The sequence below is a fragment of the Geothrix mesophila genome (assembly GCF_022808835.1).
In the GTDB taxonomy this organism is placed as follows: Bacteria; Acidobacteriota; Holophagae; order Holophagales; family Holophagaceae; genus Geothrix; species Geothrix paludis.
In genome coordinates this window covers 973,977-1,202,960 of record NZ_JAKZLD010000001.1, presented here as the reverse complement: position 1 = coordinate 1,202,960, position 228,984 = coordinate 973,977, and the positions used below count along the sequence as shown (strand labels likewise).

Here is a 228,984-nt window from a genome sequence, read left to right as displayed (position 1 = left end):
CCACCTATCCGGATGTCTACACGCCGGAGGCGATCCGCGCCCTGGAAGCGCTGGCACCCCTGGATGATCAGCGCCGGGAGCGCATGGCCGCCCGGCTGGCCCGGCGCAAGCAGCGGGCCGAGACTGGCGAGCGCATCGGCTTCCTCGACCCCGCCGCGCGGATCCCGGGCAAGCCGTTCACGGTCGCGGATGCCCGGGCCGGCAACTTCGACGGCGCCGTGATCCCGCCAGACCTCCAGCGCCAGTGGATCCAGGGCACGGGTCCGGCCACCAAGCCGCGCTCGGATGTCCGCTCCGGCATCCGCAACGTGGCCTACGCCCTGCTCTCCGGCGCTGACGGCTGGATGTTCGACGGTGAGGACGCCCTGGGCCAGGTGGACACCATGTCCCTGGACAACCACCGCAACCTCAAGCTGGCCATCGCCCGGGACCCGCTCTTCCTGGAGGTGGCCGAAGAGGTCAGCCGCGAGATGAACCAGTGGGCGAAGGGGTTCTTCGGCCACCCCATCATCGAGGACTGGCGCAAGCAGCTGGACTTCACCACGGTGATCTACCGCGTGCGGGGCCTGCACCTGGAGGACCGCCACATCCGGCGGAACGGCCACGGATTCTCAGCCTCCATCGCCGACATGGTGCTCTACGTGGTGAACAATCACGAACGCCTCCGCGCCGCGGGCCGCAGCATTGTCCTCTACCTCCCCAAGACCCAGACCGCCGAAGATGCCGCCCTCTTCAACGCCATGCTGGTGGCCCTGGAGGCGCACCTGGGCCTGGAGGTGGGCACCATCAAGGCCTACGTGCTGGTGGAGCAGCTGGAGCAGTGCTACCAGCTCATGGAGATCCGCGCCGCGCTGGCGCCCCACTTCGTGGGCTTCAACACGGGCCGCTGGGACTACATCAACAGCGTCTCGGACGCCCTGGCCTGGGACAAGGCCTTCGTGAACCCGGACATCAGCTCGATCACCATGACCTACGGCTACATGCGGACCTACGAGGACCGCGTGCGCCGGGCCATGAACACCCCGGACCGCAACGGCCGCTTCGCCCTCTGGCAGGGCGGCATGGAGCCCAACATCCCCGTGGGCAGCGAGGCCGGCGTCACCGCCAGCATGAAGCGGGCCGTGGCCGGCGCCGAGCGCGAGCAGCGCGAGGGCGCCTCGGGCAAGTGGGTGGCCCACTGGAAGATGGTCCACATCGTGCGGCCAGTGTGGGAGCGGGCGGGCCAGGCGAACCAGATGGGCCGCGCCTTCCCGGCCCTGACCTACGGGCCTGAGGATGCCGCCGGCCTGATGATGCTGGAGAAGGCGCCCCGCACCATCGCCGGGGCCCGGGACCTGCTCTCCGTGGCCCTCCAGTACGGCAACGCCTTCCTGCGGGGCTTCCAGGCCGCGGCGCTGAAGCCCGCGGACTTCTTCGGCAACGACGACGTGCTCTACCTCATGGAGGACATGGCCACGGGCGAGATCCGCCTCTCCATCCTCTGGGAGTGGCTGCACAAGGGGGCCGCCTTCACGGAGGCCGATCCTGCCACGGGCACGGCCGTGGGAGACACGCTGACGCCGGCCCTCTTCGCCCGCCTGGTGGACGAGGAGTACGCCAAGCTCCGCAAGGCCAGCAATCGCGACGTCCACGACGACTCCAAGGACACCACGCTTCCCGTGGCCCGGGCCATCGTGCAGGCCTACGTCAACAGCCCCGTGAAGGCCCCCTGGTACGTGGACCTGCTCAACCTGAACCTCGGCGTCGAAAGCCTGTCCGAGGCCGAGCAGCGCATTGCCACCTTCCTTCAGACCTTCAGCAAGAACGGAACCCGCATCACCGAGAACCTGGACTTCTGAGGGAAGGGCGGGGACAGGATCAACAGGATCTGGTTACCGGCCTGACTCAGTCAGAAAAGCAAGGAACCGCGAATGACGCCAAAAGGCGCGAAACGCGGCGGGGATGGGCTGCCTGGGCCTTCGGCCCCCAGTCGCGCAATGCGCGGCTGGCCACACGCGGGGCGGGAATGCCGGCTCCTGAAGGCCGCCAGGCCCGCCCCGCGCGTGGAGGCGGAAGCAGGATCGTTCGCCGTTCGCGCGCCCGCAGGGCGATTCGCGTCTTTCGCGGTTCGATCATTCCAGGCAGGGGCAAGCCGAAGCTCGGATTGCCTTTAACCCTGTTAATCCAGCTGTTAATCCTGTTAATCCTGTCCCCGCTCTTCAGCTTGTACGCCGGGTCGAAGCTACGCGACGGCTGAGCGCTGCCGCACGATGGCCTTGGCACAGTCGGGGCAGACGCCGTGGGTGAGGACGGGGCCGGCGCGCTCCAGGAGCGCGGGCTCCGCGGTGACCCACTCGCCCTTGTCGGTCCGGACCTTCCGGCACCAGCCGCAGATGTGGACGAGGCCGTCCCGGGCGCGGAGGGCCGCCAGGCGGGCGGCATCCGGGCGCTGGTGCAAGGTGTTCAGGCGGGCGGAGGCTGTCCGGCCCAAGGTGCGGCGCATCGAGGCAATCTCCCGGGCTTCCGGCGGACCAGGACGATCCCGTTCCGAAGGCCATCCCCGATGGTGGGAGCATGAAGCTGTTTTGACAGTGATCTTCGGCACGACCACCGAACCTACTTGTGGTCAGGCCGTGGTCAGCTTGCGGTCAGCCCTTCAGCCTGGCCGCGAAGGCATCCAGGGCGCGGTAGTAGGGATCGATGCTGGGAATGAAGTGGCGCTCGCCGGCGGCGTGGGGGCCGATGCCGGTCTGGCCCCAGACCACGCCCTGGCCCTTGGGGGCGAAGCGGGCGGAGGTGCCGGCGCCCTTGCGGCCGATGCGGACATCCCCGCCGGCGGCCTCGATGCCGGCCAGCAGGGCCTTGAGGTAGGGGTTTTCCGGATCGCAGGCGATGCCGGGCTCCCAGGCGGAGGGCACCAGCTCCAGCTCCCGCGCCGCGGCCAGGGCCTCGATGTCGGTGCGCAGGCCGGAGATGTCGTCCTGGGGGATGGGGCGGATCTCCACGCCCAGAGCGCCGCGATCCGGCGTGATGTTGTAGACGCCGGGCGTGCCCACCTGGATGTAGGCGAAGCGGGCCAGGGACTGCCAGCCGTCCGCGGCCTTCAGGGTGAGGCGCTTGGCGAACATCTCGCGCAGGGCCTCGCGGGCGCCCAGGAGGCGCTCCGTGAGGTCGCTGCCCCCCGCCAGCCCGCTGTGGCCGCGGGTGCCTCGGGCCACCAGCTCGAAGCGCAGGACGCCTCGGTTCTGCGTGCAGACCTCGCCCCAGAGCTCCGTGCCCTTCTCCCCGGTGCGCTCGCCGGCCACGAAGAAGGAGGGCTCGTAGCCCCACTCCTCCTTGAGCTGCCGCAGCACGTGAGGCGTGCCCATGGGCTCCAGCTCGCCGTTCTCCTCGTTGCCGAGCATGAGCAGGCTCACGGGTGGGTAGGGCGCGCCCTTCTTGAAGGTGTCCTTCATCCACACCATGTAGGTGGAGAGGACGGTCTTCATGTCCGCGGCGCCGCGGCCCCAGAGGTAGTCGCCCTCGATCTTCGGCTCGAACTGGCTGTCGTCGGGTTCGGGCTCCACCACGTCGAAGTGGCCGCACAGCATGGCCGGGGCCTGCTCGCCGCCGGGGAAGTGGGCGAGCACGGCCGGGAAGGTGGCCTGGTTGAAGTAGCGCACGGGCACGCCGTGGTTGCGCAGGTAGTCGTAGATGAACGTGGCCGCCCGGTGGATCTCGGGCATGCGCTCCTCGGGGCAGGCGGTGACGCTGGGGATGCGGATGAGGCGCTGCGACACGGCCAGCACCTCTGCGGTCTTGCTCGCGAAGGTCCCCTCCACCACGGACTCGGGGCGGGGGCGGAAGCGCACGGGGGCCCGGGGATCCAGGTGCACCTCGTCCCGGGCGTGCTCCACGAAGTCCTTGAGCTTGTCCTGTTCCGGCCCGAGGTCCGCCAGGCGGGCGGTGATGGCCTCCACCTCGTCCCGGACCTGGACCTTCCGCGCCTCGGCCAGCTCCACGAGCAGGGCCGCCGGCACAATGTCCGAGGTGCCGAGCTTGGCCTTCAGCTTCTGGCGCATCTTCTCGGCGGTGCTGGGCGCGCCTTCCGCCATCTCGCGGAGCGGCTGGAGGTCCTCCCAGAACCCCAGGGCCTCGGCCAGGGGCCGAAGCTGGTTGAGCGTCCAGGCCAGGAAGACGCGCATGGCCACGGGCTTGGCGGTGAGGGGATCCTCAATGACGGCGTTGAGGCCTTCCTTGGCGGCCAGCTCCTCGTTGCGCCGGGCCCGGGTGATGTCCTCGGTGTCGTAGCGGAATCCGCGGGCGAAGTCGGGATCGGCGTAGAAGCGGAGGAGGAGCAGGTGCTTGAGGGTGAGGTTCGCCACGTCCAGGGCCAGCTCGTGGCCGGGATCGTCGGTGCGCACCTCCACGCGGGCCATGGGCAGGTCGATGCGGGCGAAGAGGTTCTGGCGCTCGATCTGCGCGGCCATGTCCTCCACGTTGCGCGTCTCGCCGGCGGCGAAGAGGCCCCGGGCGTAGATGTCGTGGAGCTGATCGCTGGTGACCTGGATGAGGCGCTCCACGGGCTCGGCCTGGGAGCGGGCGCGCACGGGGATCCAGTTGTTGTTGCCGAAGCGCACGCCGCGGCGCACCAGGTCGTAGGACAGGCGCAGGTAGTCGGCGTGGCTGCGGTTCAGGTCCGGCACATCCAGGGCGGGCGGGTTCGGGAAGGTGAGGTTCCGCACGGACTCGTAGGGCGTGAGGCGGACCACGGGCTTGCCGCCTTCTTCGGAGGCCTGGAGGGGCGTGCTGGCGCTGGTGGCGATGAAGAGCCCGGCGAACGCCCGCATGAGCCGCGTGCCCGTGATGTAGACCTGGTTCTTGTAGTCGTCGAGGTGGTGATCGCCGCGTTGGGAGGCGGGCAGGTGCATGAAGTCCCAGGCCAGCATGGGCTCGGGCAGGCTGAGATTGCAGTGCGTGCCAGCGGTGGCCAGCTCGGTGCCGTACATCTCCACGCAGCGCTGCAGGTACCGCCGCTTGGCCAGGTGCCAGGACTCGGGCACGCAATCGGGCCCGATCTCCGGCAGCACGAGCAGGTTCCCGTGCCAGTAGTGCAGGGGCTCCCCGAAGGCGCGGCCCGCCTTGTATAGGGCGTTGATGAGGGCGGCCTCCAGCAGGCGGCCTTCGTACACCGCGCCCCGGGGCGTGTGGTAGGGCCGGGTGACCCACTCGATCATCCAGTGGAAGACCTCGAGCTGGTGGTACTCCCCGGTCCAGGGCGCCAGCACCTTCGTCCGCAGGTGGTCCACGAAGGACATGCGGTCCGGTCCCGTGCCCACGGTGAGCAGGGGGCGGAACTGCGGATCCACCAGGTTCCACTCCAGCTCCAGCCCGCAGAGACCGCCGCCGGGCCGCGTCTCCTGGGCGGTCTGGCGCGCCAGCTTGAACTTCTCGACGAAGGCGTTCAGGTCGAACACGGGTGCTCCGGATCAATCAATCAACGTGCAGGTGAAGCTGTTCAACCTTGCAGAGACTTCAGCGCTTCGAGCAGGCGCTCGGCGGCGCCCTGGGTGCGCTCGGGCGGGGTGGCGTAGGAGAAGCGGATCCACTCGGCGCCGTAGGGACTGAAGAAGGCGCCGGGCACCACGGCCACGCCGTGCTCCTCGGCCAGGTACTGGCCCATGGGCTCGGAGTCGGTCCAGCCCTTGGCCTGGAAGGTGTCCGACACCTTGATGAATGCGTAGTAGCCCTGGCCGATGATGTGGGTGAGGCCCTGCTTCTTGAGGAACTCGCGCAGCCAGGCACGGCTGGCGCGGGTGGGCTCGATGATGGGCGCGGCGGCCTTCTGGAAGCCCTTCTCGTAGGCGGCCATGGCCACGGCCAGGCTGAAGAAGGAGGGCATGACCGTGTGCGAGGCCTGGGCCACGATGGTCTTGACCACGTCCGCATCGGCCAGCAGGTGGCAGTTGCGGATGTTGGAACCGCCGAGGCTCTTGGTGAGCCCGTCCAGCACCATCAGGCGCTTGCGCAGCTCCGGCTCGAAGGCGCGCAACAGCACGTTCACGTCGTAGGGGTCGCCGTCGCTCACGGCGTGGTACATCCAATCGAAGAGCACGAAGGCCACGCCTGCTTCCAGGGCCGTGCGGGCCAGGACGATCTGGCGCTCGAGGGGGATGGTCTGGCCCGTGGGGTTGTCGGGGCAGGTGATGACGAGGCCCGCGATCTTGCGGCCATGGCGCCCGGCCTCGGCCACACAGGCGCGGATGCCCTCTTCGGAGTAGGCCCAGCCCTCCTCGGCTCGGCCGGGCGCCCACATCACGTTGGCGCCGATGCCGTAGGGGCCCCAGTTGTAGCTGATCCAGGGCACGCGGCTCACCACTACTACATCGCCCTGGCGGCCGTGGCCGAGGGCCAGCATGGCCTGGTAGGCCTTCTGGAGGCCGTCGCGGCCGCCCTGGGTGCCGATGATGTTGGCCGGGCCCCAGCCCGTGTCGGGGGCCAGCTTCCAGTACTGCTCGGCCACGATCTTCCGGTAGGCGTCCGTGCCGTAGGGCATGTCGTAGGCGGTGCCGTGCTCCTTCTGCATCTGGAAGGCGCGGTCCAGCAGCTCCGCGGGCACACCTGGCAGCGAGGCGCCGCCGTCGCCCTGGCTGGCGTCGAAGACGGGCACGCCCGGCTGCTTCTCCTTGAAGACCTTCAGCGACTTGTTGATGAGGAACATGCGGGAGGCCGGGATGGGCGCCAGCTGTTTCAGGTGATCGCTCACCGGGACAAGGTTGGCCTCAGGCACGGCGAAGGCGGGCGTTTCAGGGGAGAGCAGGGCAGCCATGGATCCTCCCGATACGAAAAAGTCGCCCCTGCGGCGATCCAGGAGCGACGAACGTGGGTCAAGGCTAACACTTCGGGCCCCGGGTTCAAAGTTATAGAGTCTTATGTATCAATAATTGATGTTTATACCCCACTGTCTGGATCGCCGCGCGGATCATTGCCCAGATCGCCGCCCAGATCGCCGCCCAGATCCCGGTGCCGGAAGGGCCGGGCGGCGGGCCCCGCGTAGTCTTCCACTCTGTGGCCGTGGCCCAGCAGGAGGTAGCGGTAGCTGAGGAGGCCCTCCAGGCCCACGGGACCCCGGGCGTGGATTCGCCCGGTACTGATGCCCACCTCGGCGCCGAAGCCGTATCGGAAGCCGTCGGCGAAGCGCGTGGAGGCGTTGTGGAACACCCCCGCCGCGTCCACCTCCGCCAGGAATCGCGACGCGGCGGCGTGATCCTCGGTGATGATGGCCTCCGTGTGGCCGCTGCCGTGGGCGCGGATGTGGGCCAGGGCCCCGTCGAGATCGTCCACGATCTTCAGGGCCAGGATGGGAGCGCCGTACTCGGTGTCCCAGTCGGCGTCCGTGGCCTCCGCCAGAGCGGGCTCGAGGGCCCGGCAGGCGACGCAGCCGCGCAGCTCCACGCCGCGCGGGGCCAGGTCTGCCACCAGCGCCGGCAGCAGACGGGCCGCGGCCCGGCGGTGGATGAGGACCGTCTCCACCGCGTTGCAGGCCGCGGGGTACTGCAGCTTGGCATCGCGCACCAGGGCCACGGCCATGGCGGGATCTGCGGCCGCGTCGAGGTACATGTGGCAGATGCCGTCCGCATGGCCCAGCACGGGGATGCGCGTGGCGGCCTGGAGGCTCAGCACCAGCTCCCGGGAGCCCCGGGGGATCACCAGGTCCACCAGGTCCGGCCGCTGCAGCAGGGCCGCCACGGCCTCGCGATCCGGCAGACCCTGGACGGCGTCATCCGGCAACCCCTCCTCCGCCAGCGCCTGCCGCACCGCGGCCAGCAGCGCGGCGTTGGAGCGCGCGGCTTCGCGGCCGCCCTTGAGCAGCACGGCGTTGCCGCTCTTGAGAGCCAGTGCGCTGATCTGAATGAGAGCATCCGGGCGCGCCTCGAACACCACGCAGAGCACGCCCAGGGGGCAGGCCACGCGGGTGAGCTCCAGGCCCTCGTCCAGCTCTCGGCGCAGCTGCACCCGGTGAAGGGGATCCGGCAGGTCCGCCACGGCCCGGACGCCCTGGGCCATGGCCGCCAGCTTGGCGTCGTCCAGCTTGAGCCGCTGGAGCGTGGCGGGCGGCAGAGCGTTCCCAGCGGCCACATCTTCCGCATTGGCCGCGAAGAGGGCGGGCGCCTGGGCTTGCAGGAGGTCCGCCAGCCGCCGCAGCACCGCCGAGCGGCGCTTTCCGGGCGTGGTGGCCAGGCGGCGCGAGGCCTCCCGGGCCGCCTGGGCCATGGCCTGGATCTGGAGGGGGCTGAGGCTCGCGTCGGTCATGGCCGGGCTCCTCTGGGGGCGGCGAGGAAGAGGGTGCCCACGGGGTCGCCCGCGAGGATCTGGTCGAGGATGCCGATGGCGAGGCCCGAGGCCAGCACCACGGGCACCCCGGCCCGTGCCGCGGCCCGCGCGGCCTCCACTTTGCTGACCATGCCTCCCCGCCCGCGGCCCGAGGTGCCCTCGAACCTGGCCTGAGGATCGGCTCCGAAGGGAACCTCCGCCAGAGGCTCCGCGTCGGCGTGCAGGCCCGGGTTGCGGGTGTGGAGGGCGCTCACGTCCGAGAGGAGCACCAGGAGATCGGCCTCCAGGTGCGTGGCCACCAGGGCGGAGAGGTGGTCGTTGTCGCTGAAGATGGGCCGGCGGCCAGGGGACGGCCGCTCCAGCTCCAGGGTGGACACGGTGTCGTTCTCGTTGAGCACGGGGATGGCCCCCAGCTCCAGCAGGGTGTCCAGGGTGCGCCGGAGGTTGGCGTGGCGCAGGGGGTCCGCGAAGTCATCCTCCGTCAGCAGCACCTGGGCGGCGCAGAGCCCCATGCGGGCGAAGCCCTCCTGGTAGATGGACATGAGCTGGCCCTGCCCGGCGGCCGCGCAGGCCTGCTTCTGGGGCAATTCCTTCGGCTTGTGGATGCCGAGCTGGCGGGCTCCCAGTCCGATGGCGCCGGAGGAGACCAGCACGGGCTGGCCGCCCCGGCGGCGGAGACTGGCCACGGTTTCCATCAATCCGTACAGCCGGCTGAGCGCAGGCCTTCCCTCCTCATCCAGCACGACCTGCGTGCCGAGCTTGATGACGATCCTTCTGGCCGTGCCAAGGCTGGCCCGCTGGGCGGTGCTGGCGATGGCGTGGGTGCTGCGGGTCATGGTCATCTGCCCATAAAGAAAAACCCCCGGGTCGGTGTGCGGCCCGGGGGTGGATGTGAGCGGATCGTCCTGGCGACTAGCTCAAAGCCCTCCAACCGGTCGGCCGGTCATGGGGTGGCTAGGGCGCGGGTTGAAGGTCACGACAAGAATCATGGTGTGCCAAGTGTGCCCAGGCGAGGTCGCCGGACGCAACGGAAAACAGGAAAAGAAGAACGCGGAGGGTGCGAAGAAAGAGCGAAGACCGCGAAAACATATTGTGGGTGCCTTGGTACAGGACATCCGGGCCTTCGGCCCCAGGTCGCGCACGGCGCGACCGGCTTTGAGGGCGGCGGCCAGAGCGGCCGCAAGGAGCCGCCATGGCCGCCGCCCTCAAAGGGATGTGCGGGATGGGTCGAAACCCCTTCGCGCTCTTCGCTCGCCCGAAGGGCGTTTTCGCGTCCTTCGCGTTCTGTCTTTCAGGCCTCGGCCGCGGCCTTCAAGGCCTCCCACAGGGCCTCGACATGGCGCCGCTCGGTGGTCTCGGCGCCGATGCTCACGCGGAGGATCTGCTTGCCCTTGAGCATGGAGGGGGTGAGGTAGGCGGCGCCGCCTTCGTTGATTCGGCGGGCCAGGTCCAGGTTGTGCTGGGCGAGGGCAGCCTCGTCCAGGCCGGGCTTGAGGTGCCTGAGGCAGATGGTCTGCAGTGGTACGGGGGCCAAGCGCTCCCAGTCCGGGGTGGCGTCCACCTGCTCCCTGAACCACTGGGCGTTCGCCAGGTCGCGGCGGATGCGGGCCTGGAGGCCCTCCACGCCCACGTCCATGAGGTAGAACCACAGCTTCAGCGCCCGGAAGCGGCGGCCCAGCTGGATGTGCCAGTCGCGGAAGTTGCTCACCTGGCCGTCCTGGGCCGTGCGCAGGTAGCTGGGGTTGGTGCTCATCACGCGGATGAGGTGCTGGGGATCTCGGACGTAGTAGGCGCTGAGGTCGAAGCCCACGCCCATCCACTTGTGGGGGTTGAACACCAGGCTGTCCGCCCGCTCGATGCCCTCCCACATCCAGCGGCACTCAGGCAGCACCATGGCCGTGCCCGCCATGGCCGCGTCCACGTGGAGCCACATGCCGTGCTTTTCGGCGAGGTCCGCCAGGGCGGGCAGGGGATCCAGGGCCGTGGTGGCCGTGGTGCCCACGGCGCCGACGAGGGCGCAGGGGCGGAGGCCGATCTCGACGTCCTTCTCGATGGCCGCCTGCAGGAGGTCCAGGCGGATGGCGTGGTTCTCGTCCGTGGGGATGAGCCGCAGGAAGCTGCGGCCGAAGCCCGCGAGGAGGGCCGCCTTCTCGATGGAGCTGTGGGCCTGGTCCGAGGCGTAGACCACCAGCGGCGCCTCCCCGCTCTGGAGGCCTTCCGTGTTCTGGGCGTACTCAGAGACCTTCTCCCGGGCGCAGAGCAGGGCCGTGAAGGTGGCTGTGCTGGCGGTGTCGTGGATGACGCCGGTGAAGGCCGTGCTCAGGCCCACCATCTGGCGCAGCCAGTCCATGACCACCTCTTCGACTTCGGTGGCCGCGGGGCTGGTCTGCCAGCTCATGCCCTGGGCGCCCAGGCCCGAGGCGGCAAGGTCGCCGAGGATCGAGCTGTAGCTGGTGTTGCTGGGGAAGTAGGCGAAAAAGGATGGATGGTTCCAGTGGGTGATGCCCGGCAGCACGTCCCGCTCCAGGGCCGCCAGGGCCTGGGCCACGCGGCCCCCGTGCTGGGGCGGGTGGTCCGGGAAGGCGGCGCGGATGTCCCCGGGCTGCACCCGGCTCATGACCGGCAGTCGCTCGAGGTTCTCGCGGTAGTCCGCGATCCAATCCACGAGCTGGTAACCGAGGCGGCGGAATTCGTTGGCGTCCATGCCGATAGTGTGCCGGAACCGGATCGCTGCGCGATCCGGTTATGTGGAGAGCAGCCGGAATCAGTCCGTTGTCGTCGCGTCTGGTTCAAAACGGAGCAGGTCGCCAGGCTGGCAGCCCAGTTCACGGCAGAGGGCTTCGAGGGTGGAAAACCGGATGGCCTTCGCTTTGCCTGTTTTGAGAATGGACAGATTCGGAAGCGTCAAATCGATGCGTTCCGCCAGATCTCCGAGCCTCATCTTGCGTTGGGCGAGGACCACATCGAGGGTCACGGTGATGGGCATGGGATCCCCTTCAGATGACCAGTTCCTGCTCTGACTTCAGACGGCACCCTTCTTCCATAACGTGGGCGACCAGCAGCAAGATCCCTCCGAAGAACAAGCCCTGTAGCGACGCACTGGCCGCATGTCCCCAAGGGTGGATGATCTGGGTGGTGAGAACCTTGGCCGCTGCGGCCAGGCCCCAGAACATCAGGAGCCCGAGAGGGGCCGTGGCCACCTGGATCCAGCCCAGGAAGCGCACCAGCCGGATGCTTTCCAGGGAGAAGGCGGCGCCCTCCTCGAATTGGTGAAGCAGCCGGATCAGGGAGCCCAGGGACAGGACGGCCGTGGTGAGGCTGGTGGCGAGCATGGCCCAGACCAAGGTCCTCAGCATCCAGCCCACATGCCCGGCATCGAATCGGAACCCATCTACGTCCAGCACCCGCAGCAGGTGATTGGCGATGTCCAGAGCGAATCCGTTCAGGAAGACCATGCCTGGTGAGAAGATCAGCACGAGGAGGCACAGCCAGAAGACAACCGAGGCATAACGGCGCAAGGCACGGCTGAGACGCTGGGTTCGGTTCATGGGGATCCTCCCTGGTGGAGAATGTAAGTGGGTCGAATCGAATTTCAATATAAAATTATTGATAAACAATAAATTTTAATTGATCAACGATGTCGCGCGGCTGCGGAAAACAGCAAGCGATGGGCTTGTCCTCGCTGACCATGAAACATAAAATGATATCAAAGGATGATGGCATGTTCAGCACCACGCTCCGCCTCGACGACGACCTCGGGCGCTTCCTGCGGGAGGCGGCGGAGGTCCATGGCATGAGCGTGAACGGCTGGCTGGCGGAGCTGCTGCGTCGCGAGCAGGCGGCGGCCGCCCGGCGCAGACTGGCGGCAGACTGGGCGGCCTACGGGAAGGATGCGGAGGCCCAGGATGTGGCCTATGCCTTCGGAGCCCAGACCGAGGTGGCGGCCGAACCGCGGCGGCGCAGCTACCGGTCCCGGAAAGCATCGAGATGAGCGGCGACCTGCCGCGGTGCAGCCGGGGCGAGATCTGGCTGCTGGACTGGAACCCCCGGAGGGGATCCGGTCAGGGCGGCTTCCGGCCGGGCCTCATCATCCAATCCGACCTCGGCAACCATGCGATGGGGGCCCGCACCACGATCGTCGTGCCCCTCACCACCCAGGGCCGCGACTACGCCTTCTACGTTCCCATCCCCCGCGGGAAGGAGAATGGGCTGCCCGCCGATTCCTGGGTCAACGCCACCCAGGTGTTCACTGTGGACAAGTCTCGCCTCGCGAAGCGCCTGGGGAAGGCCACGCCGGCCCAGATGAGGGCCCTAGCCGCGGCCCTCGCGGGCGTTCTCGATCTCCAGCCGTAGGCGTCCGTGCCTTTCAGCCCCGCGCCTCCCGCTTCCGCCAGTAGCGCGCCAGGCCGTAGACGCTCATGAAGGCGGGATCGGCGATCTCGTAGTCCTGGATGGCCTGGTCGTCCAGCCCGTACCCAGCCAGCAGGCCGTTCAGGAAGGCCTGGAAGCGGGGGACCATGGCCGCTTCCGTGGTCCCCGCCGCGAGCTGCAGGCGCACCCACTCGGCGATGCGGTGGAGGTTCTCCTCCAGCGAGTCGAAGTGGGCCACGCCATCGCGCTTGATGCCGAAGTGGGTCGGATAGATGAAGGCGGGACGGGTGGCGCGCATGCGCTCGATGGAGTCCCGCCAGGCCTCCAGGTCGATGTCCGGCGGCGGGAAGGGCGGGATGGTGGGCCCGTGCCCGATGCGGATGCCGCCCACGTCGCCGGTGAAGAGGCCGTCATCCAGCCGGTAGGTGATGTGGTGGATGGCGTGGCCCGGTGTGTGGATGGCCTGAATGGCCACGTCGCCGAGGCGCGCCGTCGCGCCATCCTCCATGGGAACGATCCGGTCCGCGTCGATGGGCTCGAGCCGTCCCCACAGGCGGTCCATGGCGTCGCCGTAGATGCGCCGGGCCGAATCCAGCAGCTTGGCCGGATCCTGGAGGTGGCGCGCCCCCTTGGGATGGACGTGGATCTTCGTGCCGTGCCGCGCCAGCCGCCAGGCGGCACCCCCATGGTCCAGGTGGATGTGGGTGATGAAGGCGTGCCGGATGTCCTCCAGCGCGAAGCCCTCCGCCGCCACGGCCTCGCGAAGGTGGTCGTAGAGGGACTCCGGCCCTGTCTCCACGAGGACGGGGCCTTCGGAGGTTCGGACGAGGAAGGCCCCCACGGTGCCTTCCGCCTGAAACTTCAGGTCCAGCAACGTCACCGGTCCTTGTGTCTCGGCCTGGGTCATGTCGTGCTCCGGGGATCTTCCGCCCATGGTCGTGCATCGAGGAGCCCCTGTCATCCTGCGGTGCGATGGGCTCCTTCCAGGGAGCTGCTAAATAATCCTATTTGATTATTATGGAATATTGTGGGACTATGAGGGTTGTGCGACAAGGAGCCGGGCATGGACATGACCATCGATTTTCCGGGCGGCGCGCGGGTGGACGCGCACTTCGGGCCCTACACCGTGAGGACGGACCAGCCCGTCCAGGGCGGCGGGGAGGGCTCCGCGCCCAGTCCCTTCGCCCTCTTCCAGGCCTCCCTCGCCACCTGCGCCGGCATCTACGTGCTGAACTTCTGCCGTCAGCGGGACCTCCCGACTGAGGGCATCCGGCTGGTCCAGCGGACCGTCCCCGATCCCGCCACCGGCATGGTGGGGCGCGTGGAGCTGGAGATCCTGGTGCCGCCCACCTTCCCCGAGAAATACCACGACGCCCTCGTGCGCACCGCCAGCCAGTGCACGGTGAAGAAGCACATCGAGCATCCCCCGGCGTTCAGCGTGAAGACCCTGGTCGAGGGCTGAGCCTAGTCGCGGCTGGGAAACCTCGACCATGACCCATGGCTGGAAAGCCTCCACGAAGGGCACGAAGAATAAACCGAAGGACATGAGGACCTACTCGAGCATTCGGTCCAAGGACATCCGGGCCTGCGGCTCCAGGCTACGCGAAGCACAGCCTGCTTCACGGGCGGCGGCCCTGGACGGCTTCCAGGGGCTGCCATGGCCGCCGCCCGTGAAGGGATGTCCGTGGTGGATCGGGGCTCATTCGCGCTCTTCGTGTGCCCGAAGGGCGTATTCGCGCCATTCGCGTTCTTCTGTTTCGGTGGGCTACTCGTAGCGCAGGGCCTCGATGGGATCCTGCCTCACGGCTTTCAGCGCGGGCCGCGGGACCCGCTCCGCGAGCCAGAGGCGAGCGGGAGGACGCGCCAGTGGCGCGTCCGTTCGCGGGGGAGCAGGCGCCGTGCGCGAGGCGAAGCCGAGCGCCCAGGCGCTGGCCCACGGGCGATGGAATAGGCTACTCGTACCGCAGGGCCTCGATGGGATCCTGCCTCGCGGCTTTCAGCGCGGGCCACAGCCCGAAGATGAGCCCCACGGCCGTGCTGACGCCGAAGCCGAGGACGATGCTCCAGAGGGGCGCGGCGGCGGGGAACTCGAAGGCCAGGCGCACCAGCATGGCGATGCCCAGGCCCACGGCGATGCCTACGGCGCCGCCCACGCCCGTGAGGCTGATGGCCTCCACCAGGAACTGCATGGCAATGTCGCGACGGGTGGCGCCGAGGGCCTTGCGCACGCCGATCTCGCGGGTGCGTTCGGTGACGCTCACCAGCATGATGTTCATCACGCCCACGCCGCCCACCAGCAGCGCGATGGCGGCGATGAGGATCATGGCGCCCGCGATGCCGCCGGTGATCTGCTGGAAGGTCTTGAGCTGGGCTTCGCTGGTGAAGATAGCGAAGTCGTTGGGTTGGTTGGCGCGGAGGCCGCGCCGGGCTCGGAGGATGGCCACTTCCTGGTCCATCATCTCGTACATCTGCTTCGGGTCCTTGGGCACGGTGGCGATGTGGATGGTGTCTCCGCCGCCGTTCTTCACCTGGGGGAACATCTCGTCGAAGGTGCTGATGGGGATGAGCAGGATGTTGTCGGCGTCGCCGCCCAGGAAGCTGCCCTTCTTCTCCAGCAGCCCGATGACGCTGAAGGCCACGCCGTTCACGAGCACCGTGCGGCCGATGGGATCCCGCTTGCCGAAGAGAGCCTCGGCGGTCATGGGGCCCACCACGCAGGTGCGGGCGGTGTGGGTCACGTCCGCGTCCACGAAGAACCGCCCGTCCTGGATGAAGGAGTTGTTGGACGGCGCGTAGTCGGGGTTCGTGCCCACGAAGGTGGGGTTGTTCCCCTCCTGGCCTTCGGGGGTCTTGATGCTGAGGTTCGCGGCGTCGTTGCCGAAGAGGTAGCGCTCCTGGGACACGGCCGAGGCGAGCGTGGCCGTCTGCTTGAGGGCCTCGGCGTCCTCGATGGTGAGGTCGCGCCGGCGCTTCTGGTCCTCGGGAATGCGCCCGCCGCCGAAGCGGGGCTCGTACTTCTGGAACTGTACGAGGGTGGTGCCGAAGCTGGAGAAGCTGTCGGTCACGGCGTCGTTGAAACCCGACACGAAGCTCACCATGGCGATGACCGTGGCCACGCCCGCCACGATGCCCAGCAGCGTGAGGAAGCTCCGCAGCTTCTGCGCCACCATGGCCCGCAGGGCGAACTTGACGTTCTCGCTGCCGATGCCCCTGAATCCGGCTTTGCGGCTGGCCATGGTCACTCCGCCCGGATCGCGTCGATGACGACGAGGTTGGAGGCGCGGTAGGCGGGCAGGAAGCCCGCGGCCAGGCCCACGAGGGTGCTGAGAAGGATGCCCACGAGAACGATGCCTGGCGTGATCTGGGCGGGGAAGTCTGCCACCGCCCGCACGGTGAAGGCCCCGAGGGAGCCCACCAGCACGCCGATGACGCCGCCGGCGGCGGAGAGCAGGGCGGCCTCCAGGAGGAACTGGTACCGGATGTCGCGCTTGCGCGCCCCCAGGGCCATGCGGACGCCGATCTCCTGGGTTCGCTCCACCACGCTCACCAGCATGATGTTCATGATCACGATGCCGCCCACGCCGAGGCTCACGCTGGAGATGAGCATCAGCAGGATGAAGGCGGCGCTGCTGATGGTCTTCCAGAGCTCCTGCAGGCTCTCCTGGGTGAGGAGGCCGAAGGGATCGGGGCTGCGGAAGCTGGTGTGCCGCATGGCGCGGAACAGGGCCCGCACCTCGTCCATGGAGGCGTCCAGGCCTTCCACCCCGTTCCGGGCCTTGATCTGCAGCTCCAGACTCTCGTTCGAGGCCATGAAGTTCTTCCGGTAGACCTGGAGGGGGATGTAGATACGCCCGTCCTGGTTGAAGCCGATGCTCCGCCCCTGCTTGGGCATGAGCCCGATGACGCGGAAGGGGAGACCGCGGATGAGGATCGTCCGGCCCACGGGATCCAGATGGGGGAACAGCTCCTCCCGGGTGTTGGCCCCGATGACGGCGACGTTCAGGGCGCCCTGGTCCTCGTTGTCCGTGAAGAACCGGCCGGCCTCGAACTCCAGGTTGAACAGGTCCGCGAAGTTGGAGGTGATGCCGATGACGGCGATGCTGTCCAGGTGGCGGTCCCCGCTCTGCACGGGCATGGAGTTGCCGGCGGCGGCGGAGACCTGGGAGGACTCCTTGAGGATGCCGCTGGAGAGGCGCTGGTACTCCTGCCAGGTGATGGGCGGGCGCTTGAGGGCGTCGATGAACTCCCGCCGGCTCCGGATGATCCCGAACTTCTGGACGACGTAGACGTCCGGGGCCAGGACGATGATCTTCTCCTTCACATAGGTGTTCAGGCCGGAGATCACGCCCACCACGGCCACGATGGTGGCCACGCCGATGATGACGCCCAGCAGCGTGAGGAAGCTGCGCAGGGTGTGGGCCCGGATCGCCCGGAAGGAGGCGCGGAGGAGTTCAGTGGGGTTCATGGGCGCCTCAGGACTTGGTCTCGTCCTTGTCCTTGTCCTTGTCCTTCTTCTTCGCCTTCTCCACCCGGACCGCCTCGCCGCCCTTGAGGTCGCGGAGCGCCCGGTTGGGACCGGTGATGAGCGATTCGCCGCCCTTGAGGCCGGAGAGCACCTCCACGGAGAGGTCGCCCATGAGGCCGGTCTTCACGGCCACGAACTTGGCCTTGCCCGATTCCATGACGAAGACGCCTTCCTCCTCGCGCGGCGCGCCGGGCTTGTGGGTCTCGCCGGGCTTCAGCTTGATCTCGCGCATGACGAGGGCCTGGAAGGGGATGGCCAGGGCCTGGTCGCGGCTGCCGGTGAAGATGTCCGCCTGGGCGGAGAGGCCGGGCTTGATGGTGATGGGCGGATCCTTGATCCACACCTTCACCTTGAACTTGGTGGCGTCGTTCACGCTGGTCTTCAGGATGGGACTGCCGCCCACTTCCGTGACCTGGCCCTGGAAGACCTGGTTGGGATAGGCGTCGATGCGGATCTGCGCCTCCTGGCCCAGCTTCACGGTGGGGATGGACGCCTCGTCCACTTCCATCTCGGCCTCCACCTTGCTCATGTCGGAGACGGTGAGGAGCACGGTGCCGGCCTGGTTCTGGAGGCCGGGCACGGCGGTCTCGCCCAGCTCGATGCGGCGGGCGGTGACGACGCCGTCCATGGGCGCGGCGATGGTGGAGAAGCCGAGGCCCACATGGGACTGGCTCAGGTTGGCCTTGGCCTGGTCCGTTCGGCGGCGGGCCGTCTCCTGCGCGGCCTGGGCGGTCTCGAGGGCGGTCTTCGCCCGCTCGAAATCCGCCGCGGAGATGATGCCCGCGTCCCGGTTGGCCTTCGCGCGGTCGAAGTCGGACCTGGCCTGGGCGAGGTTGGCAGTGGCGGAGGTCAGGTCCGACTGGGCCGCGTGCAGGCTGGCCTGCATGGCCTCGGAGTTGGCCCGGGCGCTGCGCGGGTCGATCTCCATGAGGAACTGGCCCTTCTGGACCCGGTCGCCCTCCTTGACGGCCAGGCGGGTGACCTGGCCCATGATGCTCGCGGAGATGTCCGCTTTCGTCACTGCCTGGATCTTGCCGTTGGCGCTCACCTTGGCCTGCAGGTTCTCCCGGGCCACGGTGGCCACCTGGATGGCGATGCCCTTGTCCCGCATGCCGGCGATGCTCAGGCCGGCGATCACGAAGATCGCCAATCCTCCGCCGAGGATCCACATCTGCTTCCGCTTCATGTCAAAGGCCTCCCCAACGGGCTGATCGCATCTCAATCTTCGCTCAGGCGGTCCAAGGGTTTAGTGGCCTTGGATGTCATAAATGGAATTGTTTTCCATTGATGAAACCCTCCAATTGGAAAATAATTTCATCTGGAGGACCCGCCTTGTCCCATGCTCCCTTCGGCCCCATCATCCTAGCCCTTCTTGCGGCTGGGCCTGCATTCGCCGCGGCTGCGGGCAGCGGAGCCCTCGCTGGACGGGTGCTGGACGACCAGGGAAGGCCGGTGGCCCAGGCCCAGGTCCGCCTGGAGAACCGGGTCTCCGGATTCCGCCAGACGGTCGTCACGGACGCCTCGGGCACCTACGCCGCCTACAACATCCCCTTCAGCGACTACCACCTGGAGGTGGTGGCGCCGGGGATGCAGGACCTCCACCAGAACATCTCGATCCGCTCCAACCTGCCCGCCCAGCTCGACCTGCGGCTGAAGGCCGCCCAGGCTTCCGCCACGGTGGCGGTGGAGGACACGGTGTCCCTGGTGGAGGCCCACCCCTCGGCCCACATCGACATCGACCGCTCCACCATCGAGAAGATCCCCACCGCTGTCCAGAGCCGGGCCATGGAGAGCATCCTGCTCGCCACGCCGGGCTTCATCCAGGACGAGAACGGCCGCTTCCACTTCCGGGGCAGCCACGGGCAGGTCACCTACGTGGTGGATGGGGTGCCCGTCACGGACCAGGTACAGTCCACCTTCTCGAACTCCCTGGACCCCTCCCAGGTGGAGAGCATGGAAGTCATCACCGGCGGCGTGAGCGCCGAGTACGGCGGGAAGCCGGCGGCCGTGGTGAACCTCACCAGCAAGTCCGGCCTGGGTTCGCCAAGACCCTTCCAGGGTGAGCTGTCGCTGGGTGCCTCGCGGTTCAGCACCCGCGAGCTGGGCTTCGGGGCCCGCGGCGGGTCGGCCTCCTTCGGCTACTTCGTGACCGGCGCCGCCTCCGAGAGCGACCGCTTCCTGGACCCCGTGAACTTCGAGAACCTGCACAACCACGGGACCACGGACCGCCTCTTCACGCGCTTCGACTGGCTGCTGGGCGCCAGCGACATCCTCCGGTTCTCCGCCAGCGGCGGCAGCACGGACCGGGACGTGGTGAACCTGGCCTCCCAGCAGGCGGCCGGGCAGGACCAGCGGGTCCACACCACGGACGTGAACCTGAACCTGGGCTGGACCCACCTGCTGGGCGCGGACCGCAGCCTGGATATGGCGATCTACTACCGCGGCGCCACCGCGCGCCTGGACCCAACCCGCGACCTCCAGCCGGGCTTCGGCGGCGGCGGGCCGGACACGCCCGTGTGGATCCGCTCGGACCGGCGCCTGGACAACCAGGGCGCCCAGGCGGGCTACACCCAGCGGAACGGCGACAACACCTTCAAGGTGGGCCTCCAGGTCGTGCGCTATCCCCTGCACGAGCGCTTCGACCTGGCCATCACCGACCAGGCCCAGGCCTCCGGGCCCTCGGATCCCCTGTATCCCTACACCCCCGCCGGAGGCGGGAACATCCTCCGCTTCTCGGACGGCTTCGCGCCCTCCCTGGCCTCGGCCTACGTCCAGGACGACCTGAAGGCCGGGCGCTGGACCTTCGCCCTGGGCCTCCGCTTCGACCGCTACCAGGGGCGGGACTTCACCCAGAATGAGCTCCAGCCGCGGCTGGGCGTCACCTACGCGCTGCCGGGGATCGGCACCCTGGTGCGGGTGGTCTACGACCGGCTGCTCATCACGCCGGAAAACGAGAACCTGGCCTTCTCCACCTCCCAGACCGCCTGGAGCCTGGTCACCCAGTCCACCACGCCGGTGCCCCAGCTCCGGCCCGAGACCCAGGACAGCTACCTGGTGGGCCTGGAGCAGCAGCTGGGGCAGGTGGCCCGCGTCAGCCTCGACTACTGGTGGAAGGACAGCCGGAACTCCGCCGACAACAGCCAGTTCCTGAACACGGGCATCCTCTTCCCCATCTCCGCCTGGAAGGGCCGCTTCCACGGCCTGGACCTGCGCGTGGACACGGTGCCCATCCGGGGCTGGTCCGCCTACCTGAGCGCGGGCACCGTCCGGACGCTCTACTACAGCCCGACCCTCGGCGGCCTGGACTCCGCCGATCCCACGGTGAACGGGCCCGCCGGAACGCCCTACCTCATCGACCACGACCAGAAGCTCACCGCCCAGCTGGGCGTGCGGTACGAGCAGGGCGGCTTCTTCGCCCAGGCCTCGGGCCGGTACGACTCGGGCCTGGAGGCGGGCGACCCCGCCACCGTCGCCGGAAATCCCGACTACGCCTTCGGCATCCCCTACGTCCGGACGGAGACCGACAGCCTGGTGGGCCCCAACCATCGCATCAAGTCCCGCACCGTCCTGAACCTCAACGCGGGGCAGGCGTGGAAGCTCAAGAACGGGCAGAAGCTGTCAGTGGGCCTGGACCTGCTGAACGCCACGGACGAGAAGGGCCTCTACAACTTCCTCAGCGCCTTCGGCGGCACCCACGTCATCCCGCCGCGCACCTTGGCGGCCCGGGTGAAGTGGACGTTCTGAGCCGGCCTCAGCGCCGCCTCAGAACGGGTGCTCGAAGCTGAGATAGAGGAAGATGGCCTTCTCGCCGCGGCTGGCGCCTACGCCGATGGGCACGGCGATGCCGGGCACGATCTGGAGGCCGCTGGGGAAGTTGTAGGCCCAGCGGATGCCTGGATTGACGTAGGAGGCGCCCTGGCGCTGGGTCTGGCCGGGGCCGGTGATGACCTCGGCGTTGGTGTAGATGTATTCCAGCATCACGTTGAAGCGGGGGGTGGCCAGCCAGATGAAGCTCTGGCCCAGCAGGTAGTCCCGGGTGGTGGCGCGGTCGCCGACCGTGTTGCGGGCTCGGGGGGTGAGGGTGCCGCCGGCGTTGAAGTGGCCCACGAAGTCGCTGCCCAGGGTGAAGCTCACGGGGAGGTTCACCTGGTAGCCGGTGGCGCCCTTGCCGTAGCCGGCCTTCTCGTCGCCCGTGGGCAGCAGCACGCTGAGGCGCGGGGCGAAGGCCACGGGGGCGTTCCCGTCGCCCACCAGCTGGTAGCGCCAGTTCAGGGCCACGTCGCCGAAGGCCTGCTTGCGGTCGGGGGAGGCGTCCAGCCGCTGCCAGGGCAGGGTGAAGCTGAACTGGTTCTTCTGGCTGAAGACGGGCCATTCCTGGGTGAAGGTGTAGATCCAGTCCTTGGTCTCCTGGTAGCGGGTGAAGGTGCTGATGTGCTGCACCACGCCCGTTTCCTGGTTGTAGGCCTCCTCCACGAGGAAGGAGTTGTCCTGGATGGGGCCTTCCTTCTTTTCCTGGGCCATCAGGGACGTGGCGAGCAGGAGGACCGGAAGGATCCGGGAGAGGGGGGAGGAGGTCGGTGTCATCATGATTATGATACTGAGTCTCAAAAAAATGAAATTCAAGACCTCGAGGTTGAGAAGTGATGCCTGTCACTGGGCTGAAGATCAGGCTGCTGGTCCCAGTCTAGCCAAGACACGCCGGACCCCGGTTCCCGTGCCGGGAAGGCAGACGGATCCGAGGATACGTAGTGATACGATGGTCATCCCCCCTGTGGAGTATCCATGTCGTTCCGTGCCCGACGCCTCACCCTCCCCCTGCTCGTCCTCGCCCTGGCCTCCGGGTCGGCGAAGGCCGAGGAGGGCATGTGGACCTTCGACAACCTGCCGACGAAGAAGATCCAGGCCGCCTACGGCTGGGCGCCGGACCAGGCCTGGCTGGACCATGTGCGCCTGTCGGCCCTGCGCTTCCCGGGCGGCTCCGGCTCCTTCGTGAGCGCGGACGGCCTGGTGCTCACCAACCACCACGTGGGCCGGGGCTGGATCCAGCGCGTCAGCGACAAGGACCACGACTACGTGAAGAACGGTTTCACCGCCCAGGACCGCGACCATGAGATCAAGGTCCCCGGGCTCGAGCTGCTGACGCTCATGGCCATGGACAACATCACCGACCGACTGGCCAAGGCCGTGAAGCCCGGCACGCCGGAGGCGGAGGCCCACAAGCTCCGCGGGGCGGAGATCGAGCGGATCAAGAAGGAGATGCAGGAGAAGACGGGGCTCACCTGCGAGCACGTGACCCTCTACCAGGGCGGCGAGCACTGGATCTACAGCTACAAGAAGCACACCGACGTCCGGCTGGTCTTCGCGCCCGAGATGCAGATCGCCTTCTTCGGCGGGGACCACGACAACTTCACCTATCCCCGGCACAACCTCGACTTCTCCATCTTCCGGGTCTACGAGAACGGGAAGCCCTACCACCCGAAGGAGTTCCTGCACTGGACACGGACGGGCCTGAAGGCGGGCGACCTGACCTTCGTGACCGGCCATCCCGGCCGCACCAGCCGCCAGGACACCCTGGCCCAGATGATCTACTCCCGGGACGTGGCCATCCCCATGCGCCTCAAGGGCCTGGAGCGGCGGAAGGAGGCCCTGGTCGAGTACGGGAAGTCCTCCCCGGAGGCCGCACGCCAGGTCAACACCCAGATCTTCGGCGTCGAGAACGGCCTGAAGGCCGTCAACGGCTACTGGTCCGGCCTCAAGAACCCCGAGGCCATGGCCCGCATCGCGGCGGCGGAGAAGGACCTTCGCGCCAAGGTGGCCGCGGATCCCCGGCTCGCGGCGGAGGTCGGGGACGCCTGGGGGCGCATCGAGGCGGCGCTCAAGGTCTCCGAGGGGCTGGCCCGGGAGAACCAGATCGTCGGCACCGCGGATTCCAGCCTCCTGGGCTACGCCCTCGCCCTGGTGCGCATCACCGATGAGGAACACCTCCCCAGCGACAAGCGCCTGCCGGAATACAGCGACGCGAACCTGAAGGCCGCCAAGGCCCGCCTCGGCGTCCACGCGCCGTTCTACGCCGAGCAGGAGATCTTCCTGTTCACCCGGGGGCTGGAGCAGGCCGCCAAAGAGCTCGGCGGCGCCCATCCCTACGTCCAGGCCATGCTGGGCGGCAAGCCGGCGGCCGAGGTCGCCCGGGCGGCCGTGTCCGGCTCCAAGCTCGCGGATCCCGAATTCCGCAAGGCGCTCCTGGCGGGCGGAAAGAAGGCCGTGGCCGAGTGCCAGGACCCCATGATCCTCCTGGCCCGGAAGCTGGATCCCCTGTCCCGCGAGATGCGCCGGAAGCAGGTGGAGCAGGTGCAGAGCGTGCTCACCGAGTGCGGCGCGCGCATCGCCAAGGCCCGCTTCGCGGCCTACGGCAAGGGCACCTACCCGGACGCCACCTTCACCCTCCGCCTGACCTACGGGCCCGTCGCGGAGTACCCGGCCAACGGCACGCTCATCCAGCCCTTCACCACCTTCGGCGGCCTCTTCGACCGCTACGACGGGTGGGGCGGCAACGCCGCCGCGGCCCACGACGGGGCCTGGACCCTGCCCCAGCGCTGGATCGACAAGCGCGGCGCCCTCGACCCCGCCATGCCCTTCAACTTCGTCCACAAGGTCGACATCATCGGCGGCAACTCCGGCTCGCCCGTGGTGGACCGCAAGGGCGAGCTGGTGGGCCTCATCTTCGACGGCGACATCGACATGCTGCCCGGCAACTACTTCTACGACGACAAGGCCAACCGGGGCGTCTCCGTGGATGCCCGCGGCCTCCTGCATGCCCTGGACAAGGTCTACGGCGCCTCCGCGCTCGTGGCCGAACTGACCGGCAAGTAGGCCCACTCAGGAGCCCCCATGCGACACCTTTCCGTTCTCGCCCTCGCCCTCGTCTCCACGCTCGCCCTGCCGGCCCTCCGGGCCGAGGAGGGCATGTGGACCTTCGACAACCTGCCCCTGAAGCAGCTCAAGGAGAAGTACGCCTTCGAGCCCGGCCAGGCCTGGATCGACCATGTGCGCCTCTCCACGCTCACCTTGGGCGGCTGCACGGGCTCCTTCGTGAGCGCGGACGGCCTGGTGGTCACCAACCACCACTGCACCCGGGGCTCGCTGTCCCGCCTGTCCACCAAGGACCGCGACCTGGTGAAGGACGGCTTCGTGGCCATGAGCCGCGACCAGGAGCTCAAGCTCCCCGGCCTGACCTACCGCACCCTCATGGCCATGGAGAACGTGACCGAGCGCGTGGCCAAGGCCGTGAAGCCCGGCCTCACCGAGAAGCAGGCCGCCGAGGCCCGCGCCAAGGAGCTGGACGCCATCAAGGCCGGGCTGGAGAAGCAGACCGGCCTCACCTACGACGTGGTGAACCTCTACCAGGGCGGCGAGACCTGGATGTACGGCTTCAAGGTGTTCAAGGACATCCGCCTTGTGGCTGCTCCGGAGATCGCCGTGGCGGCCTTCGGCGGCGACTACGACAACTTCACCTACCCGCGCCACGACCTGGACTTCTCCATGGTCCGCGTCTACGAGAACGGCCAGCCCTACCATCCGCCCCACCACCTCACATGGAGCACCGAGGGCCTGAAGAACGGCGACCTCACCTTCGTGGTGGGCCACCCGGGCCGCACCAGCCGCCTCCAGACCTTCGCGCAGATGAAGTACGACCGCGACTTCGGCATCCCCACCTACCTGAAGAACGCCGACCGCACCCGCGCCCTCCTCGAGGAGTACGGCAAGCAGGACGCCGAGCACGCCCGCCAGGTCCAGACGATGATCCTGGGCGTGAACAACGGCGCCAAGGCCAACGAGGGCTCCCTGGCCGGCCTCAAGGACGCCGAGGCCATGAAGCGCATCGAGGCCACCGAGAAGGCCCTGAAGGCCGCCGTGGCCAAGGATCCCAAGCTGGCCGCCACCACCGGCAAGAGCTGGGCCCGCGTCGAGCAGGCCATGCAGCTCCAGAAGGCCAACCTCAAGGAGTCGCTCTATGTGGGTGCGGCCCGCTCCGCCACCCTGGGCCAGGCCCTCGGCCTGGTGCGCCTCGCGGCCCAGCAGGAGCTGCCCGTGGAGAAGCGCCTGACGGAGTACCGCTCCGAGGCCGGCCTGAAGGTCCTGAAGACCCGCCTCTCCGGTCCCGCCATGGGCATGATGGGGCAGGGCGCCAACCCCGAGCTGGAGACCCTCCTCTTCACCCGGAGCCTGGAGGACGCCCGGCGCGAGCTGGGCCCGCAGCACCCCTATATCGTCGCCATCCTGGGCGGCAAGACGCCCGCCGAGGTGGCCAAGGCCGCCGTGGAGGGCACCAAGCTGAACGACCAGGCCGTGCGCAAGGCCCTGATCGACGGTGGCCAGAAGGCCGTGGCCGAGAGCACCGATCCCATGGTCGTGCTGGCCCGCAAGCTGGAGCCCATCCTCCTGGCCCAGCGGAAGAAGCAGGACGACGTGAAGGCCATCCTCGAAGAGCACGGTGCCCGCATCGCCAAGGCCCGCTTCGCGGTCTACGGCAAGACGCTGCCGCCGGACGCCACGGGCACGCTCCGAATCACCTACGGCGCCGTGGCCACCTATCCCGCCAATGGCACCCTCCAGCAGCCCTTCACCACCTGGGCCGGCCTCTATGACCGCCACTTCGGCTGGGGCGGCAACGACGCGAAGGACTACACCGACTGGCACCTGCCCCAGCGCTGGCTGGACCGCATGGGCAAGCTGGACCTGAAGACGCATCTCAACTTCTCCCACGCCGTGGACACCACCGGCGGCAACTCCGGCAGCCCCGTGGTGAACCGCAAGGGCGAGCTGGTGGGCCTCCTCTTCGACGGCAACATCGAGGGCAACGCGGGCCGCTACTTCTACGACGAGAAGGTGAACCGCAGCGTCTCCGTGGACGCCCAGGCCATCCTCGAAGCCCTCGTGAAGGTCTACGACGCGCCCCACCTCGCCGCCGAGCTGACCGGCAAGTGAACCAGAACGATTGAACGCAGGGGGCCCTCCGGGGCCCCTTTTTCGGAGCTTCCATGCGCCTTTCCACCCTCGCCCTCCTGCTCGCCGCCCTGCCCGCCCTGCGCGCGGACGAGGGCATGTGGACCTTCGACAACATCCCCGTGAAGCAGATCAAGGCCAAGTACGGCGTGGACCTGGATGCCGCCTGGCTGAAGAACCTGCAGCTCGCCACGGTGCGCTTCCCCGGCGGCACGGGGGCCTTCGTGAGCCGGGACGGCCTGGTGGTGACCAACCACCACGTGGGCCGGGGCGCCATCGCCCAGGTGTCCACGGCCCAGGCCGACCTGGTGAAGAACGGCTTCACGGCGGCCCGGCGGAGCCAGGAGATCAAGGTGCCGGGCCTGGAGCTGATGATGCTCGTCTCCATGAAGGACGTGACGGCGCGGGTGAACGACGCCGTGAAGCCCGGCATGGCGGACCGGGAGGCCCTGGCGGCGCGGCTCAACGCCCTGGCGGATCTCCGCCGGACGGAGGAGGCCAAAACCGGCCTCACCTGCGAGCCCGTCACCCTCTACCAGGGCGGCGAGTACTGGCTCTACCGCTACAAGAAGTTCAGCGACGTGCGGCTCGTCGCGGCGCCGGAGCTCCAGGTGGCGGCCTTCGGCGGCGACCCGGACAACTACACCTACCCCCGCCACAACCTGGACTTCTCCCTGTTCCGCGTCTACGAGGACGGGAAGCCCTACCGGCCCGAGGCCCTGCTCCCCTTCAGTGCCAAGGGCGTGGCCATGGGCGAGCTGACCTTCATCTCGGGGCATCCGGGCATCACCTACCGCCAGCAGACCCACGCCCAGATGGCCTACGCCCGCGACATCGGCATCCCCTTCCAGCTCCACACCCTGGAGCGCCAGAAGCAGGCCCTCCTGGTGTATTCGGCCACCTCGCCCGAGGCGCACCGCCTCGCCGCCGAGCCCATCTATGGCATCGAGAATGGCCACAAGCGGCTCAGCGGCCAGCTGCTGGGCCTCGCCAAGCCGGAGAACCTGAAGAAGGTGGCCGATGCCGAAGCCGCCCTGAAGGCCGCCGTGGCCAAGGATCCCGCCCTGCAGGCCCGCGTGGGCGGAAGCTGGGACCGGGTGGCCCAGGCCGTGGAGCGGCAGAAGACCCTGCTGAGGGAAGCCACCTACCTCGATGCCGGCCGGGGGACCCTGGTGGGCCGGGTGGCCAGCCTGCGCCACGCGCTCACGCTGGTGCGGCTCGCGGATGAGCTGGCCAAGCCCTCGGCCGAGCGGCTCAGCGAGTTCAGCGACGGCAACCTCAAGGCCACGCGGGCGCAGCTCCTCTCGCCCCGGCCCGTGCAGAAGCCCATCGACGCCACGCTGCTGGCGGCGGGGCTGCAGGAGGCGAAGGACGAGCTGGGCGCAGAGCATCCCTTCGTGAAGGCCCTGCTGGGCGGCCAATCGCCGGAAGCCGTGGCCCAGGCCGCGGTGGCGGGCACGAAGCTGGACGATCCCGCCGTGCGGAAGGCGCTGGCCGAGGGCGGCAAGGCCGCCATCGAGGCCAGCACGGACCCCATGATCCTCCTGGCGCGGAAGGTCGATCCCTTCGGCCGTGCCATCCACGCGCGGATGGAGGCCGAGGTCACCGGCGTCTTCAACGAGCATGGCGGACGTATCGCCGAGGCCCGCTTCAAGGCCTTCGGCCGGGCCGTCTATCCCGACGCCACCTTCACCCTGCGCCTGGGCTACGGCCCCGTCGCCACCTACGCCAACGGCACCGGCACCCTGGCCCAGCCCTTCACGACGTTCATGGGGATGTACGATCGGCACCTGGGCTGGGGCGGCAATGCCGCGGCCGCGGAGCACGGGGCCTGGACCCTGCCGGAGCGCTGGCTCAAGCGGCAGGCGAAGCTGGACCTGGCCACGCCCTTCAACTTCATCTACGCCTGCGACACCGTGGGCGGCAACAGCGGCAGCCCCGTGGTGAACGTGAAGGGCGAGTTCGTGGGCATCAACTTCGACAGCGTGTTCGAAGGGCAGGGCGGCTACTACGTCTACGACCCCGACACCAAGCGCGCCGTGGCCACCGATGCCCGCGCCATCCTCGAGGCCCTGCGGAAGGTGATGGACGGCGGCTACCTCGCCGACGAACTCCTGGGCCGCTGAGGCCCGGGGAATCCAAACAGCAAAAGACGGAACGCGAAGGGCACGAAGAAAGGACGGAAGCACGCGAAAGGATTTCCGGGGGTTCGGGTAACCTCCGCCTGGAAGGCTTGAACCGCGAATGACGCGAATCGCCCTTCGGGCGCGCGAATGGCGAACGATCTTGCTTCCGCCTCCACGCGGGGGGCGAGCCCGGCGGCCTTCAGGAGCCGACATGCCCGCCCCCCGCGTGGCCAGCCGCGCATCACGCGGCTGGGGGCCGGAGGCCCAGGCGGCCCATCTCCGCCGCCATTCGCGCCCCTTCGCGTCATTCGCGGTTGTTCACTTTTCAAGCCTCCTTCGCGCCCTTCGCTCCTTGCTTCGCGCCCTTCGCGTTCCTCCTTTTCTTTCAGTCGTTCCCCCGCCCCCGAGGCTGTGTGACCCTGGGGATCACTTTTCTTCCATGAGGCATCAGGTGGATCTGTATCTTTCGTGTTCCCTCACCGGCGGTCGCGGGGACCAGCCCGTGGTGGCGGCGCTGGTGGCCCGCATGGAGGCCCTGGGGCATCGGGTGCTGACGGCGCACCTGGCCGATGCCTCCGCCATGGTCTCGGACGGCGGCTTGGCGCCCGAGGCGGTGTATGAGCGCGACACGGCCTGGCTCCGCGCCAGCGAGGCGGTCATTGCCGAGGTCAGCACGCCGTCGCATGGCGTGGGCTTCGAGATCGCCTACGCGCTGGAGCGCGGCAAGCCCGTGCTCTGCCTGGCCCGCGAGGGCGTCCGCGTCAGCAAGATGCTCACGGGCATCCGGCAGGACGGCGTGGCCTTCCGGACCTATGGGGCCGTTGACGAAGCCCTGGCGCACCTGGAGACCTTTCTGGCGCGATAATGACGGCCAGATCCTGAATCCCACGGAGGACGCCATGTCCGAGGCCGGCACCACCCGACGCGACCTGTTCAAGCTGGGGGCCGCCGCCGCGGCGGGCCTCGTCGCCACGCGCCTCGCGGCCATGGAGCCGGCCCTGGAGCCGACCCTGGAACCGGCGGGCGCCGAGCCCGTGATCCACCATCCCGTGCCCCATCCGCCCTTCAATCCCGCCACCGCCGAGGCCATGCCCACCCGCAACCTGGGGCGCACGGGGCACAAGGTGGGGATCTTCAGCCTGGGCGGCCAGGCGTCCATCGAGAAGCCCCACAACGAGAAGGTGGCCATCCCCCTCATCGAGCGGGCCCTGGACCTGGGCGTGAACTATTGCGACACCTCCGCCCGCTACGGCGGCGAGGCCCGCTGGAGCGAGCAGTACTTCGGGCAGGTGATGAAGCGGCGGCGGGCCGAGGCCTTCCTCGCCACCAAGACCCACGACCGCACGGCGGACGGCTCGCTGCGCTTGCTGGAGACCTCCCTCAAGCTGCTCCAGACCGATCACGTGGACCTCTGGCAGCTCCACGCCATGAGCACCATGGACGATGTGGAGCGCGTCTGCGCCAAGGGCGGCGCCCTGGAGGCCTTCCAGAAGGCGCGCGAGCAGAAGCTGGTGCGCTTCCTGGGCCTCAGCGGCCACACGGATCCGGACGTGCTGGCCGAGGCCATCCGGCGCTTCCCCTTCGACACGGTGCTCATGGCCTTCAACGCCGCCGACACCTGGCACCTGCCCTTCAAGAAGACCCTGCTGCCCCTGGCCGTGGAGAAGGAGATGGGCATCATCGGCATGAAGATCCCCGCCCGCGGCCGCCTCCTGACGGGCGTCCAGCCGCCACCGCCCGAGAAGCAGCGCGGCCCCGCCAAGCACGACCGCCCCGGCACCCTTACCATCCAGGAGGCCATGCGCTACACCCTGAGCCACCCCGTGAGCACCGTCATCATCGGCGTGGACAACATCGCCCAGCTCGAAGAGAACGTCCGCATCGCGGGCGAGTTCCTGCCGCTGAATGCTCGCCAGCTAGAGGCACTGGAACAGAAGGTGAAGCCCGTCTATGGGCAGGCCCAGTGGTACAAACGGGATGCGCCAGCGAATCCTGAAAAATGAAAAAGAAGAATTAGCCACCGATGAACACAGATGAACACAGATAAAAGTGAACAGATAAAGAGATGGATATAGGATTGACAACACTATGATCCCGATCGAATATACATGCTTAGAAATCTCGGATAAGTTTAAAATCAATATTATAATAAGACGCAAGATTTAAAATTATGCCACGTACAATAATCAACTATGTCGGGGGCCGTCAGTTCCTTTTCGCGAGCCGGTATATATGATCACTGAGACTTGGCATTCTGAGTTTAATCCGTCGAAGTTTCTAAGTCGTGTGGATTTGGCGCAACTTATAGAGCGAAATGAAGCCTACAATGAAAATTTAATTAACGATGCAAGGATATCTTGTATATTATGCGAAAAAGTCTGTGCCAGCGGTATTTTATTGAATAATAGATCATTCCTTTGTCAGAACTGTTATTCTGAAGTAGCAATAATCTCTTATCCAGAAAAATATGAAACTCTCCATCGCCAATTTCTCGTTGCTATGGAGGCGCGAAGACTGGCATGGGAAGAATTTCGAAAAAAGTTCGAGTACAAATCAGAAGAAAGCATTTTGATTGTTATTGGTTGGGCATCAATTTTTTTTGCTTATATTAGCTCTAAATTTTTAATTTTGACTTTAATATTATTAATTATTGGCTATTTTGAAAAATTTTTTAATAGACAAAAACTAACCGAATGGCTAAATCTGAAATCTCAATGGGAGCAAAACAATCCTTTGCCAAATGAGCCAATATTAAAACACTTTCATGACCCTACGGCTGAATTGACATCCCGGGATTATAAAATTCTTACAGTTTTTAATCATTGGCCTGGCTACCCGCCATTCTGGAAATATCTGCGCTCTGTTGTTATCAGTAGGGACCTCTATCGTTGCCAAGTAACTGGATGCCCATCTAGGTTAGAATTGCATGTTCATCATATGTTACCTGTAGCTGAGGGTGGGACACATACACCTGGTAATCTTGTCTCCCTATGTAGCTTTCATCACGCACTTGAGCCAGAGAAAGGTCATGAGAGAATATGGGGTGATATAAAAACAAGATATTTTACACTCGTATCTCATCACGAAAGAAATAATCGCATTAATGAGGGAACACATAAGGTAAAAGCACATCTTCGCCGCTTGGAACTTATAACGATAGATGAACTGCGTGAACTGATAAAGACATATGGTTTTTGCTGCCCTGGTTGTGGTGAGGTAGGGATTGAGTTTTTATTAAATAGTGACAAAAATATTATTAGAGTGGAGTGTCCCACCTGTCAGAACGCAACAGAAGGACCTCAGGAACTTGCAGAGGAAACTGGTCCACTTCTTGCCGAGGTTCTTGGTGTTACTCGAAACAAAGGTAGGTGGAGGGCCAGATGGGATATGCTTTCTGCAAGAAAAACTGCTGGTTGGGCTAGATGGGGAAGTTCTTCGGCATCTTTGAAACGGAAACCGCGTAAAGAAAAAGTAGAAATTACCAAATCTGATCCTGTTTGTCCCAAATGTGGTTCACTAATGAGAGTTATAAAACCGCATTCTAATGATAGATGGAAAGCATTTTGGGGGTGCACACAATATTCAATTACGGGATGTAAGGGTAGTTTAAAATTTATTTCCAAGAAAAAATAGTTCATTATTTTTTAAATGAATAAAACATATAATTCATATTTTCATCCGGTTTCGTTATTTGCATATTGCTTGATTATTGGCAACCGTCCAGGCTCTATCTCCGGGTTCTGAACCATTGCGCTGATTTTTATTTTCTAGCGCTGAATTGTCTTGGCCTCCTATTTCTGAACGCCGTTCACTCCTCGCTAGACTTCCCTCGGTGGCTGTTCTTTCGGGGGCCTGATGGGCGGGGAATCGATGGCTTCACCAGACAGCACAGCGATTCGGGTGGCGTTGTGGCGGGCGCTGCATCTGGAGGTGGATGCGCCGCCGGCGGTGTTCCGGGACGAGGTGGGGCTGCGGCTGGCGGGGCCGGAGGCGGGTTGGCGGGAGCGGCCGGACATGGCGCCGTTCACGCGACCCTTCCGGGCGTCCATCCTGGCGCGGGCGCGGTTCATCGAGGACTGGGTGGAGGAACAGGCGGGTCGGGGCGTGGCGCAGTACGTGCTCCTGGGCGCGGGACTGGACACCTTCGCCCAGCGCCGCGCCGATCTCGCCGCCCGCATGACGGTCTTCGAGGTGGACCAGCCCGGGCCTCAGGCCTGGAAGCGCCAGCGGCTGCTGGACCTGGGCTACGGCCTCCCTGCCTGGCTGCGGCTCGTGCCCGTGGACTTCGAGGCCGGCGACGGCGAGTGGGATCGGCTGGCGGCGGCGGGCTTCGACCCGGCGCGGCCGGCGGTGGTGGCCTCTACGGGCGTGAGCATGTACCTCACCCGGGAGGCGGTGGCGGCCACGCTGGGCCGGGTCGCGGCCCTGGCGCCGGGCTCCACGCTGGTGATGTCCTTCCTGGTGCCGGTCGAGATGTCCGACCCCGAGGTGCGCCCCGGCATGGCGCGGGCCATGGAGGGCGCCCGGGCCAGCGGCACGCCCTTCCTCAGCTTCTTCGATCCGCCGGAGCTGGTGGCCCTCGCCCGCGAGGCCGGCTTCCGCGACGCGCGGCACGTCTCCTCCGGCACCCTGGCCCAGCGCTACTTCGCGAACCGCACCGACGGCCTCCGCCCCCCCGATTCCGCGGAAGAGCTCCTGGTGGCCACCACCTGAGACGAGCGGGATGAAACGACGTCTCTGGTGATCGGCCTGACTAGGCGAGAAAAGCAAGGAACCGCGAATGACGCGAAAGGGCGCGAAACGCGGCGGAGATGGGCCGCCTGGGCCTTCGACCCCCAGCCGCGCCATGCGCGTGGAGGCGGGAGGAGGATCGTTCGCCTTTCGCGCGCCCGAAGGGCGATTCACGTCATTTGCGGTTCGATCCTTCCAGGTGGATTCGTGCCGGGATGCGCGGGAAGAGCCAAGCCCCTTTCGCGCCCTTCGCCCGTCCGAAGGGCGTTCGCGTCCTTCGCGTTCTTCTTTCTCTGTCCCCAGGACTATTCCGCCCGCAGCGCCTCGATGGGATCCAGCCCGGCGGCCTTCCTTGCGGGCAGCACGCCCGCGGCGGCGCCCACGGCGAGGGTCATGAGGAGGGCGGCGGCCACGGCTTCGGGGGGCGTCGCCAGAGGCAGGCCGGGCACCACCAGGCGGAGCACCAGCTGCACCAGCACCCCGAAGGCCAGGCCGCCCAGGCCGCCGCCCAGGGCCAGCAGGATGGCCTCCAGGAGGAAGAGGGCCTGCACGGTGGCGCCGTCCGCGCCCAGGGCCCGGAGGAGGCCGATCTCCGCCGTGCGCTCGTGCACGGAGATCCACAGCACCGTCAGGATCCCCATGGCGCCCACCACGAGGGAGATGGCGGCGATGGCGGTGACGGCCAGGGTCACGATGCCGATCACGCGGCCGAAGACCTCGAGCATCTCGGTCTGCGTGGTGAGGGTGAAGTCCTCCTCGCCGCGGTGCCGGGCCATGAGGGTGGCCTTGATCTGGTCCGACAGGGCGGGGATGCCCTCGCTGGTGGTCGCCAGCAGGTCGATCTCATGCAGCTCTGCCAGGTTGAACAGGCCCATGGCCGTGCCCACGGGGATGTAGGCGGTGTCGTCCAGGTCGAAGCCCAGGAGCTGGCCCTTGGGCTCCATGACGCCGATGACGACGAGGCTCTCGGAGCCGATGCGGATGCGCTGGCCCAGGGGCGAGTCGCTGCCGAAGAGCTCCCGCGCCAGCTTGGGTCCCAGCACCGCCAGCGAGGCCCGGCGCCCGGCGTCCAGGGGCGGGAGGAAGCTGCCCTGGGCCGTGCCGACGCCCCAGGCGCGGGGCAGCTCGTGGTTGACGCCGTAGATGTAGACGCTGCGGCCCCGCCCGCCGAACTCCACCCGGCCTTGGCCCATGGCCACGGGGATCACCGCCTCCACGCCGGGCAGGCGGCGGAGGGCCTCGGCATCCTGAGGCGTGAGCAGGTGCGTGGTGCCGCCGAACACGCCGGGCACGCCCATGGTCTTCACCTTGCCGGGATTGATGGCCAGCAGGTTGGTGCCGAACTGGCTGAACTGGGCCACGATGTACTGGCGCGTGCCCTCCCCCAGCGAGGTGAGCAGCACCACGGCGGCCACGCCGATGCCCACGCCCAGCACCGAGAGGGCGGAGCGCAGCCGGTGGCCGGTCACGGCCCCCAGGGCGAAGCGCAGCAGCTCGGCGGGCGGCAGCAGGAGCATGCTCACCTCCGCGCCAGGGCCGCGATGGGGTCGAGCTGCGTGGCCCGCCGCGCCGGCCACACGCCGAAGCCCACACCCACCAGGAAGGAGAGGGTCACGGCCGCGCCCACGGCCCAGAGCGGGATGGCCACGGGGAAGTCGGGGTAGACGAGGGCCAGGAGGCCCACGCCGGCGGCGCCGGCCGCCAGCCCCGCCGCGCCGCCCAGGGCCGCCAGGATCACCGCCTCGGCCAGGAAGGCCAGGAGGATGCGCGGAGCCGGGGCGCCCAGGGCCCTGAGCAGGCCGATCTCCGCGCGCCGCTCGGTGACGGAGACGAGCATGACGTTCATGATCCCCACGCCGGCCACCACCAGGGACACCGAGGCGATGCCCGCCAGCGAGAGCGTCAGGACCCGGAGGATGGCGGAGAAGGAGGCGAGCATGGCGTCCTGGGTGTAGACGGTCACGTCCTCGGCGCGGTGACGGTCCTTCAGCAGGGCCAGGACATCCGTCTTGGCCTGGTCCATCTCGGCGAAGATCCGCACCTCGGCCACGATGCGGAAGAGGCTGGTGCGGTTGAACAGCCGCATGGCCGTGCGCACGGGGATGAAGGCCGCCTCGTCCAGGTCGAAGCCGAGCATGGAGAGACCCCGGGGCGCGAGGACGCCCACCACGCGGAAGCGGTCCGGGCCCACGCGCACCACCTGGCCCAGGGGGCTCTCCCCGCGGAACAGCTCCCAGGCGAGCTTGGTGCCGAGGACGATCTCCGTGCCCGAGCGGTCGGGATCGCCGGAGGGCAGGAAGGTTCCGGCGGCCAAACGCAGGCGGCGGATCTCCTGGTACTCGGCGGTGGTGCCCAGGATGGGGGCCGAGCGGCCCAGGTCCCCGTGGCGCAGCGTCTCGGTGGCCACGGCGATGGGCGCGGCGCGGCTCAGGCGCCCCAGGCGCGCGAGGGCGGCGTGGTCCTCCAGGGTGAGGTCGTGGGTGACGCCGCCGAAGGGCATGCCGCCAGTGGTCTCCACCTTGCCCGGCAGGACGATGACGAGGTTGGAGCCGAGGGTGGCGAACTCGTCCACGATGTAGCGCCGCGCGCCCTCCCCCAGGGCCGTGAGGGCGAGGACCGCGGTGATGCCGATGGCCACGCCCGTCACCGAGAGCGCCGTGCGGAGCCGGTGGCCCCGGAGGGCGCCCAGAGCGAAGCCGAGCAGGTCCAGGAAGGCCACCTAGGCCTCCCCGGCGGGCGCGTCCGCCAGCACGCCGTCCGCGAGGTGCACCACCCGCTTCGCCCGGGCCGCGAGGATCGGGTCGTGGGTCACCACCACCAGGGTCAGGCCCTGGCGGTTCATGGCCTCCAGCACGCCCATCACCTCCTGGGCCGAGGCGCGGTCCAGGTTGCCCGTGGGCTCGTCCGCCAGCACCATGGCGGGGTTCATCACCACGGCCCGGGCGATGGCCACCCGCTGGCGCTCCCCGCCGGAGAGCTGGTCGGGCCGGTGCCCGGCCCGCGGGAGCAGGCCCACCGAGGCCAGGGCCTCCGCCGCCCGCGCCCGCCGCGCCTCCCGGGGGACGCCGGCGAAGAGCATGGGCAGCTCCACGTTGCCCTGGGCCGTGAGCCGGGGCAGCAGGTGGAAGAACTGGAAGACGAAGCCGATGCGTGTGCGCCGGAGCAGCGACCGCTCGGCTTCCGAGAGCGTGCCCACGTCCCGGCCCTCCAGGCAGTAGCGGCCCTGGCTGGGGCGGTCCAGGCAGCCCAGGATGTGCAGGAGGGTGGACTTGCCCGAGCCCGAAGGGCCGATGAGGGCCACGTGCTCACCCGGCGCGATGGCGAGGCTGACGTCCCGCAGGGCATGGACCACGCCCTCCCCCACGGGGTAGGTGCGCCACACGCCCTGAAGCTCGATCATGGGCCCTCCCGGCCCTGTTCGCGGGCGCGGGCGCGAACCCCGGCGCGGATGGCCGGGGAGTCCCGCACGGTGACCACCCGGTCCCCCGCCGCGAGGCCCGAGCGGACCTCGGTGAACTGCCAGTTGCGCAGGCCGGTCTGGACGGTGCGCTCCGCCAGCCGCCCGTCCGCCAGCACCAGCACCTTACCGCCCTCGGCCAGGGCGGCGGTGGGGACGCGGAGCACGCCGTCCCGCCGCGCCACGATCACCTCCACGTCGCTGGAGGTGCCGGGCAGGAAGCCCTGGGCCGACCAGGGATCCAGGGGCGACACCTCGATCTCCACCGTGCGGTTCTGCTCCTGCACGTCCAGCACGTAAGGCGCCACGCGGTCCAGGCGCCCCGCCAGCTTCTGGCCGGGGTGGGAGTCCACGGCGATCCGCACCGGCATTCCGGCCTTCACCCGCTGGGAGTCCACCTCGTCGATGGGCGCGCTGACGTAGAGCGTGGCGGGGTCGAAGAGGTCCAGCACCGCCGGGATGGGGATGCCCGTGGGCGCGGGCGTGATCCACTCGCCCACCTCGCCGGAGCACTCGGCCACGATGCCCGCGAAGGGCGCCCGGAGCTGGGTGAGGGCGAGCTGGGCCCGGGCGAGGCGCACCTGGCTGCGGACCTCCTCCAGGGCGGCGCGCAGGGCCTGGCAGGTGGCGGCGGCGCGGTCCCGGGCGCTCTGGAGGGCGTCCAGGGCCTGGGGGCTGAGGACGCCGTCCCGGCTCAGGGCCAGGCCCCGGGCCAGCTCCTTCTCCGCCAGGTCGGCGGCCAGGCAGGCCTCCCGCGTCCGGGCCTCCGCGGTGCGCACCTGGTCCTCCGCCAGGGCCAGCGCGGCCCGCTGGACCGAATTCTCGATCTGGAGGAGCAGGTCCCCGGCGCCCACCCGGCCACCTTTGCGGTGGGGCAGGGCGGTCACCACGCCGGGAATCTGCGGCGAGAGCTTGGCCCGGCGGTGGGCCTTCACGGTGCCCGCCCGGGTGTTGGCGACGATCTCCTCCACCGGCCCCACCTCGACACGGGCGACCTTCACCTCCAGGCCCGGCTTCCGGAGGAGCCACGCCACGAGAAGAACCGCCCCGGCCCCGATCGCGAGGAGGACGGCGGCCCAGCGCGGCACCTTTCGCATACGCACCCATTCTAGGTTCCGCGCGCCGCCCAGGTAGAGGTGATCAAAGGCCCTCGGGGGCGGTGGACCCCGGGTTCACATCCCCAGGCGCCGGTAGACCTCCGGCCGGCGGTCCCCCAGGGCCGGGAAGCGCTTCCGCCAGGCCCGCAGGGCGTCGAGGTCGAGGTCGCCCACCACCAGGCTCTCGGCGGTGTTCCCCTTCGCCACCACTGCGCCAAAGGCGTCGTGGATCGCGGAGGCGCCCGGGTAGTCGAGGCCCGCCCCGTCGCGACCCACGCGGTTCGCGCCGCAGACGGCCATCTGGTTCTCGATGGCGCGGGCCGCGAGGAGCGTGGACCAGGCGGCGATGCGGCGCACGGGCCAGTTGGCGGGCACGAAGACCACCTCCGCGCCTCGCACCGCCAGGGAGCGGAAGGGCTCGGGGAAGCGCAGGTCGTAGCAGATCTGCAGGCCGCAGGGGATGCCGTCCACCTCGAACAGGGGGCAGTCCTCGCCGCCGGAATAGTGCTGGTGCTCCTCGCCGTAGGAGAAGGGGTGGATCTTCCGGTAGGCGGCCACCAGCGAGCCGTCCGGCGCCGTGACGAAGGCCGCGTTGCGGGGGTGCGGCGCGTGGGCCTCCACCGCGGAACCCACGAGGTAGAGGCCGAACTCCCGCGACAGCGCCGCCACGGCCTCGGTGGTGGGGCCCGGGATGCTTTCCGCGAAGGGCTCCGGCGCCATGGTGAAGCCCAGGGTGAAGAGCTCCGGGAACACCGCCACCCGCGCCCCCGCCCGCGCCGCCGCCTCCGCGAACCCCCGCGCCCGGGCTAGGTTCGCGGCCGGGTCCTGCCAGACCGTGTCCTGCTGGACGAGGGCGACGCGGAGCGTGGTCATGGGGACATCCTGAAAGACAGGAAACCGCGAAGGGCTAAGGACGGTAACCGCGAAAAACGCGAATGGGCGCGAAAGGAAAAGAGAGGAAGGAATCAGGTCGAGAGGCCAAGAACGGCACCAGACATCAGGATCAGGTTTTTTTGTCTTGGTGAGGATCCGTTTTCTTTTTCGCGCCCTTTCGCGTGTTTCGCGGTTCCCTCTCTTTACTTGAACCGGTCAGGGCTCAGCGATCCCGCGGTGGTCTTGCGGAGGTAGCAGTCGGCGGCGAGCTGGCCGACGGCGAGGCCGCTGGTCATGCCGTGGCCGCCCAGGCCGGCGGACCAGAAGAGGCGCGGGTTCCAGGGGTCCCAGCCGACGACGAAGCGGCGGTCCGGGGCGAAGGTGCGCAGGCCGGTCCAGTAGCGGGTGATGGGGCGTTCCGCCAGGTCCGGCGCCAGCTCGCGCAGGCTGGCGAAGAGGCCTTCGAGCACCGCGGGGTCCGTGTCTGGCTGGCGCCCGCGCGGGGGCAGGGGCACGGCCACCTCCTCGCAGGGGCACATGAGGACGCCGCCGCTCTCAGGCCGCAGGTAGAAGGGGCGATCCACCCACCAGGCCCAGGGATCCCGCTGGGGATGGGCCGCGCCGCTCCACACCAGGGAGCGCCGAAGGGGCGTGTAGGCGATCTGCGAGCCCGCTTGGCGGCCCAGCTCGCCGGCCCAGGCGCCGGCCGCGATGGCCAGGGCCTTCACGTGGAGCGGCCCGCGATCCGTGTCCAGGTCGAAGCCGTCCTGCGTCGGGCGGATTTCGCTCACGCCGCAGCCGAAGCGCAGGTCCGCGCCGCCGGCCCGGGCGCCTTCCGCGCAGGCCTGGAGCAGGCCCGCGGCGTCGATGACGCCATCGCCGGGGATGGCCAGGTGCTCGGCGGCCCGGAGGCCGGGCAGGGGGATGCCCGCGCCGCGGTGGACCTCCACACCGTGGCGTCCGGCCTCGGCCTCGAAGACGTCCAGGGGGCCGCGCTCCACGCTCACCAGGAGGCCGCCGCCGGCGGTCATCAGGCCGGCTTCCGCCAGCCGTCGTCGCCCTTCCACGGTGAGGGCCGTGTGCTCGTCGCGGCCGGTCAGGGACCGGGCCACGGCGGCGTTGTGGCCGCTGGCGTAGGTGCCGGGCTGGTCCTCGCGCTCCAGGAGGATGACGCTCTCTGGGCCCCCCTGGCCGGCCCGGGCCAGGTGGAAGGCGAGGCTCAGTCCGGCGATGCCGCCACCGATGATCGCCAGGTCCGCGGTTTCAATCGTGCCCATTCGTCCATCGTAGCGCCGAAGCGCGCGGAGCCTCCGTCTGGAGGCCGGGCGATCCGGGAATGCCTGTGACGACCGTCAAAGGTTTTGAACCTTTCATGCGGATGGAAGGCATATGATGGGTGAATCCGGAGGTTTCTCCGTGCGGACGATCCTGCGCACCATCCTGGCCGTCGCGCTGCTCCTGGGCGGTGTGGGCGGGGACTGGGCGCTGGCGGGTGACCGGACGGCAGCCCAGCCCCACGAGTGCTGCTGCGGCACCGTGCCGCCCGGCATGGACGATCCCTGCCCCTGCCCGAAGCCGGAAGGGAACCGCGCTCCCCAGCGCGGCGCCTGCGCCGAGCGCCAGCAGGTGGTGGCCACGCAGGCCGCCCGCCGGGCTGAACAGGGCCAGCGCCGGACCGAGCCCCGGCCCGAGCCGACCGGCTGGGACCGCGCGGCCTCGGTCGAAGCGGAATCCCTGCCCCTCCGCGCCGAGGGTGGGCGCGACCCGGATCTGGGTCGGCACCTGGCGCACCTGAGCACCTTCCGGATCTGATCCGGGACTGAGCGAAGCCTTGCCCGCTCTTGGGAGTGGGCCGACCCTCTTTCCCGTTTCCGGAGATCCCCATGCGCACGCTGCTGCGCCTGGCCCCGGCCCTGGTGCTCGCCGCGCCGGCCCTGGCCCAGGCCCCCCACCACCCAACCACATCCATGCCGATCACAGCGGCCGATCCGGTGCTGGCGGACCTCCTGGTCGAAGCCCTCGGCAAGCATCCTGACATCCAGAAGGCCGAGGCCACCGTGCGCATGGACCAGGAGCGCATTCCCCAGGCGGGCGTGCTGCCCGATCCCACCCTGTCGCTGGGCCTCCAGAACGACGGCTTCAACGGGATCCAGGTTGGCAAGATGGAGACCAGCTTCTACAGCGTGGCCTTCACCCAGCCCTTCCCCTGGCCAGGCAAGCGTGGCCTGCGGAAGGAAGTGGCCGCCGCCGGCGTCGGCGTGTCCGAGGCCACCCGCAGCCGCGTGCAGATGAGCCTGGAGGCCGATGTGCGCCGGGGCTATGCGGCCCTCCTGCTGGTGCGGGGCCAGAAGGAGCTGCTGGCCCAGCAGTCCGTCTTCCTGGAGCAGGCCGAGCGCCTGGCCCGCACCCGCTACGAGGTGGGGCAGGGCAGCCAGGGCGACCTGCTGCGCGCCCAGCTGGAGCTGACCCGCCTCAAGCAGGCCACGTGGGCCCTGGAGGCCGAGGAGCGCGGCACCCTCGCGGCCCTGAACCGGCTGCGCCAGCACGATCCCGCGGATCCCATCCCCACCACGGCGGCGCTGGCGGACCTGCCGGAGCCCGCGGCCCTCACGCCGGAGCAGGTGGAGGCCCGCAGCCCCGAGCTGGCGGGTGCGCGGGCGAACGTCCGGCAGACCGAGAAGCTGGTGGAGCTGGCGAAGCTGGACCGCCGCCCGGATTTCGCCGTCACCGCCGGCATCATGCCCCGGGGCAGCCTGGATCCCATGTGGCAGGTGGGCGTGAGCATCTCCCTGCCCATCTACGGCCGCTCCAAGCAGCAGCGCGCCATCGCCGAGCATGAGCACCACCGCCTCGGCCAGGGCGCCGAGGTGGAATCCGTGCGAACGCTCCTGCGCCAGCGGACCGAGGAACGGACCATCCAGATCGAGACCCTGCGCCGCACCCGTGACCTCTACCGCGAGGGCCTGCTGGTGCAGAGCGAGGCCACCTTCAAGGCCGCCCTGGCCCAGTACGAGGCTGGCCGCGCGCCCTTCCTCGGCGCCCTCGAAGCCCTCAACGGCTGGGTGGGCGACCAGGGGGCCTACCTGCAGACCCTGGCCCAGCTCCAGGCCCAGCACATCGCCCTGAACGAAGCGGCCCTCGGCACCACGCCGTCCATCACCGGGGGGTCGCTGGCTTCCGCCAGTCTTGCCGCCGGCGCCGCCGCCTCCCCGACCGCCTCCGCCACCTCCGCCAAAGCCCCGGGCCAGGCCCAGGACAGCGGCCCCGCCATGTCGAAGATGTAGGAGATCCCCCATGACCACCGAACGACCTGATTTCGATTCCCCGGCGCCGACCCCGGCCCGCGCCCCGCGCCTCCGCACCCTCGGCCTGGTGGCCCTGGGGCTGGTGGCCGGCATCGGCGGCACGTTGATGCTGCGGCCCACCCCGAAGCACGACCATGAGCACGAGGCCGCCAGCGCGGCGGCGCCCAAGAAGCAGATGTACCAGTGCCCCATGCACCCGCAGATCATCCAGGACCACGCCGGCACCTGCCCCATCTGCGGCATGGACCTGGTGCCCATGGAGGGCGAGGCTCCCAAGGACAGGGGCAAGATCGTCTACTACCGCTCGCCCATGAACCCCAGCCAGACGTCGCCGGTGCCCATGAAGGACGAGATGGGGATGGACTATGTTCCCGTCTACGAAGGCGACCTGAAAGGCGAAGGCGCGGGGATCGAGTCCCACGCCACGGTGAAGATCGACCACGAGCGCCAGCAGCTCATCGGGCTGCGCACGGAGAAGGTGGTGGAGGGGACCGTCAGCGGCGAGCTGCGGGCCCTGGGCCGCGTGGCCATCGACGAGACCCGCGTCCGCAAGGTGAACGTGAAGGTGGAGGGCTTCGTGGAGAAGCTCTTTGTGGACTACGTCGGCAAGCCCGTGGCCAAGGGCCAGCCCCTGTTCAGCCTCTACGCCCCGGAGTTCGTCAGCGCCCAGCGGGAGTACCTGCTGGCCCTGAAGACCCAGAAGGCCCTGAGCAGCGGCTCGCTGCAGCAGTCGGGCGGCGAGCTCCTGGAGGCGGCCAAACGGCGGCTGCTGCTCTGGGACGTGCCCTCCGAGGCTATCGATCGGCTGGAGAAGACTGGCGAGGTCCAGCGGGCCCTCACGCTGCGCAGCCCCATCTCCGGCATCGTGACCGTGAAGAACGTGGTGGAGGGCGCGCGGCTCACACCGGCGGACATCCCCTTCGAGATCACGGACCTGAGCCGCGTCTGGGTGCAGGTGGACGTCTACGAGGCCGAGCTGGGCCGGGTGAAGGTGGGCCTGCCCGCCGAGCTGACCGTCCAGGCCGCGCCGGGCAAGACCCTCAAGGGGCGTATCGCCTTCGTGGATCCGGTGATGGATCCCAAGACCCGCACCGCCAAGGCCCGCCTGGAGTTCTCCAACCCCGGCGGCCTGCTCAAGCCCGAGATGTTCGGTGACGTGGTGATCCACGGCCCGGGCCGCAAGGGCCTCCTCGTCCCCCTGGACGCCGTGCTGGACGCGGGCACCACCAAGGTGGCGTTCGTCTCCCTGGGCGAAGGCAAGTTCGAGCCCCGGGAAGTCACCACCGGCGCCACCGTGGGCGAGCAGGTGGAGATCCGCTCGGGTCTGTCGGCAGGGGACGAAGTCGTCGTCCGCGCCAACTTCCTGGTGGATTCCGAATCGCGCCTCAAGGCCGCTCTGGCTCAGATGACGCATAAGCACTGAGGTGAGGGCCGTCATGAATCCATCGCCAAAGAAACAGAATTTGATAAGCGGAGGAGAACGGAGAAGCGGAGGAAAGCTGAGAAAAACAGCTTTCTCCCCTCTCCTCAGCCCCTCCGCTCTCCTCCGCTTCAACAATTCCTTTCTGCATTCCCTCACGGAGAGGCCCGCATGAGCGGACACGCCGCCTACGATCCCGAGCACCCGACCTTCCTCCAGCGGATCATCCGCTTCTCGGCGGAGAACCGCTGGCTGGTCATCGCCGCCTCGGCGGTGCTGCTGGCCATGTCCTTCTGGACCATGCGGAACATCCCCCTGGACGCGCTGCCGGACCTCAGCGACACCCAGGTCATCGTCTACAGCAAGTGGGACCGGAGCCCCGACATCGTCGAGGACCAGGTCACCTACCCCATCGTCACCAGCCTGCTGGGGGCGCCGAAAGTGAAGGCCGTCCGCGGTCTCTCGGACTTCGGCTTCTCCTACGTCTACGTGATCTTCGAAGACGGCACGGACATCTACTGGGCGCGCAGCCGGGTGATGGAGTACCTCTCGAAAATCACCGCCAACCTGCCGCCGGGGGTGCAGACCTCCCTCGGCCCCGATGCCACCTCCGTGGGCTGGGTCTACCAGTACGCCCTGGTGGACCGCAGCGGGAAGCACAGCTCGGATGAGCTGCGCTCCCTCCAGGACTGGTTCCTGCGCTACGGCCTCCAGAGCACCCCCGGCGTGGCCGAGGTGGCCACGGTGGGCGGCCAGGCCCGGCAGTTCCAGGTGCAGGTGGATCCCAACAAGCTGGCGGCCTACCGCATCCCCATCGAGTCCGTCATCGGGGCGGTGAAGGGCGCCAACGCGGAAGTGGGCGGTCGCCTCGTCGAATACAGCGGCCGCGAGTACATGGTCCGGGGCCGGGGCTACGTGAAGGCCACGAAGGACCTGGAGTCGGCCGTGCTCAAGGCCGAGAACGGCACCCCCGTGCGGCTGGGTGACGTGGCTACCGTGACCCTGGGGCCCGAGATGCGCCGGGGCCTCGCGGACCTGGACGGCCAGGGCGACGTGGTGGGCGGCATCGTGGTCATGCGCCAGGGCGAGAACGCCCTGAATGTCATCGAGCGCGTGAAGGCCCGGATCGGCGAGCTGAAGCAGGGCCTGCCCGAGGGCGTGGACGTGATCACCGTCTACGACCGCTCCGAGCTGATCCACAACGCCATCAGCACCGTGAAGCACAAGCTCATCGAGGAGATGATCGTCGTCTCCATCATCATCCTCATCTTCCTCTGGCACGTGCCCTCGGCCATCGTGCCCATCATCACCATCCCCGTGAGCGTGGCGCTGGCGTTCATCCCGATGTACGGCATCGGTCAGAACGCCAACCTCATGAGCCTGGCGGGCATCGCCATCTCCATCGGCGTGCTGGTGGACGGCGCCATCGTGGAGGTGGAGAACGCCTACAAGAAGATCGAGAAGTGGATCGAGGCCGGGAAGCCCGGCAGCTTCCACCACGTGCGGCTGGAGGCCCTGATGGAGGTGGGGCCGTCCGTTTTCTTCTCCCTGCTGGTGGTGGCGGTGAGCTTCATGCCCATCTTCACCCTGCTGGACCAGGAGGGCCGTCTCTTCAAGCCCCTGGCCTACTCCAAGAACTTGGCCATGGCCATCGCCGCCATCCTGGCGCTGACGCTGGACCCAGCCATGCGCATGCTCTTCGCGCGGGTGGAGCCCTTCATGTTCAAGCCCAAGTGGTTGGCCTGGACCTTCACCCAGATCGCCGTGGGCAAGTACTACGCCGAGGAGAAGCACCCCATCAGCGTCTTCCTCCACCGCATCTACGAGGGGCCCTGCCGCTTCGTGGTGAAGCACGCCAAGGCCACCATCGCCGTGGCCGTGCTGCTGGTGGTGGCCACCATCCCCGCGTTCATGAGCCTGGGCAGCGAGTTCATGCCGCCTCTCAACGAGGGCACCATCCTCTACATGCCCTCGACCCTGCCGGGTCTCAGCCAGACCGAGGCCCAGCGTATCCTCCAGGTTCAGGATCGCCTCATCCGTACCGTGCCCGAGGTGGAGCGCGTCTTCGGCAAGGCTGGCCGCGCCGACACGGCCACGGACCCGGCGCCCTTCTCCATGATGGAGACGGTGATCGTCCTCAAGCCCGAGGAGCAGTGGCGCGCGAAGCCCCGCTGGTTCAGTTCCTGGGCGCCGGACTTCCTCAAGGCCGCCCTGCGCCCCATCTGGCGGGACCGGATCACCGAGGAGGAGATCGTGGCGGACCTGGACCGCGTGGTGCGGCTCCCGGCCATCCCCAACGCCTGGACCATGCCCATCAAGGCCCGCCAGGACATGCTCTCCACGGGCATCCGCACGCCCGTGGGCCTGAAGATCAACGGCGCGGACCTGGCGACCATCGAGAAGGTGGCCGTGGACGCCGAGCGCATCCTCGCAGGCGTGCCGGGCACCCGCAGCGCTTTCGCCGAGCGCACGGCCCAGGGCTACTTCCTGGACTTCGTCCTCAAGCGCGACCAGCTCGCCCGCTACGGGCTCAGCGTCGAGCAGGCCAACATGCTGGTGATGACCGCCATCGGCGGCGACAACCAGAGCACGGTCTTCGATGGCCGCGCCCGCTATCCCGTGAACGTGCGCTACGCCAGGGACTTCCGGGAGAGCCCCGACGCTCTGAAGCGGGTGCTCGTCCCCACGCCCAGCGGGGCCATGATCCCCATGGAGGAGATCGCGGACCTCACCTGGGCCAACGGCCCCGCCATGATCCGCGACGAGAACGGCCAGATGAACGGCTACGTGCTGGTGGACTTCGATACGTCGAAGTTCGACGTGGGCACCTACGTCCACCACGCCAAGGCCGCCGTGGAGAAGGACCTCAAGCTGCCCCCGGGCTACAGCCTCACCTGGTCGGGCCAGTACGAGAACATGATCCGCGTGAAGGAGCGGCTGAAGGTCATCCTGCCCATCACGCTGGTGCTGATCTTCGGCCTGCTCTACGCCAACACCAAGAGCGCCTTCAAGGCCTCGGTGGTGATGCTGGCCGTGCCCTTCAGCGCCATCGGAGCCTTCTGGCTGCTGTGGGCCCTGGGCTACAACATGAGCATCGCCGTGTGGGTGGGCCTCATCGCCCTCATGGGCCTGGACGCCGAGACCGGCGTGTTCATGCTGCTCTTCCTGGACCTCAGCCACGACGAGGCGAAGCGGGAGGGCCGCCTGAACACCACCGGCGACCTGGTGGAGGCCATCATCCACGGAGCCGTGAAGCGCGTGCGACCCAAGGCCATGACCGTCTTCGCGGCCTTCATGGGTCTGCTGCCCATCATGTGGAGCACCGGCACCGGCGCCGACGTCATGAAGCGCATCGCCGCGCCCATGGTGGGCGGCCTGGCCACCAGCTTCATCCTCGAGCTCCTGGTCTACCCCTCCATCTACTACCTCTGGAAGCGCCGGGAGGTGGTGGAGGGGCCGGTCACCCCATTGCCAGCCTGATCTCTGATTCGACGTTCATTCGCACCCCGGCGGTCCCGTCCACGGCCCAGGGACCGCCGGCCACCCCAGGCCGTGATGACCATAGGAATCCCCATGCTCAACCTCCTGCTCACCCTGGCCGTCGCGGCCACGCCGCACGCCAAGCCCGCCACCAACACCAAGTGCCCCGTCCTCGGCGGCAAGGTCAGCGAAAAGTCCAAGACCGTGGTCGTCCGCGGCCAGGAATACCGCCTCTGCTGCGGCGGTTGCGACGCCCAGCTGCTCAAGGACCCCGACAAGTACCTCGAGAAGGACGGCACGCCGAAAAATGCTCGGAAGTAGGGGATAAACTGTAGCCCCGGAGGAGACCCCCATGCTGAACGCCGCACTGCTCACCCTTACCGTCCTGGCCGCCCCCGCACCCCAGAAGGCGAAGCCCGCCGTCAACACCAAGGATCCCGTCTGCAAGATGACGGTGGACGCGAAGTCCACCACGGTCGCCGTGCGGGGACGCGACTACCGCGTCTGCAGCAAGTACTGCGGCGAGGCCCTCCTGAAGGCCCCCGACAAGTACCTGGACAAGGACGGTTCGGTGAAGGCCGAGAAGAAGTAGTCCCAATCTCGATCCGGAAGGCCCGGGTGCCCAAGTGCGAGCCCGGGCCTTTTCGTGGCCGTACAAGTCCAGTGCCGGGAATAATTGGTCTAAAAATATGAAAACGGTCGAAAAATTAACACAACTTAACCTCCGGTAGTAGCATCGTGGCCCCAGGTCGGGTGGACACCCCGACCCTCCTTTCGCCTGGAGGTCCCATGCGCCATGTGGTTCCCTTCCTCCTCCCCGCCTGCCTCCTGGCCGCGCCGCCGGACCAGGCCCGCGCCGATGCCCTGGTCCGCGAGGCCCGGGGCCACCTGGCCGCCCGGACCTACCAGATGGGCCTGGGTCCGCACGCGGACTTCACCTTCCGGAACCTCGTCTCCGATGCCCTCGGCGAGGACCACGTTCGGCTGGAGCAGACCTACAAGGGCGTGCCCGTGTTCGAGGGCGAGGCCATCGTCCATTTCCGGAACGGCCGAGTGCGGGCGGTGACCGATGACCTGGCGCGCGGCCTGACCCTCCCCGTCGAGCCCACCCTGGGCCGGGCCGAGGTCCTGGCGATGGCCCATGCGGCCCTGGCCCCCCGCGGCGCCTACGCCTACGAACCGACCGCCACCCTGGTCGTGGCGGGCCTCGAGCCGGACGGTCCCGGCCGGGCCACGCGGTACGTCCTGGCCTACCACGTCCACACGGAGCTCGAGAATGGGGCCCAGGAGACGAAGCACACGGACTTCCTGGTGGACGCCCACACGGGCCGGATCCTGGAATCCTGGGACACCCTCCGTACCGCCGGCGCCACCGGCACCGGCCAGTCCCAGTGGTACGGGACCGTGAGCCTCAGCACCAACAGCACCGCCACCGGCTACGAGCTGCGGGATATGACGCGGGGCACCGGCGGCACCTTCGGCAACAACGTCACCACCAACCTGCTCAATGGCACCTCCGGCACGGGCTCGATCTTCACGGATGCCGACAACGCCTGGGGCGACGGGCTGCAGTACAACGGCACGGCGGGGATGAGCGCGAACGCCCAGACCGCGGGGGTGGACGGCCACCGGGGCATGCAGGCCACCTGGGACTTCTACCTGAACGCCTTCAGCCGGGATGGCATTGACGACGCCGGCAGCGCCACCTTCAGCCGCATGCACTACAGCAGCCAGTACGACAACGCGTTCTGGTCCGACAGCTGCTTCTGCATGACCTATGGGGACGGCCAGGTGGGCGGCTCCGTGGGCGAGGCTGACCTGGACACGGCGGGCCACGAGATGAGCCACGGCGTGTGTTCCGCCACCGCCAACCTGCAGTACCGGCGGGAGTCCGGAGGCCTCAACGAGGCCAACTCGGACATCTTCGGCACCCTGGTTGAGTTCTACACCCTGAACAACAGCACCGGCAGCTTCATCCCCAGTACGGCGGGCTCCGGCCCCATCACCGCCAACTACAAGCTGTTCGAGAACAGCTGGGGCCATGGCGGCACGCCCCTGCGCTGGATGTACAAGCCCAGCCTCGACGGCCGCAGCCCGGACTTCTACAGCAAGACGCTGGGCCGCCTGGATGTCCACTACAGCTCCGGCGTGGCCAACCACTTCTTCTTCCTCCTGGCCCATGGCAGCCAGGTGGATGATCTCTCCGGCAACATCGCCTCGCCCATGACCAACGGCGTCACCAGCATCACCGGCATCGGCAACGACAAGGCCGGCCGCATCTGGTACCGGGCCCTCACCACCTACATGACCAAGCGCACGGACTATGCCGGCGCGCGCGTGGCGACCCTGAACGCGGCCGCGGACCTCTACGGTGCCACCTCCACCGAATACGACACCGTGAACACCGCCTGGCTGGCTGTGAACGTGAAGTAGCTGCTTAGAGTGCCTAACAAAACCCTGACGAGGCCGCGAGAAAGCCAGGTGGGATGCACCGCAAGGAAGGGCCTGCGGGGCGATGCGGGACATCGTTCAAGGGCCCTGACGCCGCGGGGCGCCCACCTGGCTTTCTCCCTCCGGGCGAGGGCCGGCGGGGAGGCTCCACCTCCGCGAGCTTGCGAGTGGGAGGGCCCTGCGGGGCAGGGCCCGTCAGGTGGAGGGCGATGCCGCTACGCCCTCCGCCTGACGGCACGCTTTGCGTGCCTCCCACTCGCCTGCGGCTTGTGGAGCCGGAGCCTCCCTCGCGTTCCTCGCCTCGCTCGCCCGGCGGCCCTCGCGCGACCCCGTGGGGGTTTTGTTAGGCACTCTTAGGCCTGCGCCGGCTTCGTCGGGTCGGCGCAGGCCTTCAGCACATCCAGCCAGGCCTTCAACACGAAGGCCGTCGCCCCCCAGAGCGGCGCCTGGGGCAGCTCGAGCCTGGGCACGTCGAGGGCCAGGCCGTGCCGCTCGAGGCGCTCGATGGTCCAGGGGGCCTCCATGAGGGGCGCCAGGGGGAGCAGGAGGACCTGCTCGAGCTCGTGGTCCAGGCGGAAGCTGGGCTTCGGCTCCTCCCAGCGGAAGAAGACCGGGGTGAACCGCACCCGGGCCTTGGCCACGCCGTCGGGGAAGCACCCCAATTCCCACAGGCCCGTGGATACGCCGATCTCCTCGGCCACCTCCCGCCGGGCGGTGGCGGGCAGGTCCCGGTCCCGCGGCTCCACCATGCCCCCCGGGAAGGCGATCTCGCCGGGGTGGTGCGGCGCGCCGTAGCCCCGCTGGACCAGGATGATCTTGCGCGCGCCGGCGAGGTCGCCCCAGAGGATGACCCCGACCGCCGCGCGGCGCGGATCCTCGGGGATGCGGGCGCTGATCTTGTGCGGATCGGGCCCGAGCTGGGGTCGCCGCAGGCTCTCGGCGATGCGGGCCCAGGGGACCGGCGGGGCTTCGTCGGGGGGGCGCCAGGCGCTCATTTCACTTTCCCGAACACGGATCCCTTCACCCGCTCCACGGTATAGACGCCGCGGATACGGCGCAGGCCGGCCATGAGTTCCACCAGGTGCGTGCGGTCGCGAACACGCAAGGCGATGTGGAAGAGGCCGGCGCCCTCCTCCGTGGCCGAGCCGTGGAATCGCTGCACGTTGATGCCCACGCGCTGGATGCCCTCGGAGATGGCGGCCACCATGCCGGGGCGGTCCTCGGTGGTGAGGGCGATCTCCGTGTCGTAGAGTTCCGTCCCGTGCTTGCCCCAGGCCACGTTCACGCGACGCTCGGGGTGCATGGTCCCCTTCGTGAGCTGGGGGCAGTCGGCCCGGTGGATGGCGGTGCCGCGGGTGCGGGTGATGTAGCCCACCACCTCGTCGCCCCAGATGGGCTTGCAGCAGGCGGCCAAGGCATAGAGGATGCCGGCGGTGTCGCCCACCACCACCGAATCCATGAGGTTGGAGACGTTCTCCTTGGGCTTGGCGCGCTCGGGTTCGGGGATCAGGGGCTCGAGGAGCTTGTGGACTGTGATGCGGCCGAACCCCAGGGCGGCATGGGCCGCGTCCCAGTTCGCCAGCTTCAGCTCCACCAGCCGCGCGTCAAGCTTGGCCTGGGACTCGGGGTCGTCCAGGCGCACGCCCAGGACGCGGGCCTCCCGCTCGAGCCGTTCCCGGCCGAGGGTGACGGCATGGGCGCGCTCCTCCTCGCGGATGAAGGCCTGGATGCGGCTCTTGGCGCCGGCGGATTTGACGAAGCCCAGCCAGTCGCGGCTGGGCTTGTGGTCGGGCCGGGTGAGGATCTCCACCCGGTCGCCGTTCTGGAGCGTGTGCTTCAGCGGCACCATGCGCCCGTTCACCTTGGCGCCCACGCAGCGGTGACCCACCTGGGTGTGGATGGCGTAGGCGAAGTCCACGGGCGTACTGCCCTCCACCAGGCTGCGGAGATCGCCCTTGGGCGTGAAGACCTGGATGCGGTTGAAGGTCAGCTCGCCGCGCAGGTTGGCCACCAGGTCGCGGCTGTCCTGGGCGTCCTGGTGCAGCTCTACCATGCGGCGGAGGAAGGCCACCTGGTTGATCTCCAGGCGGTTGGCGATGCGGCCGTCCTTGTAGGTCCAATGGCTGGCGATGCCGGCCTCGGCGTGGAGGTGCATCTCCTCCGTGCGGATCTGCACTTCGAAGATGTCGCCGGAGCTCATCAGCACCGTGGTGTGGATGCTCTGGTAGCCGTTCTCCTTGGGCAGGCTGATGTAGTCCTTGAACTTGCCGGGCACGGGCCGGTAGAGGCCGTGCACGAGGCCCAGGGCCGTGTAGCAGCTGGCGCGGTCCGGGCAGATGATGCGGTAGGCCAGCCAGTCGTGGATGTCCTCGAAGCCCTTGGCCTGGGCGCCCATCTTCTTCCAGATGCCGTAGAGGTGCTTGACCCGGCCGGTGACGTGGGCGTTGATGCCCTGCTGGCGGAGGATAGCCTGGAGCGACCCGTGGATCTCCTGGATGGTGCCGGAGAGCTTGGCGCGCTTGGTCTCCACCGCGTTCTTGAGGTACTCGTACTGCTCGGGCTCCAGCTGGCGGAAGGCCAGGTCCTCCAGTTCCAGGCGCACCACGCCCATGCCCAGGCGGTTGGCCAGGGGCGCGTAGAGCTCCAGCGTCTCGCGGGAGATGCGGCGGCGCTTCTCCTCCTCCATGACGCCCAGGGTCTTCATGTTGTGCAGCCTGTCCGCCAGCTTCACCAGCAGCACGCGCACATCCTTGCCCATGGCCACCAGCAGCTTGCGGACGTTCTCGGCGTTGAGCAGGTGCTTGTCCGTGAAGGCCAGCTTGCTCATCTTCGTGAGGCCGTCCACGATCTCGCCGATCTCGTCCCCGAACTGCGCCTTCACCTGGGGCAGGGTCATGAGGGTGTCCTCCACCACGTCGTGGAGGAGGCCGCAGGCCACGCTCACGGCGTCCAGCCGCCAGTCCGCCAGGCTCTGGGCCACGGCCAGGGGGTGGAAGAAGTAGGGCTCGCCGCTCTTCCGGAGCTGGGTGGCGTGCATGTCCCGGCCCACGGTGAAGGCCCGGCGGAGCAGGGCCACGTCCCCCTTGGGATGGTGCTGGAGGAAGGCCGCCTTCACACGATCGAAGGCCCCGTCGAGGGTGAGGCAACTGTCCCCTTCGCAGGCCGAGCCTTCCCCCTCGCGGAGGACGGGCTCCAGGGTTTTCCCAGGCACGGCCATGGTTGAGTGTCGCGCAGGGGCGCTTCTGAATCCAGGCGGTTTATCGGACACTCATGGGATGCCGCGCCGCTCCACCCCCGACGATGCCTCCGCCTACAAGGGCTGGACCCGGCCCGGGCCTGTGCCTCCGGGCGGGGTGGAGGCGGAGCCTGGCGAGACCCTGGACGGCCTCTGCGGGCGCTGGCGCATCTTCCAGCTGGAGAAGGGCAACCGCTTCAGCGTGGACGACCTGGTGACGGCCTGGTACGGCACCACCTGGTGTCCCCGGGCGGGCCGCATCGCGGACCTGGGCTCGGGGATCGGCAGCGTGGCCCTCCTGGCCGCCTGGCGGTGCCCCGGCGCCGTGGTGCACACGGTCGAGGCCCAGGAGGCGAGCCTGCGCCTGGCCCGGAAGAGCATCCGCTACAACGGCCAGGAAGCCCGCATCTTCCCGAACCTGGGCGACCTACGCGATCCTGCCCTGTTCCAAGGCGAAGCCCCCTTCGATCTGGTGACGGGCACACCGCCCTACTGGCCCGAAGGCCACCGCCTGCCCGCGGCCCATCCCCAGTCCGTGCCCGCCCGCCTGGAGGTGCGCGGCAGCATCGCGGACTACGCCAGGACCGCGGCTCGGATCCTGGCCCCGGGCGGGATCTTCGCCTGCGTCTTCCCCAACGACCAGCGGGCGCGCGCCCTGGTGGCCCTGCGCGAGGCCAGCCTGCTCTGCCTCCACCGCCGGGAGATCGTCTTCAAGGCAGGCGAGCCCTACGGCCTGGATGTCTTCGCCGCCGGCCGCCGCCAGGACTATCCCGAGGATTTCGAAGCCCGCGCCCAGTGCCCCGAGGTCGAGCCCCCCATTCTCATCCGCCGCGCCGACGGCAGCGTGGACCCCGCCATCGCCGGCGTGAGGCTGGCCGTGGGGTTCCCGCCGGGCGTGTGACGCGGCCCGCCCCCGTATCCTGGATCAGGCCCATCCGGGCCCTCCTTGGAACGTCACCATGACCCTGCGCCCCATCCCTGTCCTGCTCTCAGCGCTCTGCCTCCACGCCGCGCCACCGGACCTGGCGGTCCCGCCGGCGGATGCCCTCCGCACGCCCAGCGGGGTGGCCTACCGGGTGATCCAGGCCGGGAAGGGGGATGCCCGCCCCGCGCCCGGTGGGTTCGTCCGGGTGCATTTCACGGGGTGGGGTGCGGACGGAGCGACCTTCGCCAACACCCGGGCGCTGGATGAGGCGCCGTACCTGGGTCTGGACCGGCTGATGCCGGGCATGCGGGAGATGCTGCTGGCCATGATGGTGGGCGAACAGCGGCGGGTGTGGCTTCCGGAGGCCCAGGCCTTCGGGGGCGCCAAGGGCCGCCCGGCCGGGACGGTGGTGATGGACCTGGAACTTCTGGATGCCGTGCCGCCTCCCGGGCAGGTCCCCGCGGATGTGGCTGCCCCGCCGGCGGACGCGATGGTGCTGCGCTCCGGCCTGGCCTTCAAGATCCTCAGGCCCGGAACGGGAAAGGCGCACCCCGTCCCGGCCAGCTGGGTCTCCGTCCACTACACGGGTTGGACCACGGACGGGAAGATGTTCGACAGCTCGCTGACAAAAGGCGTCTCCGTGCCGCTGCAGCTGAAGGGCACCATCCCGGGCTGGGTCGAGGGACTCCAGCTCATGGTGGAAGGCGAGCGCAGGCGATTCTGGATTCCCGAGAAGCTTGCCTACCAGGGTGCCCGGGGAATGCCCCAGGGCATGCTGGTCTTCGATGTGGAGCTGGTGCGGATCAGCCAGTAATCGGCAGGTGATCCTGGCCAGTTGGGCTGGCTGGCCTAGTTGAACCGCACGTCCGACTGGGCCAGGGCGTAGGCGAAGCTGGCGAGGGCGGCGGCGTTCCAGGCCAGGTCGTCCCGGTCCACCTTGTCCACGGTGTCGGCCTGGGTGTGGTGGATGTCGAAGTAGTGGGTGGCGGCGTGGCCGACGCCGAGGCCGGGGACGCCTTCGGCCACCATGGGGCCCACATCCGCGCCGGAGCCGCCCAGGCGGAGGTCGATGATGCCGAAGGGCTCCAGCGCGTCCTTCCCGATCTTTTTCAGTGAGGCCAGAGCGCCCGCTTTGGCCTCCGGCGTGGCCTTCCGGAGATCCAGGCTGAAGCCCTTGATGCGCTCGCTGCCGGAGTCGGTCTCGAAGGCGGCCACGATGTTCTGCAACTCGGGGCGATGGGCGTCGCGGTAGCCCAGGCCGCCGCGCAGGCCGTTCTCCTCGTTGGTCCAGAGCACCACGCGGAGGGTCCGGCGGGGCTTCAGGCCCAGGGACTGGATGAGCCGCGCGGCCTCCATGGCGGTGACGGTGCCCGCGCCGTCGTCCTGGGCGCCCTGGCCCACGTCCCAGCTATCCAGGTGGCCGCTGAGGATCACCACCTCGTCGGGCTTCTCGGTGCCGCGGATCTCGGCCACCACGTTGGCGGAAGGGGCTTCGGGGAGCATCTTCGCGCCCATCTCGAGCTTCAGGCGGATGCGCTCGCCCCGCTCCTGCATGCGCCGCATCTGGGTGGACGCCTCGATGGTGACGGCGGCGGTGGGAATCTGCGGGAAGGCCGGGTCGTAGCCCATGACGCCGGTGTGCGGGGTGTCCAGGCTCACGGGTCCCACGGACCGCACCAGGGCGGCCACCGCGCCGTACTTGGCGGCCCGGGAGGCGCCGTCGTGGCGGTAGATCACCGTGCGGCCGTAGCCCTGGAAGGGCACGTCGTAGAGGACGATCTTCCCCTTCACGGCCTGGCCGAGCTTGTCGAGCTCGTCGAAGGAGCCCACCACGACGACATCCGCCGTGAGGCCGCCCTCGGGCGTGCCCACGCTGCCGCCGAGGCCTAGCAGGTTCACTCGCTGGTGGGTGGGCAGCAGCAGCTCGGCGGACTCCTGGCCCCGCACCCAGTGGGGCACCATGACCTTTTCCGCATGGACATTGACGAGTCCTGCCGCCTTCAGCCGCCCCTGGGCCCAGTCGATGGCCTGGTCCAGCTGGGGCGAGCCGCTCAGGCGGTTCCCGATGCGGTCACAGAGCCAGGCGAGGTCCGCGTAGGCGCCGTGGGTGCGGAGGGCCTCAGCGCGGAGGCGTTCCGCGGTGGCCTGGGGTGCGGTCTGGGCGCCCAGACAGGCGGCAGCGGCAAGAAGGAGGAGGCGGCGGGCTTGGATCATGCCTCATCTTACTTGGCAGCTGTTTGGCGGCGGGATTTTTTTGCCAAGGGTCGGGCCAACTTCACCCGGACTCGCATGCGGCCGCTGGCGTCGGTCTCCAGGACCTCCCAGGACAGGGGCCCGCTGCGGCCTTTGGGGTTCTCGCCGGGACCCAGGTTGAAGGCCGCATCGTCCAGCTCCCAGCGGCCGCAGGGGAAGCGGGGCTTGGGCGGCTCGGGGCTGCCGGGATGGGCGTCCACCACGCGCACGGGGCCCTGTGGCTCGTCGGGGCTGAGCAGGGAAGGATCGACGGTGGCCACCACCAGGCCTTCGTGACCCGGCCCGAAGCGCCCGCCCACGCGCCCGCGCTCGAAGCCCCAGGGGCGGCGCACCTCCAGGCTGAAGAAGCGGCCCTTCTTTCGGGGATCGGGCAGGGTCACCCACTGGGGATCGGCGCCGGGGGCGCGGGAGACGGGCGCGATCCAGCCCTCCCAGGAGGGGCCTTTCACGGCGAGGCGGCTGACCAGGTTGCGGAACCAGCCGCGGTACCAGAGCTCGGAGCGCACCCAGGCGGTGGGATGGGAGGGGCTGTAGCCCGTGTCCTCCACCCAGGGGCCCTCTTCGGGGTGGGAGCGGTCCCAGCCGCGGTACTGGCCCGCGTCCATGAGATCCCAGATGCCGGCCGTGAGGGGGTCTCCGCAATCCAGGTAGAGGTCGTCCACGCGGTGCTCGCCCATGGAGTGGTAGGCCTCGTGGACGATGTTCCCCAGCGGCACTTCCTCGGTCATGAAGATCAGGGGCCAGCGCCGGGTCTTGTCCCAGGGCAGGGGCAGGAGAAGGCTCACGGCCTTGAGATCGGCCTCATCGGCGGTCAGCGACTGGGGCTTGCCGGGCGTGATGATCCAGAGGTGGTCGGGCTTGCCGTCCGGACGGACGGCGCCGGTGCGGTTGTCGAGGCGGTCGCAGTCGCCGAGGTCCTCGCCCTGCAGGCGTTCCAGCACCCAGCCGGCCATGGCCATCTTGCGGTCGTCGGTCCTCGGGGCAGGGAAATCGGCGCTCCGGAGCTTGAGGAAGCGGCCCTCGACGAGGGACACGGCGCCCTTGCTGACCTCGTACAGGTAGTTGGCCGCGCTGGCCACCCCGGGGCGGCGCGAGAAGATCAGTTCCCGCAGGGCGCCGTCCGGCAGCTTGGAGGCTTCGTCCGTGAAATCGAGGCGGACGATGAAGATGGCCTCCTTGCGGAACCTGGGCTCCGGGCTCAGGGCGATGTCGCCGCGCCATTCGGCGGCCGGCACCAGGTCGCGGCGCCAGCCATCCTTCTCCACCGCCAGTACCGCATCCTCGGGTTCCAGGTCCAGGTGGAAGCGGCCCTCCGCGTCCGTCAGCGCCAGAGGGGGATCCCCGGCGGGGGACACCCTCGGCTGCCGGTCCGGGTAGACGCGGACGCCGGCCAGGCCCCGGTGCCCGTCCGTGACCCGGCCTTCCACGGAGGCGGCGGGGGCGGAGGCGGCGAGGACCACCAGGAGCCCGAAGGCGGCTCCTCTCGTTCGGCGATGGCGTGCCTTCATGCCTGACCGGCGCGTTTCTGCAGGTGGGCCAGTCGTGCCAGGAGGGCCACTCGGCGGCGGGTTTCAGGGGCCGTCAGGGGTTTCTCCAGAGCGTCGCACACGGGCTCACGGAGGCGGGACCAGGCCTCCAGCTCGTCGGGGTCGTGCAGGAGGAGGATGGGCAGATCCTTCAGATCCTGCGATTGGCCCAGGGTCGTCACCAGGTTCAGGGCGCTGCCATCAGCCAGGTCCGTGTCGAGCACCAGCACATCGGGAGATTCGGCGAGGATCTGGGCCCGGGCCTGAGCTTCGCCCTGGGCCTCGAGGAAGATCGCCTGGTCCTTGCCGAAGTGGTTCTGGACCTGGGTGAGCACCATGGGACTGGCCGACGCCACCAGCACCCTGGGGCGGGCGGGTGGCAGCGGACCGGTGCGGAGCGACAGGGCCCGCACGCGAAGGTGGGTCTGGATGCGCATCTGGAGGAGCAGGTTGCTGGCGGGCTTGCGGATGAAGTCGTCGGCCCCGGCGGTGTAGCTGCGATCCTTGGCGTCCCGGCTCAGGGCCGTCAGCACCAGCACGGGGATGTCCGCCGTGGCGGGATCGGACTTGATGGCCTCGCAGGCCTTGAAGCCGTCCAGGGAGGGCATCACCACATCCATGATCACCATGTCGGGCTCGGGCCGGTCCGACCGGAGGCGCGCCAGGGCCTCCTCGCCGTTCGCCGCCACGATCAGGTGGTGCCCCAGTGGCTGGATCTGCGCCTCCAGCAGCCGCCGCTGCAGGGCGTTGTCCTCTACCATCAGGATGGTCATGGGAGACGCGAAGTGGGACAAGCGGACTCCTTGGCTCTCGGCCTTGAGGTTAAAGGTCCCATCGGCTTGGATCAACCACGGCTTGAGGCCCCAGTAGGTAAAACCCCGCAGACAGTGAGGGTTTCCAACAGTACAATGACCAGTTCGAGGTTCCTCAGTGGCTCATCCCAGTCTCATCCGCAATTTCTCCATTGTCGCGCACATCGACCACGGCAAGTCGACGCTGGCGGACCGTCTTCTTGAACTCACCAAGACGGTGGCGCAGCGCGACATGCAGGCTCAGATCCTCGATGACATGGACCTGGAGCGGGAGCGGGGCATCACCATCAAGGCCCACGCGGTGACGCTGAAGTACCTGGCGCTCGACGGCCAGACCTACACGCTGAACCTCATCGACACGCCTGGCCACGTGGACTTCACCTACGAGGTGAGCCGCAGCCTGGCCGCCTGCGAGGGGGCCATCCTCGTGGTGGACGCCACCCAGGGCGTGGAGGCCCAGACGCTGGCCAACACCTACCTGGCCCTGGAGAACGGGCTGGAGGTGTTCCCGGTGCTCAACAAGACCGACCTGCCCAGCGCCGACCCCGAGCGCGTGCTGGAGCAGATCGACACGGTCATCGGCCTGGTGGACACGGCCCACGCGGTGAACGTCAGCGCCAAGACCGGCGAGAACTGCGACCAGGTGCTCGAGCAGATCGTGAAGTGCATCCCTGCGCCCCAGGGCGATCCGGACGCGCCGCTGCAGGCCCTCGTGTTCGACTGCTACTACGACGCCTACCGGGGCATCGTGAACCTCATCCGCGTGGTGAACGGCACGCTGAAGGCGGGCGACCAGATCCGCTTCATGTCCACCGGCAGCGAGCACCGGGTGGACGAGATCGGCATCTTCGATCCCAAGATGGACAAGCAGGACACCCTGTCCGTGGGCGAGGTGGGCTACCTGGTGGCCAGCATCAAGTCGCTGGTGGACGTCAAGGTGGGCGACACCATCACCCACGCCGTGACCAACACCACCAAGCCGGCCAAGGAGATGCTGAAGGGCTTCAAGGAGATCCAGCCCGTGGTCTTCGCGGGGATCTTCCCCACCTCCAGCGACGACTTCGAGGACCTCCGCAACGCCATGGACAAGCTGCGCCTCAACGACAGCAGCTTCACCTATGAGCCCGAGACTTCCACCGCCCTGGGCTTCGGCTTCCGCTGCGGCTTCCTGGGCCTCCTGCACATGGAGATCGTGCAGGAGCGCCTGGAGCGCGAGTTCGACCTGGACCTCATCACTACCGCCCCCAGCGTGCGCTACCACGTGCACCTGACGGACGGGAGCGAGACCGCCGTGGACAACCCCTCGAAGCTGCCGCCGCTGCAGAAGATCGCCAAGATCGAGGAGCCCATCATCGAGGCCACGATCCTCACCCGCACCGACTTCGTCGGCGGCCTGCTGAAGCTCTGCGAGGAGCGCCGCGGCATCCAGCAGAAGCTGGAATACGTCAGCCAGGACCGCGTGATGCTCGTCTACGAGCTGCCCCTGAACGAGGTGGTGCTGGACTTCTATGACAAGCTCAAGTCCATCTCCAAGGGCTACGCCAGCTTCGACTACCACATGAAGCACTACACGGAATCCGACCTGGTGAAGATGGACATCCTGGTGAACAGCGAGGCCGTGGACGCGCTGTCCATCCTCGTCCACCGCAGCAAGAGCCAGACGCTGGGGCTCGCCCTATGCCAGCGCATGAAGGAAGTGATCCCCCAGCAGCTCTTCGATGTGGCCGTGCAGGCCGCCATCGGCAGCAAGATCATCGCCCGCACCAACGTGAAGGCCCGCCGCAAGGATGTGCTCGCCAAGTGCTACGGTGGCGACATCAGCCGCAAGAAGAAACTCCTCAACAAGCAGAAGGAAGGCAAGAAGCGGATGAAGGCCATCGGCAACGTGGAGATTCCGCAGGAGGCTTTCCTGGCGATTTTGAAGGTGGAGAGCTGAACGGTCGGTGATTCCCCTCCTCGCCGAGGGCCGGCTCCGCAGGAGCCTGCTCTGCGGCCGGCGGCCGGGGAGGTCGGGGTGACCTCAGTCCTTCTTCGTGTTCTTGATCTCGCCGGATTCCACGAGGTTGGCGAGCAGGCGCTGGAGCTCGTCCTCGCCCAGGATGCCGCGCCGCTGGAAGAGGCGGATCATTCCCAGGACGATGGCCCGGGTTTCGTAGGATTCGAGGGTGGGCACCGACTCGCGGAGGGTGCGGCCGGGGATGAGGTCGGGGGGAGCCGCAGGCGGAGGATCCGCCTTCTCGAAGAACCGGAAGGGATCGAGATCCGTGGTGTCGTAGGATGGAGCGCCGGTGGCGTCGAAGAAGGGGTCCCGCGGGAAGGCGTGTTCCGTCGCGGGGCCAGGCGCAGGTGCGGGCACGGGCAGCGGGCTGAGGCTGAAAGTGACCGGGAGGGCCTCGTCCTCGTCGTGGGAGGCGCCCACGTCCACCGTGACGGGGGCCCCGGGAGCGGGTGTTTCGAGATTCCGGTAGAGCTCCCCGATGGCCTTGCGCAGCGCGCTGTGCGAAGCCACCACGGGCTGGATGTGCAGCCCGGAGGCGAACCGGGCGCTGTCCATGGCGTTCAGGTCCGACGGATCGGACATGGCCAGCACCAGCGATTTCGGCTCCCGGGTGGCCACGGGGAGCACGGTGAACTGGTCCGCCAGCCGGTGGGGGACCAGCTTCAGCACCTCGGGCGGCACCGCGAGGTTCCGCACGTCCATCTGGGGCACGCCGGCCTGCTGGCTGAGGAAGTCCATGAGGACCTCCTCGCTGATGTAGCCGAGAGCCACGAGGTTGCTGCCCAGGCGCCCCCTGGCGATCTTCTGGTGGGTGATGGCGCTCTGGAGCTGGGCCGGGGTGATGAGCCCGGATTCCACGAGCAGTTCGCCAAGCCGCTTGATCGGTTGCTGCATGAGGGAGTCCTGGGGGCGTCGGTCTTCCGGTGATGCACAGAGGGTGGCCCCCAAGGTAACGTCATTCAAGGCTTTTGTGGCCGGGAGGGTGCATGGATCCTGAAGAACTCTGGCGGGCGACCCTGCATGATTTCAACAATCTGCTGACGGGCCTCCAGGGTGTGGCGGATCTGGGCGATCCGGCCCTCCCCTTCGATCCCCAGAACCACGCGCGGCTGGAGACGCTCCTGGAAGATGGGAAAGTCCTCATCGCCATGGCCCGGGCCGTGGCCCTGGGGCGGCTCCCCTACACGGAGCCCATTCCCTGGAAGGATTGGGAGGCGGGGCTGGGGAAGCGGCTCGAGGCCGCCGGCGCCCTTTTCCGCTGCCCGGTCCAGCTGGTGGACGCGGGCGCCGGGCAGGCATCCTGGCCCGCCCCCCTGCTCCAGGATTGGGTCGTGGCGTTCACCCGGCAGATCCTCCCCTGGGCCGCGCCCGGTCCCCTGCGTCTGGAGGCGGAAGCCGTTCCCGGGGCCTGGGTCCTGCGCTGGTTCACGGACTCCCCGCTCCCGCCATCCCTGGAGGCCGAGTGGCCCCCGGAGGCGCCACGCAGCCTGGCCGGCCTCTGGCTTCGAGGCATGGCGGATCACATGAACCTGACGGTCGAGGCTTCGGACGGAACCCTCCGGGTCCGCGTGCCGCAGTCCGATCCTTCAACCCCCATTCACAAGGAATCCTGATGTTGCAAGCCCTGTCTCCCGTTCCACCCGCGGCCGTGGTGGAGGTCACCGCCACGCGCTTTCCCGAGGATCCGGCCAAGGTGCCGGCTTCCATTACCGTGCTCACCGCCCGGGAGCTTGCCGACCGCGGCGCCACGGATCTGCACGGAGCCTTGGCGCTGCTGGCTGGGGTGTTCATCGCCCCCGGCGGCGACAGCGGTCCGGCCGGAAGCGTGCCGGAGTTCTGGGGCCTGAAGGAGTTCGACGCCTTCCTGCTCGTGGTGGACGGCGTGCCCTGGGGCGGTGCCTTCAATCCGGCCCTCGCCACCCTGAGCCTCGAGGGCGTCGAGCGCATCGAAGTCCAGCGGGGGGCCGCTCCGGTGATGTACGGCGCCACCTCCTTCGTGGGCGTCATCCACGTCATCCGCGGCCTGCCTCTGGATACGAAGGGTTCCGCCCGGCTGTCCGCGGGAAACCACGGAACCTTCGGGGGAGCCGTCAACCTGCGCCTTCCCGTCGGCCCTGCGGCGGACAGCACCCTCGCGGTGGACCACGACACACAGGGCTTCGAAGATCCGCACACCGGCTTCAAGCGCAACCACCTTCTGTGGCGGAACCGCGTGCAGGCCCTGGATGGCGTGGTCCGGTTCGACCTGGAGGGCACGGCCGTGGACCAGCAGCCCGCGAGCCCCTTCCCCCGGGTGGGTCGCGCGCTGACGGATCAAGTGCCGCTGGACGCCAACCACAACCCCGGCGGGGCCTTCCTGAACGACCGGCGCGTCACCCTCACCTTGGGCTACGATCGGGCCCTGGATGCCGCCGTGCTCTGGTCCACCACGCTCTCGGCCTCCCGGGCGCGGCAGGATGCCTTCCGTGGCTTCCTCACGGATGTGAGCACCACCGTCCCCAACGCGCATGGCTTCCGCGAGCGCATCGACCTCACGGACCTCTACCTCGACACCCACCTCGCGTGGACGGCCGCAGCTGACCTCAAGGTGGTGGCGGGCGTGGACCATCTGCATGGGCAGGGCCGGGGCCGCGGCGGGGACTTCGACTACTTTGTGGACCTCGACGGCTCCGGCGCGCCGGATGCCTCCGCCACGCCCAGCCAGGCGGACATCCGCATCGACGACCGGCGGGACTTCACGGGCCTCTACGCCTTCGCCCAGTGGCAGGTCGCGCCGCGCTTGACGCTGGAGGCGGGCCTGCGCCTCACCCGGGCCGAGGAGACGCGCCGGGCCGCCACGCTGGACTTCGCCAGCGGAACCCTCGACACCGGCGTGGATGCCCGCACCACCACCCGGCTGGGTGGCAGCGCGGGGGCCACCTGGACCGCCTGGCAGGCCGGGGAGGATCGCGTGAACCTGTTCGCGGGCCTGCGCAGCACGTTCAAGCCCGCGGCCATCGATTTCGGCCTGGACAGCGCCGCGCGGATCCTCAAACCCGAGACCGCCACCAGCTACGACCTGGGCGCCAAGGCCGACCTCCTGGGACGCCGCCTGGCCCTGGAAGTCAGCTTCTTCCTCATGGACTTCGAGAACCTGGTGGTGTCCCAGAGCGTGATCGATCCGGCCACCGGGACGGCGTCGCCGGTGCTCGCCAACGCCGGGACCGAGCGCTTCCAGGGCGTGGAGGCGTCGGCCTCCTGGCGCCTCACCAGCGACCTGGCGGCCCGCCTGGCCTACAGCTACCACGACGCCCGGTTCCGGGACTACGCCAAGGATTTCGGCGACGGCACCCTCACGCAGCTGGCGGGGAAGCGGCTGGAGATGTCCCCCTACCACCTCGGCGGCCTGGGCATCTCCTACGCCCCGGCCCGCGGTTTCACCGCCTCTGCGGAGATGGCCTACACCGGCGCCGCCTTCCTCAACCAGCGCAACACCGCGCCCACCGGCGGCTACGCCACCTACGGCGCCAGCCTCGGCTGGCGGGAGAATGCCTGGGAGCTCCGCCTGGACGGCCGCAACCTCACGGACCGGCGCAAGCCCGTCGCCGAGAGCGAGCTGGGCGATAGCCAGTACTACCTGCTCCCCGGCCGCCAGCTCGCCCTGAGCGCCCGGTACCGGTTCTGAGATCCGAAAAGCGGGACAGGATGAATAGGATTAGCCGGGATTAACAAGATTCAGGAGCTGTTGCTTGAGTCCTGTTAATCCTGTCCAGGCATCTTTCCCGTAAAATCGAAGGTTTGGACGGGCGCATGAAATTCCACATCGAAACCTGGGGCTGCCAGAACGGGGCCCCCTCCGCGATCCGGCGAAGCCGGGGAGCGGGAGCATCGCGCAGTGCGCGATGCGTTCGGGGGGTGGTCCCCTTCATCCAGCAGCGCCAGGACCGAGGCCATTCATGAAGTTCCACATCGAAACCTGGGGCTGCCAGATGAACGACCACGACGGCGAGAAGCTGTCGGGGCTGCTGTCGGCGGAGGGCTTCGAGGCGGTGGACGCGGCGGAGGACGCGGAGCTGGTGCTGCTGAACACCTGCTCCATCCGCGAGAAGGCCGTCCACAAGGTCTATTCGGAGCTGGGCCGCCTGCGGGAGGAGAAGCAGCGGCGCCCCTTGCTGGTGGGCGTCACCGGCTGCCTGGCCCAGCAGGAGCAGGCGGCCCTGTTCAAGCGCGCCCCCCACATCGACTTCGTGCTGGGCACCATGGCGCTGAAGCAGCTGCCCCGCCTGGTGGCTGAGGCCCGGGCCGGCAAGGTCCGCGTCATGGACACGGGCGAGTACCCGGACAACCACCTCTTCCCGCCTTCCGTGGCCCGGCGCCGCGACACGGCCAAGGCCCTGGTGACCATCACCGAGGGCTGCAACCACGCCTGCACCTACTGCATCGTGCCCACCACGCGCGGCGCCGAGCGCCACCGCCCCTTCGGGGATGTGGTGGCCGAGGTGCGGGGGCTGGTCGAGCGCGGCTACCGCGAGGTGGAGCTGCTGGGCCAGAACGTGAACAGCTACGCCGGGGGCTGCACCTTCGCGGAGCTGCTGGAGCGGGTCTCCGAGGTGGAGGGGCTGGAGTGGATCCGCTTCACCACCAGCCACCCCATGAATTTCACGAAGGAGCTGGCGCGGGTGCTTGCCACCAATCCGAAGGTCGCCCCCTTCCTGCACCTGCCCCTGCAGAGCGGCAGCGACCGGGTGCTGCGCCGCATGCTGCGGGAATACACCGTGGCCGAGTACCTGGAGCGCCTGGGCTACCTGGGCGAGGCCCGGTCACGGATCTGCCTCAGCACGGACTTCATCGTGGGCTTCCCCGGCGAGACGGACGAGGACTTCGAGGACACCATGCGGGTGCTGGACCAGGTGGCCTTCGATGCCTCCTTCAGCTTCATCTACTCGCCCCGGCCCGGCACACCATCGCTGCGCCTCAAGGACGACCTGTCCATGGCCGTGAAGTCCGAGCGTCTGGCCCGCCTCCAGAAACGCCAGACCGAGCTGACCCGGGCCAGCAACCAGCGCTTCGTGGGCCGCGAGATCCCCGTTCGCATCGAGACCCACGGCCCCACCGAGCAGGGCTGGTGGCTGGCCCGCAGCGGCGAGTGGAAGACCGTGCACCTGGCCGCCGGTCCCGGCCGCGAGCTGCCCTTCGGCGAGCTGGTGCAGGCGAGGATCACCCTGGCCAGCCCTCACTTCCTAGGCGCGGAGCTGGTGTAGAAGCTCTCAGCTATCGGCTGTCAGCTATCAGCACGATGGTGAGGTTCCAGCGGCGGGTGGTGCCGGGGGCCAACAGGAAGCTGCCGGGCTTGGCGCTGAAGTCGCCATTCCAGTCCGCGGGATCCGCGTGGCCCTCCCAGGGCTCGAGGCAGAGGAAGGCGGGGCCGGGGTCGGGCTTGGCCCAGATCCCGAGGTGGGGGAAGCCCTCCCAGCGCAGCTCCAGGCCGGGGCCGCCCTCCGCCTCGAAGCGGAGCCTGCGGCTTCGGGGTTCGAGGAAGATCAGCGCGTCCTTCTGGAACAGGCCCTCGCCCAGCGGCAGCACCCGGTCCTGGATCGGCGTGGGGCATGGCGCGGGATCCAGCAGGCCGTCGGCGTCTAGGCGGTGCAGGGCGCCGGGCTCATCGGCCTCGAAAACCAGCCGGTGCGCGGCCTTCGGAAGGTCCGGTGCCAGGGGCCAGCGGAAGGCCGGGTGCAGGCCCAGGCTGGCGGGTAGGGGTGCCTCTCCGGGATTGCGGAGGGCCAGGTCCATGCGCAGCGAGGTGGCGGTCAGCGTGTAGGCCACCCGCAGGAGGAAAGGGAACGGATAGGCGGCGCGGGTGGCTTCATCGTCCCGCAGCTCGGCGGTGCAGGTGGTGGCCGTGCCTTCGATGAGGGCGAAGTCCCGGTCCCGGGCGAAGCCGTGGCGGGCGATGGGAAACGCCTTCCCCCCATGCCGCAGGATGTCGCCCTTGACCCGTCCCACGATGGGGAAGAGCAGGGGGGCATGGCGGGGCCAGAGGGGGCCAGCTTCCCAGAGGAGGTCGTGCCCGCCCAGGCGCAGGGAGTGGAGCTCGGCGCCCGTCGCCGCGATGAGGGCTTCGGCTTCGCCGGTGTGCAATCGGTGGATGTCCATGCACGAGATTATCGCCGCTGTGGTAGATTGCCCGCCTAGCCGCTTTCCTCCGGGAGCCCACCATGCCTTTCACGGCGGACGTCATCGCGACGACCCTCCACGCGCCCCTGGCGAACGTGGAGAAGAACTGGCCCCTGGTGGTGGAGGCCCTGGCCGCCCTCAAGATCCAGGATGCCGCCACGGAGGTGGCCGCCATCGCCACCATCGGAGCGGAAAGCTATCTGTTCGCCCCGGAGCGGGAACAGGGCAGCGAGGCCTATTTCCGCCGCATGTACGAGTTCAAGCGCGCCCTGGGCAACACGGAGCCCGGCGACGGCGCCCGGTTCTGCGGCCGGGGCTTCATCCCCGTACTGGGCCGGGCCGAATACGCCAGGTTCGGGAAGCTGGTGGGCGTCGACCTGGTGGAAGACCCGGAACAGGCACTGGTCCCGGCCCTGGCCGCCCGGATCCTGGCGTACGACTTCATGCTCAAGGAAGTGCCCAAGGCCGCCGCCGAGGGCGACTGGGTGAAGGTCCACCGGCTGGTCCGCGGCGACCTCTCCGGCTGGAAGCGGTTCAACGGGATCCTCATCCCCCTGCTGAAGCTGATGGCCGAGCCGGGGTGAACATCCAACCGGGAATGAACATCCAGCTTTGGTGCGCCCGACCAGACTCGAACTGGTACTCCGTTGCCGGAAGCGGATTTTAAGTCCGCGGCGTCTGCCATTCCGCGACCTCGATCATCACCACTACCTAGTGCCACTTCTCTAGTAATTTCGGGCCTTCACTGATGAGATACTAAACGGGAACTCGACGATCCCCAGTAGCTAGAGCGGAATGAAATGTAGCTGGAAATGTAGCTGAAAAACTCGTTAGGGTAGGGCGTGGAGGCCCCGTTGGCCAAGTCCTACTCCCAGCTCGAAAAGCTCAAAACCCCTGAACAGCCGGAGGCCCACGCCCTGGTGGGCCGTCTGGGGATCTACCTTCGGCTTTACCCATCTGGTGACCACCAGTGGTATTGGCGAGGCACCCTCGATCGCCCCATCTGGGTCCATCTTGGGCCTAAGCTATCGGCCGGATGGACTCTCAAGGCCCTCCAGGACGAGGCCATCCGTCTTCGCCAGCTCGTGGACCAGGGGATCGACCCCAACGCCCCGCTGGCGGAGGTGAAGCCCAAGGACACCACTCCGACGCTCGACGAGGCGTGGGAGATGTTCAAAGCCCAGTATCTTGTGCCTCTTCGCTCCACAGCCTACTTGGACGGCATGGAGAAGTTGTGGTGCCTTCACATCCGTCCCCGGTTTGGGTCAATGCCGATCGACACCGTAACGACCGCAACTGCATTGGAGGTCGTCCGACCCCTCCTCCAGGACAAGAAGTTCACGACTGCCAATCACCTCCGGTCCCTACTCTCGAAGCTCTACAACTGGTCTGTGGGACGGTGGCCAAACATGGTCCAAGCGGTGAACTGGACGAAGGCTGTAACTAAGGCTGAAGTTCACCCCGACGAGCGGGTCCTCACCAAGAGGGAACTGGTTGCCCTCGGGAAGGGGTTCCTAAATAGCCGGGCCAAGCACAAGCTCGCCGCCCTCTGGCTCCTCCTCACTGGGTCGAGGTCTGGGGTTCTCAAGGTGTGGGATCCGACCTGGATCGAGGGTCAGATCGTAGTCATCCCGAAGGGGGTTCAAGGTGTGAAGAAGGCCAGGGCCATCGTGATGCCGAAGTCGGCGGCGTCCCTGGTGCGGAAAATGACTCTGCCTCTGACCACTTCCGGTCTCCGCCATGCCTTGGACGACGTTGTCTCACATGCGGGGATCACCGGGGGAAGCATCTCGCCCCACACCCTGCGGAAGACGTGGTCTTCCATAGGTGCGGACCTAGGTGAACCTGAGCCGGTGATCGACGCCCTCCAGAACCACAAGGGATCCGCCATCAAGCAGGCTTACATCCGACGATCCTGTGAGGCCATGCTCCCGACGGCTGAGAAGATTGCCGCCCACCTGCTTCAGGTAATGGGGATCGATGTTCGGGAGGTGGGGTATGACCCCTCGGAAGACCTTCTGGTGAACCACAAAAAGGAGGGGGCAACTAAATCTCGATCCCGGGCAACCGTCGCAAGGCAGGCGAGAAGGAGTGGTCCGGCCAAAGCCCCCACTTTGTCCAAGTCCGCTTCTTCCGAACCGCCGGTCGGCGTCAAGGCGGCCCGGATGCCCAGGAAGGACGCTTTGACCGACAAACCGAAGACAAAGGCCAAGGCCAAGTTATTTCGACGACGTTCCAAATAGTGTCTTGGCCTCAGGGACCTGTAGAGCGGCGCGACGTGACGGGTCGCCGTTCTTGCTTCTCGTCCTGGGAAGGACCGCGCCGTTGGCCTCTCGCGTGACGGTCCCGAAGATTTGCCCGCACAGATTCCCGTGATGACACTACCTAGGCAGGTTGTTCGCCTTCTACTTCCCGGAGGATTGTCCGGAAAGTGTCAATCGCTCCCCCCGCCTTGACCCCACCTTGGAATCCCCATCGGATCCACTCCTCAAGCACCTTCCGAGCCTTCGGGGCCATGGTCCAGCCGGTGGTGGCCCAGGCCGCGACATCATCCTCGCGCTTCCTGTAGATTGGGAACACTTGATCAAGTCTGAGGATGCTTGAGCAGTCAGTGCGCTTCATGTGTGGAAGCCCTGTCGGTAGGTGGTCCCAAAAGAACTGAGAGTATTGAGCCTGCCTAATCCTGGCCACAAACTCATGCGGGAAACCTGCCCTGGTGCCGTCTGGCTCAGCTCCGTAATAGGGAGCGACAAGGAAGGAGGGCTTGGTAACCGTCCTTGCGCTACCCCGGATCGCTCTGCTTGGACTTGGGTGGACGTGACTGACTACCAGAACAGGCCGAACCTTCCCACCGTAGATGAAGGCACCATCTGGGAAGGCCGCAGCTGGAAGGTCCGTCTCCGGGGCGGGCTTGTGTCGGTCTATGTGGAACGCCGTAACCTCAGCATGGAGGTCCACGTGGTTCTCCGGCTCAATCCTCGTCAGATGGGCTCGATGGGGCACATCGCCCAGATGTGGGACTAGGGACACCAGCAGATCCCACCGCTCAGGCGTCGCAACTGCACTAGCAGGCTTCTTCACCCACCATTGTTCCGTCTCGTTCGTGAAGTAGGCCTGGATGGCATCGAGTGGGTATTCGTGGGAGGCGGGGATCATGAGATGGACCTCCGGGTCCTTGAGTGCCAGACACTCGGGTGGATCTGGAGGTGCGCGGTGAACGGTTGTAGAGCTTCCTGCTGAGGTTCTAACCAGGAGACTCCTTGCTCGAACACTTCATCTTCAAGGGGTTCTATGTAGAGGAGATCCCCCGAATCATCAGCACGGGACAATGCTTCGCTCATCCGCTGTTGAAGCAGCGCAAATTCCCTTGCCCGCTTTTTGCGTTGGGTCGTGCTGGCGTCTGGGTCTATTGGACTGAGAACGACTGGGCGTGTATCGGGGCTCTCCTCTTCCGGACCGCTGGGCTCCGGTGTGGCGAGTAGTTCCGCAATGGCGGCATCGAAGTTGATGAGTTCTCCAGGGGCCGTGCATCGCATCGGAAGGCTGCTATAGACCTCATGGAGGATTGGGTATGTGGCACTGCCTTGGGTTCGAATTGTTTGCAGTATTGCCCTCGAAACAACCAAAGGAAGCCTTCGGTCCAGGTCGTAGTAAAGCTCGTCCGTTGAAGCGGTTCTCTCGAAGCTCCAACGCTTAACCTCCCTACCAGATTTGGACCCAAGGAATGACCGGTCTTCTACGCCGGATGCATGAACCGTATCTTCCACCTCCGCCACGGCTTCATAACAATAGGGACCGAAGTTGTGAAACCTCCAGGGAATACCCGTGTAGGTCTTCCCGCTGTTCCCTTGAGCAAAGGCCCAGTCCGCCAAGAAGAGCAGCTTCAGAAGGTGGATTGGACCGAGGTCAACCCGATGATCCTGTCGTGCGGCTGCCGCAAGGGCAAAGCGCACAAGGTCTCGTATCACCTGTTGGTTCACGTCCTACTACTCCTCGCCAAGCTCACCGACACGGATCAGTGATCCTAACAATTTCAATGCCAAGGGGGACTGGAATCCCTCCCGTGGGGATTATTCATATACGGGATCACAATCACCCTAGTCGTCACGACACTCCGATAAGAAAGCGGAACGGTCTCATCTACAGCCACTTAAGGATCACTACTCCATCCTGAAGATCCGCCACGCCCCGGGCTGGGACCACCTCGCCGACGGTGAACCCCTGGCCCCGGCGGCGAAAGGCATCGGGGAAAACCACGGCCTCCACAAGGCCGCTCTCGTCCTCCAGGGTCACGAACTGCATCGGGAGGTCGTCCTTGGTGAGCACGAGCTTCTCCGCCACCACCAGGGCCCAGAACCGGCTCTCGTGCCCGACACGGTGGGCCACCTGCCCGGCACGGTGGGGGTAGTCCTCCCCGGGACGGAGTCCCCGGGTGAGCGCCGCCGGGTGTAGCTCCAGGGTGATCCCCAGCAGTTCCATCTCCTGGTTGGCCCTCTGCACGAGACCGGTGGGCCTCGGGGCCACGCCCTTGGGGAGGCCACCCACGCTGTCCCAGAGAAGCCGGGTCCGATCTCCGTCAGGCGCCCAGCGGTCGAAAGCACCCGCTCTGGCCAACAGCTCCATGGCCTTCGCGGAGGTCTTCGCCCGGACCTGGAGGTCCTGGGGGTCCTGGTAGGCACCGCCCTCCCCCCGAGCGGCCAGCAGCCTCTCCAGGTCCGCCTTGGGCAGAGCTTTGATGAAGCTGAGCCCGACGCGGAGGACGTGGTCACCATCCGGGGCATACCCAGCATCGCTCTCGTTCACGTCCGGGCCCAGGACCTTCACGCCGTGGCGCCGGGCGTCTCCCAGGTAGGCAATGGCCGGGTAGAACCCGCCCTGGTTGTTGATGACGGCGGCGTAGAACGGCGCGGGGTGATGAGCTTTGATCCAGCCGCTCTCGTAGCTCACCCGGGCGTAGCTGGCGGAGTGGGGCTTGCAGAACGAGTAGCCCGTGAAGGTCTCAATCATCGACCAGACCTCCTCGGCCCCCTTCTCGGGGATCCCGTTGGCCCGGCAGCCGTCCATGAACGCGGCCTTGTAGTCGGGGACCCGGGCGGCGTGGTCCTTCTTCCCCAGGGCCTTCCGCAGCTTGTCGGCCTGCTTGTAGGTGAAGCCCGCCATCCCCTGGGCCACCCGCATCACGTCCTCCTGATAGACGAGGACGCCGTAGCTCTCGCTCAGGAGGTCGTCCAGGGATGCGTGGATGGGTTCGTATGGCTCGCCCTTGGTGCGGGAGACGTAGGCGTCCACCCAGCGGTTCGCGGCGGGCCTAATAAGGGAGCTGTGGATGGTCAGGTGCTCGTAGTCGCCTCTTCCTACTCGCTGTTGAAGGATGCGACTGGCCGGGCTCTCCACGTAGAAGACGCCGATGGTGTCCCCCCGGGCCATGAGGTCCTGGGTGACCTCGTCCTGTTCGGGGAACCACGTGCGGCGTTCTGGGGCCTCTCCTCGTGCCTCCAGGACGGCCAGGCCGTCACGGACGACCGCGAGGGACCGGTTGCCGAGCAGGTCGAGCTTCACGAGCCCGTAGGACTCCACACCGTCCTTCTCCCACTGGAGGATGGACACGCCATCCTTCGCCGGGGCGGGCTGGCTGGGGGCGTGCTCCCACAGGGGGCCGGGTGTGATGACCGTGCCGCCGGGGTGGACGGACAAGAGGTGAGGCTGGCCGACGAGCCGGGTGGCCATCTGGATGATGTCCGGCCAGGGCTCGGGCATCGGGGCGTCGGTGCGGGTCGTCCTCCCGAGCTTCACAGACAACCCGGCTTCGTCCTCCCAGCCCCACGTCCGCAGACGCTTCGACATCCTGGCGATCTCGCTCTCGGGTCGGCAGTGGAGCTTGGCGACCTCGCGGATGGCGGCCCGGGGCTGGAACATGTTGTGGTTCGCGACCATGGCCACGTGCTCGCGCCCGAACGTCTCGAACACCCACTTGAGCACGTCGTCTCGCTCGTCCCATGCAAAATCCACGTCGAGGTCGGGCGGGTCCTCCCTGTCCTCGTTCAAGAACCGCTCGAACATCAGGTTGGCGCCCACGGGATCGACGTTCGTGATCCCCAGCAGGTAGCTGAGGAGAGACGCCGCGCCGCTCCCCCGCCCGCACGTCCGAGAGGCGTTCCGCGTGATGGCCTGCATGACCAGGAAGTAGCCCCCGTAGCCCTTCCGAAGGATCAGGTCCATCTCCTTCTCCAGGCGGCGATGGACCTTCGGGTCGGATACGGCGCCGTAGCGACGACGAATCCCTTCCCGTGCCTCGACCCATAGCCGCTCTGCGAGGTCCTCCCCGGGGCGGAGGTGCGGCGGGTTCGGCAGCACCCACGTCCCCCACGGCAACGTCCACCCCCCGAGCTGAGCTTCGAGGCGCCGCGTGCCTTCGTTCACCTCCTCCGACAACCCCTGCTCCCACGCGGAGCAGGTCTTGGCGCCCAGGCGCGGTTCCCAGTAGTCCTTCGGCTTCAAGTCCTGGAGCATCGCGTTCATCGCGATCGCCCGCTTCACCTTGTGGATAGCCAACCCCTCCGACTTCAGGAACCGCAGCACCTGGGGGCCCGCCACGGCGATGCCCTCGGCGCGGGCCCGCTGGGCGACCTGCCAGCCACCGGCCCCGATGAGGATGGCGACCAGTCCGGTGTCCGGGGCTTCATCCCGGAGCTGCAACGCGACGCCCCACCTGTCAGCCAGGAGCACGCAGCTCCCAGGCCACACCCAGGACCGCCCGTGGGCCTTGTCCGTCAGGGCCTTGTTCATCCCGGTGTAGCCCTCGGCGTCCAGTGGGAGAACGTAGACCTCACCATCGCCCAGCGGCAGGCGGCAGCCGACGTGGAGCCGGAGGCCGAGCTTGTCGGCGGCCTCGCGCATCCGGGGAAGGCCGTGAAGCCCCCGGTCCACCAGGACGAGGTCGGTGTAGCCGAGGCGGAGCGCCAGCTTTCCCAAGTCCTCGGGCAGGTAGACCCCCTCCATGAGGCTGTAGGCGGAGATACCGAGGGCCAGGGCCATGGTCTACGCCCCCTGCCGGAGGGCCTGCTGGCCGAAGCGACGATGGAGTCGAAGGGCAGTAGCTTCTAGCGCCAGCCTCTTCTGGACGTGCTCTTCGGCGAGGAGGAGGGGGGCGCCGGGTGTGGGCCCCAACCACGCCTCCAGCTCCAGGCGCTGGATGAGCACCCGCCGGGTCGCCTCGGCCATGAACTGGAGTTCGAGGTCTCGGCAGCACGCCCAGAGGTCCTCGCCGTTGAGGCTGAAGGGCAGCACGTGGTGGAGATCATCGACATCCCACCAGGACAGGCGGAGGCGGTGGATGAAGCGGCCATCCAAGCGCCACGCCCACGCCGCCTCCCACACCCACGAGGCGAGCCCGAGGTCGTGCTTGTGCGCGGGGGGCATGATGATCTTCCGCAGGGACTCGGACGCCTGGAGGACCTCCAACGGCGGGAGCCGGTCTTGGTCCTCCCCACGTGCCTGACGAAGCACCTGGAACGCCTCGGGCACCGGGATGATCCGCCCGAGGGCGTGGACCTCCATGGGTTGGACCTGCGCGACGCGGTGCAGGCCAAAGTGCTGGAGTCGATCTCGCGACCGTGCCTCCAGGGCCGACAGCGCCCCGAGCGGAAAGGGGGCGAGGAACGGGGCCTCTTGGCCCGCCTCGATCATCCGCACCCGGTCCTCCGCCTTTGCCGCTAACCGGGAAGCAGAGAAGCTCTGACTTAGGCCGCCGTGGGCACTCCAGCCCACTGCCGTAAGGAGATCCGTGCGGAGCCGTTCTGCCGCGTCGAGCACGGGACCGTGCAGGCGTTCGGTCCCACGAAGATCCACGAAGCCCTCACCGAAGCGTCCCAGACGGCCCAGGGGGCTGTAGGCCAGGAGGTGACGACCCAGGCAGGCGCGGGCATCCATCCAGGTTGAGGGCATGGGGTCGAGCACGACGAGCCCGGGGTCCTGGTGGAGGGCGATGTCCACGGGGATGCCCGGCTCCAGCCCGGCCTTCCTGGCAATACGGTCCACCATCCACAGCCTCGGAGTTCGGCCCTGCTCCGGGTTCCGGAACCCCAAGGGACGCCCGATCAGCTCTGCCTCGCGCTGCCGCGCAAGCTGGAAAGGCAACTCCGGAACCCACACAGCCAGCATCGAACCAACCCCACCCACCCCATCGGCGGGGTCCCAATATAGCGAAATAAAAACGAATGTGCCAGACTCGGTTCTTGATCGAGAACCGGCGTTGAGGCGGTGGGAGTTGGTGTGTCCAAGGCAGTTTTGCCCGGGCGTTCCCACCCTGGCGCATCATGGTCGGCAGCTTTAGGTGGAGGACATGTGTGCGGTCGCGTGGGGGTGAAGAAGGGCATCGAGGGCTTGGTGCTGGAGCGCCTCGGCGCCGCCGGGACCACCAAGGACTGGGCTGTGCCGAACCCGAACCTCTCCCCGACCGATGCCATCCCCGGCGTCCGCCTTGTGGACGGCGTCCGCGTGGCGGCGAGTTACCTCTGGGGCTTCCTCCCCCCGAACGCTCCCAGCCGGGCCTTCATCTCCGAATACTTCACCTTCAATGCTCGCGCTGACAAGATCGCGACCGGCAGGCTCTACTCGAAGCCGTTCAAGGGCCAGCGATGCCTGATCGCCGTCAACGCCTGGTTCGAGTGGCCGAAGGTCGGCGGCGCCAAGAAGGGCACGCCGTGCACGATCCTCCCGGCCACGGGGGACTTGTTCGTCTTCGCTGGTCTCTGGGGGCCATGGACAGACCCGGAGACGGGGATCGGCTACGACACTGCGACCGTGATCACCACGGAGCCAAACGAGCTGATCGCCGAGTTGCCCCACCACCGGATGCCCGCGCTGTTGGCCCCGACGGAGTGGGCCACGTGGCTGGACACGGGAACCCCAATGGCGGACCTCCAAGCTCTGCTGAAGCCTTGCCCATCAGGTTGGCTTGAAGTGATGGGCGGAGGTCCCAAGGATTTCCTCGGGAGCTGATCCTTAAATCACGAATGAAGCCCAAGCGGACCCGCACAACAAGGTAGTGACCCCATGGCATAGAGTCACTACCAAGCTGAGCCTTCAGGGTTCGTGATTAGGCGAAGTCGATCTCGCAGTCGAGAACGATCCTCGTGCCAATCTCTGCCGGTTTGGCAAAGATGGCCTGAAGATGGTAGAGGGCGAAGGTGGCCATACCCGCACTCAGGGGGGTCTCGTCGTTGATCTGGCAGTAGAACTGCCCACAGGGTCCGGAGTGATCAGCGAACTCCAGAGAGAGGAACGTGTCCGGCATGTTCAGGGAGAGCCTGAACCACTTGCGGTCATGAACCATCTCCAGGAACACTCCATCCTGGATCGCCATCTCCGGGCAGAGGAGGATGTCTTTGGCCATGGAGAGGACCTCGTTCTCGAGGAGTAGGTGCTGGGCGACTTCCAGACCGGCCCAGTCGAGGAGCAGGCCGATGGCGAGGTAGAACTTCTCCCGCACACAGGAGTCGCTCGGTGGGTCGTGGGGCTGATCTGAGCCGAGACAGGCAGTAGGTTGTTGGGTCGGATCCGCTGAGATGGTGGTCAGCGACTCGTTATGAACGTTCATCGGGAGGTCTCCGAAATGAGGGGGTAGACGATGACTGATCGAGCTGTGCTCGATGGTCAGATTCTTGGAGCGTAGGGCCCCTCCGCACGACCTGCGGTGCCGTGAGGAGGGTGGTATCGAAGGCCGCAGGACACCGCGATACCGGGAGATGGGGTGAAGTTCAGCCGCCGATTTTGGTCGAATAAGCCGTCTTCAGCAGGATGATACCTAGCAGTTGGGAAACTTATTTTGGGGCCCAGGCCGATCCCTTGATCAAGGGTGCTTCTCCCGCTCTACTCGCCGCCAACTGCTCAAAATCCTTGGAGTAGAAGTAGAAGGGGGGGGGGGTGCATCCACTCATCCCATCCCCCTACTCAGGGGTAACCCGCGTGTTAGCACCGAACGGTTCCAGAACACCCCACCTCTCGGAGACCCAGTTGGCACACCCCAAACGCCCAAAAACTAACCCGTCCATCGCGGTAGCCTACTTGAGGGTGAGCACGGACGAGCAGGCGCTGGGCATGGACGCCCAACGCGCCGCCATCACAATCTGGGCGGATCGCAAAGGGATGTCCATTGGCGCCTGGCACGAGGACATGGGTGTCAGCGGTGGTGCTGAACTCGAGAATCGCCCAGGGCTGCTTGCCGCCCTGTGGGCGATCAAAAATCTACGGGCAGGCGTCCTGGTCGCTCACAAGGCAGATCGGGTCGCACGCGATGTCTACGTTTCCGAGCTGGTCAAGCGCGAGCTTCGAGGAGGGGGCGCCACCCTTGCCCTCGTAGAGGGGATCTCCGGCGATGATCCGTTCTCCGAGATGGCGGCCACTGTCATGGATGCAGCAGCGCGGCTTGAACGCCGCATGATCCAGGCAAGGACCAAGGCCGCCCTGGCAGTGAAGAAGGCCAAGGGCGAGCGCGTGGGGTCCATCCCCTTCGGGTTTCAGCTCATGGCAGACGGGGTCCACCTTGAGCCCCACCCAGGGGAGCACCCGACATTGCTCCGGATCCTTGATCTTCGACGACAGGGGCTGGGTGGGCGCCGCATCGCTGCGATCCTCACCACTGAAGGTCACCTGTCTAGGGGCTCGGCTTGGAACCCCGGCAACATCCAGGTCCTGGCGGATCGTCTGGTGGTGGAGGCCGCCCTGCATGACTTGTCGGGCGGGTGATCGATGAGAAGCGAAACGGCCCGGGACCTAACCTCGTCGTTTTGCCCGTCTGCATCTGGGGGCACACCGGCGTCCCGCCGTGCCGATCACACCTTCTAATAGGGGGTTTCTGGCTGACCGATGCACCTCATCTCCCCAGAAGGGAAAGGGCACCCGGCGCCGACGAGCGAACTCATCGAGGCCGGGTGCCCCCGCCATTGACACCGCGTCCCTCCTGGAGATCCCTCAGGAGCACCGCCCGGAGGCGGCGGGTGCCGACCCGCAAGTCGTGCATCCATGTATTGGGGGGCGAAGTCTACGATTCGTTCACGGTGATGACGCGGTCGTCCTCGTCGTCGGAGACGACCGGGATGTTCACGTCGTCCGGGACGTAGGTCGTCCTCGTCGTCGGAGACGACCGGGACTTTCACGTCGTCCGGGACGTAGGCCGTCCTCGTCGTCGGAGACGACCGGGACGTTCACGTCGTCCGGGACGTAGGCCGTCCTCGTCGTCGGAGACGACCGGGACTTTCACGTCGTCCGGGACGTAGGTCGCCTTCGTCGTCGGAGACGACCGGGACGTTCGGGATGTCCTTGGGGAGGGTTAGGGTTGGAAGGTTGACCGAGGGGTAGTCGGGATTCTAAGGATCGTCAAACGCAGTGATGGCGAGGTTCTACACCACTTTTTGGGCCCAATTTTCGACCTGTTCCAACCGGAACTGAGGGCAAGATGGCCCAGATGTCCTTATGCCATGAGGAAAGTGTGGCCATCGGGGCCATCCGGGGTTCTCCACGAAGGTAGGAGACCTGATCGACGGAGATACAGCAACGGCGCGGGGGTAAACCCTGTTGGCTTTTCAGGGAACCCTCCGCTCACTACGACGGCTAGTGCAACTAGACGATGTAAGAAGAAGGAAGACTGTGTGTCTTCTTTTCTTCTTTTGATCTTTCAGGGGGTGTGGGGGAAGAGCAGTGGGGACTCCGTCCCCACACCCCTGGTGGGGCTCCCGCCCCACACCCCGGGGGCTCCGCCCCCGACGAGGGACTTCGTCCCCCGTCTCCCCCTCCGGGGCTCCCGCCCCGCTCACCAGGGGGCTCTGCCCCCGACGAGGGCTTCGCCCACGTCTCCCCCGGGGTGTCCCCCCGGTCTCCACCCCGTCCACGAGCACGGCAGGGAGGCTGGAAAGCTCGGGAGGGCAGAGTCGCCCGGAGAGCTGCGGTGGAGGATCTCAGTGAGATCCCTCCCGAAGAGGCGGGGACGTATTTGGCCCACCAACCGGTAATCCTCAAGGTGTCCTCATAGACCTTCCGATCACGAGAAACGCGAGTAGCTAGTGCTACATCCTCCTGATTGCCACACTCCTATCATACCCATATTCAATAATTTACATTGCGCTCTGTTCGATAGCGACCTACACTGGATCCAGGTCGAACCAGGACTCCCACTCATGCCTCAGGCACGCACTTCAACCCACGCTCACTCCCCGGTCATCTCCCGGCAGGATGCGGTCCTCCGCCGGAAGACGATGCGGACTCCCAAGCGGTTGAACCCTGAGGGGAACGCGGCGTTGGACATCGTCCTCCTCGCCCAGAACGCTCTGGTGGACATCGACCGCCTGGGTCGGATGGCCAACGTGAATCGGGAACTGAGCCGGACGTTCGGCGGCGGCTGGCAACGAGGCCCGCACGCCGAGCTGATCTCCTGGGTCGTCCAGGACTACATGGCCAAGCGGGCGAAGTCGAAGAACCCGCTGAGGAAGAAGACGCAGGCGAGGATGAAGCAGCTCCCCGTCATCGGCCCCCTGGTGCCGATGGTCAAGCAGGTCTTCAAGGCCCAGGGGATCAACCCGAAGAACGTCGTGCACGCCCGGGTCCGCCGCCTCTCCCACGGCGGCTACGCTGTCCGCTACACCCACCTGGAGCCCAAGAAGCCCCTGGACGACCTAAAGCGCCTCTCCCGCGTGAAGCACCGGGGGACCATCCAGGACATCAGCGTCTGCGTGAACCCGACAGGCATGGACGTGGTGATCACCCAGGCGAACGGCAAGAAGGACGTGGCCCTCAAGGTGGCCATCTCCGATCTGATTACCCCCGGGTTCGCCCGGGACTTCTACCGGCACGTCGTCTCCCCCAAGGCCAACACAGTGGCCATGGATGAGACGTTCGTGCCTTCCCTTCCCGGCGCTCTCCGCGATGCCAATGCGAAGATCCGCCGTGAACTGCGACACGGGCAGGCGGTAGGTGCTATCCGGTTCGCAGTGGTCTCCCCGGTCAAGAGGGAGATCGACGACGCCCTGGTCTACGCCAAGAAGGCGGGGGTTTCACGGAACACCCTCCGGTTGATGAAGACCCTGAGCGTCGAGAAGTGCCTCTGTGGAGCCCCGATTGAGCTGCGGCTGAATCCGGTGACCCTCATTCCCGTTCTGCGGCGCACGAAGTGCGTCGAGTGCGGGGCCTTGATGGACACCGGGCACATCCTGGCCACTCGCGCCTCTGCCTACCTTCTGGACAACTGGCGGACCTACGGTCACGCGGGCGTCCCGAAGCGGATCTGACTGCCCCGGCAGCACCGACCAGAACAACTACGACGGCAAGTGCAACTAGAACACACCCCTTTCCCCCATCTCCCATCTCCCGAACCCAACGAAAATCCCAGTTGGCGAGCACGCGGCGCCACGCATCAAAATCCGCGACGTTATGTGCCTGAGGACGAACATCAGGCCGGGGTCACACCCGAGGATCCATCCGAAAAACGTGGGCCCATGTGGTGGCAGCCAGCGAGCCCAATCTGAGAAAACCCAATAACGAATCAATGTTCCCTGGGGACCAGGATCGACAGATGCTCGGTCTGGCCCCCAGGGACAACCTCTCCCAACCACTACGGTGGCGGGATCGGGTAGGCGATACTCCTGGAGTCCGGCCCCCGCGTGAGCCGGAGGAGATTGTGCCCATGGGCGAGATCTACTTCACCCCAACCTTCCACGTCCTTGAGCATGAGGGGCTCCTCGCCCAAGCCTGCCTCTGCAACGGGCTGACAGCTCTACGCCATGCCAACCTCGGGGACGGTCAGAAGGGGCTCTTCTACTCGGCCTTTTTCGAGCTATCCATCGGGTTCGAGCGGATGATGAAGCTGATCGTGATCCTCGATTACATGGGGCGCCACGACCTACGACCCCCTCCAAAGAAGGACATCGAAGGTCTTGGTCATAAGCTCATCAATCTCTTCGCGGTAGCCAAGAAGATTGGGTTATCACTGGGTATTGATGCTCTTGATCAGCATGGCCCATTGTCTGTGTCGTATCGAACCATGGTTTTTCTCAACGACTTTGCCCATACCGATGGTCGTTACTCGAACATCAACCACCTGATAGGCAAGCCTTCCTCGTCATGCGCAGACCCTTTGAGGGCTTGGGGTGAACTCGCCCAGGGGATCCTTCGGGACTGTGCTACTGCTCAGGAGCGAGCCCGGGTAGAGGCCATGGGAAAGCTGATGGACAGGAAGGTCGGGTCGATGGTGTTCACGCTGATCTCAGACCTCAACCAAGTTACTCCGGACCTCCGCAACCTCGTCTCCCGCGTCGCGGCCCTGGATGTTGCAAGTAAATACGCGACGATAGCTCTGGTCGAGTTGATCGTGTCCCTACGGACCGTCGTCGAGGCTGTTGCCTACCGCGCCGATGAGGTGGGCCAGAAGGTCCATGGCGACCTCGCGAACATCCCAGCGATGGGCGAGTTCTTCGAGTTCGCATGGGCAGAGCCGAGCGTGGTTCGGAGGAAAAGGCGATGGCCGTGAGGCACACAGAACGACTCCGGGGTTCAGCCAGACCGAGTTCTGGTTCTCCAGTTCCCCATTTTCCAACGATCGAGGGTCCCTTAGGCTTTTCAGCTATTCAAAGCCCCAACGCCTTCCAGGCCCCCGTCTTCGGATCGCTGTAGAAGGCTGGGTCCACCTTCTCCATCACATCGCCGGAGACTTCCAGGAAGCTGCGTTTGTTCTCCAGAGGGATGAGGGCTCGGCGGGCACCGTTGTCCAACCCGACCTGGAGGGGCTCCATCAAGGACCTCAAGGGCTTGATGTTCCCCTGGATGCTCATGTCTCCAAGCACCAGCATGGCCGGGGACATGGGAGCCTTTCGGATGGCGGACAGGCAGGCGACGAAGAAGGCCACGCCCAGTTCCGCCTCCATGCGGTTGTTCAGGAGGTCGATGACCTCCACGTGGAAGTCGCTGGTGTCCACGTCACGGGCGGCACCCAGTTCCCCCTTGTGACTGAGCAGGTAGCTGAAGGCCCTCTGGGTGGATTCCTTCGTGAGCCCCGAGACGCCGCCTGCCAGCTTCAACTTGCCGGTGCCTGCGGAGGTGCTCACCTCGATTCGGTAGAGCCCCACGGTGCCGTCTGATCCCACGCTGGCAGAGTAGACCGTGCCAGGGGCCAGGGGGTCCTGGGAGATCAGGTCTCGGCCACCCTGCTCGGGGACGCCGACGAACCTTTCCTCTCCGGTCTCCTGCACCGTGTAGCTGAAACTGGTGTGGTAATACTCGAAGCTGCCCATCTTTTTGAGCTGCTCCTTAACCCGCCGCCGTCCTTCCAAGGCCAGTTCCAGCAACTCGGCCAGCTCGTCCTTGGTGCACTGACCGGTGGGGTGGAGGATCTTCAGCAGGCCGGAAACGGTCTTCCGGACAGCTTTCCGGTCGCGGGCGTTCAGGTGGGCACCTAGGGCGAAGTGATGGTCGATGGCCTCCGTGAAGTTGTGCTTCCGCATCTCCCGCAGGGCCTCAGCCAGGTAGTCCACCACGAAGCCGTAGTGGTCCGTGAACATGTCGTTGCGCATCTTCGGGATCTCCCAGCCTGGGAGGTAGAAGTGCAGGCGGTCGATGAAGGCCATGTCGTCCCGGATGACATCCGGCATGGGCTCGAACAGGTGGCCGCTCTGGACCATCACTTCAATGGGCTGGTTGGTGTTGCCGAACATGGCAATGGAAGCATCGCCTGAGGCAGCCTCCTGGCCCCGCTGATAGGTGCCGGACTCGCAGAAGGTCTTCATCGTTGTGATGACTTCCTTGGGCATCTTCTGGAGGTCGGCCACTTCGTCGAAGCCAACAACGTCCCAGATTTGAACCATGCCCTTCTGCTTGCCGCCCATGTGTCCGAAGAGGTTTGCCACCGTCGTGGGGCCAGTCAACAAAGCCGCGTAGGGGGAGACCTCCTGGATGACATAGCTCTTGCCGGTGCCCCTCGGGCCCAGTTCCACCATGTTGTAGTTTCGCTCGGTGAGGGGGATGAGACGGAGCAGGAAGAGAAGTTTCAACCGGCGGGACATCGCCGACGGCTCGTACGTCCGCGTCCAAGGGCTCGTGAAGAACATCAGCAACCGTGACCTTGATGCCCTTGTGCAGTTCGACCTGGTGAGCCCTTCCGGTGTGATCTTGGAGAACTACCAGAAGACCCTCTTCCGGATTCCTCCCGGCGGTGCCCAGCAGATCGAGTTTGCCATCGCCCCCTACCACCGTGATGCCCACGTCCAAGTCCGGGGCGTGAAGTGGCGGTAGCCATATCACCGAACAGAAGCAGGTCCAAGATGCTGATGCTGTGACCTTCGTCCAGCTTGCCCGAGGTCAGCAGAGGGCCGTGCTGGTCGCGGGCCAGGTTCAGATCGCCTTGATCAAACTCATCGGGATATAGGCCCGACCACCCACATTCCCTCCATCCAGATGCTTTGAGGCCCTACTAAGGCGGAGTCGCCTCCGGGCGGCGTGAATACCCATGTCTGGAGGAGGGTAATTGAGGGAGGGCTTCTGGATCGTCGCCGCGACCGGGGAATACCACCTCATAACGGACCATAGCCTCTGGCTTACAACCCCCAATCAGGCACGGGAGCTTGGGCTCCCCGAGGATGTCGTCGAAGCGATCCAGGCCATACGCCGCCCCTTCGACGGACCCGGGCGCCGCCAGATCCTCATGCTCGCCATGGACAACGGTCTGATCCGCTCGCGGGGCCACGGCCCCGGCGAAGTGACCTTCGAGTTCACGATGGATACCGAGACGGCGATCCGTGCCGTCATCCCCTTCATGAAGGCGACCCTGGGCCCGGCGTCGGTGCCGAAGTTCAACTGCTTGCGAACGGGGGAGTCCATCAGTTTCGTCTACGGCGAGGCCCAGAAGGTCATCGAGGCCGGGGACATCTCGTTCCTGTTCCCAGTCTGGAAACGCCCGACACAGGACCTGCCGATGCGGCGTCCCTTCCTCCTCCTGAAGGACTTCGACAAGTTGCCCGGGTGGACGTGCTGGGAACTACCTGGAAAGCAGGACACGGAAGGGCTAGTCGCCACGCTCCGTCGCCACGCACACCATGGGAGCGGCTGGCTGGCCTTGTCGGACGGGCGGACGTGGAAATTGGCGCCCGGTGCTCCACCTCTAACGCCCTTAGAAACCCTTAACCCTGCACTAGCTGAACGGGCTTGTCCCGACTGCGGTTGGCCCTCAGGGACCAAGGCTTCTCGGTGCCAATGCCAGAACAGGACCGCATGCCGTGTATGTAAAATGCCAATTTTCTTCCCAGCCCCAGGGCATGATTTCGTAAATCTCCAGGGCGGGTCCCTCTACGTTCCCACCTTCGTGGGCTACGCCCACAAGTGCATCCACTGGCCTTCGGTCACGGTGCTCCCCTTCGACGACCTAACTCGGAGGGGGAGTTGACGGCCATCGCCCTATCATTCGTCGTCCTCTGGGCTCTTGTCTGCCTGGGTCTCCGGCTCCGTCTACATGGCCGCCTCCTGGTCGCCGGGACTCCGCTGAGGACCTCGGACTGGGTGCTGCGGGCCCTGGGGGCCCGGTGGCTGCCCAGGGTCAGCCTGGGCCTGCTGATCGTCCAGGGGGTCCGCGAGCCCGGCGTCGTCGTCCACGCTCTTCGGTGTCTCGGTGGGCGCGATGTCCTTGCCCTTGTGGTCGCGGGGGCGTTCCGCCTGTGCGCGACGGCGACCCTCTGGGCCGGGTTCCGCGCTGTCGAGGTGCACCGGATCCACCGACTGCACATGGGCCCATCCCTGATCTGGGAGTTTGCCTTTTGGGCCCATGTAACCCTCAGCGCCTTGCCTTACATCCTCTGGAGCTGAATGGGTATCCACTTGATCAAGGCCATCAATAGGCCCTGGGAAGACGAACTTCCACCACAGGCCGTCCTGCTCGATGAGCGGGTCGCATTCCTCGAAGGCGCCCTGGCTGAGGCGGGTTACAGGGTTCATCTGCTTCCGATTCAGGAGAGGGGGATGGTGCCACCTCGAGATCCCGCCTGGGGCAGCAGGGCGCCCCTCCTGATCTCAGCCCACGTCCGAGACTGGCTAGTCAAGGACCCGAACCCCATGACCCTCGGGGTCAACCTCGTCAACGTCCGGCCCATCCTCCGGCACCCCGATGGCTGCGCCAACCTGGTGATTCGCGCCCTCACCGAGGACGTGCCCGTCTTCGACATCCTTTGGTGCGACTTTGACCCCGACGGGCGGCGGCACCTGATGCTCTTCGCGAGGGAGTCGCTCTGATCCGCCTGACGGTGGATTACGGCTTCGACCTTCACGAGATCAGCATCTCGGACGCCGCCTTCACCTTGATCCAGGCGGGCCAGCCGGTGACTCTCCAGGGGCAGGGCTTCCCAGTAGAGGGTCAGATCGAGGGCGACCTTTGGATGATCAACACCATTGGGCGCGGATTTGTTCGGGTGGTCACCGTCGAGGGCCGCGACGTGTTCGAGGGGAACATCGGCGACGCAGAGGTTGATGTTCGGGTTGCTAGCCTGAACTTTTCACTCCGCCCAACAGGAGATCCAGCTAGCGAAGTAAACTAAGCGGATGCGGGTGTGCTGGAACGGTATACAGAGCAGACTTAAAATCTGCCGAGAGCAATCTCTTGTGGGTTCGAGTCCCACCACCCGCACCAACAAGACTTCGGTGATCGTTCTCAATGCCGTTTGTTGAGCTTTGTAGCTGAAATGTAGCTGAAAAGGTTTTACGTAGAATAAGTTTAATGAAATCAATATCAAGCAACGGATTTTAAGTCCGCGGCGTCTGCCATTCCGCCACGGGCGCAGGGTTCCAGCCTAACGGGGCCCGCGGGCCCGTGGTAGCGTCGAGCCATGGGGATCCGTTTCGCCGCGCTACCGCTCCTGGTGGCCCTGTCTGCCCCCTCGGCCGCCCAGGCGAGGGATCTCCGCGAGTTCTACCGGGAGCGGTGTCTAGTCTGTCACGGGGTGGACGGCACGGGACGGGGGCCCAACGGGGCCCGGTTGGGAGGCCGGAACCTCGCGGATGGTCGTTGGTTCGCCCGCCAGGAGGACGCCGCACTGGCGGTTTCCATTCTCAAGGGCAGGGGGGCGATGCCGGGATTCGGCCGCCAGCTCTCGGAGGGGGAGGCCCGGCGCCTGGTGGCCGATGTGCTGCGTCCCCTGGCTGCGCATAAAAAACCCTGAGGGACCCTTGCGAAGGCCCGCTTCCGGCCCATGCTGGGCACGTGTTTCAACATTCATCGAGGTGGCCATGCGAGCCGGTGTGATGGTCCTCGCCCTTCTGATCCCGATCGGCCTCGGGGCCCAGGCGCCCATGAAATCCGTGGACGAGCTGCGGGCCTTCTTCGCCGAGAACTGCGTCAAGTGCCACGGACCCGACGGATCCGCCCACAGCGCCGAGGGGAAGAAGCTGGGCGGTTTTGATTTCACGGATGCGAAGAAGGTCGCGAAGGAGACCGACGCGGACATGATCAAGACCATCCGCAAAGGCATCTTCTTCGGCCTTGTCATGCCTTCCTTCAAAGCCAGGTTGACGGAAGACGACGCGGCCCTCCTGGTGAAGGATGTCCTCAGGAAGGCGGAGAAGGGCAAAGCCATCGCGCCGAAGGCGGGGACGGGCCGATAGGATGAAGGGATGCCCGATGCGTCCCGCCATCCGTCCGATCACCCCCTGCTCCGCAATCTGAACGCGCCCCAGCGGGAGGCGGTCTGCCATGCCCACGGTCCCCTGCTCCTCCTGGCGGGGGCGGGGTCGGGCAAGACCACGGTGATCACGCGCCGCATCGCCTGGCTCATCGAGGAAGAGGGCGTGCATCCCGGCTCCATCCTGGCCATGACCTTCACCAACAAGGCGGCCGAGGAGATGCGGGAGCGCGTGCAGCGGCTCGTCTCCGTCCCCGCCGCGCAGATGTGGGTGAGCACCTTCCACAGCTTCTGCACCCGCATCCTCCGGCGCGAGGGCGAGCGCACGCCCGTGGGCCGGGACTTCGTCATCTTCGATCCGGCCGACCAGAAGAGCCTCATGAAGCAGGTGCTGGCGGAACTCAAGCTGCCCGAGAAGCAGTACCACCCCAAGCGGGTGCTTGAGCTGATCAGCGATTTCAAGAACCGGTGCCTTTTGCCCGAGGAGGCCCGGGAGGAGGCCCTGGACCCCTGGACGCGCCGGGTGCTGGACGCCTACGACCTCTACCAGAAGGGCCTGCGGAACCACCGCGCCTGCGACTTCGACGACCTCCTGCTCTACACCGAGCGGCTCTTCCGGGACCCCGTCATGCAGGCGGCCTACGGCGAGCGCTTCAAGTTCATCCTCGTGGACGAGTACCAGGACACCAACCGCGCCCAGTACCTGCTCGTGCAGCACCTGGCCAAGCGGCACCACAACCTGTGCGTGGTGGGCGATGAAGATCAGTCGATCTACGGGTGGCGAGGCGCGGACATCCGCAACATCCTCGACTTCCAGCAGGACTTCCCCGAGGCCGTGCGCATCGAGCTGCTGCAGAACTACCGCTCCACGAAGAAGATCCTGGATGCGGCCTCGGAGGTGATCTCCAACAACTCCCAGCGCGTGGAGGGCAAGGGCGCTCTGAAGACCGACCTGGGCGAGGGCGAGACCATCACCTTCAAGCTGGCGGACGAGGGGCGCCAGGAGGCGGAGTGGGTCGTGCAGCGCATCCAGGAGCTTCGCTACCGCGATCCCGAGGCCAAGGTGGCCGTGCTCTACCGCGCCAACTGGCAGTCCCGGCAGATGGAAGAGGCCCTGCGCGCCCAGAACCTGGCCTACCGGCTGGTGGGCGGCGTGAAGTTCTACGAGCGTCAGGAAGTGAAGGACCTGATCTCGTACCTGCGCCTCGTCTCGAATCCCTTCGACTTGGTGAGCTTCCGCCGCTGCGTGAACGCGCCGACGCGGGGCGTGGGGCCCACCACGCTCGGCAAGATCGAGGGCGCCATCCCCGAGGGCGGCACGCCCCTGGAGGGACTTGCGGTGCTGCTGCGGTCGGGCGAGCTGAAGGGCCGTGCCCAGCGGGAGATGGGCAAGTTCCTGGAGCTGTTCCACCGGGCCGCCGCCGAGCGGGAGGCCCAGGGCCTCTCGGGCCTGGTGAAGTGGGTGCTCCAGGAGAGCGGCTATCTCCAGAGCCTGGAGGACGAGGCCACCCTGGAGGCCGAGGGCCGCATCCGCAACCTGGAGGAGTTCCTCAGCGCCGCGGCGGAATCCGAATCCCTGGGCCTGCGCCTGTCGGAGTTCCTGGACCGCATCACCCTCGCGGCGGACGCGGACCAGGTGGAGGAATCCGCCCAGCTCAGCCTCATGACCATCCACTGCGCCAAGGGTCTGGAGTTCCCCTACGTTTTCGTCATCGGCATGGAGGAGGATGTCTTCCCCAACCGCAACGCCCGGGAAACGCCGGAGGGACTCGAGGAGGAGCGCCGGCTCTTCTACGTGGCCATCACGCGGGCCCAGCGGCGCTTGACACTGAGTGCGGCCCGGCGGCGGCGGGTCATGGGCACCGAGATGCTCTCCATGCCCAGCCGCTTCCTGAGGGAGATTCCCGCGGAGACGCTGGCGGCGCCCATCCGCTGGGGTACCGAGCTCTACCAGTCCGGCGAGGGCGTGCGGCCCGGCAGCTCCTTCACCCGGGGCGCCGGTGGGTCCTCCGTGGCCACGGAGCTCCAGCGCATCCGCAGCTTCTTCGACCGCGTCAAGGAGGTTCCACCAGCGGAGCCGGATGGCGGCAGCTTCCCTGAACCCGCCGAAGCAAAAGATCCGACGGCGTTCGAGGCGGGCACCCGGGTGAGGAGCCCGCGCTTCGGGGAGGGCACCGTGCTGGCGGCCACCGGCCGCGGCGAAGGCCTCACCTACACCGTCCGCTTCGACCAGGGCGGGGACAAGCGCATCATGGCCCGGTTTGGGGGATTGGTCAGGGCCTGAGCTCGATCACAGCAGATCCGCCAGCGCCGCGGCCGCCTCGGTGAACAGGAACTCGAAGCCCAGGGCCCTGGCCCGGGCCGGAGCCACGAAGGCGCCCTGGAGCAGCAGGGCGTCGGCCATGTCGCCCAGCACCACTTTCATGGCGGCCGCGGTGAGGCGTCCGGGGACAGGCAGGAGGGGGCGGTGTAGCTGCCGCGCCAGGAGATCCGTGAAGGCCTCGTTGTCCAGGAACCCTGGCGCCGTGCCGTTGAAGGGGCCTTCCCAGGCGTCGTTCCGCGCCGCTTCCAGGAACATGGCCACGAGATCATCCCGGTGGATCCAGCTGAGGCCCTGCTTTCCCGACCCGAGGGCACAGCCGAGGTAGTACCGCACCGGCAACGCCATCTTCGGCAGGGCGCCGCCCTCCCGGGCCAGCACGACTCCGGTGCGGATGCGGACCACGCGCACCCCGATCGCCGAGGCGGCCATGGCCTCCGCCTCCCAATCCCGGCAGGTCTCCGCGAGGAACCCGGTCCCCGGCGCGGTGCCTTCGTCCACGGGGGTCCTGTCGCGGGCCCCGTAGTAGCCGATGGCCGAGGCGTTCACCAGAGCCCGGGGTGGCTTCTGGCAGTCCCGCATGGCCTCCACGAGGCGGCGGGTCGCCTGGGTCCGGCTCTCCCGGATGGCGGCCTTGCGGGCCACCGTCCAGCGCTGGTCGGCGATGCCCTCGCCCGCCAGGTTGATGACCGCGTCCGCGCCGTCCAGCAGGGCCGGAAGGTCCTCCCATCCGTGGGCGAGGGCGCCCGCGGGCAGATCCGCGGCCGGTACGCGACGGGTCAGCACATGCACCTGGGCCCCCAGGTCCAGAAGATCGCGGACGAGTGGCCGGCCCACCAACCCTGTCCCGCCGGCGACCACCACCCGATTCAGGACCTTCGGTTCCACAGCGCCTCCCGGGGAAACACCGACTCGATTGTCCATGGAAAGGCGGTCAGATGAGCGGTACACCCCGATCGATTCATAAAAAAGCGGCGCGGAAGGTTTCCGCGCCGCTTTCAGAGATTCGGGGAAGACTACTTCTTGGTGGTGGTGAACTTGCCGTCCGCCCAGCCGTGGCAGTCCTTGCACTGGGCTTCCTTGTACTTCGCGACCATCTTGGCGGCGGCGGCATTGAACTTCTTGTCCTTGGGGGCGCCCTCGTGGCAGGTGGTGCACTTGGCGCCCTTCACGGTGGTGGGCTTGGCCATGGCGGGCACGGTGCACAGGAAGGCGGCAGCGGCGAGGAGGAGGATGGAACGGCGCATGGAATCTCCTGGGGGGTGGGCCGCAGTGCGCGGCGTAAGGGGATGCCCCCATTCTGCATCGAGTGTCACGGGTTTGTATCCAAGAGATTCTGTCTCGATTCGCAGGGCTGACCGCTACGCTGGTAGCTGGCTTTGGGCCTCGGAGGCCCCCCTGCCGAGGCCTCATGCGCTACCTTTTTTCCAACCTGCCGCTCAACCTGGGGGAAGAGGCGCTCGACCTGGCTGTTCCCCTGGCCCATGCCCTGGGGGGGAAGCCGGAGGAATATCAGGCCGTCACCCTCGAGCGCCGCAGTCTTGACGCCCGTCACAAGGGCGCCATCCGCTTCCTGGCGACGGTCAGCTTCGACACGGACCGGAGGCTGGAGCCGGGGGCGCTGCCCGGTGGCCTCAAGCTGGACGTGGCACCGGCCCCGGCGCCCTATGCGGTGGCCCCGCCGCCGCGCCGGCCCCGGGTCGTGGTGGTGGGCAGCGGTCCCGCCGGCACCTTCTGCGCCCTGCGTCTGCTGGACTACGGCATCGAGCCCATCGTGCTCGAGCGCGGCCCCGCCATGGGCGAGCGCGTGCAGGCCATCGCGGGCCTGTGGAAGGACGCGGTGCTGGATCCGGAGGCCAACGCGCAGTTCGGCGAAGGTGGCGCGGGCACCTTCAGCGACGGCAAGCTCACCACGCGCATCGGCCACCCGGCCACCCGCTACGTGCTGGAGGCCTTCGTGCGCTTCGGGGCGAACCCCCGGATCCTCTACCTGGCCAAGCCCCACGTGGGCACGGATGTCATCCGCCGCTGCACGGTGCTCATCCGGAAGGAGGCCCAGGCCCGGGGGGCGCAGTACCGCTTCCGGGCCCGCCTGGCGGACATCCGCTTCGACGGGGAGGGCCGCGTCCGCGCCGCGGTGCTGGCCGACGGCGAGGAGATCCCCTGCGAGGCTCTGGTGCTGGCGCCGGGCCACAGCGCCCGCGACACCTTCGAGATGCTGCACGGCCATGGTGTCGCCATGCGCCAGAAACCCTTCGCCATGGGCGTGCGGGTGGAGCATCCCCAGGACCTCATCGACCGTTCCCAGTACGGACCCAGCGCGGGCCATCCCTCGCTGCCCGCCGCGGACTACAAGCTGGTCTGCAACTTCGGCTTGAACCGCGCGGCCTACAGCTTCTGCATGTGTCCCGGCGGCGAGGTCATCCAGTGCAGCAGCGAGGAAGGCGGCGTGGTGGTGAACGGCATGAGCAACGAGAAGCGCGACTCGGGCTTCGCCAACTCGGGGCTGGTGGCCAAGGTGAACACGGCGGATTTCGGCAGCGACCACCTCCTGGGCGGCATGTACTTCCAGCGGAAGTGGGAACAGGCGGCGTTCCGCGCCGCGGGCGAGACCTACGGCGCCCCGGCCATGTCGGTGCAGGATTTCCTCAAGGGTCGCGGCACGGGCCGCCTCCCCCGCACCAGCTTCAAGCCCTTCGCCGTGGCCGCGGACCTGCGCACCTGCCTGCCGGACTTCGTGCGGGAACAGCTGGCGGGCGCCCTGCCCACCTTCGACAGGAAGATCCACGGTTTCGCCAGCAGCCAGGCCATCCTGCTGGCCATCGAGAGCCGCACCAGCAGCCCCATCCAGCTCCTGCGGGGGGAAGACGGGCAGTCCGTGACCCACCCGGGCCTCTACCCTTGCGGGGAGGGCGCCGGCTTCGCCGGAGGCATCACCTCCGCCGCCGTGGACGGCATCCGCGTGGCCGAGTGGATCGCCCAGTCCGCCGGCGCGCCCGCGTTCCAGCCCTTCGAGAAGCAGGTGCGGGCCGGGGATCTGGCGAACGAGTACTAGGGCCTGTTTTCAAAGTGGGACGCCGCCGCGACGCTGCCCAGCCGCGCTCATGGCAAGGCGGCGGCCGAAGGGCGATGCGGGACATCGTTCGAGGCCGGCAACGCAGCCAGGGGTGCGGCTGGGCAGCGTCCCGGAGGGCAAGGGGCGGCGCCCGGCGCGATGCTGCGTCAAGCTCCTCGACGATGGGTCCACCATCGCCTTCGTCGCTTTCCTTGCCTCGCTTGGGCGGCGCCCCTTGCGCGGCCACGCCCCACTTTGAAAACAGGCCCTAGGGGCGCTTCGTCCGTGCGGGATCGACGGCAGGCTCCAGGAGCCTGAAGGGGATGGGCAGCCTGAACCAGGCCCACCGGGCCGCGCCGTCCTGGACCACCGGCGTGAACCGCCACTGGAGCACGTACTGCAGGGCCGTGGCGCGGAGATCCTGGGGCCCGTTTTCGACGACGGCCCGGACCGGGCGACCCTCGGGGTCCACGGCGACGATCACCTGGACGGTGCCCTGGAGGCTCTTGGCCTTGGCCAGGGGCGGATAGGTCGGGGCGAGGGGCTGGTGTCGGATCAGGTCCTTGGCGAAGGCCACCTCCACGGGCTTCGGCAGAGGCGAGGGCGGAATCGGGATGGCCAGGGGGGCGGGCGTGCCGATGAGGGTCCGGGCCGCCTGGGCCTTGCCGAGGAGCGAAAGGGCGATCAGGGAGGCGATCCGCGAGGCCTCCGCCGGGAGCTCCTGCCCGGCGGCGTGGGCGGAGAGGCTGGCACCCGTCCAGCGGTACTCCTCGTCCCGGGGCATTCCCTCCAGGTCCGTGAGGCGCTCCAGGGCGCCGTGGATGGCGAGGAGGTGCGCTCCTTCGGGCAGGGGCGTGGCCTCCATCGTGAGATCGAGCTTGTAGGCGCCCTGACCGGCGGCCTCCGAGGGGGTGAGGACGCCGAGGCCACCCTCCTTCAGGCGGGCCGCGAGGTCCGCCTCCAGCTTCGGCAGGTCCAGGTCCGGGGCCGTGCCCTGGAGCGACAGACGGACCGCCCGCACCGGGCCCTTGGGGGCGACCGGGGCCTGGGTGGCCAGCAGGCACGCGGGAAGCAGGAAGGCGGCGGATCGGATCATGGGAGCTCCAGACCTCCATGATCACAGGAAGCGGCCTAGAATCACCCATCGCGCCGTCGGCTCGACGCGCGGACCATCCGCCCCGGAGGAACCATGTTCGAATCCGCGGAGCTCGGCCACAGGATCGAGAAGGAGGCGTGGGAGCGCGAGGTCCCCCTCCTGCGGGAGGCGCTGCTGGACGCCCAGTACGACCTGTCCTCGGCGAAGTTCCCCGTCATCATCCTCGTGGCGGGCGTGGACGGGGCCGGCAAGAGCGAGACCGTGAACACCCTCAACGAGTGGATGGACCCGCGGCACATCCAGACCCACGGCCTCGCGGAGCCCTCGGACGAGGAACGCGAGCGGCCCCACATGTACCGCTACTGGCGCCTGCTGCCGCCCAAGGGCAAGATCGGCATCTTCGACGGCTCCTGGTACACCTGGCCCATCCTGGAGCGGGCCTACGGGCGGATCAAGACCTCGGACCTGGACCAGGACATGGCCCGGGTGGCGCGCTTCGAGCAGATGCTCATCCACGAGGGCGCCCTGGTGCTGAAGTTCTGGATGCACCTGGGGAAGGACGCACAGAAGAAGCGCCTGAAAGGGCTGGAGAAGGATCCCAAGACCCGCTGGCGGGTGACGCCAGGGGACTGGAAGCGCTTCGAGATGTACGACACCTTCCGCGAGGTGTCCGAACGGGCGCTGCGGTCCACCAGCACGGGGGATGCCCCCTGGATCGTGGTGGAGGCCACCGATCCCCGCTACCAGCGGCTCACGGTGGGGAAGATCCTGCTGGAGCGGCTGAGGGCCCGACTCGACCAGCCGGCGCCCGTCATCCCGGTCCTGCCGAGCCACCCGGCCCGCAAGCCCATCGATGACGTCAACATCCTGCGGGCCCTGGACCTGACCCGGCGGATGGACAAGAAGGACTACGAGGACGAGCTCCTCACGCTGCAAGGGAAGCTGAACCTGCTCACCCGCCATCGAAATTTCCGGAAACACGCCGTGGTGCTGGCCTTCGAGGGTGTGGACGCGGCGGGGAAGGGGGGCGGCATCCGCCGCGTCACCCAAGCCCTGGACGCCCGGCTGTACCAGATCCACCCCATCGCGGCGCCCACGGAGGACGAGCGGGCCCAGCCCTACCTCTGGCGGTTCTGGCGCCACCTGCCGCGCCGCGGCCGGGTGGCCATCTTCGACCGCAGCTGGTACGGCCGGGTGCTGGTGGAGCGGGTGGAGGGATTCTGCTCCGAGACGGACTGGCAGCGGGCCTACAGCGAGATCAACGAGTTCGAGGACCAGATCGTCCGCAGCCGGAGCATCCTCCTCAAGTTCTGGCTCTCCATCAGCCAGGAGGAGCAGCTCCGCCGCTTCCAGGAGCGCGAGACGACTCCCTTCAAGCGCTTCAAGATCACGGAGGAGGACTGGCGCAACCGCGAGAAGTGGCCCGCCTACGAAACGGCCATCTGCGACATGCTCGACCGCACCAGCACCGAGATCGCCCCCTGGACCCTGGTGGAGAGCGAGGACAAGTACTACGGCCGGATCAAGATCCTCCGAACCATCGTGAAGCGGCTGGAGGATGAGCTTTAGACCGCCCGTTCCTTGCCGAACACCCGGTCCAGCACCAGGCCGGCGGTTTCCTCGATGCTGCGGCCAGTGACATCGAGGATGGGCCAGCGGCGGTGCTGCTTGAAGACCTCGTCAGCGTAGACCAGCTCCTCCAGGATGCGGCCCAGGTCGCTGTAGGTGTCCGCGGTGCCGGTCGCGCCGAGGCGCTTGAGGCGGTAGGCGCGGATCTCCTGGAGCCGGTCCGGCTGGATGGTGAGCCCCACGATGCGGCCCTGGGGGATGGAATCGAGCTCGGGGGGCGGCGGCACGCCGGGCACCAGCGGCACGTTGAGCACTTTGTAGCCTTCCATGGCGAGGTACATGGAGAGCGGTGTCTTGCTGGTGCGGCTGATGCCCACCAGCACGATGTCGGCGTCCGGCAGGCCGGCCATATCGATGCCGTCGTCGAACTTCAGCGCGAACTCGATGGCCTCGATGCGGCGGAAATACTTGTCGCCCACCGCGTGGAAGCTGCCCGGGCGTTCCTCCGGGCGCTCCCGGAGGTAGAGGGCCAGGGTGTCCAGCAGGTTGCCGAAGAGGTCCACCTGGGTGAGCCGCAGCTCCGCACAGCGGTCCGCGAGGTAGAACCGCATCTCCCGCGACACCGTGGTGTGGATGATCACCGCCCGCTTGTCCGCGGCCAGCTGGAGCACCCGGTCCATGTCCTCCTTGGACCGCACGTTCTGGAACCTCCGGACCAGGGCGGAGCCTTCCCCCTTGGCGAACTGGGTCAGCGCCGCCTGCACCATCCGCATGGCGGTCTCGCCGGAACCTCCGGACACCACGTAGATGGGCTGCCTGTCCATGAGAATGAGCATACCCTGGGGCGATGGAACCGCTGTCCCGTACCATCGTGTGGCTGGCCCTCGCCCTTCCCGCGGGGGTGGCCCTCGGCGGCCTGGCCCTTGTCCTCGTGCGCCTGGCGCGGCTGCACCGCCGCGCGAAGGCGGATCCCGAAGCCCTCCTGCTCTCTGCGGTGTCCGGCAGCCTGCGGGAGCGGGGGGAGCTGGCGAACTCCCTCGGGGAACTCCGGACCGTCCACGAGCGGCTGCTGGACGCGCTCCCCATGGGCGTGCTGTGGGTGGATCAGCGCCAGCGGCTGGCGGCGCTGAACCAGAGGGGCTGCGACCTCCTGGGGGTCCGGCCCGGCGTGGTGGGCCTGGAGGCGGCGTTCGTGCTGGAACCCTTCCCCTGGCTGCGGGAGGCCCTGGGGCGGGATCCCGGCCCCCCCTGGCGGTGCGCCGCCGGCGGGCGCCGCTGGCGGCTCCAGCGCATCGAGGCCCCGGATCGCATCGGCGCGCTCGTGCAGTTCGAGGATGTCACCGAGGCCGAGGCGGAGGCGCATCGCCGGCAGCTGCGGGAGCGGTTCGCGGATCTGGGCGAGATGACCGCGGGCGTGGCCCATCAGCTGAAGAACGGGCTGGCGGTCCTCAAGGGCCGGGGCCAGATGCTGAAGCGGAGCGGCCATGGCGAGGCCGCGGAGGCCCTACTGGAGGAGACCGAGGATCTGGAGCGGCTCGTCCAGCGGTTCCTCCAATGGGCCAAGCCGCTGGATCCGGCCGCGGAACCGCTCCGCCTGGAGGAGACGGTCGCCCAGGCGGTGGTGGAATTGAAGCGCCGGCCGGTGAGCCAGGGCCGCGTCCTGGCGGTGGAGGGAGAAGGAGAGGCCACGGGCGACCCGCTGCTGCTCCACCAGGCCCTGGTGAACCTGCTGGAGAACGCCTGCCAGGCCACGCCTCTGGGCGGGCGGATCCTGGTGAGGGTGGCCCAGGGGCGGATCGACATCCAGGACGATGGTCCCGGGTTGTCCGAAGACACGGCCATCCGCATGCTCCGGCCCTTCGAGAGCGGTCGGCCGGACGGGACGGGGCTCGGGCTCCCCCTGGCGCTGAAGTGGCTGAACGCCCAGGGAGCGGACCTGCGCCTGGCGCGGCGCGAGGGGGGCGGCACCTGCGCGGAGATCCGCTGGTAAGTTGGTAGCCATGCGCATCGCCCTGCTCCAGCTCAACGCCCGCCTGGGAGATCCCGAAGGCAACGGCCGGATCCTGGAAGCCGCCTATGCGGAGGCCGTGGCCGCGGGGGCGGAGCTGGTCCTGGCGCCGGAACTCGCCATCCCCGGATACCTGGCCGAGGACCGGCTCTGGGAGCAGGGGCTGCGCCACCGGATCGAGCGTGAATCCCACCGCCTGGCCGCGCTGACAGGGAAGGTACCGCTGCTCTTCGGCACGGCGCGGCCCGCCCCCTCGGGCCGCCTCTGGAATGAGTTGTGGTGGTGCGAGGGCGGCGCCCTGCGCCACTGCGCGCACAAGCGGGTGCTGCCGAGCTACGACATCTTCGACGAGCACCGCTACTTCGAGCCGGACCTCTCGCCCCAGCCGCTGGTGGCCTTCGGCGGCCATCGCGTCGGCCTGTCCATCTGCGAGGACCTCTGGGCGGATCCGCAGCTGGGCAATGCGCCGGTGGACTACGGCATCGATCCCGTCGCGGACCTGGTCGCCGCGGGCGCCACGCTGATCCTCAACGCCAGCGCGAGCCCCAGTGGCCTCGGGAGCTGGCTGCCGCCGGGGCGCACCGCCCCCTGGGCCATCCCCTCGAAGGACGCGCAGCGCCAGCGCCTCCTGCCGGGGCTTGCCCGGAAGCACGCGGTTCCCATCGCCTACGCCAGCCGGGTGGGCGCCGAGAGCTGGCTGCTCTTCGATGGCGGATCGGGTCTCGCCCTTCCCGATGGGCGCTGGCAGGGCTGCGAGCCGTTCCACCAGGGCCTCTCCATGGTGGACACGGAGCGGCCCGGCGCGGCATGGCGGCCCGTCGAGGAGGGATCTTGGCTGCGGACCGCCCTGGTGCTGGGGATTCGCGAAAACCTGGCCAAGCAGGGGCTCGAGGCGGTGGTGATGGGGCTGTCCGGCGGCATCGACAGCGCCGTGGCCGCGGCGCTCGCGGTGGAGGCCCTGGGGCCGGGCCGCGTGCTGGGCGTGGCCCTGCCCACGCGCTTCAGCAGCGGGGAGAGCTCGGCCCTGGCGGAGCAGCAGGCCCGGCAGCTCGGCATGGGCTTCCTGCACATCAACGTGGACGCGCCATTCGCGGAGTTCACCGCCGCGCTGGAACAGGCGCTTCCGGGCCGCGCCTTCAGCCTCACGGACGAGAACCTGCAGAGCCGCTGCCGCGGCAGCCTGCTCATGGCCCTGACGTCGGAGCCGGAGGTCCATCGGCGCCTCGGCACCGGCCGGGTGGCCGTCCTGAACACGGGCAACAAGAGCGAAGCGGCCACCGGATACTTCACCCTCTATGGCGACGGCATCGGGGCCTTCGCACCGCTGGGCGACTGCCTCAAGGCCCGGGTGTACGCGGTGGCGCGGGAACTCGGCGAGGCCGTGCCCCGCGGCGTGGTGGAGCGCCCCCCCACGGCGGAGCTGCGCCCGGACCAGACGGACGAGGCCAGCCTGCTGCCCTACGCCCAGCTGGACGCCATCCTGGGCGCGGCATTGGAGGCCCAGCGTCCCGAGGAGGGCCTCGCAGAGGATCTGGCCCTGCTGCTGGAAGGCCCCGCCCTGGCCCAGGCCAGAGCCTCCCTGCCGCGGATTCTGGGGCTCCTGCGCCGGATGGAATTCAAGCGGCGCCAGCTCCCCTTCGCGTTCAAGGTGAGCCCCAAGGCCTTCGGGGCGGGGCGGAGGATTCCCCTCACGGCATTGTGAGAACCCGCGTCGCCGCGCTATCCTGGCCCTTCGCGCCGGTGTGGCGAAATGGCAGACGCGACGGACTCAAAATCCGTTTCCCCCTAAAGGAGTGTCGGTTCGAGTCCGACCACCGGTACCATCCGAGGGCCCCGACGGGGCCCTTCTCGTATCCGGTGGTCGGGCTCGAAATCGCGGATGGCGGCCAGGCTGACTCGGAGCCGACGCCCTTCGCACTTCGTGCCGCCATCGGCTTCGCCGATGCGGTCCTATTCGCCTTTGGCGAATGGTGGCGCCGCCGGAAACGCCGTGGCCAGCCAGCCGCGCGGCGGGAACCGGAGTCCGACCACCGGTACCATCCAAGGGCCCCCATGGGGCCCTTTCCCATTCGCCGCCAGGGATCAGATGGGAAATCACAATCTTCTTGATCTGGATGTCGTGGAAGACTACATTCAGCTGGAAGTCCCCTGTGGAAAGATCCGTGTGGTGCATGCCCGCTCGCGTCGGCCTCTGACCGGATCCCCAACCTGTCGCCGCGAAAAGGATCTGGCCCATGGACGTTGTTTGGAACACCCGCTACAACACGGGCATCCAGATCATCGACGAGCAGCACCAGGAACTCTTCTCCACGGTGGACCGGCTCAGGAGTTCCGTCCAGTCGGGCGCTGACCGTACGGAGGTGGAGGCGCTCCTGGCCACGCTGGTCAGCCATTCCGAGCGCCACTTCGCCACCGAGGAATCCTTCATGGCGCGGTACGCCTACCCGGACCTGACTCAGCATGTGGCCGAGCACGCGTCCATGCTCACGAGCCTCCACGAGCTGCTCAGCAAGTTCCAGGAGAGCCCCCACGCCCTGGCCCTGATGGTGCCGACCTTCATGGAAGGCTGGCTGAAGCACCACATCAGCGACGGGGATTTCGGGTTCGTGACCTTCCTGAAATCACGAAACCTGGCCTGAGAGGCCCGCCATGAGGGCCCGGTGAAGGCTGTTGGGATTTGCCGGAAACTTTTTGGGCAAAAATGGCACTTGAGTCGCTCGATCAGAATCGGAGATCCTTGATCTTTCCCAGCCGCGGAGGACCGGAATAAACCGGGACCCGTATTTCTAATCGGCGGCCAATTTCCCTGGCCCCAGGAGCGATCATGAACCGACGTTGGGCAACCTTCACGCTGACGGCCCTGGCCTGCGCCACGGTCGCCTCGGCCCAGACCTCCTCCACGGCCGGCGCGGTGCGCGGCGTGGTCCGGAACAAGACGGGTCAGGTGGTTCCTGGTGCGAGCCTTTCCCTGCGGAACCTGGAAACAGGTCTGGTCCGCACAGCCACCACCTCTGCCCAGGGCGAGTACCAGATCGGGCTGCTGCCGGTGGGCAGCTACGAACTCACGGTGACCGCCGCCGGCATGCGGGCCCTGAAGGACACTCGGGTCCAGGTATCCCTGGGCCAGAACACCGTCGCCAACTTCAGCCTGGACCTGGCTGAGGCCTCCGCCATGGTGGAGATCGTGGCCTCCTCCCAGACCTTGGACACCACCCAGGTGAACAGCGTCACCGCGGTGGACAGCAAGCTGGTGGAATCGCTCCCCCTGGCGGGCGGCCGCGACTTCACGGCCCTGGTGCAGCTCACGCCCGGCTCCGTCTACGACTCCGACAACAACCGCGTGTCCATGGAGGGCGCCCGGGGCATCCAGAACAATCTGACGATCGATGGCGCCTCGTACCAGTCGAACTTCTTCGGCGAACAGCGCGGCTCCACCCGCATCCCCTTTGCCTTCGGCGCCGACACCATCAAGGAACTCCAGATCATCACCAACGCCTTCGACGCCCAGTACGGCAACGCGGCGGGCGCGGTGATCAACGCCGTCTCCAAGACGGGCACCAACGAGTTCAGCGGGTCGGCCCTCTACCAGGTCCGGCCGAAGTCCCTGGTCGCCAAGATCCGGCCCGTGCCCTACGATCCGCGCGGAACCACCAACACGGACAAGGCCCTGACGAAGAACTTCACCCAGACTCAGTTCAACGTGAACGTGGGCGGTCCCATCATCAAGGACAAGCTGTTCTTCTTCGTGGGCGTCGAGACCTACAAGTACAAAGAGGACATGACGCCGGACTTCGCCATCGGCACCTCCACCTCCACGAACCTGGCGGCCTTCAACACCTTCATCGGCACCTTCGGCGGCCTGGTGATGGGGAATGACGGACGGACCCTGGCCCAGGAGGGCGGCCGCAGCTACACGAACGACCGCACCAACACCGTCTACTTCGGGCGCCTGGACTGGACCATCAACGAGAACCACCGGGCCACCCTGCGCGTGAATGCCCAAGACTGGAAGTCCGAGAACGGCACGACCTCCTTCACCAGCACCTTCGCCCCCACCACGGGTCAGACGCAGCAGGGCCTGGAGAAGAACAGCGGCCTTTCCTGGGTGGCCGAGCTGAACAGCATCTTCGGCTCGAACCTGGTGAACGAGGCCCGCATCCAGCGCGCCATCGAGCGCCGCCCCCGCTACGCCAATACCACCGCCGCCCCGGAGCTCCAGGTGAACAGCGGCTTCACGGCGGGCCAGAACAACTTCCTCCCCAACGGATTGGACGAGTACAGCTGGCAGGTCATCGACAACCTCACCTGGAGCCAGGGCGACTGGACGGTGAAGGGCGGTGTGGACCTCCAGTTCTTCGACTTCAAGAACACCTTCTTCCGCTACCAGAACGGCTCCTTCCAGTTCGGGAACTACGCCACGGCCAGCCGCTGGGCCACGGGCACCGTGGGCACCGGTGACACGCTGGTCTACCAGGGCGCCTTCAGCAACTACGGCGGGGCCATCTCCTACAAGTCCAAGCTCTTCGCCGGGTATGTCCAGGGCCAGTATCAGGGCCTCCTGGACCGCCGCCTGCTCCTCAGCCTCGGCCTCCGCGCCACCCGCGAGAACCAGCCGGACAATCCGCGTCCGAACCCGCAGTTCGCCGGGTTGGACCAGGCCAACGACGCCACGTCGTACGACCCCCGGTTCGGCTTCACCTACGACCTGAAGGGCAACGGCAAGACCCTCATCCGCGGCGGCTACGGCTGGTTCTCGAGCCCGAACGCCAGCCTCACCGTGTCCAACACGATGAACAGCAACGGGAACACCACCTCCACCTACCGGATCTCCAACGGCGCGTCCACCAACGCCCTGTTCAACTCCGGGCCCCTGTCCTACGCCAACCGCGTGTCCGGAACCACCCTCACCCGGCTCGATCCCACGCTGCTCTCGACGGTGGGCAACACCAACTCGAAGCAGGGACAGGTCTGGGATCCCCGGAATGACCTGGCCGTGGCCAAGCGCGCCGCCCTGGGTGTGGAGCACGCCTACGACAGCGGCTACACCGTGGGTATCCAGGGCGTGTATGCGAAGTTCGAGAACCTCCAGTACTTCGTCAACATCAACCTGAACCAGACCGGGGCACCCGCCGGCTCGTACTACAACGATGGCTATCCCCTCACCACCAACCAGTTCGGCGGCGCCCGGCCCGGCAAGGCCGTGGTGGCGGGTCGGGTGCTGGATTTCACCGGCTTCGGGGACGTGTTCCTCAGCCGGAACGATGGAGAAGGCAAGTACCAGGCCCTGATCCTCACGTTGTCCAAGCGGGCCGAGTCCGGATGGGGCTTCACCTCCAACGTGACCTGGTCCAAGGCCCGGGACAACAACTCCAACGAGCGCACCACCGCCAGCGCCAGTTCGGATTCCAACGTCAACAACCCGGCGGATCCCCTGGCCACCTACGCCTACAGCGACAACGACCGCCGCTGGCGCGTGGTCTTCGCTGGCTATTTCCCCGTCTACTGGGGCATCCAGGGCGCCGTGAACTTCAGCTACACCTCCGGGCGACCCTACAGTTCCTTCAACACCGGCCGCACCATCGCGGGGGTCTCCTACTCCGGCGACCTGAACGGCGACGGCGCGACGAACGACTACAGCCCCAGCACCGAGCGCAACCAGTTCCGCCAGCCCTCGGCCCGCAGCCTGGACCTGCGCCTGAGCCGGGACTTCAAGATCGCCCGCCGTTTCGAGGTGCAGACCTTCATCGACATCTTCAACCTCCCGAACTGGGCCAACCAGCGCACCACGCTGACCACCGGAACCCAGGGCAACAGCACCGTCGGCTTCGTCCCCGTGAGCGATTTCGGCTTCATCAACCTGCCCGATCGCAGCACCCGCGAGGTCCAGCTCGGCGTCCGCGCCAAGTTCTGATTCGGTTGAACCACGAGGAAGGCCCCGCGAACGCGGGGCCTTCCTCGTGGCAGGGCCCTCATTTCAAGGTGATGACTGTGGCGCCGGCGCCGCCCTGGTTCTGGGGGGCGTCCTCCACCCGCGCGATGCCGGGGTGGCCGCGCAGGGCTTCGCGGACCGCCGCCTTCAGCCTGCCGGTGCCGTGCCCGTGGACGATGCGGACGAAGCGCCGGCCCGCGGCCAGGGCCTCCTCCACGAAGCGGTAGATCTCGCTGTCCACATCGTCGCTGGCGCGGCCGATGAGGTTGATCTCGGACTCGATGTCCAGCGCCTCGGCCCGTACCCGCACCTTGCCCGTGGGCTTCGGCGCGACTTCCCGCGCGCCGATGGGCTCCAGTTCGCCCAGCCGGCACTCCAGGCGGCGTCCCTGGGGCGTCTCCAGCGTGGCCCGGTCGCCCTTGAGGGAGACGACCTTGCCCTCCACGCCCAGGCCGCGGTGGCGGGCGTAGCCGCCCTCCCGAACCTCCTTGGGGCCGGCGCTCTGCTGCGTCTTCGTCCCCCGCGGCGCCAGCTCGGCTTCCGCCAGGCGGGTGAGCTGCTTCACCCGCTCGTGGACCTCCGTGCCCAGGCGGTCGGCGTTCACCTGGGCCGTCTTCTGGCGCTCCTTCAGCTCCTTCACGAGCCGCTTGCCCTCGTGGTCGAGGAAGTCCAGCACCCGGTCCACCTTCTCCTTCGATTCCTTCTGGAAGGTCTCGCGCTCCTGGCGCAGCCTCTCCTCCCGCTGGCGGAGGATCTCCCGGTCCTTCTCGGCCGCGGCCATCTGCTGGCGCAGGGTCTCGGCCTCCTCCAGCAGGCGCGTGCGCTCGGCCTCCAGCTCCCGCAGGAAGTCCCGCCAGTCCTGCTCCCGCTTGCCCAGCACCTTGTCGGCGTGGTCCAGCACGGCCTTGGGCAGGCCCAGTTTGGCGGCGATGGTGAGGGCGCGGCTCTGGCCCGGCTGGCCCACCAGCAGGCGGTAGGTCGGGGCCAGCCGGTCCTCGTCGAACTGCACGGAGGCGTTCTGGAAGCGCGTGTGTCGCAGGGCCCACTGGCTGATCTCGCCCAGATGGGTCGAGCAGAGGATCCAGCAGCGGCGGCGCGACAGCGTCTGGAGCATGGCGATGCCCAGGGCCGCGCCCTCCTTGGGATCCGTGCCGGTGCCCAGCTCGTCCAGCAGCACCAGGCCGCCGTCATAGACATTTTCCAGGATCTTCTTCAAATGCAAGACATGGCTGCTGAAGGTCGAGAGGCTTCCCGTGATGGTCTGGTGGTCGCCGATGTCGGCATGGAGGCTGGGGAGGGCCGGGAAGCTGGAGCCTTCCTTCGCAGGCACGGCGCAGCCGCAGGCGGCCAGCACCGAGAGCAGGCCGACGGTCTTCAGGACGACCGTCTTGCCGCCGGTGTTGGAGCCGGAGATGACGAGCCCGGGCTTCTCCGCCTCCAGCACCAGGTTCAGTGGCACCACCGCGTGGGGCAGGGGCTCCAGGCCCATGGCCTCCCGCACGGCGGGCAGCAGCATGGGGTGGCGGGCCTCCAGCAGGCAGAGGCGGCCCTGTTTGGGATCTGTCTCCACGTCCGGCAGGCGCCCATCGCAGAGGGCGGCCCAGCGCAACAGGGCGAGCCCCTGGTCCGCCTGGGCCTGGAGGTCCCGCCAGCGGGCGAAGTCCTCCCGGCGGCCCCGCAGCTCCGCCAGCAGGTCCCGCAGGAAGGCCTGCACGGCCTGGGCGTAGTCGCGGTCGGCCTCCACGAAAGCGTTGTTGAGGGGCACGGCCTCCATGGGCTCGATGAAGACCGTGGCGCCGCTGCCGCTGCGGTCCAGCACCAGGCCCGGCACGAGGCTCCGTCGCTCCTGGCGCACGGGCAGGCAGAAGCGCCCGTTGCGCTCGACGATGGTGGCCTCGTTGAAGGCGTCCGGCGCGGTGCGAAGCAGCTTCTGGAGCTTGGCCTGCACGGCCTGGAAGGCGTCCTGGCGGCCGCGGTGGAGGCTGGCAAGGGCCGGGATGCGCAGGGGATCCAGGCGGCCGTCCGAGTCGAAGCTCTTCGTCAGGCGCTCCGCGATGGAGGCGGGATCGGGCAGCAGGGCCGCCGTGACCTGGAGCCGGTCGATGCCCAGGTGCGTGCCCGCCGGTGCCGGACGGGCCTCGGGCCAGGGCAGGGCGGTGAGGCTTTGCAGCAGGCGGGCCGTGGCCCGGAGGCCCTCCCGAAGCTGCCGCCAGTGCTCCGGTTGCAGCCATCCCGCGGGGTTCAGCAGCTCGTCCAGGGCCTCGTCCATGGGGAAGACCGGCAGCAGGTCCGGCGACTGCATCCAGAGGTCCTGCAGCTCCATCTGGTGCAGCCGCCGCAGGCCCGCCAGCCCGTCCCAGGGCTGCATGGCGCCCAGGGCCGCCCGCGCCGGCGCCGTGCGGGCGCCGAACTGGATCAGGCGCACCGCATCGGGGAATTCAAGGGCGTGGAGTTCGGGGTTCATGGAGCAGTCTTCAATCCTCAGGCTTCAGTCTTCAGTAAAACAAAAGGCCCGCTTCCGCGGGCCTTTTTCGAGATGAAGCGAAGCTTCATCTCAACCGATCATGCGGCGTTCCTGCGCGAGGCGCTTCAGGGTCTTCTTGCGGGCGGCGAGCATCTTGCGCTTGCGCTTGGTGCTGGGCTTCTCGTAGTGCTGGCGCTTCTTCAGCTCGCTGAGGATGCCGGACTTCTCGCACTTCCGCTTGAAGCGGCGAAGGGCGAACTCGAAGGTTTCGTCTTCTTTGACCTTGACCAAAGGCATGTGGATGCACCTCCTTTCCCGTGGATTTGGCCGCGACCTGCAGGGCAGAGTTCGGACCGAACGAAAAGTCTACTCCACCAAAGGGCTTATGGCGAGGAGGAATCCCTCCCGCTACCCTGGATCCTCACTGCTTCTTCTCGGAACCCCATGCCGCGCCCCCTTCTGCTCATTGTGGACGGCGAGTCCCTGCGGACTCCCGGCCTGGTGTCCGCCATGGAAGGCGACGGCTGGGAGATCCAGTGGATCCGCCACGACGGGACCTCGGCCTTCCTCGAGGGCGGCCAGGATCCGGACCTGCTGCTGCTGGACTCGGCGGCACCCGGAGGCACGGATGGCGACCTGGTCCAGCATCTGCGCGCCAGGAACCCGCGCCTGCCGGTGCTGGTGCTGACCGAAGGCTCCGGAAGCGGCGACAGGGCCGAGGCAGGGGTGCAGGAATACCTGGAACGGACCCGACCCGACGGCGAGATCGCCGCCATCCTCCGCCGCTACCGCCCGGAGGTCGCCAAGCTCACGACGAGCGACATCTTCGGTGACCTGCTGGCCGATCTGGAAGAGGGGCCGGGACCGGCTTCCCCGGAGGCGGAACCGAAGGTCCAGGCGGCCCACCCCCCGCTCAGCGCCGCGGAGATCTTCGGCCGCGTTATCGAAGAGGTCGAGGCCCCACCGGAACCGGCCCAGGGGAGGAACCTGGTGCGGGTGGTGCCGGCCATGGCCTTGGCGGCTGGCGCTTCCCGATCCGCGGTTCCGGCCGACGGCCCGCTGGGACCGTCGGAGTTCACGCTGAGCGGCATCTCAGGCGTCCATGATCCCTTCGCCTGGTCCGGCGGTCCGGCTGGCGCTCCCGAGGCCCCTCCCGCGCAGGAGGCCACACCGGCGGTCACGGGAACGCCCGAGGTCCTCGAGGAGTACGGGAACTACTTCCTGCTGGAGAAGATCGCCATCGGCGGCATGGCGGAACTGTTCAAGGCCCAGCAGCGGGGCGTGCAGGGCTTCCAGAAGATTGTGGCCATCAAGCGCATCCTGCCGCACTTCAGTGACAACGAGGACTTCGTCACGATGTTCATCGACGAGGCCAAGCTGGCGGCCCAGCTGACCCATCCGAACATCGCGCAGATCTTCGACCTGGGGAAGGCCGGGAATTCCTACTACATCGCCATGGAGTACGTGAACGGCCGCGACCTCCGGACCCTGCTCCGGAAGGTGCGGGAATGCGGCCACCCTTTTCCGGAGCAGGTGGCGGCCTTCGTGGTGATGAAGGTGGCCGCGGCCCTGGACTACGCCCATCGGAAGCGGGGGTTCGACGACCGGGAGCTGAAGCTGGTCCATCGGGACATCAGCCCGCAGAACGTGATCCTCTCCACCGACGGCGCGGTGAAGCTGGTGGATTTCGGCATCGCCAAGGCGGCCAGCAAGGCCAGCCACACCGTGGCCGGGGCGCTCAAGGGCAAGCTGCTCTACATGAGCCCTGAGCAGGCCACGGGCCAGGTTCTCGACAACCGCTCGGACCTCTATTCCCTCGGCCTGGTGCTCTTCGAGCTGCTCACGGGCGAGCGCTGCTTCCAGGCGGATTCGGAACTGGGTGTCCTGGAGAAGGTGCGGCTGGGCCGGGTATCCGACCTGCACACGCTGAATCCGAACGTGTCGAAGGAGATGGTGGCCATCGTGAACCGGGCGCTCCAGAAGAGCGTCGATCACCGCTACCCTTCGGCCCGCTTCATGGAGCGCGACCTGCGCGACTACCTCCAGCAGCAGGGGCCGCCCATCACCGAGCACGATGTCGCGGAGTACATGCAGGCACTGCTCAACGGCCCCCTCGAGCGTCTGGAAAGCCTCCTGGCGACGCGGTTCCCGCGCCCCGCTGGCACCACGAGCGGCATGCAGCAGATCCTGGGCCTCAGGACGGAGACCGCCGTCCGGATGGCCCCGGCCCCTGGGGCCGGCGAGTCGTTCGAACCGGTCCTGGAGCCCCTCGAGGCCCTCGAACCCATCGAAGAGATGCCCTCCCGGCCCCGCTGGATGCTGCCGGTGATCCTGGGGCTCGCGGTGATCCTGGTGATCCTCCTGGCCATCGCCCGCTGGTCCTGAGCCTCCGGTCCTGAGCCGGTGGCCCCGGACCCTGGACCCGGATAAGATCAGCTTTTCCGAACAGACTTGAAGCCCCCGGGAGTACCCATGGATCTGAGCCAGGATCAGAAGGCCTTCTACGAGACCACCCGCGAGCGCTGCCGCTCCGAGGTGTCCCAGATCAACAACACCATCGCCTCCGAAGTGCAGCGCGTGAAGGATCTGCTCACCAGCCTGAGCAACCGCAAGACCGCCGTGCTCCAGATGTACGGCGCCGCCTGCGAAGTGCTGGGCGAAGAGAACGACCTCGCCGAAGAGTCCATCGATATCGAGTTCTAGCTGTCAGCTATCAGCTGTCAGTTACTGATGGCTGACAGCTGACAGCCGATAGCTATCCATGAATCCGCATCAGCGGGGCGGCGCACTTCTGGCAGTTGCTCTGGTGCGGGGGGTTCTTCTTCCCGCAGTGGCTGCACACGAGGATCTGGGCCCGCTTGCGGCGCCAGATGCGCAGGTAGAGGACACCGAGGAGCACGATCAGCAGGCAGCCCTTCTGCCAGGACTGGAGCACGAAGCCGGTGGGGCTTTCGACCTTCGGCTTCTCCGGGTGCTCCTGGAGGCTGAGGGTGGTGGGCTGGCTCATGGTTCGGCCCCTTCGTCCGGCAGGTCCTCGATCATCTCCATGGCCCCTTCGCCGAAGAGGCCGTCCTCGGGAAGCGGGGGTTCCAGCGAGGCCAGGGCCTGGGCCTCCAGGCGCGCTTCCCCGAAGTCCTCCAGCTGCGGCAGGTCATGCAGGCTCTTCAGGCCGAAGTGCAGCAGGAAGGCCTGGGTGGTGGCGTACATCATGGGCCGGCCCACCACGGGCTTGCGTCCCGCGGGCGTGATGAGCTGCCGCTCCATGAGGCTCTTCACCTGGTTGGCGCTGCTGGTGACGCCGCGGATGGCGTTCAGCTCCGTGATGGTGACGGGCTGGCGGTAGGCGATGATGGCCAGCGCCTCGATCTGCGCCGGCGTGAGCTTGCCGCTACGGGTGGTGGTCACCAGCCGCGCGACCATCTCCTTGTAGAGCGGGCTGGTGGCCATGCGCCAGCCGCCGCCGACCTCCAGGAGGCGCAGACCGCAGGAGCCGCCCAGCCGCTCCTGCAGCTTCTCGATGCCCTGCTGGAGGGCGCCGTCGCCCAGGCCCGTCAGCTCGCGCAGGCGAGGCAGGTCCAGCACCTCGCCAGCGGCGGTGAACAGGGCCTCCAGGGCGCCCGGCAGGTCGCCGCCCTCCTCCCAGAGGGGATCCTGATGGAAGAGGTCGGATTCGTTCACCGATAGGCTCCCAATCGCTGTCCCACCTTCACAGTCCCTTCCGCACGGAGCGGCGCCCAATCCTTGGCTCTGGGGCCGCCCACGAGCAGCACCACGGTGGAGCCGAATTCGAAGGTGCCGAGGTCCTCACCCGGCAAGCAGGGCAGCAGGTTCACGGGGAATCCGCCATCCCTCGGCAGGGCCCGGCCCCCGAGCCAGCGGTCGTCGATGACCACGCCGCCCACGTGGGTGGCGCCCACCAGCACCGCGGCCACCTCCAGCCCCTCGCAGGCGCCCGCACCCAGGGCCGTCCACACGGCCCGGCGGTTGCGCTCATAGAGGCGCGGGACGCTGGCGGTGCTGGCGTCGTTCACGGGCCAGAGCTCGCCCTCCACGCGGCTGACGGCCGTGACCCGGCCCTCCAGCGGCACGTGGATGCGATGGTAGTCCTTGGGCGAAAGGTAGAGCGTGAGGTAGTGGCCGCCCTCGAAGCGCTCCGCCCCGCGCTCGTGCTTCAGGAGCTCCGCCACGCGGTAGGTGAGGCCCTTGGCCTGGATGGCCGTGCCCGACGTGATGCGGCCGCTGGCGATGATGCGGGCGTCCACGGGGCTGTTCAGGAATCCGGGAGCGGCCGCCTCCTGGGGCCGGAGACCCGGCTTGAGGCGGCGGGTGAACAGGGCCTGGAGGCTGGGGTAGTCGGCGAGGGGCCGCTCCGCCTCGGCCAGGTCGATGCCGTAGTGGCCCGCGAAGCGCCCCAGCAGGGGCTCACGCCAGGAGGCCGGCAGAGTGCGGGTGGCGGCCCAGCCCACGACCTTCGATCCCAGCTTCTTGGGGTAGAGGCCCAGGATCCGCAGGGACAAGGGCCCCGGGGTCCAGACCAGCACGTAGACCGCCCAGACCAGGACGAGGACAAGCGCCAGGCGCGCCGGTGGGGGCCATGAGAGGTGCATGCCCCAAGGATACCCCGGCATCCCTTGGTCCTGGAGGGGCGGTGTCCCACAATCGTTCCATGGGTCCCGAGACCGCCATGCCGATCGCGCTGTCCCTGCTGTGGGCGGCCTATGGCGCCCTCCACTCCCTGCTGGCGTCCACGGGTTTCAAGCGGGCCGCGGCGGCGCGATTTCCGCGTGGAATGCCCGGCTACCGCTTGGTCTACAACCTGGTCGCCACCCTGGCCCTCCTCCCGATCCTGTGGGTCCTGGCGCGCCATCCTGGGCCGTGGGTCTGGCGCTGGCACGGGCCCCTGGCCTGGGTCATGAACGGCGCGGCGCTCCTGGCCGCGGTCCTGCTGCTGTCCGGTTCCGGCTACGATCTGGCGGAATTCCTCGGCTTCCGCCAGCTGCGGGAGGGGCGGACGGCAGGCGAGGACACGGAACCTTTCCGCATCTCCGCCCTCCATCGCTTCGTGCGCCACCCCTGGTACTGCCTGTCGCTGGTGATCCTGTGGACGCGGGACATGAGCCTGTCGCTCCTGGTGTCGGCCCTGTGGATCACCGCCTACATCGCTCTCGGCGCCCGGTTGGAGGAGCGGAAGCTCCTCGCGCGGTTCGGACCTGCCTACCGGGGCTACATGGCGCGGGTGCCCGGGCTCGTGCCCCGGCCCTGGAAGATCCTGAGCCGGGACGAGGCTCGCCGATTGGGCGGGGCGTGATGGCCTGGCGATGGACCCGCCCCTCGGAAGGGCGCCTCGTGCCCTGGAAGAACGGCGGGGGAACCACACTGGAACTGGCGGTGGAGCCACCGGATGGCTCGCTGGCCACGGGATTCCGCTGGCGCCTCAGCTCCGCGGAGGTGGCTTCTTCCGGACCCTTCTCCGCTTTCCCGGGCCTCGAACGGTGGCTGTGGCTGCTGGACGGTCCCGGCTTCGACATCGACTTCGGCGCCCGGGGGCGGGCGGACCTCCACGTTCCCCTGGCCCCGCTGCGCTTTCTGGGGGAATGGCCGGCGGAGGCCACCCTGCTCAATGGGCCGTCGGTGGATCTCAACCTGATGGTGGACCCGGGGATGTACCGCGTGGTGACGGAAACCCTTCGCCTGGAGACCTCCCAGGTGGTGGTTCCCGCCGGAGGGACCACGCTGCTGTTCGTCGCCCAGGGCACGGTGGCGGTACCCGCGCTGGGAATGCACCTGGGCCGCAGGCACCTGCTCCGCCTGGAGGGGGAGGCAGGTGCCTTGCCCCTGGCACCGGGCCTGGGCGGGGCCTCCGTCATTCGGATCGACCTCAACCTCATCTGACCGCCGCGTCCGTGGTAGGGTGGCACCCACCAAACCAACCCAAACTGTCGGAGGTGCCCATGACCAAGAGGATCTTGTCCTCGCTGATGGCGTTCGGACTCGCCCTGCAGGCGCAGACGCCCGTGAAGATCGGCGTCATCAACTGTGCCACGGGCACCCAGGCGCCCATCGGCGAATACATGAGCAACGGCTACAAGCTGGCCATGGAGGACCTCCAGAAGAAGGGCATCAAGGTCGAGCTGGTCACGGAGGACGACACGGGCAAGCCCCAGGTCTCCATGTCGGCCCTGGAGAAGCTGGTGACCCGCGACCGCGTGGCCGCCGTGGTGGGGCCCTACAGCTCCGCCTGCGCCAACGCCGTGTCCAAGCTGGCCGAGAAATACCGGGTGCCCCTGCTGGTGCCCGTGGCCTCCAAGGAGGACATCACCCGGCAGAACCAGAAGTACGTCTTCCGCCTCAGCGCCACCACCGAGGACTACGCCTCCATCCTCATCTCCATGGCCCAGAAGCTGGGCAAGCCAAAGACCATGGCCATCCTGAACGAGAACACCGACTTCGGCACCTCAGGTGCCAAGTCCGCCAAGGCCTACGCGGCCCAGGTGGGCATCCAGGTGGTGATGGAGGAGGCCTACGCAGCGGGCTCGCCGGACTACCGTTCCACCCTGGCGAAGGTCAAGGCGGCCAAGCCTGATCTGGTCTTCATGGTGTCCTACGTGGCCGATGGCATCCTGCTCATGCGCCAGGCGCGCGAAGTGGGCCTCCAGCCCCAGGCCTTCCTGGGCGCGGGCGCGGGCTTCGCCTCCTCCGAGTTCGCGCGGGAGCAGGCCATCTCCCACGGCGTGTTCTCCAGCACCCAGTGGACCACCGACGTGAACTGGCCCGGCGCCAAGGACTTCGGGACGCGCTACAAGGCCAAGTTCGGCAAGGCCGAGGTGCCCTACCATGCCGCCAACGCCTACGCCTCGATGATGGTCATGGCGGAGGCCGCGGCCAAGGTGGGTGGCGACCGCGAGAAGCTGCGCGCCGAGCTGCGCGGCGGCCACTGGAACGGCATCATGGGCGACGTCCGGTTCATCGACTACAGCGGCTACACGAACCAGAACAAGCACCAGATGCTGGTGGAGCAGATCCAGAACGGCAAGCACGAAACGGTGTGGCCTCCCCAGTACGCCACGAAGAAACCGATCTATCCCTTCAAGTGGAAGTGAACACCGCTTGAGACGCTCCCAGAGCCTGTCGCACACTCCTTTCCACCGGTCCCAGGGAGTGTGTGACAGGCTCTGTGGCGCCTGTCATCTTAGGTTGTATGCACATCGGACACGCGCTCACCGTCATGGCCGCGGCCTTCGCCGCTGGCGCCATCAACTCCATCGCGGGGGGCGGCACGCTGGTGTCCTTCCCTTCGCTGCTGGGCATCGGGCTCACGGGCCAGCAGGCCAATGTGACGAGCACGCTGGCCCTGTGGCCCGGCTCCATCGGCGGGTTCTGGGGCCACCGCGAGGATCTGGTCGGCATCCGGGAGTTCGCCATCCGGCTGATGCCGCCCTCCCTGCTGGGCGGCGCGCTGGGCGCCTGGCTCATGCTGGTCACGCCCCAGAAGGTCTTCGACAACCTCGTGCCCTGGCTGATCCTGGTGGCCACGATCCTGCTGGCGGCCAATGACCCCGTCAACAAGCTGCTGAAGAAGATGGGAAGCCACAACCGCACGCCCGGATGGTGGGTTTTCGCCATGATCTTCCAGTTCATCGTGGGCATCTATGGCGGCTACTTCGGCGCGGGCATCGGCATCCTTATGCTGGCGGCGCTGAGCCTCCTGGGCCTCACGGACATCCACCAGATGAACGGACTCAAGAACCTGCTGGCCCTGTGCATCAACGGCATCGCCATCTTCGCCTTCCTGGCCATGGAGTTCCTGCGGCACCCCGGCAACGTCCAGTGGGCCCTCGTCGGCATCATGGCCGTGGCCGCGGGCCTGGGCGGCCTCTTCGGCTCCCACATGGCCCACCGCGTCGGCCGCAAGACTGTGCGCGTCGGTGTCGTCTCCATCGGCTTCATCCTCTCGGCCTGGTACTTCTACAAGCACTACATGGCCTGAGGAGGCGTCCGCAGGCCCGTGTGGGCGAGGATGAACTCGGCGACGGCGGATGGATCGTTCAGGTCCAGCACGGGGATCTTCAGCCCGGGCAGCGGGCGGTCGCTGGCCACAGCCACGATGCCCGGATCCTCGGGGCAGAGCAGGGGCTTGCCCTCGGACTCGCGGTGGATCTCCAGCTTGGGGTGCGAGTGGGTCTTGAAGCCCTCGATGAGGAGCAGGTCCACGGGCGTCATGCGCTCGATCAGGGACTCGATGCTGGGTTCGGGCTCTTCCCTGGATTCATGCATCAGCACCCAACGCGAGGAGGTCACCACCAGCACCTCCGACGCCCCGGCCTCCCGGTGCCGGAATGAGTCCTTTCCCGGCTTGTCCACGTCGAAGCGGTGGTGCGCGTGCTTCATCGTCGAGACCTTCAGCCCCGCCTTTCTGAGAAGCGGCAGCACCTCGACCACCAGGCTGGTCTTCCCGCTGCCGCTCCAGCCGACGATGCCCATGACCTTCATGGCGAAGCCCTCCGGTTCCATGATGGCGCGTTCGCGGCGGAGATTCAGTGACTTCGAATCCCCCACGCTCCGCGCCAAATAAGTGCGCCCGCCGAGGGCGGGCGCTTTTGGCGGAGAGTGGGGGATTCGAACCCCCGAACGGCTTTTGACCGTTACACGATTTCCAATCGTGCTCCTTCAGCCACTCGGACAACTCTCCCGTGGCTCCGCTGATGGGCGGAAGCAGCAAGGTTATCATGGCCCTTGGCTTGAGCCAAGGGCCATGAATGGCCGGGTTACACGGTCTCGAGGACGGCCACGAGCAGCTTCCAGAAGTTGCCCACGGAAGGCACGCTCACATGTTCGTCGGGGGTATGGACATCCCACATGCTGGGGCCGAAGGACACCATCTCCATCTGGGTGTATTTCTCGCCGATGAGGCCGCACTCCAGGCCGGCGTGGATGGCCATGATCTCCAGGGGTTTGCCGAACACCTTCTGGTTGGTCTCGTTGACGATCTTCACCAGCGAGGCCTTGGGCTCGGGCTTCCAGCCGGGGTAGCCGCCGGTGACGTGGGACTCGAAGCCGCCCAGGGCGCAGGTGGCGGCGATGCGCTCAGACAGCGCGGTCTTGGAGGCGTTGATGGAGCTGCGGGTGAGCAGGTTCACTTCCACCTCGCCCTCGCGGGTCTCGATCACGCCCATGTTGGTGGAGGTCTGCACCAGCCCGGGGATGTCGGGGCTCATGGCTTCGACACCGTGGGGCAGGGCCAGCAGCAGGCGGATCAGAGCCTCGGCGTCGGCGGCGGACATGGCCTGGGTGCCTTCCCCGGCTTCGAGGGCCAGGTGCAGGCCGGGGTCGAAGGCGCCCAGGGCGGCGCGCCAGTGGGCCTCGTGGGCCGCGAGGGCGGTCTTGAAGGCCTGTTCCTGCGCGGGATCCAGGAAGAGCTGGGCTGAGGCCTCGCGGGGGATGGCGTTGCGCTTGTTGCCGCCCTTGATGCCGGCCAGGGCGAAGCTGAAGTCCACCTTCAGGGCGCCCAGGATCTGGGCGAGGATCCGGATGGCATTGCCGCGGCCCGCGTGGATGTCGATGCCCGAGTGCCCGCCCTTGAGGCCGAACACCTTCAGGCGGTAGGCGCGGGCGCCCGCGGGCGGCGCCATGCGCGTGAGCTTGCGGGTGGCGATGGTGTCCTCGCCGCCGGCGCAGCCGATGGTGAGGTAGCCCTCTTCCTCGCTGTCGAGGTTGAGGAGGTACTTGGCCTTGAGGCGGCCCGGCTGGAGGCCGTTGGCGCCGGTCAGGCCCGTCTCCTCGTCGATGGTGATGAGGATTTCCAGGGGGCCGTGGGCGATGTCCTTGCTGGCGAGGACTGCCAGGGCGGCGCTCACGCCGATGCCGTTGTCGGCGCCGAGGGTGGTGCCGGTGGCGCGGAGGAGGTCGCCGTCCAGCCGGACCTTGATGGGATCCTTGAGGAAGTCATGGCCCGTGCCCTCGTTCTGCTCGCAGACCATGTCCACGTGGGCCTGGAGGCAGGTGGTGGGCCGGCCTTCCTTCCCGGGGGTGGCCTTCTTCCGGATGATCACGTTGCCGACTTCGTCGCGCTCCACCTCGCAGCCCAGGGCCTTCGCCTGGTCCGCCACCCAGGCCGCGGCGGCCGCTTCGTTCTTGGATCCGCGGGGGATCTTCGACAGCCCCAGGAAGTAGGACCAGATCGTCTTCGGTTCGAGGGATTCGAGCAACGCGTCCACAGAGCCTCCAAGGGGTGCCCACCCAGAGTACAGGTGGCCTCCACCGGTCCCCCGTGACGGCGGTCACTTCACGGGCGCCCCCCTGGGCCAGCTTCGGATCGGAATGATCAGGCCGAATTCCGCGCCGCCCGGGCGGTTTTGGAAGGCATTCGCCGGGGATATTGGATAGCCTTAGGAACCCCTCCGAGCGAGCGCGACATGACCGAATTCAATCCGTACGAGGCTCCGTCCGCGGTCGTCGCGGATCTTGTCGATCCGGAAACCCTGGAGCTGGCCGACCGCGGCACGCGCCTCGGCGCCAAGCTCCTGGACGGCCTCATCATGGGCGGGGGATTCGCCGTCATCGGGATCCTGGCCGCCATCTTCATTCCGGCCTTCCTGTCTCAGCGGACTGGCGGCGCGCCTCCCACGGCGTTCTTCATCGTGTTCGCCGTGCTGGGGGGAGGCCTGCTCCTGGCCCTGATGATCTGGAACCTCATCTGGCTCAGCCGCTACGGCCAGACCATCGCCAAGCGCATCCTCCGCATCCGGATCGTCCGGAGCGATGGCGAGCCCGTGGGCATGGGACGGCTGCTGGGGCTCCGGATCATCCTCATGTGGGTGCTCGAGTCGATTCCGCTGCTGGGACCCTTGTTCTCGCTGGTCAACGCCTGCTTCATCTTCCGGGATGATCGGCGCTGCATCCACGACCTCATCGCCGACACCATCGTGGTCAAGGTGACCGACTAGCCTTGCCGCCCGTCGACACTGTCCGGACCATCGAGACACCCGAGGGCATCGAGCTGCACCTCCGTCCAGCGGGCCCCGTGGCCCGCTTCTGGGCCTTTTTCGTGGACCAGGCCGTGGTGTGGATGGGCCTGATGTTCGCCGGGATCGCCCTCGCCTTCCTGGGGCCGCTGGGGCTGGGGCTCTGGTTCATCCTGGTCTTCCTGGCCCAGTGGCTCTACCCCGTCTTCTTCGAGGTCCTGGGGGGCGGCCGCACCCTCGGCAAGCGCTGGCTGAACCTGCGGGTCCTGCGGACGGATGGGCGTCCCATCGGCTGGGGACCCAGCCTCATCCGGAACCTGCTGCGGATCGTGGACGGCCTGCCCGGGGCCTACACGGTCGGCCTGGTGAGCATCCTCCTCACCCGCGACTTCCAGCGCATCGGCGACATTGTGGCTGGCACGCTCGTGGTGCACGAGGAGGCCGGGGTCCAGGCCCCCGTCCTTCCGGCGGCCGAGCCCCTGGCGCCTGCCCTGGCGCTGACCCTCGAGGAGCAGTCGGCGATCCTGGCGTTTGCCGAGCGGAGCGCGGGCCTGACGGCGTCCCGGAGCGAGGAGCTCGCGGACGTGCTGGACCCCCTCACGGGCAGCCGGGGAGCGGGCGGCGTCAAGGCCGTGCTCGGCATGGCCCGCTACTTGTGGGGCGGCCGATGAGGCAGCAGCGGTTCGAGCAGGAGAACCGGTCCCTCTGGGAGGATCTGCGAGGTTGGCTCGACGAGCGGGCCACCCTGGGCGTGGAGGAGGTCCCCTCGGCCTATCGCCGGCTGTGCCACCACCTTTCCGTGGCTCGGGAGCGCCACTACAGCCCGGCCCTCGTCGAGCGGCTGCAGCAGCTCGCGCTCCGCCTCCACCAGCGGATCTACGGCGAGCGCGGCGAGGGGGTGCCGGCGGCGCTCCGGTTCCTCTGGGGCGAGCTGCCTCGGCAGGTGCGGGCGGAGTGGCGGCTGGTGGCCGTGTCGAGCCTGCTGTTCTTCGGCCCCTGGATCGCGGCCTTCCTGGTCGTGCGGGCCCAGCCCAACCTGGTGCACCTGATGCTGAGCCCCGAGGAGGCGGCCAAGTACGTGCAGATGTACGATCCGAAAACCCCCGTCGCCGGCGCCATGGGCGCCACGCGCGACGTCATGATGTTTGGGTTCTACATCCTCAACAACATCGGCATCGACTTCCAGACCTTCGCGTCGGGCCTGCTCGCGGGGGTCGGCCCCCTCTTCTTCCTGCCCTTCAACGGCCTCCACGGGGGCACGGTGATGGCCCACCTCACCAATCAGGGCCTGACGGCCACCTTCTACGGCTTCATCAGCGGCCACAGTTCCTTCGAGCTGATGGGCGCCGTGCTCAGCGGGGCGGGGGGCCTGCGGATGGGTTTCGCCCTCATGCATCCCGGACGCCGGTCGCGCCTCGCGGCCCTCCGGGAGGGCGCCCGGCAGGGCTCTCGCCTCCTCTTCGGTGCCGTCGCGCTCACGTTCCTGGCCGCCTGCTTCGAGGGGTTCTGGTCCGCGAACACCCTCGTGCCCTGGAAGGTCAAGGTGGGCGTGGGGATCCTATTCTGGATCCTCCTCTCCTCGTGGTTCCTGCTGGCCGGGCGGAGGGGCGAATGAAGCCGGGCGCCATGGGATTCGTCCCCAGGACGCGCGCGGCCATGGAGGCGGCGGATCTCGGCCTGAGCCTCCTCCAGGCCCACTGGAGGCCGGTGGCGAGGGTATGGGGGCTGCAGCTGGGCTTCCTTCTGGCGCTGCTCCTGCCCTTCCTGCACCAGACGCCTCTCTGGATCCTCGCGGCCCTCTGGTGGCTGAAACCCTGGCTGGACCGGGGCGTCCTGTTCGTCCTCAGCCGGGCGGTGTTCGGCCAGCCCGCCTCCGTGTGGGACTTCCTGGGAGAGTGGCGGAGCGTCCACCGGCGGGGGCTGGTGGCGGGCCTGCTCTGGCGGCGCCTCTCCCCCATGCGCAGCTACGTCCTGCCCGTCTCCCAGCTGGAGGGGCTCCGGGGCGCCGGGTACCGCCGCCGGGCCCGGGTGCTCACCCGGAAGGGCGGCGGCACGGGCTTCCTCCTCACCTGTTCGGGCTGGGCCTTCGCCCTCCTCACCGCCGTAGGGTTCATCGCCCTGCTCCAGGCCATGATGCCCGCGGGGAGCCGGGTGCAGGTGTGGGATGGATTCAACAACCCGGGACTGGGCTTCCAGTGGTTCCTGCTGGGCGTCGGCCTGCTGGCACTCACCCTGACGGAGCCCCTCTTCGTGGCGGGCGGCTTCGGCCTCTACCTCAACCGCCGGACCCACCTGGAGGGTTGGGACCTGGAGCTGGCCTTCCGGCGCCTGGCCGCCCGGCTGGCCGCCCCCCTGGGCCTGGCGCTGCTTCTGGCTTGGGCCATGCCCCTCCGGCTGGCCGCCCAGGTACCCGCCCCGGATCCAATTGCCCAGGCGCCCGTCCAGGCACCCGTCCAGGCACCCGACCAGGAGCTGGCTCCCGAAGCGTCCGAAGACGCGCCTCCGGCCATCCCGCAACCCGGCACGCAATCTGACTCGAAACCCGGGCCGCAACCCTCGCCCCGGCCGGCCGAAGGCCCGCTCCGACCCGACGATGAGGCGCACCGGCGGGCCCAGCGGATCCTCGAGCAGGACCCCGCCTTCAAGCACACGAAGGAGGTCCGCACCCTGAGCTACGAGCCCACGGGCCGGGAGCCCCGATGGCTCCGGAGCCTCCTCGACTACCTCTTCGCGAAGGAGGAGCCGGCCCAACCCGCGAAGCCCCAGAACCTCGATTTCCTGAAGCGGATGTGGGATCTGCTGGCGCTGGTGGGCAAGGTGGTGCTGGTGGGCGGCCTGCTCGCCTTCGTCCTCTGGCTGGTGTACCGGTTCCGCCACCGCCTGGGCCTGCCCCTCGTCGAGGCGAAGGCCTGGGAGGCGCCCGAGGCCGTCGCCGGCCTGGACATCCGCCCGGAGAGCCTTCCGCCCGATGTGCCCGAAGCGGCCCGGAACCTGTTTCTCCGGGGCGAAGCCCGGGCGGCCCTGGCCCTTCTCTACCGGGGAGCCCTGGCCGAGCTCGTGCACCGCCGGGCCATGGAGATCCCCGCCAGCGCCACGGAAGGGGACTGCCTGAGGGCGGCCGAGGGCCACCTCGAGGAGGGCCCCGCCAGCGCGTTCCACCTGCTGACCGCCACCTGGCAGCGGCTGGCCTACAAGAACGAAGCCCCCACCCGCGATGCGTTCGAGGACCTCTGCGTCGCCTGGCCCGCGGCCTTCGGGGGAAGGCCATGAAGGTGGCCGGCCGCGTCCTGCTCGGGCTCCTGGCGCTCCTCGTGGCCGGCGGGCTGGTCATCGCCTGGATGAGCCGCCATTCCTTCCGGCGCGTCCCGAAGGAGATCGAAGTGGGGCTCCGCGGAGAGGCCCTGGAGAATCCCACCCTGCTGCTCCAGAAGTGGCTGGAGGCCGAGGGCGGGCCGGTGGTCCGCAAGGGCGGGGAGCTGCTGGCGACCGAGCTGCCGGAACACGGGGTGCTCATCCTCCTGCAGCTCAGCCAGCCCATGACGCCCGCGGAAATCGAGGCGGTGCTGGCCTGGGTCCGGCGGGGCGGGCACCTGCTGACCGATGGCACGGCCGGGCCCTTCAACGATGCCCGCGGCCTGGCGGCCTTCCACAAGGCCATCGGGGTCACCCTCCGGGACGCGAGCCCCGATGGCCTCGATATCCTGGCGCCGGGCCAGCAGATCGGCACCGACACCTTCCACAAGGGCGAAGTGCCCTACCGGTTGCGGCGGACCGCACGCTGGCGCCTGGTGCCTGATCACCCGGAGGCCTGGGACTACACCCTCGGCCATGAGGGCCAGTACGTGCTGCTCACGCGGGAGGAGGGCCAGGGGCGCCTCTCCCTCACCCCGGACCTGAACTTCGTTTACCGGCGCTCCCTGGCGGACCTCGACCACGCCGCCTACCTGCAGCGGCTCCTCGCGCTCCGGCCGGGCCGGGGGACGGTGGTGGTCTGGTCCCGCCCCGTCGAGCTCTCCCTCTTCACCTGGCTGTGGTCCCACGCCAAGGAGCCCGTGCTGGCCCTGCTCCTCCTGGTGGGAGCCTGGGTCTGGCGGGGCTGGCCGCGCTTCGGGCCGCTGCTGCCGGAGCCCCTGCCCCGGCGCCGCTCCCTGCTGGAGCACCTCGCCGCCAGCGCGCGGCTGGTGTGGCGGGGCGGGGCGGGGGAGGTCCTGGTGGCGCGCACCCGGGAGGCCCTCGTGAAGCAGGCGCAGCGCCGGAACCCCGCCTTCGGCTCCCTGGACCTCGGGGCGAAGTCGGAGTGGCTGGCCCAGGCCACGGGCGCCAGTACCGACGCCATCGGCGCCGCCCTCGATGACCGCCCCGGCGTCTCCGCCCATCAGCTCGCCCAGGATCTGGTCACGCTCGAACGGCTCCGCCAGCGCCTCTGAACCGCCTTCCCCTTCCATCCCAGGATTCCCCATGACGACGCCCTCCGCCTCCCCCGATCCCGCCCGCATCCCCTGGGCCGCCGAACAGACCGAAGCCCTCCGGACCGAGATCCATCGCGCCCTGGTGGGCCAGGGGCCTGTGGTGGATCAGGTGCTGGCCGCCTTCCTTGCCGGCGGGCACGTCCTGCTGGAGGGTGTGCCCGGCCTGGGGAAGACGCTCCTGGTGCGGGCCCTGGCCACCACCTTCCGGGGTGTCTTCGCGCGCATCCAGTTCACGCCGGACCTCATGCCGAGCGACGTGACCGGCCACGCCATGTGGGACATGAAGAGCGAGCAGTTCCACCTTCGCCGCGGCCCGGTCTTCACGAACCTCCTCCTGGCGGACGAAGTGAACCGCGCCCCGGCCAAGACCCAGGCGGCGCTGCTGGAGGTCATGCAGGAACAGCAGGTGAGCCTGGAGGGCCGCACGCTTCCGGTGGAGGCCCCCTTCATGGTGCTGGCCACGCAGAACCCCATCGAGCAGGAGGGGACCTACCCGCTGCCCGAGGCCCAGCTGGACCGCTTCCTGCTCAAGGTGCGGATGGACTATCCGGAGGCCGCCGAGGAGGTCGCCCTGGTCCGCCAGGTCACCACCGATGCGGTCGGTGACGCCCTCCGCGTCGATGGCGTGCGCCCGCTCATGGCGGCCGCCGAGGTGCTGGAGCTGCAGCGCCTGGCGGCTGCCGTCCGCGTGGACGACGCGGTCCTCGACTACGCGGTCCGCATCGTCCGGGCCACCCGGCAGTGGCCGGGCATCGCCCTCGGCGCCGGCCCCCGGGGCGCCATCGCGCTGGTGCGCACGGCCCGCGCCCAGGCCCTGCTCGAAGGCCGCGACTTCGCCACGCCGGACGACGTGAAGGCCATGGCGCTCCCGGCGCTCCGCCACCGCATCCAGCGCAGCCCCGAGACAGAGATCGAGGGGCTCGGCTCCGACGATCTCCTCCTGGCCCTCCTGGCCAAGGTTCCGGCCCCCCGCGCATGATCCCGACCCTCCGCCTGCTGCGCCTGCTGGGCGCCTGGACCCTCCTGGGGCTGGCCGCCTCGGTCTGGGTGCGGGTGATGCCCTGGTGGCGCGTCGCGGGCTGGATCCTGCTCGCCGCCCTGGCCCTCGACCTCTTGCTGGCCCTCTGGCCCAAGGGCCTGACCGGCGAGCGGGAGGTGCCCGGGAGCCTCGCCCTGGGCGAGTGGCGGGAGGTGCGGCTGCGGCTTCGGAATCCTTCTCCTTTCAGGCTCCAGGTCGAATGGTTCGATCATCACCCGTCGGATTTCGAAAGCCGGGGATTGCCCTCGCGCCATGCGCTTCCGGCGCGTGGGTTCCTCGACCAGGCCTACCATGTGCGCCCCGCGGCCCGCGGGCGTCGCGCCTTCGGTCCCATCCAGGTGCGCGTCACCACCGGCCTGGGCCTCTGGGCGCGGACGCTGAAGCTGCCGGCCGCCTTCCCGGTGAAGGTGTTCCCGAACTTCGCCGCCGTGGCCCGCTACGCGCTCCTGGCCACGGACCAGCGGCTGTCCATGCTCGGCATCCTCAAGCGCCCCCGGCGCGGCGAGGGGCTGGATTTCCATCAGCTGCGGGAGTACCGCCAGGGCGACACCATCCGGCAGGTGGACTGGAAGGCCAGCGCCCGCAGCCGGAAGCTCATCTGTCGCGAGTACCAGGACGAGCGGGACCAGCAGGTGGTCTTCCTGCTGGACTGCGGACGCCGCATGAGCCCCCTGGACCGGCTGGACGGCCGGGAGCTGGGGCACTTCGACCAGGCCCTCAACGCCCTGTTCCTGCTGGGCTACGTGGCCCTCAAACAGGGGGACGCGGTGGGTGTGGCCACCTTCGCGGAGGACCGGCCGCGCACGGTGGCGCCCCACAAGAGCCTCGCCACCCTCGAGCGGCTCTTCCAGGAGCTCTTCGACGTGCAGCCCACCACCCATGCCCCGGACTACCTCGCCGCGGCCGAGACCTTCCTGCGCCAGTTCCGGAAGCGGAGCCTCGTCATCCTGCTGACCAACCTCCGGGACGAGGAGGACGCCACCCTGCTGCCGGCCCTGGACCTCCTCCGCGGCCGCCACCTGGTGCTGCTCGCGAACCTCCGGGAAGGCGTCGTCGATGAGTTCCTCTCCCGGCCCGTGACCGGCTTCGAGGCCGCCCTCGACCATGCGGTGGCCCACGACTACATGGCCCGGCGCGGAACCCTCTTCCAGCACGTCCTCCACGGCGGCACCCGCGTCCTGGATGTGACCCCCGCCAAGCTCCCCACGGCCCTCGTCAACCGCTACCTGGAACTGAAGGCGAGCGGCGCGTTCTGAGATCAGAGGAGCTTCGGCAGCGGTTCTGCGGGTTCGAATCCCTCTCTCTCCGCCAGATGATCGTGCTCCGCCGAGCGGCGAGATGAATCCTGCTCCGGGATTCCCTCCGGGGCCACGGCTGCGCCGTGTCCCTTCCGGCCGCACGAATCGCTGGTACGCCGCTTCACGGCCTCAACAGCCCCCGGGCTGTCGAGGCCTACGGCTACCTGCCAGCGATTCAGTGACTTCGAACCCTCTCTCTCCGCCACGAAGAAGCCGCCTTCCGGCGGCTTCAGTGGCGGAGAGAGAGGGATTCGAACCCCCGTTGAGGTCACCCCCAAACCTGATTTCGAGTCAGGCGCCTTCAACCGCTCGGCCATCTCTCCAGATCGCCCAGTTTAGCAAACTGGGGCTGAGATTCCAGTCTGGGGATGCCTGGAGCGGCTACTGGCGCGTGGCGTCGGGGTTCGTGATCCCGATGCGGAAGGGTCAGGCGAGATCGGGGTTGTACCCAGGGATCCGGTGGCCCGCGGTCGCTTCCCGCACTTCCGTAAGCTGGGCCAGCGTGTAGGCCGCGAGGGCGAGCAGGAGGTCGCGGACGGCCACGTCGAGGTAGGCGCCCATGGTGAGCAGGTTCAGGGCGATGCCCACGAGCCAGACGCCGGCGACGTAGGCGCCCAGGCGGGTCCAGCGGGTGAGAATGGCGAGGCCCACGGCCATCTCCACGAGTCCGATGGTGTGCATGAAGGTGGCCGGCGAGACGGGGATCACGCGCAGCACCAGGGGGTTCAGGTACTGCTCCCACCTGGCGAGGAGGTTGAAGTACTTGTCCAGTCCGGCCAGGAAGGGCGCGGCGCCAAGGCCGATGCGCAGGGCCCACCAGCTTGTGTTCAGCTTGTCGTTCATGGTCTGGTTCCTTTCTTCAAAAAGGGAGCCTCACAGGCTCTTCAGGTACTCGACGAGGTCCGCCTTCTGGGCGCTCGTCAATCCGAGGCCCTTCCGGGTGTCGTAGGTCTCGACAACGGCGTCGAGCGTGGGAGCGGTCCCGTTGTGGAAGTAGGGCGCGTGCTGCCACAGCCCGGCCAGGGGCGCGGTCCGGTACATCTTGGTGGCGCTCCGCGAGGCGTAGCTGGGCACCCCGGCGGGCTCGGGCTCGCTGACCACCTCGCTGGGCAGGTGAAGCCGGAGGTTGGCATCGGTCAGCGTCGGGCCCGCGTGGCAGGCGGCGCACTTCCCCGGGCCCTCGAAGACGGCCCTCCCCCGGACGGCGGCCGCGGCATCGAAGCTTCCGGCGGGTGGCCGCGGCGCCGCGAGGCTCAGCTGGTAGGCCTGCAGGGCCGGGAGCTTGGCGGACACCAGGTCCGTCGTTCCGTTCGTGACGTTCACGCCGGTGCGGGGCTCGGAGAAGCTGCCCTGGCCGCCCATCTGGGTCACGGCCACGTAGCGGTTCCAGTAGGCGAGGTCGCTGCCGTCTCCGGTGGCGGTGATGCTGTGCACGCCCAGCAGGCCGTAGGCCGGCGGGATCACCTGGGGCCCGTTCTGCCCGTCGAGGTTGAAGCGGGGGTCGTACCTCCCCTTGCCCCAGGAGGTGTAGACGGCCTTGGCGGCGGCGGGCACCGCGGGGGAGAGGGCGATGATGGCGCCCGGGTTCAGGTCGCGGTTGGCCCAGCCGTCCAGGCGCCTGCCGATGCCCGGCGCGAAGGAATCGTCCACGGTGGAATGGCACAGCGCGCAGGTGATGCCGACCCGCGTGAGGGTGTCCTTCCCGTTGACGCTCTCCACCGTGCCCTTCACGCCCACGACGGCGTTGAGCTTCAGCAGGGCCACGGTGGTGGCCGGGTCCGTCAGGCTGATGGCCCCGCTCTGGATCCCCTGCACCACCGCCGGGGGCAGCGCCTCGGCGTCCACCTTCAGGCCCACGGACAGGGCGGTGGCGGGGTCCACGGCAGAGGCGATCACCTGGTGCATGCCCAGGGTGTCCGTCCAGAAGGCTTCGTCCCCGAAGCTGTCGTTGCGGAAGATGGCCTTGCCCTGGGCGACCAGGGCCGGATCCAGGAGCGGCTCGGTCCTGGGCCCGGTGGGATGCTGGGACGCGCAGCCGAAGGCGAGCAAAGCCACGGCTGGAAGGGCGAGGCGGTGGGCGGAGGACTGTTTCATGGCGGACTCCCTGCCCGGACCGGCATTCCCCGGGGGCACCACCCGAATCTAGGGATTCAATAAAAACAAACAAGAATGTTTAAATTGTTTAAACTCTCGCCAGCAGACGCGCCCACGGAGGCGGCCATGAAGCACCTGCACGACAACCAGCGGAAGATCCTGGAATTCCTGTTGGGCCACCACGGGGGCGCCACGCTGGACGAGCTGGGGGCGCACCTCGGCCTCACGCGGACGGCGGTGCAGCAGCATGTCCTCAGGCTGCTGGATCTCGGTTGCCTCACCTACGAGGACGCCCGGGGGGCCGTGGGCCGGCCCCGGCGGCGGTATCTGATCTCGGACGAGGGGATCGATGTCTTCCCCAAGAAGTATTCCTGGCTGGCGAACGCCATCCTGGCCCAGCTCGCCCTGGACCTGGGCCCGGGTGGATCCCGGGCGTTCATGAAGAACCTCGCCGGGGCCGTGGCGGCCTCGCTGGAGAGCCAGGTGAACCCCGCCAACCCCCCCGCCCAGCGGCTGAGGAAGGTCACGGCGCTCATGAACGACCTGGGCTACCGGGCCGTCCTGAAACCGGGGGAGGGCGCGGGAGAGGCCGCCATCGAGGCGGTCAACTGCGTCTACCACTCCGTCGCCAAGGCGCATCCGGAACTCTGCCAGTTCGACGTGAGCCTCATCGAGCAGGCCTCCGGGATGAGCGTCCACCTGGAGACCTGCATCGCCAAGGGGGGCGCCGTCTGCCGCTTCTGCGTGGCGAAGGCGGCCAAGGGCACGTCTGGCTGAAAATCCGGCAACTAAGCGCCAATGGCATGTCGCACCGGGAGATGTCCGTGAACGTCTCGGTGAGAGGTCGTCAAGGACATGACGCTCTGCACAAGCCTGCCGAGGCTTCCCCAGTGATGGGCTTGCCTTCCGGGCGGTGAACTTCCATCCTGGAGGCGGAGTCTGGATGCGCCATCAGCCCACGACAACCTGGATGAACCTGGAGACGGTCGAAGTCTCCGGGGCCGAAGCCTAGCCGAAACCTGGCCTCCGGCCCCCACCCACTCAGAAGCGCCCCCATGAGGGGCTTGAGCGGTCATTCATCCAGGGAATCCACCATGACGCATCCCGCGCCTTCTACCGCAGGCTCCGGCCTGCCATCGTTCGATCTCCTCGCGTCCTACGGCTGGTCCCCAGCCCGCAGCGAGGCGTTTCATGCCGCGGCCCCTCCCGGCTGTGAGCCAGCGCGCATCGTGGCCGCGACCCGTGGCCTCGTGCTCGCCCAGACGGCCCATGGCGAAGGCTGGGGTGTGCCCACGGGCCGCCTCCGGGAACGCCTCCAGAGTGCTGAACTGAGCTTGTGCGCCGGGGATTGGATCATTCTCCAAGCGAATCCTGGGCCCTCCAAAGCCTCGGTCATCGGCCTGCTTCCGCGCAGCACCTCGCTCATGCGGCAGGCTTCTGGACCCGGGTGCCGTCCCCAGTGCCTCGCGGCCAACCTCGACGTGGTCCTGCTGATCATGGGGCTGGACCGCAACTTCAATCCGGCACGCATGGAGCGGCTGCTCGCCCTGGCCTGGGGCAGCGGCGCCCGGCCCGTGGTGGTGCTCACCAAGCGCGATCTCAACGCGCAATGGGAGGTCTTCGCCGCCCGGATCGAAGGCATCGCTCCCGGCGTGCCCGTGAGGGCGATCTCCGCGTGGCGGGGCGAGGGCCTGGCCGGTGTCCAGGATCATCTTTCCGGAAGGCGCACAGGGGTGATGGTCGGTTCCTCAGGCGCCGGGAAGTCCACCCTTCTCAACGCCCTGATGGGAAGCGATGTGCGGCGAACCCAGGAGGTCCGAGCCTCGGACGGCCGGGGACGCCACACCACGTCGCTACGGGAACTCTTCCTGTTGCCGGGCGGCGGCTGCCTCATCGATACGCCGGGCATTCGCGAAGTGGGCCTCCATGCCGAGGGCTCCGATCTGGATGCCGCGTTCTCCGACATTGCCGCCCTGGCCGGAGGCTGCCGCTTCCGCGACTGCACCCACGGCGCCGAGCCAGGATGTGCGGTGCAGGCCGCCCTCGCGGAAGGCTCCATCGACTCAGACCGGTATGGGCACTACCTGCGCTTGCGGAGGGAGGTGGCCTTCGAGGCGGCTCGAAGCGACGAGCACCTCTGGCGCGAGCGCGAGGAGAAGTGGCGCCGCATCAGCAAACTCCAGAAGCACTTCAAGAAAAGGTGAGTGCATGTCTCGTGATCAACGCCCTTCCAAAGGGTACCGCTTCGACCGCCCGGCCGATGCCTTCCTCTGCGCGCACTGCGAGACCACCGTGCCGGGAGATGCGCTGGGAACCCTGCAGCGCAATCACTGTCCGCGCTGTCTCCGCAGCCTTCACGTGGACATCACGGTGGGCGACCGGCGCAGCCTGTGCGGAGGCGTCATGGATCCCATCAGTCTCTGGGTCCGCCACGGCGACGAGCTGGCGCTCCTCCACCGCTGCCAGCGCTGCGGCGTCATCCGGTCCAACCGGATCGCAGGGGACGACGACGTGGGCGCTTTGCGTGGTCTCCTGCGCCGCCTCAAAGCCGCCGGAGAGGTGATCTGAGGCGCTCCAGAATCTCCGGATCGCGCAGTCTAGCGAACGGACCGCTAAAATCCATCATCCGGGGAGGATGACATGGGTGCGAGCGCGTGGGTGCTGGCATGGACGATGGTGGCCGTGGTGGCGCCCGCCCAGGAGGCGGACCTCTCGCTGACGGACGCGGCGGCGGACCGGTTCGCGGCGCTGGCGCTCAAGTGCGCGCGGCAGGAATTTCCGAACAAGCTGGATCACGTGATGAACGGGGCAGGGGAGGTGCAGTCACCGAAGGCCCTGCATCCGGCCTTCTACGGCTGCTTCGACTGGCATTCGTCGGTGCACGGGCACTGGATGCTGGTCCGCCTGCTGCGTACCCACCCGGACATGGCGAAGGCGGCGGAGATCCGCGCGGTGCTGGAGGAGAACCTGGCGCCGGAGCGCATCGCGGTGGAGGTGGCCTACCTGGACCAGCCCAACCGGCGGAGCTTCGAGCGCACCTACGGCTGGGCGTGGCTGCTCAAGCTGGCGGCGGAGCTGAAAACCTGGGATACCCCCGAAGCCCGCCGCTGGTCCGCGGCCCTGCAGCCCCTGGCGGATCGGATCGCCGCCGCCTACCGGGACTTCCTGCCCAAGCAGACCTACCCCATCCGCACCGGTGTCCACCCCAACTCCGCCTTCGGGCTGGACCTGGCGCTGGATTACGCGAAGGCCGCGCCGGACCCGCGGCTGGAGGTGGCCATCCTCGAACGGGCGCAGGCCTGGTTCGGCAGGGACCGGCGCGGTCCGCTGGCCTGGGAGCCGGGCGGGGAGGATTTCCTGTCGCCCTGCCTGGAGGAGGCGGCCCTGATGGCGCGCGTGCTGCCCCGGAATCGCTTCGGTCCCTGGCTGGACGCCTTCCTGCCTGGTCTGCCCGGAACCCTGGTGCCGGCGGTCGTTTCGGACCGGACGGATCCCAAGATCGTCCACCTGGATGGCCTGAATCTGAGCCGGGCGCGCGCCCTGTACGACCTGGCCCGGACCTTCGGGCCCAGGGATCCCCGGCGGACCGCCCTGGTCCGGGCTGCCGATCACCATGCCCGGGCCTCGCTGCCGCATCTGGCCTCCGGCAACTATGAGGGGGAACACTGGCTGGCCACCTTCGCCGTGCGCATGCTCGAGGCCAGGAGCACAGGTATCAATAGATAGCGAGGGACAATAAAAGGTAACTATGCGGTTATCTATGATTTGCATGGCTGAAAAATACCATCCAGACCCTTGACTCGTGGACGCCATCGCACGACCATCGGCAGGCATTGCCTGACATCGACCTGCAAGGTTGACCACCCGTCCGGACGGTTCTGGATCGGCTTCACCGATTCATTCGAGACCCTTCCGGGCCCTGCCGAGGGAGGATTCCGTGAGACTGCGAACCTATTCCATCGCCACCGTGGCATTGGTGAGCGTGTTCCCGCTCGCCGTGCCGCTCCAGGCCTGCTGCGACGACTTCTGGAGCTGCGTGGGCGCCGTGGCTTCGGGGGGGATCACCTGTGCGGTGGAAAGCCTGATCAACAGCATCAACACCCTCATCCAGAACGTCGGGCGCCTGGCGTCGACACTGGGGCAGCAGGCGGCCGACGTCGTGAACCTCGCCAAGTCGGAACTGACCGGCGCCGCCAACGACCTGCGCAACCTGGCCGGCCAGGCTGAGGGTGACTTCAATGCCGCGGCCCAGCTGGCCCAGTCCGTCCTGAACGAGGCCAGCCGTCCGCAGGTGATGGTTCCCCACGTGGCGCCCGGAGTCACGGCGGCCGCCGGCACCGCCGGGACACGGGCGGCCACGGCCGGCGTCCAGCCCCCAGGCGTTCGCCCGGGCACCACCACTACCACCACGGCGAAACCCGCCACGGTGGGCACAGTCGGCGCGGGCGCGGGAGTCCGCATGGATCAGCTGCCGGCCGACCCCCAGGAAGTGACGGATGCCCTGCGGAGGGCCAAGGACGCCATCGACGCCCTCCGCCCTGACGTGACGCAGCCCATCAACCAGGTCCGCCAGTTCGCCACCCAGGCCGAGCAGCAGGCGGCCTCCGCGGCCTCCTCGGCCGCGAACATCGCCCAGACCGCTCTGCTGGCCCCGCTCCAGACGCTTGGCAACATGCTCACGGACCTGGTCAACCATCCGGAGCACCTCTTCGATCCCAGCAAGATCGTGGATGATGCCATTACCCAGATCACGAGCCAGGCCATCACCACCATGACCCAGGTGCACGACGCGGTCATGCAGCAGGCCAAGGGCACCCTGGACCAGGCCCAGCGGCCCATCCAGGACGCCCTTGACCGGGCCGCCGTGGCGAAGAAGATCGCCGACGCCATGCAGAAGGTCCAGCGCTCGCGGACCAAGGCCTCCTGCGACGCCCTCAACGGCTTGATCCCCCGCCAGCGGCTGGATGTCCGCGCCTTCACCACCCACGTGGCCGGCGCCTCACCCGCGCCCGGGATCGCAGCCCTGAACCTCAGCCAGAACCGGACCCTGGCCCTGGCACCCTTCAACCGGACCGCGGCTTCTCGGCTCACCGCCCGCACCGCCGGCACCCAGATGGGCGCCAAGCTCAAGGGTCCCTGGCAGGAGTTCAAGCGCATCCAGGCCACGGCGCCCAAGGTGGATCCCGCGGCGAAACCCCGGGTGGATGCCGAGATCTCCCGTCGCTTCGCCGGCAAGTCCGGACCGGCGGCGGATGCCGAGAAGCGGGCCATGCTGAACGAGGCCCGCGCCCGCTTCGCCAAGGACCCGGCGCTGCTGCGGAAGGTCGAGGCCATGCTCGACAACGATCCGGTCATCCGGGGCCACCTGGGCGGACCGCACGGTCCAGCGGTGCGGGAGCAGTAGGGCCGTGTCCGGAACATACCCCTTGCCAGGGAGGCATGCGTGATCGACCGGTCTCTGCGGACCTTTCTCCTGGCCGCCGCCTCCGTGGCGCTGGCGGCCGGAGAGGCCTTCGAACTGAAGCTGCCCGCGACGCCGGGCGGGCCCGTCCAGGGCACCGCCACGGCGCCCGCGGGGACCGAATGGGTGGTGGTCTTCTACCGCGTGGCGGGCGAGGAGGAGTTCTCCAGCTTCAACCTGGACGTCGGTCCGGACGGGACCTCGTACGCGGGGCAGCTGGAGGCGGCCATCCCCGCGGGCGCGAAGCTGGAGTACTACGCGGCCCTGCGCACGCCTTCCGGCATCAAGTACCTGCCCCAGGAGGCTCCGGCCTCCTTCGCCAGCCTGCAGATGCCCGGCACGCCCTCTGCCCCCGCCGGCGGGGCGGCCCCAGCCCAGGCCCTGACCCCGGCCCAGACTCAGACTCAGCCTGGAGCCGCCTCCATTCCGCCTCCCGGCACAGCTCCTGGTGGGCAGCCTCCGGCCCATGGCCCCATCTACTTCGACGGCGCCTTCGAGCGCGTGGCCCACCACCAGGAGCCGGTGCCCGGCGAGCAGCGGAACCTCGCCTCGGGCCAGATCCGGTTCGCCTACCAGAAGGAGGAGGACGGCCACCAGGTGCTGCTGAACGCCCGAGTCGTCTACACGAACCAGCCCCTCGGCACCCAGACGCGCTGGAGCCTCGGCGACCTTCAGGCGGTCTACGCCGCGGGGAACCACAAGCTTCAGCTGGGCGACATGGTGGTCCAGGAATCCGAGTTCACGCTGGCCGGAGCGGGGCGCCGGGGACTCGACTACGCCTACACGGGGCAGCCGCTGGGAGCCCATCTCTTCGCCCTGAACACCCAGGCCCATTCGGGCACGGACGGCCTGGCCTGGCCCGAGAAGGGCAGCGAGGTCTATGGCGGGTCCCTCGGCTACGGCTGGCTCGCCGGGAACCTTCGGGCCAAGATCGTCTTCCTGTCGGGAAAGGATGACCCGGCGACGGCCGTGAACATGCTGTCGCTGTACGCGCCCATGGTGCGGGATGGATCCACGGGTTCCTTCCTCCTCGACGGCCGGTTCTTTGACAGCCGATTGGCCCTGTCGGGAGAGTACGCCCGCAGCCTCTTCACGAAGGACCTGGTGAACCAGGGAACCCACCTCACCGACCAGGCCTGGCGCCTGGGGGGCATGTGGATGGACGGCCCCTTCAGCGCCCAGCTGGGCTACCGGGACGTGGGGCGGGACTTCGGCACCGTGGGCGTGGCTTTCTTCGTGGGGGATCGCCGCACGCTGAACGGCAGCGTGGGCTTCAACCGCTCGACCTGGAGCCTGAGCGCCACCGCCGTGGACGAACGCACCAATCCCACCGGACAGCCGGGCCTGGACCAGGCCTGGAACCAGTCCCAGAGCCTGGACGCGCGGGTGGGCCTGACGCAGGCCCTGTTCTGGCGCGTGGGCGTACGACACGCCCGTCAGGAGGCGGAGCTGGTCTCCAATCCCCTCATCCCCTTCAGCAACAGCAACCGGTCCGGCCTCACCACGGGCTTCGACCTGATGCTGCCGCCCGCGTCGAGCCTGGCCTTCAACGCCCAGTTCGACCGGCTGCGCTCCGAGGGCACCAGCGATACCCGGGGCACCAGCACCACGTTCTCCCTGGGTGGAAGCCTGGGACTGGGCGCGCGAGTGCGGGTCTCCCCGAACCTGAGCTGGTCCCGCACCCTCAGCGATCCCGGCGACCAGAAGACCACCATGGAGAACGCCTTCCTCAACGCCGATGTCGCCCTCATCCCCGGGCTCCTGGGCTTCCTCCTGAACGGAGGCGTCTCGCGCACCATCCTGGTCACCGGCGATGTGGTGGAGAACTCCGTGGCGGAGGGCACCCTGCGCCTCTTCCTGGATACCTTCCTCAGGGGCCGCGGCCGGGCCAGCCTGGGCCTCAAGGGCCGCTACACCCACGCGCCGGACCTGGCGGCCCTGGCCCGGAGCACCGCGACCACCGGCGTTCCGGCCACCGGCACCACCACGGCCCCCATGGCCAACGACACCCAGGTGTCGATCCTCCTGAACGTCTCGTACTGAGGAGCTGCCCATGCGAACCCTCCTCATCACGCTCGCGCTCCTCGGCTCCCTGGCCCTCCGGGCCCAGGGGACCATCTCGGCCACCCCGGGCCTTCCCCTCACGGGGATCCCCACCACCTTCCTTCTGTCGGCCCAGCCGGTGGGACCGGTGGCCTGGGACTTCGGGGATGGCAGCACCCTCAGCGGCGGGACCACGGTGTCCCATGTGTACGCCCGGTCCGGAACCTTCCTCGTGCAGGCGGTCTTCCCGGTGGTGGTGGGCCAGGTCATCCAGAGCGCCCAGCTGCCCCTCCGCGTCGCGGACCGGCTCGGTCCCGCCGCGCCCTTCAGCATCTCCATGCTGCGCCTCCGCTGGGAGGATGGCCGCGTGGACACCACGGTGGAGCAGGGCTTCAGCCCCCTGACCGCCTATGCGGACCTGAAGTTCGAGGGCACGGGGCAGCTCCAGGCCCAGTGGGTGGTGGACGGGATTCCCCTGAGCACCTTCATGACTCCCCTGGCCTTCGCGGGCGCGGTCACCCTCGATTCCCGCAGCGCCATCCCGCTTCCCACCACGGACTACGGTGAACACCGAGTCACCCTGCGGATCCTCTCGCCGGTCATGCCCTTCGAGTCGCCGCAGATCCGGTACTTCGTGAGGCTGGGCGGCGAGGAGGCCCCCCAGGTCGACGACGTGATCCCCTCCGCCGCGCGCCCCGGCGAGGAGACCGAGCTCCGCATCCGGGGCCGCCGCCTGGCTCCGGGCATGGCCCTCTCCTTCGGGAAGGATGTCGCCCTGGTGGCGCCCCTCCGTTTCCCGGAACCCGGCTGGGCCGTCGCCCGGGTCTTCGTCTCGCCTACCGCCAGGCCCGGGTTCCGCGAGGTTCAGGCCTTCAGCAAGGGGGGGCGGAGCCGGGGGCCCGCCCGTCTGGAAGTGCTGCCTCGGCCGAAGCGGGTCGCCACCGCGGAACCGGCCTCAGTGCAGTCCCCGCCTTCACCTCCGTCCTCACCCCTGGTGGCCTTCCTCTGGTCCGAAGGGGAGGGCGTGGCGCGGCCCAGTCTCCTCCGGGCGCTGACCGCCGCCTTCCTCCCTCCGGGCGAGGAGGATCCGCTGGAGGCGAGGCCCGGCCCCTTCCAGGCGGCAGCGATCCCGCGCTAACCCCGCCGCCGCCGGAAGAAGGCCTGGAGCTGCTCCCGGCACTCGGGCTCCAACAGGCCGCCCTCGAAGGCGATGCGGTGGTTCAGGTTCGCGCCTTCCAGGGCGCCCAGCCAGCGGCTGACGCCCACCTTGGGATCCGAGGCGCCGAACACCACGCGGTCCACCCGCGCATGGATCAGAGCGCCGAAACACATGAGGCAGGGCTCCAACGTGACGTAGAGCGTGGCGCCCGTGAGCCGGTAGTTCTTCGCCCAGGCCCCGGCGCTGCGCAGGGCCTGGATCTCCGCATGGGCCGTGGGATCGTTCAGCTTCACGGGGTGGTTGTGCCCCCGGCCCAGCAACGCCCCCTCGGACACCAGGACCGCCCCCACCGGCACCTCGTCCAGGCGATCCGCCTTCTCGGCCTCCTCGAGGGCGAGCTTCATGAAGTAGATGTCGTCACCGCTCCACATGGCCCAACCAGTGTGGCTGATTTCGCGACCGCTCCCATGGCCAGATGATTCCCTCCTCGCCGGGGGCCCGACGCCCGAGGCGACATCGAGTCGCTCCTGGCGTCACCCGGCGGTCGGGACGTCGCCGGTCCATATGTGGGATGGTGCGGCCAGAAAGCCGAAACTGGAGGCGGGAGGCGGGAGCCAGGAGGCACTGCTTTATGTGGTGCATAGTCGGGGTGCGCCGCTTGAGTGAGGGGCCAGACGACGCAAGGCGTTGCGAAGGAAAGCCCTGGGTCAGCCGAATGCGATTGGGCTCAAAGCCGCGAAACTCAACGACCGGCTCGCGAGCCTATCAGCAGCGCTTCCAGAGAACCAAGCAGCACGTCAATGGCTTCCTCGGGGTCGAGCAGGCCCGAACTGACAAAGGCGCCATTGACCAGCACCGCCAGCTGCGCGGCCAGTTGGCCGGGCCTGGGCGCGCGCAGCCGCTTGGCAATACCGTGCAGGCGGCCTCGCAGCGCCTGCATGTGCCGCTTCGAGACTTGGCGGGCCGGGTGGTCCTCTTCCGCAAACTCGGCGGCCACGTTGATTTGGGGGCAGCCACGGTAGTTCGAGCGGGCGAGGCGCTTGCCGATCCAGCGCATGTGGGCGCGAAGTTCGCCAACGGGATCGTCCGGATGCTGTTTGGCCACGCCGTCCCATAGCTCCCAGAACTCGAGATCCTCGCGTTCCAGGAAAGCGACGATGAGATCGTCCTTGGTTGGGAAGTAGCGATACAGACTTGTCTTCGCGACGGCGGCTTCCTGCACGACCAGATCGACGCCGACGGCGCGTACGCCTCGCTTATAGAAGAGGGTGGAAGCGGTGTCGAGGATGCGTTCGCGGACGTCAGGCCCAGGCTCGGCGGTCGCTTTCTGCGAAACTTTTGAGGCCGCGACGGCACGGCCGGTCGACGCGGGATTTCGCCGAATAGGGTGGGCGGATTTGGCGCGCATGCTTGACATGCTACAGACCTGTCTGTAATCTGCAAAGAACAGACAGGTCTGTATCGTTTGGAGGAACTCGCATGCACAACGCAGCTAAATTCATTGCCGTCTACGGCGCTACCGGCCACACCGGTCAATTTGTCGTCCGTGAAGCGCAGCGCCGTGGGCTGCCGGTGCTGGCGGTCGGGCGCACCGCCGCGCGGCTGGAAGGGACGTTTCCTCCGGCAGTTGCCCAGCGTGTGGCGAGGCTGGACGATCTGGCCAGTCTCGAACGGGCCTTCACCGGCTCTGCGTTGGTCATCAACTGCGCGGGGCCGTTTCTCGACACCGCCGCGCCTGTGGCGCAGGCGGCGTTGCGCGCTGGCTGCCATTACATCGACGTGACGGCGGAGCAGGCCAGCGCGCAAGCCAGCTTTGTCGATTTCGATGCAGCGGCGCGTGCGGCTGGCCGCGCCGTCATTCCGGCGGCCGGTTTTTATGGTGGCCTGGCCGACCTGCTGGCCAGCTCATTGGCATCCGCGGGCGGCATCGACGAGATCACGGTAGCGATTGCGCTCGACCGCTGGTGGCCCACCGCTGGCACGCGCAAGACCGGCGAGCGCAACAAGGTGCCTCGTGTGGTGATCGAGAACGGGCGCTTCGCGCCCCTGCTGCCTTCGGCCGAAATGGCGGACTGGACCTTCTCTCCGCCGTTGGGACCTCAGGCAATGGTGGAACTGCCGTTCAGTGAGATCGTCACCTTGGCTCATCACCTGAAGGTCGGCACGATCCGCTCGCTGTTAAACCGCTCGGCGCTTGACGACATCCGTGACGCCACGACGCCGCCGCCCACGGCGGTAGACGACAGTGGACGCTCCGCGCAGCGGTTCGAGCTCGTGGTACGGCTCGTGCAGAATGGCGTGACCAAGACGGTTAGCGTACGTGGACAGGACATCTATGCCGTAACGGCGCTCATCGTGATCGAAGCGGCCCAGTGCCTGCTGGCGTCCTCGTACCGGCATAATGGCGCGCTCGCGCTGGCCGAGGCGGTCGATCCGGTTGTACTTCTACGTGCGATGCATGGCCGGGCGTTCGAGGTGTTTTGAGACACCTTCCTGCACGTGAGAAGCAAAGGAGCAGTATGGCCGAAAACCCCTTGAACAAAAAGGCTGATCCTCGCTTTCCCAGGTCGTTACACTCACTTTGGTCCTTCGGACCGATGTCATTCTCACGACCCCGCGGCGGCCCGGCCCCCGCGGGGTTTTTGCAGGGCCACCGAGCGGGGGAGGCACATGCGAGCGCACCTGATCCTGAAGGACGGGACCATCTTCCGGGGGCGGGCGCCGTTGGGGTTCGGCGGGGGCGGCGAGGCGGTGTTCACCACGGCCATGGCCGGCTACCAGGAGATCCTCACGGATCCCAGCTTCGCGGGACAGATGGTCTGCATGACCTTCCCCGAGCAGGGCATCTACGGCATCCACGGGGACCTCAATGAGGGCACCCGGCCCTGGGCCACGGGCCTGCTCTGCCGGCGCCTCACCTTCGCGCCGGACCACACGCGCTCCGAGGGCGACCTGGCGGGCTGGCTTAAGCGCCACCACATCCCGGTGATGACGGACCTCGACACCCGTGCTCTCACCCAGCATCTGCGGGACCAGGGTTCCCAGCCCTCCCTCATCTGGACCGAGCTGGACGGCAGCCTCGAGGCGGGCGTGGCCAAGGCCAAGGCGCTGCCGGACATGACCGGCCAGGCCCTCTGCGCGGAGGTGAGCTGCCAGGAGCGCTACGAGCTGAACCCCGGCGGCGCCTTCCGCGTGGCCGTGCTGGATGGCGGCATCAAGCTGAGCATCCTGCGGCAGCTGGAGGCCGTCGGTCTGCACCTGGAGGTCTTCCCCTGGAACGCCCCGGCCACGGAGCTGGCGGACAAGCGCTTCCACGGCCTCTTCCTCAGCAACGGCCCCGGCGACCCCGCCGCGCTGCCCGGCATGCAGAAGGAGGTGGAGGCCTGCATCGGCAAGCTGCCCATCTTCGGCATCTGCCTGGGCCACCAGCTGCTGGGCCAGGCCTTCGGCGGCCGCACCTTCAAGCTCAAGTTCGGCCACCGAGGCGCCAACCAGCCCGTGCACGACCTGACCACCGGCCGCATCGAGATCACGGCCCAGAACCACGGCTTCGCTGTGGACGAAGCCAGCCTGCCCAAAGAGATCAAGGTGACCCACAAGCACCTCAGCGACGGCACCGTCGAGGGCCTGCGGCACACGAAACTCCCGATCTTCTCGCTCCAGCACCACCCCGAGGCATCGCCCGGCCCGCACGATGCGCATCCGGCCTTCAAGCGCTTTGTCGACATGCTCCAGGAGGTCCACCATGCCTAAGCGGACGGATCTGAAGAGCGTGCTGGTGCTGGGCTCGGGGCCCATCCAGATCGGGCAGGCCTGCGAGTTCGACTACTCGGGGACGCAGGCGCTGAAGGCGCTGCGGGAGGAGGGCATCCGCACCATCCTGCTGAACTCCAACCCGGCGTCGATCATGACGGACCCGGGCCGGGCGGACGCCACCTACATCGAGCCGCTCACGCTGGCGGTGCTGGAGAAGGTTCTCGAGGCGGAGCAGCCCGACGCCATCCTGCCCACCGTAGGTGGCCAGACGGCCCTGAACCTCGCCATGGAGGCCTTCGAGAGCGGCCTGCTGGAGCGCACGGGCGTCAAGCTCATCGGTGCCCAGCCCGAGGCCATCAACCGCGGCGAGGACCGCCAGCTCTTCAAGGCCCTCATGGACGACCTGGGCCTGGAGACCTGCCGGGGCGGCTTCGCGCACAACATGGCCGAGGCCCGCGACCTGCTGAAGCTCACGGGCTTCCCTGCCATCATCCGCCCCAGCTTCACCCTGGGTGGCAGCGGCGGCGGCATCGCCTACAACGTCGACGAGTTCGAGACCATCGTGGCCCGGGGCCTGGACCTGAGCCCCACCAAGCAGGTGCTCATCGAGGAGAGCATCCTGGGCTGGAAGGAGTTCGAGCTGGAGGTGGTGCGCGACCTGGACGACAACGTCGAGGTGATCTGCTCCATCGAGAACCTCGATCCCATGGGCGTCCACACCGGCGACAGCATCACCGTGGCCCCGGCCCTCACGCTCACGGATCCCGAGTACCAGCGCATGCGCGACGCGGCCCTGGCCGTCATCCGCGCCGTGGGCGTGGAGACGGGAGGATCCAACATTCAGTTCGCCCTGGACCCCGAGACCAGTCGCATCATCGTCATCGAGATGAACCCGCGCGTGAGCCGCAGCTCCGCGTTGGCCTCCAAGGCCACGGGCTTCCCCATCGCCTGGGTGGCCACCAAGCTGGCCCTGGGCTACCGGCTCTGGGAGCTGCCCAACGCCATCACCCGCATGACCAAGGCCGCCTTCGAGCCTGTGCTGGACTACGTGGTGGTGAAGATCCCACGCTTCACCTTCGAGAAGTTCCCCCAGGCCGAGAAGGTGCTGGGCACGCAGATGAAGAGCGTGGGCGAGGTCATGAGCCTGGGCCGCAGCTTCCAGGAGGCCCTGCAGAAGGCCATCCGCTCCCTGGAGGAGGGCCACCGCGGCATCTCCGGTGCCCTGGAGGGCAAGCTGGACCTGGGCCGCCTCAAGGAGCACCTGCTCATTCCCGGGCCCCAGCGCATTTTCTGGGTCTATCACGCGCTGAAGGCCGGGCACAGCGTCGAGGAGCTGCACCGCCTCACGAAGATCACCCCCTGGTTCCTCCGCGAGATCGAGGAGATCGTGGTGCTGGAGGGCCGCCTGCGCAGCTTCCCCGTCGACAGGCTGCCCGTGGAGCTGCTGGAGAAGGCCAAGCGCGCCGGGTTCGCGGACGACCAGATCTCCGTGTTCTGCTCGGGAACGGAAGCCGAAGTCGCCGCGCGCCGGGAGATCCTGGGCCTGCGCCCCGCCTACAAGCGGGTGGACACCTGCTCGGGCGAGTTCAAGGCCGAGACGCCCTACCTCTATGGCACCTGGGAAGACCACAGCGAAGCGGAACCGACGGACCGGCCCAAGGCCATCGTGCTGGGCAGCGGTCCCAACCGCATCGGCCAGGGCGTGGAGTTCGACTGCTGCTGCGTCCAGGCCGTGGAGGCCATCCGCGCCAGCGGCGTGGAGGCCATCCTCGTCAACTGCAACCCCGAGACCGTCAGCACGGACTTCGACACCAGCGACCGCCTCTACTTCGAGCCCCTCACCTTCGAGCACGTGAAGGCCGTGGTCGATCGCGAGGCCGCCGGCGGCAAGCTCCTCGGCGTCTTCGCCCAGTTCGGCGGGCAGACGCCCCTGAAGCTGGCCTCGCCCCTGGACGCCGCGGGCGTGAAGCTCCTGGGCACGCCGCTGAACGCCATCCTCGACGCCGAGGACCGCGAGCGGTTCGGCCAGGCCCTCAAGCGCCTGGACATCCCGGCGCCGGCCTGGGGCATGGCCACGAGCTTCGAGCAGGCCAAGGACATCGCCCAGCGCCTTGCCTACCCGGTGATGGTGCGCCCCAGCTTCGTGCTGGGCGGCCGGGCCATGGCCGTGGTCTTCGACGACAAGGGCCTGGAGAAGTACATGCGGGAGGCTGTGGCCGTGAGCAACGACCAGCCCGTGCTGCTGGACCGGTTCCTGGACGGCGCGCAGGAGCTGGACATCGACGTGGTCTGCGACGGCGAGGAGGTGGCCATCGCGGGCCTGCTGGCCCACATCGAGGAGGCCGGCATCCACTCGGGTGACAGCTACGCCGTGATCCCGGCCCTGGGCGTGCCCGAGGACATCCTGGAGACGGTGAAGGGCTACGCCCGGAAGCTGGCCCTGGACCTGGGCGTGAAGGGCCTCATGAACCTGCAGTTCGCCGTGAAGGATGGCGTCGCCTACTGCCTGGAGGCCAACCCCCGGGCCAGCCGCACGGTGCCCTTCGTGAGCAAGGCCACGGGCGTGGACTGGGCCGGCGTGGCCGCCCGCATCGGCCTGGGCCAGAGCCTCAAGCAGCAGGGCGTCACCGACGGCGTGCCCCGGGCCGTGTCGGTCAAGGGCGTGGTCTTCCCCTTCGCCAAGTTCCCGGGCGTGGATCCGGTCCTCGGCCCCGAGATGAAGAGCACGGGCGAGGTCATGGGCATCGGCGAGGGATTCGGCGAGGCCTACGCCAAGGCCCTGCTGGCCGCGGGCATTCCGCTGCCGCTGTCGGGCACCGTGTTCCTCACCGTCAACGACCGGGACAAGGCCCGCCTGCCAGAACTGGCCCACAAGCTGGTGGCTCTGGGCTTCGGCCTCTGCGCCACGGAAGGCACGGCCCGCACGCTGGAGTCCGTGGGCCTCAAGGTACGGAAGATCTTCAAGGTGAACGAGGGCCGGCCCAACGCCGTGGACCTCCTCAAGAACGGCGAGGTGCAGTGGGTGATCAACACACCCCTGGGTCGCGACGCCTTCTTCGACGAGAGCGCCATCCGCCGGGAGGCCCTGCGCCTGAAGATCCCGTGCCTCACCAACCTCAGCGCCGCCCTCGCCGCCTGCGAAGCCGTCGAGACCCTGCGGGGCGAGATGACGGTGAGGGCCATCCAGTCGTTGAAATAAGAGCTGGAACTGCGAAAGACGCGAAATGGCGCGAAAGAAGTGAAAGCGGACATTCTGGCTTCATTTCCTTTTCGTGATCTTTCGCGTTTTTCGCGGTTAGAGTCTTCTCCTCCCGGAGGTTCCCATGTCCGTCCAAGACCGCATCCAGTCGTTCCTCGCTTCCGGGCCCTTCGCGGTGGTGGGCGCCAGCACGGACCGCTCGAAGTACGGCAACAAGGTGCTGCGCTGCTACCTGCAGCACGGGCACGAGGTGTATCCCATCAACCCCAAGGCGCCGGAGGTGGAAGGCCTGAAGGCCTATCCCTCGCTGGCTGCGCTGCCGGTGAAAGTGCCGGCCATCTCCGTGATCACGCCGCCTGCTGCTACGGAGCAAGTGGTGCGCGAGGCCGCGGCAGCGGGGGTGAAGCACATCTGGATGCAGCCCGGCGCCGAGAGCCCGGAAGCGGTACGCACCGCCGAGTCACTCGGGATGAGCGTCATCGCCGGAGGACCGTGCTTGCTGGTGGTGATGGGGTACCACGAGAGCTGAATCTGCTACGCACATTCAGTAAGGAATTCGCTGCGCGAATTCTAAATGTTTTTCTTTCCTTACTGAACTTGCACAGCGAATTCAGCTCAGGCGAGGCCCAGGCTCCTCCGTACCTCCAGCCGATCCGCCTCGTGGGCCTGGATCAGCTTGGGCACTTCGTTCCGCCACAGCTTCGATAAATCGGCGAAGGAGATGGTCGGCTTCGCTTCGGCGCCAGGGGTCGAGGGTTCGATTGAGTCCTGCGAGTACGTCCCGCGGGTACCAGGTTCGGGGGTCATGGGTTTGGATCCTCAGTAGGGAAAGGTAAGCGGTCTGGAGCTGGTAGGCAACCACGGAATCGACGGGCTTGGGGCGGGCCCGCACGGCGGCGATGGCTTCGTGCCCCGTGGTCATGACATCCGGGCCCTCGTCCTCCACGCGCACGTGGTAGAGCCGCAGGGAGCGGCCCGCGCGGGGCGCGAAGCCCAGGAAGGTGAAGGGGGCCCAGGCGTGGGCCCGGGCCATGCGGTCGAGCGGCACGTAGCGGCCTTCGCGCTCGGAGCGGGCCAGCATGGCCTTGAGGGCGCCGCCGGGATCGCGGTCGGTATAGGCGAGGTGGACCTCGTGGCTGCCCGCGCTTCGGATGCGGTCCAGGAGGAAGGCCACGCCATCGGGATCCGTGTGGGGCGCGTCGAACACGGCGCCGAAGGCGGAGCCGAGCGCCAGGGCGTTGGTGGTCTTCCCCGTGGCCTGGCCCCCCATGAAGATGATCACCGGCCCGCCCTGGGCCTGGGCGAGGGCCCGGTCCCGGAGGCGCTTGCCGAGCGCGTTCAGGTGCACGGCGGCCCGGCCGGCGGGATCTTCCAGGGCCTCGTAGCCCTGGGTGGGGTTCTGCTGGAGGGTGGGCAGCAGGGTGGCGAGCAGGTCGCCATTCACCAGCTGGCCCTTGAGGGTGCCGGGCCGGGCGGCGTAGTCGTCGAGGGCGGGACCGGCGTGGCGGGCCAGGTCCGCGGCCTCGGCCTCCAGGGCTTCGCGCAGCTCCTTCCTCCGGCCTTCGTCCAGCTCCCAGTAGGAGCGGCGCTCGTGCCAGGGGACCTGCTGCCAGGGCAGCGGGGCCGGGGAGGAAAGGGGGGACATGGTCCCCAGCCTACTGGATGACGGGGGATCCGGCACCCTATCCTCGAGACCATGTTCGCGCCCGCCTCCATCCTCCTGTTTCCCGGCCAGGGTACCGAGGCCGTGGGCATGTCCCAGGGATGGGAGGCCCACGAAGCCTGGACGGAGACCCTGGCGGCCGCGGAGGCCCGCACGGGCAGGCCTCTGCGGCAGGCCATGGCGGAAGGCCCCCTGGACCTGCTGCGGTCCCAGCGCCTGGCGCCCTGCGCCGTGCTGGCCCATTCCGTGGGCGTCTACCGGGCCTGGCGCGCGGCCGGCCTGCCCCTTCCCGTCGCCGCCACGGGGCACAGCATGGGGTTCTACTCCGCCCTCGTGGCGGCGGGTGTGGTGCCGTTCGAGGCGGCCCTCGACCTCATCTCCGCGGTGGAGGACCTCAGCGAGGCCACCTTCGGCCCAGGGACCATGGGCATGGCCTTCCTCATCGGGGTGCCGGAGCTGGAGGTGCGGCGCGCCCTGACGGACCACCCGGACCTGGTGCTCTCGAACCGCAACGGCCAGGCCCAGTTCACGGTCTCGGGGCCCGTGCCCGCGCTGGAGGCGCTGGTGGCGGCGCTGGGCCCCTCCGCCCTGAAGGCGGGGCTGCTGCCGGTGCGCCATCCCCTGCACGGTCCCCACATGGCGGCCCTGCTGCCCGCCATCACCCGGAGGCTGGCGGCGGTGGCGCCGGCGGACCCCGCCTTCCCCCTGATCTCCCACTTCGACGGGCGGATCCTGGACACGGGTGCGGCAGCCTGGGACGAGGGCATCGCCTCCGTGGCCCTGCCCGTGGACTGGCTGGCGGTGGTGGCCCGGCTGCAGGCGCTGGGCGCGCCCCTCGCCGAATGCGGCCACGGTCGCCAGCTGGCGGGGCTGACCCGCTGGGCCGCCCGGGACCTGGCGGTGGCTTCGCTCCAGGCGGCGCCGGAGGCGTAAAAAAACGTTTCAACAGCGATCCATGCATCTAGATCTGCAGGATGGGGGTCTGCCATGATGGGCCTTCTTTCGGTCTGGATGCGTCCCATGCCGGTGTCCCCTCTCATCCTCGGTGAAGCGCTGGCGAATCGCTGCTCCCAGGTGCTCTACCGCTGCATGGAGGAGGTGGGCAGTACCAAGGGCGCCCTCTACCTCCGCGTGCCCGGGCAGGGCGCCTTCGAGGTGGTGAGCTTCTACGGGTGGCCCCGGGGCACCCGCCCACCCGTATCCATCCCGGAGGGGCATCCGCTCCTGGTGAGGACCCAGCGGGCGCGCCGCACCTACGTGGTGAACGATGCGTCGGAATCGCCGGAGCTGTCCGCCTTCGGCCAGGGCGGGGAATGGCCCCGCTACCTCATCACGCCGGTGTATCTCCAGGGCGACTGGGTGGGCCTCCTGATCCAGCGGGACCGCATCAAGGGCGGAACCTTCGAGGTGGAGCGGGACGAGCCGCCCACCCTGGCCATCTGCGGGGACCTGGTGGCGGCGCTGAAGGAATTCCGCTTCTTCGGCGGAGCCCGCGCGGCCAACCCCGCGCCTTCCATCGGCCCGGGCGTGGTGCCGGAGGGCCTGCCCACCGCGGCTGATCTCCTCGAGGACCTCGCGCCCGCGCCGGAGCCGCTCCTGGCGCCGGCCCGGCCCACCGAGCATCCGCCCGCCCCGGGGCCGGGGGTCCACTCCGCAGGCCCTTCGACCAAGGAGCGCCTCTACGGATTCCCTGGCGGCAAGGACGGCTACGGCTCGCTCCCCTGGGAGCCGGACCGCTCCCTCAGCGGCTGGGTGGCCCCCGCCCCCGCGAGTCCGGACCGCCAGAAGGGTATGGTGCGGCCCGAGCAGCGGGCCTTCTTCTGGGAGATCGCCGGGCTCATCAGCCAGATCCTGCCGGCCACCGCCGTGGCGCTCTGGATCGAGGACCCCGAGGAGATCCGGCCCATCCTGGCCTTCAGCACGCTGCCCCTGTCGCCGGACCTGCAGCAGCAGATCCTGGCCCACGCCACCTTCCACCTCCCCACGGTGAGGGAGCCGGACCTGCGCCTCATCACCCGGACCGAGATGCCGGAAGTGCCGCCGCTGACGGGCGCCTTCGCCACCTACATGCCCCTCCTGCTCAACGAGACGCCCCAGGGGCACGACCTGGTGATGGTGTTCCGCCTGGAGGACCAGTCCTTCTCCCTGGCCGAGATCGAGGCCATCCGCCAGCTGAGCCGGGTGCTGGCCCTCCACCTGCAGGAGGCAAGGCTCCACGAGCGCTACCACCAGGCCTTCCTGTCCGTGAGCCATCGCATCCTGCAATCCAGCGAGATCCGCGTGCCCAACCTCCGGCCCCACAGCCTGGCCACCGCGCGCCTGGCGAGGGATCTGGCGCTTCTGCTCGATCTGCCCACGGAGGAAGTGGAGGCGGTGAGCATCGCCGCCATGCTGCATGACGTGGGCCTGCTGCTGCTGGACCCCCAGATGCTCGCCAAGCCGAAGCTGAACGACGAGGAGATGAAGAAGGTCCGCAGCCATCCGGAGCTGGCGGCGGTCTTCCTCAAGGACCTGCGGTTCCCCTTCGATGTGGTCCGCATGATCCGCCATCACCACGAGCACTGGGACGGCCGGGGCTACCCGGACGGCCTGCGGGAGACAGCCATCCCCATGGGCAGCAGGATCATCGGGCTCATCGAGGCCTACGAGGTCATGACCAGCGGGAAGGGATACCGCCGGCCCCAGGGCTTCCGTCAGGCGCTGGCGGAGCTGCGGAACGAGGCGGGTTCCCAGTTCGATCCCTCCGTCGTGGAAGCTTTTGGCGAGCTCATGGCACGTAAGGGGGAACGGGCCTGATATTTTAGGCCTGGAGCATTCATGCGGACCGCCTCCCCATTCCGTACCCAGCGCGGCTTCACCATGGCCCTCGCCCTGGCCATGGCCGTCGTGATGGGCGTGATGCTCATGAAGGCCGGTCCCGTGATCAGCGCGGAGGTCCAGCGGGAGAACGAGGCCGAGCTGATCTTCCGGGGCGAGGCCATCGCCGCGGCCCTGCGAGTCTATTTCGCGAAGAACAACCGCTACCCCACGGACCTGGACGAGGTGATGAAGGTCCGACCCCACATCCTGCGTCAGAAATACCGCGATCCCATGACCAGCAACGGCGAGTGGGAATACCTCACGCAGGTGCAGCCCGGAGCCTCCGGCGACACGCAGGGGCTGCCCATCGTGGGCGTGCGCAGCCGCTCCGAGAAGGACAGCATCCACGCCTACCAGGGCAAGACCCTGGTGCGGGACTGGATGTTCAGGGCCGATGACAACCTGCTCGGAGGCAACACCACCGAGAACGAGCGGACCCGGCGCAGCCCCCGGGGAACCACGCCGACCATCTCGAAGCCCTGAGGTGCCGGGCATGGCGGTTCGGCTTCTCCTTCTCCTGCTGCTGTGCGCGCTTCCCTCCCGCGCCCAGGGTCTCCGGGCCTGGGTGAGGGGCCTGGAGGCCCGCGGAGTCACGGTGTCCGCGGGGATCTGGGACGTGGACACGGGCAGGGCGCTGGAGCGCCATGATGACGGCGTGGCCCTCGTGCCCGCCAGCACCACCAAGGTGGTCACCACCTACGCCCTGCTGAAGACGCTGAAGCCAGACACCACCATCGAGACCGAGGTCTGGGGCGACCTGAGGGACGGCGTGGTGCAGGGAGACCTCGTCTTCAAGGGCGATGGCGATCCGCTCTTCACCAGCGAGCGCATCTGGATGCTGGCCCAGTCCCTGAAGAAGGAGGGCCTCCGGCGGGTCCTCGGCACCGTGCGCCTGGATCAGAGCGCCTTCGACGCCCAGCGCGAGCCCCAGGGCTGGGAGAACACCTCGGTCGACACCCTGCCCGTGGTGCGGGCCCTGTCTGTGGACTTCAACCGGGACGACCGGGGCCGCATCCTCGAGGATCCCGACCGCCAGGCCCGGGAGATCATCCTCAGGATCCTGCGGGAGACCGGCATCACAGTGGAGGGCGGCGCCGCCGGACCGGACGTGCCGCGCAAGCTGGCCACCTGGACCTCGCCGCCCTTGCGCGCCCTGGTGCAGGACATCAACAAGTGGTCCAACAACTTCATGATCGAGATGCTGACCCGCCGCTTCGGCGCGGGCTCCTGGCCCCTGGGCGTCCAGCGCATCCAGGCCTTCTACCAGTCCGCCTTCAACCTGGGGCCGGAGGCCATCCGGATCACGGATGGCTCGGGCCTCAGCAAGGAGAATCGCCTGTCCGCCCGAACCCTGGCCATCATCCTGCGCGGGGCCTACCACGACTTCGAGGTGGGGCCGGAGTTCGTCTCGTCACTGAAGATCATCGGCGGCGAGCCCTGGAAGCTGAAGATCAAGGACCCCAACCTCACGCGGCGGATCCGGGTGAAGACCGGCCACCTCGACCGCGTCACCAGCCTCTGCGGCTACCTGCAGACCTTCGACGGGAAGGTGCGGGTGTTCGCGATCCTGCTGAACGGACCCACCCGGGACGAGGACGTCTGGGAGCAGGTCTCCCGCTGGGCGAACTGACGCCTTGCGTGTGCCGCGCATCGGCGGCGATGCTGGAAGGATGGACGGGACACGGGCGGGGACGCCGGATCCGAGAGGCCTGGCGGCCCTGATCCTCGGGGCTTCGCTCCTGGGGTTTGCGGCCATGCTCGTGCGCTGGGCCGCGCCCGCGGGACCGCTGGCGGTGGGCTTCTACCGCATGGTCATCGCCCTGCCGCCCGTGGCCTGGCTCGCCTGGCGGGCCCGGAGCTCGGCGAGGCGCGAGGCCGGGAAGGCCCGACTCTGGGCCGGTGTGGCGGGCCTCTGCTTTGTGGGGGACCTCTGGATGTGGCACTCGTCGCTCCATCACACGAGCGCCGCCAACGCCACGCTGCTGGTGACCCTGGCGCCCATCTGGGTGGCCGTGGTCTCCGTGGTCTGGCTCGGGGCGAAGCTGCGGCGCCGGTTCTGGCTGGGCGTGGCGCTCGCCCTGGGTGGCGCCCTCATCCTGGGCCTGGCCAAGGGCGCCCGCTGGGGCACGGGTCTGGGCGAGCTGCTGGGGGCCCTCGCCTCCCTGGCCTACGGGGCCTTCACGCTGGCCCTGGGCCGCGCCCGCCAGGAACTCAGCGCTCCGGAGGCCCTGTTCTGGGTGGTGCTCTGCTGCACGGCGGGGTTCGGGGTCCTGGGCCTCGCGCAGGGAGAGGCCTTTTCTGGCTATCCCGCCCGGGCCTGGTGGGCCCTGGCGGGCCTGGGTTTCGTCGTGCAGGTCGTGGCCTGGTGGCTCATCACCTGGGGCATCGGCCACGTGTCCACGAACCTCGGCGCCATGGGCCTCATGACCCAGCCCGTGGCCACGGTCATCCTGGGGTGGCTGCTCCTCGGGGAATCCGTGAAGCCCTTGCAGGGCCTGGGCACCCTGCTCGTGCTGGCGGGCATCGCGGCCTGCGCCTTCAGTCCGCCCCTGCCAGTGAAGAAACCTACTCCGGGGTGAGGACGCCGCGTTCCTCGCGGTAGGCGAAGAGCTCGCCGAAGCGGCCCCAGGCGACGAGCGTCTCGAAGGTCTTCTCCGGATCCTCCATGGGCAGGCGCGTGGCCAGCTCCTGCAGGAGGACCTCCTCGGACAGCTCGCCGTCCTCGAGGTGCATCATCTCCTGGACCACGCGGAAGAGCCGCAGCTCGAGGAGCTGGGCCCGCCAGAGGTCCTTGCGGTCATCCATGTTGGCGTTCACGAACCGCTTGCCCAGCGGCGTGAGGAGGACTGCGCGCTTGGGCGTGTCCACGAGATCCAGCATCTCGGCGGCCTTCACCGTGGTGAGCACCTTCTCGAAGGCGACGTGGGTGTGCGAGGCCACCTGGAAGAGGTCGCTGGTGCCGCCCTGCGTCTCCAGGAACTCGAGCAGGCCCAGGATGTCGCCGCTCTGGGCCTGGGGGAGAGGTTCCACCTGGTCCTCCTGGACCGCGGCGCTGGGGATGGGAGCGGTGACCTGGACGTCGGGCAGCTCCGCGCTGGTGAAGATGTCATGGAGGTGGTCCACCAGCTTCATGAACTCGGGCGAACGGCTGTCCCGCGGCCGGGCCATGGGCACGTCCACGATGGTGCGGAGGGTGCCGGGGCTGCCGGAGAGGATGGCCACGCGGTCGGCCATCAGCAGAGCCTCGCGGATGGACTGGCTGACCATCACGATGGCGGAGGGGTTGCGCTCCTTGTCCGCCCAGATGTCCATGATCTCGGCGCGCAGCGCCTCGGCTGTGAGGGCGTCCACCTGGCTGAAGGGCTCGTCCATGACCAGGATCTCGGGGTCCACGGCCAGCGCCCGGGCCACGCCCACGCGCTGCTTGGTGCCGCGGGAGAGCTCGCGGGGGAAGGCCTCCTCGAAACCTTCGAGGCCGACCTTGCGGATGGCCTGGTGGGCCCGCTCGCGCACCTCGCCCTCGGGCAGGTCGCGGGCGCGGAGCACCACCCGGACGTTCTCCTCGACGGTCATCCACGGATAGAGGGCGAAGCTCTGGAACACCATGGCCACGCCGGGGTTCAGGCCGTCGAGCTTCTCCCCGTGATGCCGGACTTCGCCCTGCGTGGGCGGCATCAGGCCCGCGAGGAGGCGCAGGAGGGTGGACTTGCCCGAGCCATTGGGACCGATGAGGCAGAGGATCTCGTCCGGGCGCACATCGAGGCGGATGTCCTCCAGGACGCGCTGGACCTTTCCGCGGTGGCCTTTGAAGCGCATCTGGACGCCGCGGAGTTCACAGATGGGGGAGGTGTAGGGCAGCTGCATGTCCACCTCAGCGGTTGAGCGCGTAGCGGGTCTCGGCCAGGCGGTAGAGCGGCACCCAGACGAGGCGGTTGAAGAGGACGACCATGGCCGCCATGAGGAGGGCGCTGGCGGCGAGGTGGGGCATGGAGCCGCGCTCGGTGGCCAGCACCACCTCCGCCCCCAGGCCGAAGGTGCGGAGCGTGTGCTGCTTGGCGGTGACGATCTCGGTGATGATGCTCGCGTTCCAGGCGCCGCCGGTGGCCGTCACCCAGCCCGTGACCAGGAAGGGGAAGACCGCCGGGAAATAGAGGTTCCAGCAGCGCTTCCACAGGGACATCCGGTAGGCCTTGGAGGCCTCCCTCAGGTCCGCGGGGATGGCCTGGGCTCCCGCGATGATGTTGAAGAGCAGGTACCACTGGGTGGACAGCACCATCAGCAGCACGCAGCTCACGCCGAGGCCGATGCCCAGGGAGCTGAACACCATGATGAGGGACGCGAAGATCAGGGAGGAGGGGAAGGAGGCCGCCACCTGGACCACGGACTGGAGGCGCCTCGACCAGACCGGGGACATGCCGATCCACAGCCCCACGGGCAGCGTCCAGAGGGTGGCGAGGAGCGTGGAAAGCAGCACCCGGGACAGGGAGGCGCCGCCGGCCTTCAGCAGCTGTACCCATTTCGCGGCGTCCACCTCCGCCAGCAGGCGCACCACAGAGACACCGCCGAGGGCGATCAGGGCCAGCACTCCCAGCATGGCGGAGGCGGCCACCCAGGAGAGCAGGCGGCCCGGGCGCTCGATCTCCTGCTGGGCCTTGCGGATGAGGGTGGGCCGCGGGGTCCGCTGCTGCAGCCGCTGGTTGCGACGCATCTCCAGCCACTTGAGCAGGCGGGAGCGGCGGAAGAGCCGCAGCAGCCAGTTGTCGCCCGGGTCCACCTCGGCGCCCTCGTCCACCTGGAACCGCTGGGACCAGGCCACCACGGGGCGCCAGACCAGCTGATCCAGCAGCACCACCAGCACCAGCATGGTCAGGATGGCCCAGATCTGGGCCCGGCCGTTGCCCTGCTCCACCGCGGTGTTCATGTACGAACCCACGCCCGGCAACTGGAAGTTCTTGTCGCCGGCCCGGAAGGCCTCGGCGGACATGAGGAAGAACCAGCTGTTGGCCACGCTCACCATGGAGTTCCACACCAGGCCCGGCGTGGCGAAGGGGATCTCCACCCAGCGCAGTTTCTGGAGCCAGGTGAAGCCGTACAGGCCCGAGGTCTCCTCCAGCTCCTTCGGGATGGTCTTCAGCGACTGATAGAAGCTGAAGGCCATGTTCCAGGCCTGGCAGGTGACGATGAGCAGCACGGCCGACAGCTCCAGCCCGATGTTGCTGCGGGGGAAGAGCGTGAGCATGAGCAGCAGCACCGGCGGGAGGAAGGCCAGGAGGGGCACGCTCTGCAGGATGTCGAGGATGGGGACGAGGATGCGCTCGGCCAGGGGATCCTTGGCCGCCCAGTAGGCCACCACCAGCGTGAAGGCGAGGGACACGAGGTACGCGGCCACGGCGCGGATCAGGGAGAGCAGGAGGTACTTGGGCAGGGCCCAGGCGCTGAGGTCGATCACCACCGTGGGTCGCTGGACGGAAGCCCACTCCTTCCCCACCAGCCAGAGCGCTGCCAGGGTGCCCGCGAGGGCCGCCAACACGAGCAGGTCGATCCAGCGCCGGCGCCGGATGGGCGCCGTCAGAAGGTTCATCGCCTGGCCCCAGACGCTGTCAAGCAATCGGTGGATCATGGCCGGTCCGGAGACTTGGAAGGGGCGCAGACGAGCGCGCCGCCATCCCATTCAGGGTGCGGATTCGGGGGAGCCGGGGATGGCCGCCTCAGCGGGCGGCGCACCACGACGGAGGTTCGGAAAGGTCGGATTGTCGTCCCATCGAACCTCCTTTCCGGCGCCGGGGCCAGGGCCAGTCTGACCGGCCCGCATGGGGGGGGTCAACCCGGGAAGTGCTTCACCTGCAGCCCCAAAAGGGGCACCATGAACGGTTCAACGGGAGCGGATCGTGCGGGAAGGCCGTCATGGCGACCGCTGAGGAGCGGGTGCTGGCCCTGGCCGTGGCCCGCGGCCTGCTCGAGCCCTCCGACGCCGCCTCCCGCGGGCTCGACGAACTGGTCGCCACCGGGCGCCTCGCGGAAGGGGACCGGCGGATGCTGGAGCAGGACCTGGCCGACCTGCAGGCGGCGGACTCGACCCACTGGTCCTTGGAGGTCACGGCTCAGGCGCCGGGGACGCCGGACGGGGTCCTGCCGGAGGTGGCCCTCCTGGCGGATCCATCGGATCCCGCCCTCGAATCAGTCCTCCCTCCTGCGGCCCATCGGCAGAGCGGCATCTTCCGGGCCCGGACCATGGAGCGCTGGGGCCGCTTCGAATCCCTGGAGCTGCTCGGCGAAGGCGGCATGGGCCGCGTGTTCCGCGCCACGGACACGCGCCTGCGCCGGGTGGTGGCCCTGAAGCTCCTGCGGCGGGACGATCCGGAACTCATCCGGCGGTTCATCCACGAGGCCCAGCTCCAGGCCCGGGTCGATCACCCCAACGTCTGCCGGGTGCATGAGATCGGCGAATGGCGCGGCCAGCCCTACATCGTCATGCAGTTCATCGCCGGAGAGACCTTCCTCCAGGCCGCCCGCACCCTGTCGCTGGAAGAGCTGCTCCGCCTGATGAAGGAGGTCTGCGAAGGGGTCCATGCGGCCCATCGCATGGGGCTCATCCACCGGGACCTGAACCCGGCCAACCTGATGGTGGAGCGGCTGGAGGATGGATCCACCCGGGCCAGCGTGCTCGACTTCGGCCTGGCCCGGGGCCTCGGGGACGGGCGGCTCACGGAGACCGGCCGGGTCATGGGCACCGTCAGCTACATGTCGCCCGAGCAGGCCCGCGGGCATACGGCCCTGCTGGACCGCCGGACGGACGTCTACTCCCTGGGCGCCACCCTCTACGAACTGCTGACCGGGGATCCGCCCTTCGAAGGGGAAGGGCTCGAGCGGATGTCGCGCATCGTGAGGGACGATCCCGTGCCGGTCCGGCGGCTGGTGCCCACGATCCCGGCCGACCTCGACACCGTGGTGCTCACCTGCCTCCAGAAGGATCCGCGCCGCCGGTACCCCACGGCCAGGGCCCTGGGGGACGACCTCCAGCGCATCCTGGACGGCGAGCCCATCCAGGCCCGCGCGGCCACGCCCATGGAGCAGCTCGGGCGCTGGATCCGGAAGCACAAGGCCCTGGTGACGGCTTCGGCGGCGATCCTCCTCACCGCCGCCGTCTTCGGCGGATTCGCCCTGAGGGAGCGGCTGCGGGCCCAGGCCCAGGCCGCCTACGCCCAGCGGTTCGCCCAGGCCGCGGAACGGATCGAGGCCCTGGCCCGCTACCTGCGCATCCAGCCGGCGAGGGACCTGACCCGGGACCAGGCGGATCTCCGGTCCCGGGTCGAGGCGCTGTCCCAGGAGGTCCAGGCCGCGGGATCGCTGGCCGCGCCGCCGGGCTCCTACGCCTTGGGGCGGGCGCGCCTGGCCCTGGACGATCCCGCCGGGGCCCGGCACCAGCTGGAACGGGCCTGGGCTCTGGGGTTCCGGACGCCGGAGGCGGCCCATGCCGAGGGCCGGGCCCTGGCAGCGATCTACCAGATCGAGCTGGGCAAGGCCTCCGCCCTGCCGGATCCGGAGCTCCGGCGGCGCCGGCTCGACGAACTGAAGGGGACGCTGAGGATGCCCGCGGCCGATTGGCTCCGCCGGGGCGCCAGCGCCAGCCTCGAACCCCAGGCGTTCCGGACCGGGCTGCTCATGCTGATGGAGGGCCAGCCCCAGGAAGCCATCCGGCTGGCACGGGAGGCCCAGGCGCAGGCCCCCTGGTTCTATGAGGCCCTGCGCCTGGAGGCTGAGGCCTGGCTGGCCCAGGCCCGCTTCGCCCAGGAAGCGGCGGTGGCCAGGCCGGCCCTGGAGGCCGCGGGCAGGGCCCTTGCGGAGGCGGAACTCCGGGCCCCCTGCGACGTGGACCTCCTCGAGCTGGATCTGCGGCGCTGGCAAGAGGCGGTGGCGCAGGGCTGGCAGACCGGGGCGGACCCGGAGGTCCCGGTCCTGGCTCAGGTGGCCGTGGCCGACCGCTGGGCCCGGCTCGAGCCCACCGCCGCCGGACCTTTGGCTTGGCGGGCCCGGGCCCAGGGAGAGATGGCGCGGTTCCTGGCCTTCAGGGACAAGGATCCCGGGGCCTGGCTCACCCGGGCCAAGACGGACGCGGAGGAGGCGCTACGGAGGGATCCCGGCGAAGTCGAGGCTTCCACGGCCAGGGCCTCTGTGCTCCGGACCGAGGGCTACCGCCTGATGAGCCGGGGGGCGGATCCCTCGCCGCGGCTGCAGGAGGCCATGGCCGCCGCCGATCAGGGTCTCCGCCTGGACCCGACGCACCTCGTCCTCATGAACATCCGCAACTCCGCTCTGCTGGCCTGGATCGACCATGCCCGCCTGAGGGGCACGTACCAGCGTGCCGCCGTGCTGCCCCACCTTCAGCAGGCCAGGACCGAGGCGAAGGCGCACCCCGATGATGCGTACTTCCAGGCGAACTTCGGGAGTGTGGCCCTGGCCGTCGCCAGGGCCGAGGTGGATCCCGGTGGGGATCCCTCGGCGGATGCCGAAGAGGCGGTCCTGGCCTACGAGGCCGCCCTGAAGACCCAGCCCCATCATGTGGGATTCCACCGGGGCATCCTCATGGCCCGCGCCGCCCAGGCCCGGGCCATGACCCGGGACGGGCGGGATCCCGAGGCTGTGCTGGCCCAGGCTCGAACCGAGTTCAAGCGGGCCCGGGAAGCCCAGCTCCCGCTGGCGACCCTGGCGCCGTATGTCATGGACGCGCTGCTTTCGGCCGCCACCAGGGCCCAGGCGCAGGGCCGGGATGCCCGGGGCTACCTGAATGAGGCCAGCGAGCTGCTTCCCCACCTGGAATCCACCACGGAGGATCCGGTGGAGCTGGGCACCATCCGGCTCCACTACACCGTGCTCATGCTGCGCTCGGGGCTCATGCTGCGCTCGGACAGGACGGACCTTCGCGTCTCAGGAGAGGCCGTGGTCCGGTCGCTGGTCCGGCTCCGGCCGGTGAATCCCTCGTTCTGGATGACCCTGGCCGAGTTCCGGGATGCCTGCGGCGATGCCGACGCCGCCGCCCGGGCCCGGGCCCGGGGCAGGGCCCTGAATCCGAAGAGCCGGTTCTTCTAGCCGTTCGTCGGGTTCATGGTGCTCTTGCAGAGGAACGCCGGGGTGGTGCCATCGGGCTTGGGCAGGGTCCAGAGCTGGTCCACCACCGCAGGGCTTATCAGGATGTCGGGCTGGTCGCCGACGAGGCTCGCGGCCTGGGGAAAGTGCTGGAGGAAATCCTCCCGGGTCATGCGCTTGCCTTCCGCGGGACCGCCTCTGTCGTAGAACTTGCGGAACACCTGCACGGCCCGGTCGCTCCACACGAGCGCATCGGAGGTGTTGGGATCGATGGCGTGGGCCCGGGTCGTGCCGTCGGGCATGAGCACGTTCAGGGTGATGCCGGTGATTCTGGGCCGGGGTGCGGTGGGCATGGGACCTCCTGTGGGCTGAGCCGGAGGGTGGGCTCGGTCCGGCTCAGGGGCGGGGCACGGCTTGGAGCAGCTGGGCGATGACCTGGTCCGTGGTGGCGCCATCGGCCTCGCTCTCGAAGGTGAGCAGCAGGCGGTGGCGCAGCACGTCCGGGGCCAGGTCCACCACGTCCTGGGGCAGCACGTGGTCGCGGCCCTGGAGGTAGGCCAGGGCACGGGTGGAGGCCTGGAGCGAAAGCGAGGCCCGGGGGCTGGCGCCGCAGCGCAGCAGCTCCTTGCCCTTCCACACCTTGCCGTGGCCGGGCCGCGTGGCCTGCACCAGCTTCACGATGTAGGTGCGGATGGCGTCGTCCAGCCGCACCTTCTGGGCTTCGCGGCCCGCGGCCAGAAGGCTGGCGGCGTCCACCACGGGATTCACCTCGTCGCCGTTCAGGTGGGCGCGGCGCAGGACCTCCACTTCCTCCTCGGCCTTGGGGTAGTCCACCCGGAGCTTGAAGAGGAACCGGTCCATCTGGGCCTCTGGCAGGGGGAAGGTGCCCTCCTGCTCCAGGGGGTTCTGGGTGGCCAGCACGAGGAAGGGATCCGGCAGGCGGAAGCTCTCCTCGCCCAGCGTGACCTGCCGTTCCTCCATGGCCTCCAGCAGGGCGGCCTGCACCTTGGAGGGGGCCCGGTTGATCTCGTCCGCCAGCACCAGGTTGGCGAAGATGGGGCCGCGCTTGGGCGTGAAGGTGAGCTGCTTGGGATCGAACACCAGGGTGCCCACCACGTCGCTGGGCAGCAGATCCGGCGTGAACTGGATGCGGTGGAAGGTGGTGTGGCTGGCCGAGGCGAGCGTCTTGATGGTGCGCGTCTTCGCCAGGCCCGGCAGGCCCTCCAGCAGCACGTGGCCGCGGCAGAGCAGGGCCACCACCAGGCGGTTGAGCAGCTGGGGCTGGCCCACGATCACCTTGCGGCATTCGGCGAGGAGCGGTTCGAGGGCGGCGGAGGCGTTGGACATGATGCGACCATTCTGACCGGCCCCCTCAGGGCCTGGGAACCCGCAATCGGAGGATCCGGCAGAGAGGTCTGCCCGGGCGTACCATGGAGGCACGTCCGTCCGGGGGAGCGATGCTCCGACCCGCCATGACACCCGCGCCTGGGGACCACGTCGTGCGCTACGTGGGCGACCGTTTGCGCGTGGACCTGGCCCATCCCGCGCCGGGGCAGGCGGGCTGGCGGGCCTTCCTCCGTACGAACCTCACCCGGGGCGACCGCGCCCGGGAGGAGATCCTGGCGCGGGCCGGCACCCTCCCGGGCGAGGCCCACACCTTCGCCGGGGCCGCCTGGCGGGACCTGCCGCTCCAGGTCGAAGAGGGCGGCTGGTCTCTGGACCTGGTCCTCACGGAGACTGGCCCCTTCCGCGCCAAGGCCTACGCGGTGGATCCCGCCGGCTACCAGCACTGGCCGGCGGGGGACGACCTGGGCGTGAGCGTCCTGCCGGACCGGTTGCGCACGGCCAACCTGGTCTACTGCGCCTTCCCCCGCATGTTCGGCCCCGCCCGCGCCTTCCGGGAGACGCGGGATCCCGCCCGGGAGGCCGCCTGGGCGGAGCTCGACGGGCAGGGGATGACGGTGATCCCGCCCTCGGGCACCCTGCGGGACCTCACGGCCTGCCTGCCTCACATCTTCGACACGCTGGGCTGCCGCATCCTGCACCTGCTGCCGGTGGGGCCGACGCCCACCACCTTCGCCCGCATGGGGCGCTTCGGCAGCCCCTACGCCCAACTGGACCTCACGGCCATCGACCCCGCCCTGGTGGTCTTCGACCGGCGCACCACGGCCGTGGACCAATTCCGGGAGCTGGCGGACGGCGTGCATCTCCGGGGCGGAAGCCTCTTCCTGGACATCGTGGTGAACCACACGGGCTGGGGCTCCCGGCTGATGGAGACCCGTCCGGAATGGTTCCGCCGCGAGCCGGACGGGAGCTTCCACAGCCCCGGTGCCTGGGGCGTCACCTGGGGCGACCTGGCGGAGCTGGAGGGCGGTCCGCCGGCCTTCTGGGAGACCGTCGCCGAGTCCCTGCTCACCTGGTGCCGCCGCGGGGTGGACGGCTTCCGCTGCGATGCCGGGTACCTGGTGCCCATGCCCGTCTGGCAGTACCTCGGCGCCCGGGTCCGGCGGGAATTCCCCGACTGCGCGTTCCTCCTCGAGGGGCTGGGGGGAAGGTGGGAGGACACGGAGCGACTCCTGGGTGAGGGCGGCCTGCAGTGGGCCTACTCGGAGCTGTTCCAGAATTACGAGCCGCGCGCAGTGGCGGCCTACCTGGACCACTGCCTCCGCCAGGCGCCGCGGATGGGCCCCCTGGTGCACTACAGCGAGACCCACGACAACGACCGCCTGGCCGCGCAAGGGGCCGCCTGGTCTTTGATGCGCACCCGGCTCTGCGGCCTGGCGAGCCATTGCGGGGCCTACGGCTTCACCGCCGGGGTGGAGTGGCTGGCGGCGGAAAAGCTGGATGTCCACGAGGCCCGGGGCCTGGCCTGGGGCGCCGAGCCGAACCTCGTGCCGGAGCTGGCGGCCCTCCACCGCCTGCTGGCGGAGCATCCCTGCTTCTTCGACGGCGCGGCGGTGGCGCGCCTGAGCCCGGAGGATTCGCCGGTGCTGGCGCTGGCCCGCCGCTCCGCCGAGGGCCCGGACCGCTGCCTGGTGCTTGTGAACCTGGACGTGCGCGAGCCCCGAGAGCTGGTCCTGACGGAGTCGGTCTGGAACAGCCTGGGTGCGCCTGCCCGGGACCTGCTGGGCACCCCGCCGGAGATCCGGCGCTCCGGCGGTCGCGTGCGGTTCGTCCTCCACCCCGGCGCGGCCCACTGCTTGGCGGACCGGCCTGCCCCCGCAGGGCTCTCCGGCGAGGCCTACCGCGCCCGGCGGGCCCAGGCCGCCTGGGGCTTCCAGCGGCTGGCCGAGGCCATCCCCGTCGAGGCCATCGGGCCCTGCGACTGGCGCCTGCTGGCGGCACGGGTGGACCGGGATCCCGCGGCCTTCCTGGCGGGCCTGCCGCGCCTTGACCCGGTGCGGGCCTCGGCGGATCTGCTCGGCGCCCTGGACGCGGCGGCGAGCGGGGAAGGCTATCCCGCCGTGGTCCGCTGGGGGCCCGGGGATGCGGCCCGCATCCTGCCCGTGCCACCGGGGCACTGGGTCCTCATTGAGGATGCCCTGCCGTTCTCCGCGACGCTCCGTGCTGTCGGAGTTTCGGATCTGAACTTGCGCTCGATCCCGGCCGGCGGACGGCACCTCGCCGCGCTACCCCCGCGGTTGGGCGACGCGGCCGGCCTGGCGGACCTCCACCTGGACCGCTTCGGTGAGGAAGGGCCCCCGATCCGGGGCGCGCTCCGGTTCTGCCCGGCGCTCCCGCGCTTCTCCGGCCACGGCGTATCGGGGCTGGCCCTGCTCACCAATGGCCGCGGCGGCATGGCCCGGCTGCACGCGGACCTGGGGACCATCGCCTCCAAGTACGACTGCCTGCTGGGCGCGAACCTGCACCCGGACCTGCCCTGCGACCGCCAGGTGCTGGCGAAGCGGCTCCGGGCCTGGGTCATCGCCGACGGGTTCCTCTCGGCCCTCGGCGCGGACAACCTCGAGCGATTCGAGCCCGGCCCGCCGGTGCGATGGCGCTTCCGGGCCCACGCCGGGGATGGCCGGACGGTGCCCGTCCACCTCGACGCGGAGATGCCGGAGGACCGGAACGCGGTGGTGCTGCGGTTCAGCCGCGGGGCGGGGGAGGAGATCTCCGGAGAAATCCGCGTGGATCTCACGGTGCGGCTGGATCTGGAGGACCGCAGCTTCCACGAAGAGACGTCCTGGAACCCCGAGCTGGACCGCCACTTCGTCGCGGCCACCACCCCGCTGATCGGCCGTCCGGGCTTCCAGATCCGCCTGGCGCCGGACCGCGAGCTGCGCGTCTGGAGCGAAGGGGGTGCCTACCACCCCGAGCCCGAGTGGTGCCGGGGTATCCCGCACCCCGTGGAGGCCGGCCGGGGGATGCGGGCGCAGGGGGATGCCTGGAGCCCCGGCTGGTTCGAGCTGCCCCTGCCTCCGGGCGGCAGCCTGTCGATCACCGTGGACGCGGATCCGCGGGAGCGCTCCGCGAAGGCCTTCCTGGAACCGCGTCCCCCGGGAAGGCCGGAGGCGGACAGCTTCGGCCGGCAGCTGGAGACCGCCTGCGTGGCCTTCCTGGCGCGCCGGGGGGCGGGGACCACGGTCATCGCGGGCTATCCCTGGTTCCTCGACTGGGGCCGCGACACCCTCATCGCCGTGCGCGGCCTGCTGGCCGGGGGGTGGACCCGCGAGGCCCTGGAGATCCTCCGGACCTTCGGCGCCCTGGAGCGGCAGGGCACGCTGCCCAACCGCCTGGCGGCCTCGGAGGATGGGGACCGTGACACCTCCGACGCGTCGCTCTGGTTCGCCCTCGCCCTCGAGGAGGCCGCCGCCGCCCTGGGTCCCGAGGCCTATGCGGCCGACGCCAGGGGGCGGCCCCTGGGAGAGGTGCTGCACAGCCTGGCGGCGGGCTACCTGGCGGGCACGCCCAACGGGATCCGCGTGGATCCGGCCTCCGCCCTGGTCTGGAGCCCCGCCCACTTCACATGGATGGACACGGCCCATCCCGCCGGCACGCCGCGCGAGGGCTATCCGGTGGAGCTCCAGGCCCTCTGGATCCGCCTGCTGCGCCAGCTGGCGAGGCTCGACGGGGAGGCCTCCGGGCCCTGGGACACGCTGGCCCTCCAGGCCGAGGCCTCGCTGGACCGCTTCTGGCTGCCCGCCTCCGGCTGGTACGCGGACCTGCTGGCCGCACCGGCGGGGGTGCCCGCGGCCCAGGGCCTCCCCCAGGACCACCTGCGCCCGAACCAGCTCTTCCTCGTAAGCCTGGGGCTCCTGCAGGGGGCCCGTGCCCGCAGGGTCGTGGAAGCGGCCCAGCGCCACCTCCTGGTGCCCGGCGCACTGCGGAGCCTGGCGCCGCTTCCCGTGGCTGCGCCGCTGGAGATCCGCGACGCCGCGGGCCACCTGCTGAACGACCCGCAGCATCCGTACTGGGGCCGCTACGAAGGCGAGGAGGACACCCGGCGCAAGCCCGCCTACCACAACGGCACAGCCTGGGTTTGGCTGCTGCCCACCTTCTGCGAGGCCCTCGCCGCCGCCTGGGACCAGGCGCCCGAGGCTGTGGCCGCGGCCCGGGCCATCCTGGGAAGCCTGGAGACGCCGCTCGCGGAGGGCTGCGTGGGCCACCTGCCGGAACTGATGGACGGCGACGCTCCCCATGCCCAGCGGGGCTGCGACGCCCAGGCCTGGAGCGCCACGGAGGCGCTGCGAGTGTGGATCCAGCTGTCCGGAGGCCTCTGGAGCGGAGGATGCTGATGCCCCGGACCCCGTTCCCGTCGCGGCTGGGGCCGCTGGACCACCACCTGCTCGCCGAGGGTACGCACCGCCGGGCCTACGAGAAGCTGGGGGCCCATCCGATGGTCGTGGACGGCGTGGCGGGGACGGCCTTCGCGGTCTGGGCGCCCAACGCCCACCGAGTGAGCGTGGTGGGGCCCTTCAATGCCTGGGACGGCCGCCGGCATCCCATGCGACCCAGCGACGCCGGCGTGTGGGAGGGCTTCGTTCCGGACGTGGGGCCGGGCGAGCTCTACAAGTTCGAGCTCCACGGCCCGCGGGGGAACCTGCTCCCCCTGAAGGCGGACCCGTACGCGTTCCGCTGCGAGGTTCCTCCCGGCACGGCCTCCGTCGTGCACGGCCTGGGCGACTACGCCTGGGGCGATGCCAAGTGGATGGCGGCCCGGGGCTGCGTCCCCATCCACCGGGCGCCGTTCAGCGCCTACGAGGTGCACCTGGGCTCCTGGCGCCGCCGCCCGGACGGCGGCTACATGGGTTACCGCGAGATCGCCGAACAGCTCATCCCCTACGTGCGCTACCTGGGCTTCACCCACGTGGAGCTGCTGCCGGTCGGCGAGCACCCCTTCTACGGTTCCTGGGGCTATCAGCCGCTGGGCCTCTTCGCGCCCACGGGGCGTTACGGCACGCCGGAGGACTTCAAGGCCTTCGTGGACGCCTTCCACCAGGCGGGTCTCGGGGTGGTGCTGGACTGGGTGCCCGCCCATTTCCCGGGGGACGCCCACGGCCTGGCTTTCTTCGACGGGACGCACCTCTACGAGCACGCCGATCCCCGCCAGGGCCGCCACATGGACTGGGGCACCCTGATCTACAACTACGGGCGGCGGGAGGTGCAGACCTTCCTCATCTCCAACGCCCTGTACTGGCTGGACCGCTTCCACATCGACGGCCTGCGCGTGGACGCGGTGGCCTCCATGCTCTACCTGGACTACAGCCGGAAGCCGGGCCAGTGGATCCCCAACCGCTATGGAGGTCGGGAGAACCTGGAGGCGGTGTCCTTCCTCCGCCGCTTCAACGAGACGGTCTACGCGGAGCATCCGGACGCCTTCACCATCGCCGAGGAATCGACGGCCTGGCCCATGGTCTCCCGGCCCACATCTGTCGGCGGCCTGGGCTTCGGCTTCAAGTGGAACATGGGCTGGATGCACGACACGCTGGGCTATTTCGCCCGCACCATGCTCCACCGGCGGTACCACCAGGACGAGCTGACCTTCAGCATGCTCTACCACGGCACGGAGAACCACGTGCTGCCGCTCTCCCACGACGAGGTGGTCTACGGCAAGCGGAGCCTGCTCGGACGCATGCCGGGCAGCGAGTGGGAGCGCCTGGCGAACCTGCGGCTCCTGCTGGCCTGGGCCTTCGCCCACCCGGGCAAGAAGCTGGTCTTCATGGGAACGGAGCTGGGCCAGACGCGGGAGTGGAACCACTCGACGGCGCTGGAGTGGGAGCGGCTCGACCAGCCGGAGCCCAAGGGCATCCACGATCTGCTCCGGGACCTGAACGCGCTGCACCGGGCGCGGCCGTCCCTCCACGAGGGCGACTGCGAATCCTGGGGCTTCGCCTGGATCGAGTGTGGCGACCGCGCCAACAGCGTGCTCTCCCTGCTCCGGAGGGGCGCCGGTCCCCGCGACACCACCGTCGTGATCCTCAATTTCACGGCGATGGTCCACCGGGACTATCGGGTGGGTGTTCCCTTCCAGGCGGGCTGCCGGGAACTCCTGAACACCGATGCCGAGGCCTACGGCGGCCAGGGGTTCCTGAACCCCGGGAGACTGTGTCCAGAACCCATCCCGCGGCATGGGCACGGCCACTCGCTGGCCTTGACCCTCCCACCCCTCGGCGTGGTCTTCCTGGCGGCCGAGCCTGGAGATGAAGCGTAGAATACCCGCCAGAGAATCGAGGCCTGCGCCATGGAAATCCTGCGGCAGAAGCTCGAACGGCTCACCCAGAACCTCTGGTGGACCTGGCGGCCCGAGGTGCGCTCCATCTTCCGAGACCTGGACCTGGACCTGTACCAGCGCGCCCACCGCAACCCCATCTCCGTGCTGCGCCAGATCGACACACGGCAGATGGAGAACCGGGCCATGGAGGTGGACGTGCCGGCGCGGATCGACCGCGCCCTGCGCCAGCTGGACGAGTTCCTGCATCCCGTGACCACCTGGGGTCTCTTCCACGCGGGCCCGCTGAGCACGCGGCCGGTGGCCTACTTCTGCATGGAGTTCGGCATCCACGAGTGTATCCCCATCTACTCGGGCGGCCTCGGCATCCTGGCTGGCGATCATCTGAAGGGGGCCTCCGACCTGGGCGTTCCCCTGGTGGGGGTCGGCCTCCTGTACCACCAGGGCTACACCAGCCAGGTGCTGGATCCGTCGTTCTGGCAGCAGGACGTGCTGGAACCCTTCGACCTGAAGGACCTCCCCCTGCGGCCCGCGCTCACCGCCCGGGGCGAACCCGCCCGGGTGGGGGTGGAGATGCCGGGACGGACCGTCTGGGCCCAGGTGCTGGAGGCCTGCGTGGGCCGCGTGCGCCTCATCCTGCTGGATACCCGCGACCCCCAGAACAGCGAGGCGGACCAGGCCCTCGCGGCCCGCCTCTACGGCGGCGACCAGCGCATGCGCATCCAGCAGGAGTTGATGCTCGGCGTGGGGGGCGCGCGGGCGCTGCGGGAGCTGGGCATCACCGCCAGCGTGTTCCACCTCAACGAGGGGCACACCGCCTTCGCCATCCTGGAGCGGGCCCGGCACCGGGTGCAGGCCGATGGCCTGGAACCCTGGGCGGCCCTGAGGGAATCGGCCGCGGCCACGGTGTTCACCACCCACACCTCGGTGGACGCGGGCCACGACCGCTTCCCGGTGGAGCTGGCGGAAGAGCACCTGCGCCCCCTGGCGGAGGGGCTGAAGCTCCCGGTCCAGGAGGTGGCGAACCTGGGCCGCGTGAATCCCGGAGACCACGGGTCGCCCTTCATGCCCACGGTGCTGGCCCTCCGGCAGTCCAGCCGGGCCAATGGCGTGTCGGCCCTCCATGGCGTGGTGTCGCGGGCTATGTGGACCGGCCTCTGGCCCGGCCGGCCCGAGGCCCAGGTCCCCATCGGGCACATCACGAACGGCGTGCACGTCTCCACATGGCTGGCCACGGAGATGGAGCAGCTCTTCGAGTCGCGCATCGGCATCAACTGGCTGGAGGGCATGGTCCACCACGACCTGTGGACGAAGATCGAGGCCGTGGATTCGGCGGAGATCTGGGAGATCAAGCAGGTGCTGAAGGCCCGGACATTGCGGTTCGTCCGGGAGCGGGTGGCCGCCACCCGCGCGCGTCTGGGCCTTCCGCCCGTGGATCCGCCGCCGCTGGACCCCGACGCGCTCACCATCGGCTTCGCCCGGCGGTTCGTCCCGTACAAGCGCCCGGACCTGCTCTTCACGGACCTGGACCGCCTTGCGGCCCTGGTGAACCATCCCACCCGGCCGGTGAACCTCATCTTCGCGGGGCGCGCCCACCCGGCGGACCAGCGCGGCAAGGGCCTCATCCAGAAGGTCAACCACCTGCTGGAGGATCCGCGATTCCGGAACCGGATCGTGTTCGTGGAGAACTACAACATCCACGTGGGCCGCAACCTCTACCAGGGCGTGGACGCCTGGCTCAACAACCCCGTGCGCCCCCTGGAGGCCTGCGGCACCAGCGGCATGAAGGCGGCCATGAACGGCGCTCTGCACATCTCCGTGCTCGACGGATGGTGGGCGGAGGCCTTCGACGGGAAGAACGGCTTCGCCATCGGAAGCGGGGAGTCTCATGCCGATGGGGAGGTCCAGAACCGGCGGGACACCGAGTCGCTCTTCCGGGTGCTGGAGGAGGAGGTGGTCCCCTGCTACTACGACCGCGATGCCGCCGGCGTGCCCCGGGCCTGGGTGCAGCGGGTGAAGCGCTCCATCCGGACGCTGGCCTGGCGCTTCAACTCCGACCGCATGGTGATGGACTACGTGCGGAACTGCTATCTGCCGGCCGCGGTGGCCGCCTCCTGCCAGATGCCGCCGGTCTGAGGGATCAGCCGCTCCGCGCCACCATCGCGTGGTAGAGATCGAGGTAGGCCTGGGCTGGCCGGTCCCAGCTCCTGTCCTGGCCCATGGCCGCGCGCTGCATGGTCCGCCAGGCGGCGGGGTCGCTCCGGTACAGGGCGCAGGCGCGGTCCAGGGCGCCGGCCAGGTCCGCGGCCGTGGCCTCCTCGAACACGAAGCCCGTCGCAGCGGAGCCCCCGGACCGCGTGTCGTCCGGACCCCGGACGGTGTCGGCCAGGCCGCCCGTGCGCCGCACCAGGGGCAGGGCCCCGTAGGCCTGGGCGTAGAGTTGGGTGAGGCCGCAGGGCTCCTCCCGGCTGGGGACGAGGATCACATCCGCGCCGCCGTAGCAGCGGTGGGAGAGGCCGGTGTCGTAGCCGATCCGCGACGCCACGCGCCCCGGATACCGGCGTGGCGCGGCGCGGAAAGCCGTCTCCAGCGCCCCGTCCCCCTGGCCCAGGACCGCCAGCTGGGCGCCGAGGCGCGCCAGGCGCGGCAGGACCTCCAGCACGAGGTCGAGACCCTTCTGGGGCGCGAAGCGACTCACGATGGCGAAGAGGAGCGCATCCGGGTCCTCCCGCAGCCCCAGCTCCCGCTGGAGGGCCGCCTTGTTGAGCGCCCGGCGGTCCAGGCGGTCCAGGTCATAGGGGAAAGCCAGGTGGAGGTTCCCGGCTGGCGTCCACACGCCAGCGTCCACGCCGTTCAGGATGCCCACCAGGTCCCGCCCCCGCTCGGCGAGGAGGCCATGGAGCCCGCCCTTCAACGGATCCTGGATCTCCCTTGCGTAGGTGGGGCTCACGGTGCTGATGCGGTCGGCATGGACAAGCCCGGCCTTCAGGAAGCAGATCTGGTCGTAGTACTCCAGGTCGGCCGGCGTGAAATGCTCCAGGGGCAGCCGCAGGTCCGGGAGGAGGGTTTTCGGGAAGATGCCCTGGTAGGCCAGGTTGTGGATCGTGAGCAGGGCGGCGGGGCGGGGGCCGGGTTCAAAGGCCAGGTAGGCCGGGGCGAGGGCGACCGGCCAGTCATGGACGTGCAGGATGTCCGGGCACCAGCCGTCGTCGCCCTCCTTCGCGAGCCGGGCCGCTGCCCAGGACAGCGCCGCGAACCGCCGCGGCGTGTCCACGCGGTCCTCGTAGGGCGGTCCGCTCCCGAAGAAGGTGGGCTGGTCCAGCAGGTAGACGGGGACGCCCGCGGGGGTGCGGCCGAGGAGCAGTCGCGCGGCACCCCCGCCCATGAGGTCCGGCAGCTGGCGGATCGGGGCCAGCGGAGCCGCCGCCTGGAGGAGGGCCGGGAAGCCCGGGAGCAGCAGGCGCAGGTCGGCGCCCCGGGCCCTCAGGGCCAAAGGGAGGGCGGCCATCACGTCCGCCAGCCCGCCGACCGCCACGTGGGGATAGAACTCCGTGCCCGCGAAGAGAATGCGCATACGTCAGGTACCGAGCCGCTCGATCATCGCCTGGGAGATCAGCGTGACGCCGTTGGGGGTCCGGTAGAATCGGCGGCCGTCTTCTTCAGGATCGAATCCGACGGCCAGACCCGCCGGGATGCGGCAGCCGCGGTCCACCACCACCCGCCTGAGGTGCGCGCGATGGCCGATGTCGGCCAAGGGGAGGATCACGGATTCGTCGACGCGGCTGTTCGAGTGGATCCGGACCTGGGTGGAAATCAGGGAGTTGCGGACGTGGGCGCCGGAGATGATGCAGCCGGTGGAGACCAGGCTTCCGATGGCATAGCCCTGCCGGGCGGCGCCACTGAGGACGAACTTGGCCGGGGGCAGCTGCTCCTGGCGGGTGAAGATGGGCCAGCAGTCATCGTACAGGTTCAAGGCGGGGCGGACGGAGACCAGGTCCATGTTGGCCTCCCAGTAGGAATCCACCGTGCCCACGTCCCGCCAGTAGGGTTCCGGGCTGGCCTCGTTGGGCACGCAGCTGCGCTCGAACCGGTGGGCGAACACCTTCGCGCGGTTCACGAGATTCGGAATCAGGTCGTGGCCGAAGTCGTGACCAGTCTCCTCCTGCGCGCCGCGTTCCAGCTCCTCGAAGAGGAAGGGGGCCTTGAACAGGTAGATCCCCATGCTCGCCAGGCATTGGGAGGGATGGTGCGGAATGCACGGCGGCTCCGCCGGCTTCTCGACGAAGGCGCGAACCCGATCGTCCTCGTCCACCTGGACGATGCCGAAGCCCTTGGCTGAGATGCGGGGCACCTCCAGGCAGGCGATGGTCATGTCCGCGTCGTGGTCCAGGTGGTCCGCCAGGAAGTACTTGTAGTCCATCCGGTAGACGTGGTCGCCCGCCAGGATGAGGACATTCAGCGGGTCGTAGCGGCGGATGTTGTCCAGGTTCCGGAAGACGGCGTCCGCGGTGCCGTTGTACCAGGCCTCCTTGGACATGTCCTGCTGGGCCGGCCAGACGTGGACGAACTCCTGGAGTGACCCGGGGAGGAAGCTCCAGGCGAAGTGGAGGTGCTCCAGCAGCCGGTGGGAGTTGTACTGCGTGAGGATGGCGATCTTCCGGAAGCCCGAGTTCACGCAGTTCGAGAGGGCGAAGTCGATGATCTTGAACCGGCCGCCGAAATCGAGGCCAGGCTTGGAGAGCCAGTCCGTGAGGTCGTGGAGGCGCCGGCCCCTCCCGCCGGCCAGGATCACGGTCAGGATGCGGCGGGGGCTGAGGTACGACTCCGTCAGGGGCATGGATCCTCCCCGAGGGTGAACCTGCATGAGCCATCACATGACAAGCCCCATGGCGAGGGGGGCCAGCGCCGGGAAAAGATCAGTCCACCACCAAACCCCGTCAAGGAGACCGGATGAGATTGGCGACCCGCCCATCATCCGACCCACGGTAGGACCGTTCCCGACCTACGGTAGGTGCTTTCTCTGGCGCACATGGCTGCTAGGCTCACCAAAACCCAGCTCTTCAGAGAGTCCCCATCCGGAGGTTCCATGCGATCCGCAGTCATCGTCGAAGCCAAGCGCACGCCCATCGGCCGGGGCGTCAAGGGCGCCTACGCCGCCACCCGCCCGGAGCACCTGGGCGCGGTGGTCATCGAGGCCATCAAGCCCCTGCTGAAGGACTGGTCCGGTCTGGAGGACGTGCTGGTCGGCTGTGCCATGCCGGAGGGCGAGCAGGGCATGAACATGGCCCGCCTCGTCAGCTTCCGCGCGGGGTTGCCCATCACCGCCGGCGCGGCCACCATCAACCGGTTCTGCGGCAGCAGCCAGGAGACCATGCTCATGGCCGCCCGGGCCATCATGGCGAACCAGGGCGATCTCTTCCTCACCGGCGGCGTGGAGAGCATGTCCAAGGTGCCCATGATGGGCTTCAACCCCAGCGTGGACCCCTACCTCACCGAGCACTACCCCGAGGCCTACTGCTCCATGGGCATCACGGCCGAGAACCTGGCCAAGGAGTACAAGATCTCGCGGAAGGACCAGGACGAGTTCGCTTACCAGAGCCACCAGAAGGCCGCGGCCGCGTGGAAGGCCGGGAAGTTCGAGCGGGAGATCGTCCGCTTCGAGACCAAGGGCCTGGACGGCAAGCCCGTCACCCTCCAGCAGGACGAGTGCGTGCGCGCCGACACCAGTTTGGAGAAGCTGGGCGAGCTGAAGGCCGCCTTCCTGGCCGACGGGTGCGTCACCGCCGGCAACAGTTCGCCGGTTACAGACGGAGCCGCCTTCCTGCTGGTCATGGAGGAGGGCCTGGCCAAGTCCCTGGGCCTCAAGGCCCGCGCCCGCATCATCGGCGGCGCCGTGGCCGGCGTGGAGCCGGACCGCATGGGCATCGGCCCCGTCCCGGCCGTGAAGAAGGTGCTGGACCGCTTTGGCCTGAAGCTCGACCAGATCGACGCCATGGAGCTGAACGAGGCCTTCGCGGCCCAGAGCCTGGCCGTGATCCGCGAGGGCGGCTACGACATGGCCAAGGTGAACGCCTGGGGCGGCGCCATCGCCGTGGGCCACCCCCTCGGCGCCAGCGGCGCGCGCATCATCACCACCCTGCTGAACCGCCTCGAGACCGACGGCGGCAAGTACGGCATCGCCACCATGTGCATCGGCGGCGGGCAGGGCATCGCGTCCATCATCGAGAAGATCTAACCGCGAAAATCACGAAATAACGCTAAAAAGGCCATTTTCCTTTCGCGCGATTTAGCGGTTTTCGCGGTTCCAATTCCTTTCGAGGTTTCCCATGAACATCAAAAAAATCGGTGTCCTCGGGTCCGGCGTGATGGGCTCGGGCATCGCGGCCCACGTCGCATCCGCGGGCTGCCAGGTGGAGCTGCTGGACATCGTCATCGACGAGGCGGCCCCCGACAAGCTGGCGGAAGGCGCCCTGGCGGGCCTGGCGAAAGCCAAGCCGGCCCTCGCCATGCACGCCTCATACCTCAAGAAGATCCGGCCCGGCAACCTGCGCGACCACCTCGACCGCCTGGCCGATTGCGACTGGGTGGTGGAAGTGGTGAAGGAGGACCTGGCCATCAAGCGCGAGCTGTACGGCCGCCTGGAGGCCCACCTCAAGCCCGGCGCCTGGGTCAGCTCGAACACGTCGGGCATCCCGCTGAAGCTGCTGGTGGAGGGCCGCGGGGACGCCTTCCGGAAGCACTTTGTCATCACGCACTTCTTCAATCCGGTGCGCTACCTGCGCCTGCTGGAGTTCGTGAAGGGCCCCGAGGTGGACGAGAAGGAGGCCCAGGCCTTCCGCACGTGGCTGGAGGAGGCCCTCGGCAAGGAAGTGGTGCCGGCCTACGACAGTCCCACCTTCATCGGCAACCGCATCGGCATCCACAGCATCATGGCCACCCTCCAGCTGGCCCTGAAGGAGAAGATCCCCTTCGAGGTGCTGGACTCGGTGCTGGGCGACGCCGCCGCCCGGGCCAAGAGCGCGGCCTTCCGCACCGCGGATCTTGCGGGCGTGGACATCCTCGCCGCCACGGCGAAGAACGTCTACGATCTGTGCCCGAACGACGAGGTGCGCGACGTCTTCAAGTTCCCGGAGTTCCTGCAGTACATGCTGGACAACAAGCTCCTGGGCAACAAGACGAAGCAGGGCTTCTTCAAGAAGGGCCCCAAGGACGCCAAGGGCAAGAAGACCTTCCTGGCCCTCGATCCCGCCACCCGCGAGTACGTGCCCCAGGTGAAGCGGGACTGGCCGATCCTGAAGGAACTGAAGGGCATCGACGACCCCGCCGAGAAGGTGAAGACGCTGCTCACCAGCGACAGCGAGGCCGGACGCCTGGCCTGGCGCTGCATTGCGCCGAACCTGACCTACGCCGTGAACCGCCTGGGCGAAGTGACGGACGGGCCCCTGAACGTGGACCGCGCCATCAAGAACGGCTTCGCCTTCGAGCTGGGGCCCTTCGAGACCTGGGACACCCTGGGCGTCGAGCGGGTCGTGGCCCGCATGAAATTCGAGGAATTGCCCGTACCGCCCCTCGTGGAGCAGATGCTGGCCAAGGGCATCACCAGCTTCTACCGCTGGGAGCACGGCGTCCCTGTGGCGCAGCTCAACCCCAAGACCCTGACCTACGATCCCATCCTCGAGGATAAGCGCATCATCATCCTCAAGCGCGAGGAGGGCCGCGGCAAGGTGATCGCCGAGAACGGGAGCTGCCAGCTCTACGACCTGGGCGACGATGTGGCCTGCCTGAGCTTCCACAGCAAGATGAACGCCCTCGACGACGGCATCATCATGCTGATGGAGGACACGGTCCAGAAGCACGTGCCTGGCCGCTTCAAGGGCCTGGTGGTGGGCAACCAGGGCCAGCACTTCAGCGCCGGCGCCAACCTGGTGATGGTACTGAACGCGGCCAAAGACAAGCAGTTCGACCAGATCGAGGAGGTGGCGCGGCGCCTGCAGTACGCCGGCCGCATGCTCACCTACGCGCCGTTCCCGACGGTGGCGGCCCCCTTCAACCTGGCCCTGGGCGGCGGCTGCGAGATGACCATGGCCTGTCAGCGGGCCGTGGGCCACGCCGAGCTCTACATGGGCCTGGTGGAAGTGGGCGTGGGCGTCATTCCCGCCGGCGGCGGCTGTCTCCAGATGCTGCTCCGCATGGAGGACGCCCTGGCCGCCAAGGGCCAGCTGGGCCCCATGCCCAAGGTGAAGGCCGCCTTCCAGGCCATCGGCACGGCCAACGTGAACACCAGCTTCGACGAGGCCCAGCGCAATGGTTACTTGCGCCGCACGGACCGCCGCGTGATGAACAAGGCCTTCCTGCTCCACGAGGCCAAGCAGGAGGTCCTGAAGATGGCCGCCGACTTCCAGCCCGTGAAGGAGCGCACCCTGCGCCTGCCGGGGCTGGGCGGCAGCGAAGCCCTCAAGCTGGCGGTCAAGGATTTCCAGCTCCAGGGTCTCGCCAGCGAGCACGACGCCGTCATCATGGGCGAGCTGGCCAACATCCTCTGCGGCGGGGACGTGAGCCTCGTCCAGGAGATCACGGAGGAGCGGATCCTCGAGCTGGAGCGGCAGGCCTTCGCCCGCCTCTGCAGCTACGAGAAGACCCAGGCCCGCATGGACGCCATCCTGAAAACGGGAAAACCCCTCCGCAACTAGCCTGAACTGCCGCTATTTTGTGACTTAAGCCGCCTTTTCCCGGGCGGCTTTTTTTTGGGTTGCCAGGGCATGGGCAGATCGGAACACTTGGGGCGGTCGATATCCAACACCCACAATCAGGAGGCACTGTGAGCGGAAATTCTCAGTCAACTCCACGCGTAGCGGCCATCGTGGGCCCCTACCTCTCCGGAAAGACCTCCTTGATGGAGAGCCTTCTCTTCGTGGCGGGCGCCCTGCCGCGCAAGGGCTCCGTCAAGGAGGGGACCACCGTCGGCGACGCCTCCATGGAAGCCAAGGCCCGCCAGATGAGCGTCGAGGCCAGCCTGGCCTCCTGTGAGTACCAGGGCGAGGCCTGGACCCTCATCGACTGCCCGGGTTCGGTCGAGTTCCGCCAGGAGGCGGTGCATGCCCTCATGGCGGCGGACGTCGCCGTGGTGGTGTGCGACCCCGATCCCGCCCGCGCCCTGATGGCGGCCCCGGCCCTGAAGTTCCTCGATGACCACAAGATCCCCCACGTGATGTTCATCAACAAGCTGGAGGCGGCGGGCAGCGCCGGGAAGCTGAAGGACGTGCTCAACGCCCTCCAGCAGATCTCCGAGCGCCCGCTGGTGCTGGTGGAGATCCCCATCAAGGAGGGCGACCAGGTCACCGGCTATGTGGACCTCATCAGCGAGCACGCCTACAAGTACGAAGCGGGCAAGGACGCCGACCTCAAGCAGATGCCCGAATCCGTGCTGCCCGAGGAGCACGAGGCCCGCCAGCTCATGCTGGAGAAGCTCGCCGACTTCGACGACCACCTCATGGAAGAGCTGCTGGGCGATGTGGTGCCCTCCCTCGAGGAAGTCTCCGAGGACCTGGCCAAGGACGTCCGTGACGACCTGCTGGTGCCGGTCTATTTCGGGTCCGCCGACAAGGACGCGGGTGTGCGCCGCCTCTTCCAGGCCCTGTGCGACGAGGCTCCCCGGGTGGACGCCACGGCTGCCCGCCTGGGCATCCCCGAAGGCAAGGACACCCTGGTGCAGGTGTTCAAGAGCGTCCATGCCCAGCATGTGGGCAAGCTGAGCATCTCCCGCGTGTGGCGGGGCGAGGTGGCCGACGGCGTCATCCTGGCGGGCAACCGTGTGAGCGGCATCAACAGGCTCTTCGGGTCCCAGCAGATCAAGCAGACGAAGGCCTCCGCCGGCGAGGTGGTGGCGCTTGGCCGCATGGACGAAGTGCGCACGCGGGAAGCCCTGACGCCCGCCGCGAAGGTGACCCTGGATTGGCCCGAGCCCCTCCAGCCCATGCTGGCCCTCAGCCTGCACACCGCCAAGAGCGGCGACGACGTGAAGCTGTCGCTGGCCCTCCAGAAGCTCTGCGAGGAGGACGCCTCCCTCCAGGTGGAGCAGAATGCCGAGACCCAGGAGCGCATCCTCTGGGGCCAGGGCGAGGTGCACCTCAAATGTGCCCTGGACCGCCTCAAGAGCCGCTTCGGCCTGGACGTGCAGGCCAACCCGCCCATGGTCCCCTACCGCGAGACCTTCACGAAGGCCGCCAAGGTCCATGGTCGCCACAAGCACCAGACCGGCGGTCACGGCCAGTTCGGCGACGTGTGGTTCGAGGTCAAGCCCCTGCCGCGCGGCACGGGCTTCCAGTTCGAGGAGCGCATCGTCGGTGGCGTGGTGCCCAAGAACTTCTTCGGCGCCATCGAGCACGGCGTCGTGGACTGGATGAAGCGCGGCCCCCTGGGCTTCCCCGTCGTGGACATCCACGTGGCCCTGGTGGACGGCAGCTACCACACCGTGGACAGCTCCGACATGGCCTTCAAGACCGCCGCCCGCATCGGCATGACCGAGGCCGCTCCCGTCTGCCACCCCGTGCTGCTGGAGCCGATCTCCGAGGTCCACATCAGCGTCCCCAGCGAGTACACGCCCAAGGCCCAGCGCCTGGTGACCGGAAGGCGTGGAGGCCAGGTCCTCGGCTTTGACGCCAAGCCCGGCTGGAAGGGCTGGGACGTGGTCTCCGCCTACATCCCCCAGGCGGAGATGAGCGACGTCATCGTGGAGCTCCGCAGCCTCACCATGGGCGTCGGCTCCTTCACCTGGTCCTTCCACCACCTGCAGGAGCTGGTGGGCCGGGACGCCGACAAGGTGGTGGAGGCCCGCAAGCAGGCGAAAACGACAGCCTGATCGTTTCTTCGGGGGGTTCCTCGCTTCGCTCCGTTGCGCGAATACCCCGGACCCCCGCGACCGAGCCCGGCCAAGCCGGGCTCGGTCTTTGGTTCTCACGCCAGGCCCACCGGAGCCCCGGCCCTGGCGGGCCGGAGAATAGGAAAAGCCATAAGGCCGTTGCGATGAGACAATCCATATTCCGGAATTCCGCAGGAATTCCGGAGCACACGGAGCGTCCCTTGGCCCAGAAAGGCGTGCAGATCATCGCGGTGGAACCCGGCAGCCTGGCCGAGGAGGCGGGGATCCGCCCGGGCGACACCCTTCTGGCCATCAACGGGGAGGCCGTGCTGGACCAGCTGAACTACCAGTTCCTGGTGACCCAGCGGGACGAGACGGACCTGCTCGTCCAGCGGCCGGACGGCAGCTCTTTCGAGGCCTCCGTGGAGAACGGCGGGGAAGGGCTTGGCGTGGACCTCGCCCAGGACGAGGTGAAAGTCTGCAAGCAGAATTGCGTGTTCTGCTTCGTGCACCAGATGCCCAAGGGCTTCCGGAAGTCGCTCTACCTCAAGGACGAGGACGTGCGCCTCTCCTTCCTCTACGGCCACTTCACGACCCTCTCCAGCAGCGACGAGGCCGAGCTGGACCGCATCATCCGCGAGCGCCTGAGCCCCATCCACGTCTCCGTCCACGCCACGGACCCCGAGGCCCGGGTGAAGGTGGTGGGCAATCCTCGCGAGGGCCACATCCTGAAGAAGATCGACCGGCTGCTGGCGGGCGGCATCGACGTCCATACCCAGGCCGTGGTGGCGCCCGGGCTCAACGACGGGGCCATCTGGCAGCAGACGGTGGATGACCTGTGGGCGCGCAGGAAGGAGGGCAGGGGCAGCGTCCTGAGCCTGTCCTGCGTCCCCGTGGGGCTCACGGCTCACCGGGAGAACCTGCCTGTGGTGCAGGATGTGGAAGCGGCATTCGCGCGGGAGTGGGTGGCCCGGTGGATGCCCGAGGTGCGAAAGTACACCAGGGCCAATGACGGCGAGCCCTGGCTGCTGCTGGCGGACGAGTGGTTCACCCGGGCGGGTATCGAGGTGCCGGGACGGGCTTTCTATTCGCGGTCCTGGGCCCAGCTGGAGAACGGGGTGGGTCTGGTGCGCCGCTTCCTGGAACACAGCCGCCGATTCATCAAGAGCCCCCGGGCGAAGGGTTTCGCGGGGCGCCGGGTGCTGCTGCTGACGGGCTCCAGTTTCGCCCCGACCCTCTCCCGCGTGGCCGCGGAGCTGAACCGCGCGGTGGGCAGCCACCTGCGCGTGGTGCCGGCCCGGAACTTCAGCTTCGGCGACAGCGTCACGGTGGCGGGCCTGCTTTGCGGCGAGGACCTGAAGTACGCCGCCCACGCCGACCGGGATCAGAAGGGCGGCCGGGCCGACTGGGTGGACGCGGTGGTGGTGCCATCCGCCAGCCTCCGCACTCATACAGGCCCCACGGACCAGTACACGCTGCGTGGGCAGGTCGTGCGGGAGGAAGGCACCTTTCTGGACGACCTCACCTTGCCTGGGCTGGCCCTGGACCTGGGTGTGCCCACGGTGCCCAGCGGGGCGAACCTGTCTCACCTCCTGGATCATCTGGAGGCGGCGGATCATGGCGCCTTCCGGGGCGGGGCCCTGAGCTCAGCCTTCCACACCGCGGGCCTGAACCTGCCGCAGGGCGCCTACAACCCCTGATGGACCTCTTCTCTTTAAAGAATAAGGAATGAATGTAAGCGGAGGATCGCGGAGGAGCGGAGGATAGCTGAGACAGGGAAATGCTGTTCTCCGCTTTCCTCAACGATTCCGCTTTTTCCGCTTATTGGATTCTTTATGGTCCAGCCCTGGTTGACTCGAGAATGACCGCTTCCACTCCCGCCCATTCCCGCCGCCGCATGGTGGCCCGCGCCGAGCTGGCGGGCTCCGCGCTGTGCTTCGGCCTCATGGCCATCCTGGCGCGGAAGCTCACGATGCCGGACATGGGGTTCTCGGCGGGCCACCTGGCCGTCCTGCGCTTTGTGGTGGGCGCCCTGGCGAGCCTCCTGGCCTTCGCCCTGATCCCGGGGCTCTACCGGCCCAGCAACTACCGGCTGCTGGTGACCCGCGGCCTCTCGGGCGGCGCGGTGGTGGTGCTCTATTTCTACGCCCTGGCCCACATCCCGGCGGGCGAGGCGGGCATCCTCTACAACGTCTTCCCGGTGATCGCGGTGGCGATGTCGCTGGCGATCTTCAGGGAACGTCCCACCATCCACCTCTGGCTGGCGATCCTGGCGGCCTCCCTGGGCGTGGTCCTGGTGCTCAGCCAGGGGCACCTGGGCTTGGGCCTGGGATTGGGCAGGGGGGAGCTGGCGGCCCTGGCGGCGGCGGTCTTCGCGGCCACCAGCGCCAACGCCATCCGGGCGGCGCGCCACACGGAGAATGCCGCGACCATCTTCTTCTACTTCTGCCTGGCGGGCCTGCCCGTGGTGCTTCCTTTCGCCCTCTCGCCCTGGCCCGGCCTCCTCCATGGGGGCCTGGGCGCCTGGGGCCTGGCGATTCTCATGAGCCTGCTGGCGCTGGGCGGGCAGTTGCTGATGTCGGAGGCCTACGGGGCCTTGTCCGTGTCCGAGGCTGCGGTGTGGCTCCAGCTGCTGCCCATCGTCCAGTACCTCCTGGCCATGCCCCTGCTGGGCGAGCGCGCCACGGGAGCCGGGCTGGTGGGAGTCCTGATCACCGTGGCCGGAGTGGCCTACGGCACCGTGCTGGGGCACCGGGCGCGGGCATGAAAAAGGGCCCCGAAGGGCCCTTTCCATGTGGATCGGGGGGCACCTAGCTGACGGGTGCGGCCACGATGCGCTTCTTGAGGGAGACGGCCACTTTCACGTCGCCGCCATCCTGGCCCTGGAACTTGTCGAGGTTCTCGAGGGACTTCTTCTTGGCGGTTTCCGAGGCGACGCGGACGGCATCGAGCACGTCCACCATGGCCTGGAACTTCACGTCCTCGTCCACCTTCAGGAAGACCTTCCGGTAGTTGAGGGGCTGCAGCATCACGGCATCGGGCAGCTTGTCCTTGAGGCCCTGGGCGTCGATCTTGTCCTGCTGGAGGGTCATGGTCCCGTCCTGGTCGACCTGGATCAGGATGTTGTTCGGATCGGGCTTGGGGGGAGTGGCGGTCTGGACGACCTGGGGCACCACCACCTTCATGGCCTTGCTGAGACCGGGCACCATCACGATGAAGACGATGAGGAGCACCAGCACGATGTCGATCAGCGGGGTGACGTTGATATCGGTTTTGGCTTTACCCTTGGCGCCGCCGGTATCCATCAGTTACCCCCTTCCTTCTTGGTGTCCTTGTCCTCGCTGGTCACGATGGACGCCTCGTCGGCGCCACCCTTCCGGCAGGACTGGAACAGCTCGTTGATGTACTTGAAGGGCAGGTCGGCATCGGCCTTCACGAACACGCGCTTGTCGTTCAGCATCGAGACGTTCTTGTTGATGAAGTCCTCCAGCTGCTGGCGCTGGCCTTCGTCGTTGATGTAGAACCGCATGTCCTTGGCGTCTTTGTCGTCGATGAGGACGGCGCCGGGACCGATCACCTCGTACTTGTCGTTGCGCTTCGAGGTCAGCATGAGGGTCAGGTACTTCTGGCCCGCGTCCTGCTGCTGCTCCACCTTCGGGGCATGCTTGGACAACGGCAGCTTCACAGCGTTGTTCACGGCGGGGGTGATCACGATGAAGATGATCAACAGCACCAGCACGATGTCCACAAGCGGCGTGACGTTGATGTCGGACTTCATCCCACCCTTGGAACCACCTGTATCCATGGTGTGTTCTCCTTAGAAATAGCCCGGGAGCTCGCGCCCCCGGGCTGGGTGGCGGTTCCTTAGCTCTGGCTCTCGCGGCGGATGAACTCGTCGATCATCTGGGAAGCCGCGTTGTTGATGTTGGTGACGACGACGTCCTGCTTGTTGGTCAGCAGGTTGTAGATCCACACCGCCGGGATGGCGACGAACAGGCCGAGGGCGGTGGTGGCCAGGGCCTCACCGATGGAGCCGGCCAGGGCGTTGATGTCGCCGGCGCCCTTGGTCTTCAGGTCGGAGAAGACCTTGATGATGCCGATCACGGTGCCGAGCAGGCCGATGAAGGGGGCCAGCGCGCCGATGGTGCCCAGGCCGCTCATGCCCTTCTTGAGGAGCTCGACGACCTCGGCGGTGCCGCGCTGGATGGCGCGCTCCACGGGCTGGATGGCGTCGTGGTTGGGGTTCATGGTCTTGAGTTGCTTCTCGTACTGGAAGATGTCCAGGCCGTGCTTCAGCACCAGGGCGATGTGGCTCTTGTTGTGGGTGGTGGCGGCGCGCTTGGCGGCCTCGAAGTCGCCGCGGCGGAGGGTGTCCATGAAGAGCTTCAGGAACTTGTCCGAGGCCTGCTTGCTCTGCGCGTAGGTCACGAAGCGCTCGATGGCCACGTAGATCTGGTAGGCCATCAGGATGAAGAGAACGGAGATGATGAACTTGTTGGCGATGGAGGCCGAACGCCAGATCTCGGCGGCGGAGAAGCTGTCGTGGCCGCCTTCGGCAAGACCGAGCATCAGGGGGGTGGTGAACAGGTTCATGAGGTTTCCTTATGGAATGGAGAGAGGATTGGACGTGGGAAGGGGCGCGGGCTACCGGAGCCGGAACGGCATGGTGAGCTTGAATCGCGCGTACTGGGGTGCGCCGTTCAGGAGGGCGGGCTCGAACTTCCACTGCATGGCGTAGGCTTCAGCCGTGGGCCGCAGCTGGGGAGGTCCTTCCTTCGCGACGGCCGAGGTGGGCACACCATCGGGGCCGACCACGATCTCCACGACCACCGTGCCCTGGATCTTGGCGATCTTGGCGAGAGGAGGATAAGGAGGGGCGGGGGGCTGGTACTTCACCTTGATCTGGCTGAAGTCGAAGTCCACCACCTTGCCGGTGCCGCCGACCACGCCGCCGACCACGCCGCCGACCACGCCGCCGATGACACCGCCGGGGACACCACCGGGAACGCCGCCGGGGACGCCGCCCAGCGAGTGGTCCTGCTTGGGCAGTTCTTTGGGAACCGTCTCAGGCACCACTTCCTGGCGCGGGTCGATGGGAGTCGTATCCACCTTGCTGGTCGTCACGGCAGCCATGGGCGGCGGCGGCGGCGGCGGAGGAGGCGGAGGCGGAGGGGGCGGAGGCGGAGCGGCTTCCACCTGCTCGGCCAGGTCGATGCCCACCGTCTTGATCACCTTCTTCCCGGCCTCGGTGTGCTTCGCCAGCTGGAACCCGATGAACGCGAAGAGCGCGTACATGGCGATTGTCGTGGGAATGGTGACCTTGGGGTTGCCCCGCTTGATCGCCTCATTCCCGGCGACAAGGGAGGACTTGTATACAGCGTCCTCCAGCGTCTCCACGGGAGCCACCGGCTTGGCGGGGGGTGATTTCTTGGGATCTTTGCTCATGCGACTCCCTTGAAAAATCCAGGGGAAAAAACAGCGCGCCGGACCCATGGGAACTTCGGTCCGGCAACGAAAGGTGAGGATAAAGAGCTGGGGCTGGCCCAACGGTTAAGATGGCAAAGGGCGGACGGATGGTCAAGCTCGAAAGACGGGCCTGATCCCCGCCATATCTGTCTTTCGCTGTTTTTTGCTTGGTTTCGCAACACCCGTCTGCGGCCCAAGCAAATGAAATTGTTAATTTTTGTTAAGAAGGTCTGGGCATCCCATGTCGAAGGTCACAACCCCATATTTTTCATTCACCCCCGCCTCCGCCCCCCCCTCCGGGGCCGCGAGGGCGGGTGGGTTTTACACCTCGCATGGCGAGGTCCTGACCCCGGCGTTCATGCCTGTCGGGACCCAGGGAACAGTCAAGGGCATCACGCCGGTCCAGCTCCGGGAGGTGGGTCCCCAGGTGATCCTCGGCAACACCTATCATCTGGGGCTGCGCCCCGGAGACAGCCTGGTGGCCCGTCTGGGGGGCCTCCACCGGTTCATGGGATGGGATGGGCCCATCCTCACGGATTCAGGCGGGTTCCAGGTCTTCTCCCTGGCTTCGCTCCGGAAGATGACCGAGGAAGGCGTCACCTTCCAGAGCCACGTCGACGGCAGCCCGCAGTTCCTGTCTCCCGAGCGGAGCATGGAGATCCAGCGGAACCTGGGCTCGGACATCTGCATGGCCCTGGACGAGTGCCCGCCGGGTCGCATGGAGCGCGCCAAGCTTGAAGTGAGCATGGCCCGCACCACGCGGTGGCTGGCCCGCAGCCGGGCCGTGCCGCTCCAGCCGCACCAGGGGCTCTTCGCCATCAACCAGGGCGGGACCCACCTGGACCTGCGCCGGCGCCACCTGGCGGAGGCGATGGAGCTCGATGCGAAGATCCCCTTCCAGGGCTTCGCCGTGGGCGGCCTCAGCGTGGGAGAGCCCAAGGACGAGATGAACGGCGTGCTGGCGGAGTTCGTGAAGGAACTGCCCGCGGACCGGCCACGGTACCTCATGGGCGTGGGCACGCCGGAGGATCTGCTCTTCGGCATCGAGCAGGGGGTCGATCTCTTCGACTGTGTTCTGCCCAGCCGGGAGGCCCGCCACGGCCGCATCCTGACCAGCCGGGGCAAGCTCAATCTCAAGAACGCCCGGCACCGGGAAACCGACCTGCCGCTGGATCCGGATTGCGGCTGCTACACCTGCCGGACCTTCAGCCGGGCCTACCTCCATCATCTTTTCCGCTGCGGCGAGCTGCTGGGCTTCACGCTGAACACGATCCACAACCTGAGCTACACTGTGGGGCTCACCCGCGACGCGCGGCAGGCCCTGCTGGAAAACCGATTTCCGGCGTTCGCCCAGACCGCGCGCGCCCGATGGCAGACCGAGGAGCCCTAGATGATGTACGCCCTTCTTCAGCAGACCCAGGCCGGCGGCGGGCCCGCTTGGATCCAGTTCGTGTTCATCGGCGGCATGGCCCTGATGTTCTACTTCCTCCTCATCCGGCCCCAGAGCAAGGCCCGCAAGGAGATGGAGGCCCGCCTGTCCAAGCTGAAGGCCGGCGACGAAGTCGTGCTGACCTCCGGCCTCTACGCCACCATCGACCGCGTGGAGGACAAGCACATCTGGATCAAGCTCGGCGGTTCCGTGGTCAAGGCCCGGCGCGCGGCCGTGGCGGCCCTGGCCTCCGAACCTGAACAGCAGCAGAACTGACCCCCTGACCTTCCGGGCCGGCCCCCGCCGGCCCGCTTCTTGTAGGAGCGCCCCGTGACCAAGCGGAGCCTCTGGCGCCTCGCCATTGTTCTCGCCGTGCTGTTCGGCTGCGGCTACTTCTTCACGCCCCTCTCGAAGGTGAAGCTGGGCCTCGATCTCCGGGGCGGCGTACACTTCGAGCTGGAGGTCCAGGGCCAGGAGGCCCTCGCGGCCGACCTGCGCGACAGCCGGGATCGCCTCACCGCCCGCCTCAAGGAGAAGGGGCTCCCTGGCGCCGTGGTGCAGGTGGACGGCGGCGCCCTCCGGGTCGATGGCGTGGGCGCGGACCAGAAGGCCACCGTGGAGAAGGTCGCCAAGGACTACTTCTCCGGCTACGCCTTCAGCGCCGAGGGAGACGTCTTCCGGCTCACCCAGCGGGACTCCTACCAGAAGCAGCTGAAGGACGACGCCAACAAGCGCGCCCTGGAGGTCATCGAGAAGCGCATCCGCGACATCGACCCCGCCAACGTGCTGGAGCCCGAGATCACCGCCAGCGGCGCCGAAGGCAACCGCATCGTGGTGGAGATCCCCGGCATCGAGGAAGGCGACCGCGAGCGCATCAAGAAGCTGCTGGCCACCCCGGGCCACCTGGAGCAGCGCCTGGTGGCCAAGGCCCCCCAGGTCTACTTCAACACCAAGGAGGAGGCCCTGGCCTTCTTCAAGGGGACCATCCCGCCGGAATTCGAGCTGTTCCCCGAGATCGAGAGCGAGCGCCAGGCCCGCCGCACAGGCCAGCCCGCGGCGAAGGCCAAGCCCGGCGAGGAGAGGATCAGCAGGTGGGTTCTGCTGGAGAGCCGCGTGGCCGTGGATGGTGCCGACATCATCGACTCGCACCGGGCCTCCAACTCCCAGACCGAGGCCAACGAGGTCAACTTCACCCTCAACAAGAAGGGGGATGACGACTTCGCCCGCCTCACGGGCATCGCCTCGGAAGAGAGCCGCTACATCGCCATCGTGCTCGACCGGAAGATCGTCACCGAGCTGACGGCCAAGGAGAAGATCATCGGCGGCGCCGTCCGCATCAGCGGCAGCTTCACCGCACAGGAGGCCGACGACCTGGCCAGCCAGCTTCGCAGCGGCGCCCTCCGCGCCCCCATGAAGTTCCTCGAGGAGCGCGTCGTGGGCCCCGGCCTGGGCCGCGACTCCATCCACGCCGGCGTGCGGGCGGCCGTCATCGGCTTCGCCGCGATCATCGGCTTCATGGTCATCTTCTACCACTGGTCGGGCGTCAACGCGATCGTCGCCCTGACCGTGAACGTGGTCGTGATGATGGGCCTGCTGGGCTCCTTCCGCGCCACGCTCACCCTGCCGGGTATCGCGGGCTTCGTGCTGACTCTGGGCATGGCGGTGGACGCGAACATCCTCATCTTCGAACGCATCAAGGAGGAGCTCGGCCTGGGCAAGAGCGTGGCTGGCGCCATCGACGCGGGCTTCGACCGGGTGTTCTGGACCATCGTGGACAGCCACGTGACCCAGCTCTTCGCGGCCCTCCTGCTCTTCATCTTCGGCACGGGCCCGGTGAAGGGCTTCGCCGTGACCCTCACCGTGGGCGTGGTGGCCTCGCTCTTCACCAGCATCTACATCAGCCGCTACATCTACGACTGGGTGCTCGAGCATCACCCCGGCACCAAGACCCTTTCCGTGGGCACCCACACCTTCTTCAAGGGCTCATCCTACGACTTCATGAAGTACAAGGGCACGGCCATCGCCATCAGCTGGGGCATCATCCTGATCTCGCTCCTCTACGTGCGGCCCTGGAACCTCACCCACAACAACCGCATCCACCTCGGCATGCAGTTCGTGGGCGGCAACGACATGACCGTGCGGTTCCGCGGCGCCATGGAGCCTGAGACCATCCGGGCCGCCCTCGCCCGGCAGGGCTATTCCGACGCCTCCGTGGTGGCCTACGAGAACCCCGACAAGTCGATCCGGGACTTCTCGGTGAAGGTGAAGGCCCGCAAGGATGCGGACCAGAAGGACAGCACCATCCAGGCCAACGCCCTCCGGGCCGTCTTCAAGCAGATGGATCCGGAGGCCGCCGGCAGCCAGCTCCCGGCCCTGAACCTCGAAGGCTCCAAGACGCTGACGGACACGCTGGTGAAGGCCAATCCCGCCGGCATCGGCGGGGATGAAATGGCGCTGCAGGCCACCTACACCCCCTTCGCGGAGAAGATCATCGCCGGCCGCGACCGCCTGCCCTCGGGCCTCTACCAGAGCTACGCCGAGCTGCCGCAGGACCTGCCCCAGGTCGTGCGGGACACGGTCCAGAAGAGCTACCGGCTGGGCGCGGTGGGCATCCTCAAAGACGAGAGCTTCTCCCCCAGCATCTCCGGCGAGTGGACCCGCAAGACCCTCACGGCCGTGGCCTGGGCCCTGGGCGCCATCCTGGTCTACGTGATGTTCCGGTTCACGGCGAGCTTCTCCGTGGGCGGCATCGTGGCCCTGGTCCACGACATGCTCATGGCCCTGGCTCTCTTCGCGGCCTTCGGCTACGAGTTCAACGTGCCGGTGGTGGCCAGCTTCCTCACGCTGATGGGCTACTCCATGGCTGACACCATCGTGGTGTTCGACCGCATCCGCGAGAACAGCCACCGGCCGGAGTACCGCCGCGCCACCATCACCAAGCTGGTGAACGACTCCATCAACCAGACGCTGGGCCGGACGATCCTCACCTCGCTGTCCGTGCTGTTCGTCTCCGTCTGCCTCTGGCTCTTCGGCGGCCCGGCCCTCAAGGATCTGGCCTTCCCGCTGGTCATCGGCGTCATCACCGGCACCTACTCGTCCATCTACATCGCCAGCCCCGTGGTGGTGTACTGGGACCAGTGGTTCGGCGGGAAGGACAAGCTCAAGCAACATGCCTGACCTCATCCGGGGGTTCCACGCTCCGCTTCACTGCGCGAACACCCCCGGACCCCCAAGAAGAAGCCCGGCATAGCCGGGCTTCTTCTTTTCCTACTTCAGCCGACAGCTGATCGCTGACAGCCATCTACTTCAGGTGCTTCTCCAGGAACGCGTATATCTCCTTGCGGGAGTCCTGGGCAAGGGTGGTGTCGATGCGGTTGAAGCTGTGGCCGCCGGGGGCGTCCTGGTAGATCTTGTGCTCGAAGGTCTTGCCGGCGGCCTTGAGGGCGTTGATGAGGGTCTCGACCTCCACCACGTTCACGTCGCGGTCGTTGGTGGTGCTGTGGATGAGCAGGGGGGTGCGCAGCTTCTGGACGTTCCACACGGGGCTGCGCCGCCGCACCAGCTCCACGTCTTCGCTGGGAGTCTTGCCGGCGAACATGGTCCGGACCACGGCGTCGTCCCGGTACTCCTCGCCGGCATAGCCCACCCGCATCAGGAGGTCGGAGACAGGCACGCCGGCGTAGCAGGCGGCGAACTTCTCGGGATGGTCGAAGACGGCCATGAGGGCGATGAGGCCGCCATGGCTCCAGCCCACCATGGCGCAGCGCTTCGGGTCCACCGGAAGGTGCTCCACGGCCCAGTCACGACCGGCCACCACGTCGTCGATCTCCAGGCCGCCGTAGTCGATGGCGTCGTACAGGCCCTTGCCGTAGCCCGTGGAGCCCCGGTAGTCGGGCGCCACCACGACGTAGCCCCGCTCGATCATCTCCCGGACGATGTGGGCGTGATAGGTGCCGAAGTCGCCGTGGACGCCCCCGTGGGGCAGCACGATGAGGGGCAGCTTCCGGCCCTTCTCGGCCTTGCGGGGGATGAAGACGTACTGCTGGATCTTCAGGGGGTGCCGCTGGTTCTTGATGCCATAGGTCTCCTCGCCCCGGGGGTTCGGCGGCCCCGTGTAGGTCACCTTGTCCACCACGGCCACATCCGACAACCGCAGGAACCAGAGTTGATCGTCCGCGGCCTTCCGCACCGCATCCAGTTCCCAGTTGAGGCCGTTCACGCGGGATTCCACCCGCTTCAGGCGCGCCTCTTCGGGAGCCTGAGCCACGAGGGGGGGCAGGGCCAGGGCGCAGAGCAGGAGCGGGACCGGAAGGCGCATGGGGACCTCGGAGAAGGTTTGACCAGAGAGTACTGCACTGGCCATCGTCTTGCGAGGCCTTGAGGGAATCAGCCTTCCCAGCTCACCCAGCCGGCCCGGCCGGGGATCTCTCTCCGTGAAACCTCCTTGGCCGGCGGGTTGGCCGCCTTCAGTTCCGGCAACCAATCCGCGTGGGTGCGGGCCACGACGCCGCGCTCCCGCAGGCCGCCCAGGAAGGTGTCGAAGGTCTCGAACAGGGCCCCCCCCTCGACTTCCGTATGGAGGGCGTAGACGTTCAGGGCGTCCTCACGGACCAGGTCCCAGACCTCGCGGTTCACCTGGTCGGGCGTACGGCCGTCCAGGCCCAGCAGCTCGTCCAGGGTGGGCAGGGTGGTGGGAATCTGGAGGGTGGAGAGGGTCCGTCCCTTCACGATGGGGTAGAAGGGCGCCAGGCCCCGGCAGTCCCCGGCGTAGGCCAGGCCATAGGCCTCCTGCAGTTCCAGCGTGGTGTCGTTGCAGCGCCAGGCGGGGCTCACGGCGCCCAGGGGCTTCTCGCCGAAGACCATGCCAAAGGCCTCGTGGGCATTCGAGTACCAGTCCGACAGCCACTGGCGCGACTTGCGGTCCAGCAGGTCGTGGTACTGCACGTGGTCCCAGGCGTGGATGCCGACCTCGTGACCGGCGGCCTTGGCGGCCCGCATCTCGGCGGCGGCGCGCTTCCAGATGATGGGCGCCGGCAGCAGCACGCCGTACATCATGGTCTTGAAGCCATAGAGCTTGGTGGCGTTCGTGCGCCGCATCTTGGCCAGGAAGCCCTTGCGGAAGATGCGCCGGATGGCCTTGCCGCTGTTGTCGGGGCCGAAGCTGAAGTAGAAGCTGGCCCGCATCTGGTGCTTGTCCAGCAGGCGCAGCAGGGTGGGGATGCCTGTGACCGAGCCTTCCAGGGTGTCAACGTCCACGCGGAGCGAAATGGCTTTCATGAGGTTCCTTCCCGCTCCCATTGTTCCCGGCGGGCCGGAACCCCGCCAGGGCCGCTTTGTGGATCGTCCTGTCGCATGTATGCTTGGCCCGCTCTCCCTAACTTGATCGAGGATCCCATGACTCAGAAACGTCTGGTACGCCTGTCGGAACTCACCGGCCTGAAGGCCGTTCCCAAGGGCCCCTGGCAGGGCCCGGCCGTGGCCGGCTCTGTGAGGGGCTTCCCCGTGGCCGTCGCCTGGACCCGAAACGATCGCCAGGCACAGGTCACGCTCCTGGTGCGGTTCGCCAAGGGCTCCTGGGCCGCGGGGCCGGACGGGCTGAAGCAGTTCGCCGAATCCTCGGAGGAACTCCGCGCGGCCGTGGGCAAGAAGACCCTTCCCAAGGCGATGCTCAAGTCCTTCCAGCTTCTGGAAGACGGGCTCCTCTGCCAGTGGCCGTATTCGTTCTTCGCGCCCAAGCCTGAGGCGGTGGCCGCGGTGCTCAAGGTCCTGGTGGCCTTCGCGGAGCGGGCGGCCAAGCCGGTGTCTGAGCAGTGCGAGGGCTGCGGACGAGAGACGCGGGAGGGCCTCTGGATGGCGGATGGCGTGCCTGTCCGAGTCTGCACCCCCTGCCGGGCCTCCCAGGACGAACAGGCGCGACGGGCACAGGAAGCGTACCAGGCGATGGCCTCCAACCCCCTGGCCGGCCTGCTCTACGGGCTCGCCACGGGCGCGGTGCTGGCCGTGGCCTGGGGCGGTCTCGCCTACCTGATCCACCGGATCTTCCTCTGGGGGGCCATCGGCATCGGCGTGGCGCTAGCCTGGACCATCAACCGGGGTATGGAGAAGGTGAACCACTTCGGGCGGGCGCTCACGGTGCTGCTGACCTTGGCCACGGTCCTCGCGGGGGACTACCTGTTCATTCTCTTCTCAGCCGCGCAGGAATCGGAAGGCGGATTGAGCCTCCGTCTCGCTTCGGCGGTGGCGACCCACTTCTACGAGGTCGATTTCCAGAACGGGTCGGGCTTCGTGAGCCTTCTCTTCGCCCTAGTGGGCGCGGGCTACATCCTCTACATGAACCGGCCGCCGCGGTTCCGCGTCACCTACGAGCCCTTGGGCTGAGAGAGAAAAGGGCGCCGAAAGGCGCCCTTTTCTTGTCAGAGGAAATCAGAAAAAAGGGCCCTTCCGTCATCCGTTATCCGATCTATGATCATCGCGATCCATTCCCGACAGTGCCATCACATAGGAGGTTCCGCCATGCAGAAGTCCCTCCACATCGACCCCAACAAGTGCACGGGCTGTCTTCAGTGCGAGATGGCCTGCGCCTGGGAGAACCACCGCAGCTTCACCATCGCGAAGTCGCGGATCAAGGTGTTCACCTTCCACAAGGAAGGGCGCTTCGTGCCCTACACCTGCACGCAGTGCGACGAGGCCTGGTGCATGACGGCCTGCCCGGTGGACGCCATCCGGCTGGATCCCGTCACCGGCGCGAAGATCGTGCTGGAGCCCACCTGCGTGGGCTGCAAGGTCTGCACGATCGCCTGCCCCTTCGGCACCATCAACTACGTGGCCTCCACCGGAAAGGTGCAGAAGTGCGACCTCTGCGACGGCGAGCCGGCCTGCGCCAAGGCCTGCCCGACCGGGGCCATCACCTACGTGGACGCCGACTGGACGGGACTCGGGAAGATGCGCCAGTGGGCCGGCAAGACCGACACCAACCCGGCGACGGTGTGAGGAGCGACTGCCATGGCATGGACCAAGAACGTTCTCCGCGTGAACCTCGAGGCCGGCACCTGCACCACGGAGCCGCTGAACATGCAGTGGGCCCAGGACTACCTGGGCCAGCGGGGCCTCGCCACCAAGTACCTCGTGTCCGAGATCGACCCGAAGGTTGATCCCTTCTCGCCCAAGAACAAGCTCATCTTTGTGACGGGCCCGCTTACGGGCACCATGGCCGCCACGGGCGGACGCTACTCCGTGGTCACCAAGGGGCCCCTCACGGGCGCCATCGCCTGCTCGAACTCCGGCGGCTACTTCGGTGCCGAGCTGAAGTTCGCGGGTTGGGACATGGTGATCTTCGAAGGGGCTGCCCCGAAGCCCGTCTACCTCCTCATCAACGACGGCAGGGCCGAGCTGGTGGACGCGTCCCACCTCTGGGGCAAGACCGTCTGGGAGACCGAGGAGACCATCAAGACCCAGCACCAGGATCCCCAGATCCGCGTGGCCGCCATCGGCCGGGCCGGCGAGAACCGCGTGCTCTACGCGGCCATCGTGAACGACCTGCACCGCGCCGCGGGCCGCTCCGGCGTCGGCGCGGTCATGGGCTCCAAGAACCTCAAGGCCGTCGCCGTGCGCGGCACGCGCACCGACGCCTACCAGATGGCCAACCCCGAGGCCTTCTTTGCCGCCACGGAGGCCGGCAAGAAGGTGCTGGCGGCCAACGGCGTGACGGGCCAGGGGCTCCCGACCTACGGTACCCAGGTGCTCATGAACGTCATCAACGAGCTGGGGGCACTGCCCACGCGCAACCACAAGGATGTGCAGTTCGAGGGCGCCCACGACATCTCCGGCGAGGCCATGCACGAGAAGCGGTCCACGGACGGCAAAGCCAACCTCGTCACCAACGGCGCCTGCTTCGGCTGCACCATCGCCTGCGGGCGCATCTCCCGCATGGATCCCGGCCACTTCAGCATCAAGGACAAGCCCCAGTACCACGGCGCTTCCGGCGGCGTGGAGTACGAAGCCGCCTGGGCCCTGGGCGCCGCCAATGGCGTGAACGACCTGGAGGCCCTGACCTACGCCAACTTCCTCTGCAACGAGGACGGCTTCGATCCCATCACCTTCGGGGCCACCGTGGGCGCGGCCATGGAACTCTACGAGATGGGCGTCCTCACGGAGAAGGAGACCGGCCTCAAGATGCCCTTCGGTTCCACGGAAGCCCTGGTCAAGCTCGCCGAGATGACTGCCAAGGGCGAGGGCTTCGGCAAGATCATGGGCCTGGGCTCCAAGCGGCTCTGCACGAAGTACGGCCATCCCGAGCTGTCCATGACCGTCAAGAGCCAGGAGTTCCCGGCCTACGACGGGCGCGCCCTGCAGGGCATGGGGCTGGCCTACGCCACCAACAACCGCGGGGCCTGCCACCTGCGCGGCTACATGGTGTCCCCCGAGGTCCTGGGCATCCCCGTGAAGATGGAACCCCAGGCCACCGAAGGGAAACCCGCCATGCTGAAGGCCTTCCAGGACCTCACGGCCGTAGTGGATTCCGCCGGCATCTGCCTCTTCACTACCTTCGCCTGGGGCCTCTCGGACATCCAGCCGCAGATCCAGGCTGCCTGTGAGGGTGACTGGTCTGAGGAGCGCCTGCTCCTGGTGGGTGAGCGCATCTGGAACATGGAGCGGGAGTTCAACCTCGCCGCCGGCTTCACGGCCAAGGACGACAACCTCCCGCCGCGGCTGATGAAGGAGCCCGCCAAGACGGGCCCCCAGAAAGGCGCCGTGTCCAAGCTCGACGTCATGCTGCCGGAGTACTACCAGGTGCGCGGCTGGACCAAGGATGGCGTCCCCACCGCCGAAACGCGCAAGCGCCTCGGCGTATGAAGAAAACCGAGGTTTTCATGCGACACCTCATCATCGGAAGCGGGCCCGCCGGGGTGGTCGCGGCGGAGACTCTGCGCAAGGCCGACCCCGCCGCGGAGATCACCCTGCTTTGCGGCGAGGGGGAGCCGCCCTACGCCCGCATGGCCATTCCCTACCTGCTGAAGGGGGAGATCGAGGAGGCGGGCACCCACATCCGGAAGGACGCTGACCACTACGACCGTCTGCGGATCCAGCTGGTGCAGGCCCGGGCGAAGGGCATCGATACCGCCCATCGCACCGTCGACCTGGGCGGCGGCCGCAACTTGCCCTTCGACCGGCTGCTCATCGCCACGGGATCCCATCCCAGCCTGGAGAAGATCCCGGGCATGGACCTTCCGGGCGTGCACAGCTGCTGGACCCTCGAGGACGCCCGCACCATCCTGGCCCAGGCCCGCCCCGGCACCCGCATCGTCCAGATGGGCGCGGGCTTCGTGGGCTGCATCATCATGGAGGGCCTGCTGTCCCGTGGCGTGGACCTCACCATCCTCGTCCGCAGCGGCTACATGGTGCGCCGCATGATGAACCCCACCGCCAGCGGCCTGATCCGCAAGTGGTGCGAGGCCAAGGGCGTGAAGGTCCTCACCCACACCCAGCCCCAGGGCCTCTCGATCAAGGAGGGCGTCCTCCAGGTGGATCTGGGTGAAGGGCGCACGCTGCCGGCGGACCTCTACCTCAGCGTGGTGGGCGTGGATCCCACCCTGGGCTTCCTGGATGGCAGCGGCATCGAGGTGGGCCACGGCATCCTGGTGGACGCGGCCATGCAGACCAGCGTCCCCGGCATCTACTCGGCGGGGGATGTGGCCGAGGCGACGGACTGCCTCACGGGCCAGCGGCGGATCAATGCCATCCAGCCCAACGCGGTGGAGCAGGGCCGGATCGCCGCGCTGAACATGGCCGGGAAGCCGGCCCAGTTCCGCGGAAGCTTCGTCTTCAACGTGCTGACCACCCTAGGCCTGGTGTCCTCCTCCTTCGGTGAATGGCAGGGGATTCCGGGCGGGGAATCCACCGAGGTGCTCGACGAGACCCACTACCGCTACCTGAACCTCCAGTTCGACGGGGACCGGCTGGTGGGCGCCAATTGCGTGGGGTTCGCCGATCATGTGGGCGCCTTCCGCGGGCTCATCGAAGGCCGGGTCCGCCTGGGCATCTGGAAGCAGCGCCTCCTGGAGGATCCGACGCGGATCATGCAGGCCTACCTCGCGGCCGCGCACCGGGTGGCATGAAGATCACCTTCAAGCTCTTCGCCTCCCTCGCGGTCCATCTGCCGCCGGAGGCGCGGAGCCGGCATCGCATCGACCTGGAGGTGAATCCGGGCTGCACGGTGGGCGAGGTGATCCGCCGCCAGGGCGTTCCGCCAGCCCAGTGCGCCATCGTGCTGGTGGACGGCGCCTGGGTGGCCGCCTCGGAATGGGACTCCCGAACCTTGACCGAAGGACAGGCCCTGGCCATCTGGCCCCCGGTGGCCGGCGGCTGATGGATCACCGCCTCGAACTGGAGATGGCCATCTCCCGGGAGGAGTTCCTGCGCCTGCTGCCCGGAGCCGTGGGGCCCTTCGCCGAGGGGGAGGATGGCCTGTTCCGGGGCGCGGATGGCGCCGGGCGCTGGACCATCCGGCTCGTGACCTTGGCGGATCTCCGCCTGGGCAGCGTGGTCCTGCCTCGGCACCGCGTCGAGGTCCGCCTCTCCGGCTGTCCGGCGGAGGCGGCCGAGGCCTTCCTGGCCCGGCTCCTGCGGGGCTTCATGCGGGGCGGAGGGTAGAAAACCTCAAGGTCCCGTATAATCCCCGGATGCCCACCCAGCGCTCCTCCGGAATCCTCCGCTCCTTCCCGCCCGTCTTCTGGCTGGCGAACGTCATGGAGCTCTTCGAGCGGGCGGCCTACTACGGCCTCAACTCCGTGCTCGCGGTCTACCTCACGAACGAGGTCGTGAAGGGCGGCCTGGGCTTCACCGAGCAATCCGTGGGCTTCCTCCAGAGCCTGATCTACGCCTTCACCTACGTCATCCCCATCGCCGGCGGGGCCCTGGCGGACCGCTACGGGTACCGGCGCATGCTGCTCTTCGCCTTCTCGATCCTCACAGCGGGCTATTTCGTGGCGGGGAACGTCACCTCGTACGGCGCCGTCTTCGCGGGCCTGCTGGTGATGGCGACCGGCGCAGGCCTGTTCAAGCCCATCATCTCGGGCACCCTGGCCCGCACCACCACGGAGGAGAACTCCGGATTCGGCTTCGGCATCTACTACTGGATGATCAACATCGGCGCCTTCCTGGCGCCCCTCGTGGTGAGCGTGCTCAAGGGGTTCTCCTGGCGCTACGTGTTCATCGCCTCCGCGCTCTACTGCGCGGCCATGCTCGTGCCCACGGTCTTCCTGTTCAAGGATCCGCCGAAACCCGAGAACACCAAGAGCCTGAAGGAGGTGGCCCACGGGGCGGCCCTCGTGCTGGGCGACGCGCGCTTCATGCTGATGATCGTGGTGTACTCCGGCTTCTGGATCCTCTACTTCCAGAACTTCGGATCCGTGCTCTGGTACCTGCGCGACTTCGTGGACGCCACGCCCGTGAACCGCTTCTTCGCGTCCTTCGGCGTGCCCCTCAAGTTCGACGCCGAGCATGTCACCGTGGTCAACGGCGGCACCATCATCCTGCTGCAGGTGCTCGTCAGCCGCATCGTGAAGAAGATCCGGCCCCTGCCCACCATGGTCTCGGGCATCGTCATCGGCACCCTCGGCTTCCTGTGCCTGGCAGCCTCCACGAACGTGTGGGTGTTCATCCTGGGCATCTCGGTCTTCTCCATCGGCGAGATGACGGCCCATCCGAAGTACTACAGCTATGTGGGCCTGGTGGCGCCGGCGGACAAGAAGGCCGTCTACATGGGCTATGCCTTCCTCTACGGCGTCATCGGCAGCCTCATCGGCTCCAGTCTGGGCGGCGCCCTCTACGGCGCCATGCTGAAGCCCGTGGTGGGCCAGCCCGGCGGCCCTGCCGCGGCCCGCGCCTTCTGGCTGTTCTTCGTGGCGCTCAACGTGCTGGCCGCCGTCGGCCTCGTCCTCTACGACCGCTTCTTCGCCATAGATACCCCGGAGACCAACGAGAAGGCCCGCAAGATCATGCTGGGGATCTACGTCCTGCTCCTCGCCGCGGGCGTGGCGTTCGTCTGGTCGGCGGTGGCCGGCCCCTCCGTCTCCTACAAGACCCTGGTCCAGGCCGTGATCATGCTGGCCCTGGGCGCGGGCGGAACGGTGGTCAGCCTGCGCAAGGGCTGAACCCCCTTCGTGAGTTCAGCTCTGCCGGAACCCCTGTGACCGGTCCGTGCGCCGCGCCTGGATGAAGCGGTGGATGGGCTCCAGGTCCATGTCCGGGCCCGGGTGCAGCACCACACCGAGACGCGTGGGGTAGTCCTGGCCCTCGAGGTAGGCGAGATGGCGGACCTCGCCCGGACAGTGGAGAACCGATCCATCCGGCAGTCTCGCGTCGATCTCCACCGGGGCGTGGAGGTCCACCATCAGGGGCTCGTCGAGGGCGAGTCCCACGCCGGTCTCGGTGAGGTTCACCAGCAGGGCGTCCAGGGTGCGTCCCCCCAGGCCCACCCGGACCTTCAGCGGCGCCTGCTCAGGCGCGGCCACGCGCATGTCCCGCCGGCGGTGCAGCTGCGCGGACTCGTGGGGCCAATCCAGGCGAAGGAGCGGATCGCCGGCCTCGTCCTGGAGGGGGGCCAGCAGGATGGAGTCCAGGGTGAGCACCTCCTCGCCCAGCAGCACGGTGAGGGTGACGGCGGTGCCTTCGGCGGGCATCGCATCCCGGGCATGCAGGCCGGACAGCTCCAGGGTTGAGCCGGGACGGAAGCTGCGGAGGCGGAGGTCCCCCAGGAGCCGGGAACTGATGCCCTGGAGCCTCAGGCTGGCCACCGCCTTGGTGAGGCGGGCCTGGATGAGGAACTGTTCCAGGACGGGGGCCGACAAGGTGGAGTGTCCCATGGGGTGATGCCTTTCAAATGCCCTGGCTCAGCCGTTCGGCCAGGGTGCGGTGCAGTCCCGCCTCCAGGATGGCCTTGGCCGCGCCCTTCACGTCGTACTCGATGCGGTGGAGGCGGAGCCGCTTCCGCCTGGGGTCGAAGGTCATGAAGGATACCCTCGGATCGCGATCCCGCGGCTGGCCCACGGAGCCGGGATTCACCAGGTACCGGCAGTGCGGCTGCATCTCGAACCAGACGCCGGGATCGAGGCAGATCCAGTTCAACCGGCCCTGGGCCTCGTCCAGCTCGAAGCAGCCGGGCAGGTGGGTGTGGCCGAAGAAGCAGAGGGGCCCCTGGAAGGCGTCGAAGGCCTGGCTGATCTCGCGCATGTGCAGGAGGTACGCGTCCTCGTCCACGGGGGACCCGTGGGCGATCTGGTAGTCGTCCCCCACCCACTGGGGTCCCACCGGGAGGTCCGCCAGGAAGCGCCAGTTGTCCTGCCGCAGCTTCTCCCGGGTCCAGTCCGCGGCCATGTGGGCGGGCAGGCTGAAGGTGCCGTCGGGCTCGAGGCCCGCGCAGACCTTGTCGTGGTTGCCCCGGACCATGAACCGGGGCCGCAGCTCGCGGACCTTGTCCAGCAGCTGGTTCGGATGGGCCCCGTAGCCCACCAGGTCTCCCAGGAGCACGAAGCGGTGGATGGCCCTCCGTCGCGCGAACCGCAGCACGGCCCGGAGGGCGTGCAGGTTCGAATGCAGGTCGGAAAGAATCAAATCCAATGGGATATTCCTGGGGGAGGCCCCCATTCTAACAAGCCCTCATCATGGCGGAGGCAAGATCCTCGGGATTTCGGCCGAAGGAGAGCAGGGCGGGGGCGAGGGACCAGGCCGAGGCGCGGGCCGCGCACCGGGCCATGAAGGCGCTCCGATCCTGGGCTAGGGGACGCAGGGGATCCCGTCCCACCCGTTCCCAGGACCGGGCCGGCGGCTCCGCCAGCCAGAGGGGGGCGAAGCCGGCGGCGGCGACGGCCTCCCGGTTGGCTGGGGCCTCCCAGGCGCCGCCCCCCAGGGCCACCACGGCGGGCTGGGCCAGGAGGGTGGGCAGCAGGGTGGTCTCCAGGGCCCGGAAGGCGCTTTCGCCCCGCTCGGCGAAGATGGCGCTCACCGGAAGGCGTTGATCCGCCTCGATCACGTCATCCAGGTCCTCGAAGGCCAGGCCCAGTTGCCGGGCCAGAAGCCGGCCGAGGGTGCTCTTCCCGGCACCGCTGCCGCCCAGGAGCACCACGCCCTGGCCCCGTCGGAAGGGCGGCCGGACCTGCCACCGCGCCTGCTGGACCTCCCAGCCCAGGGTGGCGGGGTCGGCGCTGCGGTGGACTTCGCCCACCATGGCCAGGGCTTCAGCCCCGGCCCCGAAGCAGGTCCTGGCGTCCGCGGGCCCCAGGCCGCCGATGGCGATGGGCGCGAGGCCCTGGGCCCGCAGGGCCGCGCAACCCGCGCGGAGCCCTTCGAGGCCGATGGGTGCGGCGTGGTCGGTCTTGGTGGCCGTACCGCGGAAAGGCCCAACGCCGGCATGGTCACAGGCCGGGTCGACGGCCTCCCACTCCGCGGGGCCGTGGGTCGAGGCGCCGACATGGCAGCCGCCCAGGCCCGGGAGGCGCAGCGCTTCGGCGGCGGGCAGGTCGCCCTGGCCCAGGTGGAGGCCCCAGGGAGCGAGCCCTTCCTGGGCCGCGAGCATGGCCAGGTCCGCCCGGTCGTTCACGCAGATGAAGGGCCAGCCGCCGTTCGCTGCCGCGTCCGCCAGGGCCGCCCGCAGCTCCAGCCACTGGGACCTCGCATCCAGGGGCTTGCCCCGGAACTGCACCAGCGGGAACCCCGCCTCGCCCAGGCGGCGGATCTGGGCCGACAGCGGCTCGGGACGCGAGGCGTCCGTGATCGGGTAGAGGGGCGGGAGGTGGAGCATGCAGGCAGTGTACCTGGGCCAGAAAAGGGTGGCCGAGCTTCGCAGCCCGGTCGTCACCACGCCAGGCGACTGTCTCTGCTCGAAGCATCATTTCGGTTCGGGAAGTTCGATCCGGGCCGGTCTCTCGTTTCGCATGATGGATAGCGACCGAGCCTTTCCACTGAGCACAGCTGCCCGAAGCGTGGCGAGGTTGAGGGAATCACCCTGCAGATCCCCGAAGGCCAGCAGACGGTCTCCCGCCCGGAGTCCTGCCCGCTCGTAGACGCTACCCGATTTGACGCCCAGGATGACCAGCCTGGGTGTGGCACCCGACCGGTCCCAGACAGCATGAAGAGATTGCCGAACCGCAGGCTTTGCGTCCAGGCACCCGTTCGACCCGACCTTGAACCCCACTTGGGCTCCTCTGAAATCGAGCCAGATGGAGGGCCACATGGCCGATAACCCAAGGAGATCCTCCTCCTCGATCTCCACATCAGGGTCGCACCACTGCTTCGCGCCGATGCCGACAGCTGCTGAAATTGATCGGACCTGCTGGGGGGATTCCTTGCCGGCCACAGTCACCGAAATTGAGGTCGGGCTCGGGACTGTCCGCCTTGGGAGGTTCTTGGCCGCCCGTTCTGAAACCGTAAGGAACCCAGTCAGGCCCGTATCGCAAACGGCCTCGAGCCGAAATCCTGCGACGTCCAGCCGGACGAGCGACACCCCATTTGAATGTTTGAAAGCCAAGTTCTGCAAGTAGAGCCCCTCAGAGCCGCTATTCCAGCAAATCACTTGGTGGTGGAAGTCCATCAAGAAGGTCTGGTCCCGAAGCAGGTTCATGCCGATCAGACCCGCAACTGGGATGTCCATGGTCTGGTTCAGATAGCTGAGGTCGAGCAGAATGGCCCGGAAGGCGCGGGCGTGCAAGGGGCCGCACTGGAGTTGGTGGACCCGGACAGGTTCGGCGGTTACGGCCGATCCTCCAGCTGCGACAGCTTCGACCTTCTTCCCCTCCAGATCCGCGTCCCGAGTCCAGAACTCAGGGCCAATCGACCGGTCGAGCACGGACATTTCAGATCCGGTGTCGACCACCATGCGCACTTCCTTCGAGGTGCCGTCGCCACGCAGGAGGTGGACTTTGACGATCGGGATCCCGAACAGACTAGATTCCATGGGGGTGGACTGGGTCGAGCCGTTCGCCTGGGCGACCAGTGCTGCCAGCCCAAACCCGATCGCTGCTAGACGCATCCTGCCTCCCAGGCGTCCAGCCTACCCCCCTTAGGCCGCCTCGCCCTCCGCGAACTGCAGCCGCACGAGCTTGGCGTAGACGCCGTCCTGGGCGATGAGGGCGTCGTGGTTGCCGCGCTCCACGAGGACGCCCTGGTCCATGACCCAGATCTCGTCCGCGTCCCGGATGGTGGAGAGGCGGTGGGCGATGGTGAAGGTGGTCAGGCGGTGGCTCACGTGCTCGATGACGTTCTGGATCTTGGCCTCGGTCTCGGAGTCGATGTTGGCGGTGGCTTCGTCCAGCAGCAGCACGGCGGGCTCCAGGTAGAGCATGCGGGCGAAGGCCAGGAGCTGCCGCTCCCCGGCGCTGAGCTTCTGGCCCCGCTCCCCCACCTGGGTCTCCAGGCCCTGGGGCAGTCGGGACACCAGGTCCTTCAGCTGGCTCTGCTCCAGCACCGAGGCCAAGCGGGCCTCGTCGAGGGTGCGGTCCAGCACGATGTTGTCGCGCAGGGTGCCGGAGAAGACGAAGACATCCTGGAGCACCAGCCCGAAGAGGTCGCGCAGGCTGCGGATCTTCAGCTCCCGCACGTCCACGCCGTCCACGGTGATGCGGCCCTCGTGCACGTCGTAGAAGCGCATGAGCAGGTTGATGAGCGTGCTCTTCCCGGCTCCGGTGTGACCCACCACGGCCACGCGGCGACCCTTGGGGATGACGCCGCTCAGCTCGCGGACCACCTTCCGGCCGCCCTCCTCGTAGGCGAAGGAGACGTTCTCCAGGCGCACTTCGCCGGCGAACGTGGCAGGCTTCGCGCCGGGTGCTTCCGGGATCTCCTCCTGGTTGTCCAGCAGGCGGAAGATGCGCTCGCTGGAGGCCAGGGCCGTCTGCATGACGTTGTAGCGCTCGGCCAGTTCCCGGATGGGCCGGAAGAACCGCCCCGACTGCTGGATGAAGGCCAGGAGCAGGCCCCAGGTGATGGCTCCGGCCTTGAGCTTGAAGCCCGCGTAGAAGATGAGCGCCGCGAGGGTGCCGGAGGTGATGAACTCCACCACGGGGAAGAACACGGCGTAGGCGAAGATGGTGCGGAGGAAGGCCTGGAAGTAGTCCTCGTTCAGGCCCTTGAACTGCGCGTCGCTGTGCGCCTCCTGGGCGTTCACCTGCACCAGGCCCATGCCGGAGATCTGCTCCTGAAGGAAGGCATTGATGCTCGCGTAGCGCCGCTGCGTCTCCCGGAAGGCCTCGCCGGCGCGGCGACGGAAGATCTCCGTGGCCACCAGCAGGAAGGGCAGGATCCCCAGGGCCACCAGGGCCATGCCCGGGTGGGTCCAGAACATCCAGGCCACGATGGCCAGCAGCGACAGGGCATCCCCCACGATGGCCACGAAGCCCGAGGCGAACATCTCGTTGAGGTTCTGGACGTCGCTGGTGACCCGCGTCATGAGGCGGCCCACGGGGTTCCGGTGGAAGAAGTCCGTGCTGCGGCCCATGAGGTGCTCGAAGAGCTGCACCCGCAGGTCGAGCATGGCCTTCTGGCCCACCCGGGCCAGCAGGAAGTAGCGCGCGAAGCTCACGAGGAACCCGGCGATGAGCACCCCGAAGAACCCGGCGATCATGGGCGCCGCGCCCCTCAGGCTGCCCTGGGCCATGAACCGGTTGATGAGCCGGAGGGTCAGCTCCGAGGGCATGACCTCCAGGAAGGCGCCCAGGGCCATCAGGAACAGCAGGGCCAGGAGGGCGGCCCACTGAGGGCGGAGGTAGCCGGCCAGGCGCCAGAGCAGCGTGTGGCGCATGGGCCGCTGGTCCATCCGGTCAGATTGAAAGTAGGCTTCCTGTTCGGACATGGGGCCATTCTCCCACAGGCGCCCCGATTCCCGTCGTGACCAGGACGGATCGGGGCGGCGCCTGTAAAGTAGGAGATTGCCGGAGACGTCATGGGCCCCTGGATTCCCGCCTTCCTCGCCGCCGCCCTCGTGGCGCAGGTTCCACCCTCCGGATCCGCGGTCGAGGGCCGGCTGCGCCGGGATGTGGCGTTCCTGGCCTCGCCGACCCTCCAGGGCCGGGGCAACGGGTACCCGGGGCTCGACCAGGCGGCCGAGCATGTCCTGCAGACCTGGAAAGGCGTGGGCCTGAAGGCGCAGATCCAGCGGTTCCCGTTCGTCGCGAAGGTGGTCCTGGAGACCCAGGGCGCCCTCCTGACCCACGGCGAGGAGGCCCGACCGCTCGTCTGGGGCCGGGACATCGAGGCCATCGGCTACAGCGGGGACGCGGACTTCCGCATGAAACCCCTCGCCTTCGCCGGTTTCGGCGTGCAGGTCCCCGGCGGCTACGACGATCTCGCGGGTCTCGAGGTGAAGGATCACGTGGTGGTCATCGCCCGCACCCTGCCGGATACGGACACCTTCGCCCACCCGCCGCGGGGCGAGCGGAGCCTGCTGGCCCGCGTGAAGCGCCTGCAGGCCGGGAGGGCCGCCGCGGTCCTCGTGCTGGAGGAGGGCCCGGCCCGGCCCCTGCAGCGGGAAGAGGGGCCGATGAAGCTGGACATCCCCGTGCTCAGCCTCTCGGCGGGCGCCCTCGGGGATGCCTGCGGTGACCTCCAGGCCCGCCTCAAGGCCATCCGGGATACCGGGAAGCCCGCCAGCCAGGACTTCATCTACGCTCCCTGGACCACGCTCACGCTGAAGCTGAGGCTCCGCCGTGAAGAGGCCCAGGTGCCCAACGTGGTGGCCCTGATCCCCGGTCGCGATCCCAAACTGCGGAAGGAATACATCGTCATAGGTGCGCATCTGGACCACCTGGGCCTGGGCGAGCGTCACAGCCTGGGGGGCGCGGAAGCGCGCGGGCAGGTACACCCCGGCGCCGACGACAATGCCTCGGGCGCGGCCCTGGTCCTGGAGCTGGGCCGGGAGCTGAAGCAGGCCCGCCCGCGGCGCTCCATCCTGCTGATGCACTTCGGCGGCGAGGAAGAGGGCCTGCTGGGCTCCAGCCATTGGATCCAGCACCCCACCCACCCGCTGGAATCCGTGAAGTTCATGCTCAACTTCGACATGGTGGGCCGGCTGGATCCCGCGGCCCCGAAACTGCTGATGGGGGGGCTGGGCGCGCCCAAGACCGCCCTCGAGGCCGCGAAGAAGCTGGCGCCAGAGGGTTTCTCCATCAGCGGGGACGTGGGGGCGGCTGTGGGCGGCTCGGACCACATGGCCTTCTCCCAGGCGAAGATCCCCACATTCTTCTTCTTCACGGGAGTCCACGGCGAGTACCACAGGCCCACGGACACGGCGGACCGCATCAACGTCGCCGGCATGGCCGCCCTGGCGGCCTACGGACGCGCGGTCGCCCTGGATCTCGCCAATGCGGACACGACGCCGGTCTTCGATCCCGATACCGCCAAGGTGGTCCTGCGGGGCGATAGCGGCCCCATGCGGGTCGCCTTCGGAACCCTCCCCGACTACGCAGACAACCCGCGGGGTTTCCGCATCAACGGGGTGTCCCGCGGCTCCACGGCGGAGGCCATCGGGCTCCAGGCCGGCGACATCATCATCGGTTTCGGTGGCCGGCCGGTAAAGAACATCTACGATTTCATGGACGCCCTCGGCGCCCACAAGCCTGGCGACAAGGCCGTGGTCCGATGGCTCCGGGGAGACCAGACCATGCAGGCCGAGGCCACCCTGAAAGGCCGCCCATGAGACTCGCCACCCCCATCGGGTTCGCCACCGAGGTCTTCCTCCAGGAGGCGCCGGATCCGGCCCTGCTGCCCGAGGGCCCCTGGACGCTGGTAGGCGATCTGCACCTGAGGGAGGCCTGGACCCGGGCGGGCCTCCCGGAGCCCAGCCACGCCCTGTGGGTGGCGGTGTCCGAGGAGGAGAAGAAGCTGCGGACCATCCTCCCCTGGCTGGAGCACTGGGCCCGGGTGCCCCTGCACCGGGACGCCACCGTGGTGGCCCTGGGCGGCGGTGTCCTCTCGGACATGGCGGGCCTGGCCTCGGCCCTCTACCTGCGGGGCATCGCCTGGCAGGTCTGGCCGACCTCCCTGCTGGCCATGGCGGACGCGGCCCTGGGCGGCAAGACCGCCGTGGACCTCGCCGCGGGCAAGAACCTGGTGGGGGCCTTCCACTCCCCCAGGCGCCTGGTGGCCTGCACGTCCTTCCTGGCCAGCTTGCCCGAGCGGCACCTGGAGAATGGCCGCTGGGAGCTGGTCAAGACTGCCCTCATCCAGGGCGAGATGCCCTGGGCCGCGGAGATGCTGCAGGACGGGCCCGTGAAGGTCCCCTGGGTGGAGCGGGCCCTGGCCTACAAGGCCGGCGTGGTGCACCGGGATCCCAGGGAGGCGGGCGAGCGGCGGCTGTTGAACCTGGGCCACACCCTCGGCCACGCCCTCGAGGCGGCATCGGGCTACGACCTGCTCCACGGGGAGGCCGTGGGCCTGGGCCTGCTGGGCTCCTGCCTCCTGGCGGAGGATCTCGGCCTCAAGGCATTCCCTCCCGCCTTCCTCGCCTCCCTGGCCCGGCGGCTCGCCCCGCTGGCGCCCATGGTCGCTCCCTGGTCGGCCTGCCTTCCCCTGCTGCACCGGGACAAGAAGGCCAGGCACGCGCCCGGGGCCACCGAGGACGCGCCGGCCACGGAGATCCACTGCATCCTCCCCCGCTTCGGGGAGCCGGCGATCCAGCGCGCCCTCGCCCCCGGAGTCTGGGAGTCCCCCCATGCCCGTCTTGTCGACCTGCTCCACCGGGAGGCTCCCCGTGCCTGACATCCGCCTTCCTCTCCTCGCCGCCCTGCTGGCGGCCAGCCTGGCCGCGACGCCGCCGGAAGACGTGCGAGCCCTGATGCTCCAGGCCCGCGCCCTGCAGCTGCGGGGCGGCGGTTCGGATCCCGCCGCCGCGGTGGCCATCTACCGGCGGGTGGCGGCCCAGGTGCCCGAGAGCGCCGAGGTCCACCTGAGGCTATCCGAGGCCCTCCAGGAGGCCCAGGACCCCCAAGGCGCCCTGGCGCCGGCCCGCAAGGCCGTTGCCCTGGCGCCCCGGAACGCGGAGGCGCGGGCCCACCTGGGCCTGCTCCTGTACCAGCTCTCCCAGTCGGATGAGGCCATGGCGGCGGAGGCCGCGAAGGAACTGCGGGCCGCCACGGCCCTGCTGCCCCAGGACCCGGAACTGTGGGCCCGGCTGGGCGAGGTGTCCGAGAAGCTGAAGGATGGCGAGGGGGCGCTTCAGGCCTGGCTGCATCTGGGCCGGCTCCGCCCTAGCTTCCAGGCGGCCTGGGAGCGGGCGGCCATCCACGCGCGGGCCCTCCAGAACTACGAGGGACGGCGCGAGTCCGTGCTCGCCCTCAATGCCCGCAACCCCGACGAGCGCCAACTCCGCATGCTGGAAGAGCTGGCCCGGGATCAGATCCAGGCGGGCTACCTGGCCCACGCCGAGGAGAGCTTCCTCCTGCTCGCCCAGCACCTGCCGAAGGAGGCGGGCCTCTGGGAGAATGTCGCCCTGGTGCGCCTCCAGACTTCGCGGTTCGAAGAGGCGTTGGAGAGCCTGGGCAAGGCCGAAGCCCTGAAGGTGACGCCTCGGACGACCTTCAACACGGCCCGCGCCCTCATGAACCTGGGGCGCTTCCAGGAGGCCGAGACCCGGCTCGCGACGCTCCTCGCCGGCAAGATCCAGGAGGACTGGATCGCCGACGGATCGCAGGCCCTCTACGCGGAGACGCTTCTCCTCCAGGGCAAGGGCGGCGCCCTGCTGACCTACCTCAAGGAGCACCCGGGGCGGGAGCAGGTCGCGGGCGAGCTGCAGGTGTTCACCTGCCAGGCCCTCATCAGCCGCAACGACTGGAAGAGCGCCCTGGCCGCGCTGAAGGACGGCATCACGCGGTTCCCCAAGGTGCCCTTCTTCCAGCAGGCCGCGGAGCTTCCGCCGGAGTGCCTGGAATACCGCTTCTTCTCGCGGAAGGAGACCCGCGCCGCCCTGGAGCAGCTCCACCTTGAGGGCATGGCGGCCATCTGGTCCGAGTTCCGCCGCTGGGACAAGTGCCTGGAGGCGCTCGAGCGGGCCCGCAGCCTGGGGCCCGTGAAGAACGTGGACATCCTGATCATGCAGAGCAGCGCCTATGACCAGCTTGGGCGGGCCGACGATTCCCTCCGGGTGCTCCGGGAGGCGCAGAAGACGAATCCGGGCAATCCCATGGTGCAGAACAACCTGGGATACCAGCTGCTGGAGCAGGGGCAGGACCTGGAGGAGGCCGCCGCGCTCATCGAGGCCAGCGCCAAGGCCACTCCGGACAACGGCAACGTCATCGACAGCCTGGGGTGGGCCCAGTTCAAGCTGGGGAAGATCGCGGAGGCGGAGGCCACCCTCCGCCGCGCGGCGGAGCTGAGTCCCTTCAGCCCGGAAGTGCGGAAGCACCTGGGTGAAGTGCTGGTGAAGCAGGGCAAGCTGGCCGAGGCGGCCGAACAGTGGGAACGGGCCCTGGCCTTCGTCTTCCCGGACCGTCCCGCGCTGGAGAAGCGGCTGGGGGAGCTCCGCGTCCGCCTGGCCCGGGAGCAGGCCCGGAAGGTGGGAGAGACCCAGGCGCCCGCGCCGGACGCCGCTCCGGATGACGACGAGGACTGATCATGATGGTTTTCCAGGCTCCCCCCGCTGATGTGGCGCCGGCCCCGGCGACACCTGTGCGCGCCCAGTACGGCTGGGGGTATTCAGGCTCCGGAGGCGAGGGGACCGGCACCCTGAACCTGCTCATGGAACCGTTCTCCGGCCGCCTGGTGGCCGAGCTGCATGGGCTCGGCGAGCGCCTGCTGCTCCTGGAGGGCGATCGCGCCTCCGGCTACCGGCTCCGGGTGCCCCGGCAGAAGGTCGACCAGCGGGCCGCCACCCTGGCGGAGCTGCCGCTGCCCTTCCTGCCCCAGGTGGCCAGCGTCGAGGCCCTGCTGCGCATGCTCCGCCAGGGAGAAGGCCCGGGCGTGTCCGTGCTGAAGAAGGATGCCGCGGGACCCCGGAAGCTCCACTGGCAGGGCCGGGATCCCCAGGGCAAGGCCGAGCAGGTCTGGCTGGACCGGAAGAGATGGGAGGAAGCTCCCTAGAGCTGTCCTCTGCTGAAATCGCCGCGTCCGCGGCGATTTCAGCGGGCCGGCTTCACCGGGGGAGCAGGCCGGCCCGCCTCGACCCAGGCGCTGAGCACCGCGTCTCCCAGGTGCTTGCCCGCCAGCTGGAGCTGCCGGGTCACCGCGGGACCCTGCCTGGCCCAGAAGACCATCCAATAGGCGGGGGTGCGCATGGCCCGGCCGCGGGTGTCGGCAGGCGTGGTGCGGTCCGCGGTCCGGTCGTCCTCCAGGAGCTGGGGGATGAGCGCGTGGGAGGCGCGGAGCCACTCCCAGGGCCGTTCCATGAAGCGCGGGTCCACCTCGGCGGAAAGTGGGGTCAGCGTCTCCGGTTGGACATAGCGCTCCACCAGCCCGGTCTCCCAGCGGCTGTGGACGCCGCGCTGGTTCGTGGCCTGGCCGTCGTGATTCTCGGTGGTGTGCAGGGGTACGTGGGCGTCCGCCACGTAGTGGCTCAGGATGGACGTGGCCATGGCCACCCGGGCGGCGTCGCCGGATCGGAAGGCATCCACCAGGTCCCGCCAGCGGTCCTGGATGATCCACGGCACCACGCCCGTGCGGTAGAAGTCGCCGCCCAGGCGGGCCTGGGCTTCCTCCACGGTGCGGGGGAGATGATCGGGTCCCCCGTAGGGCTCCATGTCCAGGAAGTGGCGGGGGCCCTCCTTGCGATCTTGGCGCCAGTGGTCCGGGTCCGAGGCATGATCCTCCACCTCGCCCTCGCGCCCCGTGTACCAGGCGCGAGGCTCCGGCGGCAGGCCTTTCAGGGCCAGGGCGCAGGCGGCCCGGTGGCCCTTGTCGCCCCAGGCGGAGAGGGGAAGGGCTGCCAGGAGCAGCGCGAGCAGGGGGATCTTCATGGTGTTTGGCGACTCTCTGAAAAGGATCCCCACGAAGGACACTAAGAAAAACGTGAAGGGCACGAATATAGAGGCATTTATTCGTGCCCTTCGTGGGGATCTTTTGTGGCTGGGCTACTCGGGAATGGTCCCGGTGCGCTCCCAGCGGGTGCGGGTGAAGAAGTGGCGGGCGGCGTCGATGAAATCGGCGGCCACGTCCGTGGGGCCGTCCGGCACGCGCCCGTTGTCGTTGTCAGTGTCGCCCTCGCGGAAGCTCCACCACACGATGAAGGGCCGGCCCCGCAGGTGATCCACGGGCAGGAAGCCCCAGTAGCGGCTGTCCATGCTGTTGTCGCGGTTGTCCCCCATGGCGAAGATGTGGCCCGCCGGCACGGTGACTGGGCCCAGGTTGTCCTTGAACCCTTCCTGGATGAGGCTGTTCATGGCCTGCATCTGGTTGTGGTCATGGAGGGCCAGCACCTCCGGATCCGCATGGCGCCAGAGACCCACGGGATGCTCCGCCTCGCCGGCGTTCCGGGTCAGGGGCCAGGGACCGGGTGTGGGACCCTCGGGGCTCCGGCCGAACTGGAACTCGAAGGGGCCGGTGACGAGCTTGCCGTTCACGTAGAGCCGCTTGTTGCGCATCTCCACCGTGTCGCCCGCCAGGGCCACGCAGCGCTTCACGTAGTCCTGGTCGCGGTCGATGGGGTAGCGGAACACGATGATGTCGCCGCGCTTCACGCTCCGCATGGGGAAGAGCTTCTCCTCCCAGGCCCACTGGGGCTCGGCGAAGATGAACTTGTTGGCCAGCAGGTGGTCCCCGATCATCAGCGTGTTGCGCATGGAGGCGGAGGGGATCTTGAACTGCTGACCCACGAAGGTCTTGAAGAACAGGATCAGGATCATCGCGAAGCAGATCACCTCCAGGTTGTCCCGCACGGCGCCCTTGGCGGCGCCGGGGGGCAGCTCGATCTCGAGGTCGGTGGAGGTGTCGGAAGCGGATTCAGCGGCCATGTCGGCTCCGGGATTGGTCGATCAGGGACGTTGGCCGGGGAACGGGCCGGAGAGGGGGGCGGCAGGCAGGTCCACGAAGCCGCGGGCCACCAGCCGGTTGGTGGTCACCCACGCGCCGTCGCGTTCCTCCTGGGACTCCACCTCGCCGAGGTTCGGCAGGTAGAGCGTGCGGCGCCGGGGTCCGTGGGGCGGCTGGGCCTCCACCCACACGCCGACGGGGTCCGAAGTTGCCGGCAGGAGGGCGGCGCCTTCCCAGGTGGCGCGTCCCACCACGCGGAACCGGGTGCCCCGGTCCTCCCAGGTGGCGGTGGAAGGGAAACCTGGCGGCAGAGTCTGGGCCAGCACCTGGCCATCCTCGCCCAGGAGGGCGATGCCCCCGTCCTGGTGGCGGATCAGCAGGCTCATATGGCCGCGGAGGCTGGCGAGGTCCAGTTGCACCACCCGAGGGGAACCTGGCGCCACGGACGACCGGGCCACGCGCACCTGCAGGCGGTCCGAGGAGCGCTCCGGCTGGGGCCGGGACGGGTCCTCGAAGGCCAGAGTCAGCCCTTCTTCCCAGGGACCGTAGATGGGGGCGGCCGGGCGCGGCTGGCAGGCCAGGGCCAGCACCAGGGCCACAGGTGCCAGCAGGGCCGCAGGCGCCAGGAGGGACAGGCGCGGATGCATCAACGGGGTCCCTTGTTGAACTTGGCCATCAGGTCGGTCAGCGAGGCGCCCGAGGCGGGAACCGCCGGCTCACGCTTGGGCTGGGGCGGACGGGTCTCGCGCTCGGGCCGGGCCGGGCGGGCCTCCTGGGGACGCGGGGGCCGGGTCCCTTCCGGGCGAGGCGGCCGGGGGCCTTCGGGCCGGGGCGGCCGCGGGCCCTGCGGCCGGGGGCCAGCCTGGGACCCGGATTGGGGGCCCGACTGCGGGCGGGGAGGACGGGGACCGCCCTGCGGCCGGCCCTGGGGACGGCGATGGTGGGACGGCTGCGGCCGATCGGCGCCCTCGGGGGCGGCCAGCAGAGCCTTGATGGAGAGGGCGATGCGCTTGGCCTCCAGATCCACGGCCAGCACCTTCACCTTCACGGCCTGGCCCACGCTGAGGGCGTCCGCGGGGTTCTTCACATAGCGGTGGGCGATCTCGGAGAGGTGCACCAGGCCGTCCTGGTGGACGCCCACATCCACGAAGGCGCCGAAGTCGGTGACGTTGGTGACGATGCCCTGGAGCTCCATGCCCACTTCCAGGTCGCTGGGCTTGTTCACGCCCTCGCGGAACTGCACGGCCTCGAACTGGTGGCGGGGGTCGCGGCCGGGCTTCTTCAATTCCGCCAGGATGTCCTTCACGGTCTCCACGCCGAACTTCTCATCGACGAGCAGCTTGGGATCCAGGGCGTCCAGCACGGCATCGTTGCCGATGAGCTCGGGCACGGTCTTGCCGGCCAGCTGGCAGATGCGCTGCACCACGGGGTAGCTCTCGGGGTGCACGGCGGAGGCGTCCAGGGGGTCCTCGCCGCCAGGGATGCGCAGGAAGCCCGCGGCCTGCTGGAAGGCCTTGGCGCCGAAGCGGCCGACCTCCAGGAGCTGCTCGCGGCGCTTGAAGGCGCCGTGCTCGAAGCGGTGGGCCACGATGTTCTTCGCCAGCCCCTCGCCGATGCCCGCCACGTAGGCCAGCAGTTTGTAGGAGGCGCTGTTGAGATCCACGCCCACGCGGTTCACGCAGCTCTCGACCACATCATCGAGGCCCTTCTTGAGGGCGGTCTGGTTCACGTCGTGCTGGTACTGGCCCACGCCGATGCTCTTGGGATCCACCTTCACCAGCTCGGCCAGGGGATCCTGGAAGCGCCGGGCGATGCTCACGGCGCCGCGCACGGTGACGTCGTGCTCGGGGAACTCCTCCCGGGCGATGTCGCTGGCGGAGTAGACGGAAGCTCCGGCCTCGCTCACGCTCACGCAGATGAGACCCTGGCGGTTCGTCTCCTTCAGCCACTCGCGGATGAAGGCCTCCACCTCGCGGCCGCCGGTGCCGTTGCCCACGGCGATGGCCTCCACGGGGTTCTCGGTGCAGAGCTTCTCGAGGATGGCGCGGCTGCCCTCCAGGTCCCGCTTGGGTTCCAGGGGGTAGATCACCTCGTTCTGTACCAGCTGGCCCAGGCGGTTGATGACCACGAGCTTGCAGCCTGTGCGGATGCCGGGGTCCACGCCAAGGGTGCAGCGCTGGCCCGCAGGGGGCGCCAGCAGCAGGTGGTCCAGGTTGGTCTGGAACACCTTGATGGCCTCGCCGTCGGCCTTCTTCTTGGCCTCGTAGCGCACCTCGGATTCGATGGTGGGCGCCAGCAGGCGGTCGAAGGCGTCGCCGGCCACCTCGTTGAGGAAGCGCCGGTAGCCGCTGGCCGGGTTCACCTGGACCTTGGCGACGAGCTGGCTCACCAAGTTCTCGCGCTCCACCAGGAGCTTCACGGTGAGGATCTCCTCCTTCTCGCCGCGGCGCAGGGCGAGGAGACGGTGGCTGGGGATCTTGCGGATGGGCTCGGAGAAGTCGAAGTAGGGTTTGAAGCGCAGCGCGGCCTGGTCGGCCTTGCGCTCCTCGCGGATCTCGGACTTCAGCACGCCCTGCTCGTGGAACTCCAGGCGCAGCCAGGCGCGAATCTCCGCATCCTCCGACAGGCGCTCAGCCAGGATGTGACCCGCGCCTTCCATGCATTCCGAGGGGGAGCGCAGGCCGTCCTCGTCCTTGATGAAGGGCTCGGCGATGAGGAAGGGATCAGCGCCGCTCTCGTCCGCCAGCAGGGAGTCCAGCAGGGGCTCCAGGCCGCGCTCCCTGGCCACCGTGGCCTTGGTGCGCTTCTTGGGCTTGTAGGGCAGGTAGAGGTCCTCCAGTTCGGCCTTCACCCAGGTGCCCTCGATCTTGGCCTTCAGCTCGGGCGTGAGCTTGCCCTGCTCGTCGATGGACTTCAGCACGGTCTTCCGGCGGTCCAGCAGGTCCTTATAGTAGGCGTTGCGGTCTTCGACGGCGCGGATGGCGACTTCGTCGAGCGATCCCGTCGCCTCCTTGCGGTAGCGGGCGATGAAGGGCACGGTGTTGCCCTCCTCCAGCAGCGCCACGATGGCGGCCACGCCGGCGCGGGGGAGCTTGAGCTCCTTGGCCATGAGGTCGAGCACTTGATCCACACTTGCTCCTTGCATCCCGGGTCCGGGCGAACTGCGATGATACCAAGCCCGATGCGGATCCGGCGATGCGCCAGATCCGCGCTAGAGAAAGGCCTTGCGCCGCGCGCCCGCCGGGGCGCGTTCGAGGTCCCGCAGGGACTTCTTCCAGTGGGCGGAATCCAGACCGGTGCCGATGACCACTGCCGCGCATGCGGGAGCGGAGCCATCCGCGAGGAGGGGCAGGGGCGAGATCTCCAGGCGCCCGTCCGCCAGCTGGAAGGCCCAGCGATCGCTGCCGTCGTTGCGCGCGGCCCAGCCCGCGAAGGCGCAGACGCCCTTCGCGCGCAGGAGCTCGCCGGATGTCGGCGGCGCCAGCAGCAAGGCTTCCAGCGTCGCGGGGTCGATGGGGTGGTCCCAGTGCAGGGTGAGGGATCGCGCCTCGGCGAAGCTGGGTCCGCTCGTCGCCTCCCAGCCCTCGGGCACAGGCCGCAGGTCGCCGCGCCAGGGATCGGGACTGCCCTCCGGGGCGACCCCGTGGCGCGTGGGGATCAGCGGGATGTGCTTGAAGGCCGCGCGCAGCTCGCCCTCCCAGGCCACGGCCGCCGACGGATCGAGATCAGCCTTGCTGAGGTGGATGAGGCTGGCCAGGGCCGCCTGCCGATGGAGCAGGGGCTTGGTCTTCAGGTGATCCACGGGGGCCAGGCTGGAGACCACCGTGAGCAGGCCCGCCAGCCGCAGACGCCCCGCCAGCGGCGGCTCCTGTTCGAGGTCCAGCAGGTCCGTGGGGTCCGCCAGGCCCGTGGTCTCCAGGACCACGCGCTCGGGCCGCTGACCGTCCGGCTGGTCGCACCAGGCCTGGAGGGTGGCCACCACATCGTTGCGGAGGCTGCAGCAGACGCAGCCGTTCACCAGGTTCTCCACGCCCGCCAGCTCGGGCCGCTCGGCGTCCACCAGGGTGCCATCCACGCTGATGGCGCCGAATTCGTTGATGAGCACCGCCACCCGGCGGCCGGCGGCCACCTCGGCCTTCAGTAGGCGGTTCACGGCAGTGGTCTTCCCGGCGCCCAGGGGGCCGGTGACGATGAGAACTTCGAGCAGGGCGCGATCGGACATGCCTCCATGATGCCCTGGCTGGAAAACTCACGCAGAGCACGCGGAGAGAGCGCGGAGGGTGCAGAGAACGACAGATGAAGGGGAACGCGAAGCAGGCCGCCCTTGTGTGGCCTGGGGTCAAAGACTCGATCTCTTTGCCTCGGCGCCCTCCGGCTTTTCTCCGCGTTCTCAGCGTGCGTGGTTCTTCTTTTGTCCTGCGTCGGGCAAGTGTGAGAGCGTAAACGGGTGGATGTCCTGGACCTGAGCTACCTCGCGGCCGTCTCCCTGGCGGGGGCCGTGGCCCGGTCCTGTGTCCGGGGGCTGCCGGAGGGCTGGCGGATCCGGCTGCAGGCGGAGGCGCCGGACCTGCCTGCGGGTCGCTGGATCTGGCTGCACGCGGTGAGCGTGGGCGAGCTGCTGCTGGCGGACGGCCTGGTGGCGCGCCTGCGCGAGGCCGGCCACCGCGTCCACCTGAGCACGGGCACGCCGGCGGGGCTGGCGCTGATGGCGAAGCGGCTGCCGGGCTGGGACGCCGGCACGGAGCGGATCAGCGGCGGCGCCTTCCCCCTGGATGATCCCGAGGGTCTGGAGCCGTTCCTGCGCCGCCCGCCGGGGCTGTTCCTGGCGCTGGAGACCGAGATCTGGCCGGGGCTGCTCCAGGCGCTGGAGGCCCGTGGCATCTCGCGCGTCATCGTGAATGGGCGGCTCACGGAGAAGTCCCTCCGGAAGGGCGGTCCCTGGATGCGACGGGCCGCCTCACGGCTGAGCCTGGTGGCGGCCCGGGACGAGGCCAGCGCGGAGGCCTTCCAGCGCCTGGGCGCCCCGGAGGTGCGGCTGGGCGGCAACCTCAAGGCCGACCTTCCGCCCCCGCGCCCCCTGCAGGAGGGTTGGATGGCCCTGCGCGAGGCCTGGTCAGGCCTGCCCGTGGTGGTGGCGGGCAATACGGTGGAGGGCGAGGAGGATCTGGTCCTCGAGGCCTGGCGCGCGGCCCGGGCGAAGCATCCTGGCCTGAAGCTCATCCTGGCCCCGCGCCAGCCCCGCCGCTTCGATGCCGCGGCGGATCTGATGACGGCCCGGGGCCTGGCCTTCCGCCGTGCCTCCGGCGGATGGGGGGAGGGCGCCTCCTGGTCGGGGATGGACGCGCTGCTCCTGGACACCCTGGGCGAGCTCTCGGCCGCCTATGCCGAGGGCACCGTGGCCCTGGTGGCGGGAGGCTGGACCGCGGATGGTGGGCACAACCCGCTGGAGCCGGTCCGCGCGGGAGTTCCGGCCCTGGTGGGCCCGGGCTTCGCCAATTTCGAGGACCTGGTGCCGCCCCTGCGCGAAGCGGGGCTGCTCCAGGTGGTTCCTGCCGGCGGGCTCGGCTCCGCGCTGGAGGCCGCCCTGGCCGCCGCGCCGCTGCGCTCCGTGGGGCCGGCATCGCTGCCCGAGACCCTGAGGGGCACGCTGGACCGCACCTTGGGGCTTGTGGAGCCCTATCTGGTCGCCCTTCCGACCGCCAGCCGGCTGGAACCTCATCGAGTATCCTGAAGCGTGGAGCCGCCATGACTCGCCGTGGGACGCACATCCTCCTGATCGATGACGACCCCTCGGTGCTTGAGATGGTCCAGTCCGCCCTGGCCCATTACGGCATGGAGGTCCACGGCTATCCGGACGCCGCCCAGGCTCTGGAGCTCCTCCAGAATCCCAAGGCCCCACCGTTCGACCTGGTCATCAGCGACATCAACATGGAGGGCATGGACGGGTTCGAGGTGGTCCACAAGGTGAAGGCGTCCCACCCCCACCTGCCCGTGGTGCTCATGACCGGCCAGGCCTCGGTGGACTACGCCATCCAGGCCATGCGGCTGGGCGCCTCCAACCTGTTCATGAAGCCCATCGCCATGAAGGATCTGGTGCACAGCGTGTTCCATCTGGTGGAGCTGCACCGGGACCTCCGGAAAGCGGATGACGGCCTGCGCGGGCTGGTGAACGAGCGGCGGCATTTCCTGTTCCGGTCGGACGAGCTGGACATTCCGAGCCTCACCCACCACCTCACAGACCGGCTGGTGCCCATGGGGTTCGCTTCCGCCAGCAACATCGACGTCATCGCCATGGCCATGCATGAAGCCCTGGTGAATGCCCTGGAGCACGGCAACCTCGACCTGGACTCGCGGCTGAAGGGGGACCTCTTCGCCAAGGAGGATGCCTATGCGGCACTCCGCGCCAAGCGCATGGCGGATCCCGACTATGCGGGACGCCTCATCGAAGTCCGCCTGGCCATGGACACGGAGCGGTTCGAGGTGGAGATCAGCGACGAAGGCCGCGGCTTCGACGCCGGCCGGCTCTCCCCGCCTCCGCCCGATTCGGAGATGGCTTCCCACTGCGGGCGCGGCCTGCCCCTCATCCTCCTCGTGATGGACGAGGTCCACTTCAACGACAAGGGGAACCAGGTGCGGTTGGTGCTACGAAGAAAGTAGCTGTCAGCTCTCAGCTAAAGAAAACGCCGGGTCGCCCCGGCGCTTTTACTGACAGCTGACAGCTGACAGCTGATCAGAACGCACTCTCCACGAACGCCTTGAGCTGGGGCTTGGGCTGGCCGCCGATGAGCTTGTTCACAGGCTTACCGTCCTTGAAGACGATGAGCGTGGGGATGCTCATGATGCCGAACTGGCCGGCCACCTGGGGATTCTCGTCCACGTTCATCTTCACGAACTTGGCCTGGCCCTTCATCTCGGCGGCCAGTTCGTCCAGGACGGGGGCGATCATCTTGCAGGGGCCGCACCAGGGGGCCCAGAAATCCACGAGGGTGACACCCTGGGCGACGGCTTGGGAGAACTCGGCGTCGGTGATGTGCGCGACGAGGTCGGACATGGGAACTCCTTTCAGGTTCAGGGTACGGGAATGGGGCCGCCGGGATTGGCGCCACCCCATTGGGCGATGGTGAAGATGCTCATGTAGCGGTCGTTGGTTTCCCGCAGGCGCTGCGCGAGCACTTCGCAGAGGGCGTAGAGGATCTTGAGCGCAATCTTGTGCTGGGTCTCGATGATCGTCCGGAGGTCCTGCAGGGGGATGAAGAACAGCTCGGAAGGCTCGTTGGCGATGGCATCCGCGGCGCGGGCGGACAGATCGATGAGGGCCATCTCGCCGAAGTAGGCCGGCGGCGCCAGGACGGCGAGGGCCTCCTCGCCCGTGGCGCCGCGCTTGGAAATCCGCACCGAGCCCTTCAGCACGATGAAGAGGCCGTCGCCGGCGTCCCCTTCCCGGAAGATCACCTCGCCGGCCGCGACCTGGCGCTTCTGGCCGATGATCAGGATCTGGGCGCGCTCCACCTCGTCCAGGTTCCTGAACAGGGGCGACTGGGTCAGGAAGCGGGCGTCGATCACCGGGGATCCGAGGAAGGTTCCAGGGGCACGTGGGCACAGATGTCGAGGCCGAAGCCACGGAGTCCAATGTACTTGGTTTCATGACGGCTGAGCAGGCGCATTTTTCCAACCCCCAGCTGCCGCAGGATCTGCGCGCCGACGCCGAAATCCCGGTCGTTCATGGCCTGGAGCTGGGCGTGGCCCTCCTCAGCCACTCCCGGGGTGTGGGCATGGCGGCGGAGGTAGACCATGGCGCCGCGGCCCTCCTTGGCCAGGGCGGCCATGGCCCGCTGGAAGAGGCCGGTCTCGAAGCCGTGCAGGTCGTCGGGCAGCGTCTCCACGTGCACCCGCACCAGGGGCGGATCGCCCCCCAGGTCGCCCAGCACGAAGGCCAGGTGGCTGCCGCCGTCCAGCAGGCTCCGGAAGCTGTGGACCTTGAGGGCCCCCCACTGGCTTGCCATGTCGCGGGCCCCCAGGTGGGTCACCAGGGGTTCCTGGCGGAGGCGGTAGGCCACCAGGTCCGCCACGGTCACCAGCGGCAGGCCGTGCTGTTTGCAGAAGGGCACCAGGTCCGGCACCCGGGCCATGGTTCCGTCGTCCTTCATGATCTCGCAGATGACGCCGCTGGGATGCAGGCCCGCCAGGCGCGCCAGGTCCACGCTGGCCTCGGTCTGGCCCGTGCGGGTGAGCACGCCGCCGGGGCGCGCGCGGAGGGGGAAGACGTGGCCCGGCTTCACGAAGTGTTGGGGCTTGGCGTCCGGGGCGATGAGGGCCTGGATGGTGCGAGACCGGTCCTGGGCGCTGATGCCGGTGGTGGTGCCTTCCCGGGCTTCCACGGAGATGCAGAAGGCCGTCTCGAAGGGGCTGGTGTTGTCCCGGACCATGAGGGGGATCTGGAGGCGGTCCAGCACCGGGCCTTCCAGGGCCGCGCAGATGAGGCCGCGCCCATAGGTGGCCATGAAGGCGATGGCTTCCGGGGTGACATGCTCGGCGGCCAGGGTGAGGTCGCCCTCGTTCTCCCGGTCCTCGTCATCGACCACCACGACCATGCGGCCCTGCCGGATGGTTTCGATGGCTTCCTCGATGGAGGCGAAGGGGGAGTCGGGGCGGGTGCTCATAGACCCATCAGGATCGCTCAGGAGGACCCGGGGGGGAAGGGCGCACTCCATGGTAAGGTTGACCATCTTCTGTAGGCCTTCATTTTCCCGAGAGGAACGACCCATGTCCCAGGGTGTGATCCAAGGCTCCATGCGTGAGGCGCCGCTGCCCGACATCATCCAGCTCGTGAGCCAGGGCGGGAAGTCGGGGTGCTTCCACGTGCAGCAGGAGGCCTCCCGCGCCCGCATCTACCTCAAGGATGGGCGGATCATCCACGCCGTGACCCACGCCGGGGAAGGCTTCGAGGCCCTCATGGAAGTCGCCCTGTGGCTCGACGGCACCTACCGGTTCGAGGAGCTGGTGCCCGACGTCCCGGCCACCATCACCAAACCCAATGCCTCCATTCTCATGGAGTTGGGCCGGCGCATGGACGAATGGCGCGTCATCAGCCAGAAGGTTCCTTCGGTGGACCTCTACCCCGCCTCCACCCTGCTCCCCGGGGAGACGCCGCACGGCGTGAACGCCCGGGAGGCCCGGGTCCTGGCGCTCTCCACCGGGTACTACAGCGTCGCCGAGGTGGCCGAGGCCATGCAGAAGCCCGTGCTCACCATCGCCAAGGATCTCTATGGCCTGGTGATGGCCGGCCACGTGACGCTGAAGGGCATCCGGTCGGGCAAACCCCCCAAGATCGACGTTCCCGCCGCTCCCCAGTCCGGACCCCAGCCCGGATCGTCCCAGGCCCTTCCGGATATCCGGGAGATGGATGCCGCCGCGCCATCCGTTCCTCCTCCTCCCGTCGCCGCAGGGTTTCCGGAGAACGCCGAGCCGTTCCCTGAGACCGTGGGCGGAGGGGTCGCCGGAACGCCGGCTCCCGCCCCGGCCAAGCCCGCGCCGGCGGACGATCCCCAGCGCATGGTGAAGCTGATGAACTTCACCCAGCGCATCGCCCAGGCGGCCAAGATGGTGCTTCCCGAAGCCCAGCACGAGATGGTGCACCGCTACCAGGCCAAGGCCACCCAGCAGATCATCTCCGGCGACGGCCCGGAGGCGGTGAAGAACCTCGCCCTGGCCATCAGCCGCGGAGCCGTGGATGCGGGCTGCGATGCCGACATGGTGCGCACCCTGAACACCCACCTCAAGGCGCTCTTCGCCACCAAGTAGGCGATCCCCCATGATCCGACCTCTACCCGCACCGGTGTCCGGCACCGGGAACATCGCGCGCGCCCTGGGCATCCATCTCAAGGCGCCCCTCGCCACCACGTAGGCGGTTTCCATGATCCGACGTCTTCTCGCAGGCCTTGCGGCAGTCCTCTCGCTGGTGGCCATGGGGTGCAAGGAACCCGATGGCAGTTCGGGCGGGACCACGGGCGTGGCTCTGTACGCCTACGACAGCACCACGAGCTCGGTGTTCGTCTGGAGCGACCTGAGCGCCCTGTACGACAGCACTGCCACCTCGGTGGCCCCCACCAAGACGATCACCTCCTCGGTGTTCAGCACCAAGATCGGCAGCCTGGCCTGGGGCGGCCTCTGCTTCGACCGGCAGAACGGCTATCTCTACATGGTTTCTGACACCGGCACCATCGTGCGCGTGAGCAACATCCGGACGCAGAGCGGCGACGTGGCCAGCTCCGACGTGGTCTCCTTCAGCCTGTCCAGCACGGGTCGGCTCTCCAGCTCGACCTTCGGGCAGGCCAGCCTGGACCCCCAGACCGACACCCTCTACATCACCGAGAACGGCAGCAGCGGCACCCAGATCTGGGTCGTCAGCAACGCAAGCACCCAGCCCCAGAGCGCCACGATCACGCTCCAGGCGCTGATGGCCAACGGGGATACCGGCGGCACCGGGGTCGCCTCCGCCTCGGGTTCGGTCTACGCCTTCATGCTCTCGGGCGATACCGTGGGAACCGTGACGACCTACACGGGGCCCCGCCTCCGGAAGGGGACCGCCTCGGGGTTCGTCAGCGCCAACACGATCATCGGCCCCTCCACGCTTCTGGGCCAGTACGGCGCCCTCGCCCTGGACTCGGGCAACGGCTACCTCTTCTTGGCCCGCCACAACACCGATGCCGGCGCTTCCACGGCGCCGATCCTGATGTTCACGACCGGGATGTTCGGCCAGGCCTATGATCAGGCCCCGACGGCGACTCTGGGAAGCGCCACGGACCAACCCAACCTCCGCGTCATCGCCCACGCCGGCACCAAGGACTGGCTGGTGGGCCTGCGCGGAAACGGCTCCACGGCCTTCGCCACCATCGACCTGTGGAAGTCGCCCATGGGCGGCACCGCGGCCAAGACCATCGTCGCCTCGCCCACCACGGCCCTCTTCAAGGGCGTGGCGGTGGATGGGAACGCCTCGTGACCCCCCTCCGCCTCCTGGGATTACTGCTCCAGGACGTGCTGCGGGACCTCCTCCGGCACCGGGGCCAGTACTTCCTCGCCGTGCTCACCCTGGCCTCGGGCCTCCTCCTGGCGGGCGGCGGTCTGCTCCTGGTGGAGAGCCTCGACCGCTTCGTGGGGCGCCTGGAGGACATGGCCAAGGTGGTGGTCTACGCCGCCGATGGCAAGACCCTCGATGAGGCCGAGGCCCGCCTCCGGCGGGATCCCCGTTTCCGGGAGGTGCGCCGGGTGACCGCCGTGGAGAACCGCAAGCGCTTCCAGTCGGCCACACGCGAAGCGGGCCTGCTGCTGGAGAGCGCCGGCCAGGACGCCCTTCCGGAGAGCCTGGAGCTGAGCCTCCGCCAGGACCTCGCCGAAAGCGCCAAGGCGGTGGAGGTGGCCGCGAGCCTCCGGAATCTCCCGGGCGTGGGCGATGTGCTGGCGGACCAGGAACGGCTGGAGCAGATCCAGCGCATGGCCCGGATGCTGCGCTCAGCCCTGGCCAGCCTGGGCGCGCTCCTCCTGGTGGCCGCGGGCTTCGCCACAGGAAACGTCATCCGCATGAGCATCCTGGCCCGGGAGGAGGAGATCAGCATCATGCGCCTGGTGGGGGCCTCCGAGAGCTTCATCCGCACGCCGCTGGTGCTGGAAGGCGCGGCCCTGGGTTTCGGGGGCAGCATCCTGGCTCTGCTGGGCCTGTTCGGCCTGTGGCTGCCCGTCTCCCGGGGCATGGGCGGTCTCTCGCCGCTCCTGGTGGACCTGGCCCGCCTGGGCTTCTTCTCCGCTGGCAGCATGGCGCTGCTCGCCTTCGTGGGGGCCGTCACCGGCGCCCTGGGCGCGCTCTGGGCCTTCTGGAGCACCCGCCGGGCCCAGCGCGCCGAGGCCGCGCTGATGGAGAGCGCAGGCTGATTCCGGGCCTCAGCGGGACCGGGAGTCCAGCTCCCGGCCCGTGATGAGGCCGGAGGACGTTCCCCGCAGGGTACAGGCGTGGCGGGCGGCGATCTGGCCCCGCCGGATGGACGCCTCCAGCGATCGCCCTTCCAGCACGTGGCTGGTGAGGAACCCGACGGCGAGGGCGTCGCCGGCGCCGTTGGTGTCCACCACGGGCCGCTCGCCGGCCACGGGCGGGAAGAAGGCGATGCCGCCGCGGGTGCCCAGGGCGCAGCCCTGCGCGCCCATGCCCGACACCACGATGCGGTCGGGATGACCGGCCAGGAAGGCCCGGATGAGCGTGGAGGGATCTCCGTGATTGGCGGCGGAGAAGAAGAGGATGTCCGCCTGCTCGATGAAGTCGCGCCGATAGGGATCCGCCGGGTCGACGACATCCTGGAGGTCACAGGCCACGGTGAGGCCCAGCTCCTTTGCCACCGGAAGCAGGCGGCGGGCCCAGTCCGGGATGTTGACGTGCGCGAGCCGGGCGCCGGACATCACCTTGCGGCAGCGCGGCAGGTCCAGATCGACGCCGGCGCGCCCCTTCCCGTCATAGAAGTTCTTCCGCCGGCCATCGGGATACATGAGGTTCACGCTTCGGGCGGTGCCCGTCGGGTCCACGCCCAGGCCACGCAGGTCGACGTCCGCATCCGCGAGCCGCTGACGGACGGCCCCGCCCGCGGTGTCCTCGCCCACATGGCCGATGAAGGCCACGCGCCGCCCCAGGGCCGCGTAGCCCAGGCTGGCATAGCCCCCGGCCTGGCCCACGCAGTCCAGGTTCTCCGTGAAGTTCCCCTCCACGGTCCAGTCGATGCCTTCCGGCGGAAGGTACACGTTGGTGTCGAGGCCCGCGCACCCGACGACGACGACCTCCGGGGGGATCATTCCTTCCACCGGCGGGAATCGCTTTCCCGCAGTCCCAGCTGGTCCAGCACACGGGTGGCGAAGGTGTCGTAGAGGTCGTCGAGGGCCTTGGGGGCGGTGTAGAAGCTGGGCATGAGGGGCATCACGATGGCGCCGGCGTCGTGGACGCGGAGCATGTTCTCCAGGTGGATGCGGTTGAGCGGCGTCTCCCGGAGGCACAGTACCAAGGGGCGGTGCTCCTTCAGGCACACGTCCGCGGCGCGACTCACGAGGGACTCGCTCACGCCGGCGGCGATGCGGCCCAGGGCGCCGGCGCTGCAGGGCACGATGGCCATGCCGTCGTGGCGGTGGGAGCCCGAGGAAACGTCCGCACCCAGGTCGCGCTCATCCCGCAGGCCCACTTTCGGAAGGGCCGCGAGGTCCTTCGGTGTGAGGCCCGTTTCGTCCAGCAGGCATCGCTTTCCCGTGGGGGAGAGCAGCAGGGCGATCTCCCCCACCGCAGGGCTGGCGGACAGGCGCCGCAGCACGGCCACGCCGAAGGCCGAGCCGGAAGCGCCGGTGATGGCGAGGGTGAAGCGGAGGCCGCCGGGGTTCGTCATTCGGTCGTCCCTCATTCCAGGCTTCATTCTGGAGCAGGCCGGTAGGCCCCGAAGAAGATGGCGTTGAACAGCAGGCGGCGCGTGAAGGGCTCCTGCCCGCGGAAGACGGGATCGCCCGCCACCAGGATCACCGCCCCCAGGCCCAGCTTCTCGCGAAGGGCATAGGCGGTCTGCTGGAGCTTGGCTTCCATGGCCTTCGGCACCAGGCCGGAGACCTTCAGCTCCTCCTTGCCGTAGTGGAGGGGGTTCTCGCCGCCCTGGCTCAGCTCGAGGATGGGGTCGCTGGTGTCGAGCACCGCCGCCCCGCCCTCGGCGTGGAGACCCCAGGCCAGAGGATGGCCGCCGTCCACCTGGACCTTCAGGAAGGCGCCCGGAATGCTCTCCTCCAGGGCCCGCTCCTCGCGCTTGTCCCAGGGGCGCACCAGGTCCGCGGGGTCGGCCTTGGGCGCCTCGCGCTTGGGATCCTTCTCCTTCAGCCGGGCCTCCTCCGCCGCCTTGGCGAGCAGGTGGTAGCCCGTGGGAGTGAGGCCGGCACGGGAGGCGTAGGCCGCGCCGCCCTGGAAGGCCAGCAGGCTGCCGCCCTCGGTGACCCAGGCCTTCAGCTTCGCCGCGCCGCCCTCGCCGAGGGCCTGCTGCCAGGCCTTGCCCTGGGCGCCATCGTCGACGACGAGAATGTGGGTGAACCGGCCCAGGGGAACGGCTCCGAACCGGTCGGCCCGCAGCTGCACGAAGGGCAGGCCAGCCTCGGTGAGGGTGTGGGCGAGGGCGCCGAAGGCCATGGGGTTGGCGGGGCGGTCCATGAGGATGGCGATGCGGGGGGTCCGCAGGATCAGGGTCCGGTTGGACCCCAGATCGGGTCCCGCGTCCATCTGGGCGGTGTCCATGGCCACCACCGGGTGGTGGTTCTCCCGGGCGAGGGCCTGCAGCCGCCCGGCCAGGGATTCCAGGTTCGTGCGCCGGGGCAGGATGATGGTGCCCGCTCCGAACCGCTGGTTCCGGTAGGTGGCCGGTTCGGCCAGGATCGTGGCCTTGAAGCCTTCCTGGAGGAGGGCCGCCACGGTGCGTTCGACGCCCTCGTGGCCGGCGGGGATGAGGTAGCCCCAGGCCGCCTCGGGGAGCGCCCCCTCCTCGGCCACCGTGAGAGGCGCCGTGGCGACCCTGGGGCGGGCTTTCGCCCGCCAGGCGGGCACATGGAAGGCCAGGGGCAGGCTCCAGGCCGTGAGGTCGTACGTGGGCTTGGGTCCCATGTGGGCCTCGCCTTCCAGCAGGGCCTGGGCCAGATCGCCCCGGGGCTGGTCCAGAGGTACCAGATAGCTGCCCGCGGGCAGGCCCGGGGCCTTGGCCAGGCCGACGGGCTCCAGGCCCGCGGTTCCCAGGGTGGCCGTGGTGCGCAGCACCTCGATGCCGTTCCGCTCCAGCAGGTCCACGAGGGCTCTCGTCCGGCCCGGATCATCCCCCTCCGCCAGGAGGAAGGCCCCGGCGCGGTCGCCCAGGGCCACGCGCTCGCGGTGGGCCCGCTGGTAGTCCCAGAGGAGGGCCTGGCGCTCGCTGGCGGCGGTGGCCACGGTGGCCAGGCTGGCGGCCACGTGGCGCTGGATGCGCCCTTCGAGGGTGAGGATCTCGCCATCCTGCCGCTTGTAGGCGGGCCCGCCCTGGCCGGCCACTTCGAAGGTCATGCCCACGGCTCCCTGGAAGGTGGGCCAGGAATCCCCGTAGCCGGGGTAGAAGAGGTCGAACACGTCTCGGCTGAAGTAGGCCCAGCCGTGGGCGTCGAAGGCCCGGGCCACGCCCTTCCCGAAGGCCGCCTGCCAGCGGCCGGAGAAGGCCGAGGGGAGTGCCTCGTGGATGGGCTGCATGGTGGGCGGGAAGTAGTAGGTGGCTTCGGGCCACATCTCGTGGTGGTCCGCCAGCACCTGGGGATTCCAGCGCAGGAAGGCGGCGGCCTTGGCCCGGGACTCGCCCTGGGTCTGCCAGGCCCAGTCGCGGTTCAGGTCGAAGAGCCTGTGATTGAAGCGGCCCCCGGGCCAGCGACCGGTGTTCGCGGCGTCCATGGGGTCGTTGGTGTTGAAGGGGGTCGAGGCTTCCGTCACGGCCTGCCGGTGCCGGGCCAGTCCGTCCGGGTTCTGCGTGAGGTCCATGAGCAGCACCACGCGGTCGAGCTGCTTCAGGACCTCCGGTTGGCGGGCCGAGGCGAAGTGGTAGGCCACGGCCAGGGCCGCCTCGGAGCCCGAAGCCTCGGACCCGTGCACCGAGTAGCCCAGCCACACGAAGGCGGGGTTTGTTTCCGCGATGCGGCGGGCCTCGTCCTCCCCGCAGGTGCGGGGATCCGCCAGCTTCGCGTTGAGGGCCTGCAGCTCGTCCAGGCGCTTCAGGTTCTCCGGCGCACTGACGACGAGGAAGGGCTGCTCCCTCCCCTCCTCTGTGACGTTCAGGGTGAGAAGCTTCACCCGGTCCGGCGCGGCCGAAGCCAGGGCGCGGACGTAGGCGAGCAGGTCGTGGTGGGAGGTGTAGCGGGTGCCCAGGTCCGGCCGGGGCACGTCGGGGCGGCGGTCTCCGGCCGGCAGCAGGCCGGGCGGAAGGCCGGCCAGGAGGCTGATCGAGGCGCAGGCCGGGGCGATGAGGACAGGCAGGAGGAGGGAGCGCCGCCTCATGCGCGCCTCAGGCCAGGCCCAGGAAGGCCGGTCCGGCCTGCGTGATGGAGCCCGCGCCGAAGGTGATGAGGAGATCCCCGCTGCGGGTCAGGCGCTTGAGGACCTCGGGCAGATCGTCGATCCGGCCGGCGAGGTGGACGTCCTTCTGACCGTGGGCCCGCAGGGCCTCCACCACGGCGGCGCTGTCCACGCCCTGGATGGGGGGCTCGCCGGCGGGGTAGATGTCGGTGACCACCACGGAATCCGCCTCGAAGAACGCCGTGCTGAACTCTTCCAGCAGCGCCCTCGTGCGGCTGTAGCGATGGGGCTGGAAGGCCGCCACGATGCGGCGGTCCGGGAAGCCGGCGCGGGCCGCGGCGAGGGTGGCGGCGATCTCCGTGGGGTGGTGGCCGTAGTCGTCCACCACCAGCACGCCGTCCTTCTCGCCCTTGACCTGGAAGCGCCGGTCGGCGCCCGTGAAGGCGGCCAGGCTGGTGCGGATGGTCTCGCGGTCCACTTCGAGTTCCAGGGCGATTCCGATGGCGGCCAGGGCGTTCAGCACCATGTGGTGGCCCGGCACGCCCAGGCTGAAGGCGCCCAAGTCTTCGCCGTAGGCGCGGACCTTGAAGTGGGTGCGGAAACCCTCCTGGCGGATCTCCTGGGCGCGGATGTCCACCTGGGGATGGGTGCCGTAGGTGCGCACCTGCCGCTTCAGGCGCGGGCGCACGGCGGCGGCGTGGGGATCGTCCATGCAGAGGAACACCGATCCGTAGAAGGGCACCTTGTTGGCGAAGGCCACGAAGGCCTCCTGGATTTCCTCCAGGTCGCGGTAGTGGTCGAGGTGCTCGCGGTCGATGTTGGTGATGGTGGCCAGGGTGGGGTTCAGCATGAGGAAGCTGCCGTCGCTCTCGTCGGCCTCTGCCACCAGGATGTCGCCCTTGCCCAGCTTGGCGTTGCTACCGATGGTGCCGAGCTTGCCGCCGATGACGATGGTGGGATCGAGGCCGCCATGGCTGAGCACCTGGGCCACCATGCTGGTGGTGGTGGTCTTGCCATGGGAGCCGGCCATGGCGATGCCGTACTTCATGCGCATCAGCTCCGCCAGCATCTCGCCCCGGGGGATCACGGGCACCTTGGCGGCGTGGGCTGCCACCACTTCCGGATTGTCGCCTTTCACGGCCGACGAGATCACCACCACCTGGGCGCCTGCGATGGCCTCGCCCCGGTGGCCCAGGTGCACCTCGATGCCCAGGCCCCGCAGGCGCTGGGTGACGGCGGTCTCCCGCAGGTCCGAGCCCGACACCCGGTAGCCCAGGTTGGCGAGGACCTCCGCGATGCCGGACATGCCGATCCCACCGATGCCCACGAAATGGATGTGCTGGATCTTGCCGAACACCTGGAAGCCCCCATGTTTAAGCAGGTGTCAGGATACCCCAGCTCCTGGCATGGCTCTGGCATCCTGATGGGGTTCCCACGGAACCATGGGGGTGTGTGATGAGGACGCTCGATACGCAACTCCGCGCCACCGCGCTCGTTTCCTGTCTTCTCGCCCTGGCTCCCGTCTGTGGTGCTTCGCCACAGCAGGAGCGGGGTCGTCGCGCAACGCCACAGCCCATGCGTCCCATGGCCGACCGGCCTGCTCCGGACGCATCGCGGTCTGACAGTCCCAGGAACCTGGCCGGGCCCATGGCGGCCGACCGGATGGATCGGATGGATCGGACGGAGCGCCACCCGGGGATCCGCACGCCCCGAGTCGATCCCCGTCCGGCGGACCTCGCCCCCCGGGCCACCCGCATCAGCCTGTACCCGGGCACCCAGGTGGTGGTGCCCCCGGCCTGGAACCGCTGCTCCGCGATCCCCTCGGCCCACTACTGGCAGCGGCGCGACATCATGGCGGAGATCCAGTGGCTCTCCCGCCGCGGCTACATCCCCGTGACACCCCTGGGCGGCACCGTGGAGTCCCTCTCGGACTATGTCCAGGTTCCCGCCGGGTGGCGCGCCTATGGGGTCTCCGTCCCCGCGGGCGGCACCGTCCAGGTCGAGGTCCAGCACACGAAGCTGGGCTGGTTCCGGCTCATGCTGGTGGACAAGTGGGGCCAGCCCGGACCTGGCATGATGCAGGCCGCCTATGCGCACCAGCCCGTCCTGGTGACCTACAAGAACCCCCACAAGGAGGCCACGGCCGTCTACGTCATCGTGGATGATCCCGCCTGGTGGTCAGACGCCCGGGACCCCTACACCCTGGTCGTCCGCCGGAACTGGGACCCCGCCACGGTGGACCTGAGCGGGGTGAAGATGGTGGCCGGCCTCTGGGGTGCCAGCCCCAGCGTCAGCGCCGAGTTCCGCGGACCGAGCCTCACTGGACCGGCGGTCTTTCCGCATTGAATTGATATCGTCTGGGGGTTCCCCCCGCAACGCATGCGCTGCGGGGATCTGAGGTCGCGCTGCGCGCACGCCCCCAGACCCCCGCGCAGAAGCCCGGCTGAGCCGGGCTTCTGCTTTATCCACCCGGAGAGACTCACTGCCAGGGACAGGCGCCTGTCACCCACATCCGGAAGGCCCGGGGTTCCACGGTGAGCTCGGCGCGGTCCCGCTCCGGGGCGGGCTCGCCGTCCAGGTGCCAGGGCAGGGGGCGCTCCAGGCGCAGGGTGGCTCGGCGGAACCGCCCCTCGTGGCGGAGGGCCGTGTGTCCGCCCTCCTGGAAGAGCCTGGGCGCTTCGGTGAACAGCGTGAGCCAAGTGGGCCGGGCCAGGGTGGCCCACTGGAGGCAGCCGTCCGTGGGATCGGCGTACGGGGCGATCCAGAGCCCGCTGCCGTAGGTGGGGAGGTTGGCGAAGCAGAGGCTCCAGGCGGCTTCCGGCAGCCTTGACGCGCCCGGGTGGAAGGCGGCGCGGATGCGCTCGATCCGGCCGTCCGAGGGGGGCATGGGCACCTCCTCCGCCTCCCAGGCCAGGGCGGCCGGCTTCCAGGTGCGCCACAGCTCCAGGGTGGCCCGGGCGTAGGCGGCGAACCCGCGGCCGGGAACGGCCGCGAAGCGGTGCGCCACGGCGGCTTCGAAGCCGGTGCCGCAGACATTCACGAAAGGGGTGCCGTCCAGGCGCGGGAGGTCCATGCGCACTTCCCGGCCCTCGAGGAGCCGCCGGAGGGCGCCGGCGGGCTCCAGCGGGGTCCTCAGGCCCCGCACCAGCCCGTTGCCGCTGCCGCCGGGGATGGCTCCGAGGGGCACGGGGCAGCCCCGCTCGAACAGGGCCCGGGCCGCGTGGTGGATGGTGCCGTCCCCACCCCAGACGAGCAGGGGACCTTCCGCCCGCCGGGCCTGGTCGATGGCGGGTTCGAAGTCCCAGGGCGGCCCGAAGGGGAGGACCTCCACGCGGTCCCGCAGGTTCTTCGGGAGCGGCCGCAGCAGGGCATCCGGATCCTTCGGGGTCGTGCCCGAGGCGGGATTGAAGAGGATCGGAAGTCTCATGATGCGAGGATACCCGCTCCTTCCCTCAATCCAGGGCGACCACCAGCGCGGTGGGATCCTCGTAGGCCACCCGGAAGGGGGCCTGGCGGAGCTCGGGGTAGCCGGGAGCCCGGGCGGCCCGGAGGACCAGGTACCGAGCGTGGAACCGGGCCTTCATCTGCTCGGCGTCCAGGCGGACCTGGTGCCGCCGGAGTCGCTCCAGGAGCTTGGCCCGGTCCGCGTCCTCCCGCAGGGAGTAGGTGGGATCCAGGCCCCAGAGGAACCGCTGCCGGTAGCCGTCGTAGAACAGCTCGGGGAAGTCGTCCCAGTAGAGGTTGATGACCGTCTCGCCCGGAGCCAGGTTCGCGGCCATCCAGGCGCAGGCGCCGGTGAAGTGCCGGGGAGGCGCGGCCTGGGTCTGGTAGAAGCGGTAGAAGGTCATGGACCGCCCGTGGAACCCCAGGAGGGTGGCCAGAGCCAGCGCGCCCGCCGCCAGGCGGACGGGCCGCCGGGTGGTCCACCAGGTTGACGCCTCCAGCAGGGGCCACAGGTCGCGGGCCACCAGCGCCCAGGCCGCAGGCACGAGCAGGGCCGAGTACTCGGCGAATCGCGGCGTGGCGATGGTGAGGCCAAACCAGAAGAGGGCCGCCGCGCCCAGGCCGAGGGTGCCCGGGGCGAGGCGTTTCCGGGCGAGGAGGAGGGTCAGGGGCAGGGCGAAGGCCAGGATCAGCAGGAGGGGGTAGATGTCCCAGAAGACCGGCCAGGAGTACGGGTAGAGCTCATTGCCCAGCTCGAAGCCGGAGGTGGCCGACCCCTGGAGGCCCAGGCGGAAGACCTGCACGTAGGTGAGGAAGGTCTCGAGCGTGAGGGGCGTGTAGGGGTGGATGGCCAGCCCCAGCACCGAGCCGGCCCCCGCCGCCAGGGGCAGCCGGAGGTCCGGCCGTTCGCCGCCCAGCCACGTTCCCAGCACGAAAGGGACCGCCGTCATGAGGAGCACGAAGGGGACGGTGTAGGCCCAGGCGTAGACGAAGCCCAGGACGAGGAGAGCCTTCCAGCGCTTCTGCAGCAGGAAGTGCAGGCCCAGAACCAGGAGCAGCATGCTGAGTACGTGGGAGCGGATCATCCCCAGGCGGGCGACGAAGAGGCCGCCCGTGGCCAGGGGAAGCGCCGTGAAGAAGGCCGGGAACCGGACGCGGTGGGCCCGGAGCACGGCGTAGAGCGCCGCCAGGACCGCCACCGAGAGCAGCACGCCGAAGATCCGGGCGCCCAGGATGGGGTCGTGGCCGATCCGCGCGAAGGGGGCCATGGCCAGGTGGTAGAGGAACTCCTTGTCGCAGAAGTGCTCCCGCCAGGTGCTCAGCTGGGTCCACGGGAAGGCCTGCGACAGGCCCTGGACGGGCATCAGCGCCGCGAAGCGGGCGTGGAAGTAGCCGTCCCGTTCGAAGAGGCCCCGCTGGAGCCAGGCGGTGCCCCCGAACAGGAGCAGGGCGTAGAGGAGGAGGCCTCCCGGGGCCGCCCAGGCCTTCAGCCGGGACGTCCATCCTCCCTGGGGCTGGACCAGACTCATCGGCCATCCTCCACTCCGTCCGGCCGTCCGCCCAGGGGCGGGATGGCCAGGTAGGCCATGCGCTTCAGCTCCTTCCGGCCCCGGGTGACCGTGTCGAGGATCAGGCCGCAGGTGTAGCCCAGGGCGGAGATGACCATCATCCCGGTGGTGAGAATCGCCGTGGGGAACCGCGGCACGAGGCCCGTGCGGAAGTAGGTCACGAAGATCGGCACCGACAGGCCGATGGCAGCCAGGGCCAGGAAGGTCGAGAGGACGGAGAAGAACTGGAGCGGCTGCTCGTTCCGGTAGAGCGAGGCGATCAGGCGCAGGATGCGGAACCCGTCGGCGTAGGTGCGGAGCTTGCTCGCCGAGCCCTCGGGCCGGGCCCCGTAGGGCGTGGGCAGTTCGGCCACGGGCATGGCCAGCTCCAGGGCGTGGACGGTGAGCTCCGTCTCGATCTCGAAGCCCCGGGACAGGGCGGGGAAGCTCTTCACGAAGCGTCGCGAGAAGACGCGGTAGCCCGAGAGGATGTCCGTGAAGCGCTGGCCGAAGAGCAGGCGCACGGCAGAGGTAAGGAGGCGGTTCCCGAACCGGTGGCCCCGGCGGTAGGCCTCGGTCTCCGTCTCGATCCGGCAGCCCACCACCATGTCGAGCTGGCGGCGCAGGAGGAGGTCCACCAGGGCTGGCGCGCTGGCGGCGTCATAGGTGGCGTCGCCGTCCACCATGAGGTACACGTCCGCGTCAATGTCCGCGAACATGCGGCGCACCACGTGGCCCTTGCCCTGGGCGGTCTCGAAGCCCACGAGGGCGCCGGCCGCCCGGGCCACCTCGACGGTTCGGTCCGTCGAGTTGTTGTCGTAGACGTGGATGGCCGCGCCGGGCAGGGCCGCGCGGAAGTCCGCCACCACGCGGGCGATGGCGGTCTCCTCGTTGAAGCAGGGGATGAGGACCGCCACGCGGACAGATGCTTGGGCAGGGAGGTTCATGCGTGCCTTCCGTGCAGGGCCCGTCGAGGCTCCGTGGGCCCATTCTGGACCAGGAGATAGGTTGGGGCCAACGGCTTCGGTCAGGCCCGGAACCGCAGCGGCGGGGCCTCCAGGCGCAGGTCCTCCCCGGTGACGGGGTGCTTCAGTCCCAGACGCCAGGCGTGGAGCCAGAGGCGGTCCGAGGGCGCGCCGCCGTAGAGGGCGTCGCCCAGGACGGGCCGGCCCAGGTGGGCGAGGTGGACGCGGATCTGGTGGGTGCGGCCCGTATGGATGCGGGCCACGACGTAGTGCCCCGGCACCAGTCCGACGATCTCCTCCGCCGTGGCGGGCCGGAAGTCCGTCCGGGCGGATTTCGGCTCCATGAGGTCGCCTTCGCAGCCGAAGCGGCCGGGGTCCGCGCCCCGCAGGCGGCCGATGGGGGCCTCCACGGTGCAGGCTTCCAGGGGCTCGGAGATCCGCGCCAGGTAGAGCTTCTCCAGGTTCCGGTCCGCGAAGGCGGCGGCGAGGCCTGGGTTCGCCTTGGCGTCCTTGGCCAGCACCAGCAGGCCCGAGGTGCCCTGGTCCAGGCGGTGGTGCAGGAAAAGCTTCAGCTCCGGCCGCTGGGTCTTCAGCAGGGCCAGCAGGTCGTGGCGGTCCGTGGCCCAGGTGCCCTGGGTGGCGATCCCCGCGGGCTTGACCACGGCCAGGAGCCAGGCGTCTTCGAACACGATGGGGATGGCAGTCGTCGGCACCGGGGGGAGGTCGGGATCGTAGGCCACGCGGACCTCGAGCCCCGGCTTCACCAGTTTGCCCGCCACCTTCACCCTCTTGCGGTCCACCTGCACGCCGCCCAGCTTCAGGGCCTCCCGGGCCGCCCGGCGGGACAGCTCCGTCCGTTTCGCGATGAGCTGGTCGAGGCGCAGCTCGGCATCGTCGGGATCCACGGTGAAGGTCCATTTTTTCAGCGCCATATCCCCAGGGTAGCCGCGGCGCGGAATTGCCTCAAAAAGCGAGGCAATTCCGAGGCGGGTTTTGGCATGCTGGAAGGCGGAGGCTCCCCCCATGATTCGAACGCTTCGCGCCGGGCTGCTGATGGCCCTGGCGGTGCTGGCCACCGCCGCCGACCTTCCTGTGTCCGGGTTCGCCCTGAAACCGGGATCCACCGCCAAGGCCCAGGGCCTCCGTCTGGCGGCGGCGCCGGAAGGTTCCGAAGCCACGCTGGTGTCCGCGCCCGTGACATTGAAGGTGGGCGAGCTGTACCGGCTCAGCGCCAAGGTGCGCACGGAAGGCGTGAAGGCCGATGCGCTGGCCCGCTATCCCACAGCACTGGGCGCCTGCCTCTCCATGGAGAGCTTCCCCTTCACCAACGCGTCCCAGAGCGTGGCGGGCGCCTCGGAGCGGAAGGTCTCCGTGCTGTTCCTGGCCACCACCCCCACCGACCGCGTTCAGCTGCACCTGGGCCGCAATGGCCGGGCCACGGGCGCCGCCACCTTCAGCAACCTGAAGCTGGAAAAGGTGGAGGACGTCACCGCCTTCATCCCCCTGCAGACCGTGCGCTGGGCCGGGAAGGGCTTCCGCTACGAAATGGGCGGCTGGACCTTTCTGCACATCGAGGGCGCGCCCTACGCCCGGGGCCGCCAGCACGGCGAGCTGATGGCCGAGGAGATCGTCCGCTACATCACCAAACTGGGGGTGCTGAAGAACGCGGCGGATCCCGTCCGCGGCTGGGCCGACCAGCGGCAGACCGCGGACGCCCTCTTCTTTCGCAAGTACGACGTGGAGTTCCTGGAGGAGATGAAGGGCATCGCCGATGGCGCCGCGAAGGCTGGCGCGGCGTTCAAGGGCCGGCCCGTGGACCTGCTGGATATCGTGACGCTCAACAGCGCCGTGGACATGAGCTCCCTCCAGGAGGGCCTGGCCCGCGCCGCGAACCCGCTCACCGGCCGCACCTTCATGACCGGCGAGGATGAGATGGCCAAGGGCGGCGAGGGCGACCACTGCTCCTCCTTCGTGGCCACCAAGGACGCCACCAAGTCCGGTCGCTTCATCTTCACGCAGATGTTCATGTGGAACGGCTACACGGGCACCGAGTGGAACGTGATGCTGGATGTCGTCCCCGAGAAGGGCCACCGCGTCGTGATGCAAACCTTCGCCGGCGGCATCCACAGCGGCACGGACTGGTACCTCAATGCCGCGGGCCTGGTGATGGGCGAAACCACCGTGGGCCAGACGCCCTTCAACCCCGACGGCACGCCCCAGAGCAACCGCATCCGCAAGGCCGCCCAGTACGCCAACAGCATCGACGAGGCCGCGGAGATCCTCTTCAAGCAGAACAACGGCCTCTACACCAACGACTGGACCATGGCCGACACCAAGACGGACGAGGGGGCCTGTTTCCTGCTCGGCACCGAGAAGACGAAGCTGTGGCGTACCGGAGGGAACGGGAAGGGCGCCGACACGCCCGGGCACCACCGCGGCTTCATCTGGGCCAACAACAACAACCGCGACCTCGAGGTGCGCGGCGAGTACGTGGCCAACCCCGACAACGCCCCCGCCGATCTGGCCTTCAACACCTGGAACCGCGATATCGCCTTCCAGGAGGCCTTCAAGACCTACGGCAAGAGTAGCTTCGACATCGACGCCTCCACGCGCCTCATGGCCAGCAGCCCCATCAACCGGCCCCACGCCTGCGACGCCAAGCTGACCACCTCGGAGATGGCCGAGAAGCTGGTGTTCATCGCCCACCAGGGTAAGACCACCCAGCGGGAGAAGATGGTGGGCGGCCGCTGGATCGCCGATCTGCCCGGCGCCACGCCGCACCTCACCCATGGGTACACGGCGTTCAGTCCCATCTGGATCACTCAGAAGCTCCAGGCTGCCAGGGCGGCCTGGAGTATGGAAAAGCCCGCCAAGGCGGCTCCGACACCAGATGTAGCCGCGGTGAAGGAGGCATTCAGCTTCGATCCCAAGGGGCTATGGACAGGGACTGTCAAGCCGGCCTCGGACGCGGACAACTGGTTCATCAGCGGGTCCGCGGCCTACTGGCAGCAGCTGAAGCACCTGCCGGTTGCGCCTGCCAAAGCCTTCGAGACCCAGTCCGCGGCCCTGGCGGACCTCGCCACGCGCCACCTCTGGTTGGAACGCGAAGAGGGCGTCAAGGCCCCGCTCGCCACGGTCACGGACTACGACCACTACGGCGCCTACCAGATTCCCCGCATCCGCGGCGTGTTCGTCCTGCATCAGCTTCGCCTGCACCTGGGCAACGCCGCCTTCGCCAAGGCCATGCAGTCGGTCCATGGCCGCTACGCCGGGAAGGCTGCGTCCACGGCGGACATCCTGAAGGCCCTCTCCGATGGGGCCGGGAAGGATGTGGCGCCGATCCTGAAACCCTGGCTGGAGCGGGCGGACCTGCCCGC

185 protein-coding genes and 4 tRNA genes (2 of these 189 running past the window's edge) are annotated in these 228,984 nt (G+C 68.5%); 106 read left to right on the top strand and 83 right to left on the bottom strand.

All coding sequences use genetic code 11. The features are described 5' to 3' along the window. Window positions 1-1,838: the 3' portion of an aldolase/citrate lyase/malate synthase family protein gene (locus MLG87_RS05465; RefSeq protein ID WP_243294188.1), read on the top strand. It extends 31 nt beyond the left edge of the window; the window shows 1,838 of its 1,869 coding nt (coding positions 32-1,869); its start codon lies beyond the left edge, outside the window; the stop codon is at window positions 1,836-1,838. A 383-nt stretch (window positions 1,839-2,221) separates the two neighbouring features. Here MLG87_RS05465 and MLG87_RS05460 read toward each other — a convergent pair whose 3' ends face one another. The 8 genes from MLG87_RS05460 to MLG87_RS05425 all read right to left on the bottom strand — a co-directional run bounded on the left by MLG87_RS05460 (window position 2,222) and on the right by MLG87_RS05425 (window position 11,840). After that, complete coding sequence (locus MLG87_RS05460; protein WP_243294187.1) at window positions 2,222-2,482, bottom strand: hypothetical protein; 261 nt, start codon at window positions 2,480-2,482, stop codon at window positions 2,222-2,224. Window positions 2,483-2,627: 145 nt separating this feature from the next. After that, window positions 2,628-5,435: a M20/M25/M40 family metallo-hydrolase gene (locus MLG87_RS05455; RefSeq protein WP_243294186.1), complete on the bottom strand. Its 2,808-nt coding sequence runs from the start codon at window positions 5,433-5,435 to the stop codon at window positions 2,628-2,630. Window positions 5,436-5,476: 41 nt separating this feature from the next. After that, on the bottom strand, window positions 5,477-6,787 hold the full coding sequence (locus MLG87_RS05450) for an aminotransferase class I/II-fold pyridoxal phosphate-dependent enzyme (protein ID WP_243294185.1): 1,311 nt from the start codon (window positions 6,785-6,787) through the stop codon (window positions 5,477-5,479). 122 nt (window positions 6,788-6,909) lie between these two features. Beyond that, window positions 6,910-8,271 carry a glutamate-5-semialdehyde dehydrogenase gene (locus MLG87_RS05445; RefSeq protein ID WP_243294184.1) on the bottom strand — a complete coding sequence of 454 codons (1,362 nt, stop codon included), beginning with the start codon at window positions 8,269-8,271 and terminating at the stop codon, window positions 6,910-6,912. After that, window positions 8,268-9,128 (bottom strand): glutamate 5-kinase, encoded by an 861-nt coding sequence (gene proB, locus MLG87_RS05440; protein WP_243294183.1) that lies wholly within the window; start codon window positions 9,126-9,128, stop codon window positions 8,268-8,270. The genes MLG87_RS05445 and proB overlap by 4 nt, the downstream gene beginning before the upstream one ends. A gap of 455 nt (window positions 9,129-9,583) precedes the next feature. After that, on the bottom strand, window positions 9,584-10,996 hold the full coding sequence (locus MLG87_RS05435) for a pyridoxal phosphate-dependent decarboxylase family protein (protein WP_243294182.1): 1,413 nt from the start codon (window positions 10,994-10,996) through the stop codon (window positions 9,584-9,586). 60 nt (window positions 10,997-11,056) lie between these two features. After that, window positions 11,057-11,278: a helix-turn-helix domain-containing protein gene (locus tag MLG87_RS05430; protein WP_243294181.1), complete on the bottom strand. Its 222-nt coding sequence runs from the start codon at window positions 11,276-11,278 to the stop codon at window positions 11,057-11,059. Between the two features lie 10 nt (window positions 11,279-11,288). After that, window positions 11,289-11,840: a DUF2975 domain-containing protein gene (locus MLG87_RS05425; protein ID WP_243294180.1), complete on the bottom strand. Its 552-nt coding sequence runs from the start codon at window positions 11,838-11,840 to the stop codon at window positions 11,289-11,291. Window positions 11,841-12,013: 173 nt separating this feature from the next. On the opposite strand from MLG87_RS05425, the gene MLG87_RS05420 reads away from it, so the two are divergent. Together MLG87_RS05420 and MLG87_RS05415 are read left to right on the top strand one after the other, a co-directional pair. Continuing rightward, entirely contained in the window at window positions 12,014-12,283 is a 270-nt protein-coding gene (locus MLG87_RS05420) for a hypothetical protein (RefSeq protein ID WP_243294179.1), read from the top strand. After that, window positions 12,280-12,645 carry a type II toxin-antitoxin system PemK/MazF family toxin gene (locus MLG87_RS05415; protein WP_243294178.1) on the top strand — a complete coding sequence of 122 codons (366 nt, stop codon included), beginning with the start codon at window positions 12,280-12,282 and terminating at the stop codon, window positions 12,643-12,645. Before MLG87_RS05420 ends, MLG87_RS05415 begins: the two co-directional genes overlap by 4 nt. A 13-nt stretch (window positions 12,646-12,658) precedes the next feature. Here MLG87_RS05415 and MLG87_RS05410 read toward each other — a convergent pair whose 3' ends face one another. Then, window positions 12,659-13,570 carry an MBL fold metallo-hydrolase gene (locus MLG87_RS05410; RefSeq protein WP_243294177.1) on the bottom strand — a complete coding sequence of 304 codons (912 nt, stop codon included), beginning with the start codon at window positions 13,568-13,570 and terminating at the stop codon, window positions 12,659-12,661. A 156-nt stretch (window positions 13,571-13,726) separates the two neighbouring features. On the opposite strand from MLG87_RS05410, the gene MLG87_RS05405 reads away from it, so the two are divergent. Then, window positions 13,727-14,125, top strand: a complete 399-nt coding sequence (locus MLG87_RS05405; protein ID WP_243294176.1) for an OsmC family protein — start codon at window positions 13,727-13,729, stop codon at window positions 14,123-14,125. 490 nt (window positions 14,126-14,615) lie between these two features. Here MLG87_RS05405 and MLG87_RS05400 read toward each other — a convergent pair whose 3' ends face one another. From MLG87_RS05400 to MLG87_RS05390, 3 genes are read right to left on the bottom strand one after another with little or no spacing between them, the layout of a single operon-like run. Further along, on the bottom strand, window positions 14,616-15,899 hold the full coding sequence (locus MLG87_RS05400) for an ABC transporter permease (protein ID WP_243294175.1): 1,284 nt from the start codon (window positions 15,897-15,899) through the stop codon (window positions 14,616-14,618). A 2-nt stretch (window positions 15,900-15,901) separates the two neighbouring features. Beyond that, on the bottom strand, window positions 15,902-17,128 hold the full coding sequence (locus MLG87_RS05395; protein ID WP_243294174.1) for an ABC transporter permease: 1,227 nt from the start codon (window positions 17,126-17,128) through the stop codon (window positions 15,902-15,904). A 7-nt stretch (window positions 17,129-17,135) separates the two neighbouring features. Beyond that, window positions 17,136-18,374, bottom strand: coding sequence for an efflux RND transporter periplasmic adaptor subunit (locus MLG87_RS05390; protein WP_243294173.1), 1,239 nt, complete (start codon window positions 18,372-18,374; stop codon window positions 17,136-17,138). 146 nt (window positions 18,375-18,520) lie between these two features. Here MLG87_RS05390 and MLG87_RS05385 point away from each other — a divergent pair, with 146 nt between their 5' ends. Next, window positions 18,521-20,932 (top strand): TonB-dependent receptor, encoded by a 2,412-nt coding sequence (locus MLG87_RS05385; RefSeq protein WP_243294172.1) that lies wholly within the window; start codon window positions 18,521-18,523, stop codon window positions 20,930-20,932. A gap of 18 nt (window positions 20,933-20,950) precedes the next feature. Here the strand turns inward: MLG87_RS05385 and MLG87_RS05380 are convergent, their stop codons facing one another. Further along, complete coding sequence (locus MLG87_RS05380) at window positions 20,951-21,775, bottom strand: hypothetical protein (RefSeq protein ID WP_243294171.1); 825 nt, start codon at window positions 21,773-21,775, stop codon at window positions 20,951-20,953. Between the two features lie 195 nt (window positions 21,776-21,970). On the opposite strand from MLG87_RS05380, the gene MLG87_RS05375 reads away from it, so the two are divergent. The 7 genes from MLG87_RS05375 (at window position 21,971) to MLG87_RS05345 (ending at window position 33,030) form a co-directional block, all read left to right on the top strand. Next, window positions 21,971-24,058 carry a S46 family peptidase gene (locus MLG87_RS05375; RefSeq protein WP_243294170.1) on the top strand — a complete coding sequence of 696 codons (2,088 nt, stop codon included), beginning with the start codon at window positions 21,971-21,973 and terminating at the stop codon, window positions 24,056-24,058. 18 nt (window positions 24,059-24,076) lie between these two features. After that, window positions 24,077-26,173 carry a S46 family peptidase gene (locus MLG87_RS05370; RefSeq protein ID WP_243294169.1) on the top strand — a complete coding sequence of 699 codons (2,097 nt, stop codon included), beginning with the start codon at window positions 24,077-24,079 and terminating at the stop codon, window positions 26,171-26,173. A gap of 53 nt (window positions 26,174-26,226) precedes the next feature. Next, on the top strand, window positions 26,227-28,317 hold the full coding sequence (locus MLG87_RS05365) for a S46 family peptidase (RefSeq protein ID WP_243294168.1): 2,091 nt from the start codon (window positions 26,227-26,229) through the stop codon (window positions 28,315-28,317). 451 nt (window positions 28,318-28,768) lie between these two features. After that, the gene (locus MLG87_RS05360; RefSeq protein ID WP_243294167.1) at window positions 28,769-29,182 is read left to right on the top strand and encodes a nucleoside 2-deoxyribosyltransferase; all 414 of its coding nucleotides are present in this window, start codon (window positions 28,769-28,771) and stop codon (window positions 29,180-29,182) included. 34 nt (window positions 29,183-29,216) lie between these two features. Then, window positions 29,217-30,320 carry an aldo/keto reductase gene (locus MLG87_RS05355; RefSeq protein ID WP_243294166.1) on the top strand — a complete coding sequence of 368 codons (1,104 nt, stop codon included), beginning with the start codon at window positions 29,217-29,219 and terminating at the stop codon, window positions 30,318-30,320. A gap of 229 nt (window positions 30,321-30,549) precedes the next feature. Next, window positions 30,550-31,950 carry an HNH endonuclease gene (locus tag MLG87_RS05350; protein ID WP_243294165.1) on the top strand — a complete coding sequence of 467 codons (1,401 nt, stop codon included), beginning with the start codon at window positions 30,550-30,552 and terminating at the stop codon, window positions 31,948-31,950. 237 nt (window positions 31,951-32,187) lie between these two features. Then, on the top strand, window positions 32,188-33,030 hold the full coding sequence (locus MLG87_RS05345) for a class I SAM-dependent methyltransferase (RefSeq protein WP_243294164.1): 843 nt from the start codon (window positions 32,188-32,190) through the stop codon (window positions 33,028-33,030). Between the two features lie 323 nt (window positions 33,031-33,353). Here MLG87_RS05345 and MLG87_RS05340 read toward each other — a convergent pair whose 3' ends face one another. The 6 genes from MLG87_RS05340 to MLG87_RS05315 all read right to left on the bottom strand — a co-directional run bounded on the left by MLG87_RS05340 (window position 33,354) and on the right by MLG87_RS05315 (window position 39,752). Beyond that, window positions 33,354-34,565, bottom strand: a complete 1,212-nt coding sequence (locus MLG87_RS05340; protein WP_243294163.1) for an ABC transporter permease — start codon at window positions 34,563-34,565, stop codon at window positions 33,354-33,356. A 2-nt stretch (window positions 34,566-34,567) separates the two neighbouring features. After that, a complete protein-coding gene (locus tag MLG87_RS05335; RefSeq protein WP_243294162.1) occupies window positions 34,568-35,767 on the bottom strand; it encodes an ABC transporter permease in 1,200 nt (399 codons plus the stop codon). Next, the gene (locus MLG87_RS05330; RefSeq protein WP_243294161.1) at window positions 35,768-36,448 is read right to left on the bottom strand and encodes an ABC transporter ATP-binding protein; all 681 of its coding nucleotides are present in this window, start codon (window positions 36,446-36,448) and stop codon (window positions 35,768-35,770) included. After that, a complete protein-coding gene (locus tag MLG87_RS05325; protein ID WP_243294160.1) occupies window positions 36,445-37,602 on the bottom strand; it encodes an efflux RND transporter periplasmic adaptor subunit in 1,158 nt (385 codons plus the stop codon). The genes MLG87_RS05330 and MLG87_RS05325 overlap by 4 nt, the downstream gene beginning before the upstream one ends. 75 nt (window positions 37,603-37,677) lie before the next feature. Then, complete coding sequence (locus MLG87_RS05320) at window positions 37,678-38,475, bottom strand: nitrilase-related carbon-nitrogen hydrolase (RefSeq protein ID WP_243294159.1); 798 nt, start codon at window positions 38,473-38,475, stop codon at window positions 37,678-37,680. Window positions 38,476-38,678: 203 nt separating this feature from the next. Further along, window positions 38,679-39,752 carry an NAD(P)/FAD-dependent oxidoreductase gene (locus tag MLG87_RS05315; protein ID WP_243294158.1) on the bottom strand — a complete coding sequence of 358 codons (1,074 nt, stop codon included), beginning with the start codon at window positions 39,750-39,752 and terminating at the stop codon, window positions 38,679-38,681. A gap of 139 nt (window positions 39,753-39,891) precedes the next feature. Here MLG87_RS05315 and MLG87_RS05310 point away from each other — a divergent pair, with 139 nt between their 5' ends. From MLG87_RS05310 to MLG87_RS05280, 7 genes are all read left to right on the top strand, one after another. Continuing rightward, on the top strand, window positions 39,892-40,287 hold the full coding sequence (locus tag MLG87_RS05310; protein WP_243294157.1) for a hypothetical protein: 396 nt from the start codon (window positions 39,892-39,894) through the stop codon (window positions 40,285-40,287). A gap of 71 nt (window positions 40,288-40,358) precedes the next feature. Next, the gene (locus tag MLG87_RS05305; RefSeq protein ID WP_243294156.1) at window positions 40,359-41,759 is read left to right on the top strand and encodes a TolC family protein; all 1,401 of its coding nucleotides are present in this window, start codon (window positions 40,359-40,361) and stop codon (window positions 41,757-41,759) included. 10 nt (window positions 41,760-41,769) lie between these two features. After that, a complete protein-coding gene (locus MLG87_RS05300) occupies window positions 41,770-43,203 on the top strand; it encodes an efflux RND transporter periplasmic adaptor subunit (RefSeq protein ID WP_243294155.1) in 1,434 nt (477 codons plus the stop codon). A gap of 168 nt (window positions 43,204-43,371) precedes the next feature. After that, window positions 43,372-46,680, top strand: a complete 3,309-nt coding sequence (locus MLG87_RS05295) for an efflux RND transporter permease subunit (protein WP_243294154.1) — start codon at window positions 43,372-43,374, stop codon at window positions 46,678-46,680. A gap of 93 nt (window positions 46,681-46,773) precedes the next feature. After that, on the top strand, window positions 46,774-47,001 hold the full coding sequence (locus MLG87_RS05290; RefSeq protein ID WP_243294153.1) for a hypothetical protein: 228 nt from the start codon (window positions 46,774-46,776) through the stop codon (window positions 46,999-47,001). 31 nt (window positions 47,002-47,032) lie between these two features. Further along, window positions 47,033-47,272, top strand: a complete 240-nt coding sequence (locus MLG87_RS05285; RefSeq protein ID WP_243294152.1) for a hypothetical protein — start codon at window positions 47,033-47,035, stop codon at window positions 47,270-47,272. Between the two features lie 197 nt (window positions 47,273-47,469). Continuing rightward, window positions 47,470-49,113 (top strand): M4 family metallopeptidase, encoded by a 1,644-nt coding sequence (locus MLG87_RS05280; RefSeq protein WP_243294151.1) that lies wholly within the window; start codon window positions 47,470-47,472, stop codon window positions 49,111-49,113. Between the two features lie 371 nt (window positions 49,114-49,484). On the opposite strand, the gene MLG87_RS05275 is transcribed toward MLG87_RS05280, so the two are convergent. Continuing rightward, complete coding sequence (locus tag MLG87_RS05275) at window positions 49,485-50,126, bottom strand: NUDIX hydrolase (protein ID WP_243294150.1); 642 nt, start codon at window positions 50,124-50,126, stop codon at window positions 49,485-49,487. Beyond that, window positions 50,123-52,348, bottom strand: coding sequence for a RelA/SpoT family protein (locus MLG87_RS05270; RefSeq protein WP_243294149.1), 2,226 nt, complete (start codon window positions 52,346-52,348; stop codon window positions 50,123-50,125). The genes MLG87_RS05275 and MLG87_RS05270 overlap by 4 nt, the downstream gene beginning before the upstream one ends. A gap of 58 nt (window positions 52,349-52,406) precedes the next feature. Here MLG87_RS05270 and MLG87_RS05265 point away from each other — a divergent pair, with 58 nt between their 5' ends. Continuing rightward, window positions 52,407-53,267, top strand: a complete 861-nt coding sequence (locus MLG87_RS05265; protein ID WP_243294148.1) for a tRNA1(Val) (adenine(37)-N6)-methyltransferase — start codon at window positions 52,407-52,409, stop codon at window positions 53,265-53,267. A gap of 58 nt (window positions 53,268-53,325) precedes the next feature. Next, on the top strand, window positions 53,326-54,105 hold the full coding sequence (locus tag MLG87_RS05260) for an FKBP-type peptidyl-prolyl cis-trans isomerase (protein ID WP_243294147.1): 780 nt from the start codon (window positions 53,326-53,328) through the stop codon (window positions 54,103-54,105). A 35-nt stretch (window positions 54,106-54,140) separates the two neighbouring features. On the opposite strand, the gene MLG87_RS05255 is transcribed toward MLG87_RS05260, so the two are convergent. The 3 genes from MLG87_RS05255 to MLG87_RS05245 are packed head-to-tail and all read right to left on the bottom strand — an operon-like array spanning window position 54,141 to window position 57,864. Next, a complete protein-coding gene (locus MLG87_RS05255; protein ID WP_243294146.1) occupies window positions 54,141-55,505 on the bottom strand; it encodes a M20/M25/M40 family metallo-hydrolase in 1,365 nt (454 codons plus the stop codon). A gap of 8 nt (window positions 55,506-55,513) precedes the next feature. Further along, complete coding sequence (locus MLG87_RS05250) at window positions 55,514-57,052, bottom strand: carboxypeptidase-like regulatory domain-containing protein (protein WP_243294145.1); 1,539 nt, start codon at window positions 57,050-57,052, stop codon at window positions 55,514-55,516. Further along, a complete protein-coding gene (locus tag MLG87_RS05245; protein WP_243294144.1) occupies window positions 57,049-57,864 on the bottom strand; it encodes a response regulator in 816 nt (271 codons plus the stop codon). The genes MLG87_RS05250 and MLG87_RS05245 overlap by 4 nt, the downstream gene beginning before the upstream one ends. A gap of 136 nt (window positions 57,865-58,000) precedes the next feature. Between MLG87_RS05245 and lepA the strand changes: the two genes are divergently transcribed. Next, on the top strand, window positions 58,001-59,818 hold the full coding sequence (gene lepA / locus MLG87_RS05240) for a translation elongation factor 4 (protein WP_243294143.1): 1,818 nt from the start codon (window positions 58,001-58,003) through the stop codon (window positions 59,816-59,818). Window positions 59,819-59,902: 84 nt separating this feature from the next. Here the strand turns inward: lepA and MLG87_RS05235 are convergent, their stop codons facing one another. Continuing rightward, complete coding sequence (locus MLG87_RS05235; protein ID WP_243294142.1) at window positions 59,903-60,775, bottom strand: cyclic di-GMP-binding domain-containing protein, MshE-related; 873 nt, start codon at window positions 60,773-60,775, stop codon at window positions 59,903-59,905. Window positions 60,776-60,867: 92 nt separating this feature from the next. On the opposite strand from MLG87_RS05235, the gene MLG87_RS05230 reads away from it, so the two are divergent. The 3 genes from MLG87_RS05230 (at window position 60,868) to miaB (ending at window position 65,121) form a co-directional block, all read left to right on the top strand. Beyond that, complete coding sequence (locus MLG87_RS05230) at window positions 60,868-61,494, top strand: hypothetical protein (RefSeq protein WP_243294141.1); 627 nt, start codon at window positions 60,868-60,870, stop codon at window positions 61,492-61,494. Further along, window positions 61,494-63,545: a TonB-dependent receptor gene (locus tag MLG87_RS05225; RefSeq protein WP_243294140.1), complete on the top strand. Its 2,052-nt coding sequence runs from the start codon at window positions 61,494-61,496 to the stop codon at window positions 63,543-63,545. Before MLG87_RS05230 ends, MLG87_RS05225 begins: the two co-directional genes overlap by 1 nt. A 271-nt stretch (window positions 63,546-63,816) precedes the next feature. Then, window positions 63,817-65,121, top strand: a complete 1,305-nt coding sequence (gene miaB, locus MLG87_RS05220; protein WP_243294139.1) for a tRNA (N6-isopentenyl adenosine(37)-C2)-methylthiotransferase MiaB — start codon at window positions 63,817-63,819, stop codon at window positions 65,119-65,121. Window positions 65,122-65,131: 10 nt separating this feature from the next. On the opposite strand, the gene MLG87_RS05215 is transcribed toward miaB, so the two are convergent. Beyond that, a complete protein-coding gene (locus MLG87_RS05215; protein WP_243294138.1) occupies window positions 65,132-66,013 on the bottom strand; it encodes an aldose 1-epimerase family protein in 882 nt (293 codons plus the stop codon). 62 nt (window positions 66,014-66,075) lie between these two features. On the opposite strand from MLG87_RS05215, the gene MLG87_RS05210 reads away from it, so the two are divergent. Both MLG87_RS05210 and MLG87_RS05205 read left to right on the top strand, forming a co-directional pair. Further along, window positions 66,076-66,618, top strand: a complete 543-nt coding sequence (locus tag MLG87_RS05210) for a hypothetical protein (RefSeq protein WP_243294137.1) — start codon at window positions 66,076-66,078, stop codon at window positions 66,616-66,618. Window positions 66,619-66,888: 270 nt separating this feature from the next. Next, window positions 66,889-68,277, top strand: coding sequence for a tyrosine-type recombinase/integrase (locus MLG87_RS05205; protein ID WP_243294136.1), 1,389 nt, complete (start codon window positions 66,889-66,891; stop codon window positions 68,275-68,277). 142 nt (window positions 68,278-68,419) lie between these two features. Here the strand turns inward: MLG87_RS05205 and MLG87_RS05200 are convergent, their stop codons facing one another. The 4 genes from MLG87_RS05200 to MLG87_RS05185 all read right to left on the bottom strand — a co-directional run bounded on the left by MLG87_RS05200 (window position 68,420) and on the right by MLG87_RS05185 (window position 74,194). Further along, window positions 68,420-69,190 (bottom strand): hypothetical protein, encoded by a 771-nt coding sequence (locus MLG87_RS05200; RefSeq protein ID WP_243294135.1) that lies wholly within the window; start codon window positions 69,188-69,190, stop codon window positions 68,420-68,422. Then, on the bottom strand, window positions 69,187-70,014 hold the full coding sequence (locus MLG87_RS05195) for a Panacea domain-containing protein (RefSeq protein WP_243294134.1): 828 nt from the start codon (window positions 70,012-70,014) through the stop codon (window positions 69,187-69,189). Before MLG87_RS05195 ends, MLG87_RS05200 begins: the two co-directional genes overlap by 4 nt. A gap of 160 nt (window positions 70,015-70,174) precedes the next feature. Continuing rightward, a complete protein-coding gene (locus tag MLG87_RS05190) occupies window positions 70,175-73,069 on the bottom strand; it encodes a helix-hairpin-helix domain-containing protein (RefSeq protein ID WP_243294133.1) in 2,895 nt (964 codons plus the stop codon). Between the two features lie 3 nt (window positions 73,070-73,072). Beyond that, window positions 73,073-74,194: a Y-family DNA polymerase gene (locus MLG87_RS05185; protein WP_243294132.1), complete on the bottom strand. Its 1,122-nt coding sequence runs from the start codon at window positions 74,192-74,194 to the stop codon at window positions 73,073-73,075. Between the two features lie 183 nt (window positions 74,195-74,377). Between MLG87_RS05185 and MLG87_RS05180 the strand changes: the two genes are divergently transcribed. After that, the gene (locus MLG87_RS05180) at window positions 74,378-75,034 is read left to right on the top strand and encodes an SOS response-associated peptidase (RefSeq protein WP_243294131.1); all 657 of its coding nucleotides are present in this window, start codon (window positions 74,378-74,380) and stop codon (window positions 75,032-75,034) included. 97 nt (window positions 75,035-75,131) lie between these two features. Here MLG87_RS05180 and MLG87_RS05175 read toward each other — a convergent pair whose 3' ends face one another. Beyond that, window positions 75,132-75,632: a hypothetical protein gene (locus MLG87_RS05175; protein ID WP_243294130.1), complete on the bottom strand. Its 501-nt coding sequence runs from the start codon at window positions 75,630-75,632 to the stop codon at window positions 75,132-75,134. 416 nt (window positions 75,633-76,048) lie between these two features. Between MLG87_RS05175 and MLG87_RS05170 the strand changes: the two genes are divergently transcribed. From MLG87_RS05170 to MLG87_RS05160, 3 genes are all read left to right on the top strand, one after another. Then, the gene (locus MLG87_RS05170) at window positions 76,049-76,780 is read left to right on the top strand and encodes a recombinase family protein (protein WP_243294129.1); all 732 of its coding nucleotides are present in this window, start codon (window positions 76,049-76,051) and stop codon (window positions 76,778-76,780) included. A 1,505-nt stretch (window positions 76,781-78,285) separates the two neighbouring features. Next, window positions 78,286-79,314, top strand: a complete 1,029-nt coding sequence (locus MLG87_RS05165; protein WP_243294128.1) for a hypothetical protein — start codon at window positions 78,286-78,288, stop codon at window positions 79,312-79,314. A gap of 395 nt (window positions 79,315-79,709) precedes the next feature. Beyond that, window positions 79,710-80,552, top strand: a complete 843-nt coding sequence (locus MLG87_RS05160; RefSeq protein WP_243294127.1) for a hypothetical protein — start codon at window positions 79,710-79,712, stop codon at window positions 80,550-80,552. A 97-nt stretch (window positions 80,553-80,649) separates the two neighbouring features. On the opposite strand, the gene brxL is transcribed toward MLG87_RS05160, so the two are convergent. Continuing rightward, on the bottom strand, window positions 80,650-82,080 hold the full coding sequence (gene brxL, locus MLG87_RS05155) for a protease Lon-related BREX system protein BrxL (protein ID WP_243294126.1): 1,431 nt from the start codon (window positions 82,078-82,080) through the stop codon (window positions 80,650-80,652). Between brxL and MLG87_RS05150 the strand changes: the two genes are divergently transcribed. The 9 genes from MLG87_RS05150 (at window position 82,040) to MLG87_RS05110 (ending at window position 87,961) form a co-directional block, all read left to right on the top strand. Next, window positions 82,040-82,309, top strand: a complete 270-nt coding sequence (locus MLG87_RS05150; RefSeq protein WP_243294568.1) for a COG1470 family protein — start codon at window positions 82,040-82,042, stop codon at window positions 82,307-82,309. The two genes, brxL and MLG87_RS05150, sit on opposite strands and share 41 nt — an antisense overlap. Window positions 82,310-82,541: 232 nt before the next feature. After that, on the top strand, window positions 82,542-83,456 hold the full coding sequence (locus MLG87_RS05145; RefSeq protein WP_243294125.1) for a hypothetical protein: 915 nt from the start codon (window positions 82,542-82,544) through the stop codon (window positions 83,454-83,456). Next, window positions 83,453-83,872, top strand: a complete 420-nt coding sequence (locus MLG87_RS05140) for a hypothetical protein (RefSeq protein ID WP_243294124.1) — start codon at window positions 83,453-83,455, stop codon at window positions 83,870-83,872. The genes MLG87_RS05145 and MLG87_RS05140 overlap by 4 nt, the downstream gene beginning before the upstream one ends. 153 nt (window positions 83,873-84,025) lie before the next feature. Continuing rightward, window positions 84,026-84,295 carry a hypothetical protein gene (locus MLG87_RS05135; RefSeq protein ID WP_243294123.1) on the top strand — a complete coding sequence of 90 codons (270 nt, stop codon included), beginning with the start codon at window positions 84,026-84,028 and terminating at the stop codon, window positions 84,293-84,295. 11 nt (window positions 84,296-84,306) lie between these two features. After that, complete coding sequence (locus MLG87_RS05130; protein ID WP_243294122.1) at window positions 84,307-84,597, top strand: hypothetical protein; 291 nt, start codon at window positions 84,307-84,309, stop codon at window positions 84,595-84,597. Between the two features lie 6 nt (window positions 84,598-84,603). Continuing rightward, window positions 84,604-84,689, top strand: a tRNA-Leu gene (locus MLG87_RS05125). A 196-nt stretch (window positions 84,690-84,885) separates the two neighbouring features. Then, window positions 84,886-85,218: a c-type cytochrome gene (locus MLG87_RS05120; protein ID WP_243294121.1), complete on the top strand. Its 333-nt coding sequence runs from the start codon at window positions 84,886-84,888 to the stop codon at window positions 85,216-85,218. A 67-nt stretch (window positions 85,219-85,285) separates the two neighbouring features. Then, entirely contained in the window at window positions 85,286-85,660 is a 375-nt protein-coding gene (locus tag MLG87_RS05115) for a c-type cytochrome (protein ID WP_243294120.1), read from the top strand. 9 nt (window positions 85,661-85,669) lie between these two features. Continuing rightward, a complete protein-coding gene (locus tag MLG87_RS05110; protein ID WP_243294119.1) occupies window positions 85,670-87,961 on the top strand; it encodes an ATP-dependent helicase in 2,292 nt (763 codons plus the stop codon). 6 nt (window positions 87,962-87,967) lie between these two features. On the opposite strand, the gene MLG87_RS05105 is transcribed toward MLG87_RS05110, so the two are convergent. Beyond that, the gene (locus MLG87_RS05105; protein ID WP_243294118.1) at window positions 87,968-88,885 is read right to left on the bottom strand and encodes a TIGR01777 family oxidoreductase; all 918 of its coding nucleotides are present in this window, start codon (window positions 88,883-88,885) and stop codon (window positions 87,968-87,970) included. 128 nt (window positions 88,886-89,013) lie between these two features. After that, entirely contained in the window at window positions 89,014-89,244 is a 231-nt protein-coding gene (locus MLG87_RS05100) for a cytochrome c3 family protein (protein ID WP_243294117.1), read from the bottom strand. Between the two features lie 164 nt (window positions 89,245-89,408). On the opposite strand from MLG87_RS05100, the gene MLG87_RS05095 reads away from it, so the two are divergent. Further along, entirely contained in the window at window positions 89,409-91,052 is a 1,644-nt protein-coding gene (locus tag MLG87_RS05095) for an NAD(P)/FAD-dependent oxidoreductase (RefSeq protein ID WP_243294116.1), read from the top strand. 268 nt (window positions 91,053-91,320) lie between these two features. Here the strand turns inward: MLG87_RS05095 and MLG87_RS05090 are convergent, their stop codons facing one another. Next, window positions 91,321-92,148 carry an energy transducer TonB gene (locus MLG87_RS05090; RefSeq protein ID WP_243294115.1) on the bottom strand — a complete coding sequence of 276 codons (828 nt, stop codon included), beginning with the start codon at window positions 92,146-92,148 and terminating at the stop codon, window positions 91,321-91,323. A 93-nt stretch (window positions 92,149-92,241) separates the two neighbouring features. Here MLG87_RS05090 and pap point away from each other — a divergent pair, with 93 nt between their 5' ends. Beyond that, window positions 92,242-93,717: a polyphosphate:AMP phosphotransferase gene (gene pap, locus MLG87_RS05085; RefSeq protein ID WP_243294114.1), complete on the top strand. Its 1,476-nt coding sequence runs from the start codon at window positions 92,242-92,244 to the stop codon at window positions 93,715-93,717. Here pap and MLG87_RS05080 read toward each other — a convergent pair. After that, complete coding sequence (locus MLG87_RS05080; RefSeq protein WP_243294113.1) at window positions 93,714-94,541, bottom strand: pyruvate, water dikinase regulatory protein; 828 nt, start codon at window positions 94,539-94,541, stop codon at window positions 93,714-93,716. The genes pap and MLG87_RS05080 overlap by 4 nt on opposite strands. Before the next feature lie 23 nt (window positions 94,542-94,564). On the opposite strand from MLG87_RS05080, the gene MLG87_RS05075 reads away from it, so the two are divergent. The 5 genes from MLG87_RS05075 to MLG87_RS05055 all read left to right on the top strand — a co-directional run bounded on the left by MLG87_RS05075 (window position 94,565) and on the right by MLG87_RS05055 (window position 101,636). Next, complete coding sequence (locus tag MLG87_RS05075) at window positions 94,565-95,707, top strand: sensor histidine kinase (protein ID WP_243294112.1); 1,143 nt, start codon at window positions 94,565-94,567, stop codon at window positions 95,705-95,707. A 10-nt stretch (window positions 95,708-95,717) separates the two neighbouring features. Then, window positions 95,718-97,427 carry an NAD(+) synthase gene (gene nadE, locus MLG87_RS05070; RefSeq protein ID WP_243294111.1) on the top strand — a complete coding sequence of 570 codons (1,710 nt, stop codon included), beginning with the start codon at window positions 95,718-95,720 and terminating at the stop codon, window positions 97,425-97,427. Between the two features lie 34 nt (window positions 97,428-97,461). Further along, window positions 97,462-97,548: transfer RNA gene (locus MLG87_RS05065), tRNA-Leu, on the top strand. Window positions 97,549-97,959: 411 nt separating this feature from the next. Then, complete coding sequence (locus MLG87_RS05060) at window positions 97,960-98,364, top strand: bacteriohemerythrin (RefSeq protein ID WP_243294110.1); 405 nt, start codon at window positions 97,960-97,962, stop codon at window positions 98,362-98,364. Window positions 98,365-98,549: 185 nt separating this feature from the next. Further along, complete coding sequence (locus tag MLG87_RS05055; protein WP_243294109.1) at window positions 98,550-101,636, top strand: TonB-dependent receptor; 3,087 nt, start codon at window positions 98,550-98,552, stop codon at window positions 101,634-101,636. 58 nt (window positions 101,637-101,694) lie between these two features. On the opposite strand, the gene MLG87_RS05050 is transcribed toward MLG87_RS05055, so the two are convergent. Both MLG87_RS05050 and rpsU read right to left on the bottom strand, forming a co-directional pair. Then, entirely contained in the window at window positions 101,695-104,118 is a 2,424-nt protein-coding gene (locus MLG87_RS05050) for an endonuclease MutS2 (protein WP_243294108.1), read from the bottom strand. Between the two features lie 90 nt (window positions 104,119-104,208). Continuing rightward, entirely contained in the window at window positions 104,209-104,415 is a 207-nt protein-coding gene (gene rpsU, locus MLG87_RS05045; RefSeq protein ID WP_026852993.1) for a 30S ribosomal protein S21, read from the bottom strand. A gap of 147 nt (window positions 104,416-104,562) precedes the next feature. Here rpsU and MLG87_RS05040 point away from each other — a divergent pair, with 147 nt between their 5' ends. Together MLG87_RS05040 and MLG87_RS05035 are read left to right on the top strand one after the other, a co-directional pair. Next, a complete protein-coding gene (locus MLG87_RS05040) occupies window positions 104,563-106,503 on the top strand; it encodes a protein kinase domain-containing protein (RefSeq protein ID WP_243294107.1) in 1,941 nt (646 codons plus the stop codon). 87 nt (window positions 106,504-106,590) lie between these two features. Then, on the top strand, window positions 106,591-106,821 hold the full coding sequence (locus MLG87_RS05035) for a hypothetical protein (protein WP_243288001.1): 231 nt from the start codon (window positions 106,591-106,593) through the stop codon (window positions 106,819-106,821). A gap of 52 nt (window positions 106,822-106,873) precedes the next feature. Here MLG87_RS05035 and MLG87_RS05030 read toward each other — a convergent pair whose 3' ends face one another. The 3 genes from MLG87_RS05030 to asd are packed head-to-tail and all read right to left on the bottom strand — an operon-like array spanning window position 106,874 to window position 108,725. Continuing rightward, window positions 106,874-107,125, bottom strand: coding sequence for a hypothetical protein (locus MLG87_RS05030; RefSeq protein ID WP_243288000.1), 252 nt, complete (start codon window positions 107,123-107,125; stop codon window positions 106,874-106,876). After that, window positions 107,122-107,796 carry an SMC-Scp complex subunit ScpB gene (gene scpB / locus MLG87_RS05025; RefSeq protein WP_243294106.1) on the bottom strand — a complete coding sequence of 225 codons (675 nt, stop codon included), beginning with the start codon at window positions 107,794-107,796 and terminating at the stop codon, window positions 107,122-107,124. Before scpB ends, MLG87_RS05030 begins: the two co-directional genes overlap by 4 nt. After that, the gene (gene asd / locus MLG87_RS05020) at window positions 107,793-108,725 is read right to left on the bottom strand and encodes an archaetidylserine decarboxylase (RefSeq protein WP_243294105.1); all 933 of its coding nucleotides are present in this window, start codon (window positions 108,723-108,725) and stop codon (window positions 107,793-107,795) included. Before asd ends, scpB begins: the two co-directional genes overlap by 4 nt. A gap of 41 nt (window positions 108,726-108,766) precedes the next feature. Here asd and MLG87_RS05015 point away from each other — a divergent pair, with 41 nt between their 5' ends. The 4 genes from MLG87_RS05015 to MLG87_RS05000 all read left to right on the top strand — a co-directional run bounded on the left by MLG87_RS05015 (window position 108,767) and on the right by MLG87_RS05000 (window position 112,105). Further along, window positions 108,767-109,426, top strand: a complete 660-nt coding sequence (locus MLG87_RS05015; RefSeq protein WP_243294104.1) for a methyltransferase family protein — start codon at window positions 108,767-108,769, stop codon at window positions 109,424-109,426. Beyond that, a complete protein-coding gene (locus MLG87_RS05010; protein ID WP_243294103.1) occupies window positions 109,426-110,010 on the top strand; it encodes a HutD/Ves family protein in 585 nt (194 codons plus the stop codon). The genes MLG87_RS05015 and MLG87_RS05010 overlap by 1 nt, the downstream gene beginning before the upstream one ends. A gap of 59 nt (window positions 110,011-110,069) precedes the next feature. Further along, entirely contained in the window at window positions 110,070-111,218 is a 1,149-nt protein-coding gene (locus tag MLG87_RS05005; RefSeq protein WP_243294102.1) for an ABC transporter substrate-binding protein, read from the top strand. Between the two features lie 98 nt (window positions 111,219-111,316). Beyond that, the gene (locus MLG87_RS05000; protein WP_243294101.1) at window positions 111,317-112,105 is read left to right on the top strand and encodes a sulfite exporter TauE/SafE family protein; all 789 of its coding nucleotides are present in this window, start codon (window positions 111,317-111,319) and stop codon (window positions 112,103-112,105) included. On the opposite strand, the gene mobB is transcribed toward MLG87_RS05000, so the two are convergent. The 3 genes from mobB to MLG87_RS04985 form a co-directional block, all read right to left on the bottom strand. Next, a complete protein-coding gene (gene mobB, locus MLG87_RS04995; protein WP_243316681.1) occupies window positions 112,093-112,608 on the bottom strand; it encodes a molybdopterin-guanine dinucleotide biosynthesis protein B in 516 nt (171 codons plus the stop codon). The genes MLG87_RS05000 and mobB overlap by 13 nt on opposite strands. 108 nt (window positions 112,609-112,716) lie before the next feature. Next, a tRNA-Ser gene (locus tag MLG87_RS04990) sits at window positions 112,717-112,807 on the bottom strand. Window positions 112,808-112,883: 76 nt separating this feature from the next. After that, the gene (locus MLG87_RS04985; protein WP_243294099.1) at window positions 112,884-114,332 is read right to left on the bottom strand and encodes an aminoacyl-histidine dipeptidase; all 1,449 of its coding nucleotides are present in this window, start codon (window positions 114,330-114,332) and stop codon (window positions 112,884-112,886) included. Window positions 114,333-114,530: 198 nt separating this feature from the next. Here MLG87_RS04985 and MLG87_RS04980 point away from each other — a divergent pair, with 198 nt between their 5' ends. Genes MLG87_RS04980 through MLG87_RS04950 form a run of 7 tightly spaced genes read left to right on the top strand, consistent with a single transcriptional unit; the run spans window position 114,531 to window position 121,843 of the window. Further along, window positions 114,531-115,061, top strand: a complete 531-nt coding sequence (locus MLG87_RS04980) for an RDD family protein (protein ID WP_243294098.1) — start codon at window positions 114,531-114,533, stop codon at window positions 115,059-115,061. Between the two features lie 2 nt (window positions 115,062-115,063). Continuing rightward, window positions 115,064-115,750 (top strand): RDD family protein, encoded by a 687-nt coding sequence (locus tag MLG87_RS04975; protein ID WP_243294097.1) that lies wholly within the window; start codon window positions 115,064-115,066, stop codon window positions 115,748-115,750. Next, a complete protein-coding gene (locus MLG87_RS04970; RefSeq protein ID WP_243294096.1) occupies window positions 115,747-116,694 on the top strand; it encodes a stage II sporulation protein M in 948 nt (315 codons plus the stop codon). Before MLG87_RS04975 ends, MLG87_RS04970 begins: the two co-directional genes overlap by 4 nt. Next, window positions 116,691-118,349, top strand: a complete 1,659-nt coding sequence (locus tag MLG87_RS04965; RefSeq protein WP_243294095.1) for a DUF4129 domain-containing protein — start codon at window positions 116,691-116,693, stop codon at window positions 118,347-118,349. The genes MLG87_RS04970 and MLG87_RS04965 overlap by 4 nt, the downstream gene beginning before the upstream one ends. Further along, the gene (locus MLG87_RS04960) at window positions 118,346-119,506 is read left to right on the top strand and encodes a DUF4350 domain-containing protein (protein WP_243294094.1); all 1,161 of its coding nucleotides are present in this window, start codon (window positions 118,346-118,348) and stop codon (window positions 119,504-119,506) included. The genes MLG87_RS04965 and MLG87_RS04960 overlap by 4 nt, the downstream gene beginning before the upstream one ends. Window positions 119,507-119,537: 31 nt before the next feature. Next, entirely contained in the window at window positions 119,538-120,527 is a 990-nt protein-coding gene (locus MLG87_RS04955) for an AAA family ATPase (protein WP_243294093.1), read from the top strand. Beyond that, window positions 120,524-121,843, top strand: coding sequence for a DUF58 domain-containing protein (locus MLG87_RS04950; RefSeq protein ID WP_243294092.1), 1,320 nt, complete (start codon window positions 120,524-120,526; stop codon window positions 121,841-121,843). Before MLG87_RS04955 ends, MLG87_RS04950 begins: the two co-directional genes overlap by 4 nt. A gap of 275 nt (window positions 121,844-122,118) precedes the next feature. Here MLG87_RS04950 and MLG87_RS04945 read toward each other — a convergent pair. The 3 genes from MLG87_RS04945 to MLG87_RS04935 form a co-directional block, all read right to left on the bottom strand. Next, window positions 122,119-122,208: transfer RNA gene (locus MLG87_RS04945), tRNA-Ser, on the bottom strand. A gap of 103 nt (window positions 122,209-122,311) precedes the next feature. Then, window positions 122,312-122,728, bottom strand: coding sequence for a hypothetical protein (locus MLG87_RS04940; RefSeq protein ID WP_243294091.1), 417 nt, complete (start codon window positions 122,726-122,728; stop codon window positions 122,312-122,314). A gap of 30 nt (window positions 122,729-122,758) precedes the next feature. Beyond that, window positions 122,759-123,979, bottom strand: coding sequence for a c-type cytochrome (locus tag MLG87_RS04935; RefSeq protein ID WP_243294090.1), 1,221 nt, complete (start codon window positions 123,977-123,979; stop codon window positions 122,759-122,761). A gap of 126 nt (window positions 123,980-124,105) precedes the next feature. Here MLG87_RS04935 and MLG87_RS04930 point away from each other — a divergent pair, with 126 nt between their 5' ends. The 7 genes from MLG87_RS04930 (at window position 124,106) to MLG87_RS04900 (ending at window position 132,621) form a co-directional block, all read left to right on the top strand. Continuing rightward, window positions 124,106-124,756, top strand: coding sequence for a helix-turn-helix transcriptional regulator (locus tag MLG87_RS04930; protein ID WP_243294089.1), 651 nt, complete (start codon window positions 124,106-124,108; stop codon window positions 124,754-124,756). A gap of 317 nt (window positions 124,757-125,073) precedes the next feature. Beyond that, window positions 125,074-126,183, top strand: a complete 1,110-nt coding sequence (gene rsgA, locus MLG87_RS04925; protein WP_243294088.1) for a ribosome small subunit-dependent GTPase A — start codon at window positions 125,074-125,076, stop codon at window positions 126,181-126,183. 4 nt (window positions 126,184-126,187) lie between these two features. After that, window positions 126,188-126,547, top strand: coding sequence for an RNHCP domain-containing protein (locus MLG87_RS04920; protein ID WP_243294087.1), 360 nt, complete (start codon window positions 126,188-126,190; stop codon window positions 126,545-126,547). Between the two features lie 72 nt (window positions 126,548-126,619). After that, window positions 126,620-127,705 (top strand): DUF2891 domain-containing protein, encoded by a 1,086-nt coding sequence (locus MLG87_RS04915; RefSeq protein ID WP_243294086.1) that lies wholly within the window; start codon window positions 126,620-126,622, stop codon window positions 127,703-127,705. A 211-nt stretch (window positions 127,706-127,916) separates the two neighbouring features. Continuing rightward, complete coding sequence (locus MLG87_RS04910; RefSeq protein WP_243294085.1) at window positions 127,917-129,383, top strand: hypothetical protein; 1,467 nt, start codon at window positions 127,917-127,919, stop codon at window positions 129,381-129,383. A 39-nt stretch (window positions 129,384-129,422) separates the two neighbouring features. After that, window positions 129,423-131,483 (top strand): hypothetical protein, encoded by a 2,061-nt coding sequence (locus MLG87_RS04905; RefSeq protein ID WP_243294084.1) that lies wholly within the window; start codon window positions 129,423-129,425, stop codon window positions 131,481-131,483. Between the two features lie 10 nt (window positions 131,484-131,493). After that, the gene (locus MLG87_RS04900) at window positions 131,494-132,621 is read left to right on the top strand and encodes a PKD domain-containing protein (RefSeq protein WP_243294083.1); all 1,128 of its coding nucleotides are present in this window, start codon (window positions 131,494-131,496) and stop codon (window positions 132,619-132,621) included. Here the strand turns inward: MLG87_RS04900 and tadA are convergent. Both tadA and MLG87_RS04890 read right to left on the bottom strand, forming a co-directional pair. Further along, window positions 132,618-133,073: a tRNA adenosine(34) deaminase TadA gene (gene tadA / locus MLG87_RS04895; RefSeq protein ID WP_243294082.1), complete on the bottom strand. Its 456-nt coding sequence runs from the start codon at window positions 133,071-133,073 to the stop codon at window positions 132,618-132,620. The two genes, MLG87_RS04900 and tadA, sit on opposite strands and share 4 nt — an antisense overlap. A gap of 311 nt (window positions 133,074-133,384) precedes the next feature. Next, on the bottom strand, window positions 133,385-134,050 hold the full coding sequence (locus MLG87_RS04890) for a TetR/AcrR family transcriptional regulator (RefSeq protein WP_243294081.1): 666 nt from the start codon (window positions 134,048-134,050) through the stop codon (window positions 133,385-133,387). 71 nt (window positions 134,051-134,121) lie between these two features. On the opposite strand from MLG87_RS04890, the gene MLG87_RS04885 reads away from it, so the two are divergent. The 4 genes from MLG87_RS04885 to MLG87_RS04870 all read left to right on the top strand — a co-directional run bounded on the left by MLG87_RS04885 (window position 134,122) and on the right by MLG87_RS04870 (window position 140,126). Further along, complete coding sequence (locus MLG87_RS04885) at window positions 134,122-135,126, top strand: saccharopine dehydrogenase NADP-binding domain-containing protein (protein WP_243294080.1); 1,005 nt, start codon at window positions 134,122-134,124, stop codon at window positions 135,124-135,126. A gap of 186 nt (window positions 135,127-135,312) precedes the next feature. Then, on the top strand, window positions 135,313-136,395 hold the full coding sequence (gene carA / locus MLG87_RS04880; RefSeq protein ID WP_243294079.1) for a glutamine-hydrolyzing carbamoyl-phosphate synthase small subunit: 1,083 nt from the start codon (window positions 135,313-135,315) through the stop codon (window positions 136,393-136,395). Then, window positions 136,388-139,597, top strand: a complete 3,210-nt coding sequence (gene carB, locus MLG87_RS04875) for a carbamoyl-phosphate synthase large subunit (protein WP_243294078.1) — start codon at window positions 136,388-136,390, stop codon at window positions 139,595-139,597. Before carA ends, carB begins: the two co-directional genes overlap by 8 nt. A gap of 124 nt (window positions 139,598-139,721) precedes the next feature. Further along, entirely contained in the window at window positions 139,722-140,126 is a 405-nt protein-coding gene (locus MLG87_RS04870) for a CoA-binding protein (protein WP_243294077.1), read from the top strand. 81 nt (window positions 140,127-140,207) lie between these two features. Here MLG87_RS04870 and MLG87_RS04865 read toward each other — a convergent pair whose 3' ends face one another. Beyond that, complete coding sequence (locus MLG87_RS04865) at window positions 140,208-141,242, bottom strand: hypothetical protein (RefSeq protein WP_243294076.1); 1,035 nt, start codon at window positions 141,240-141,242, stop codon at window positions 140,208-140,210. Between the two features lie 51 nt (window positions 141,243-141,293). On the opposite strand from MLG87_RS04865, the gene MLG87_RS04860 reads away from it, so the two are divergent. The 5 genes from MLG87_RS04860 (at window position 141,294) to MLG87_RS04840 (ending at window position 146,698) form a co-directional block, all read left to right on the top strand. Further along, the gene (locus tag MLG87_RS04860; protein WP_243294075.1) at window positions 141,294-142,193 is read left to right on the top strand and encodes an ACP S-malonyltransferase; all 900 of its coding nucleotides are present in this window, start codon (window positions 141,294-141,296) and stop codon (window positions 142,191-142,193) included. Window positions 142,194-142,280: 87 nt separating this feature from the next. Beyond that, entirely contained in the window at window positions 142,281-144,056 is a 1,776-nt protein-coding gene (locus MLG87_RS04855; protein WP_243294074.1) for an HD-GYP domain-containing protein, read from the top strand. A gap of 21 nt (window positions 144,057-144,077) precedes the next feature. Continuing rightward, complete coding sequence (locus MLG87_RS04850) at window positions 144,078-144,602, top strand: type II secretion system protein (protein ID WP_243294073.1); 525 nt, start codon at window positions 144,078-144,080, stop codon at window positions 144,600-144,602. A 10-nt stretch (window positions 144,603-144,612) separates the two neighbouring features. Then, window positions 144,613-145,749, top strand: coding sequence for a D-alanyl-D-alanine carboxypeptidase/D-alanyl-D-alanine-endopeptidase (locus MLG87_RS04845; protein WP_243294072.1), 1,137 nt, complete (start codon window positions 144,613-144,615; stop codon window positions 145,747-145,749). A 40-nt stretch (window positions 145,750-145,789) separates the two neighbouring features. After that, entirely contained in the window at window positions 145,790-146,698 is a 909-nt protein-coding gene (locus MLG87_RS04840; protein ID WP_243294071.1) for a DMT family transporter, read from the top strand. Here the strand turns inward: MLG87_RS04840 and MLG87_RS04835 are convergent. Next, on the bottom strand, window positions 146,685-147,983 hold the full coding sequence (locus tag MLG87_RS04835) for an ABC transporter ATP-binding protein (RefSeq protein ID WP_243294070.1): 1,299 nt from the start codon (window positions 147,981-147,983) through the stop codon (window positions 146,685-146,687). The genes MLG87_RS04840 and MLG87_RS04835 overlap by 14 nt on opposite strands. A gap of 7 nt (window positions 147,984-147,990) precedes the next feature. Next, window positions 147,991-149,739 (bottom strand): ABC transporter permease subunit, encoded by a 1,749-nt coding sequence (locus MLG87_RS04830; protein ID WP_243294069.1) that lies wholly within the window; start codon window positions 149,737-149,739, stop codon window positions 147,991-147,993. A gap of 284 nt (window positions 149,740-150,023) precedes the next feature. Between MLG87_RS04830 and MLG87_RS04825 the strand changes: the two genes are divergently transcribed. Beyond that, window positions 150,024-153,206, top strand: coding sequence for a protein kinase domain-containing protein (locus MLG87_RS04825; protein WP_243294068.1), 3,183 nt, complete (start codon window positions 150,024-150,026; stop codon window positions 153,204-153,206). Here the strand turns inward: MLG87_RS04825 and MLG87_RS04820 are convergent. Both MLG87_RS04820 and MLG87_RS04815 read right to left on the bottom strand, forming a co-directional pair. Continuing rightward, window positions 153,203-153,556, bottom strand: a complete 354-nt coding sequence (locus tag MLG87_RS04820; RefSeq protein WP_243294067.1) for a hypothetical protein — start codon at window positions 153,554-153,556, stop codon at window positions 153,203-153,205. The two genes, MLG87_RS04825 and MLG87_RS04820, sit on opposite strands and share 4 nt — an antisense overlap. A gap of 43 nt (window positions 153,557-153,599) precedes the next feature. Further along, window positions 153,600-154,550, bottom strand: coding sequence for an AAA family ATPase (locus tag MLG87_RS04815; RefSeq protein ID WP_243294066.1), 951 nt, complete (start codon window positions 154,548-154,550; stop codon window positions 153,600-153,602). A 110-nt stretch (window positions 154,551-154,660) separates the two neighbouring features. On the opposite strand from MLG87_RS04815, the gene MLG87_RS04810 reads away from it, so the two are divergent. The 3 genes from MLG87_RS04810 to glgP are packed head-to-tail and all read left to right on the top strand — an operon-like array spanning window position 154,661 to window position 163,011. Beyond that, the gene (locus MLG87_RS04810) at window positions 154,661-158,941 is read left to right on the top strand and encodes an amylo-alpha-1,6-glucosidase (RefSeq protein ID WP_243294065.1); all 4,281 of its coding nucleotides are present in this window, start codon (window positions 154,661-154,663) and stop codon (window positions 158,939-158,941) included. After that, entirely contained in the window at window positions 158,941-160,857 is a 1,917-nt protein-coding gene (gene glgB / locus MLG87_RS04805; RefSeq protein ID WP_243294064.1) for a 1,4-alpha-glucan branching protein GlgB, read from the top strand. Before MLG87_RS04810 ends, glgB begins: the two co-directional genes overlap by 1 nt. Window positions 160,858-160,887: 30 nt before the next feature. Continuing rightward, window positions 160,888-163,011, top strand: coding sequence for an alpha-glucan family phosphorylase (glgP, locus tag MLG87_RS04800; RefSeq protein ID WP_243294063.1), 2,124 nt, complete (start codon window positions 160,888-160,890; stop codon window positions 163,009-163,011). Window positions 163,012-163,015: 4 nt separating this feature from the next. On the opposite strand, the gene glgA is transcribed toward glgP, so the two are convergent. Further along, window positions 163,016-164,449 carry a glycogen synthase GlgA gene (gene glgA / locus MLG87_RS04795; RefSeq protein WP_243294062.1) on the bottom strand — a complete coding sequence of 478 codons (1,434 nt, stop codon included), beginning with the start codon at window positions 164,447-164,449 and terminating at the stop codon, window positions 163,016-163,018. Window positions 164,450-164,452: 3 nt separating this feature from the next. After that, a complete protein-coding gene (gene glgC, locus MLG87_RS04790; protein ID WP_243294061.1) occupies window positions 164,453-165,712 on the bottom strand; it encodes a glucose-1-phosphate adenylyltransferase in 1,260 nt (419 codons plus the stop codon). Window positions 165,713-165,961: 249 nt separating this feature from the next. Between glgC and MLG87_RS04785 the strand changes: the two genes are divergently transcribed. The 5 genes from MLG87_RS04785 (at window position 165,962) to MLG87_RS04765 (ending at window position 174,500) form a co-directional block, all read left to right on the top strand. After that, the gene (locus MLG87_RS04785; RefSeq protein WP_243294060.1) at window positions 165,962-167,110 is read left to right on the top strand and encodes a thiolase family protein; all 1,149 of its coding nucleotides are present in this window, start codon (window positions 165,962-165,964) and stop codon (window positions 167,108-167,110) included. Window positions 167,111-167,201: 91 nt separating this feature from the next. Next, on the top strand, window positions 167,202-169,565 hold the full coding sequence (locus tag MLG87_RS04780; RefSeq protein WP_243294059.1) for a 3-hydroxyacyl-CoA dehydrogenase/enoyl-CoA hydratase family protein: 2,364 nt from the start codon (window positions 167,202-167,204) through the stop codon (window positions 169,563-169,565). 128 nt (window positions 169,566-169,693) lie between these two features. Continuing rightward, window positions 169,694-171,733 (top strand): elongation factor G, encoded by a 2,040-nt coding sequence (locus MLG87_RS04775; protein ID WP_341848574.1) that lies wholly within the window; start codon window positions 169,694-169,696, stop codon window positions 171,731-171,733. A 221-nt stretch (window positions 171,734-171,954) separates the two neighbouring features. Next, window positions 171,955-173,433, top strand: coding sequence for a DUF512 domain-containing protein (locus MLG87_RS04770; protein ID WP_243294057.1), 1,479 nt, complete (start codon window positions 171,955-171,957; stop codon window positions 173,431-173,433). A 161-nt stretch (window positions 173,434-173,594) separates the two neighbouring features. After that, complete coding sequence (locus MLG87_RS04765; RefSeq protein WP_243294056.1) at window positions 173,595-174,500, top strand: DMT family transporter; 906 nt, start codon at window positions 173,595-173,597, stop codon at window positions 174,498-174,500. Window positions 174,501-174,543: 43 nt separating this feature from the next. Here MLG87_RS04765 and MLG87_RS04760 read toward each other — a convergent pair whose 3' ends face one another. The 4 genes from MLG87_RS04760 to MLG87_RS04745 form a co-directional block, all read right to left on the bottom strand. Then, a complete protein-coding gene (locus MLG87_RS04760; protein WP_243287949.1) occupies window positions 174,544-175,038 on the bottom strand; it encodes an ExbD/TolR family protein in 495 nt (164 codons plus the stop codon). Next, window positions 175,038-175,511, bottom strand: a complete 474-nt coding sequence (locus MLG87_RS04755) for an ExbD/TolR family protein (RefSeq protein ID WP_243294055.1) — start codon at window positions 175,509-175,511, stop codon at window positions 175,038-175,040. The genes MLG87_RS04760 and MLG87_RS04755 overlap by 1 nt, the downstream gene beginning before the upstream one ends. 86 nt (window positions 175,512-175,597) lie before the next feature. Continuing rightward, window positions 175,598-176,326, bottom strand: coding sequence for a MotA/TolQ/ExbB proton channel family protein (locus MLG87_RS04750; protein ID WP_243294054.1), 729 nt, complete (start codon window positions 176,324-176,326; stop codon window positions 175,598-175,600). A gap of 51 nt (window positions 176,327-176,377) precedes the next feature. After that, window positions 176,378-177,178 carry an energy transducer TonB gene (locus tag MLG87_RS04745; protein ID WP_243294053.1) on the bottom strand — a complete coding sequence of 267 codons (801 nt, stop codon included), beginning with the start codon at window positions 177,176-177,178 and terminating at the stop codon, window positions 176,378-176,380. Window positions 177,179-177,440: 262 nt separating this feature from the next. Between MLG87_RS04745 and tgt the strand changes: the two genes are divergently transcribed. From tgt to secD, 3 genes are read left to right on the top strand one after another with little or no spacing between them, the layout of a single operon-like run. Further along, the gene (tgt, locus tag MLG87_RS04740; protein ID WP_279341062.1) at window positions 177,441-178,589 is read left to right on the top strand and encodes a tRNA guanosine(34) transglycosylase Tgt; all 1,149 of its coding nucleotides are present in this window, start codon (window positions 177,441-177,443) and stop codon (window positions 178,587-178,589) included. Then, window positions 178,590-178,904, top strand: coding sequence for a preprotein translocase subunit YajC (yajC, locus tag MLG87_RS04735; protein ID WP_243294051.1), 315 nt, complete (start codon window positions 178,590-178,592; stop codon window positions 178,902-178,904). 54 nt (window positions 178,905-178,958) lie between these two features. Next, window positions 178,959-181,805 (top strand): protein translocase subunit SecD, encoded by a 2,847-nt coding sequence (secD, locus tag MLG87_RS04730; RefSeq protein WP_243294050.1) that lies wholly within the window; start codon window positions 178,959-178,961, stop codon window positions 181,803-181,805. A 124-nt stretch (window positions 181,806-181,929) separates the two neighbouring features. On the opposite strand, the gene MLG87_RS04725 is transcribed toward secD, so the two are convergent. Next, a complete protein-coding gene (locus MLG87_RS04725) occupies window positions 181,930-182,946 on the bottom strand; it encodes an alpha/beta hydrolase family protein (protein WP_243294049.1) in 1,017 nt (338 codons plus the stop codon). A gap of 68 nt (window positions 182,947-183,014) precedes the next feature. Further along, window positions 183,015-183,905, bottom strand: coding sequence for a polysaccharide deacetylase family protein (locus tag MLG87_RS04720; protein ID WP_243294048.1), 891 nt, complete (start codon window positions 183,903-183,905; stop codon window positions 183,015-183,017). Window positions 183,906-184,022: 117 nt separating this feature from the next. Between MLG87_RS04720 and MLG87_RS04715 the strand changes: the two genes are divergently transcribed. From MLG87_RS04715 to MLG87_RS04685, 7 genes are all read left to right on the top strand, one after another. After that, the gene (locus tag MLG87_RS04715) at window positions 184,023-185,006 is read left to right on the top strand and encodes a hypothetical protein (RefSeq protein ID WP_243294047.1); all 984 of its coding nucleotides are present in this window, start codon (window positions 184,023-184,025) and stop codon (window positions 185,004-185,006) included. Window positions 185,007-185,141: 135 nt separating this feature from the next. Continuing rightward, window positions 185,142-185,618 (top strand): 4Fe-4S dicluster domain-containing protein, encoded by a 477-nt coding sequence (locus MLG87_RS04710; protein WP_243287939.1) that lies wholly within the window; start codon window positions 185,142-185,144, stop codon window positions 185,616-185,618. Window positions 185,619-185,630: 12 nt separating this feature from the next. Beyond that, complete coding sequence (locus MLG87_RS04705; protein ID WP_243294046.1) at window positions 185,631-187,481, top strand: aldehyde ferredoxin oxidoreductase family protein; 1,851 nt, start codon at window positions 185,631-185,633, stop codon at window positions 187,479-187,481. A 17-nt stretch (window positions 187,482-187,498) separates the two neighbouring features. Beyond that, window positions 187,499-188,743 carry an NAD(P)/FAD-dependent oxidoreductase gene (locus tag MLG87_RS04700; protein ID WP_243294045.1) on the top strand — a complete coding sequence of 415 codons (1,245 nt, stop codon included), beginning with the start codon at window positions 187,499-187,501 and terminating at the stop codon, window positions 188,741-188,743. Next, window positions 188,740-188,994 (top strand): sulfur carrier protein ThiS, encoded by a 255-nt coding sequence (gene thiS / locus MLG87_RS04695; RefSeq protein ID WP_243294044.1) that lies wholly within the window; start codon window positions 188,740-188,742, stop codon window positions 188,992-188,994. Before MLG87_RS04700 ends, thiS begins: the two co-directional genes overlap by 4 nt. Beyond that, a complete protein-coding gene (locus MLG87_RS04690) occupies window positions 188,994-189,278 on the top strand; it encodes a hypothetical protein (protein ID WP_243294043.1) in 285 nt (94 codons plus the stop codon). Before thiS ends, MLG87_RS04690 begins: the two co-directional genes overlap by 1 nt. Before the next feature lie 29 nt (window positions 189,279-189,307). Beyond that, a complete protein-coding gene (locus tag MLG87_RS04685; protein ID WP_243294042.1) occupies window positions 189,308-190,780 on the top strand; it encodes an MFS transporter in 1,473 nt (490 codons plus the stop codon). A gap of 15 nt (window positions 190,781-190,795) precedes the next feature. On the opposite strand, the gene MLG87_RS04680 is transcribed toward MLG87_RS04685, so the two are convergent. The 5 genes from MLG87_RS04680 to MLG87_RS04660 all read right to left on the bottom strand — a co-directional run bounded on the left by MLG87_RS04680 (window position 190,796) and on the right by MLG87_RS04660 (window position 196,470). After that, window positions 190,796-191,491, bottom strand: a complete 696-nt coding sequence (locus tag MLG87_RS04680; RefSeq protein WP_243294041.1) for a PilZ domain-containing protein — start codon at window positions 191,489-191,491, stop codon at window positions 190,796-190,798. Window positions 191,492-191,504: 13 nt separating this feature from the next. Then, on the bottom strand, window positions 191,505-192,239 hold the full coding sequence (locus MLG87_RS04675; protein ID WP_243294040.1) for a metallophosphoesterase family protein: 735 nt from the start codon (window positions 192,237-192,239) through the stop codon (window positions 191,505-191,507). Window positions 192,240-192,273: 34 nt separating this feature from the next. Then, window positions 192,274-193,425 (bottom strand): shikimate kinase, encoded by a 1,152-nt coding sequence (locus MLG87_RS04670; RefSeq protein WP_243294039.1) that lies wholly within the window; start codon window positions 193,423-193,425, stop codon window positions 192,274-192,276. A gap of 87 nt (window positions 193,426-193,512) precedes the next feature. Beyond that, window positions 193,513-194,652 carry an aspartyl protease family protein gene (locus MLG87_RS04665; protein WP_243294038.1) on the bottom strand — a complete coding sequence of 380 codons (1,140 nt, stop codon included), beginning with the start codon at window positions 194,650-194,652 and terminating at the stop codon, window positions 193,513-193,515. A 30-nt stretch (window positions 194,653-194,682) separates the two neighbouring features. After that, window positions 194,683-196,470: an ABC transporter ATP-binding protein gene (locus tag MLG87_RS04660; RefSeq protein ID WP_243294037.1), complete on the bottom strand. Its 1,788-nt coding sequence runs from the start codon at window positions 196,468-196,470 to the stop codon at window positions 194,683-194,685. Between the two features lie 90 nt (window positions 196,471-196,560). Between MLG87_RS04660 and MLG87_RS04655 the strand changes: the two genes are divergently transcribed. From MLG87_RS04655 to MLG87_RS04640, 4 genes are read left to right on the top strand one after another with little or no spacing between them, the layout of a single operon-like run. Next, entirely contained in the window at window positions 196,561-198,312 is a 1,752-nt protein-coding gene (locus MLG87_RS04655; RefSeq protein WP_279341061.1) for a M28 family peptidase, read from the top strand. Further along, the gene (locus tag MLG87_RS04650; RefSeq protein WP_279341060.1) at window positions 198,309-199,373 is read left to right on the top strand and encodes a 3-dehydroquinate synthase; all 1,065 of its coding nucleotides are present in this window, start codon (window positions 198,309-198,311) and stop codon (window positions 199,371-199,373) included. Before MLG87_RS04655 ends, MLG87_RS04650 begins: the two co-directional genes overlap by 4 nt. Next, on the top strand, window positions 199,366-201,222 hold the full coding sequence (locus MLG87_RS16275) for a tetratricopeptide repeat protein (protein ID WP_243294036.1): 1,857 nt from the start codon (window positions 199,366-199,368) through the stop codon (window positions 201,220-201,222). Before MLG87_RS04650 ends, MLG87_RS16275 begins: the two co-directional genes overlap by 8 nt. 2 nt (window positions 201,223-201,224) lie before the next feature. After that, window positions 201,225-201,689 carry a hypothetical protein gene (locus MLG87_RS04640; RefSeq protein WP_243294035.1) on the top strand — a complete coding sequence of 155 codons (465 nt, stop codon included), beginning with the start codon at window positions 201,225-201,227 and terminating at the stop codon, window positions 201,687-201,689. Between the two features lie 38 nt (window positions 201,690-201,727). Here MLG87_RS04640 and MLG87_RS04635 read toward each other — a convergent pair whose 3' ends face one another. From MLG87_RS04635 to MLG87_RS04615, 5 genes are all read right to left on the bottom strand, one after another. After that, window positions 201,728-202,561 (bottom strand): S1/P1 nuclease, encoded by an 834-nt coding sequence (locus MLG87_RS04635; RefSeq protein ID WP_243294034.1) that lies wholly within the window; start codon window positions 202,559-202,561, stop codon window positions 201,728-201,730. A gap of 114 nt (window positions 202,562-202,675) precedes the next feature. Then, the gene (gene lepB / locus MLG87_RS04630) at window positions 202,676-203,554 is read right to left on the bottom strand and encodes a signal peptidase I (RefSeq protein ID WP_243294033.1); all 879 of its coding nucleotides are present in this window, start codon (window positions 203,552-203,554) and stop codon (window positions 202,676-202,678) included. A 21-nt stretch (window positions 203,555-203,575) separates the two neighbouring features. After that, window positions 203,576-204,220: a hypothetical protein gene (locus MLG87_RS04625; protein ID WP_243294032.1), complete on the bottom strand. Its 645-nt coding sequence runs from the start codon at window positions 204,218-204,220 to the stop codon at window positions 203,576-203,578. Further along, a complete protein-coding gene (locus MLG87_RS04620; RefSeq protein ID WP_425250874.1) occupies window positions 204,220-206,718 on the bottom strand; it encodes a Tex family protein in 2,499 nt (832 codons plus the stop codon). The genes MLG87_RS04625 and MLG87_RS04620 overlap by 1 nt, the downstream gene beginning before the upstream one ends. Before the next feature lie 66 nt (window positions 206,719-206,784). Then, entirely contained in the window at window positions 206,785-207,795 is a 1,011-nt protein-coding gene (locus tag MLG87_RS04615; protein WP_243294030.1) for a CobW family GTP-binding protein, read from the bottom strand. Between the two features lie 225 nt (window positions 207,796-208,020). Here MLG87_RS04615 and MLG87_RS04610 point away from each other — a divergent pair, with 225 nt between their 5' ends. Both MLG87_RS04610 and MLG87_RS04605 read left to right on the top strand, forming a co-directional pair. Then, on the top strand, window positions 208,021-209,304 hold the full coding sequence (locus tag MLG87_RS04610) for a 3-deoxy-D-manno-octulosonic acid transferase (RefSeq protein WP_243294029.1): 1,284 nt from the start codon (window positions 208,021-208,023) through the stop codon (window positions 209,302-209,304). 14 nt (window positions 209,305-209,318) lie between these two features. Then, window positions 209,319-210,230: an ATP-binding response regulator gene (locus tag MLG87_RS04605; RefSeq protein WP_243294028.1), complete on the top strand. Its 912-nt coding sequence runs from the start codon at window positions 209,319-209,321 to the stop codon at window positions 210,228-210,230. A gap of 73 nt (window positions 210,231-210,303) precedes the next feature. Here MLG87_RS04605 and trxA read toward each other — a convergent pair whose 3' ends face one another. Genes trxA through ribB form a run of 3 tightly spaced genes read right to left on the bottom strand, consistent with a single transcriptional unit; the run spans window position 210,304 to window position 212,233 of the window. Then, window positions 210,304-210,624, bottom strand: coding sequence for a thioredoxin (trxA, locus tag MLG87_RS04600; protein WP_243294027.1), 321 nt, complete (start codon window positions 210,622-210,624; stop codon window positions 210,304-210,306). 17 nt (window positions 210,625-210,641) lie between these two features. After that, on the bottom strand, window positions 210,642-211,136 hold the full coding sequence (locus MLG87_RS04595; protein ID WP_243294026.1) for a cyclic nucleotide-binding domain-containing protein: 495 nt from the start codon (window positions 211,134-211,136) through the stop codon (window positions 210,642-210,644). Then, a complete protein-coding gene (gene ribB, locus MLG87_RS04590; RefSeq protein WP_243294025.1) occupies window positions 211,133-212,233 on the bottom strand; it encodes a 3,4-dihydroxy-2-butanone-4-phosphate synthase in 1,101 nt (366 codons plus the stop codon). The genes MLG87_RS04595 and ribB overlap by 4 nt, the downstream gene beginning before the upstream one ends. Window positions 212,234-212,336: 103 nt before the next feature. Here ribB and MLG87_RS04585 point away from each other — a divergent pair, with 103 nt between their 5' ends. From MLG87_RS04585 to MLG87_RS04575, 3 genes are all read left to right on the top strand, one after another. Further along, on the top strand, window positions 212,337-213,374 hold the full coding sequence (locus MLG87_RS04585) for a DUF4388 domain-containing protein (protein WP_243294024.1): 1,038 nt from the start codon (window positions 212,337-212,339) through the stop codon (window positions 213,372-213,374). Window positions 213,375-213,486: 112 nt separating this feature from the next. After that, entirely contained in the window at window positions 213,487-214,572 is a 1,086-nt protein-coding gene (locus MLG87_RS04580) for a hypothetical protein (RefSeq protein ID WP_243294023.1), read from the top strand. Beyond that, window positions 214,569-215,498: a cell division protein FtsX gene (locus MLG87_RS04575; protein WP_243294022.1), complete on the top strand. Its 930-nt coding sequence runs from the start codon at window positions 214,569-214,571 to the stop codon at window positions 215,496-215,498. The genes MLG87_RS04580 and MLG87_RS04575 overlap by 4 nt, the downstream gene beginning before the upstream one ends. Before the next feature lie 9 nt (window positions 215,499-215,507). Here MLG87_RS04575 and MLG87_RS04570 read toward each other — a convergent pair whose 3' ends face one another. The 4 genes from MLG87_RS04570 to murC are packed head-to-tail and all read right to left on the bottom strand — an operon-like array spanning window position 215,508 to window position 221,008. Further along, window positions 215,508-216,404 (bottom strand): carbohydrate kinase family protein, encoded by an 897-nt coding sequence (locus tag MLG87_RS04570; RefSeq protein ID WP_243294021.1) that lies wholly within the window; start codon window positions 216,402-216,404, stop codon window positions 215,508-215,510. Then, the gene (locus MLG87_RS04565; protein WP_243294020.1) at window positions 216,401-216,997 is read right to left on the bottom strand and encodes a UbiX family flavin prenyltransferase; all 597 of its coding nucleotides are present in this window, start codon (window positions 216,995-216,997) and stop codon (window positions 216,401-216,403) included. Before MLG87_RS04565 ends, MLG87_RS04570 begins: the two co-directional genes overlap by 4 nt. An 8-nt stretch (window positions 216,998-217,005) precedes the next feature. Beyond that, window positions 217,006-219,633: a M14 family zinc carboxypeptidase gene (locus MLG87_RS04560; RefSeq protein WP_243294019.1), complete on the bottom strand. Its 2,628-nt coding sequence runs from the start codon at window positions 219,631-219,633 to the stop codon at window positions 217,006-217,008. A 7-nt stretch (window positions 219,634-219,640) separates the two neighbouring features. Next, entirely contained in the window at window positions 219,641-221,008 is a 1,368-nt protein-coding gene (gene murC / locus MLG87_RS04555) for a UDP-N-acetylmuramate--L-alanine ligase (protein ID WP_243294018.1), read from the bottom strand. Window positions 221,009-221,322: 314 nt separating this feature from the next. On the opposite strand from murC, the gene MLG87_RS04550 reads away from it, so the two are divergent. Continuing rightward, a complete protein-coding gene (locus MLG87_RS04550) occupies window positions 221,323-221,997 on the top strand; it encodes a hypothetical protein (protein WP_243294017.1) in 675 nt (224 codons plus the stop codon). Window positions 221,998-222,130: 133 nt separating this feature from the next. Here the strand turns inward: MLG87_RS04550 and MLG87_RS04545 are convergent, their stop codons facing one another. The 4 genes from MLG87_RS04545 to MLG87_RS04530 all read right to left on the bottom strand — a co-directional run bounded on the left by MLG87_RS04545 (window position 222,131) and on the right by MLG87_RS04530 (window position 226,539). Next, window positions 222,131-223,078: a diacylglycerol/lipid kinase family protein gene (locus tag MLG87_RS04545; RefSeq protein WP_243294016.1), complete on the bottom strand. Its 948-nt coding sequence runs from the start codon at window positions 223,076-223,078 to the stop codon at window positions 222,131-222,133. A 25-nt stretch (window positions 223,079-223,103) separates the two neighbouring features. Further along, the gene (locus MLG87_RS04540) at window positions 223,104-224,624 is read right to left on the bottom strand and encodes a hypothetical protein (RefSeq protein ID WP_243294015.1); all 1,521 of its coding nucleotides are present in this window, start codon (window positions 224,622-224,624) and stop codon (window positions 223,104-223,106) included. Next, window positions 224,621-225,589 (bottom strand): glycosyltransferase family 2 protein, encoded by a 969-nt coding sequence (locus tag MLG87_RS04535; protein WP_243294014.1) that lies wholly within the window; start codon window positions 225,587-225,589, stop codon window positions 224,621-224,623. Before MLG87_RS04535 ends, MLG87_RS04540 begins: the two co-directional genes overlap by 4 nt. An 80-nt stretch (window positions 225,590-225,669) precedes the next feature. Continuing rightward, window positions 225,670-226,539 (bottom strand): RluA family pseudouridine synthase, encoded by an 870-nt coding sequence (locus tag MLG87_RS04530; protein WP_243294013.1) that lies wholly within the window; start codon window positions 226,537-226,539, stop codon window positions 225,670-225,672. A gap of 91 nt (window positions 226,540-226,630) precedes the next feature. Between MLG87_RS04530 and MLG87_RS04525 the strand changes: the two genes are divergently transcribed. Next, window positions 226,631-228,984 carry the 5' portion of a C45 family autoproteolytic acyltransferase/hydrolase gene (locus MLG87_RS04525; RefSeq protein WP_243294012.1) on the top strand. 763 nt of this gene lie beyond the right edge of the window, so 2,354 of the gene's 3,117 nt are visible here — the first part of the coding sequence; the start codon lies at window positions 226,631-226,633; the stop codon falls past the right edge of the window.

What these genes read in the sequence shown, in the direction of transcription:
- MLG87_RS05450 (WP_243294185.1), bottom strand. Translation starts at nt 6,787, where the DNA reads ATGGCTGCCCTGCTCTCCCCTGAAACGCCCGCCTTCGCCGTGCCTGAG.
- MLG87_RS05270 (WP_243294149.1), bottom strand. Translation starts at nt 52,348, where the DNA reads ATGGCCGTGCCTGGGAAAACCCTGGAGCCCGTCCTCCGCGAGGGGGAA.
- MLG87_RS05110 (WP_243294119.1), top strand. Translation starts at nt 85,670, where the DNA reads ATGCCCGATGCGTCCCGCCATCCGTCCGATCACCCCCTGCTCCGCAAT.
- MLG87_RS04540 (WP_243294015.1), bottom strand. Translation starts at nt 224,624, where the DNA reads ATGAGTCTGGTCCAGCCCCAGGGAGGATGGACGTCCCGGCTGAAGGCC.
- proB (WP_243294183.1), bottom strand. Translation starts at nt 9,128, where the DNA reads ATGACCCGCAGCACCCACGCCATCGCCAGCACCGCCCAGCGGGCCAGC.
- MLG87_RS04890 (WP_243294081.1), bottom strand. Translation starts at nt 134,050, where the DNA reads ATGCGCGCCAAATCCGCCCACCCTATTCGGCGAAATCCCGCGTCGACC.
- MLG87_RS05410 (WP_243294177.1), bottom strand. Translation starts at nt 13,570, where the DNA reads ATGACCCAGGCCGAGACACAAGGACCGGTGACGTTGCTGGACCTGAAG.
- mobB (WP_243316681.1), bottom strand. Translation starts at nt 112,608, where the DNA reads ATGAAGGTCATGGGCATCGTCGGCTGGAGCGGCAGCGGGAAGACCAGC.
- MLG87_RS04865 (WP_243294076.1), bottom strand. Translation starts at nt 141,242, where the DNA reads ATGTCCCCCCTTTCCTCCCCGGCCCCGCTGCCCTGGCAGCAGGTCCCC.
- MLG87_RS04560 (WP_243294019.1), bottom strand. Translation starts at nt 219,633, where the DNA reads ATGAGGCGGCGCTCCCTCCTCCTGCCTGTCCTCATCGCCCCGGCCTGC.
- MLG87_RS05420 (WP_243294179.1), top strand. Translation starts at nt 12,014, where the DNA reads ATGTTCAGCACCACGCTCCGCCTCGACGACGACCTCGGGCGCTTCCTG.
- MLG87_RS05355 (WP_243294166.1), top strand. Translation starts at nt 29,217, where the DNA reads ATGTCCGAGGCCGGCACCACCCGACGCGACCTGTTCAAGCTGGGGGCC.
- MLG87_RS05215 (WP_243294138.1), bottom strand. Translation starts at nt 66,013, where the DNA reads ATGGACATCCACCGATTGCACACCGGCGAAGCCGAAGCCCTCATCGCG.
- MLG87_RS04670 (WP_243294039.1), bottom strand. Translation starts at nt 193,425, where the DNA reads ATGCTCCACCTCCCGCCCCTCTACCCGATCACGGACGCCTCGCGTCCC.
- MLG87_RS05325 (WP_243294160.1), bottom strand. Translation starts at nt 37,602, where the DNA reads ATGCGAAAGGTGCCGCGCTGGGCCGCCGTCCTCCTCGCGATCGGGGCC.
- MLG87_RS04640 (WP_243294035.1), top strand. Translation starts at nt 201,225, where the DNA reads ATGATGGTTTTCCAGGCTCCCCCCGCTGATGTGGCGCCGGCCCCGGCG.
- MLG87_RS04620 (WP_425250874.1), bottom strand. Translation starts at nt 206,718, where the DNA reads ATGCAAGGAGCAAGTGTGGATCAAGTGCTCGACCTCATGGCCAAGGAG.
- MLG87_RS05035 (WP_243288001.1), top strand. Translation starts at nt 106,591, where the DNA reads ATGGATCTGAGCCAGGATCAGAAGGCCTTCTACGAGACCACCCGCGAG.
- MLG87_RS05120 (WP_243294121.1), top strand. Translation starts at nt 84,886, where the DNA reads ATGGGGATCCGTTTCGCCGCGCTACCGCTCCTGGTGGCCCTGTCTGCC.
- MLG87_RS05005 (WP_243294102.1), top strand. Translation starts at nt 110,070, where the DNA reads ATGACCAAGAGGATCTTGTCCTCGCTGATGGCGTTCGGACTCGCCCTG.
- MLG87_RS04655 (WP_279341061.1), top strand. Translation starts at nt 196,561, where the DNA reads ATGGGCCCCTGGATTCCCGCCTTCCTCGCCGCCGCCCTCGTGGCGCAG.
- yajC (WP_243294051.1), top strand. Translation starts at nt 178,590, where the DNA reads ATGATGTACGCCCTTCTTCAGCAGACCCAGGCCGGCGGCGGGCCCGCT.
- MLG87_RS05405 (WP_243294176.1), top strand. Translation starts at nt 13,727, where the DNA reads ATGGACATGACCATCGATTTTCCGGGCGGCGCGCGGGTGGACGCGCAC.
- pap (WP_243294114.1), top strand. Translation starts at nt 92,242, where the DNA reads ATGTTCGAATCCGCGGAGCTCGGCCACAGGATCGAGAAGGAGGCGTGG.
- MLG87_RS05150 (WP_243294568.1), top strand. Translation starts at nt 82,040, where the DNA reads ATGAGACGGAGCAGGAAGAGAAGTTTCAACCGGCGGGACATCGCCGAC.
- MLG87_RS05100 (WP_243294117.1), bottom strand. Translation starts at nt 89,244, where the DNA reads ATGCGCCGTTCCATCCTCCTCCTCGCCGCTGCCGCCTTCCTGTGCACC.
- nadE (WP_243294111.1), top strand. Translation starts at nt 95,718, where the DNA reads ATGCGCATCGCCCTGCTCCAGCTCAACGCCCGCCTGGGAGATCCCGAA.
- MLG87_RS05400 (WP_243294175.1), bottom strand. Translation starts at nt 15,899, where the DNA reads ATGGCCAGCCGCAAAGCCGGATTCAGGGGCATCGGCAGCGAGAACGTC.
- MLG87_RS04765 (WP_243294056.1), top strand. Translation starts at nt 173,595, where the DNA reads ATGACCGCTTCCACTCCCGCCCATTCCCGCCGCCGCATGGTGGCCCGC.
- MLG87_RS04940 (WP_243294091.1), bottom strand. Translation starts at nt 122,728, where the DNA reads ATGAACGACAAGCTGAACACAAGCTGGTGGGCCCTGCGCATCGGCCTT.
- MLG87_RS04850 (WP_243294073.1), top strand. Translation starts at nt 144,078, where the DNA reads ATGCGGACCGCCTCCCCATTCCGTACCCAGCGCGGCTTCACCATGGCC.
- MLG87_RS04530 (WP_243294013.1), bottom strand. Translation starts at nt 226,539, where the DNA reads ATGGCGCTGAAAAAATGGACCTTCACCGTGGATCCCGACGATGCCGAG.
- rsgA (WP_243294088.1), top strand. Translation starts at nt 125,074, where the DNA reads ATGACGCATCCCGCGCCTTCTACCGCAGGCTCCGGCCTGCCATCGTTC.
- MLG87_RS05200 (WP_243294135.1), bottom strand. Translation starts at nt 69,190, where the DNA reads ATGATCCCCGCCTCCCACGAATACCCACTCGATGCCATCCAGGCCTAC.
- MLG87_RS05320 (WP_243294159.1), bottom strand. Translation starts at nt 38,475, where the DNA reads ATGACCACGCTCCGCGTCGCCCTCGTCCAGCAGGACACGGTCTGGCAG.
- MLG87_RS04815 (WP_243294066.1), bottom strand. Translation starts at nt 154,550, where the DNA reads ATGTCCAACGCCTCCGCCGCCCTCGAACCGCTCCTCGCCGAATGCCGC.
- MLG87_RS04660 (WP_243294037.1), bottom strand. Translation starts at nt 196,470, where the DNA reads ATGTCCGAACAGGAAGCCTACTTTCAATCTGACCGGATGGACCAGCGG.
- glgA (WP_243294062.1), bottom strand. Translation starts at nt 164,449, where the DNA reads ATGCGCATTCTCTTCGCGGGCACGGAGTTCTATCCCCACGTGGCGGTC.
- MLG87_RS04900 (WP_243294083.1), top strand. Translation starts at nt 131,494, where the DNA reads ATGCGAACCCTCCTCATCACGCTCGCGCTCCTCGGCTCCCTGGCCCTC.
- MLG87_RS04705 (WP_243294046.1), top strand. Translation starts at nt 185,631, where the DNA reads ATGGCATGGACCAAGAACGTTCTCCGCGTGAACCTCGAGGCCGGCACC.
- MLG87_RS04830 (WP_243294069.1), bottom strand. Translation starts at nt 149,739, where the DNA reads ATGATCCACCGATTGCTTGACAGCGTCTGGGGCCAGGCGATGAACCTT.
- MLG87_RS05340 (WP_243294163.1), bottom strand. Translation starts at nt 34,565, where the DNA reads ATGCTCCTGCTGCCGCCCGCCGAGCTGCTGCGCTTCGCCCTGGGGGCC.
- asd (WP_243294105.1), bottom strand. Translation starts at nt 108,725, where the DNA reads ATGCACCTCTCATGGCCCCCACCGGCGCGCCTGGCGCTTGTCCTCGTC.
- MLG87_RS05055 (WP_243294109.1), top strand. Translation starts at nt 98,550, where the DNA reads ATGAACCGACGTTGGGCAACCTTCACGCTGACGGCCCTGGCCTGCGCC.
- MLG87_RS04535 (WP_243294014.1), bottom strand. Translation starts at nt 225,589, where the DNA reads ATGAACCTCCCTGCCCAAGCATCTGTCCGCGTGGCGGTCCTCATCCCC.
- miaB (WP_243294139.1), top strand. Translation starts at nt 63,817, where the DNA reads ATGAAGTTCCACATCGAAACCTGGGGCTGCCAGATGAACGACCACGAC.
- MLG87_RS04625 (WP_243294032.1), bottom strand. Translation starts at nt 204,220, where the DNA reads ATGCATCCGCGCCTGTCCCTCCTGGCGCCTGCGGCCCTGCTGGCACCT.
- MLG87_RS05445 (WP_243294184.1), bottom strand. Translation starts at nt 8,271, where the DNA reads ATGACCGACGCGAGCCTCAGCCCCCTCCAGATCCAGGCCATGGCCCAG.
- MLG87_RS05290 (WP_243294153.1), top strand. Translation starts at nt 46,774, where the DNA reads ATGCTCAACCTCCTGCTCACCCTGGCCGTCGCGGCCACGCCGCACGCC.
- MLG87_RS05435 (WP_243294182.1), bottom strand. Translation starts at nt 10,996, where the DNA reads ATGGACGCCAACGAATTCCGCCGCCTCGGTTACCAGCTCGTGGATTGG.
- MLG87_RS04845 (WP_243294072.1), top strand. Translation starts at nt 144,613, where the DNA reads ATGGCGGTTCGGCTTCTCCTTCTCCTGCTGCTGTGCGCGCTTCCCTCC.
- MLG87_RS05225 (WP_243294140.1), top strand. Translation starts at nt 61,494, where the DNA reads ATGTTGCAAGCCCTGTCTCCCGTTCCACCCGCGGCCGTGGTGGAGGTC.
- MLG87_RS04810 (WP_243294065.1), top strand. Translation starts at nt 154,661, where the DNA reads ATGCTCCGACCCGCCATGACACCCGCGCCTGGGGACCACGTCGTGCGC.
- MLG87_RS04545 (WP_243294016.1), bottom strand. Translation starts at nt 223,078, where the DNA reads ATGAGACTTCCGATCCTCTTCAATCCCGCCTCGGGCACGACCCCGAAG.
- MLG87_RS04580 (WP_243294023.1), top strand. Translation starts at nt 213,487, where the DNA reads ATGATCCGACGTCTTCTCGCAGGCCTTGCGGCAGTCCTCTCGCTGGTG.
- MLG87_RS04665 (WP_243294038.1), bottom strand. Translation starts at nt 194,652, where the DNA reads ATGCGTCTAGCAGCGATCGGGTTTGGGCTGGCAGCACTGGTCGCCCAG.
- MLG87_RS05250 (WP_243294145.1), bottom strand. Translation starts at nt 57,052, where the DNA reads ATGAAGGCACGCCATCGCCGAACGAGAGGAGCCGCCTTCGGGCTCCTG.
- MLG87_RS04615 (WP_243294030.1), bottom strand. Translation starts at nt 207,795, where the DNA reads ATGTCCGATCGCGCCCTGCTCGAAGTTCTCATCGTCACCGGCCCCCTG.
- MLG87_RS04970 (WP_243294096.1), top strand. Translation starts at nt 115,747, where the DNA reads ATGAGGCAGCAGCGGTTCGAGCAGGAGAACCGGTCCCTCTGGGAGGAT.
- MLG87_RS04835 (WP_243294070.1), bottom strand. Translation starts at nt 147,983, where the DNA reads ATGCAGCTGCCCTACACCTCCCCCATCTGTGAACTCCGCGGCGTCCAG.
- MLG87_RS04710 (WP_243287939.1), top strand. Translation starts at nt 185,142, where the DNA reads ATGCAGAAGTCCCTCCACATCGACCCCAACAAGTGCACGGGCTGTCTT.
- MLG87_RS05090 (WP_243294115.1), bottom strand. Translation starts at nt 92,148, where the DNA reads ATGATCCGATCCGCCGCCTTCCTGCTTCCCGCGTGCCTGCTGGCCACC.
- MLG87_RS05095 (WP_243294116.1), top strand. Translation starts at nt 89,409, where the DNA reads ATGCGCTACCTTTTTTCCAACCTGCCGCTCAACCTGGGGGAAGAGGCG.
- MLG87_RS04745 (WP_243294053.1), bottom strand. Translation starts at nt 177,178, where the DNA reads ATGAGCAAAGATCCCAAGAAATCACCCCCCGCCAAGCCGGTGGCTCCC.
- MLG87_RS05345 (WP_243294164.1), top strand. Translation starts at nt 32,188, where the DNA reads ATGGCTTCACCAGACAGCACAGCGATTCGGGTGGCGTTGTGGCGGGCG.
- MLG87_RS05010 (WP_243294103.1), top strand. Translation starts at nt 109,426, where the DNA reads ATGGCCTGGCGATGGACCCGCCCCTCGGAAGGGCGCCTCGTGCCCTGG.
- MLG87_RS04820 (WP_243294067.1), bottom strand. Translation starts at nt 153,556, where the DNA reads ATGCCCACCGCACCCCGGCCCAGAATCACCGGCATCACCCTGAACGTG.
- thiS (WP_243294044.1), top strand. Translation starts at nt 188,740, where the DNA reads ATGAAGATCACCTTCAAGCTCTTCGCCTCCCTCGCGGTCCATCTGCCG.
- MLG87_RS05255 (WP_243294146.1), bottom strand. Translation starts at nt 55,505, where the DNA reads ATGATCCAAGCCCGCCGCCTCCTCCTTCTTGCCGCTGCCGCCTGTCTG.
- rpsU (WP_026852993.1), bottom strand. Translation starts at nt 104,415, where the DNA reads ATGCCTTTGGTCAAGGTCAAAGAAGACGAAACCTTCGAGTTCGCCCTT.
- tadA (WP_243294082.1), bottom strand. Translation starts at nt 133,073, where the DNA reads ATGTGGAGCGGTGACGACATCTACTTCATGAAGCTCGCCCTCGAGGAG.
- MLG87_RS05365 (WP_243294168.1), top strand. Translation starts at nt 26,227, where the DNA reads ATGCGCCTTTCCACCCTCGCCCTCCTGCTCGCCGCCCTGCCCGCCCTG.
- carA (WP_243294079.1), top strand. Translation starts at nt 135,313, where the DNA reads ATGCGAGCGCACCTGATCCTGAAGGACGGGACCATCTTCCGGGGGCGG.
- MLG87_RS05300 (WP_243294155.1), top strand. Translation starts at nt 41,770, where the DNA reads ATGACCACCGAACGACCTGATTTCGATTCCCCGGCGCCGACCCCGGCC.
- glgC (WP_243294061.1), bottom strand. Translation starts at nt 165,712, where the DNA reads ATGCCCCTGACGGAGTCGTACCTCAGCCCCCGCCGCATCCTGACCGTG.
- MLG87_RS05460 (WP_243294187.1), bottom strand. Translation starts at nt 2,482, where the DNA reads ATGCGCCGCACCTTGGGCCGGACAGCCTCCGCCCGCCTGAACACCTTG.
- MLG87_RS05190 (WP_243294133.1), bottom strand. Translation starts at nt 73,069, where the DNA reads ATGGCCCTGGCCCTCGGTATCTCCGCCTACAGCCTCATGGAGGGGGTC.
- ribB (WP_243294025.1), bottom strand. Translation starts at nt 212,233, where the DNA reads ATGAGCACCCGCCCCGACTCCCCCTTCGCCTCCATCGAGGAAGCCATC.
- MLG87_RS04720 (WP_243294048.1), bottom strand. Translation starts at nt 183,905, where the DNA reads ATGAAAGCCATTTCGCTCCGCGTGGACGTTGACACCCTGGAAGGCTCG.
- MLG87_RS05295 (WP_243294154.1), top strand. Translation starts at nt 43,372, where the DNA reads ATGAGCGGACACGCCGCCTACGATCCCGAGCACCCGACCTTCCTCCAG.
- MLG87_RS05425 (WP_243294180.1), bottom strand. Translation starts at nt 11,840, where the DNA reads ATGAACCGAACCCAGCGTCTCAGCCGTGCCTTGCGCCGTTATGCCTCG.
- MLG87_RS05350 (WP_243294165.1), top strand. Translation starts at nt 30,550, where the DNA reads ATGATCACTGAGACTTGGCATTCTGAGTTTAATCCGTCGAAGTTTCTA.
- MLG87_RS04565 (WP_243294020.1), bottom strand. Translation starts at nt 216,997, where the DNA reads ATGAGGGACGACCGAATGACGAACCCCGGCGGCCTCCGCTTCACCCTC.
- MLG87_RS04920 (WP_243294087.1), top strand. Translation starts at nt 126,188, where the DNA reads ATGTCTCGTGATCAACGCCCTTCCAAAGGGTACCGCTTCGACCGCCCG.
- MLG87_RS04825 (WP_243294068.1), top strand. Translation starts at nt 150,024, where the DNA reads ATGGCGACCGCTGAGGAGCGGGTGCTGGCCCTGGCCGTGGCCCGCGGC.
- MLG87_RS04650 (WP_279341060.1), top strand. Translation starts at nt 198,309, where the DNA reads ATGAGACTCGCCACCCCCATCGGGTTCGCCACCGAGGTCTTCCTCCAG.
- MLG87_RS04690 (WP_243294043.1), top strand. Translation starts at nt 188,994, where the DNA reads ATGGATCACCGCCTCGAACTGGAGATGGCCATCTCCCGGGAGGAGTTC.
- MLG87_RS05330 (WP_243294161.1), bottom strand. Translation starts at nt 36,448, where the DNA reads ATGATCGAGCTTCAGGGCGTGTGGCGCACCTACCCCGTGGGGGAGGGC.
- MLG87_RS04960 (WP_243294094.1), top strand. Translation starts at nt 118,346, where the DNA reads ATGAAGGTGGCCGGCCGCGTCCTGCTCGGGCTCCTGGCGCTCCTCGTG.
- MLG87_RS05415 (WP_243294178.1), top strand. Translation starts at nt 12,280, where the DNA reads ATGAGCGGCGACCTGCCGCGGTGCAGCCGGGGCGAGATCTGGCTGCTG.
- MLG87_RS05375 (WP_243294170.1), top strand. Translation starts at nt 21,971, where the DNA reads ATGTCGTTCCGTGCCCGACGCCTCACCCTCCCCCTGCTCGTCCTCGCC.
- MLG87_RS04760 (WP_243287949.1), bottom strand. Translation starts at nt 175,038, where the DNA reads ATGGATACCGGCGGCGCCAAGGGTAAAGCCAAAACCGATATCAACGTC.
- MLG87_RS04860 (WP_243294075.1), top strand. Translation starts at nt 141,294, where the DNA reads ATGTTCGCGCCCGCCTCCATCCTCCTGTTTCCCGGCCAGGGTACCGAG.
- MLG87_RS05230 (WP_243294141.1), top strand. Translation starts at nt 60,868, where the DNA reads ATGGATCCTGAAGAACTCTGGCGGGCGACCCTGCATGATTTCAACAAT.
- tgt (WP_279341062.1), top strand. Translation starts at nt 177,441, where the DNA reads ATGTCGAAGGTCACAACCCCATATTTTTCATTCACCCCCGCCTCCGCC.
- MLG87_RS04930 (WP_243294089.1), top strand. Translation starts at nt 124,106, where the DNA reads ATGAAGCACCTGCACGACAACCAGCGGAAGATCCTGGAATTCCTGTTG.
- MLG87_RS04725 (WP_243294049.1), bottom strand. Translation starts at nt 182,946, where the DNA reads ATGCGCCTTCCGGTCCCGCTCCTGCTCTGCGCCCTGGCCCTGCCCCCC.
- brxL (WP_243294126.1), bottom strand. Translation starts at nt 82,080, where the DNA reads ATGTCCCGCCGGTTGAAACTTCTCTTCCTGCTCCGTCTCATCCCCCTC.
- MLG87_RS05115 (WP_243294120.1), top strand. Translation starts at nt 85,286, where the DNA reads ATGCGAGCCGGTGTGATGGTCCTCGCCCTTCTGATCCCGATCGGCCTC.
- MLG87_RS04635 (WP_243294034.1), bottom strand. Translation starts at nt 202,561, where the DNA reads ATGAAGATCCCCCTGCTCGCGCTGCTCCTGGCAGCCCTTCCCCTCTCC.
- MLG87_RS04885 (WP_243294080.1), top strand. Translation starts at nt 134,122, where the DNA reads ATGCACAACGCAGCTAAATTCATTGCCGTCTACGGCGCTACCGGCCAC.
- MLG87_RS05210 (WP_243294137.1), top strand. Translation starts at nt 66,076, where the DNA reads ATGCCTTTCACGGCGGACGTCATCGCGACGACCCTCCACGCGCCCCTG.
- MLG87_RS04870 (WP_243294077.1), top strand. Translation starts at nt 139,722, where the DNA reads ATGTCCGTCCAAGACCGCATCCAGTCGTTCCTCGCTTCCGGGCCCTTC.
- MLG87_RS05050 (WP_243294108.1), bottom strand. Translation starts at nt 104,118, where the DNA reads ATGAACCCCGAACTCCACGCCCTTGAATTCCCCGATGCGGTGCGCCTG.
- MLG87_RS05395 (WP_243294174.1), bottom strand. Translation starts at nt 17,128, where the DNA reads ATGAACCCCACTGAACTCCTCCGCGCCTCCTTCCGGGCGATCCGGGCC.
- MLG87_RS04980 (WP_243294098.1), top strand. Translation starts at nt 114,531, where the DNA reads ATGACCGAATTCAATCCGTACGAGGCTCCGTCCGCGGTCGTCGCGGAT.
- lepB (WP_243294033.1), bottom strand. Translation starts at nt 203,554, where the DNA reads ATGGCCGCTGAATCCGCTTCCGACACCTCCACCGACCTCGAGATCGAG.
- MLG87_RS05265 (WP_243294148.1), top strand. Translation starts at nt 52,407, where the DNA reads ATGCCGCGCCGCTCCACCCCCGACGATGCCTCCGCCTACAAGGGCTGG.
- MLG87_RS05075 (WP_243294112.1), top strand. Translation starts at nt 94,565, where the DNA reads ATGGAACCGCTGTCCCGTACCATCGTGTGGCTGGCCCTCGCCCTTCCC.
- MLG87_RS05000 (WP_243294101.1), top strand. Translation starts at nt 111,317, where the DNA reads ATGCACATCGGACACGCGCTCACCGTCATGGCCGCGGCCTTCGCCGCT.
- MLG87_RS04785 (WP_243294060.1), top strand. Translation starts at nt 165,962, where the DNA reads ATGCGATCCGCAGTCATCGTCGAAGCCAAGCGCACGCCCATCGGCCGG.
- MLG87_RS05260 (WP_243294147.1), top strand. Translation starts at nt 53,326, where the DNA reads ATGACCCTGCGCCCCATCCCTGTCCTGCTCTCAGCGCTCTGCCTCCAC.
- MLG87_RS04700 (WP_243294045.1), top strand. Translation starts at nt 187,499, where the DNA reads ATGCGACACCTCATCATCGGAAGCGGGCCCGCCGGGGTGGTCGCGGCG.
- MLG87_RS04855 (WP_243294074.1), top strand. Translation starts at nt 142,281, where the DNA reads ATGCCGGTGTCCCCTCTCATCCTCGGTGAAGCGCTGGCGAATCGCTGC.
- MLG87_RS04950 (WP_243294092.1), top strand. Translation starts at nt 120,524, where the DNA reads ATGATCCCGACCCTCCGCCTGCTGCGCCTGCTGGGCGCCTGGACCCTC.
- MLG87_RS05165 (WP_243294128.1), top strand. Translation starts at nt 78,286, where the DNA reads ATGCGGACTCCCAAGCGGTTGAACCCTGAGGGGAACGCGGCGTTGGAC.
- carB (WP_243294078.1), top strand. Translation starts at nt 136,388, where the DNA reads ATGCCTAAGCGGACGGATCTGAAGAGCGTGCTGGTGCTGGGCTCGGGG.
- glgP (WP_243294063.1), top strand. Translation starts at nt 160,888, where the DNA reads ATGGAAATCCTGCGGCAGAAGCTCGAACGGCTCACCCAGAACCTCTGG.
- trxA (WP_243294027.1), bottom strand. Translation starts at nt 210,624, where the DNA reads ATGTCCGACCTCGTCGCGCACATCACCGACGCCGAGTTCTCCCAAGCC.
- MLG87_RS05185 (WP_243294132.1), bottom strand. Translation starts at nt 74,194, where the DNA reads ATGCTGGCTGTGTGGGTTCCGGAGTTGCCTTTCCAGCTTGCGCGGCAG.
- glgB (WP_243294064.1), top strand. Translation starts at nt 158,941, where the DNA reads ATGCCCCGGACCCCGTTCCCGTCGCGGCTGGGGCCGCTGGACCACCAC.
- MLG87_RS05060 (WP_243294110.1), top strand. Translation starts at nt 97,960, where the DNA reads ATGGACGTTGTTTGGAACACCCGCTACAACACGGGCATCCAGATCATC.
- MLG87_RS05030 (WP_243288000.1), bottom strand. Translation starts at nt 107,125, where the DNA reads ATGAGCCAGCCCACCACCCTCAGCCTCCAGGAGCACCCGGAGAAGCCG.
- MLG87_RS04915 (WP_243294086.1), top strand. Translation starts at nt 126,620, where the DNA reads ATGGGTGCGAGCGCGTGGGTGCTGGCATGGACGATGGTGGCCGTGGTG.
- MLG87_RS05380 (WP_243294171.1), bottom strand. Translation starts at nt 21,775, where the DNA reads ATGATGACACCGACCTCCTCCCCCCTCTCCCGGATCCTTCCGGTCCTC.
- MLG87_RS04965 (WP_243294095.1), top strand. Translation starts at nt 116,691, where the DNA reads ATGAAGCCGGGCGCCATGGGATTCGTCCCCAGGACGCGCGCGGCCATG.
- MLG87_RS05305 (WP_243294156.1), top strand. Translation starts at nt 40,359, where the DNA reads ATGCGCACGCTGCTGCGCCTGGCCCCGGCCCTGGTGCTCGCCGCGCCG.
- MLG87_RS04550 (WP_243294017.1), top strand. Translation starts at nt 221,323, where the DNA reads ATGGATCGGACGGAGCGCCACCCGGGGATCCGCACGCCCCGAGTCGAT.
- MLG87_RS05160 (WP_243294127.1), top strand. Translation starts at nt 79,710, where the DNA reads ATGGGCGAGATCTACTTCACCCCAACCTTCCACGTCCTTGAGCATGAG.
- MLG87_RS05315 (WP_243294158.1), bottom strand. Translation starts at nt 39,752, where the DNA reads ATGGGCACGATTGAAACCGCGGACCTGGCGATCATCGGTGGCGGCATC.
- MLG87_RS05080 (WP_243294113.1), bottom strand. Translation starts at nt 94,541, where the DNA reads ATGGACAGGCAGCCCATCTACGTGGTGTCCGGAGGTTCCGGCGAGACC.
- MLG87_RS04585 (WP_243294024.1), top strand. Translation starts at nt 212,337, where the DNA reads ATGTCCCAGGGTGTGATCCAAGGCTCCATGCGTGAGGCGCCGCTGCCC.
- MLG87_RS04570 (WP_243294021.1), bottom strand. Translation starts at nt 216,404, where the DNA reads ATGATCCCCCCGGAGGTCGTCGTCGTCGGGTGCGCGGGCCTCGACACC.
- MLG87_RS04715 (WP_243294047.1), top strand. Translation starts at nt 184,023, where the DNA reads ATGACTCAGAAACGTCTGGTACGCCTGTCGGAACTCACCGGCCTGAAG.
- MLG87_RS04840 (WP_243294071.1), top strand. Translation starts at nt 145,790, where the DNA reads ATGGACGGGACACGGGCGGGGACGCCGGATCCGAGAGGCCTGGCGGCC.
- MLG87_RS04605 (WP_243294028.1), top strand. Translation starts at nt 209,319, where the DNA reads ATGACTCGCCGTGGGACGCACATCCTCCTGATCGATGACGACCCCTCG.
- MLG87_RS04750 (WP_243294054.1), bottom strand. Translation starts at nt 176,326, where the DNA reads ATGAACCTGTTCACCACCCCCCTGATGCTCGGTCTTGCCGAAGGCGGC.
- MLG87_RS05135 (WP_243294123.1), top strand. Translation starts at nt 84,026, where the DNA reads ATGGTGCCACCTCGAGATCCCGCCTGGGGCAGCAGGGCGCCCCTCCTG.
- MLG87_RS05285 (WP_243294152.1), top strand. Translation starts at nt 47,033, where the DNA reads ATGCTGAACGCCGCACTGCTCACCCTTACCGTCCTGGCCGCCCCCGCA.
- MLG87_RS05275 (WP_243294150.1), bottom strand. Translation starts at nt 50,126, where the DNA reads ATGAGCGCCTGGCGCCCCCCCGACGAAGCCCCGCCGGTCCCCTGGGCC.
- MLG87_RS05370 (WP_243294169.1), top strand. Translation starts at nt 24,077, where the DNA reads ATGCGACACCTTTCCGTTCTCGCCCTCGCCCTCGTCTCCACGCTCGCC.
- MLG87_RS04935 (WP_243294090.1), bottom strand. Translation starts at nt 123,979, where the DNA reads ATGAAACAGTCCTCCGCCCACCGCCTCGCCCTTCCAGCCGTGGCTTTG.
- MLG87_RS05175 (WP_243294130.1), bottom strand. Translation starts at nt 75,632, where the DNA reads ATGAACGTTCATAACGAGTCGCTGACCACCATCTCAGCGGATCCGACC.
- MLG87_RS05280 (WP_243294151.1), top strand. Translation starts at nt 47,470, where the DNA reads ATGCGCCATGTGGTTCCCTTCCTCCTCCCCGCCTGCCTCCTGGCCGCG.
- MLG87_RS04755 (WP_243294055.1), bottom strand. Translation starts at nt 175,511, where the DNA reads ATGAAGTCCGACATCAACGTCACGCCGCTTGTGGACATCGTGCTGGTG.
- MLG87_RS04685 (WP_243294042.1), top strand. Translation starts at nt 189,308, where the DNA reads ATGCCCACCCAGCGCTCCTCCGGAATCCTCCGCTCCTTCCCGCCCGTC.
- MLG87_RS04955 (WP_243294093.1), top strand. Translation starts at nt 119,538, where the DNA reads ATGACGACGCCCTCCGCCTCCCCCGATCCCGCCCGCATCCCCTGGGCC.
- MLG87_RS05040 (WP_243294107.1), top strand. Translation starts at nt 104,563, where the DNA reads ATGCCGCGCCCCCTTCTGCTCATTGTGGACGGCGAGTCCCTGCGGACT.
- MLG87_RS05235 (WP_243294142.1), bottom strand. Translation starts at nt 60,775, where the DNA reads ATGCAGCAACCGATCAAGCGGCTTGGCGAACTGCTCGTGGAATCCGGG.
- MLG87_RS04780 (WP_243294059.1), top strand. Translation starts at nt 167,202, where the DNA reads ATGAACATCAAAAAAATCGGTGTCCTCGGGTCCGGCGTGATGGGCTCG.
- MLG87_RS05430 (WP_243294181.1), bottom strand. Translation starts at nt 11,278, where the DNA reads ATGCCCATCACCGTGACCCTCGATGTGGTCCTCGCCCAACGCAAGATG.
- MLG87_RS04680 (WP_243294041.1), bottom strand. Translation starts at nt 191,491, where the DNA reads ATGGGACACTCCACCTTGTCGGCCCCCGTCCTGGAACAGTTCCTCATC.
- MLG87_RS05390 (WP_243294173.1), bottom strand. Translation starts at nt 18,374, where the DNA reads ATGAAGCGGAAGCAGATGTGGATCCTCGGCGGAGGATTGGCGATCTTC.